Source organism: Streptomyces sp. NPDC002838 (assembly GCF_040295365.1).
GTDB lineage: Bacteria > Actinomycetota > Actinomycetes > Streptomycetales > Streptomycetaceae > Streptomyces.
Genome location: NZ_JBEOVF010000005.1, coordinates 1 through 230,686 on the forward strand (window position 1 = coordinate 1; position 230,686 = coordinate 230,686).

199 protein-coding genes, 5 tRNA genes, 5 pseudogenes and 2 riboswitches (1 of these 211 cut by a window edge) are annotated in these 230,686 nt (G+C 70.6%); of the genes and pseudogenes, 143 read left to right on the top strand and 66 right to left on the bottom strand.

From position 1 onward, the window contains the following. Positions 1-70: 70 nt before the first annotated feature. A complete protein-coding gene (gene gcvH, locus ABT063_RS08600; protein WP_095752091.1) occupies positions 71-448 on the bottom strand; it encodes a glycine cleavage system protein GcvH in 378 nt (125 codons plus the stop codon). Positions 449-559: 111 nt separating this feature from the next. Then, positions 560-1,696 (bottom strand): glycine cleavage system aminomethyltransferase GcvT, encoded by a 1,137-nt coding sequence (gcvT, locus tag ABT063_RS08605; RefSeq protein WP_351056467.1) that lies wholly within the window; start codon positions 1,694-1,696, stop codon positions 560-562. A 38-nt stretch (positions 1,697-1,734) separates the two neighbouring features. Beyond that, a riboswitch (glycine riboswitch) is annotated at positions 1,735-1,848 on the bottom strand. Continuing rightward, positions 1,849-1,959, bottom strand: a riboswitch (glycine riboswitch). A gap of 230 nt (positions 1,960-2,189) precedes the next feature. Between gcvT and ABT063_RS08610 the strand changes: the two genes are divergently transcribed. The 9 genes from ABT063_RS08610 (at position 2,190) to ABT063_RS08650 (ending at position 12,082) form a co-directional block, all read left to right on the top strand. Then, positions 2,190-2,858, top strand: coding sequence for an AAA family ATPase (locus ABT063_RS08610; protein WP_351056468.1), 669 nt, complete (start codon positions 2,190-2,192; stop codon positions 2,856-2,858). A 68-nt stretch (positions 2,859-2,926) separates the two neighbouring features. Continuing rightward, complete coding sequence (locus tag ABT063_RS08615; protein WP_351056469.1) at positions 2,927-3,718, top strand: enhanced serine sensitivity protein SseB; 792 nt, start codon at positions 2,927-2,929, stop codon at positions 3,716-3,718. A 195-nt stretch (positions 3,719-3,913) separates the two neighbouring features. After that, on the top strand, positions 3,914-4,735 hold the full coding sequence (locus tag ABT063_RS08620) for an enhanced serine sensitivity protein SseB C-terminal domain-containing protein (RefSeq protein ID WP_351056470.1): 822 nt from the start codon (positions 3,914-3,916) through the stop codon (positions 4,733-4,735). A gap of 322 nt (positions 4,736-5,057) precedes the next feature. Further along, complete coding sequence (locus ABT063_RS08625) at positions 5,058-6,065, top strand: ABC transporter permease (protein WP_351056471.1); 1,008 nt, start codon at positions 5,058-5,060, stop codon at positions 6,063-6,065. Positions 6,066-6,136: 71 nt separating this feature from the next. Next, positions 6,137-7,933, top strand: a complete 1,797-nt coding sequence (locus ABT063_RS08630; protein ID WP_351056472.1) for an ABC transporter substrate-binding protein — start codon at positions 6,137-6,139, stop codon at positions 7,931-7,933. A gap of 111 nt (positions 7,934-8,044) precedes the next feature. Further along, positions 8,045-9,043 (top strand): ABC transporter permease, encoded by a 999-nt coding sequence (locus tag ABT063_RS08635; RefSeq protein ID WP_351056473.1) that lies wholly within the window; start codon positions 8,045-8,047, stop codon positions 9,041-9,043. Beyond that, positions 9,040-10,137, top strand: a complete 1,098-nt coding sequence (locus ABT063_RS08640; protein WP_351056474.1) for an ABC transporter ATP-binding protein — start codon at positions 9,040-9,042, stop codon at positions 10,135-10,137. Before ABT063_RS08635 ends, ABT063_RS08640 begins: the two co-directional genes overlap by 4 nt. A gap of 23 nt (positions 10,138-10,160) precedes the next feature. After that, entirely contained in the window at positions 10,161-11,354 is a 1,194-nt protein-coding gene (locus tag ABT063_RS08645; protein ID WP_502990782.1) for an ABC transporter ATP-binding protein, read from the top strand. A 71-nt stretch (positions 11,355-11,425) separates the two neighbouring features. Continuing rightward, positions 11,426-12,082 (top strand): trimeric intracellular cation channel family protein, encoded by a 657-nt coding sequence (locus ABT063_RS08650; protein ID WP_351056477.1) that lies wholly within the window; start codon positions 11,426-11,428, stop codon positions 12,080-12,082. Here the strand turns inward: ABT063_RS08650 and ABT063_RS08655 are convergent. Further along, entirely contained in the window at positions 11,991-13,214 is a 1,224-nt protein-coding gene (locus ABT063_RS08655; protein ID WP_351056478.1) for an alpha/beta hydrolase, read from the bottom strand. The genes ABT063_RS08650 and ABT063_RS08655 overlap by 92 nt on opposite strands. Before the next feature lie 143 nt (positions 13,215-13,357). Between ABT063_RS08655 and ABT063_RS08660 the strand changes: the two genes are divergently transcribed. The 3 genes from ABT063_RS08660 (at position 13,358) to ABT063_RS08670 (ending at position 15,760) form a co-directional block, all read left to right on the top strand. Further along, positions 13,358-14,209 carry a thioesterase family protein gene (locus ABT063_RS08660; RefSeq protein WP_351056479.1) on the top strand — a complete coding sequence of 284 codons (852 nt, stop codon included), beginning with the start codon at positions 13,358-13,360 and terminating at the stop codon, positions 14,207-14,209. A gap of 49 nt (positions 14,210-14,258) precedes the next feature. Beyond that, a complete protein-coding gene (locus ABT063_RS08665) occupies positions 14,259-15,236 on the top strand; it encodes a helix-turn-helix transcriptional regulator (protein WP_351056480.1) in 978 nt (325 codons plus the stop codon). 140 nt (positions 15,237-15,376) lie between these two features. Then, positions 15,377-15,760: a hypothetical protein gene (locus ABT063_RS08670; RefSeq protein ID WP_351056481.1), complete on the top strand. Its 384-nt coding sequence runs from the start codon at positions 15,377-15,379 to the stop codon at positions 15,758-15,760. A 71-nt stretch (positions 15,761-15,831) separates the two neighbouring features. On the opposite strand, the gene ABT063_RS08675 is transcribed toward ABT063_RS08670, so the two are convergent. Further along, on the bottom strand, positions 15,832-16,458 hold the full coding sequence (locus ABT063_RS08675) for a TetR family transcriptional regulator (protein ID WP_351056482.1): 627 nt from the start codon (positions 16,456-16,458) through the stop codon (positions 15,832-15,834). A gap of 121 nt (positions 16,459-16,579) precedes the next feature. Between ABT063_RS08675 and ABT063_RS08680 the strand changes: the two genes are divergently transcribed. The 3 genes from ABT063_RS08680 to ABT063_RS08690 all read left to right on the top strand — a co-directional run bounded on the left by ABT063_RS08680 (position 16,580) and on the right by ABT063_RS08690 (position 18,403). After that, positions 16,580-16,747 (top strand): hypothetical protein, encoded by a 168-nt coding sequence (locus ABT063_RS08680; protein ID WP_351056483.1) that lies wholly within the window; start codon positions 16,580-16,582, stop codon positions 16,745-16,747. 35 nt (positions 16,748-16,782) lie between these two features. Beyond that, a complete protein-coding gene (locus tag ABT063_RS08685; protein ID WP_351056484.1) occupies positions 16,783-17,049 on the top strand; it encodes a DUF4190 domain-containing protein in 267 nt (88 codons plus the stop codon). 190 nt (positions 17,050-17,239) lie between these two features. Continuing rightward, positions 17,240-18,403, top strand: a complete 1,164-nt coding sequence (locus ABT063_RS08690) for a cysteine desulfurase family protein (protein WP_351056485.1) — start codon at positions 17,240-17,242, stop codon at positions 18,401-18,403. Between the two features lie 42 nt (positions 18,404-18,445). Here ABT063_RS08690 and ABT063_RS08695 read toward each other — a convergent pair whose 3' ends face one another. Then, positions 18,446-19,141, bottom strand: coding sequence for an N-acetylmuramoyl-L-alanine amidase (locus ABT063_RS08695; RefSeq protein ID WP_351056486.1), 696 nt, complete (start codon positions 19,139-19,141; stop codon positions 18,446-18,448). 60 nt (positions 19,142-19,201) lie between these two features. Between ABT063_RS08695 and mnmA the strand changes: the two genes are divergently transcribed. After that, positions 19,202-20,332, top strand: a complete 1,131-nt coding sequence (gene mnmA, locus ABT063_RS08700; RefSeq protein WP_351056487.1) for a tRNA 2-thiouridine(34) synthase MnmA — start codon at positions 19,202-19,204, stop codon at positions 20,330-20,332. 18 nt (positions 20,333-20,350) lie between these two features. Here mnmA and ABT063_RS08705 read toward each other — a convergent pair whose 3' ends face one another. Both ABT063_RS08705 and ABT063_RS08710 read right to left on the bottom strand, forming a co-directional pair. Next, positions 20,351-21,130: an alpha/beta fold hydrolase gene (locus tag ABT063_RS08705; protein ID WP_351056488.1), complete on the bottom strand. Its 780-nt coding sequence runs from the start codon at positions 21,128-21,130 to the stop codon at positions 20,351-20,353. 70 nt (positions 21,131-21,200) lie between these two features. Next, complete coding sequence (locus ABT063_RS08710) at positions 21,201-21,527, bottom strand: DUF427 domain-containing protein (RefSeq protein WP_351056489.1); 327 nt, start codon at positions 21,525-21,527, stop codon at positions 21,201-21,203. A 50-nt stretch (positions 21,528-21,577) separates the two neighbouring features. Here ABT063_RS08710 and ABT063_RS08715 point away from each other — a divergent pair, with 50 nt between their 5' ends. The 5 genes from ABT063_RS08715 (at position 21,578) to ABT063_RS08735 (ending at position 29,228) form a co-directional block, all read left to right on the top strand. Beyond that, a complete protein-coding gene (locus ABT063_RS08715; protein ID WP_351056491.1) occupies positions 21,578-22,117 on the top strand; it encodes an LOG family protein in 540 nt (179 codons plus the stop codon). Positions 22,118-22,161: 44 nt separating this feature from the next. Further along, complete coding sequence (locus ABT063_RS08720; protein WP_351056492.1) at positions 22,162-22,860, top strand: SDR family oxidoreductase; 699 nt, start codon at positions 22,162-22,164, stop codon at positions 22,858-22,860. A gap of 614 nt (positions 22,861-23,474) precedes the next feature. Further along, a complete protein-coding gene (locus ABT063_RS08725) occupies positions 23,475-24,476 on the top strand; it encodes a methionine synthase (protein WP_351056493.1) in 1,002 nt (333 codons plus the stop codon). Between the two features lie 15 nt (positions 24,477-24,491). Then, positions 24,492-26,684 carry an NAD-dependent DNA ligase LigA gene (gene ligA / locus ABT063_RS08730; protein WP_351056494.1) on the top strand — a complete coding sequence of 731 codons (2,193 nt, stop codon included), beginning with the start codon at positions 24,492-24,494 and terminating at the stop codon, positions 26,682-26,684. A 282-nt stretch (positions 26,685-26,966) separates the two neighbouring features. Continuing rightward, positions 26,967-29,228, top strand: coding sequence for a putative bifunctional diguanylate cyclase/phosphodiesterase (locus ABT063_RS08735; RefSeq protein WP_351056495.1), 2,262 nt, complete (start codon positions 26,967-26,969; stop codon positions 29,226-29,228). 212 nt (positions 29,229-29,440) lie between these two features. Here ABT063_RS08735 and ABT063_RS08740 read toward each other — a convergent pair. After that, positions 29,441-29,572 (bottom strand): annotated as a pseudogene (locus ABT063_RS08740) (TetR family transcriptional regulator); the annotation flags it as partial. Between the two features lie 15 nt (positions 29,573-29,587). Here ABT063_RS08740 and ABT063_RS08745 point away from each other — a divergent pair. The 5 genes and pseudogenes from ABT063_RS08745 to gatB form a co-directional block, all read left to right on the top strand. Beyond that, a pseudogene (locus ABT063_RS08745) lies at positions 29,588-29,740 on the top strand (DUF4267 domain-containing protein); the annotation flags it as partial. Between the two features lie 318 nt (positions 29,741-30,058). Then, positions 30,059-30,355: an Asp-tRNA(Asn)/Glu-tRNA(Gln) amidotransferase subunit GatC gene (gatC, locus tag ABT063_RS08750; protein WP_018531282.1), complete on the top strand. Its 297-nt coding sequence runs from the start codon at positions 30,059-30,061 to the stop codon at positions 30,353-30,355. A gap of 7 nt (positions 30,356-30,362) precedes the next feature. Then, a complete protein-coding gene (gene gatA / locus ABT063_RS08755; protein ID WP_351056496.1) occupies positions 30,363-31,856 on the top strand; it encodes an Asp-tRNA(Asn)/Glu-tRNA(Gln) amidotransferase subunit GatA in 1,494 nt (497 codons plus the stop codon). Then, complete coding sequence (locus tag ABT063_RS08760; protein ID WP_351056497.1) at positions 31,853-32,092, top strand: hypothetical protein; 240 nt, start codon at positions 31,853-31,855, stop codon at positions 32,090-32,092. Before gatA ends, ABT063_RS08760 begins: the two co-directional genes overlap by 4 nt. Before the next feature lie 15 nt (positions 32,093-32,107). After that, entirely contained in the window at positions 32,108-33,622 is a 1,515-nt protein-coding gene (gatB, locus tag ABT063_RS08765; protein ID WP_351056498.1) for an Asp-tRNA(Asn)/Glu-tRNA(Gln) amidotransferase subunit GatB, read from the top strand. Positions 33,623-33,681: 59 nt separating this feature from the next. On the opposite strand, the gene ABT063_RS08770 is transcribed toward gatB, so the two are convergent. Then, positions 33,682-34,485: an SAM-dependent methyltransferase gene (locus tag ABT063_RS08770; RefSeq protein WP_351056499.1), complete on the bottom strand. Its 804-nt coding sequence runs from the start codon at positions 34,483-34,485 to the stop codon at positions 33,682-33,684. A gap of 186 nt (positions 34,486-34,671) precedes the next feature. Here ABT063_RS08770 and ABT063_RS08775 point away from each other — a divergent pair, with 186 nt between their 5' ends. The 7 genes from ABT063_RS08775 (at position 34,672) to ABT063_RS08805 (ending at position 42,485) form a co-directional block, all read left to right on the top strand. Continuing rightward, complete coding sequence (locus ABT063_RS08775; protein ID WP_351056500.1) at positions 34,672-34,989, top strand: hypothetical protein; 318 nt, start codon at positions 34,672-34,674, stop codon at positions 34,987-34,989. Positions 34,990-35,192: 203 nt separating this feature from the next. After that, the gene (locus ABT063_RS08780; protein WP_351056501.1) at positions 35,193-37,439 is read left to right on the top strand and encodes an MMPL family transporter; all 2,247 of its coding nucleotides are present in this window, start codon (positions 35,193-35,195) and stop codon (positions 37,437-37,439) included. Further along, complete coding sequence (locus ABT063_RS08785) at positions 37,417-37,989, top strand: GNAT family N-acetyltransferase (RefSeq protein ID WP_351056502.1); 573 nt, start codon at positions 37,417-37,419, stop codon at positions 37,987-37,989. Before ABT063_RS08780 ends, ABT063_RS08785 begins: the two co-directional genes overlap by 23 nt. A 26-nt stretch (positions 37,990-38,015) precedes the next feature. Beyond that, complete coding sequence (locus ABT063_RS08790) at positions 38,016-38,609, top strand: hypothetical protein (RefSeq protein WP_502990784.1); 594 nt, start codon at positions 38,016-38,018, stop codon at positions 38,607-38,609. A gap of 196 nt (positions 38,610-38,805) precedes the next feature. Continuing rightward, positions 38,806-38,991 carry a hypothetical protein gene (locus ABT063_RS08795; protein WP_351056504.1) on the top strand — a complete coding sequence of 62 codons (186 nt, stop codon included), beginning with the start codon at positions 38,806-38,808 and terminating at the stop codon, positions 38,989-38,991. 98 nt (positions 38,992-39,089) lie between these two features. Further along, a complete protein-coding gene (locus ABT063_RS08800; protein WP_351056505.1) occupies positions 39,090-42,128 on the top strand; it encodes a helix-turn-helix transcriptional regulator in 3,039 nt (1,012 codons plus the stop codon). 108 nt (positions 42,129-42,236) lie between these two features. Next, positions 42,237-42,485: a DUF6191 domain-containing protein gene (locus ABT063_RS08805; protein WP_351056506.1), complete on the top strand. Its 249-nt coding sequence runs from the start codon at positions 42,237-42,239 to the stop codon at positions 42,483-42,485. Between the two features lie 16 nt (positions 42,486-42,501). On the opposite strand, the gene ABT063_RS08810 is transcribed toward ABT063_RS08805, so the two are convergent. After that, a complete protein-coding gene (locus tag ABT063_RS08810) occupies positions 42,502-43,680 on the bottom strand; it encodes a PQQ-dependent sugar dehydrogenase (protein ID WP_351056507.1) in 1,179 nt (392 codons plus the stop codon). Positions 43,681-44,248: 568 nt separating this feature from the next. Further along, positions 44,249-45,247 carry an aldo/keto reductase gene (locus ABT063_RS08815; RefSeq protein ID WP_351056508.1) on the bottom strand — a complete coding sequence of 333 codons (999 nt, stop codon included), beginning with the start codon at positions 45,245-45,247 and terminating at the stop codon, positions 44,249-44,251. 76 nt (positions 45,248-45,323) lie between these two features. Here ABT063_RS08815 and ABT063_RS08820 point away from each other — a divergent pair, with 76 nt between their 5' ends. The 6 genes from ABT063_RS08820 (at position 45,324) to serA (ending at position 55,389) form a co-directional block, all read left to right on the top strand. Next, the gene (locus ABT063_RS08820; protein ID WP_351056509.1) at positions 45,324-46,298 is read left to right on the top strand and encodes a 2-hydroxyacid dehydrogenase; all 975 of its coding nucleotides are present in this window, start codon (positions 45,324-45,326) and stop codon (positions 46,296-46,298) included. Positions 46,299-46,744: 446 nt separating this feature from the next. After that, positions 46,745-49,792: a putative bifunctional diguanylate cyclase/phosphodiesterase gene (locus ABT063_RS08825; protein ID WP_351056510.1), complete on the top strand. Its 3,048-nt coding sequence runs from the start codon at positions 46,745-46,747 to the stop codon at positions 49,790-49,792. A gap of 249 nt (positions 49,793-50,041) precedes the next feature. Continuing rightward, a complete protein-coding gene (locus ABT063_RS08830; RefSeq protein WP_351056511.1) occupies positions 50,042-51,898 on the top strand; it encodes an acetolactate synthase large subunit in 1,857 nt (618 codons plus the stop codon). Positions 51,899-51,927: 29 nt separating this feature from the next. Continuing rightward, positions 51,928-52,452: an acetolactate synthase small subunit gene (gene ilvN, locus ABT063_RS08835; protein ID WP_095752129.1), complete on the top strand. Its 525-nt coding sequence runs from the start codon at positions 51,928-51,930 to the stop codon at positions 52,450-52,452. A gap of 118 nt (positions 52,453-52,570) precedes the next feature. Continuing rightward, entirely contained in the window at positions 52,571-53,572 is a 1,002-nt protein-coding gene (gene ilvC, locus ABT063_RS08840) for a ketol-acid reductoisomerase (protein WP_095752130.1), read from the top strand. A gap of 227 nt (positions 53,573-53,799) precedes the next feature. Further along, entirely contained in the window at positions 53,800-55,389 is a 1,590-nt protein-coding gene (gene serA, locus ABT063_RS08845) for a phosphoglycerate dehydrogenase (RefSeq protein ID WP_351056512.1), read from the top strand. Positions 55,390-55,435: 46 nt separating this feature from the next. Here the strand turns inward: serA and ABT063_RS08850 are convergent. Then, a pseudogene (locus tag ABT063_RS08850) lies at positions 55,436-56,438 on the bottom strand (MFS transporter); the annotation flags it as partial. A 3-nt stretch (positions 56,439-56,441) separates the two neighbouring features. Between ABT063_RS08850 and ABT063_RS08855 the strand changes: the two are divergent. Beyond that, positions 56,442-56,660, top strand: a pseudogene (locus ABT063_RS08855) (TetR/AcrR family transcriptional regulator); the annotation flags it as partial. Here the strand turns inward: ABT063_RS08855 and ABT063_RS08860 are convergent. From ABT063_RS08860 to ABT063_RS08875, 4 genes are read right to left on the bottom strand one after another with little or no spacing between them, the layout of a single operon-like run. Continuing rightward, entirely contained in the window at positions 56,647-57,327 is a 681-nt protein-coding gene (locus tag ABT063_RS08860; RefSeq protein ID WP_351056513.1) for an ATP-binding cassette domain-containing protein, read from the bottom strand. The pseudogene ABT063_RS08855 and the gene ABT063_RS08860 sit on opposite strands and share 14 nt — an antisense overlap. Further along, entirely contained in the window at positions 57,324-58,298 is a 975-nt protein-coding gene (locus ABT063_RS08865; RefSeq protein ID WP_351056514.1) for an ABC transporter ATP-binding protein, read from the bottom strand. The genes ABT063_RS08860 and ABT063_RS08865 overlap by 4 nt, the downstream gene beginning before the upstream one ends. Beyond that, positions 58,288-60,030: an ABC transporter permease subunit gene (locus ABT063_RS08870; RefSeq protein WP_502990785.1), complete on the bottom strand. Its 1,743-nt coding sequence runs from the start codon at positions 60,028-60,030 to the stop codon at positions 58,288-58,290. Before ABT063_RS08870 ends, ABT063_RS08865 begins: the two co-directional genes overlap by 11 nt. Before the next feature lie 20 nt (positions 60,031-60,050). Then, positions 60,051-61,544, bottom strand: a complete 1,494-nt coding sequence (locus ABT063_RS08875; protein ID WP_351056516.1) for an ABC transporter substrate-binding protein — start codon at positions 61,542-61,544, stop codon at positions 60,051-60,053. Positions 61,545-61,959: 415 nt separating this feature from the next. Between ABT063_RS08875 and ABT063_RS08880 the strand changes: the two genes are divergently transcribed. Then, positions 61,960-62,481: an AAA family ATPase gene (locus tag ABT063_RS08880; RefSeq protein WP_351056517.1), complete on the top strand. Its 522-nt coding sequence runs from the start codon at positions 61,960-61,962 to the stop codon at positions 62,479-62,481. Positions 62,482-62,578: 97 nt separating this feature from the next. Here the strand turns inward: ABT063_RS08880 and ABT063_RS08885 are convergent, their stop codons facing one another. After that, positions 62,579-63,943 carry a PucR family transcriptional regulator gene (locus tag ABT063_RS08885; RefSeq protein ID WP_351056518.1) on the bottom strand — a complete coding sequence of 455 codons (1,365 nt, stop codon included), beginning with the start codon at positions 63,941-63,943 and terminating at the stop codon, positions 62,579-62,581. Between the two features lie 167 nt (positions 63,944-64,110). Between ABT063_RS08885 and ABT063_RS08890 the strand changes: the two genes are divergently transcribed. From ABT063_RS08890 to ABT063_RS08900, 3 genes are all read left to right on the top strand, one after another. Then, complete coding sequence (locus ABT063_RS08890) at positions 64,111-65,037, top strand: proline dehydrogenase family protein (RefSeq protein ID WP_351056519.1); 927 nt, start codon at positions 64,111-64,113, stop codon at positions 65,035-65,037. Between the two features lie 47 nt (positions 65,038-65,084). Then, on the top strand, positions 65,085-66,716 hold the full coding sequence (gene pruA / locus ABT063_RS08895; RefSeq protein ID WP_351056520.1) for an L-glutamate gamma-semialdehyde dehydrogenase: 1,632 nt from the start codon (positions 65,085-65,087) through the stop codon (positions 66,714-66,716). An 81-nt stretch (positions 66,717-66,797) separates the two neighbouring features. Further along, positions 66,798-67,667: an alpha/beta fold hydrolase gene (locus ABT063_RS08900; RefSeq protein ID WP_351056521.1), complete on the top strand. Its 870-nt coding sequence runs from the start codon at positions 66,798-66,800 to the stop codon at positions 67,665-67,667. A 7-nt stretch (positions 67,668-67,674) separates the two neighbouring features. Here the strand turns inward: ABT063_RS08900 and ABT063_RS08905 are convergent, their stop codons facing one another. Further along, positions 67,675-67,881 carry a DUF5988 family protein gene (locus tag ABT063_RS08905; protein ID WP_351056522.1) on the bottom strand — a complete coding sequence of 69 codons (207 nt, stop codon included), beginning with the start codon at positions 67,879-67,881 and terminating at the stop codon, positions 67,675-67,677. 176 nt (positions 67,882-68,057) lie between these two features. On the opposite strand from ABT063_RS08905, the gene ABT063_RS08910 reads away from it, so the two are divergent. Further along, positions 68,058-68,606, top strand: a complete 549-nt coding sequence (locus ABT063_RS08910; protein WP_351056523.1) for a GNAT family N-acetyltransferase — start codon at positions 68,058-68,060, stop codon at positions 68,604-68,606. A 204-nt stretch (positions 68,607-68,810) separates the two neighbouring features. After that, positions 68,811-68,942, top strand: coding sequence for a hypothetical protein (locus ABT063_RS08915; protein ID WP_256362880.1), 132 nt, complete (start codon positions 68,811-68,813; stop codon positions 68,940-68,942). 5 nt (positions 68,943-68,947) lie between these two features. Here ABT063_RS08915 and ABT063_RS08920 read toward each other — a convergent pair whose 3' ends face one another. Further along, the gene (locus ABT063_RS08920) at positions 68,948-70,516 is read right to left on the bottom strand and encodes a purple acid phosphatase family protein (RefSeq protein WP_351056524.1); all 1,569 of its coding nucleotides are present in this window, start codon (positions 70,514-70,516) and stop codon (positions 68,948-68,950) included. Positions 70,517-70,658: 142 nt separating this feature from the next. Between ABT063_RS08920 and ABT063_RS08925 the strand changes: the two genes are divergently transcribed. The 4 genes from ABT063_RS08925 to cimA all read left to right on the top strand — a co-directional run bounded on the left by ABT063_RS08925 (position 70,659) and on the right by cimA (position 76,489). Then, positions 70,659-71,702, top strand: coding sequence for a 3-isopropylmalate dehydrogenase (locus ABT063_RS08925; RefSeq protein WP_351056525.1), 1,044 nt, complete (start codon positions 70,659-70,661; stop codon positions 71,700-71,702). Positions 71,703-71,971: 269 nt separating this feature from the next. Then, a complete protein-coding gene (locus tag ABT063_RS08930) occupies positions 71,972-73,060 on the top strand; it encodes a branched-chain amino acid aminotransferase (RefSeq protein WP_351056526.1) in 1,089 nt (362 codons plus the stop codon). Positions 73,061-73,299: 239 nt separating this feature from the next. Then, the gene (locus ABT063_RS08935) at positions 73,300-74,556 is read left to right on the top strand and encodes a TolB family protein (protein ID WP_351056527.1); all 1,257 of its coding nucleotides are present in this window, start codon (positions 73,300-73,302) and stop codon (positions 74,554-74,556) included. 328 nt (positions 74,557-74,884) lie between these two features. Further along, positions 74,885-76,489, top strand: coding sequence for a citramalate synthase (gene cimA / locus ABT063_RS08940; RefSeq protein WP_351056528.1), 1,605 nt, complete (start codon positions 74,885-74,887; stop codon positions 76,487-76,489). A 19-nt stretch (positions 76,490-76,508) separates the two neighbouring features. Here the strand turns inward: cimA and ABT063_RS08945 are convergent, their stop codons facing one another. The 4 genes from ABT063_RS08945 to ABT063_RS08960 are packed head-to-tail and all read right to left on the bottom strand — an operon-like array spanning position 76,509 to position 78,127. Further along, positions 76,509-76,793: a hypothetical protein gene (locus ABT063_RS08945; protein ID WP_351056529.1), complete on the bottom strand. Its 285-nt coding sequence runs from the start codon at positions 76,791-76,793 to the stop codon at positions 76,509-76,511. Between the two features lie 13 nt (positions 76,794-76,806). Next, on the bottom strand, positions 76,807-77,112 hold the full coding sequence (locus ABT063_RS08950; RefSeq protein ID WP_351056530.1) for a hypothetical protein: 306 nt from the start codon (positions 77,110-77,112) through the stop codon (positions 76,807-76,809). An 8-nt stretch (positions 77,113-77,120) separates the two neighbouring features. Beyond that, a complete protein-coding gene (locus tag ABT063_RS08955; protein ID WP_351056531.1) occupies positions 77,121-77,309 on the bottom strand; it encodes a DUF397 domain-containing protein in 189 nt (62 codons plus the stop codon). Further along, the gene (locus ABT063_RS08960) at positions 77,306-78,127 is read right to left on the bottom strand and encodes a helix-turn-helix domain-containing protein (protein WP_351056532.1); all 822 of its coding nucleotides are present in this window, start codon (positions 78,125-78,127) and stop codon (positions 77,306-77,308) included. Before ABT063_RS08960 ends, ABT063_RS08955 begins: the two co-directional genes overlap by 4 nt. Positions 78,128-78,239: 112 nt before the next feature. On the opposite strand from ABT063_RS08960, the gene ABT063_RS08965 reads away from it, so the two are divergent. The 3 genes from ABT063_RS08965 to ABT063_RS08975 all read left to right on the top strand — a co-directional run bounded on the left by ABT063_RS08965 (position 78,240) and on the right by ABT063_RS08975 (position 83,194). Beyond that, positions 78,240-78,653 carry an ATP-binding protein gene (locus ABT063_RS08965; RefSeq protein WP_351056533.1) on the top strand — a complete coding sequence of 138 codons (414 nt, stop codon included), beginning with the start codon at positions 78,240-78,242 and terminating at the stop codon, positions 78,651-78,653. A 77-nt stretch (positions 78,654-78,730) separates the two neighbouring features. After that, on the top strand, positions 78,731-81,748 hold the full coding sequence (locus tag ABT063_RS08970) for a glycoside hydrolase family 3 protein (protein ID WP_351056534.1): 3,018 nt from the start codon (positions 78,731-78,733) through the stop codon (positions 81,746-81,748). 75 nt (positions 81,749-81,823) lie between these two features. Further along, positions 81,824-83,194 carry a hypothetical protein gene (locus ABT063_RS08975; RefSeq protein WP_351056535.1) on the top strand — a complete coding sequence of 457 codons (1,371 nt, stop codon included), beginning with the start codon at positions 81,824-81,826 and terminating at the stop codon, positions 83,192-83,194. A 93-nt stretch (positions 83,195-83,287) separates the two neighbouring features. On the opposite strand, the gene ABT063_RS08980 is transcribed toward ABT063_RS08975, so the two are convergent. After that, positions 83,288-84,073 (bottom strand): S1 family peptidase, encoded by a 786-nt coding sequence (locus ABT063_RS08980; protein ID WP_351056536.1) that lies wholly within the window; start codon positions 84,071-84,073, stop codon positions 83,288-83,290. Positions 84,074-84,518: 445 nt separating this feature from the next. Continuing rightward, positions 84,519-85,712, bottom strand: coding sequence for a Cmx/CmrA family chloramphenicol efflux MFS transporter (locus ABT063_RS08985; protein ID WP_351056706.1), 1,194 nt, complete (start codon positions 85,710-85,712; stop codon positions 84,519-84,521). A 270-nt stretch (positions 85,713-85,982) separates the two neighbouring features. Here ABT063_RS08985 and ABT063_RS08990 point away from each other — a divergent pair, with 270 nt between their 5' ends. Continuing rightward, entirely contained in the window at positions 85,983-86,549 is a 567-nt protein-coding gene (locus ABT063_RS08990; RefSeq protein WP_351056537.1) for a YdeI/OmpD-associated family protein, read from the top strand. A gap of 19 nt (positions 86,550-86,568) precedes the next feature. Here the strand turns inward: ABT063_RS08990 and ABT063_RS08995 are convergent, their stop codons facing one another. Beyond that, a complete protein-coding gene (locus ABT063_RS08995) occupies positions 86,569-87,126 on the bottom strand; it encodes a YceI family protein (RefSeq protein WP_351056538.1) in 558 nt (185 codons plus the stop codon). 178 nt (positions 87,127-87,304) lie between these two features. Here ABT063_RS08995 and ABT063_RS09000 point away from each other — a divergent pair, with 178 nt between their 5' ends. After that, positions 87,305-88,618 carry a glycosyltransferase gene (locus ABT063_RS09000; protein WP_351056539.1) on the top strand — a complete coding sequence of 438 codons (1,314 nt, stop codon included), beginning with the start codon at positions 87,305-87,307 and terminating at the stop codon, positions 88,616-88,618. A gap of 527 nt (positions 88,619-89,145) precedes the next feature. On the opposite strand, the gene ABT063_RS09005 is transcribed toward ABT063_RS09000, so the two are convergent. Both ABT063_RS09005 and hpnR read right to left on the bottom strand, forming a co-directional pair. Continuing rightward, entirely contained in the window at positions 89,146-90,048 is a 903-nt protein-coding gene (locus ABT063_RS09005; protein WP_351056540.1) for a DMT family transporter, read from the bottom strand. Positions 90,049-90,060: 12 nt separating this feature from the next. Continuing rightward, positions 90,061-91,557, bottom strand: a complete 1,497-nt coding sequence (gene hpnR, locus ABT063_RS09010) for a hopanoid C-3 methylase HpnR (RefSeq protein ID WP_351056708.1) — start codon at positions 91,555-91,557, stop codon at positions 90,061-90,063. A 405-nt stretch (positions 91,558-91,962) separates the two neighbouring features. On the opposite strand from hpnR, the gene ABT063_RS09015 reads away from it, so the two are divergent. The 4 genes from ABT063_RS09015 (at position 91,963) to ABT063_RS09030 (ending at position 97,207) form a co-directional block, all read left to right on the top strand. After that, the gene (locus tag ABT063_RS09015; RefSeq protein ID WP_351056541.1) at positions 91,963-92,817 is read left to right on the top strand and encodes an SDR family NAD(P)-dependent oxidoreductase; all 855 of its coding nucleotides are present in this window, start codon (positions 91,963-91,965) and stop codon (positions 92,815-92,817) included. Between the two features lie 34 nt (positions 92,818-92,851). After that, positions 92,852-95,221, top strand: a complete 2,370-nt coding sequence (locus ABT063_RS09020) for a polysaccharide lyase 8 family protein (RefSeq protein WP_351056542.1) — start codon at positions 92,852-92,854, stop codon at positions 95,219-95,221. Positions 95,222-95,374: 153 nt separating this feature from the next. Beyond that, a complete protein-coding gene (locus ABT063_RS09025; RefSeq protein WP_351056543.1) occupies positions 95,375-96,958 on the top strand; it encodes an acyl-CoA carboxylase subunit beta in 1,584 nt (527 codons plus the stop codon). A gap of 57 nt (positions 96,959-97,015) precedes the next feature. Further along, positions 97,016-97,207 carry an acyl-CoA carboxylase subunit epsilon gene (locus tag ABT063_RS09030; protein ID WP_351056544.1) on the top strand — a complete coding sequence of 64 codons (192 nt, stop codon included), beginning with the start codon at positions 97,016-97,018 and terminating at the stop codon, positions 97,205-97,207. A gap of 158 nt (positions 97,208-97,365) precedes the next feature. Here ABT063_RS09030 and ABT063_RS09035 read toward each other — a convergent pair whose 3' ends face one another. From ABT063_RS09035 to ABT063_RS09070, 8 genes are all read right to left on the bottom strand, one after another. Continuing rightward, positions 97,366-97,947, bottom strand: a complete 582-nt coding sequence (locus ABT063_RS09035; protein WP_351056545.1) for a GTP-binding protein — start codon at positions 97,945-97,947, stop codon at positions 97,366-97,368. After that, positions 97,928-98,515, bottom strand: a complete 588-nt coding sequence (locus ABT063_RS09040; RefSeq protein ID WP_351056546.1) for a DUF742 domain-containing protein — start codon at positions 98,513-98,515, stop codon at positions 97,928-97,930. The genes ABT063_RS09035 and ABT063_RS09040 overlap by 20 nt, the downstream gene beginning before the upstream one ends. A 97-nt stretch (positions 98,516-98,612) precedes the next feature. Continuing rightward, entirely contained in the window at positions 98,613-99,026 is a 414-nt protein-coding gene (locus tag ABT063_RS09045) for a roadblock/LC7 domain-containing protein (RefSeq protein ID WP_004983065.1), read from the bottom strand. 10 nt (positions 99,027-99,036) lie between these two features. Continuing rightward, entirely contained in the window at positions 99,037-102,294 is a 3,258-nt protein-coding gene (locus tag ABT063_RS09050) for a sensor histidine kinase (protein ID WP_351056547.1), read from the bottom strand. 389 nt (positions 102,295-102,683) lie between these two features. After that, positions 102,684-103,259, bottom strand: a complete 576-nt coding sequence (locus ABT063_RS09055) for a GTP-binding protein (protein ID WP_351056548.1) — start codon at positions 103,257-103,259, stop codon at positions 102,684-102,686. Continuing rightward, positions 103,240-103,635 carry a DUF742 domain-containing protein gene (locus ABT063_RS09060; RefSeq protein ID WP_030611532.1) on the bottom strand — a complete coding sequence of 132 codons (396 nt, stop codon included), beginning with the start codon at positions 103,633-103,635 and terminating at the stop codon, positions 103,240-103,242. Before ABT063_RS09060 ends, ABT063_RS09055 begins: the two co-directional genes overlap by 20 nt. Positions 103,636-103,746: 111 nt before the next feature. Beyond that, positions 103,747-104,160, bottom strand: coding sequence for a roadblock/LC7 domain-containing protein (locus ABT063_RS09065; RefSeq protein WP_124439103.1), 414 nt, complete (start codon positions 104,158-104,160; stop codon positions 103,747-103,749). Between the two features lie 9 nt (positions 104,161-104,169). Further along, a complete protein-coding gene (locus ABT063_RS09070; protein WP_351056549.1) occupies positions 104,170-107,988 on the bottom strand; it encodes a nitrate- and nitrite sensing domain-containing protein in 3,819 nt (1,272 codons plus the stop codon). Positions 107,989-108,584: 596 nt separating this feature from the next. Between ABT063_RS09070 and ABT063_RS09075 the strand changes: the two genes are divergently transcribed. From ABT063_RS09075 to ABT063_RS09115, 9 genes are all read left to right on the top strand, one after another. Further along, positions 108,585-108,773, top strand: a complete 189-nt coding sequence (locus ABT063_RS09075; RefSeq protein ID WP_351056551.1) for a hypothetical protein — start codon at positions 108,585-108,587, stop codon at positions 108,771-108,773. A gap of 139 nt (positions 108,774-108,912) precedes the next feature. Then, entirely contained in the window at positions 108,913-109,689 is a 777-nt protein-coding gene (locus ABT063_RS09080) for a fumarylacetoacetate hydrolase family protein (protein ID WP_351056552.1), read from the top strand. Next, the gene (gene gltX / locus ABT063_RS09085) at positions 109,673-111,157 is read left to right on the top strand and encodes a glutamate--tRNA ligase (protein WP_351056553.1); all 1,485 of its coding nucleotides are present in this window, start codon (positions 109,673-109,675) and stop codon (positions 111,155-111,157) included. The genes ABT063_RS09080 and gltX overlap by 17 nt, the downstream gene beginning before the upstream one ends. A gap of 160 nt (positions 111,158-111,317) precedes the next feature. Further along, positions 111,318-112,049, top strand: coding sequence for an HAD family hydrolase (locus tag ABT063_RS09090; protein WP_351056554.1), 732 nt, complete (start codon positions 111,318-111,320; stop codon positions 112,047-112,049). 91 nt (positions 112,050-112,140) lie between these two features. Next, positions 112,141-112,212, top strand: a tRNA-Gln gene (locus ABT063_RS09095). A gap of 22 nt (positions 112,213-112,234) precedes the next feature. Next, positions 112,235-112,307: transfer RNA gene (locus ABT063_RS09100), tRNA-Glu, on the top strand. A 28-nt stretch (positions 112,308-112,335) separates the two neighbouring features. Continuing rightward, positions 112,336-112,408 (top strand) — tRNA-Glu (locus ABT063_RS09105). 20 nt (positions 112,409-112,428) lie between these two features. After that, positions 112,429-112,500 (top strand) — tRNA-Gln (locus ABT063_RS09110). Positions 112,501-112,528: 28 nt separating this feature from the next. Next, positions 112,529-112,601: transfer RNA gene (locus ABT063_RS09115), tRNA-Glu, on the top strand. Between the two features lie 303 nt (positions 112,602-112,904). Here ABT063_RS09115 and ndgR read toward each other — a convergent pair. Next, entirely contained in the window at positions 112,905-113,621 is a 717-nt protein-coding gene (ndgR, locus tag ABT063_RS09120) for an IclR family transcriptional regulator NdgR (protein ID WP_031485194.1), read from the bottom strand. 191 nt (positions 113,622-113,812) lie between these two features. Between ndgR and leuC the strand changes: the two genes are divergently transcribed. From leuC to ABT063_RS09140, 4 genes are all read left to right on the top strand, one after another. Next, entirely contained in the window at positions 113,813-115,243 is a 1,431-nt protein-coding gene (leuC, locus tag ABT063_RS09125; protein WP_351056556.1) for a 3-isopropylmalate dehydratase large subunit, read from the top strand. 6 nt (positions 115,244-115,249) lie between these two features. Beyond that, on the top strand, positions 115,250-115,843 hold the full coding sequence (gene leuD / locus ABT063_RS09130) for a 3-isopropylmalate dehydratase small subunit (RefSeq protein WP_351056557.1): 594 nt from the start codon (positions 115,250-115,252) through the stop codon (positions 115,841-115,843). Positions 115,844-116,108: 265 nt separating this feature from the next. After that, positions 116,109-116,339 (top strand): SCO5555 family protein, encoded by a 231-nt coding sequence (locus ABT063_RS09135; RefSeq protein ID WP_351056558.1) that lies wholly within the window; start codon positions 116,109-116,111, stop codon positions 116,337-116,339. Between the two features lie 136 nt (positions 116,340-116,475). After that, positions 116,476-117,108, top strand: a complete 633-nt coding sequence (locus ABT063_RS09140) for an HU family DNA-binding protein (protein WP_351056560.1) — start codon at positions 116,476-116,478, stop codon at positions 117,106-117,108. Between the two features lie 83 nt (positions 117,109-117,191). On the opposite strand, the gene ABT063_RS09145 is transcribed toward ABT063_RS09140, so the two are convergent. Next, on the bottom strand, positions 117,192-117,395 hold the full coding sequence (locus tag ABT063_RS09145; RefSeq protein WP_351056561.1) for a hypothetical protein: 204 nt from the start codon (positions 117,393-117,395) through the stop codon (positions 117,192-117,194). 9 nt (positions 117,396-117,404) lie between these two features. Then, positions 117,405-118,043 (bottom strand): 2-phospho-L-lactate guanylyltransferase, encoded by a 639-nt coding sequence (gene cofC / locus ABT063_RS09150; protein ID WP_351056562.1) that lies wholly within the window; start codon positions 118,041-118,043, stop codon positions 117,405-117,407. Between the two features lie 154 nt (positions 118,044-118,197). Between cofC and ABT063_RS09155 the strand changes: the two genes are divergently transcribed. The 3 genes from ABT063_RS09155 to ABT063_RS09165 all read left to right on the top strand — a co-directional run bounded on the left by ABT063_RS09155 (position 118,198) and on the right by ABT063_RS09165 (position 121,203). Next, positions 118,198-118,968: a lysophospholipid acyltransferase family protein gene (locus ABT063_RS09155; protein WP_351056563.1), complete on the top strand. Its 771-nt coding sequence runs from the start codon at positions 118,198-118,200 to the stop codon at positions 118,966-118,968. Then, entirely contained in the window at positions 118,965-119,975 is a 1,011-nt protein-coding gene (locus tag ABT063_RS09160) for an NAD(P)H-dependent glycerol-3-phosphate dehydrogenase (RefSeq protein ID WP_351056564.1), read from the top strand. The genes ABT063_RS09155 and ABT063_RS09160 overlap by 4 nt, the downstream gene beginning before the upstream one ends. 70 nt (positions 119,976-120,045) lie before the next feature. Continuing rightward, positions 120,046-121,203 carry a D-alanine--D-alanine ligase family protein gene (locus ABT063_RS09165; RefSeq protein WP_351056565.1) on the top strand — a complete coding sequence of 386 codons (1,158 nt, stop codon included), beginning with the start codon at positions 120,046-120,048 and terminating at the stop codon, positions 121,201-121,203. 12 nt (positions 121,204-121,215) lie between these two features. Here the strand turns inward: ABT063_RS09165 and ABT063_RS09170 are convergent, their stop codons facing one another. After that, positions 121,216-121,725 (bottom strand): DUF3515 domain-containing protein, encoded by a 510-nt coding sequence (locus ABT063_RS09170; RefSeq protein ID WP_351056566.1) that lies wholly within the window; start codon positions 121,723-121,725, stop codon positions 121,216-121,218. 20 nt (positions 121,726-121,745) lie between these two features. Continuing rightward, entirely contained in the window at positions 121,746-121,979 is a 234-nt protein-coding gene (locus ABT063_RS09175) for an Lrp/AsnC family transcriptional regulator (protein ID WP_003997603.1), read from the bottom strand. A 206-nt stretch (positions 121,980-122,185) separates the two neighbouring features. Here ABT063_RS09175 and ABT063_RS09180 point away from each other — a divergent pair, with 206 nt between their 5' ends. Next, the gene (locus ABT063_RS09180) at positions 122,186-123,151 is read left to right on the top strand and encodes a thiamine-phosphate kinase (RefSeq protein WP_095749709.1); all 966 of its coding nucleotides are present in this window, start codon (positions 122,186-122,188) and stop codon (positions 123,149-123,151) included. Then, positions 123,148-123,945, top strand: a complete 798-nt coding sequence (thiD, locus tag ABT063_RS09185) for a bifunctional hydroxymethylpyrimidine kinase/phosphomethylpyrimidine kinase (RefSeq protein ID WP_351056567.1) — start codon at positions 123,148-123,150, stop codon at positions 123,943-123,945. Before ABT063_RS09180 ends, thiD begins: the two co-directional genes overlap by 4 nt. Positions 123,946-124,032: 87 nt before the next feature. On the opposite strand, the gene rpmB is transcribed toward thiD, so the two are convergent. Beyond that, positions 124,033-124,218: a 50S ribosomal protein L28 gene (gene rpmB, locus ABT063_RS09190; RefSeq protein ID WP_003993230.1), complete on the bottom strand. Its 186-nt coding sequence runs from the start codon at positions 124,216-124,218 to the stop codon at positions 124,033-124,035. Between the two features lie 256 nt (positions 124,219-124,474). On the opposite strand from rpmB, the gene ABT063_RS09195 reads away from it, so the two are divergent. Continuing rightward, on the top strand, positions 124,475-126,229 hold the full coding sequence (locus ABT063_RS09195) for a DAK2 domain-containing protein (RefSeq protein ID WP_351056568.1): 1,755 nt from the start codon (positions 124,475-124,477) through the stop codon (positions 126,227-126,229). Positions 126,230-126,241: 12 nt separating this feature from the next. Here the strand turns inward: ABT063_RS09195 and ABT063_RS09200 are convergent, their stop codons facing one another. Both ABT063_RS09200 and ABT063_RS09205 read right to left on the bottom strand, forming a co-directional pair. After that, a complete protein-coding gene (locus ABT063_RS09200) occupies positions 126,242-129,334 on the bottom strand; it encodes a tetratricopeptide repeat protein (RefSeq protein WP_351056569.1) in 3,093 nt (1,030 codons plus the stop codon). Further along, the gene (locus ABT063_RS09205; RefSeq protein WP_351056570.1) at positions 129,334-131,184 is read right to left on the bottom strand and encodes an HSP90 family protein; all 1,851 of its coding nucleotides are present in this window, start codon (positions 131,182-131,184) and stop codon (positions 129,334-129,336) included. Before ABT063_RS09205 ends, ABT063_RS09200 begins: the two co-directional genes overlap by 1 nt. 165 nt (positions 131,185-131,349) lie before the next feature. On the opposite strand from ABT063_RS09205, the gene recG reads away from it, so the two are divergent. From recG to mutM, 8 genes are all read left to right on the top strand, one after another. After that, positions 131,350-133,566, top strand: coding sequence for an ATP-dependent DNA helicase RecG (gene recG, locus ABT063_RS09210; RefSeq protein WP_351056571.1), 2,217 nt, complete (start codon positions 131,350-131,352; stop codon positions 133,564-133,566). A 79-nt stretch (positions 133,567-133,645) separates the two neighbouring features. After that, positions 133,646-134,230 (top strand): 16S rRNA (guanine(966)-N(2))-methyltransferase RsmD, encoded by a 585-nt coding sequence (gene rsmD, locus ABT063_RS09215; protein WP_351056572.1) that lies wholly within the window; start codon positions 133,646-133,648, stop codon positions 134,228-134,230. A 26-nt stretch (positions 134,231-134,256) separates the two neighbouring features. Beyond that, the gene (gene coaD / locus ABT063_RS09220; protein WP_351056709.1) at positions 134,257-134,736 is read left to right on the top strand and encodes a pantetheine-phosphate adenylyltransferase; all 480 of its coding nucleotides are present in this window, start codon (positions 134,257-134,259) and stop codon (positions 134,734-134,736) included. A 110-nt stretch (positions 134,737-134,846) separates the two neighbouring features. Beyond that, positions 134,847-135,929, top strand: coding sequence for a F0F1 ATP synthase subunit B (locus ABT063_RS09225; RefSeq protein ID WP_351056573.1), 1,083 nt, complete (start codon positions 134,847-134,849; stop codon positions 135,927-135,929). Between the two features lie 162 nt (positions 135,930-136,091). Then, positions 136,092-136,736 (top strand): YceD family protein, encoded by a 645-nt coding sequence (locus ABT063_RS09230; RefSeq protein ID WP_351056574.1) that lies wholly within the window; start codon positions 136,092-136,094, stop codon positions 136,734-136,736. Positions 136,737-136,738: 2 nt separating this feature from the next. Next, a complete protein-coding gene (rpmF, locus tag ABT063_RS09235) occupies positions 136,739-136,912 on the top strand; it encodes a 50S ribosomal protein L32 (RefSeq protein WP_003951102.1) in 174 nt (57 codons plus the stop codon). A gap of 19 nt (positions 136,913-136,931) precedes the next feature. Further along, positions 136,932-137,744 carry a ribonuclease III gene (gene rnc / locus ABT063_RS09240; protein ID WP_351056575.1) on the top strand — a complete coding sequence of 271 codons (813 nt, stop codon included), beginning with the start codon at positions 136,932-136,934 and terminating at the stop codon, positions 137,742-137,744. Between the two features lie 96 nt (positions 137,745-137,840). After that, positions 137,841-138,701, top strand: a complete 861-nt coding sequence (gene mutM / locus ABT063_RS09245; protein ID WP_351056576.1) for a bifunctional DNA-formamidopyrimidine glycosylase/DNA-(apurinic or apyrimidinic site) lyase — start codon at positions 137,841-137,843, stop codon at positions 138,699-138,701. Here mutM and ABT063_RS09250 read toward each other — a convergent pair. Both ABT063_RS09250 and ABT063_RS09255 read right to left on the bottom strand, forming a co-directional pair. Beyond that, positions 138,674-139,075 carry a winged helix-turn-helix transcriptional regulator gene (locus ABT063_RS09250; protein WP_351056577.1) on the bottom strand — a complete coding sequence of 134 codons (402 nt, stop codon included), beginning with the start codon at positions 139,073-139,075 and terminating at the stop codon, positions 138,674-138,676. The two genes, mutM and ABT063_RS09250, sit on opposite strands and share 28 nt — an antisense overlap. Positions 139,076-139,142: 67 nt before the next feature. Beyond that, on the bottom strand, positions 139,143-140,288 hold the full coding sequence (locus ABT063_RS09255; protein ID WP_351056578.1) for a CAP domain-containing protein: 1,146 nt from the start codon (positions 140,286-140,288) through the stop codon (positions 139,143-139,145). Positions 140,289-140,456: 168 nt separating this feature from the next. On the opposite strand from ABT063_RS09255, the gene ABT063_RS09260 reads away from it, so the two are divergent. The 4 genes from ABT063_RS09260 to ABT063_RS09275 all read left to right on the top strand — a co-directional run bounded on the left by ABT063_RS09260 (position 140,457) and on the right by ABT063_RS09275 (position 146,766). Continuing rightward, positions 140,457-140,738, top strand: a complete 282-nt coding sequence (locus tag ABT063_RS09260; RefSeq protein ID WP_351056579.1) for an acylphosphatase — start codon at positions 140,457-140,459, stop codon at positions 140,736-140,738. A gap of 382 nt (positions 140,739-141,120) precedes the next feature. Further along, complete coding sequence (locus tag ABT063_RS09265; protein ID WP_016432419.1) at positions 141,121-141,324, top strand: hypothetical protein; 204 nt, start codon at positions 141,121-141,123, stop codon at positions 141,322-141,324. A gap of 244 nt (positions 141,325-141,568) precedes the next feature. After that, positions 141,569-145,123, top strand: coding sequence for a chromosome segregation protein SMC (gene smc / locus ABT063_RS09270; RefSeq protein WP_351056580.1), 3,555 nt, complete (start codon positions 141,569-141,571; stop codon positions 145,121-145,123). A 224-nt stretch (positions 145,124-145,347) separates the two neighbouring features. After that, on the top strand, positions 145,348-146,766 hold the full coding sequence (locus tag ABT063_RS09275) for a sugar porter family MFS transporter (RefSeq protein ID WP_351056581.1): 1,419 nt from the start codon (positions 145,348-145,350) through the stop codon (positions 146,764-146,766). Positions 146,767-146,925: 159 nt separating this feature from the next. Here ABT063_RS09275 and ABT063_RS09280 read toward each other — a convergent pair whose 3' ends face one another. Next, positions 146,926-147,897, bottom strand: coding sequence for an LLM class flavin-dependent oxidoreductase (locus tag ABT063_RS09280; RefSeq protein ID WP_351056582.1), 972 nt, complete (start codon positions 147,895-147,897; stop codon positions 146,926-146,928). A 219-nt stretch (positions 147,898-148,116) separates the two neighbouring features. Here ABT063_RS09280 and ftsY point away from each other — a divergent pair, with 219 nt between their 5' ends. After that, entirely contained in the window at positions 148,117-149,319 is a 1,203-nt protein-coding gene (gene ftsY, locus ABT063_RS09285) for a signal recognition particle-docking protein FtsY (protein ID WP_351056583.1), read from the top strand. 78 nt (positions 149,320-149,397) lie between these two features. On the opposite strand, the gene ABT063_RS09290 is transcribed toward ftsY, so the two are convergent. After that, positions 149,398-150,054 (bottom strand): bifunctional DNA primase/polymerase, encoded by a 657-nt coding sequence (locus tag ABT063_RS09290; RefSeq protein WP_351056584.1) that lies wholly within the window; start codon positions 150,052-150,054, stop codon positions 149,398-149,400. Positions 150,055-150,500: 446 nt separating this feature from the next. Here ABT063_RS09290 and nsdA point away from each other — a divergent pair, with 446 nt between their 5' ends. The 5 genes from nsdA to ffh all read left to right on the top strand — a co-directional run bounded on the left by nsdA (position 150,501) and on the right by ffh (position 158,119). Next, a complete protein-coding gene (nsdA, locus tag ABT063_RS09295) occupies positions 150,501-152,012 on the top strand; it encodes a transcriptional repressor NsdA (protein WP_502990786.1) in 1,512 nt (503 codons plus the stop codon). A gap of 316 nt (positions 152,013-152,328) precedes the next feature. Further along, positions 152,329-153,669 carry an ammonium transporter gene (locus ABT063_RS09300; protein ID WP_351056585.1) on the top strand — a complete coding sequence of 447 codons (1,341 nt, stop codon included), beginning with the start codon at positions 152,329-152,331 and terminating at the stop codon, positions 153,667-153,669. Next, positions 153,666-154,004 carry a P-II family nitrogen regulator gene (locus ABT063_RS09305; RefSeq protein ID WP_003997576.1) on the top strand — a complete coding sequence of 113 codons (339 nt, stop codon included), beginning with the start codon at positions 153,666-153,668 and terminating at the stop codon, positions 154,002-154,004. Before ABT063_RS09300 ends, ABT063_RS09305 begins: the two co-directional genes overlap by 4 nt. Positions 154,005-154,030: 26 nt before the next feature. Beyond that, positions 154,031-156,484: a [protein-PII] uridylyltransferase gene (locus ABT063_RS09310; RefSeq protein ID WP_351056586.1), complete on the top strand. Its 2,454-nt coding sequence runs from the start codon at positions 154,031-154,033 to the stop codon at positions 156,482-156,484. A gap of 81 nt (positions 156,485-156,565) precedes the next feature. Beyond that, positions 156,566-158,119: a signal recognition particle protein gene (gene ffh / locus ABT063_RS09315; RefSeq protein WP_351056587.1), complete on the top strand. Its 1,554-nt coding sequence runs from the start codon at positions 156,566-156,568 to the stop codon at positions 158,117-158,119. 54 nt (positions 158,120-158,173) lie between these two features. Here ffh and ABT063_RS09320 read toward each other — a convergent pair whose 3' ends face one another. Next, positions 158,174-159,031 (bottom strand): SAM-dependent methyltransferase, encoded by an 858-nt coding sequence (locus tag ABT063_RS09320; RefSeq protein ID WP_351056588.1) that lies wholly within the window; start codon positions 159,029-159,031, stop codon positions 158,174-158,176. Between the two features lie 208 nt (positions 159,032-159,239). Here ABT063_RS09320 and proS point away from each other — a divergent pair, with 208 nt between their 5' ends. The 18 genes from proS to ABT063_RS09410 all read left to right on the top strand — a co-directional run bounded on the left by proS (position 159,240) and on the right by ABT063_RS09410 (position 174,106). Further along, entirely contained in the window at positions 159,240-160,655 is a 1,416-nt protein-coding gene (gene proS, locus ABT063_RS09325) for a proline--tRNA ligase (protein ID WP_351056589.1), read from the top strand. A gap of 261 nt (positions 160,656-160,916) precedes the next feature. Further along, positions 160,917-161,519: a hypothetical protein gene (locus ABT063_RS09330; protein ID WP_351056591.1), complete on the top strand. Its 603-nt coding sequence runs from the start codon at positions 160,917-160,919 to the stop codon at positions 161,517-161,519. Positions 161,520-161,888: 369 nt separating this feature from the next. Continuing rightward, the gene (gene rpsP / locus ABT063_RS09335; protein WP_351056592.1) at positions 161,889-162,317 is read left to right on the top strand and encodes a 30S ribosomal protein S16; all 429 of its coding nucleotides are present in this window, start codon (positions 161,889-161,891) and stop codon (positions 162,315-162,317) included. Positions 162,318-162,319: 2 nt separating this feature from the next. Then, on the top strand, positions 162,320-162,559 hold the full coding sequence (locus tag ABT063_RS09340) for an RNA-binding protein (RefSeq protein WP_003973401.1): 240 nt from the start codon (positions 162,320-162,322) through the stop codon (positions 162,557-162,559). Positions 162,560-162,676: 117 nt separating this feature from the next. Beyond that, a complete protein-coding gene (rimM, locus tag ABT063_RS09345; protein ID WP_351056593.1) occupies positions 162,677-163,249 on the top strand; it encodes a ribosome maturation factor RimM in 573 nt (190 codons plus the stop codon). Further along, complete coding sequence (gene trmD, locus ABT063_RS09350; RefSeq protein ID WP_351056594.1) at positions 163,249-164,082, top strand: tRNA (guanosine(37)-N1)-methyltransferase TrmD; 834 nt, start codon at positions 163,249-163,251, stop codon at positions 164,080-164,082. Before rimM ends, trmD begins: the two co-directional genes overlap by 1 nt. A gap of 135 nt (positions 164,083-164,217) precedes the next feature. After that, complete coding sequence (gene rplS / locus ABT063_RS09355; RefSeq protein ID WP_018531094.1) at positions 164,218-164,568, top strand: 50S ribosomal protein L19; 351 nt, start codon at positions 164,218-164,220, stop codon at positions 164,566-164,568. A gap of 45 nt (positions 164,569-164,613) precedes the next feature. Further along, the gene (gene lepB / locus ABT063_RS09360) at positions 164,614-165,354 is read left to right on the top strand and encodes a signal peptidase I (RefSeq protein ID WP_351056595.1); all 741 of its coding nucleotides are present in this window, start codon (positions 164,614-164,616) and stop codon (positions 165,352-165,354) included. Then, positions 165,347-166,441 carry a signal peptidase I gene (gene lepB, locus ABT063_RS09365; RefSeq protein WP_351056596.1) on the top strand — a complete coding sequence of 365 codons (1,095 nt, stop codon included), beginning with the start codon at positions 165,347-165,349 and terminating at the stop codon, positions 166,439-166,441. The genes lepB (ABT063_RS09360) and lepB (ABT063_RS09365) overlap by 8 nt, the downstream gene beginning before the upstream one ends. Further along, complete coding sequence (gene lepB, locus ABT063_RS09370; protein ID WP_351056597.1) at positions 166,329-167,324, top strand: signal peptidase I; 996 nt, start codon at positions 166,329-166,331, stop codon at positions 167,322-167,324. The genes lepB (ABT063_RS09365) and lepB (ABT063_RS09370) overlap by 113 nt, the downstream gene beginning before the upstream one ends. A gap of 110 nt (positions 167,325-167,434) precedes the next feature. Continuing rightward, positions 167,435-168,211 (top strand): signal peptidase I, encoded by a 777-nt coding sequence (gene lepB / locus ABT063_RS09375; RefSeq protein WP_351056598.1) that lies wholly within the window; start codon positions 167,435-167,437, stop codon positions 168,209-168,211. Then, positions 168,201-168,719, top strand: a complete 519-nt coding sequence (locus tag ABT063_RS09380) for an NUDIX hydrolase (protein ID WP_351056599.1) — start codon at positions 168,201-168,203, stop codon at positions 168,717-168,719. The genes lepB (ABT063_RS09375) and ABT063_RS09380 overlap by 11 nt, the downstream gene beginning before the upstream one ends. A gap of 56 nt (positions 168,720-168,775) precedes the next feature. Then, positions 168,776-169,084, top strand: coding sequence for a DUF2469 domain-containing protein (locus tag ABT063_RS09385; protein ID WP_003965949.1), 309 nt, complete (start codon positions 168,776-168,778; stop codon positions 169,082-169,084). Between the two features lie 107 nt (positions 169,085-169,191). Then, a complete protein-coding gene (locus tag ABT063_RS09390; protein WP_351056600.1) occupies positions 169,192-169,563 on the top strand; it encodes a YraN family protein in 372 nt (123 codons plus the stop codon). A 1-nt stretch (position 169,564) separates the two neighbouring features. Further along, complete coding sequence (locus tag ABT063_RS09395; RefSeq protein WP_351056601.1) at positions 169,565-171,190, top strand: YifB family Mg chelatase-like AAA ATPase; 1,626 nt, start codon at positions 169,565-169,567, stop codon at positions 171,188-171,190. Continuing rightward, the gene (dprA, locus tag ABT063_RS09400) at positions 171,187-172,347 is read left to right on the top strand and encodes a DNA-processing protein DprA (RefSeq protein WP_351056602.1); all 1,161 of its coding nucleotides are present in this window, start codon (positions 171,187-171,189) and stop codon (positions 172,345-172,347) included. The genes ABT063_RS09395 and dprA overlap by 4 nt, the downstream gene beginning before the upstream one ends. Before the next feature lie 283 nt (positions 172,348-172,630). Next, positions 172,631-173,473: an RNA polymerase sigma factor WhiG gene (whiG, locus tag ABT063_RS09405; RefSeq protein WP_351056603.1), complete on the top strand. Its 843-nt coding sequence runs from the start codon at positions 172,631-172,633 to the stop codon at positions 173,471-173,473. 75 nt (positions 173,474-173,548) lie between these two features. Beyond that, entirely contained in the window at positions 173,549-174,106 is a 558-nt protein-coding gene (locus tag ABT063_RS09410; protein ID WP_351056711.1) for a TetR/AcrR family transcriptional regulator, read from the top strand. Positions 174,107-174,243: 137 nt separating this feature from the next. Here the strand turns inward: ABT063_RS09410 and ABT063_RS09415 are convergent, their stop codons facing one another. Beyond that, positions 174,244-174,834 carry a M23 family metallopeptidase gene (locus ABT063_RS09415; RefSeq protein ID WP_351056604.1) on the bottom strand — a complete coding sequence of 197 codons (591 nt, stop codon included), beginning with the start codon at positions 174,832-174,834 and terminating at the stop codon, positions 174,244-174,246. A gap of 272 nt (positions 174,835-175,106) precedes the next feature. On the opposite strand from ABT063_RS09415, the gene rpsB reads away from it, so the two are divergent. The 11 genes from rpsB (at position 175,107) to ABT063_RS09470 (ending at position 186,576) form a co-directional block, all read left to right on the top strand. After that, complete coding sequence (rpsB, locus tag ABT063_RS09420; RefSeq protein ID WP_351056605.1) at positions 175,107-176,048, top strand: 30S ribosomal protein S2; 942 nt, start codon at positions 175,107-175,109, stop codon at positions 176,046-176,048. Between the two features lie 159 nt (positions 176,049-176,207). Beyond that, positions 176,208-177,044, top strand: a complete 837-nt coding sequence (tsf, locus tag ABT063_RS09425) for a translation elongation factor Ts (protein ID WP_351056606.1) — start codon at positions 176,208-176,210, stop codon at positions 177,042-177,044. 190 nt (positions 177,045-177,234) lie between these two features. Further along, positions 177,235-177,993, top strand: a complete 759-nt coding sequence (gene pyrH, locus ABT063_RS09430; RefSeq protein ID WP_351056607.1) for a UMP kinase — start codon at positions 177,235-177,237, stop codon at positions 177,991-177,993. A gap of 167 nt (positions 177,994-178,160) precedes the next feature. After that, positions 178,161-178,718: a ribosome recycling factor gene (gene frr, locus ABT063_RS09435; RefSeq protein WP_351056608.1), complete on the top strand. Its 558-nt coding sequence runs from the start codon at positions 178,161-178,163 to the stop codon at positions 178,716-178,718. Then, positions 178,718-179,923 (top strand): phosphatidate cytidylyltransferase, encoded by a 1,206-nt coding sequence (locus ABT063_RS09440; RefSeq protein ID WP_351056609.1) that lies wholly within the window; start codon positions 178,718-178,720, stop codon positions 179,921-179,923. Before frr ends, ABT063_RS09440 begins: the two co-directional genes overlap by 1 nt. A gap of 153 nt (positions 179,924-180,076) precedes the next feature. Further along, complete coding sequence (locus ABT063_RS09445; protein WP_351056610.1) at positions 180,077-180,526, top strand: SRPBCC family protein; 450 nt, start codon at positions 180,077-180,079, stop codon at positions 180,524-180,526. Between the two features lie 146 nt (positions 180,527-180,672). Then, positions 180,673-181,779, top strand: a complete 1,107-nt coding sequence (gene rlmN, locus ABT063_RS09450; RefSeq protein ID WP_351056611.1) for a dual-specificity RNA methyltransferase RlmN — start codon at positions 180,673-180,675, stop codon at positions 181,777-181,779. A 236-nt stretch (positions 181,780-182,015) separates the two neighbouring features. Beyond that, positions 182,016-183,092, top strand: coding sequence for a thiamine ABC transporter substrate-binding protein (locus tag ABT063_RS09455; protein ID WP_351056612.1), 1,077 nt, complete (start codon positions 182,016-182,018; stop codon positions 183,090-183,092). Further along, the gene (locus tag ABT063_RS09460) at positions 183,068-184,735 is read left to right on the top strand and encodes an ABC transporter permease (RefSeq protein WP_351056613.1); all 1,668 of its coding nucleotides are present in this window, start codon (positions 183,068-183,070) and stop codon (positions 184,733-184,735) included. The genes ABT063_RS09455 and ABT063_RS09460 overlap by 25 nt, the downstream gene beginning before the upstream one ends. Beyond that, on the top strand, positions 184,736-185,755 hold the full coding sequence (locus ABT063_RS09465) for an ABC transporter ATP-binding protein (RefSeq protein WP_351056614.1): 1,020 nt from the start codon (positions 184,736-184,738) through the stop codon (positions 185,753-185,755). Between the two features lie 23 nt (positions 185,756-185,778). Beyond that, positions 185,779-186,576 (top strand): maleylpyruvate isomerase family mycothiol-dependent enzyme, encoded by a 798-nt coding sequence (locus tag ABT063_RS09470; RefSeq protein ID WP_351056615.1) that lies wholly within the window; start codon positions 185,779-185,781, stop codon positions 186,574-186,576. Positions 186,577-186,633: 57 nt separating this feature from the next. Here the strand turns inward: ABT063_RS09470 and ABT063_RS09475 are convergent, their stop codons facing one another. The 7 genes from ABT063_RS09475 to ABT063_RS09505 all read right to left on the bottom strand — a co-directional run bounded on the left by ABT063_RS09475 (position 186,634) and on the right by ABT063_RS09505 (position 193,352). Then, positions 186,634-187,308 (bottom strand): LAETG motif-containing sortase-dependent surface protein, encoded by a 675-nt coding sequence (locus ABT063_RS09475; RefSeq protein WP_351056616.1) that lies wholly within the window; start codon positions 187,306-187,308, stop codon positions 186,634-186,636. Between the two features lie 180 nt (positions 187,309-187,488). Then, the gene (locus ABT063_RS09480; RefSeq protein WP_351056617.1) at positions 187,489-188,610 is read right to left on the bottom strand and encodes an LOG family protein; all 1,122 of its coding nucleotides are present in this window, start codon (positions 188,608-188,610) and stop codon (positions 187,489-187,491) included. A gap of 25 nt (positions 188,611-188,635) precedes the next feature. After that, positions 188,636-189,049, bottom strand: a complete 414-nt coding sequence (locus ABT063_RS09485; protein WP_351056618.1) for a VOC family protein — start codon at positions 189,047-189,049, stop codon at positions 188,636-188,638. Between the two features lie 91 nt (positions 189,050-189,140). Next, positions 189,141-190,547 carry a hypothetical protein gene (locus ABT063_RS09490; protein ID WP_351056619.1) on the bottom strand — a complete coding sequence of 469 codons (1,407 nt, stop codon included), beginning with the start codon at positions 190,545-190,547 and terminating at the stop codon, positions 189,141-189,143. Continuing rightward, on the bottom strand, positions 190,529-191,269 hold the full coding sequence (locus ABT063_RS09495; RefSeq protein WP_351056620.1) for an ABC transporter ATP-binding protein: 741 nt from the start codon (positions 191,267-191,269) through the stop codon (positions 190,529-190,531). Before ABT063_RS09495 ends, ABT063_RS09490 begins: the two co-directional genes overlap by 19 nt. A gap of 182 nt (positions 191,270-191,451) precedes the next feature. Next, positions 191,452-192,825: an aspartate aminotransferase family protein gene (locus ABT063_RS09500; protein ID WP_351056621.1), complete on the bottom strand. Its 1,374-nt coding sequence runs from the start codon at positions 192,823-192,825 to the stop codon at positions 191,452-191,454. 2 nt (positions 192,826-192,827) lie between these two features. After that, positions 192,828-193,352 (bottom strand): Lrp/AsnC family transcriptional regulator, encoded by a 525-nt coding sequence (locus tag ABT063_RS09505; RefSeq protein ID WP_095747877.1) that lies wholly within the window; start codon positions 193,350-193,352, stop codon positions 192,828-192,830. 169 nt (positions 193,353-193,521) lie between these two features. Here ABT063_RS09505 and ABT063_RS09510 point away from each other — a divergent pair, with 169 nt between their 5' ends. After that, positions 193,522-194,961, top strand: a complete 1,440-nt coding sequence (locus ABT063_RS09510; RefSeq protein ID WP_351056622.1) for a gamma-aminobutyraldehyde dehydrogenase — start codon at positions 193,522-193,524, stop codon at positions 194,959-194,961. A gap of 57 nt (positions 194,962-195,018) precedes the next feature. On the opposite strand, the gene ABT063_RS09515 is transcribed toward ABT063_RS09510, so the two are convergent. Both ABT063_RS09515 and ABT063_RS09520 read right to left on the bottom strand, forming a co-directional pair. Continuing rightward, positions 195,019-197,304 (bottom strand): protein kinase domain-containing protein, encoded by a 2,286-nt coding sequence (locus ABT063_RS09515; RefSeq protein ID WP_351056623.1) that lies wholly within the window; start codon positions 197,302-197,304, stop codon positions 195,019-195,021. Between the two features lie 231 nt (positions 197,305-197,535). Beyond that, positions 197,536-198,690, bottom strand: coding sequence for a serine hydrolase domain-containing protein (locus ABT063_RS09520; protein ID WP_351056624.1), 1,155 nt, complete (start codon positions 198,688-198,690; stop codon positions 197,536-197,538). Between the two features lie 335 nt (positions 198,691-199,025). Here ABT063_RS09520 and ABT063_RS09525 point away from each other — a divergent pair, with 335 nt between their 5' ends. Then, positions 199,026-200,678 carry an RNA polymerase sigma factor gene (locus ABT063_RS09525; RefSeq protein WP_351056625.1) on the top strand — a complete coding sequence of 551 codons (1,653 nt, stop codon included), beginning with the start codon at positions 199,026-199,028 and terminating at the stop codon, positions 200,676-200,678. A gap of 31 nt (positions 200,679-200,709) precedes the next feature. On the opposite strand, the gene ABT063_RS09530 is transcribed toward ABT063_RS09525, so the two are convergent. Together ABT063_RS09530 and ABT063_RS09535 are read right to left on the bottom strand one after the other, a co-directional pair. Continuing rightward, positions 200,710-201,396 (bottom strand): glycerophosphodiester phosphodiesterase, encoded by a 687-nt coding sequence (locus ABT063_RS09530; protein ID WP_351056626.1) that lies wholly within the window; start codon positions 201,394-201,396, stop codon positions 200,710-200,712. 38 nt (positions 201,397-201,434) lie between these two features. Beyond that, positions 201,435-202,496 (bottom strand): adenosine deaminase, encoded by a 1,062-nt coding sequence (locus ABT063_RS09535; RefSeq protein ID WP_502990787.1) that lies wholly within the window; start codon positions 202,494-202,496, stop codon positions 201,435-201,437. A gap of 258 nt (positions 202,497-202,754) precedes the next feature. Here ABT063_RS09535 and ABT063_RS09540 point away from each other — a divergent pair, with 258 nt between their 5' ends. Then, positions 202,755-203,465: a DUF4190 domain-containing protein gene (locus ABT063_RS09540; protein ID WP_351056627.1), complete on the top strand. Its 711-nt coding sequence runs from the start codon at positions 202,755-202,757 to the stop codon at positions 203,463-203,465. A 60-nt stretch (positions 203,466-203,525) separates the two neighbouring features. Here the strand turns inward: ABT063_RS09540 and ybiA are convergent, their stop codons facing one another. Next, positions 203,526-204,095: a riboflavin biosynthesis intermediates N-glycosidase gene (gene ybiA, locus ABT063_RS09545; RefSeq protein WP_351056628.1), complete on the bottom strand. Its 570-nt coding sequence runs from the start codon at positions 204,093-204,095 to the stop codon at positions 203,526-203,528. Between the two features lie 211 nt (positions 204,096-204,306). Here ybiA and ABT063_RS09550 point away from each other — a divergent pair, with 211 nt between their 5' ends. The 7 genes from ABT063_RS09550 (at position 204,307) to ABT063_RS09580 (ending at position 212,088) form a co-directional block, all read left to right on the top strand. Next, positions 204,307-205,842, top strand: coding sequence for a gamma-aminobutyraldehyde dehydrogenase (locus tag ABT063_RS09550; protein ID WP_351056629.1), 1,536 nt, complete (start codon positions 204,307-204,309; stop codon positions 205,840-205,842). Between the two features lie 57 nt (positions 205,843-205,899). Continuing rightward, on the top strand, positions 205,900-207,147 hold the full coding sequence (locus tag ABT063_RS09555) for a polyamine ABC transporter substrate-binding protein (protein WP_351056630.1): 1,248 nt from the start codon (positions 205,900-205,902) through the stop codon (positions 207,145-207,147). After that, complete coding sequence (locus ABT063_RS09560) at positions 207,144-208,310, top strand: ABC transporter ATP-binding protein (protein ID WP_502990788.1); 1,167 nt, start codon at positions 207,144-207,146, stop codon at positions 208,308-208,310. The genes ABT063_RS09555 and ABT063_RS09560 overlap by 4 nt, the downstream gene beginning before the upstream one ends. Beyond that, on the top strand, positions 208,310-209,239 hold the full coding sequence (locus ABT063_RS09565) for an ABC transporter permease (protein WP_351056631.1): 930 nt from the start codon (positions 208,310-208,312) through the stop codon (positions 209,237-209,239). Before ABT063_RS09560 ends, ABT063_RS09565 begins: the two co-directional genes overlap by 1 nt. Continuing rightward, positions 209,240-210,067: an ABC transporter permease gene (locus tag ABT063_RS09570; RefSeq protein ID WP_351056632.1), complete on the top strand. Its 828-nt coding sequence runs from the start codon at positions 209,240-209,242 to the stop codon at positions 210,065-210,067. 29 nt (positions 210,068-210,096) lie between these two features. Further along, a complete protein-coding gene (locus ABT063_RS09575; protein WP_351056633.1) occupies positions 210,097-211,515 on the top strand; it encodes an NAD(P)/FAD-dependent oxidoreductase in 1,419 nt (472 codons plus the stop codon). A 120-nt stretch (positions 211,516-211,635) separates the two neighbouring features. Then, a complete protein-coding gene (locus ABT063_RS09580; RefSeq protein WP_351056634.1) occupies positions 211,636-212,088 on the top strand; it encodes a hypothetical protein in 453 nt (150 codons plus the stop codon). Positions 212,089-212,220: 132 nt separating this feature from the next. On the opposite strand, the gene ABT063_RS09585 is transcribed toward ABT063_RS09580, so the two are convergent. Continuing rightward, the gene (locus ABT063_RS09585) at positions 212,221-213,024 is read right to left on the bottom strand and encodes a phosphatase PAP2 family protein (RefSeq protein ID WP_351056714.1); all 804 of its coding nucleotides are present in this window, start codon (positions 213,022-213,024) and stop codon (positions 212,221-212,223) included. Positions 213,025-213,174: 150 nt separating this feature from the next. Further along, a complete protein-coding gene (gene gabT, locus ABT063_RS09590) occupies positions 213,175-214,509 on the bottom strand; it encodes a 4-aminobutyrate--2-oxoglutarate transaminase (protein WP_351056635.1) in 1,335 nt (444 codons plus the stop codon). Between the two features lie 227 nt (positions 214,510-214,736). Between gabT and ABT063_RS09595 the strand changes: the two genes are divergently transcribed. The 3 genes from ABT063_RS09595 (at position 214,737) to ABT063_RS09605 (ending at position 220,395) form a co-directional block, all read left to right on the top strand. Further along, on the top strand, positions 214,737-216,863 hold the full coding sequence (locus tag ABT063_RS09595) for an ATP-binding protein (RefSeq protein WP_351056636.1): 2,127 nt from the start codon (positions 214,737-214,739) through the stop codon (positions 216,861-216,863). Between the two features lie 124 nt (positions 216,864-216,987). After that, positions 216,988-218,667: a PucR family transcriptional regulator ligand-binding domain-containing protein gene (locus ABT063_RS09600; protein WP_351056637.1), complete on the top strand. Its 1,680-nt coding sequence runs from the start codon at positions 216,988-216,990 to the stop codon at positions 218,665-218,667. Positions 218,668-219,648: 981 nt separating this feature from the next. Then, on the top strand, positions 219,649-220,395 hold the full coding sequence (locus tag ABT063_RS09605; RefSeq protein ID WP_351056638.1) for a phosphotransferase family protein: 747 nt from the start codon (positions 219,649-219,651) through the stop codon (positions 220,393-220,395). A gap of 76 nt (positions 220,396-220,471) precedes the next feature. Here the strand turns inward: ABT063_RS09605 and ABT063_RS09610 are convergent. After that, positions 220,472-220,927 (bottom strand): annotated as a pseudogene (locus ABT063_RS09610) (transposase); the annotation flags it as partial. Positions 220,928-221,144: 217 nt separating this feature from the next. Here ABT063_RS09610 and ABT063_RS09615 point away from each other — a divergent pair. Next, positions 221,145-222,590, top strand: coding sequence for an aldehyde dehydrogenase family protein (locus ABT063_RS09615; RefSeq protein WP_351056639.1), 1,446 nt, complete (start codon positions 221,145-221,147; stop codon positions 222,588-222,590). 98 nt (positions 222,591-222,688) lie between these two features. On the opposite strand, the gene ABT063_RS09620 is transcribed toward ABT063_RS09615, so the two are convergent. Further along, entirely contained in the window at positions 222,689-225,526 is a 2,838-nt protein-coding gene (locus ABT063_RS09620; RefSeq protein WP_351056640.1) for a glycoside hydrolase family 3 C-terminal domain-containing protein, read from the bottom strand. Between the two features lie 379 nt (positions 225,527-225,905). Between ABT063_RS09620 and ABT063_RS09625 the strand changes: the two genes are divergently transcribed. The 4 genes from ABT063_RS09625 to ABT063_RS09640 form a co-directional block, all read left to right on the top strand. Further along, positions 225,906-227,585: an extracellular solute-binding protein gene (locus ABT063_RS09625; protein WP_351056641.1), complete on the top strand. Its 1,680-nt coding sequence runs from the start codon at positions 225,906-225,908 to the stop codon at positions 227,583-227,585. Continuing rightward, complete coding sequence (locus ABT063_RS09630) at positions 227,585-228,637, top strand: ABC transporter permease (protein ID WP_351056642.1); 1,053 nt, start codon at positions 227,585-227,587, stop codon at positions 228,635-228,637. Before ABT063_RS09625 ends, ABT063_RS09630 begins: the two co-directional genes overlap by 1 nt. After that, positions 228,634-229,560 carry a carbohydrate ABC transporter permease gene (locus ABT063_RS09635; protein ID WP_351056643.1) on the top strand — a complete coding sequence of 309 codons (927 nt, stop codon included), beginning with the start codon at positions 228,634-228,636 and terminating at the stop codon, positions 229,558-229,560. The genes ABT063_RS09630 and ABT063_RS09635 overlap by 4 nt, the downstream gene beginning before the upstream one ends. 133 nt (positions 229,561-229,693) lie before the next feature. After that, positions 229,694-230,686, top strand: partial view of a 1,4-beta-glucanase gene (locus tag ABT063_RS09640; RefSeq protein ID WP_351056644.1) — the start only. It continues 1,224 nt past the right edge of the window; the window shows 993 of its 2,217 coding nt (coding positions 1-993); the start codon lies at positions 229,694-229,696; its stop codon lies off the right edge, out of view.

The following is a 230,686-nucleotide window of genomic DNA, read 5'->3' on the forward strand; positions in this document are numbered from 1 at the left end:
GACCGCGGCGGCGACCTCCGGGTCGAGCTCGTGCAGGGACGTGTTCAGAACGGACATCAGGTACGACTCCTCAGCCGGCCGAAAAGGCGGTGTACTCGTCGGCGGAGAGCAGGTCGGCCGGCTCCTCCGTGACACGTACCTTGAACAGCCAGCCGCCCTCGAAGGGGGCGGAGTTCACCAGCGACGGGTCGTTCACCACGTCCTCGTTGACCTCGGTGACCTCCCCGGACACCGGGGCGTACAGGTCGCTGACCGACTTGGTCGACTCCAGCTCGCCGCAGGTCTCGCCCGCGGACACGGTGTCACCGACCTCCGGGAGCTGGACGAAGACGACGTCGCCGAGCGCGTTGGCCGCGTGCTCCGTGATGCCGACCGTCGAGACGCCGTCCTCGGCGGCCGACAGCCACTCGTGCTCCTTGCTGTAGCGCAGCTGCTGGGGGTTGCTCATGGCCTGAATTCTCCTGTACGCGGGGGAGTGCTGGTGAATGGGGGACTGCTGAAACGTGCGTGAGCAGCGGACATGTGCGCGGGGTCACGCACGGTCCGCGTCGCTCAGTCTCTACTTCTGGCGCTTGTAGAACGGCAGCGCCACGACCTCGTACGGCTCGTGACTGCCCCGGATGTCCACACCGACACCCGGCGTACCCGGCGCCGCGTGCGCGGCGTCGACGTACGCCATCGCGATCGGCTTGCCCAGCGTGGGGGAGGGGGCACCGGAGGTGACCTCACCGATCACCTCGCCGTCGGCGACGACCGCGTACCCGGCGCGCGGGACGCGGCGGCCCTCGGCGATCAGGCCGACGAGGACGCGCGGAGGGTTCTTCTCCGAGCGGGCGGCGGCCTCTCGCAGGGCCTCGCGCCCCACGAAGTCGCCCTCCTTCTCGAACTTCACCACCCGGCCGAGCCCGGCGTCGAAGGGGGTCAACTCGGTCGAGAGCTCATGCCCGTACAGCGGCATGCCCGCCTCCAGGCGAAGGGTGTCCCGGCAGGACAGCCCGCAGGGGACGAGCCCGGCCGGGGCGCCCGCCTCGGTCAGCGCCTGCCACAGCTTCTCCGCGTCGGCCGGGGCGACGAACAGCTCGAAGCCGTCCTCGCCGGTGTAGCCGGTACGCGCGATGAGGGCCGGGACGCCGGCGACCGTGCCGGGCAGACCCGCGTAGTACTTCAGGCCGTCGAGGTCGGCGTCGGTGAGCGACTTCAGAATCCCCGGCGACTCGGGGCCCTGCACGGCGATCAGCGCGTAGGTGTCCCGGTCGTCGCGCACCTCGGCGTCGAAGCCCGCCGCACGCTCGGTCAGCGCGTCCAGCACCACCTGGGCGTTGGAGGCGTTGGCGACGACCATGTACTCCGTCTCCGCGAGGCGGTAGACGATCAGGTCGTCGAGGATGCCGCCGTCGGCCCGGCAGATCATGGTGTAGCGGGCGCGGCCGGCCTTGACGCCCCCGATGCTGCCGACGAGCGCGTAGTCCAGCAGTGCGCCGGCCTGCGGGCCGGTCACCGTGATCTCGCCCATGTGCGAGAGGTCGAAGAGCCCGGCCCTGGTGCGTACGGCGTTGTGCTCGTCGCGCTCGGAGCCGTAGCGCAGGGGCATGTCCCAGCCGGCGAAGTCGGTCATCGTCGCGCCGAGCGCGCGGTGCACGGCGTCGAGGGCGGTATGACGCTTTTCTGCGGCTTCTGCGGGTTCGGTACTGCTCATCGGTCGGTCGTCTCCCAAGGCATGACGGGCGAGGTCGTTCCTCCCCATCTGTCATCGGAACCTGAGAGGTTCGTCACGACCCCGCGAAACGGTGGTCATGACTTGCACCTTGGGTGGAGCCACTGTCGCAGCGGCCCGCTTTTCAGATGTGCCTCGCCCGCGCGGTAACGGGGCCTGAGAGATTCAAGGGAGGGACTTGCTCCTTCGGCGCCCGGGTATCCGTACGACGGACGTACGACCCGGAACTCTCCCGCGCGGATTCAAACGGCCGGTATGCAGTTGGCGCGGACATCATTGCACGCATCGGTCCGGCGCGGCAGGGGGAGCTATCTCCTGCGTCTCACAGGGGCCGCACAGGCTTCACAGTGAGGCACAGCACGCTGTAGCAGGCTTGTTGCGGTAAACGGACGGAAATGAGAGACGCCGCGCATTACCTTCTCTTTACACTCGACGGGGATGGGACTCGTGACCACCCCAGGGGAGGACGATCACGGTGAACAGGACCACGGCGTACGCGACCACCTCGGCCCTCGCGCTGCCCCAGCAGCCGACGGTCCCGGCCAAGGAGGCCTGCGGCCCGATCACCGCACCCGTCGTCCGCGACCTGCGCGAGCGAGACGGCCACAGCCCCCATGCCCTGCTCTTCGGCCCCCAGGACCTCGTCGTGATCACCGGCCTGCCCGGCAGCGGCAAGTCCACGCTGATGCGGCGCACCGTCAAGGGCCTGCGCATCGACTCGCAGGACACCCGCGACCGCTGGGACGCGAGGATGCCCCGCTTCCTGCCGTACGCGATCTACCGCCCCCTGGTCCGCCTCGCGCACTACGCCGGTCTGCGCCGCGCCCTGCGCTCCGGCGAGGGAGTCGTCGTGCACGACTGCGGTACGCAGGCCTGGGTGCGCGGCTGGCTGGCCCGCGAGGCCCGGCGCCGGGGCGGCACCCTGCACCTGCTGCTGCTCGACGTCGCCCCCGACACCGCCCTGGCCGGCCAGCGCGAGCGCGGCCGCGGCGTCTCGCGGTACGCGTTCCAGCGCCACCGCGGCGCGGCCGCCCGCCTGATCAGCTCCGCGGAGAAGGGCGACCTGCCCCCGGGCTGCGGCTCGGCGGTCCTGATCGACCGGGACGCGGCGAACGTACTGCGCCGGATCGGCTTCACGGGCTGAACACCACGCAGGCCGCACCCGCTAGCCTTTCCAGCCACAGCAGCGGTTCACAGCAGGCGGTCAGACAGATGGATTTCCCAGCGGATCTTCCCGCGGACTTTCCCACCCAGGCGCACCCCCATTCGCACGGCGGATGGCCCGGCAACGAACTGGAGGAGGTGCTCTCCGCCTCCCTCGGCATCCCCGGAGCCGGCGGGCGGATCATCGAGGTGCTCGGCCGCAGCTTCGTCTGGGTCCCGCTGCCCGAGGGCGGCGGTCCGCACAGCGGCCCGCTCGACCTGCCCACGCTGGAGATCGAGGGCCAGGCGTATGTACCGGTGTTCAGCTCCGAGGAGCAGTTCCGCCAGGTCGCCGGCGTGCACATGTCGTACACCATCGCCCCCGCCGTGGAGTTCGCGCGCGGTCTGCCGCCGCAGGTGGGCATCGCGGTGAACCCGGACGGCGTGGTCGGCGTCCCGCTCCCGCCGGCGGCCGTCGCCGAGTTGTGCCGCGTCGGCCGGACCTCGCTGGACGGACCCACCAGCGGCGGCCGGGTCAAGCTCTACGAACCCGACTGGCAGGACGACCCGATCGACTTCCTGTCCGCGGCCTCGGCCGAGTTCGCCGAGACGGGAGTGGTCCGCACCGCCCGCCGCTGCCTCGCCGCCATCGAGACGGCGGACCCGGTCATGTTCGTCGGCGTGGAACTCTCCCAGTGGGAGGGAGACATACGCGCGCTCCCGATGGAGGCACTGGGCCGAGCCCTGGGCAGGATCCCCGTCCAGTGGCCGGTCAACCTGGTCCTCCTGGACGTGGCGGACGACCCGGTGTGCCACTGGATGCGAGAACAGGTACGGCCCTTCTATACGCGGGATTACTAGAAACTCCGCCAGGGGCAGCGAACCCAGGGGAGCGGGGCTGTAGCGATGTGCGGCCCCGCCGCGTCGGCGCGATCAACCACGAACGACCCGCACCCGCCGACGAACAACAAGCCCCGAGCTCGAAGGCGGCTGCTGTCGGCAGAGCCACATAAGCTGGTTTCATAAGCGGGGCAACTTCCAGAAGGGGCGGTACAGGTGAGCGCCAGCGGCATCGCGGCCGGGCAGGTCGAGCACATGCTGCGCCAAGTGACGCCTGGGCGCTACGACGCCTACGAGGCACTTCTGCGCGCCCTCGCCACCCCTTCCTCCGGCCAGGTCTGGATGCTCCTCTGGCACGGCCAGGCAGGCTCCCCCGACGCCCAGTACGGGAACATGGAAGTGGACGGCTACGGCTACGCCCCGTGCGTCACCTCCGCCCAGGAACTCTCCGCCAGTGGCTGGAACCGCTCCTACGAGGTGGTCGACGGAGTCGACGTCGCCCGGACCCTCTACCCCGACCACTACGGCCTCTGGCTGAACCCGCACGCCCCGGGCGGCGGCGTCGGCATCCCCTGGCTCGATCTGCGCCGCATCGCCACCGGCCTGGAGCGCCAGCCCGCGGGGCCCCTGCGGCTGTCCGAGCCCGGCATCGAGATCCCGCAGTTCTACGCCCTGCTCGCGCAGAACGCCCACCGCACCCCGGCGGTCCGCGCACTGCGCCGCGCCTGGGTGCAGCCGGCGCTCGGGGCGCCGTATCTGGCCATCGGGCTGGATGTGTACGACACCAGCCCGCCGGCCGTGGACTCGGTGCGCGCGATGATGCAGCAGTCCATCGGCGCCGTCCCGGACGGGCTGCCGGTGTCGACCGTGGCGATGTCCGACGAGTACGACCCGGTCGCGCTGTGGATGCGGGCCAACGCCCGCCCCTTCTACGACCGCGAGGCCCACGGAGCGCCGGCCGCCCCGGCCGCTCCCGCCTCCCCGGCACAGGCCCCGGCGGCGGGCTACGGCTATCCCCAGGCCCGCGGCGGCTTCTGACCGAACGGCTCCTCCGGTGTCGGAGGCCGACTTCGACCCCCGTCGTCTTCGCGCGTAGATCAGAGCGTATGATCCATCCCTGCCCACAAATGTCCCAGCTGGCCCGTGTCCGCCCCCCGTTACCCGCTGTCCGGATAACGGAAGCCTTCTACCCGCATCACGTTTATGCATCCTTTCACCGCCAAGTCTGGCAACAGATCGCCAAAGCGTTGAAGACTCCCGCACCAGGGGTGTTCGCCCCTGTGTACGACGGACTGATCACGCCGCCACAGCGGCAAGTGCGGGCCGGCTACCGCCGGTTGAGAAGAGGGGTCCCTGCCAGATGACGGCACCATTGCACGAGCCGACCGCGGAAGCGGCCCCGAGTGCTGCCGAGGAAGCGGCGGTTGCCACCGCCGGCGAGAAGGCCGTACAGGGGCGCTCCCTGGGCCGGATCGCCTGGGAGCGCCTGAAACGGGACAAACTCGCCCTCGCGGGCGGCGCCGTGGTGCTGTTCCTCGTCGTTGTCGCGCTGCTCGCGCCCGTGATCACCAGCTTGTACGGGCAGGACCCGGACGCCTATCACGAGGATCTGATCGACCCGCTGTTCGGCACGCCCACGGGGTCCCTGGGCGGGGTCAGCGGCGACCACTGGCTGGGGGTCGAGCCGGTCAACGGCCGCGACATCTTCGCCCGCATCGTCTACGGCGCCCGGATCTCCCTGCTGGTCGGCTTCCTGTCCGCGATCGTCGCCGTCATCCTCGGCGTGACCCTGGGCGTGCTCGCCGGCTTCTTCGGCGGCTGGGTCGACTCCGTCATCAGCCGTGTGATGGACGGTCTGCTGGCCTTCCCGCAGCTGCTGTTCATCATCGCGCTGGTCTCCGTCATGCCGAACGATTTGCTGGGACTGAGCGGCACGGACGTGCGCGTGTTCGTGATGATCCTGGTGATCGGCTTCTTCGGCTGGCCCTACATCGGACGCGTGGTGCGCGGCCAGACGCTCTCCCTGCGTGAGCGGGAGTACGTCGAGGCGGCCCGTTCGCTGGGCGCCGGGCGGCTGTACATCCTGTTCAAGGAGCTGCTGCCCAATCTGGTCGCGCCGATCATCGTGTACATGACGATGATGATCCCCACCAACATCCTCACCGAGGCGGCACTCAGCTTCCTGGGCGTGGGCGTCAAACCGCCCACGTCCTCGTGGGGGCAGATGCTTTCGAGCGCGATCGACTACTACGACGCGGACCCCATGTACATGGTGGTTCCGGGCGTGGCGATCTTCATCACCGTTCTTGCCTTCAACCTCTTCGGCGACGGCGTGCGCGACGCGCTGGACCCGAAGGCCTCCCGCTGAACTGCCGTACCACAAGTGTCCCGTGGCATCCACACACGGGGTCTCTCATCAAATCCGGAGGATCCGAGATCGTGACTACCCAACGCACCTCAGGGCGGCGAAAGCAGGCATGGGCCGCTGTCGCCGCGGTCGCCGCGCTGCTGACCACGGCGGCGTGCGGCGGCGGTGACAGCGGCAGCGACGGCGGCTCGAAGACGGGCGCGGCCGGTTACGACGCCGCGAACAACAAGGTCGCCCAGGCCTCCGCAGCCAAGAAGGGCGGCACGCTGAAGTTCGGTGGTGCCCAGGACGCCGACTCGTGGGACACCACGCGCGGTTACTACGGCTTCATGTGGAACTTCGCGCGCTACTACAGCCGTCAGCTCGTCACGAACAAGACGGAGCCCGGAAAGGCCGGCGCCGAGCTGACCCCGGACCTCGCCACCGGTCTCGCCAAGATCACGGACGACGGCAAGACCTACACGTACACCCTGCGTGACGGCGTCACGTGGGAGGACGGCAAGCCGATCACGTCCAAGGACGTCAAGTACGGCATCGAGCGCGTCTGGGCGCAGGACGTGCTGTCCGGCGGCCCGGTCTACCTGAAGGACGTGCTGGACCCGAAGGACGAGTACAAGGGCCCGTACAAGGACACCTCCCCGGACAAGCTGGGTCTGAAGGCGATCGAGACGCCGGACGACAAGACCATCGTCTTCAAGCTGCCGGCGGCCAACTCGGACTTCGAGGAGATGCTGGGCCTGATCTCCGCGTCCCCGGTCCGCCAGGACAAGGACACCAAGTCCAAGTACGGCCTGAAGCCGTTCTCCTCCGGCCCGTACAAGTTCCAGTCGTACAGCCCGGGCAAGGACCTCACCCTGGTCCGCAACACCGAGTGGAAGCAGGCCTCGGACCCGATCCGCAAGGCCTACCCGGACAAGATCACCGTCCAGTTCTTCTCGGACGCCAACCAGCTGGACCAGCGTCTGCTCAACGGTGACCTGGACCTGGACATCAACCAGACCGGCATGTCGCCGCAGGGCCGTACCACCGCCCTGAAGCAGCACAAGGCCAACCTGGACAACCCGGTCTCCGGCTACATCCGCTACGCGACCTTCCCGCAGAGCGTGGCGCCGTTCAACAACGCCGAGTGCCGCAAGGCCGTGATCTACGGCGCCGATCACGTGTCGCTGCAGACCGCGCGCGGTGGCCCCATCGCCGGTGGTGACATCGGCACCAACATGCTGCCGCCGTCCGTGGCGGGTGCCGAGGGCCAGAAGTACGACCCGTACGAGATCGCCGGGGCCAACAAGAAGGGCAACGTCGCCAAGGCCAAGGAAGCGCTGAAGGCCTGCGGCAAGCCGAACGGCTTCTCCACCACCATCGCCGTCCGCAACAACAAGCCGGTCGAGGTGGCCACCGCCCAGTCCCTGCAGGCCTCGCTGAAGAAGGTCGGCATCAACGCCCAGATCGACCAGTTCGACGGGTCGCAGACCACCGGCATCATCGGCAGCCCGGAGAACGTGAAGAAGAAGGGCTACGGCATCATCATCATGGGCTGGGGCCCGGACTTCCCGACCGTCCAGGGCTACGGCATGCCGCTGTGGGACAGCAAGTACATCCTGGAGAGCGGTAACAACAACTTCGCCCTGATCAAGGACAAGGCGATCGACGGCCTGTTCGACGACTACATCACCACGCTGGACGACGCCGGCAAGACCAAGATCGCCACGGAGATCAACCACAAGGTCATGGAGGGCGCCTACTACCTGCCCTTCGTCTTCGAGAAGTTCATCAACTGGCGCTCGGACCGACTGGCGAACGTGTACACCTCCGACGGCTACAGCGGTATGTACGACTTCGTCAACCTCGGCCTGAAGTCCACGACCTGACAACCGGCACACCCGCCGTACGGCACGAAAGGCAGGTGAAGGCCGGCGCAGCGTGATCGCGGGCCACCGGACAACCTCCGGTGGCCCGTGGTCCGCAGCGGGCCGAGAGCTGTGCTCGCTTACCTCATCAGGCGGTTGTTCGCCGCCGCAGTGATGCTCGTGGTCATCATCCTGGTGGTCTTCGGCATCTTCTTCCTCGTCCCCAAGTGGGCGGGCGTCGACATCGCCTCGAGCTTCGTGGGCAAGCAGGCCGACCCCGCCGCCGTCGAGGCGGTGCGGCAGAAGCTCGGGCTCGGCGAACCGATCTACGTCCAGGTCTGGGAGTTCTTCAAGGGCATCTTCGCGGGCCGTACCTACGCGGCCGGCGGTGACGTCACCCAGTGCTCCGCGCCGTGCTTCGGCTACTCGTTCCGCAGCGAGCAGGCCATCTGGCCGGTGCTGACCGACCGCTTCCCGGTGACCCTGGGTCTCGCGCTCGGCGCCGCCGTACTGTGGCTGATCTTCGGCATCGCGGCGGGTGTGCTCTCCGCGCTCAAGCGGGGCAGCATCTGGGACCGCGGCGCGATGGTCGTCGCGCTCTCGGGTGTCTCCCTGCCCATCTACTTCACCGGTCTGCTCTCCCTGTCGATCTTCGTCTTCGGACTGGGCTGGTTCGACGGTCAGTACACGCCCCTGGAGGAGAGCTTCACCGGCTGGTTCGGCGGCATGATCCTGCCGTGGATCACACTGGCGTTCCTCTACGCGGCGATGTACGCGCGCATCACCCGCGCCACCATGCTGGAGATCCTCGGCGAGGACTACATCCGCACCGCCCGCGCCAAGGGCCTCAAGGAGCAGACCGTCATCGGCAAGCACGCCATGCGCTCGACGATGACGCCCATCCTGACCATGCTCGGCATGGACCTCGGCGCCCTCATCGGCGGCGCGATCCTGACCGAGACGACGTTCAACCTGCCCGGCCTCGGCCAGGCCGTGCTGAACGCCATCCGGAACCAGGACCTGCCCATCATCCTGGGCGTCACCCTGATCACTTCTCTCGCGGTGCTGATCGCCAACCTCGTGGTGGACGTCCTGTACGCCGTGATCGACCCCCGAGTGAGGCTCGCATGACCGAACTCAGCAAGAGCGGAGCGGCGGTGGGCGAGCCCACCGGCACCTCGCCCGCTCCCACCGCCTTCCTCGAAGTACGCGACCTGAAGGTGCACTTCCCGACCGACGACGGCCTGGTCAAGTCCGTCGACGGGCTCAGCTTCCAGCTGGAGAAGGGCAAGACCCTCGGCATCGTGGGCGAGTCGGGCTCCGGCAAGTCGGTGACCTCGCTCGGCATCATGGGCCTGCACACCGCCGGCCAGTACGGCAAGCGCAAGGCGCAGATCTCCGGCGAGATCTGGCTGGACGGCACCGAGTTGCTGACCGCGGACCCGGACTACGTGCGTAAGCTGCGCGGCCGCGAGATGTCGATGATCTTCCAGGACCCGCTGTCGGCGCTGCACCCGTACTACACGATCGGCCAGCAGATCGTGGAGGCGTACCGCATCCACCACAACGTGGACAAGAAGACCGCCAAGCGCCGTGCCGTGGAGATGCTCGACCGCGTCGGCATCCCGCAGCCGGACAAGCGCGTCGACAGCTACCCGCACGAGTTCTCCGGCGGTATGCGCCAGCGCGCGATGATCGCGATGTCGCTGGTCAACAACCCCGAACTGCTCATCGCGGACGAGCCGACGACCGCCCTCGACGTGACCGTCCAGGCGCAGATCCTCGACCTGATCCGGGACCTGCAGAAGGAGTTCGGCTCGGCGGTCATCATCATCACCCACGACCTGGGCGTCGTCGCCGAACTCGCCGACGACATCCTGGTGATGTACGGCGGCCGGTGCGTGGAGCGCGGCCCGGCCGAGAAGGTGTTCTACGAGCCCCGCCACCCCTACACCTGGGGCCTGCTCGGCTCGATGCCGCGGCTGGACCGCGAGCAGCAGGAGCGCCTGATCCCGGTCAAGGGCTCCCCGCCCTCGCTGATCAACATCCCGTCCGGCTGTGCCTTCAACCCGCGCTGCCCGTACGCCGACATACCGAAGGACGACGTCACCCGCACGATCCGCCCCGAGCTGACCGAGGTCGGCAGCAAGCACTGGGCCGCCTGCCACATGACCAAGGAGCAGCGGGAGCGTATCTGGACCGAAGAGATTGCGCCGAAGCTGTGAGCGAGAACTCCAAGGACACAGTTGTGACCACTCCCGCGAAGAGCGACGGCGCCACCCTCACCAAGGGCGCCGCCCCCGGCGAGACCCTGCTGAAGGTGACCGGGCTCCAGAAGCACTTCCCGATCAGGAAGGGCCTGCTCCAGCGGCAGGTCGGCGCGGTGCACGCGGTCGACGGCCTCGACTTCGAGGTGAAGTCCGGCGAGACCCTCGGCGTCGTGGGCGAGTCGGGCTGCGGCAAGTCCACGATGGGCCGGCTGATCACCCGGCTGCTGGAGCCGACCGGCGGCAAGGTCGAGTTCGAGGGCAGGGACATCACGCATCTCGGGGTGGCGGGCATGCGTCCGCTGCGCCGCGATGTGCAGATGATCTTCCAGGACCCGTACTCGTCGCTGAACCCGCGCCACACCATCGGCACGATCGTCGGCGCCCCGTTCAAGCTCCAGGGTGTCTCGCCCGAGGGTGGCATCAAGAAGGAGGTCCAGCGCCTGCTGTCGGTGGTCGGCCTCAACCCCGAGCACTACAACCGCTATCCGCACGAGTTCTCCGGCGGCCAGCGCCAGCGCATCGGCATCGCCCGCGCGCTCGCGCTCAACCCGAAGCTCGTGGTGGCCGACGAGCCGGTCTCCGCCCTCGACGTGTCGATCCAGGCGCAGGTGGTGAACCTGCTGGACGACCTCCAGCAGGAGCTCGGTCTGACGTACGTGATCATCGCGCACGACCTGTCGGTCGTCCGGCACGTCTCGGACCGGATCGCGGTGATGTACCTCGGCAAGATCGTCGAGCTGGCCGACCGCGAGTCGCTGTACCGGGCGCCGATGCACCCGTACACCAAGGCGCTGATGTCGGCGGTTCCGATTCCGGACCCGCGCCGCAAGTCGGCCAAGAGCGAGCGCATCCTGCTCAAGGGTGACGTGCCCTCGCCGATCTCCCCGCCGAGCGGCTGCCGCTTCCACACCCGGTGCTGGAAGGCGACGGAGATCTGCAAGACGACCGAGCCGCCGCTGATCGAGCTGAAGCCCGGCCAGCAGGTCGCCTGTCACCACCCGGAGAACTTCGAGGACCAGGCCCCGCAGGACACGGTGCTGATCACCGCCGCCAAGGAGGCGGCCGCGCTCGTGGCGGACGAGGTGCTGGCGGAGTCGGCGGAGACGTCGGCGGCTTTGGCGGCCGAGGCGGAGGCGGCCGAGGCCCCCTCCAAGGAAGCCGACGACAAGTAATCCCTGCCCTACCGACGAGCCCTCGCCTTGCTTTGTAAGGCGAGGGCTCGTTGTCGGGTAAGAATATTAGGGTGCTCCAGCAACTCTTCAGCCCGTCCGTCCAGCACACGCTCGACCTGGTAGGCATCTTCGTCTTCGCCATCTCCGGCGCTCTGCTGGCCGTGCGCAAGAACTTCGACGTCTTCGGCATCGCCGTCCTCGCCGAGGTCACCGCACTGGGCGGAGGGTTGTTCCGGGACCTGGTCATCGGCGCAGTGCCGCCGGCTGCGTTCACGGACCTGGGCTACTTCGTCACCCCGCTGCTCGCCGCCCTCCTGGTCGTCTTCCTCCACCCGCAGGTGGAGCGCATCCAGGCCGGCGTGAACGTCTTCGACGCGGCGGGCCTCGGCCTGTTCTGCGTCGCCGGGACGACGAAGGCGTACGAGTACGGCCTCGGCCTCACCGCCTCCGTCTGCCTCGGCCTCGCGACCGCCGTGGGCGGCGGCGTGCTGCGGGACGTCCTCGCCAACGAGGTGCCGTCGCTGCTGCGCTGGGACCGCGACCTGTACGCGGTCCCCGCCATCGTCGGCGCCACCATGGTCGCGCTGTGCATCCGCTACGACGCCCTCACCCCGCTCACCAGCGCGCTCGCGGTCGTCACCGCCTTCGCACTGCGCCTGCTCGCGATGCGGTTCCACTGGCGAGCGCCGCGTGCGTGGAACCGGCGGTCGACGGTGTCGGAGGGGTAGCGCCCGTGTGCAACTGCCCCGTCTCCTCGGTCAGCCAGCGGAACGCCGGGACCACCTGCGGCCGCCACAGCGCCATGGTGTGCCCGCCCGCACTCCTCGGGATGTACACGACGTGCACGGTCGTCGGCGCCTTCGCGCTCTGCTCGAGGGCCACGCCCGCCTCGTAGCCGTCGTGCGGCTGGCCGGAGAGGTAGAGCGCGATGCGGGGCGGGGTGCGGGCCTCGCGCAGCAGCAGGTAGGGGTTGTTGGCGTTGCGGAGCGCGGGATTCTGGGCGGCCAGCGAATCGCGTTCGCCGATCGGGTCGTTGTAGCCGGACAGGCTGATCGCGGCCCGGTAGCGGTCGGGGTGGGCGACGGCGAGCTTCGTCGCGCAGTGCGCGCCCGCCGAGTACCCGGCGACCGCCCAGCCCGCGGGAGCGGACTCGGCGCGGAAGTTGTCCATGACCATGGTGGGCACGTCGATACTGAGCCAGCTGTCGGCGTTCACCGTGCCCGGGATGTTGGCGCAGCCGGTGTCCACCCCGGCCAGCAGGTTGGTGCGCGGGGAGACCAGGATGAACGGCGCGATGCGGCCGTCGCGCATCAGCGGCAGCAGCTGCTCGGGTGCGTGCAGCGACCCGAACCAGGCCTTCGCCGAGCCCGGATAGCCCGGCAGCAGCTCCACCACCGGGAACTTGTGATGCCGGTAGGCGGGTTCGTCGTACTGCGGCGGCAGCCAGACGTAGACCTCGGCGTTCACGCCCGACACCCGGCCCTTGAGCTGTGTGACGCGCACGCCGCCGGCCGCGCGCATGCCCGGCCCACCGGCCGGCGTGAACGTCTGCCGTACCTTGGGCAGCCGGCGCAGCGCGATGCCGCCGGTGCCGTCGGCGCCCAGGTTCGCGGCCTGCTGGACGTGGTCGCCGGTGCCGAGCAGGTCGGCCCAGTTGTCGTACAGATTGTTCTCGTTGTTGACCGTCACGAAGACCAGGGCGACGGCCGTGCCCTGGGCGAACAGCAGCATCAGCACCCGGCCCCCGGTGCGCAGGGCCTTCGGCCCCCGGATCCGTGACCACAGCGCGAGCGGCAGGACGAGCGCGACGACGGTCAGCGCGATCAGGGTGTAGAGGAACGAAGTCCCGGTGAGGCTCATGTCCTTACAGAGGGCAGGGCGGTTCACCCGGGTTGACGGACGAGTACGGACACTTACCGAGAAATTGCCCGCGGCTCACCTGCCTCAAGGCTTCTCGAGGATCAAAGCTACCGCTTAGTAATTTGCTGTTGTACCGTTCAGCCATGTCAGAAGCAGCTACCGTGCGGGCCACGATCGGCGACAGCGAGTTCGACCGGGACACCGCGGTCACCCTGCGCGAGCCCGGCGTCTACGACATCGACCTCTCCGCCGGCTGGACGATCCTCAACGCCGTCAACGGCGGCTTCCTGCTGGCCGTCCTCGGCCGCGCGCTCGCGGACGCCCTGCCGCACTCCGACCCGTTCACCATCTCGGCGCACTACCTGACGGCGTCCCGGCCCGGCCCGGCGGTCGTGCGCACGGACGTCATACGGACCGGACGCACACTGTCGACCGGCCAGGCCTCCCTCTTCCAGTACGACGACCAGGGCCGCGAGGTCGAACGCATCCGCGTCCTCGCCTCGTACGGAGACCTGGACGCGCTGCCGGACGACGTCCGTACGACGGCCGAGCCGCCCGCGATCCCGCCGATGGACCAGTGTTTCGGGCCCGAGGACGGACCTGCCCCCGTCTCCGGCAGCTCGGCGATCACCGACCGGCTGATGCTCAAGCTCGACCCGTCCACCCTCGGTTGGGCACTCGGGTCGCCGTCCGGCAAGGGGGAAATGCGGGCCTGGTTCGGTCTCGCCGACGGCCGCGAGGCCGACCCCTTCTCGCTGCTGCTGGCGGTCGACGCGCTGCCGCCGACCGCCTTCGAACTGGGCATCTCCGGCTGGGTACCGACCGTCGAACTCACCGTGCACGTCCGCTCCCGTCCGGCGCCGGGCCCGCTGCGCGTCTCGATCACCACCCGCAACCTCGCCGGCGGCTTCCTGGAGGAGGACGCCGAGGTCTGGGACAGCGCGGACCGGCTGGTGGCCCAGTCGCGGCAGTTGGCGCGGGTGAGGCTGGGGTGACGGCGGGCTGACGGTGGGCTGACGACCCCTCGGGTGGGATTCTGAGGGGGTGAAGTCCGACCGCCTGCTGTCGATCCTGCTGCTCCTGCAGACCCGCGGCCGGGTGCCCGCGCACGAACTCGCCGAGCGGCTCGAGGTGTCCGTGCGGACCATCTACCGGGACGTCGAGGCCCTGTCGGCCTCCGGCGTCCCGGTCTACGCCGAACGCGGCCGGCACGGCGGCATCGAGCTGCTCGCCGGGTTCCGTACGGACGTCACGGGTCTGACCGCCGACGAGTCCCGGGCGCTGTTCATCCTGGCCGCCCAGGGCGCGCACGCGGCGCTCGGTCTGGACGCGGCACTCGGCTCGGCCCTGCGCAAGGTGATGGCGGCGCTGCCCGCCCCGCACCGCCCGGCCGCCGAGGTCACCTCCCGCCGCGTCCTCGTCGACGCCACACGCTGGAAGGGCGGCCCGCAGAAGGCCGTCGACCTGGACGTGTTGCAGGACGCGGTCTTCGCCGACCGGCGCCTCCGGCTGCGTTACCGGCACAGCGACGCGAAGGAGGCGCGGACCTACACCGTCGACCCGTACGGCCTCGTCTCCAAGGCGGGCATCTGGTACCTGGTCGCCGACCGGCGGGCGAAGCCCCGGCTCTTCCGTGCCGACCGGGTGCGCTCGGCGACCGTCCTGGACGACCCCGTAAGGCGGCGGCCGGGCATCGAACTCGCCGACCTCTGGGAGGTGTTGCTCCGCCAGGTCGAGGAACGCCCCGGCGGACTGGACGTCACCGTCCGTGTCCGGCGCGACCGCCTCGACCTGTTCCTGCGCCTCAGCGCCGCCTGGCTGGTCGCCCTCCCCGAGGACGACGGCACGAGCGAGTGGGTCACGGCCCGGCTGTCGTACGGCGTCCTGGGCGAGGCCCGCCAACTGCTCATGTTCGCCGACCGCGTGGAGGTCCTCTCCCCGCCGGAGGTGCGCGAGGAACTGGCCGCGGCGGCCGCTTCCGTCACGGAGCTGTACCAGCGGCCGGCCGGCGGACAGGGCTGAAATCCCTGGTCAGTGTGGCCGCTTGGGCCGCGCTTTGCCGCATTGACAGGCAGGCGACAGGGTGGTCTCAAGGACCCCCTAAGCGCCGTTGGTTGAGTGCCCGCCTCAGGACTCCCTCATCCTCTTCGGAGCTGGTTCTCATGAAGCGTGCCCGTCTGGTCCCCGCCGTGACCCTGCTGGCCCTGTCGCCGCTGCTGCTCGCGGCCTGCGGTTCCGGCGACTCCTCGTCCTCCGGCAGCGGCAACGGCAACTCCGGTCAGCAGCAGGCCTGCCGGACGCCGTCCGGGATGCCGAGCGGGGCGCCGTCGGGGGCGCCCTCGGGTGCTCCGTCCGGCCGGCCGACCGGCAAGCCGTCGGGAGCTCCCTCAGGGGCGCCGTCCGGTGCCCCGTCCGGTGCCCCGTCGGGCATGCCGAGTGGCGTGCCCGGTGGGGGACAGGGCGGACCGGGCGGGGGACAGGGCGGTGGCTGCGGTGGCCCGGGTGGCGGGCAGGGGCAGCAGGCTCAGCAGACTCAGCAGGGCTGACGGAGGACTTCGTACTTCTACGGCAGGCGGCGCACCCGCGGGGGTGTGCCGCCTGCTTCTCCTGCTCCGGGTCAGTCCAGCCAGTGGTGACGGCCGATGCTGATCAGCCGCAGCTGACGTTCCGCCACCTGCGTGACCCGCTCCCGCTCCTGCGGCGGTGCCTCCAGCGCCTCCAGGAACAGTGAGCCGGTGATCAGCATCTGGTCGACGTACAGGTTGGCCAGCATGAGGAGGTCGTCGTCGTTCCAGCCGGCGGACTCGGGGTCCTTGGCCAGTTCGGCCTTGACCTCCTGGCCGAACCGGGCCAGTTGGTCCCGGATGGCGTCCCGTACCGGCTGAACACCGCCATGTCGCTCACGGGCGATAAACCGGACATGGGCTGGGTACGCGTCCACGTGGCGGGCGATCAACTCGACAGCGCGCTTGATGCGTTGGTCGCTGTCGTCCGCCGCGGACACCGTCGTCCGGATCATCGGGTGCAGGCTGCCCAGCGCCTCCTCGACCAGGGCCACGCCGAGATCCGCGGTGGAGCGGAAGTGGCGGTAGAAGGCCGTCGGGGCGACGCCGACGGCGCGCGTGACCTCGCGCAGGCCCAGACTGCTCAGGCTCTGCTCCTCCAGCAATCCCAACGCCGCGTCCAGGAGTGCCTGTCGGGTCTTCTGCTTCTGCGCCTGCCGGATGCCGAGGGTGTGACTCATACCATGCAGTTAACAACTGTTCTCTGTAATTGGAAAGCGGGACGGCGCGCTAGACTGAGAAGTCAGTGAACAAGTGTAACTACAACCGTTCACCGAAACGTAACGGAGGAGGATTCCCGACATGCTGTTCCTCGTCGCCGCACTCCTGATGCTCGGCGTCGTCCTGGGCACGGTCGCCCACGCGCCGCTGGGCTTCACGGCCGTGGCCGCCGCGGTGATCGCCGTATGGCTCGGCATCTTCGCGATCCGTGAGCGCCACGGACGCCGTAGCGGCCCGTCCACCAACTGACATCCGCCCACTCGAGCCTCGGGAGCTGACCCACCATGCAACTCACCGCACCGGCCACCCGCCGCACCGGAATCCGCGACGCCGACGGCATGGCCGTCGCGTCCTTCGTCCTCGGCCTCATCGGCCTCCTCGTCTTCAACGTCTTCCTCGGCCCGGTCGCGATCGCCCTGGCGGCGGTGGCGCTGTGGCGGGACACGACCCGCCGCGGCCGGGCGTATCTCGGAATGGGGCTGGGCGTTGCCGACCTGCTGGTCCTGGTGGCGTTCATGCAGGCCGACAGCACGGTGTCGTGGAGCTTCTGAAACCGGTGACCGCTGTGGGCAGTCGTTCCGCAGGGCGATGGGGGTCCCCCCGCTCGAGCGGAGCCGAGAGTGGGGGAGGGTGGACACAGCCGACAACGCCGGGTGTGACGCCACCAACGCCAGGCGCAGCCCAGACAAGGCGCACTCCGGCCGAGGCCAACCGCAGGGGCCCCGTAGAATCGGCGTCACCATGGCATACCTCGACCACGCCGCGACCACCCCGATGCTCCCCGAGGCAGTCGAGGCACTCACCGCGCACCTGAGCGTCACCGGCAACGCCTCCTCCCTCCACGCGTCCGGACGCCGCGCGAGGCGAACCGTCGAGGAGGCCCGAGAGGCCCTCGCCGAAGCCCTCGGCGCCCGCCCCAGCGAGATCGTCCTCACCTCCGGCGGCACCGAGGCCGACAACCTCGCAGTCAAGGGCCTGTACTGGTCCCGCCGCGACGCCGACCCGGCCCGCACCCGGGTCCTCGCCAGCCCCGTCGAGCACCACGCCGTTCTCGACGCCGTCCACTGGCTCGGCGAACACGAGGGCGCCACGGTCGAGTACCTCCCCGTCGACCGGTACGGCCGCGTCCACCCCGAGGCGCTCCGCGAAGCCATCGCCCGCAACCCCGACGACGTCGCCCTCGCCACGATCATGTGGGCGAACAACGAGATCGGCACGATCCTGCCGGTCCGCGAACTCGCCGACGTCGCCGCCGAGTTCGGCATCCCCCTGCACGCCGACGCCGTCCAGGCCTTCGGTCAGGTCCCCGTCGACTTCGCCGCCTCCGGGCTCGCCGCGATGACGGTGTCGGGCCACAAGATCGGCGGCCCGTACGGCATCGGCGCCCTGGTCCTGGGCCGCGAGTACACCCCCGTCCCCGTCCTGCACGGCGGTGGCCAGGAGCGCCACGTCCGCTCCGGCACGCTCGACGTCCCCGCGATCGCGTCCTTCGCGGTGGCCGGCCGGCTGGCCGCCGAGCAGCGCGAGTGGTTCGCCCGGGAGATCGGCGCCCTGCGCGACGCCCTGGTCGAGGCGGTCCGTACGGCCGTCCCGGACGCGATCCTCGGCGGCGACCCCGTGGACCGCCTCCCGGCCAACGCCCACTTCACCTTCCCGGGCTGCGAGGGCGACTCCCTGCTCCTCCTCCTGGACGCCCAGGGCATCGAGTGCTCCACCGGCTCCGCCTGCACGGCCGGAGTCGCCCAGCCCAGCCACGTGCTGCTGGCCACCGGCATCGACCCGGACCTGGCGCGCGGCACCCTCCGCTTCTCCCTCGGCCACACCTCCACGGAGGCCGACGTCGAGGCGGTCGCGAAGGCGATCGGCCCGGCAGTGGAACGGGCGCGGGCGGCGGGACTGACGTGAGGCACCGGGACTGGCATAAGGGCGCTCACGCGTAAGCGCCGCTCACGCCACCGCCGTACGGGCCTTCCGTACGAGCTTCATGTACCGGTCCCAGTCCCAGTGCGGCCCAGGGTCGGTGTGGTCCGTCCCCGGCACCTCCACGTGCCCGATGATGTGCTCGCGGTCGACGGGGATGTCGTAGCGCGCGCAGACCCGGGCCGTGAGCCGGGCCGAGGCCTCGTACATCTCGTCCGTGAAGTCCTGCGGACGGTCCACGAAGCCCTCGTGCTCGATGCCGACACTGCGCTCGTTGTAGTCGCGGTTGCCCGCGTGGTACGCCACGTCCAGCTCGCGGATCATCTGTGTGACGTGCCCGTCCTTGCGGACGATGTAGTGCGAGGCCGCCCCGTGCTCCGGGTCCTGGAACACCTTCACCGCGCTGGCGAAGCTGCCCTGGGTGACGTGGATGATCACCATCTCTATGCCGTAGTCCTCGGGCCGGTCCGCGCGCCGCCAGTTCGCATCGGACGCGGCCACCCATCGCGCGCCCGCGTAGTCGACCTCGCCCTCCTGGCGCGGCTTCTCCACGCCGGGCGCGCGCCACCACAGGCGCGCCAGCTGGTCACGGGCCAGCACGGCGGTGCCCGCCGCGGCCGCCGTCCCGCCGATCAGCAGGGCCCGGCGGCCGATGCGCCGGTCCGCGTCCGTGCCCTTGCGCTTGGCGCTGCCCGTGTCCTTGGATGCTCGTCTCGCCCCCATGTGATCGTGAACGGATAGGCGTGGTCTCCGGTTCCCGCGCACCCGTACCCTTGAAGGGTTATGACTGACACCCCGCAGCGCTCCCGCCCTCTTCGCGTCCTCGCCGCCATGTCGGGCGGAGTCGACTCCGCCGTCGCCGCCGCCCGCGCGGCCGAGGCGGGCCACGACGTGACCGGCGTCCACCTCGCCCTCTCGGCGAACCCCCAATCGTTCCGCACGGGCGCGCGCGGCTGTTGCACCATCGAGGATTCGCGCGACGCCCGCCGCGCAGCGGACGTCATCGGCATCCCGTTCTACGTGTGGGACCTCGCCGACCGCTTCCGCGAGGACGTGGTCGAGGACTTCGTCGCCGAGTACGAGGCCGGCCGCACCCCGAACCCCTGCCTGCGCTGCAACGAGAAGATCAAGTTCGCCGCCCTGCTCGACAAGGCGCTCGCCCTCGGCTTCGACGCGGTCTGCACCGGCCACTACGCCAAGGTGATCGTGCGTGACGACGGCACCCGCGAGCTGCACCGCGCCTCCGACATGGCCAAGGACCAGTCGTACGTCCTCGGCGTCCTGGACGACCGCCAGCTCGCCCACGCGATCTTCCCGCTCGGCGACACGGTCACGACCAAGGACGAGATCCGCGCGGAGGCCGAGCGCCGCGGCCTGGCGGTGGCCAAGAAGCCCGACTCGCACGACATCTGCTTCATCGCCGACGGCGACACCCAGGGCTTCCTCGCCGACCGACTCGGCAAGGCGGAGGGCGACATCGTCGACGAGTCCGGCGCCAAGCTGGGCACGCACGAGGGCGCGTACGGCTTCACCATCGGCCAGCGCAAGGGCCTCAGGATCGGCACCCCGGCGCCCGACGGCAAGCCGCGCTACGTCCTGGACATCTCCCCGGTGGACAACACGGTGACGGTCGGCCCGGCCGCCGCTCTGGACGTCAGCGCGCTCACCGCCGTCAAGCCCCGCTGGTGCGGCGCCGCCCCGACCGGCCCCGGCACCTACACGGCCCAGCTCCGTGCCCACGGCGGCGAGACGGAGGTCACCGCCGAACTGATCGACGGCGACCTCCAGGTCCGCTTCACGGAGCCGGTCCGCGGCGTGGCTCCCGGCCAGGCGATCGTGCTGTACGACGGCACGCGCGTGGTCGGCTCGGCGACGATCGCGGCGACGACGCGGGCGACGGCCGGGGTGGCCTGACCCCGCGCCACCGGGTCGCTACTGGGCGAAGAACTCCGCCAGCACCGGCGCCAGGACGTTCGGATCCACCATGTGCGTCTGGTCCTCCAGCACCCGGTACGTGCCCTCCGGTGCCGCCTCCGCGACCGCCTGCGCGGCCTCGCGCATCCATGCGGGGCTCGCGTCCCCCGCCATGGCCAGGACGGGGACGGCGATCGAGGCCAGCCGCTCCCGGGGCACCCTGCCGTCGCCCATCACGGCGTCGTCGTAGGCGAGGCTCGGTGCGATGGCCTCCATGCCGGCCCACATGGGGGACTGGCGGGCACCCTGGATCATCTCCTCCGCCAGCCCGGTGAGCCTCAGGAACAGCTCGACCGCGTCGCCGCGCCGCCCCTGCGCGAGCGCCTCGGTCAGGTGCTCGGTGTACTCGGCGCGCTCCTTCACACCGCCCTCGTAGACGGCGAACGGCACCTCGTACACGGCGACCCGGCGCACCGCCAGCCCGCTCGCCGCCGCGTGCAGCGCCAGCGCACCGCCCGAGGAGATGCCGTACAACGCCGCCTCGCCGCCCACCACGTCGATCAGCGCCGCGAGGTCCTCTACCTCACGGGCGACCGCGTAGGGGGCCGTGTCGCCGCTCTCGCCCCGGCCCCGGCGGTCGTACGAGACCACGGTGAAGCGGTCGGACAGGGGCCCGGCCAGCGGCGCCACGGTGCCTCCCGTGGACATGGCCCCGCTGATGAGGATGACCGCCGGACCCTGACCGGTGCGCTGGTACGCGAGGCGGGTGCCGTCGCGCGAAGTCGTCTTCTTGTCCATGTCTGTGAAGACTGCCCCACGACGGCGAATTAATCGGTCACAACACTTCTGTGGGACCTCTATGGGACCTCTATGGGGACACTTCCACCTCGTAGAAGCAAAGGTGGTCCTTGATCTCGGCGACGTCGGGCTTGGGCTCGGGATACGCCCACACCAGGTCCGCCGCGTCCGGCAGCGACCAGTAGGACGCGGTGCCCTTGAACGGGCAGTACGTGTGCGTGTCGGAGGGGGTCAGCAGGTCCAGTCGTACGTCGTCGGCGGGGAGGTAGTACCGCACCGGACAGCCCGTCTCCCGCAGGAGGAGGGGACGGTCGCTCTCCGCCAGTACCTGGTCGCCATGGACGACCCGTACGCGCCGGGTGCCCTGCTCGATCGTGATCGTGTGTCCTTCGGCCATACCCGAACAGCACTCGCGGGCCGCCGGTTCTTCCCGCGTACGGTGACTCCATGCGAATCTGCGTCTTCCTCTCCGCCGCCGACCTGGACGACCGATACACCCGCCCCGCGCGGGAGTTCGCGAAACTCATCGGCAAGGGCGGGCACACACTCGTCTGGGGCGGTTCGGACGTCGGACTGATGAAGGTGGTCGCCGACGGCGTGCAGGAGGCGGGCGGCAGGCTCTGCGGGGTCTCCGTGGACTTCCTGGCGGCCAAGGCGCGGCAAGGCGCGGACGAGATGGTCGTCGCGCGGGACCTCGCCGAACGAAAGAAGCTCCTCCTGGAGAACGCCGACGCCGTGGTGATCATGGTGGGCGGCACCGGCACGCTCGACGAGGCCACCGAGATCCTGGAGCTGAAGAAGCACGGGCACACGGACAAGCCGGTGGTGCTGCTCAACACCGCGGGTTTCTACGACGGTCTGAAGCAGCAGTTCCGCCGCATGGAGGACGAGGGCTTCCTGCCCCGGCCGCTGACCGACCTGGTGTTCTTCGCGGAGGAGCCGGTGGGGGCGCTGGCGTTTCTGGAGGAGAGCCGGGGCGTCGAATGACGCGGGTGTGACGCGGGTGTGACGCGGGCGGGCATGGTGCGAGCATGTCGGGCATGGCTACTCATGTGATCACCGGAGCGGGCTCGGGCATCGGCGCGGCCGTGGCCCGTCGGCTGCACGCGCGCGGGGACGACCTCGTGCTGCACGCGCGCGACGCGGGCCGTGCGAAGGAGCTCGCGGCGGAGTTCCCCGGGGCGAAGACGCTGGTCGGCGATCTGGCGGACCCCGACAGGCTCTCCTGGGCGTTCGCGCACCAGACGCTTCCCGACCGGGTGGACTCCCTGCTGCACATCGCCGGCGTGGTCGACCTCGGACCGGTAGGTGAGCTGACCCCGAAGTCCTGGCGCCACCAGCTCAACGTCAACCTCATCGCCCCCGCCGAGCTGACTCGCCACTTCCTGCCCCAACTCCGCGCCGCCCGCGGCCACGTGGTGTTCGTGAACTCCGGCGCGGGCCTGAACGCCCACGCCGACTGGTCGGCGTACGCGGCGTCGAAGCACGGCCTGAAGGCCCTGGCGGACTCGCTACGGCACGAGGAACACGCGGGCGGCGTCCGCGTTACCTCCGTCTACCCCGGCCGCACCGCCAGCCCCATGCAGGCGAAGGTCCACCAGCAGGAGGGCAAGGAGTACGACCCGTCGAAGTGGATCGATCCGGAGTCGGTGGCGACGACGATCCTGATGGCTTTGGACCTGCCGAGGGACGCGGAGATCAACGACGTGACGGTACGCCCGGGCCACTGACCGGGGCTCCGCCCCTGGACCCCGGCCTATGCCCACCCACCACCCGACTCGGTAGGTCGAAAGGTGCACCACATCCCAGCCCGTCCGGCGTGCAGTGACAGCGCTGCTCAGCCACATCCGGCCTGTCCGGCGTGCCCGCGTGAAGTGCCGTTCGGCCATATCCGGCCTGTCCGGCGTGCCCGCGTGAAGTGCCGTTCGGCCAATATCCGGCCTGTCCGGCGTGCCCGCGTGAAGCGCCGTTCAGCCACATCCAGCCTGTCCGGCGTGCCCGCGTGAAGCGCCGTTCAGCCACATTCAGCCCGTCCGGCGTGCCTGCGTGAAGCGCGCCGTTCAGCCACATCCAGCCCGTCCGGCGTTTGAGGACGAGGCCGTTCAGGCCGATGGGGTCCGGGGCGGAGCCCCGATGGGGTCCGGGGCGCAGCCCCAGGCGGGTCCGGGGCGCAGCCCCGTGGGGATCCGGGGCGGAGCCCCGCGGGGGTCCAGGGGGGCGGAGCCCCCTGGCGGGGTCGAAGGGGCGGAGCCCCTGGGGATGGGACGGGTAGGGGCGGCGGGGGCGAGAATCCGAGGCCCGCACCGCAGCACACCGACCCGACGACCTACGTAGGCTTCCACGTGTGAACGAAACCTTCAGCTTCGGCCCCGCCACCGGCATCGGCTCCCTGCCGGGAGGCGATGCCCGCGAGGCCGCCAAGACCGTGACCGGGACCTTCGAGGACTTCCCGTTCCTCGCCGAACTACCCGCCCGCGGGCCCGGCGCGGACATGATCGGGCGGACGGCGGGGCTGCTCGTCGAGCTGTACGCGCGCGTGGAGCCCAGCGGCTGGCGGATCGGCGACCGTCCGGGCCGGGACACCAAGCGTGCCCGCTCGTGGCTCGGCCAGGACCTCGACGCGCTGGAGGAGTTCACCCAGGGCTACGAGGGGCCGCTGAAGGTGCAGGCGGTAGGCCCCTGGACGCTCGCGGCCAACCTCGAGCTGAAGAACGGCGAGGCCGCGCTCTCCGACCCCGGCGCCTGCCGCGACCTCGCCGCCTCCCTCACCGAGGGCCTGCGGCTGCACCTCGCCGAGACACAGCGCCGCATCCCCGGTGCCCAGCTCGTGCTCCAGCTCGACGAGCCGTCCCTCACCCCCGTACTGCGCGGCCAGGTGAAGACCGCCAGCGGCTACCGCACCCACCGCGCCGTCGACCGGCAGATCATCGAGGCCACGCTCCGCGACGTCGTCGGGGTGCACGAGGAGGGACCGGTCGTGGTCCACTCGTGCGCACCGGACGTCCCGTTCGCCCTGCTGCGCCGGGCGGGCGCGGCGGCGATCTCCTTCGACTTCGAGCTCCTCACCGAGCGTGACGACGACGCGATCGGCGAGGCGGTGGAAGGGGGGACCCGGCTCTTCGCCGGTGTCGTGCCGACCACGGACGGCCGATTGTCAGACCCTGCCGGTAGCGTCATGGGTGTCAGAACGCTGTGGCGCAGGCTGGGGCTGCATCCGGGACTTCTCGCGGACGCGGTCACGGTCACTCCGTCGTGCGGACTCGCGGGGGCTTCCCCCGGGTACGCACGCGAGGCCCTCGCCCACTGCGTCCGGGCGGCGAGATCCCTCGCGGACAACCCTGAGTAACGGGAGGACAACACGGTGGCCGGCGACAAGCAAGCGGAGACGACGGTGCCCGCCGAGGCACGGGAGAAGCACGCGCAGCTCGCTGAGCAGATCGAGGAGCACCGCTTCCGGTACTACGTGAAGGACGCTCCCGTCATCAGCGACGCGGAGTTCGACAAGCTCCTGCGCACCCTGGAGGCGCTGGAGGAGGAGCACCCCGAGCTGCGCACGCCCGACTCGCCGACCCAGAAGGTCGCGGGCGCGTACGCGACGGATTTCACGGCCGTCCAGCACCGCGAGCGCATGCTCTCGCTGGACAACGCGTTCAGCGACGAAGAGCTGGCCGCCTGGGCCGAGCGCGTCGCCAAGGACGTCGGCGCGCCTAACTACCACCTGCTGTGCGAGCTCAAGGTCGACGGCCTCGCCGTCAACCTCACGTACGAGCACGGCCGTCTCACGCGCGCGGCGACCCGCGGCGACGGCCGTACGGGCGAGGACATCACGCCCAACGTCCGTACGATCACGGAGATCCCGGACCGTCTGAAGGGCGACCGCATCCCGGAGTTCGTGGAGATCCGCGGTGAGGTCTACTTCCCGATGGAGAAGTTCCAGGAGCTCAACGCCCGCCTGGTCGCGGCCGGTGACAAGCCCTTCGCCAACCCGCGCAACGCGGCGGCCGGTTCGCTGCGCCAGAAGGACCCGCGCGTCACCGCCACCCGCCCCCTGCACATGGTCGTCCACGGCATCGGCGCCCTGCAGGGCTTCGACGGCATGACCCGCCTCTTCCAGGCGTACGACCTGCTGAAGGCCTGGGGCCTGCCCACCTCCCGGCACAACAAGGTGGTCGACGGCCTCGACGGCGTACGGGAGTTCATCGCGTACTACGGCGAGAACCGGCACTCCGTGGAGCACGAGATCGACGGCGTGGTCGTCAAGCTCGACGAGATCCCGCTCCAGGGACGGCTGGGCTCGACCTCCCGCGCCCCGCGCTGGGCGATCGCGTACAAGTACGCGCCGGAGGAGGTCAACACCAAGCTCATCAACATCCGCGTGGGCGTGGGCCGTACGGGCCGGGTCACGCCGTACGCCCAGGTCGAGCCGGTGACGGTGGCCGGCTCGGAGGTCGAGTTCGCCACCCTGCACAACCAGGACGTCGTCAAGGCCAAGGGCGTCCTCATCGGCGACACCGTGGTGCTGCGCAAGGCCGGTGACGTCATCCCGGAGATCCTCGGACCGGTCGTCGACCTGCGCGACGGCAGCGAGCGCGAGTTCGTGATGCCGAGCGAGTGCCCCGAGTGCGGTACTGCGCTGAGGCCGATGAAGGAGGGCGACGTCGATCTGCGCTGCCCGAACGCCCGCTCCTGCCCCGCCCAGTTGCGCGAACGACTGTTCTATCTCGCGGGCCGCAAGTCGCTGGACATCGAGCACTTCGGGTACGTCGCCGCGGCCGCTCTCACCAAGCCGCTCGAGCCCGAGGAGCCGCCGCTGAAGGACGAGGGCGATCTGTTCGACCTCACCATCGAACAGCTGCTGCCCATCAAGGCGTACGTCCTCGACCAGGACAGCGGCCTGCCCAAGCGGGACCCGAAGACCGGCGAGGAGAAGGTCGCCACGGTCTTCGCCAACCAGGAGGGCAACCCGAAGAAGAACGCGGTCGCCATGCTGGAGAACATCGCGGAGGCCAAGCAGCGCCCGCTCGCCCGCATCCTCACCGGCCTGTCGATCCGTCATGTCGGCCCGGTCGCCGCCGAGGCCCTCGCCCGGGAGTTCCGCTCGGTCGACCGCATCGAGCAGGCCTCGGAGGAGGAGTTGGCGAACACCGACGGCGTCGGCCCGATCATCGCGAAATCACTCAAAGAGTGGTTTGCCGAGGACTGGCATCAGGAGATCCTCCGCAAGTGGAAGGCGGCCGGCGTCCGTATGGAGGAGGAGGGCTCCGGCGAGGACGAGGGCCCGCGTCCCCTCGAAGGGCTCACCGTCGTCGTCACCGGCACGCTCGAACACTTCACGCGCGACGGAGCCAAGGACGCGTTGCAGACCCGTGGCGCGAAAGTAACCGGTTCTGTTTCGAAGAAGACGTCCTTCGTAATTGTGGGTGACAATCCTGGATCGAAGTACGACAAGGCGATGCAGCTCAAGGTGCCTGTTCTGAACGAGGAGGGCTTCAACGTCCTGCTGGAACAGGGCCCGGAGGCGGCGGCCGAAGTCGCGCTTCCGGCAGAGGAGTAGCGAGGAGCAGCGGTTGAAGGCCACCCGATCGGCGCATACCAGATGCATATGGGTGGCCGGAGCGCATTCGGGCAACCGCCGACGACCAGTGCCCGTGGAAGCCTTCTGCGGCCTACTGTTGAGATGTGCGCCTGCCGTGCCCAGCTGCGGTTGGGGCATCCCTTTTGTTCTTGAAGGGCCCTTGAAGGACAAAAGGGAAGGGTTTTCCAACGCGGCGCCGCCCAAGGGTTGTCGGGCATCGGCCGCGTGGCGTGGGCACCGCCGGCTGTGAGAGGGACGGGAATGGAACCGACCGAGAGCGCCGCTCCGGACTCACGGCTGCGCCTGCGCCGGATGGTCGGCGCATGGCGGGAGAGCCGGCGGGCCGGGCGGCCTTCGGAGCGTCCGGGCGCGGAGGGGCGCGCCACCGGACAGTACGTGGCGGGACAGTACACGCCGGCCGAGGGCCTCGGCGCCCCGCAGCTCACGGCCGAGCGCGCTTCCGGGCTGTCCGGAGCCGAGGCCGAGCGGCACCTGTCCTGGCCCGCCCTGCCCGCGGCGACCGTCGCGGCGGCCGGGTTCGTCCTGGGCGCCGGTTTCTACCGGGCCTTCACCGGCGGCCACGCGCTCTTCCCGGCCGGCACCGTGGGCTGGTCGTTCGCTCTGCTGACCGGCATCATCGTCGGCCACCTGGTGGCGCTCGGCCGCGCCCGCTGGTGGGGCGGCACCGGCTCCGGCGCCGCGCTCACCCTCGCCGTCCTTCTGCTCTACGGCTGGGTGCCCGCCGGGATGGTCAGCCTCACCGTCGTACTGCTGGTCGGCGTGGCCCGCCGGCACCGCTGGCGACAGGGCGTCCTGCACGGCGCGGTGGACATCCTCGGCATCGGTGCCGGGGCCCTGCTGCTGGGCGCTCTCGGCCGGGTGCCGTCGGTGGAGCGCCCCTGGAACCCCGACAGCTGGACGGTCTACACCGCCTCCGAGGTGGTGCTGGTCGCGGTCGCCTACCTGGCGGTCACCCGCGCCCTGGGCTGGTATCTGCACGCCCCACGCTCCGGCCTGCCCACGGTCGCCCGCACCGCCCTGGTCAGACACGGCCTGCTCGCGGTCGCGCTGCTCGGCATCGCGCCCCTGATCTGCGTGGTCGCCGTCGCCAAGCCCATCCTGCTGCCGCTGTTCGCCATCCCCCTCATCGCCCTCGACTCCACCCTGTGGATAGCCCGGGCGCGGGCCGAGGAGCAACTGCGCGATCCACTGACCGGGCTTCCCAACCGCCAGTGGCTGCTGGAGCGCATCTGGACCGCTCTGGACGACGCCGAGCGCATCGGCGCCCGCGCCGCGCTGATGCTGATCGACCTCGACCGTTTCCGCTCGGTCAACGACACGCTGGGGCACCTGGCCGGTGACCGGCTGCTCCTCCAGATAGCCGACCGGCTCCGGGTGGCACTGCCGCGCGGTGCGGAGGCCGCACGGCTGGGCGGCGACGAGTTCGCCGTCTTACTGCCCGTCGCCGACTCCACGACCTCCGCGACCCGGGTCGCCCGCGGCCTCGTCGCCGCCCTCAGTTCCCCGCTCGACCTCGACGGCCTCACCCTCGTGCTGGAGGCCAGCGCCGGAGTCGCCGTCTTCCCCGACCACGCCCTGGACGCCGAGGGGCTGCTGCGCCGGGCGGACGTGGCGATGTACCAGGCGAAGCGGGACCGTACGGGCGTCGAGGTCTACGAGTCCAAGCGGGACTCCAACACCCCCGACCGGCTCGGACTGCTCGGCGATCTGCGCCGGGCCCTGGACGCGCACGAGGTCCAGCTGCACTACCAGCCCAAGGTCCGCTTCGACGGACAGGTGGCCGGCCTGGAGGCCCTGGTCCGCTGGGTGCACCCCGAGCGGGGCAAGGTCCCGCCGGACGAGTTCATCGCCATCGCCGAGTCGTCCGGCCTGATGCCGCATCTCACGGAGTACGTGCTGGAGACGGCCCTCGGCCAGGTCGCCGAGTGGCGCTCCCAGGGGCTGTTCGTCCCGGTCGCGGTCAACGTCTCCCCGCGCGATGTCCACACCCCCGGCTTCGCCGGCTCCGTCGCCGCGCGGCTGGCCCGCCACGGCGTCCCCGCGGGAGCGCTCCAGCTGGAGATAACGGAACACGTCCTCCTGGAGGACCCCCAGCGCGCCGCCGACACCCTCGCCGGGCTGACCGGCCACGGCGTGAAGATGTCCTTGGACGACTTCGGCACCGGCTATTCCTCACTGGTGCACCTACGGCGACTGCCGGTGAGCGAGCTGAAGATCGACCGCTCGTTCGTGGCCCGGCTGGCCGTAGACAACGAGGACGCGGAGATCGTCCGCTGCACGGTGGACCTGGCGCACTCCCTGGGCCTCCTCGTGGTCGCCGAGGGCGTCGAGGACGACGAGACCTGGGAGCGGCTGCGCGACCTGGGCTGCGACGCCGTACAGGGCTGGCTGGTCGCGGCGGCGATGCCACCGGAGGAGACGACGGCGTGGCTGCGGGCGCGGGGCTCACGGGGCTGGCAGCGGCCGCAGCGGCCGAGGGCGGCTCTGCCGGCCGCGGAGTGACTCTCCGCGGTGGCTTTCCGCCGTGGCTTTCCCACCCGCCCGCCCGTTCAGCCGAACTGAAAAGGTGCCCTCTTCTGCGGGGGTTGCCCACCGTCGGCGGCGGCCGCCGCGGCACTCCTGGCGGGCATGCCGACGCGGCCGCCTGGCTTCGCGTCGGCTTCCGCCTGGCTTCGGCCCGCCCTCGCCCCGGCTCCCGCCTGCCGCTCGGCCCCTCAGCTCGCCCCCGCCGTGAAGTGGCCGATCAGCAGGGCCGGCCTGCGTTCGTGCGCCTCCTCCGGTAGGCGGCCACTGCGCATCAGGGTCACCAGGCCGTGCAGACCCGCCCAGTACGTCTCCGTCACCAGGCCGAGGCCGTCGCAGGCGACGCCGCCTCCCTCACGATCAAGGGCCTCAGGGACGGCACCTTCGGCCTCCTGGGCCTGGCGCTGCTCGCTTTCGCCGGGGCCCGGGCCGAGGCCTGGTTCATGCTCTGCGTGGCGATCGTGCCGCTCGTCGGCACCCTGATAGTGCTGGACTGCTGTTCGCTGTCTGACGTCATCTCAAGGTGTCGCGCCACTGAAGGACGAGGCCCCTGGGAAACCGTTTCACGGGCACACGGCCCCGCCCCATAGGATTGGGGCTAGTCGGCACATTCCCGTCTGTCGCGCGACGCCTGGCACGCACGCTCGCCGCGTTGCCGAATCGTCCACGTGGCTCCGCCACGAGGACGCTCCGGCGCCTTGCGATCGCACGCACCAGACGCCGCGCGACCCGCCCTTCGGGCGGACGACGGGAATGTGCCGACTAGCCCCCGCCCCAAACCACACACTCTCACCCCAGAGGATCGCTGCATGCCTGGCATCACGCGCGAGGAGGTCGCCCACCTCGCACGGCTGGCACGTCTGGAGCTGAAGCCCGAAGAGCTCGACCACTTCGCGGGACAGCTGGACGACATCATCGGCGCGGTCGCACGCGTCAGCGAGGTCGCCGACCAAGACGTACCGCCGACCTCGCACCCGCTCCCGCTGACGAACGTCATGCGCGCGGACGAGGTCCGTCCGTCGCTCACCCCCGAGCAGGCGCTCTCCGGCGCCCCGGCCCAGGAGCAGCAGCGTTTCAAGGTGCCGCAGATCCTGGGGGAGGACTAACAACACCATGACGGACATCATCAAGCTCACCGCCGCCGAGACCGCCGCGAAGATCGCCTCCGGCGAGCTCACCGCGGTCGAGGTCACCGAGGCCCACCTGGCCCGCATCGAAGCCGTCGACGAGAAGGTGCACGCCTTCCTGTACGTCGACCGCGAGGGCGCCCTGGCCCAGGCCCGTGCCGTCGACGAGAAGCGGGCCAACGGGGAGAAGCTCGGCCCGCTGGCCGGCGTTCCCCTCGCGCTCAAGGACATCTTCACCACCGAGGGCGTTCCGACGACCGTCGGTTCGAAGATCCTCGAGGGCTGGATCCCGCCGTACGACGCGACCGTCACCCAGAAGCTGAAGGCCGCCGACGTCGTCATCCTCGGCAAGACCAACATGGACGAGTTCGCCATGGGGTCCTCCACCGAGAACAGCGCGTACGGGCCGACCGGCAACCCGTGGGACCTCACCAAGATCCCCGGCGGTTCCGGCGGCGGTTCGAGCGCCGCGCTCGCCTCCTTCCAGGCGCCCCTCGCCATCGGCACCGACACCGGCGGCTCCATCCGCCAGCCGGCCGCCGTCACCGGCACGGTCGGCGTCAAGCCGACGTACGGCGGCGTCTCCCGCTTCGGCATGGTGGCGTTCTCGTCCTCCCTCGACCAGGGCGGACCCTGCGCCCGTACGGTCCTGGACGCGGCCCTGCTGCACGAGGTCATCGCCGGGCACGACCCGCTCGACTCCACCTCCATCGACGCCCCGGTCCCGCCGGTCGTCGAGGCCGCCCGCAACGGCAGCGTCGTCGGGATGCGCGTCGGCGTCGTCCAGCAGTTCCGCGGCGAGGGCTACCAGGCCGGCGTCATCCAGCGCTTCGACGAGTCCGTCGCCCTCCTCAAGGAGCTGGGCGCCGAGATCGTCGAGCTGGACTGCCCGTCCTTCGACCTCGCGCTGTCGGCGTACTACCTGATCGCCCCGTCCGAGTGCTCCTCCAACCTCGCCCGCTTCGACGGCCTGCGCTACGGCCTGCGTACCGGCGACGACGGCACGCACTCCGCCGAGGAGGTCACCTCCCTCACCCGTGAGGCGGGCTTCGGCCCGGAGGTCAAGCGCCGCATCATGCTCGGCACGTACGCGCTGTCGAGCGGCTACTACGACGCGTACTACGGCTCCGCCCAGAAGGTCCGCACGCTCATCACGCGCGACTTCGAGAAGGCCTTCGAGCAGGTGGATGTGATCGTCTCGCCGACCACGCCCACCACCGCCTTCCCGATCGGCGAGCGCGCCGACGACCCGATGGCGATGTACCTCGCCGACCTGTGCACCATCCCGACCAACCTGGCGGGCAACGCGGCCATGTCGCTGCCCTGCGGCCTCGCCCCCGAGGACAACCTCCCGGTCGGCCTGCAGATCATCGCCCCGGCACTGAAGGACGACCGTCTTTACAAGGTCGGCGCCGCCGTCGAGGCCGCCTTCGTGGAAAGGTGGGGCCACCCGCTGATCGAGGAGGCTCCGTCGCTGTGAGTGCACTGACCAAGGCCAAGGGCTTCAAGAAGTCCAAGTCCGGCACGTACCTGTCCATCGCCGGGACCGCGTTCGGCGCGATCGGCGTCGCCAAGCGGCTCAAGAAGGCCCGCGCCGAGAAGGACACGCTGGTCCTGATCGACGCCACCGTGTCCGCCGCCGCGATCGTCACCGGCCTCGCCATCCTGTACCGCGAGCTGAAGCGGCTGGGCGACGACGACGTCCTGCTGGGCTGAGAGGGAAGTTTCACCGTGACCACCACGACCGACCTGGTGTCGTACGAGGACGCGCTGGCGTCGTACGACCCCGTGATGGGCCTCGAGGTCCATGTCGAACTCGGCACCAAGACCAAGATGTTCTGCGGCTGTTCGACCGCCCTCGGTGCCGACCCGAACACCCAGACCTGCCCCGTCTGCCTCGGCCTGCCCGGCGCGCTCCCGGTCGTCAACGCGACCGGCGTCGAGTCCGCCATCAAGATCGGTCTCGCGCTGAACTGCGAGATCGCCGAGTGGTGCCGCTTCGCCCGGAAGAACTACTTCTATCCGGACATGCCGAAGAACTTCCAGACCTCCCAGTACGACGAGCCGATCGCCTTCAACGGCTACCTCGACGTGCAGCTGGAGGACGGGGAGACCTTCCGCGTGGAGATCGAGCGCGCCCACATGGAGGAGGACACCGGCAAGTCCACCCACGTCGGCGGCGCGACGGGCCGTATCCACGGCGCCTCGCACTCGCTGCTCGACTACAACCGCGCCGGCATCCCGCTCATCGAGATCGTCACCAAGCCGATCGAAGGCGCGGGCGACCGTGCCCCCGAGGTGGCGAAGGCGTACGTCCGTGAGCTGCGCGAGCTCATCAAGGCGCTCGGCGTCTCCGAGGCCCGCATGGAGATGGGCCAGATGCGCTGCGACGTGAACCTGTCGCTGCGCCCGAACGGCACCGAGAAGTTCGGCACCCGCTCCGAGACGAAGAACGTGAACTCGCTGCGGTCCGTGGAGCGCGCGGCCCGCTTCGAGATCCAGCGGCACGCGGCCGTACTGAGCAGTGGCGGGACGATCGTCCAGGAGACCCGGCACTTCCACGAGGACACCGGGTCGACGACCTCGGGCCGCGTGAAGGAGGAGGCCGAGGACTACCGGTACTTCCCCGAGCCGGACCTGGTGCCGGTGGCCCCCACGCGCGAGTGGGTCGAGGAGATCCGCTCCGCGCTGCCGGAGCTGCCGCTGGTCCGCCGCAACCGGCTGCGCGAGGAGTGGGGCGTCAGCGCCGTCGACATGCAGGCGATCCTCAACGCCGGTGCGCTGGAGCCGATCGTCGCCACGATCGACGCCGGTGCCGACGCGGCCTCCGCCCGCAAGTGGTGGATGGGCGAACTCGCCCGCAGCGCCAACGAGTCGGGCAAGGCGCTGGACGAGCTGGCGATCACGCCGGAGCAGGTGGCCCGGGTCACCAAGCTCGTGGCTTCCGGCGATCTGAACGACAAGCTGGCCCGCCAGGTCATCGAAGGCGTCCTCGCGGGCGAAGGCACCCCGGACGAGGTCGTCGACAAGCGCGGTCTGAAGGTCGTCTCCGACGAGGGCGCGCTCACCGCCGCCGTCGACGAGGCCATCGCCGGCAACCCGGCCATCGCGGACAAGATCCGCGGCGGCAAGGTGGCCGCGGCCGGCGCCCTGGTCGGCGCGGTCATGAAGGCCACGCGCGGCCAGGCGGACGCGGCCCGCGTCAAGGAGCTGATCCTGCAGAAGCTGGGCGTCAGCGAGGGCTGAGCAGTCGATTCCGGGGGGATGCACCGTCGTACCGGTGCATCCCCCCGAGTCATGTCAGCTCACAGACGGCGGCCTACGACCCGTACGAAGCCCAGGGCGCGGCCCTCGTCGGCGCGCACCATCTCGCCGACCTCACGGGCCATGCGCCGGTGGAACTCCTCCGGACTCTCCTCGGCGACCACCTCGCACCAGAGCAGCCAGTCCTTCCAGCCGTCCGGCAGCCAGTCGGCCGCCTCGACCTCGACGGCCCCGCTGCGCGTCCAGTGGCGCCGCCACCAGTCGGCGGTGTGGAAGCACCAGAAGTCGGGCTCCCACCAGGGCTTGAGGTGCTCCGGCGGTTCCATGCCCTCCGGCTCCTCCGTCAGCGCCGGTACGACGACCCCGATCCGCCCGCCCGGCTTCAGCAGCCGGGTCAGCGTGGGCAGATACAGGTCGTTGGTGCCGAAGTACTGGTACGCGTCGATGGAGACGATCGCGTCGAAGCAGCCCTCGCCGAACGGCAGGTCGTGCGCCTCGGCGAACACGGGCAGGACGCGGTCCGCGACGCCGGCCTCGGCGATACGGGCCGCGTTCTCGTCGGGCTTCACCCACAGGTCGGCGGCGGTGACCTGGACGTCGTACTCCTTGGCGAGGAAGACGGACGTCATGGCGCGGCCGCAGCCGAGGTCGAGGACACGCGCGCCGGGGCGCAGGTCCTCCAGGCCGAGCGCGGGGGCCAGCCACTCCAGCAGCCACAGCGCGTGCGGGCCCATCTGGTTCTCGATGGTCCAGCGGGCGTCGTAGCGGTTGCTGCGCGGATAGCCGGGGTGGGTCAGACGCTCGGTGAGGCGGTCAGTCGAGGTCCCTTGTGTGATGTCTGACATCGGTGAACGGGCTCCTTGAGTCCTTCGTAGGGGAGAGAGATGCGTAGGAGCTCGGTCGGACCTTCAAACAATGCACCTGCTTCGGTCGGCGGCGATGTGCCGGAAACGACGGACGCCGGGAAGCTAGCAGCCGTGCTGCCGTCCCGCATCCGATTTGTTCAGCGGGACGCGCTACGCTCCCCCGCCATGAGCGGACGCGGTGATTCCGAGGCACCCCAGATCCACGGGGACATACAGGAGGACCACGTGGATCCGGCGCAGGACGCGCGGCGGGCCCGCTGGACGGCGGCCGGAACCGGGGCGCTGCTGGCCCTCGCGGGCCTGGCCGCGTCGACGCTCCGCTTCACCGGTTCCGCACCGACCCTCGTCCCGGCCGCCTACGCCGTCGGCGCCGCCGTATGCGCACTCGCGTCGGTCCTCGGGTCACAGGGGCGGACCAGGCGCGCCCTGTGGCTGCTGATCGCGGGGGCGATGGTGATGGCCGTGGGCGACCAGTTCGACTGAGGTGACAGAGTTGCCGTTACTGTCCTGTGATCTGGCTCCCACTGCTGTGAGTAAACCCACGAACGGCGCAAACGATCACATTCGCCTGCGAGAGTTGTCTTCGCATTGCTCATGCGTTCTTTGCGGGCCGTTCACATCATGAAGTTTCATGAACGACTGTTCCCGGTCAAAGATCCACAAATCCCCACCCTGGGAGCACGTTCGTGGCAGCCCTCGCGCGTTGGTGTGTCCGACGACGTCTCGTCGTCGTAATCCTGTGGCTCCTCGCCCTCGGCGGGGTGACCGCGGGCGCCGCCGTCGCCGGCTCCGCCTACTCGAACGACTACAAGGTCCCCGGCACCGAGTCCGGCCGCGCCACGCAGCTGCTGCAGGACGGCTTCCCGGGCCTCGGCGGCGACAGCGACACCGTCGTCTGGCAGACCAAGTCCGGCACGGTCCGCGCCGCCGACGTGGAACAGACCATGACCCGCACCCTAGACAAGATCGCGGCCCTGCCCGGCGTGGCCGCCGTGTCAGGTCCGTACGACGATCAGGGCGCGGGCCGGATCAGCGAGGACGGACATACGGCGTACGCCACGGTGACCTTCGACGATCCGGCCCAGGACATCGACGCCTCCGAGGCGCAGGCCGTGGTCGGGGCCGCGAAGGACGCCGAGACCGACGGGCTCCGGGTGGAGCTCGGCGGCAGCGCCATAGGGCTCACCGAGTCGTCCGGCGGTCACCTCGCCGAGGTGGTCGGCGTGGCGGTCGCCGCCGTGGTGCTGTTCCTCGCCTTCGGCTCGCTCGCCGCCTCGCTGCTGCCCATCGCCACCGCGCTGGTCAGTGTCGGCGCCGCGTACGCCGGGATCGTGCTGCTCGGGCACGTCATGACCGTCGCCGACTTCGCGCCCATGCTCGGCATGCTGATCGGGCTCGGCGTCGGCATCGACTACGCGCTGTTCATCGTCACCCGACACCGGCGTGGCCTGAAACGCGGGCTGTCCGTGACGGAGGCGGTCACCAACGCCGTGGCCACCACCGGACGCGCGGTCGTCTTCGCGGGTGCCACCGTTTGCATCGCCCTTCTGGGGATGCTGATCCTCCGGCTCGGCTTCCTCAACGGCGTCGCGATCGCGGCCTCGCTGACCGTCGTCCTGACGGTCGCGGCCTCCGTGACCCTGCTGCCCGCACTGCTGTCCCTCATCGGCATGCGCGCCCTCAGCCGGCGCGAGCGCAGAAGGCTGGCGGAGCACGGCCCCGAACCCGAGCTCCCGACCGGGCTCGCCGCCCGCTGGTCGGCCTTCGTCGAACGCCACCCCAAGCTGCTCGGCGCGATCGCCCTGGGCGTCATAACGGTCCTCGCCCTGCCCACCCTGGGGCTCCGCCTGGGCACCTCCGACCAGGGCAACGACCCCGAAACGTCGACCACGCGCCAGGCCTACGACCTCCTCGCGGACGGCTTCGGGCCGGGTGTCAACGGCCCGCTCACCCTCGTCACACACGTCGAAGGAGCCGAAGACAAGCTCGCCCTCGACAACCTCGACGCCACCCTCCGCACCACCGAGGGCGTCGCGTCGGTGACACCGGTGACGTACAACTCCGGTGGTGACACGGCGTACTTCTCGATCGTCCCGGAGTCGGCGCCGCAGTCCCAGAAGACCAGCGACCTCGTCGACCGGCTGCGCACCGAGGTGCTGCCGCGTGCCGAGACCGGCACCTCGCTCGACGTCCAGGTCGGCGGGGTGACGGCCGGCTACGACGACTTCGCCGACGTGATCGTCGGCAAGCTGCCCGTGTTCGTCGGCGTCGTCATCGGCCTGGGCTGCCTGCTGCTCCTGCTCGCCTTCCGGTCCCTCGGCATCCCGCTGAAGGCCGCCGTGATGAACGTCGCCGCCGTCGCCGGCGCCTTCGGCGTCGTGGTCACGATCTTCCAGTGGGGATGGGGGAGCGAGCTGCTCGGCCTGGGCCGCGCCGGGCCCATCGAGCCCTTCCTCCCCGTGATCATGGTGTCCGTCCTCTTCGGGCTCTCCATGGACTACCAGGTCTTCCTGGTCAGCCGGATGTACGAGGAGTGGCTGGAGACCGGCGACAACCGGCGGGCCGTCCGTGTCGGCCTCGCCGAGACCAGCCGGGTGATCAACTCCGCCGCGGTCATCATGATCTCCGTCTTCCTCGCCTTCGTGCTCAGCGGCGACCGCGTGATCGCCATGTTCGGCATAGCCCTCGCCGCCGCCGTCGCCCTCGACGCCTTCGTGCTCCGTACGCTGCTGGTGCCGGCCCTCATGCATCTGCTCGGCGGCGCCAACTGGTGGCTGCCGCGCTGGCTGGACCGCCGTATGCCACGCATCAGCATCGAGGCGCCCGAGAGCCGTGCCGCCCATGAGAGGCTGGCCGCCGCGACGGACGCCGAGGTGGCGGACGTCCTGGCGAAGGGGCGGGACGAACAGGATGTACGCGATATCCCTGGGTGACGGCGCCGAACTGCGCCCCCTGGAGCCGTGGCACGCCGAGGAGTTCCTCGCACACCTGGACCGGGGCCGGGAGTTCATCAACCGGTTCATCCCTTTCGGTGAGAAGGCCACGGACCTGGCGTCCACCCGGGACATGCTCCAGCGGTACGCCGACCTGCGCGCCGCCGACACCGCCTCCCTGCACGGCTTGTGGCTGGACGGGAAGCTCGTGGGCGGCGTGCTCTTCCTGAACTTCGACGCGGAGAACGCCAACTGCGAGGTCGGCTGCTGGCTGGAACCGGCCGGTACGGGACGTGGCCTGGTCACCCGTGCGATGCGGGTGCTGCTCGACTTCGCGATCGAGCGGCGCGGCATCCACCGGGTCGAGTGGATCGCGGCCGTGGGCAACCAGGCGAGCCTGAACGTGGCACGGCGCCTGGGGATGACCAGAGAAGGCGTGCGGCGGGAGTGCTATCCCCATCACGGGGTACGGCTCGACCTCGAGGTGTGGTCCATCCTCGCCCCTGAGTGGCGCGCGACACGCGCGCATGCGGCTCACAACGATCATTAAGCAACCTCTCAGACAGGATCCGTACGGTGCGGAACATGGGAACCAAGACAGCTGACGAGACCGGCGCCGAGACGGGCGCCGAGGCCACGACCGACGAGGAGAAGGTGAACGCCGGCACGATCGGCGAGGTGACGGAGACCGAGGACACGGACGCCGAGGACACGGACGCCGAGGACACGGGGGCCGAGGCCGTCGAAGTCGTCACCAAGGGCGAGGAGGCGGGAGCCTCCGGCGTCGGTCAGGGCGCGGGCGCCGTCGTCTCCGCCGCGCTGGGCCTCGTCTCGCTCACCGGCGGCTGGATCGGCACCGTCGCCGCCGCCCGCGAGACCCTCGTCGGCCAGCTGCAGACCTCGTCCTCCGCGAACGTCGCCACGCAGATCAAGGAGGTCTACGGCGACGCCTGGCAGACCACCGCGCTGTGGAGCGGCCTGTTCGCGCTGCTCGCGCTGGTCGTCGGCGTCGTCGTCCTCGCCCTGCCCGCGTTCGGCACGCCCGGCAGGCCGCAGGCCGCCTGGATCAAGTCGGTCGCCTGGGGCGGTGTCGTGCTCGGCGTCATCGGCCTGCTCCTGGCCGTCCTGAAGTACACCGACGCCCTGCTGGGACTGCCCTCCGCGGGCTGAAAGCACCGCACGTCCTGAGGGGTCTTAGGACATCCGTAAGCACCTTACGGATGTCCTGAGGCCCCTCACGCACATCTAAGGCCCCAGCGGCCTGCGAAGATGCGGAACTCTCCCGATGCGGCGGACCCACCTTGGAGACGAAGGTTGAGGCATCGCAGAAAGCGAAGTCCGAAACCGACCTTCCAAGGGACACACCATGTACGAGTACGAGATCTCGCAGTTCCGTTCCGCCGAGCTGATCCGCCGCGCCGAGTACGAGCGGCTGGCCCGTGAGGCCGTCCGCAGCCGTCGCGCCGTCCGCCGCGAGGCCGCCAGGCACGCCGCCGAGGGCGAGGTGAATACCAGCCGCCCCCGCAGGTACCGGTTCCCGCGTGCGGCGTGAGCGCCGGGGCCGGGGAGGGCAGCCGTACGGCCTTGCCCGCCCCCACGGTGACGGCCCTCCCAGGGAAAACGGGTGCCGCACTGTCGTACCCGCGTGCGATGCTCGGGCCCGTGGAGACCAGGTCCGTCAGTCCCGTGTTCGTCGGCCGCGCCGACGAGTTGGACACGCTGAACGACGCGCTCGCCCGCGCCTGCGCGGGCGAGCCGCAGGCGTTACTGCTCGCGGGTGAGGCCGGGGTCGGCAAGACCCGCCTCGTCGAGGAGTTCGCCACCGCCGCCTGCCGCCGGGGTGCCGTCGTCGCGCTCGGCGGCTGTGTCGAGATCGGCGCCGACGGACTGCCCTTCGCCCCCTTCTCCACCGCGCTGCGCGCCCTGCGCCGCGAACTGCCCGAGGAACTCGCGGACGCGGCTGCCGGTCAGGAGGAGGAGCTGGCCCGGCTGCTGCCCGAGCTGGGCGAGGCGGGCGCGGGCCGGCACGACGAGGAGGGCATGGCCCGCCTCTTCGAACTCACCGCACGGCTGCTGGAGCGGGTCGCCGCCGACCGCACGGTCGTCGTCGCCCTGGAGGACCTGCACTGGGCCGACGCCTCCACCCGCCACCTCCTCGCCTACCTCTTCCGCACCCTGCGCACCGGCCGCCTCGTCGTCCTCGCCACCTACCGCTCCGACGACATCCACCGCCGCCACCCGCTGCGGCCCCTGCTCGCCGAACTCGACCGACTGCGCACCGTCCGCCGCCTCGAACTGAGCCGCTTCAACCGCACCGAGGTCGGCCGCCAGATCGCCGGAATCCTCGCCGCCGAGCCGGACCCCGAACAGGTCGACGAGATCTTCGAGCGCTCCGACGGCAACGCCTTCTTCGTCGAGGAACTCGCCGTCGCCGCCCACGAAGGGTGCCGCGCCGGCCTCACCGACTCCCTGCGCGACCTCCTCCTGGTCCGCGTCGAAGGGCTGCCGGAGAGCGCCCAGCGGGTCGCCCGGATCGTCGCCGAGGGCGGCTCCACCGTCGAGTACCGGCTGCTGGCCGCCGTCGCCGGGCTCGCCGAGGACGACCTCATCGAGGCGCTGCGGGCCGCCGTGAACGCCAACATCCTCCTCGCCGCGCCCGGCGGCGACGGCTACCGCTTCCGCCACTCCCTGGTCCGCGAGGCCGTCGGCGACGACCTGCTGCCCGGCGAGCGCTCCCGCCTCAACCGCCGCTACGCCGAGGCGCTGGAGGCCGATCCCACGCTCGTCCCCGCCGACGAGCGCGTCATGCGCCTGGCCAGCTACTGGTACCACGCCCACGACGCCGCCAAGGCCCTGCCCGCCGTCCTGGACGCCTCCGTCACCGCCCGCCGCCGGCACGCCTACTCCGAACAACTGCGGCTCCTGGAACGGGCGATGGAGCTGTGGGACTCCGCCCCCGAGGACACACGGGCCGAGCTGCGCCCCGTCGACTACACCGAGGTCTACCCTCCGTGCGGCTGCGACCCGGTGACCACGCCCCTGCGCTATCTCGACCTGATGGCCGAGGCCGCCGTCGCCGGACGGCTCTGCGGGGAACGCGAACGCGCCCTGAAGATCACCAAGCGGGCGCTGCGGCTGCTGGAGGACGAGGGGGACTCCCTGCGAGCCGCCTGGTTCTGGATCCAGCGGTCCCGGCTGGTGCAGGCGCAGGCCCGGGGCGACGGCTGGCAGGAACTGGGCACCGCCCAGGACCTCGTACGCGGCCTGCCTCCGTCCGAGGTGCACGCCGAGGTGCTCTCCACCGTGGCCAACTGGGCGATGCTGCACGAACCCGGCCCCGACGCCTTCTCCGCGGCCGAACGCGCGGTGGAGTACGCCCGCATGGTCGGCGCCCGCGAGATCGAACTGAACGCGCGCCTCACGCGCGGCTGCCTCATGGTCGACGCGGGCGACGTCGAGGGCGGACTCGCCGAGCTGTACGAGGTCAAGGAGCGGGCTGTCGCGGAGGGCATGACCTACGTGGCCAGCCGCGCCCATGTGAACCTGCCTTCGGAACTCGAGGCCGTCGGCCGTTCACGGGAGGCGGTGCCCATCCTCGAGGCCGGCATCGCCTACACCCGGAAGTACGGCCAACTGGACTCCGAGGCCTGGGCGTGGGGCAACCTGTCCGACTCCCTGTACTCGCTGGGCCGTTGGGACGACGCCGCCGAGGCCGCGGCGAACGCGCTGCGGGTGGGACACAGCGCCAAGCCCCAGGGCGCCGGCGCACTGCGCCTGGCCAACCTCGCCCTCGTCCGGGGCGACGTGGCCGGGGCCGCCGCCCACCTGGCCACCGCCCGGGCGCACTACGGCACCCACGACCCCATGCCACAGCAGGCGCTCCCCCTCGCCCGGATCGTGATCGGCGTGGCCGCGGGGGAGGGCCGCCTGCTCGACGCCCGCGCCGAACTGGAGCGGGTCCTCGACGCCGGCTTCCCGCCCGGCACCCAGCGCTACGGCTGGTCGGTCCTGCTGGCCGCCGCGCTCGCCGAGGCCGACGCACGCGATCTGCCCACTGCGGAGGAAGGCCGGGCCGCCGCCCTCGACCGCATCCTCGCGGCCGTCAAGAAGCTCACCACGGGCGCGCCCGTCTGGCTCGCCGTCGAGAAGTGGGTCAACGCCGAGGTCCAGCGGGCAGAGGGCCAGGACACCCCTGAGCGGTGGTCGGAGGTCGTCACCGCCTTCGAGGCCCTGGACCATCCCTACGACCTCGCCCGCGTCCGGCACCGGATGGCCGAGGCCCTGCTGGCGGGCGGGGGCGAGCCCGAGCGGGCCCGGGCCACGGAACTGCTCCGCCTCGCCCACGCCGTCGCCGAGCACCTCGGCGCACGTCTCCTCGCCGAAAACGTTGCCCGGCTCGCCCAGCGCGCCCGCCTCACCCTGACCGGCAGCCGGCCCTCCATCCCGGACGACCCGGCCCGGACCCTCGGCCTCACCGGCCGAGAACGCGACGTCCTCCGCCTGGTCTCCGCCGGCCGCACCAACCGCCAGATAGCCGAGGAACTCTTCATCTCCCCGAAGACGGCGAGCGTCCATGTCTCCAACATCCTGGGCAAGCTCGGCGTCTCGGGGAGGGGAGAGGCGGCGGCGGTGGCGCATCGGCTGGGGTTGTTTCCGCCGGGGGCGGAAGAGCGGGTGGGCGCGGGATGATGGAGAAGGCCACCTGGCGCGCAGGACGACCTCTCAGTGACTCACCTCCGGCACTCGCTGATCAACGACGCATCGGCGCCCGTAGCCACGCAGCATGGGAAGGAAGCCATGTTCAACGTCTTCGAGGAACTGTTCTCCCCCGGCCGCAAGCACACCCGTGACGAGAAGAAACGCCTTGAGCTGACCCGCGTGGACGTCGGGGACGGCGATCCCGGGCGCGGGCCGATAGATCTCGCGTCCGGGATCGTCGTCGTACGGCCGCCGAAGCCGGACGAAGAAGGCTTGGACGAAGAAGGCTTGGACGAAGAAGGCTTGGACGAAGAAGGCCCCGACGAGGGAGACTCCCCGCAGAAGTGAGGGGCGGCGCTAGGGCCTAGCTGACCTGCACCTCCAGAATCCGGTCGTCCCCGTCCTGAGGGTCTCCCCGGCCGTCCGTGTTGCTGGTCACCAGCCACAGCTTGTCGCCGCCGGCCGGCGCCACCGTGCGCAGGCGGCCGTACTCGCCCTGGAGGAAGGCCTGCGGATCCGCCGAGGCCGCGGTGCCCTTCAGGGGGATGCGCCACAGACGCTCGCCCTTCAGGCCCGCCATCCAGATGGAACCCTCGGCATAGGCGATGCCGCTGGGGGAGGCCTCGTCCGTGCCCCACTGGGCCAGCGGGTTGTGATACTCGGCGTTGCTCGACTTGCCCTCGGCCTCCGGCCAGCCGTAGTTGTCGCCCGGCTTGATCGCGTTCAGCTCGTCCCAGGTGTCCTGGCCGAACTCCGCGGCGAACAGGCGCTGTTTGCCGTCCCAGGCCAGTCCCTGCACATTGCGGTGGCCGTAGGTGTAGACAGGGGAGTCCGGGAACGGGTTGCCCGGAGCCGGTTCGCCCTCCGGGGTCAGGCGCAGGATCTTGCCGCCCAGGGAGTTCCTGTCCTGGGACAGGCCCTCCTCGCCGCTCTCGCCCGTGCCCGCGTACAGCATCTTGTCCGGGCCGAAGGCGATCCGGCCGCCGTTGTGGACGAAGCCCTTGGGGATGCCCCTGAAGATCGTGTCGGGCGCGCCCAGCTGCTCGCCGGGCGGCTTCTGCTCGTCGTACAGCATGCGGACGATGCGGTTGTCCGAGGCCGAGGTGAAGTACGCGTAGACCATGTGGTCCGAGGCGTAGTCGGGGGACAACGCGAGGCCCATCAGACCGCCCTCGCCGGCCGGTGACACCCCCGGCACCTCGCCCAGCTCGGTCTTCTTGCCCGACTCCCCGTCGACCCGCGTGACCGTCGCCTCGTCGCGGGAGGAGACGAGCAGGTCGCCGTCCGGCAGCGGGGCGAGCCCCCAGGGGGTGCTCAGGTCCTCGGTGACCGTGCGGACCACCTTCGCCGAGCCCTTGGCGGGGGCTGCCGCCTCGCCGCCCTGCCCGGCGGGCGACGACGACCCGGAGGCCGCACGACTCGGTGCGGCGCTGTTGCCGCCGTCGGACGACCCCCCTCCTCCGTCGTCGGAGGAGCACCCGGCCGTCAGCAGGAGCGCGGCCGCGGCCAGCACGGCCGACACAGCTCGATGTCGCACGATCATGGTCCCTTCGACGGGCGGTCTCGCGGCACGTTCTACTTGTCATACACCGCTCGCGCCTCACAGGTTCCCGATCACCGTAATCCGATGCGAGCACGCGCCGCCGGTCGTGTCCGGGATTCCGTGCCCGCGTGGCTGGTGGCTCGCGGGATTCCGTCGGGAGCGTGCCGCCGGTCGTGTCCGGGATCCCCGCCCGCGTGGCTGGTGGCTCGCGGGATTCCGCCGCGCCCGCGCTGCCGGTTTGTGTCCAGGGTTCGGTGCCCCGCGCCCGCCGCGACCGGCCGCCGGTCGTGTCCGGGATTCCGCGCCCGCGTGGCTGGTGGCTCGCGGGATTCCGCCGAGCCCGCGCTGCCGGTTCGTGTCCAGGGTTCCGTGCCCCGCGCCCGCCGCGACCGGCCGCCGGTCGTGTCCGGGATTCCGCGCCCGCGCGGCCGGTCACTTCCGGGATCCCGCCGAGCCCGCGCCGCCCGTCACCTTCAGGATCCCCCGCCCGCGCCCCTGGTCACTCCCGCCATCCCGCCCCGACCCCGCCGCCCGTCACCCAAGGGATCCCGCCCACAACCAGGGCCCGTCACTCCCACGACCCCTGCGCCCCCGGCAAACCCGCCACCTCCGCCAGATCCTGTGCCGTCAGACGCAGCGTCGCCGCTCGGGCGTTCTCCGTCACCCAGCGCTCCTGCTTGGTCCCCGGCACCGGGACCACGTGGCGTCCCTGCGCCAGCACCCACGCCAGGGCCACCTGGGCCGGGGTGACGTCCTCGCCGTGGCGGCGGGCTATGCGGCGCAGGCCGGCCACTATCGGCTGGTTCGCGGCCATCATCTCGGCGGTGAAGCGGGGGTGGCGGGCGCGTACGTCGTCCGGTTCGAAACCCTCGCCGGGGGTGAGCGTGCCGGTCAGGAAGCCGTTGCCGAGCGGCATCGCCGCCAGGAAGCCGATGTCGCGCGCCTCGCACCAGGGCAGCAGCGACTCCCGCGCCTCCGGCGACCACACCGACAGCTCCGCCTGCACGGCGCTCACCGGGAACACCTGCTGCACCCGCCGCAACTGCCGGATCGTCGCGTCGTGCAGCCGCGTCCCGGACCGGCGGCCGCCCCGCGCGCCCATCGCGCACAGCCCCAACGCCCGTACCTTTCCGGCCCGGACGAGCTCCGCCATCGCGCCCCAGGTCTCCTCGACCGGAACCTCCGGGTCCGCCCGGTGGAGCTGGTAGAGGTCGATCACGTCGGTCTGCAGGCGCCGCAGCGAGGCGTCGCAGGCGCGCTTCACGTAGCCCGGGCGGCCGTTGGCCACGATGTGCTGCTCGCCCACCAGCAGGCCGACCTTGGTCGACACGAAGGCGTCCTGGCGGCGTTCCTTCAGCACCCGCCCCAGCAGCAGCTCATTGGTGAAGGGGCCGTACATGTCGGCCGTGTCCAGGAGCGTCGAGCCCAGGTCCAGCGCCCGGTGCACGGCCCTGAGCGACTCGTCGCCGCGCTGCCGTGATCCGCTGTACGCCCAGCTCATCGGCATGCATCCGAGTCCGACGGCTCCCACCGCGAGCGCCGCCGCGCCGATCGTCCTGCGCTCCACCTGCTCGTGACCCTCCCTCTCCAGGCCTCCCAACCTAACCTCTGCGGTGCCGCGTCCCTGACATAGCCTCCTGACCATGACAGCTGACGTGTGGCTCCCCATCCCGCCGGACGAGATCGAAGGGCTCCCCGAGGGGCCGACCTACCGCTTCTGGGACGGCGCCGAGGACTTCCCCGCGGACCCGGCCGACTGCGCGTACTACGTCGTCCCCTACATGAAGCCCGTCGAGGTCGGACTGCGGCCCGTGCCCCGGATGAGTTCCGTGCAGGTCGTGCAGACCCTGTCGGCCGGCGTCGACAACGTGATGCCGGGGCTGAAGCACCTGCCCCCCGGCGTGCGGTTGTGCAACGCGCGCGGGGTGCACGAGGCGAGCACCGCCGAGCTCACGCTCACTCTCATCCTCGCCTCGCTGCGCGGCGTACCGGACTTCGTGCGCGCCCAGGACCGGGGGGAGTGGCGCGGCGGGTTCCGGCCCGCGCTGGCCGACAAGAGCGTCCTCATCGTGGGGTACGGGTCGATCGGATCAGCGATCGAGGACCGGCTCGTTCCGTTCGAGGTAGCGCGGGTGGCGCGCGTCGCGCGCTCCGCGCGCACCACGGCGCGCGGACCGGTGCGCCCACTCACCGAACTGCCCTCCCTGCTGCCGGAGGCGGACGTCGTCGTCCTCGTCACGCCCCTCACCGAGACCACCCGCCACCTGGTGAACGCCGACTTCCTCGCCCGCATGAAGGACGGCGCGCTGCTGGTCAACGTGGGTCGCGGGCCCGTCGTCGACGCCAAGGCCCTGCTCTCGGAACTGGAGACCGGTCGCATCACCGCCGCCCTCGACGTCACCGACCCCGAGCCGCTGCCCCCGGGGCACCCCCTGTGGCGAGCGCCGGGCGTGCTCGTCAGCCCGCACGTGGGAGGGCCGACGTCCGCGTTCCTGCCGCGCGCCAAGCGATTGCTGGTGGACCAGTTGAACCGTTTCGTGAACCGGGAGCCGCTGCGGAACGTGATCCTTACGACGAGTACGACAGATCTGGCACCAGACGGGGCAACAGACGTGTAATCCGTTTCGAGTACCGTCCGCGATCCTCCGGACGCGGTGGGTACTCATACATCAGTTGATCGTCACGGAGAGTAGAGAACCTATGTCCCTGAGTGACGAGACTGGTGTATCGTCCCGACAGGGGCTGCGCCGCGACCGTTCGGCGCCGGGGATGGACATTTCAGACTGTGAGGGGGGCGACGGGCGATGCACGGCCTATGGACGAACGATCCGACGCGGCGGCAGGGCCGCCGACGGCGACCCTGGCACACGGCCGCGCGCAGACGCGGTGACCACGCCGGCCACGACAGCAACCACGGCTGTCACGGCGACCCTCTGAGCCATCACCACAACAGCCATCACCACAACAGCCATCACCACCGCAGGCACAGCAGCCGCAGGAGGCATGCGCACCCAGCCCACCGGGACCCATGGGACCCGGGGGCGGCGCGGACCGGGAGGGACCGGTGAGTTCGCCCCCTTCTTCCACGACCACCCTCGACGGAGCGCTGCGGGCACAGCCTTCGCCGGGGGCGCCGCTGATCCGCCCGCCGGCCTCCGGCAGCGGGTCGAGCATGGTCCCCCAACTCGTCCTGGCCCTGGTGTGCGCGGGATACGCCGTCGGTTCCGCGCTCGGCTGGGGCTCGCAACAAGTCGCGCTGATCATGGGCGACTTCGGGCTGAGCGCCGCTGCCGGCGCCGCCGCCGTGTCCTGCTTCCTCTACGCGCGCAACCGCCGTGTCCGCTTTCGACCCGCCTGGCTGCTGTTCGGCCTCTCCTCGGCGATGGCGGCCCTCGGCAACCTGGTCTGGGGGTGGTACGAGGTGGTCCTCGGACGCCCCGTCCCCAGCCCCAGCTACGCCGACCTGTTCTTCCTGTGCTTCGCGCCGCCCGCGATCGTGGGACTGCTGGTGCTGGCCAAGCGCCCGGTGACGAAGGCGGGCTGGGTCTGCCTCGGCCTGGACGCCTGGCTGATCGGCGGCTCGCTGCTCACGCTGTCCTGGAGCCTCGCTCTCGCGCAGGCCGCGAAGTCCGAGGGATCGAGCGTGTCGCACACCGCGCTGTCGCTCGCCTATCCGCTGCTCGACATCGCCCTGGTCAGCATGGTGCTCGCACTGCACTTCAGGCGCTCGGCGGTCAACCGCACGGCGGTGAACACCGCGATCGGCGCACTCGCCCTGACCGTGATGTGCGACGCCCTGTTCACCTCGCCGCTGCTGCACCACACCTACCGCTCCGGCCAGCTGCTCGACGCGGGCTGGTTCGCCGGCTCGCTGCTGCTCGCCTACGCCCCCTGGGCCGCCCGGCCCGGGCAGGCACACACCGACCGGCACCCCAGGGACCGGCGCGGCAGCGAGGGACACACGCGCGTGGTGCACGAGCACCTGCCCGGACAGCGCACCGGCTCGCACCACCACCCGTCCCCGCAGCCCCCGCAGGGAGGTGATCACAGCCGGTATCCGGCCGCCAGGCCCATCGCCGGCTCCCTCGCCGCCCTCACGCCCTATCTCGCCGCCGCCGTCTGCACACTGGGGATCCTCTACAACGTCCTCAGCGGCCGCAGCGTCGACCGCGTGGTGCTCCTCACCGGCGGCACTGTCGTGCTCGCCCTCGTGGTGCGCCAGGGCATCATGCTGCTCGACAACATCACCCTCACCCAGGAACTGGCGCAGAAGGAGAACCACTTCCGCTCCCTGGTGCAGGGCTCCAGCGACGTCATCATGATCGCCGCACCCAACGGCATCCTCCGGTACGTCTCCCCGGCCGCCGCCGGGGTGTACGGACGCCCCGCGGAGGAGCTCGTGGGCACGGAACTGGCGGGTCTCATCCACCCCGAGGACCTTGGCTGCGTGGTGCACGAGGTGCGCCGTTTCCTCGCCGCCAGCCCGCTCGACGAACCCACCACGCGCATCGAGTGCCGTTTCCGTTCCGGCGACGGCGGCTGGCTCAACGTCGAGTCCACCGTCAACCGTCACCACGGCGGCCTCATCTTCAACAGCAGGGACGTGACCGAAAGAGTGCGCCTGCAGGCGCAGCTCCAGCACAACGCCGAGCACGACCCGCTGACCGACCTGCCCAACCGCGCCCTGTTCACCAAGCGCGTCCAGCAGGCCCTGTCCGGCCGCCGCTCCTCCGACCGGGGTACGGCCGTCCTCTTCATCGACCTCGACGGCTTCAAGGCCGTCAACGACACGATCGGCCACCAGGCCGGGGACGAGCTGCTCGTCCAGGCCGCCCGCAGACTCCAGGACGCGGTCCGGCACGGGGACACCGCCTCCCGGCTGGGCGGCGACGAGTTCGCGGCCCTGATCGTCGGAGACGGCACCCGTGACCGCACCGCCCGCGAGCGCCACATCCTGGAGCTCGCCGACCGCCTCAGGACGACGCTGTCGCAGCCGTACCTCATCGACGGCAACGATGTCCGGGTCAACGCCTCCATCGGCGTCGCCTTCGCCGAGCCCGGCCTGGGCGCGGGCGAGATCCTGCGCAACGCCGACCTCGCCATGTACCGCGCCAAGGCGGGCGGCAAGGGACGCGTCGAGCTGTACGCCCCCCAGATGCAGCAGGACGTCGTACGGAAGGCGGAGCTGGCCACGCGCCTGCGTGCCGCGCTGCACGACGGCGAGTTCACCCTGCTGCACCAGCCGGTGGTGTGCCTGGAGGACGGCCGGATCGCGTCGGTCACCGCCCAGGCGCGCTGGCGGTCCTCGCAAGGGGTGCTGTTCACGCCCGCCGAGTTCCTGCGCGTGGCCGAGGACAGTGACAAGACGGCCGAGCTGGGCCGCTGGATCCTGGAGGAGGCCGTCGAACAGGCCGCCGAGCGCGCGGCGACGGGGCTGTCCGTGCCCGTGGCCGTCCGGATGAGCGCCCGCCGGCTGCTGGACCGCTCGATGCCGCTCGGCTCCATCGAGGCCCTGCTGACCCGGCACAGCCTGCCCTCCGGGGCGCTGGTGATCGAGCTGTCCGACACCGACCCACGGGTCTGTCTGGACGAGCTGGAGCGTCGGCTGAGCGCGCTGCGCAGACTAGGCGTCCGGATCGCCCTCGACGGCTTCGGCAGCGGATACGCGGCGATCACGGCCCTGCGCAGGCTCCCCGTCGACGTCCTCAAGCTCGACCGCGGTCTGGTCGAGGGCGTCGTCGAGTCCGCGCGGCTGCACAAGATCACCAGCGGGCTGCTGCGCATCGCCGCCGATCTCGGGCTGCAGTCCGTGGCCGACGGCGTGGACCTGCCGGAGCAGGTCGTGGCGCTGCGCGCGATGGGCTGCACACACGGGCAGGGCATGGCGTTCTCCGCGCCACTGGACGAGTACCGGCTGCGTCGGGCGCTGCATTCCGGCCACTATCCGGTGCCGCACGGCCCCGCCGAGCCCGCGTTCGCGGGCGGCGTGAGAGAGCCGAAGGGACGTGTCGGTGTCGAGGGCGCGGGGGTGTACACCAGTGGAGTGACCGCTGTTCTCGGAGGCGGCAGCGCCCTCCGCTCACATAATGAGACTCCCGTCCCACCCACTTGACACGTGGTGCGTGCCGGGGAGAGGGTCTGTGCCATGCGCACCCGAATTCTCGTACTTGGAAAGCGCGTCGGCTGACGCTGGTGACGTCCGGACGGACCCGGAACTCCCAGCGACCCCACCCGGCGCGCTCCCCTCGCTTGCCTTATGGCACGAGGGGTTTTTTGTTGCACAGGCACCTGCCGTACAACAGTCGTACACCGCACAAACTTCGCGAAACCTCTCTGCAGAACCCACAGCATCGAGAAGAGAATGCCGATGACCGAGCAGGCCACCGGGGCCCATCACCCGCAGCCGCGGCCCCGATCCGGAGGACAGCAGTCCGCCCCCGAGCACGTCACGGGTGCGCAGTCCCTCATCCGCTCTCTCGAGGAGGTCGGGGCCGAGACGGTATTCGGCATTCCCGGTGGCGCGATCCTTCCGGCGTACGACCCGCTGATGGACTCCACCAAGGTGCGCCACGTCCTGGTCCGGCACGAGCAGGGCGCCGGCCACGCGGCGACCGGTTACGCGCAGGCCACCGGCAAGGTCGGCGTCTGCATGGCCACCTCCGGCCCGGGCGCAACCAACCTGGTCACGCCGATCGCCGACGCCCACATGGACTCCGTGCCGCTGGTCGCGATCACCGGCCAGGTCGCCTCCAAGGCGATCGGCACGGACGCCTTCCAGGAGGCGGACATCGTCGGCATCACCATGCCGATCACCAAGCACAACTTCCTGGTGACCAAGGCCGAGGACATCCCCCGGGTGATCGCGCAGGCGTTCCACATCGCCTCCACCGGCCGCCCCGGCCCGGTCCTGGTCGACATCGCCAAGGACGCCCTCCAGGCGCGGACGACCTTCTCCTGGCCGCCCACCATGGACCTGCCCGGCTACCGGCCCGTCACCAAGCCGCACGCCAAGCAGATCCGCGAGGCGGCCAAGCTGATCACGGCCGCCAAGCGGCCCGTCCTGTACGTCGGCGGCGGCGTCCTCAAGGCCCAGGCCACCGCCGAGCTGAAGGTCCTCGCGGAACTCACCCAGGCGCCCGTCACCACCACCCTGATGGCGCTGGGCGCATTCCCCGACAGCCACCCGCTGCACGTGGGAATGCCGGGCATGCACGGTTCGGTCACCGCCGTCACCGCGCTGCAGAAGGCCGACCTGATCGTCGCCCTCGGAGCCCGCTTCGACGACCGCGTCACCGGCAAGCTGGACAGCTTCGCCCCGTACGCCAAGATCGTCCACGCCGACATCGACCCGGCCGAGATCGGCAAGAACCGCGCCGCCGACGTGCCGATCGTCGGGGACGCCCGCGAGGTGATCGCCGACCTGGTCCAGGCCGTGCAGAAGGAGCACAGCGAGGGTCACCAGGGCGACTACAGCGCCTGGTGGAAGGACCTGTCCCGGTGGCGGGACACCTACCCGCTCGGCTACGACCAGCCCGGCGACGGCTCGCTGTCCCCCCAGCAGGTCATCGAGCGCATCGGGCAGCTCGCCCCCGAGGGCACGATCTTCGCGGCGGGCGTCGGCCAGCACCAGATGTGGGCGGCGCACTTCATCGAGTACGACAAGCCCGCCACCTGGCTGAATTCCGGCGGCGCCGGAACGATGGGGTACGCGGTTCCGGCCGCCATGGGCGCCAAGGCCGGCGCGCCGGACAAGGCCGTCTGGGCGATCGACGGCGACGGCTGCTTCCAGATGACCAATCAGGAACTGACCACCTGCGCCCTGAACAACATCCCGATCAAGGTCGCCATCATCAACAACGGCGCCCTCGGGATGGTCCGCCAGTGGCAGACCCTCTTCTACAACCAGCGGTACTCCAACACGGTGCTGCACTCCGGCCCCGAGGCCGACGGCAAGCAGCCGAGCGCCGGCACCCGCGTCCCCGACTTCGTGAAGCTGTCGGAGGCCATGGGCTGCTACGCGATCCGCTGCGAGGACCCGGCCGACCTCGACAAGGTCATCGAAGAGGCGAACTCGATCAACGACCGCCCGGTCGTCGTCGACTTCATCGTCCACGAGGACGCCATGGTCTGGCCGATGGTCGCCGCCGGCACCTCCAACGACGAGATCATGGCCGCCCGGGACGTCCGTCCCGACTTCGGCGACAACGAAGACGACTGAGCCAGGAAGAGCGAAGAGGAAGACCAGACATGTCCAAGCACACGCTCTCCGTCCTGGTGGAGAACAAGCCCGGCATCCTCGCCCGGATCGCCGCCCTGTTCTCCCGGCGCGGCTTCAACATCGACTCGCTCGCCGTCGGCGTGACCGAGCACCCCGACATCTCCCGCATCACCATCGTGGTGGGAGTGGAGGACCTGCCGCTGGAGCAGGTGACCAAGCAGCTCAACAAGCTCGTCAACGTGCTGAAGATCGTCGAGCTGGAGCCCGGTTCGGCCGTTCAGCGCGAACTCGTTCTGGTGAAGGTGCGCGCCGACAACGAGACGCGCTCCCAGATCGTCGAGATCGTCCAGCTGTTCCGCGCCAAGACCGTCGACGTCTCCCCGGAGGCCGTCACCATCGAGGCCACCGGCAGCAGCGACAAGCTGTCGGCCATGCTCAAGATGCTGGAGCCGTACGGCATCAAGGAGCTGGTCCAGTCCGGCACGATCGCGATCGGGCGCGGAGCGCGTTCGATCACGGACCGGTCGCTGCGCGCGCTGGACCGGTCGGCGTAAGCCTCCGAACGGGCGGTCGGCAGCGGCCGGCCGCCCGAATTACGAGACCCCGAGACTTCCCTTCCGCCCTCCGTCATACGGTGGGACGCAACACCTGCACACAAGGAGAGAACCCAAAGTGGCCGAGCTGTTCTACGACGCCGACGCCGACCTGTCCATCATCCAGGGCCGCAAGGTCGCGGTCATCGGTTACGGCAGCCAGGGCCACGCCCACGCGCTGTCGCTCCGTGACTCGGGTGTCGACGTGCGCGTCGGTCTGCACGAGGGCTCCAAGTCCAAGGCCAAGGCCGAGGAGCAGGGCCTGCGCGTGGTGACCCCGTCGGAGGCCGCCGCCGAGGCCGACGTCATCATGATCCTGGTCCCGGACCCGATCCAGGCCCAGGTCTACGAGGAGCACATCGCCCCGAACCTGAAGGACGGCGACGCGCTGTTCTTCGGCCACGGCCTGAACATCCGCTTCGGCTTCATCAAGCCCCCGGCCGGCGTCGACGTCTGCATGGTCGCCCCGAAGGGCCCGGGCCACCTGGTCCGCCGCCAGTACGAGGAGGGCCGCGGCGTTCCGTGTATCGCGGCTGTCGAGCAGGACGCGACGGGCAACGCCTTCGCGCTGGCGCTGTCGTACGCCAAGGGCATCGGTGGCACCCGCGCCGGCGTCATCAAGACGACCTTCACCGAGGAGACCGAGACCGACCTGTTCGGTGAGCAGGCCGTCCTCTGTGGCGGTACGGCCGCGCTGGTCAAGGCGGGCTTCGAGACGCTGACCGAGGCGGGCTACCAGCCGGAGATCGCCTACTTCGAGTGCCTGCACGAGCTGAAGCTGATCGTCGACCTCATGTACGAGGGCGGCCTGGAGAAGATGCGCTGGTCGATCTCCGAGACCGCCGAGTGGGGCGACTACGTCACCGGCCCGCGGATCATCACCGACGCCACCAAGGCCGAGATGAAGAAGATCCTCGCCGAGATCCAGGACGGCTCGTTCGCCCAGGCCTGGATGGACGAGTACCACGGCGGCCTGAAGAAGTACAACGAGTACAAGACGCAGGACTCCGAGCACCTGCTGGAAACCACCGGCAAGGAGCTGCGCAAGCTCATGAGCTGGGTCAACGACGAAGAAGCGTGAGGTCGAGGTCCGGCTGCGGCGCCTGATGACCCCGGTGCCGCAGCCGGACCTTCTCTCGTCCGGGTGATCCTTCCGCACAGGCGCGAGACGACACCTGCCACGCCACTACACTGCCGTACTAGATACGCGTCAGGCCCACAGCGTCGTGCGTCTTCCACGCGGCTAGCACCCCTCCACCGCATGCGGCCGTCGGGACGGCCGTCCGCATTGGACATGTGAGGACTCACGTGAGCTCGAAACCAGTCGTACTCATCGCTGAAGAGCTGTCGCCCGCCACCGTCGACGCGCTGGGGCCGGACTTCGAGATCCGGCACTGCAACGGAGCCGACCGGGCCGAACTGCTCCCCGCCATCGCCGAAGTCGACGCGATCCTGATCCGCTCGGCCACCAAGGTCGACGCCGAGGCGATCGCCGCCGCCCGCAAGCTGAAGGTCGTCGCACGAGCCGGCGTCGGCCTCGACAACGTAGACGTCTCCGCCGCCACCAAAGCCGGCGTCATGGTCGTCAACGCCCCCACCTCGAACATCGTGACCGCCGCCGAGCTGGCCTGCGGTCTCATCCTGGCCACCGCGCGCAACATCCCGCAGGCCAACGCCGCGCTGAAGAACGGCGAGTGGAAGCGGAGCAAGTACACGGGCGTCGAGCTCGCCGAGAAGACCCTCGGTGTCGTGGGTCTGGGGCGGATCGGCGCCCTCGTCGCACAGCGCATGTCCGCCTTCGGCATGAAGGTCGTCGCCTACGACCCCTATGTGCAGCCCGCGCGGGCCGCGCAGATGGGCGTGAAGGTGCTGTCGCTGGACGAGCTGCTCGAGGTCTCCGACTTCATCACCGTCCACCTGCCCAAGACCCCCGAGACCCTCGGCCTGATCGGCGACGAGGCGCTGCGCAAGGTCAAGCCGAGCGTGCGGGTCGTCAACGCCGCGCGTGGCGGGATCGTCGACGAGGAGGCGCTGTACTCGGCGCTGAAGGAGGGCCGGGTCGCCGGCGCCGGCCTCGACGTGTACGCGAAGGAGCCGTGCACGGACTCGCCGCTGTTCGAGTTCGACCAGGTGGTCAGCACTCCGCACCTCGGTGCCTCGACCGACGAGGCGCAGGAGAAGGCCGGTATCGCCGTCGCCAGGTCGGTGCGTCTGGCGCTCGCCGGTGAGCTGGTCCCGGACGCGGTGAACGTCCAGGGCGGTGTCATCGCCGAGGACGTCAAGCCGGGTCTGCCGCTCGCCGAGCGTCTCGGCCGGATCTTCACCGCGCTCGCCGGTGAGGTCGCCGTCCGCCTCGACGTCGAGGTGTACGGCGAGATCACCCAGCACGACGTGAAGGTGCTGGAGCTCAGCGCCCTCAAGGGTGTCTTCGAGGACGTCGTCGACGAGACGGTGTCGTACGTCAACGCCCCGCTGTTCGCGCAGGAGCGCGGCGTCGAGGTCCGGCTGACCACCAGCTCCGAGTCCGCCGACCACCGCAACGTCGTCACCGTGCGCGGCACGCTCGGCAGCGGCGAGGAGGTGTCGGTCTCCGGCACGCTGGCCGGCCCGAAGCACCTCCAGAAGATCGTCGCGGTCGGCGAGTACGACGTCGACCTCGCGCTCGCCGACCACATGGTCGTCCTGCGGTACGAGGACCGTCCCGGTGTCGTCGGCACCGTGGGCCGTATCTTCGGCGAGGCCGGCATCAACATCGCCGGCATGCAGGTGTCGCGGGCGATCGCCGGTGGCGAGGCGCTGGCCGTCCTGACCGTCGACGACACGGTGCCCGCCGGGGTGCTGACCGAGGTCGCCGAGGAGATCGGCGCGACGTCCGCTCGCGCGGTGAACCTGGTCTGACGCTTCACAGCGAAAGCCGGGTGGGCTTCGGCCCACCCGGCTTTTGTCATGCCGGTACCTTCTCCGGTTCCGCAGTCTCCTCCTGCCGCACCTTCACTCGCCGCAGCGTCACCGCCGCCAGCACCGCAGCTACCGCCAGTAGCACCGCCCCCGCGATCACCGCCGCGTGCATGCCGCTGGTGAAGGCCTCGCGGGCCGCCGTCGCCAGGGCGTCGCCCGCGCGGTCCGGGAGCTGCCGGGCCACGGCCAGCGCGCCCCCGAGCGTCTCGTCGGCCGGGTCCGGGGCCGACGACGGCATCTCGTGGCGGTAGATCGCCGTACCGACGGCGCCGAGCACCGCCATGCTCAGCGCGCCGCCGAACTCGGCGGCGGTCTCCAAAAGGGCCGAGGCCGAGCCTGCCCTCTCCACCGGGGCCGTGCCCAGGGCCAGGTCGGCCAGCTGGGACATCACCACGACGGCCCCGCAGGCCAGAGCGGCGCACGCGCCCAGCAGCAGCCACAGGGAGTCCGTGTCCGTGAGGACCAGCAGCCCGTAACCGCCCGCGGTGGTCAGGAAGCCACCGGCGACGACATGCGCCCGATGCACGCCCCGCCGCACGAGCTGGGATCCGGCCACTCCCGCGAAGCCGATGGGCACCGACGGCAGCAGGCTCCACAGCGCGGCCTCCAGGGCGCTCTTGTCGAGGACCGACAGGTATGTACTGCGCCGTGAAGTAGGCGGACCCGATCATCCCGAAGGCGGCGACGAGGTAGAGGCCGAGCGCCGGGGCGAAGCCGTGGCCACGGAACAGCGCCGGTGAGATCAGCGGGGACGCGATCGTGCGCTGGCGGTGGACGAAGAGCGCGGCGAAGAGCAGGCCCACGGTCACCGACAGCACATACCCCACGTTCCAGCCCTCGGACGGGATTTCCTTCAGGCCGTAGATCACGGGCAGCACGGCCGCCAGCGACAGAGGCACGCTCAGCAGGTCGAAGCGGCCGGGCTCGGGGTTCCTGGCCTCGGGCAGCAGGACCGGGCCGACGGCCAGGAGCAGCACCATCGCGGGCAGGCGCGGGCCCAGCGGGAGGCCGGGCGCGGGCTCGTTCCGCTGCTCATGGGCGGGCGCGAGGAGGACGTCTCCGACGAGACCGCGGACACCCTCGGCATGTTCTACGTGACCCTGATGACCGGTCTGATCGCGCAGTGGAACTTCGACCCGAAGACCGCGCCCGGCGCGGAGCAGCTCACCGAGGGACTGCGCCAGGTGATCGCAGGGGTCACGAAGGAGTGATCCGCCCGTTTCGCATCTCCAGGGCGCGGTCCGCGAAGTGCCGTACGACCGCCCGGTCGTGGCAGATGAACAGGTAGCCGAGGCCCAGCTCGTCCTGGAGGTCGGCGAGCAGGTTCAGCACACCGGCCCGCACCGACGGGTCCAGGGCCGACACCGGTTCGTCGAGGACGAGCAGGCGCGGATCGGAGGCCAACGCCCGGGCGATTCCGGCGCGTTGGCACTGGCCACCGGAGAGCTCGTGCGGGTGGCGGTCCCCGTACGACGGGTCGAGGCCGACGCGGTCGAGGAGTTCGGCCACGCGGGCGGGGCCCTCTTCCGTGCTCCAGCGGCCCTGGACCTTCAGCGGTTCCGCCACCGCGTCGCGAATACGGTGGCGGGGGCTGAGGGAGCCGTAGGGGTCCTGGAAGACGGGCTGCATGCGCGGGCGGAGAGGACGGAGTTCGCGTTCGGCCAGGGTCGTCAACTCGGTTCCCTCGAAGCGGACTTCGCCGTCGTCCGGGCGGCGCAGTTGCAGGACCGCCAGCGAGGTGGAGGACTTGCCGCAGCCGGAGGGGCCGTTGAGGGCGAGGGTCTCGCCGGCCTCCAGGGCGAAGGAGACGTGGTCCACCGCAGTGACCGGGCCGTAGCGGACGACGAGGTCGCGGACGTCGAGCAGTGCGTGACTCATGCGGGCTGCCTCACCTGGAACAACTCGACGGCGGGGTCCGGGACTTCCTCCCAGCGGTGGCAGGACACCAGCCGCCCGTCCGCCCGCCGCGGCTCCGGCTCGGCCTGGTGACAGGCGTCCGCCGCGAGCGGGCAGCGCGGGGCGAACGAGCAGCCCGGCGGGAGCGCGCCCGGGGCGGGCGGGGTGCCGGGGAGGGTGGGCAGGCGACGGCCGCGCGCGTGCTCCGGGAGCGAGGCCAGCAGGCCCGCCGTGTAGGGGGCCAGGGGGCGGGTCAACACCTCGTCCGCCGAGCCGAGTTCGGTCAGACGTCCGGCGTACATGACGAGTGCGCGGTCCGCGTGCTGCCGTACGACGTCCAGGTCGTGCGTGACCAGGACGAGCGCGGCGCCGACCGCCTCCCGCTGCTCGCCGAGGACGCGCAGCACCTGGTCGCGGCGCTCCTCGTCGAGGGCGGTGGTCGGCTCGTCGGCGACCAGGACGTCGGGTTCGTTGATCGTCGCCATCGCGATGACCGCCCGCTGCCGCATGCCGCCGGAGAACTCGTGCGGATACGCCCGCGCCTTGCGTACGGCGTCCGGGATGCCGACGCGATCGAGCGCCGCCACCGCCCGGGCCCGCGCCTCCTTGCGGGAGAGGCCGGCCACCGACCGTACGGCGGCGGCGAGCTGGTCGCCCACGGGGTGCACGGGGGAGAGGGCGGACAGGGCGTCCTGGGGAACCAGGGCGATCCGGCGGCCGCGCTGGGCGGCGAGGTCCGGATCACCGAGGAGCCGGACGTCCCCGGTCGTCGTCGCGTCCCGCGGCAGCATGCCCAGCAGCGCGCGGGCCGTGAGGGACTTGCCCGCGCCCGACTCGCCGACGATCGCGAGGACTTCGCGCGGACGTACGTCGAAGGACAGACCGCGCACGGCCTCGACGCCGTCGAAGGCGATACGGAGATCGCGTACCGAGAGCAACACCTCAGACCCCAACGGGGGCCTCCTTCCCGACCTGAGCGGCCTTCCTGACCCGCGTGACCCTCCGGCCCTGCGCGTACGCCGCCCCCGACACCGCCAGCCCCGCCAGCAGAGCCAGTGCCACCGCCGGGGCGAGGGCCGCCCACGGGGCGCGTTCCACATAGGCGCGGGACTCGTCGAGCAGCAGGCCCCACTCGGGGGCGGGCGGCTGGGCACCCAGCCCGAGGAAGCCGAGGGAGGCCAGGGCGAGGGCGATGCCGGGCAGGCGGAGGAGGGCGTGCCGGGCGACGGGCGCGGCCACCGAAGGGAGCACATGCCTGGTGAGGATCCACCACGGCGGTGCGCCGATGGCCCGTTGGGCGGTCAGGAACGCCGACGCCCGCACCTCCTGCACCAGCGCCGCCGCGTGCGCGGACAGCGCGGGCCAGGACAGCAGGGTGACCGCGAGGGCGGCGCCGCCGGTGCCGGGTCCCACGACCGCCGCGACCAGGATGCCGACGATCACCGGGGGCAGGGCGTTGGCGATGTCGGCGGCCCCGGCGGCCACGCCCGGCAGGAAGCCCAGCGTCAGGGCGATCAACAGTCCGAGCAGACAGACGGCCGCCGCCGTGCCGACGGTCGAGGCGGCCCCGTGGCCGAGACGGGCGAGCACGTCCCGGCCGAGGCCGTCCGTGCCGAGCGGGTGCGACCAGGAGGGCGCGGCCAGGCGGGCCACGGTGTCCACCGTGTACGGATCGCGTGCCAGACCCCACCCAATGGCCGCGGTGAGCACTGTGAGCAGCGCCAACGGGACCGCCGGGTGTGTACGGACCGGGCGGACCGGCGGCAGCGACAACTCGGCGTCCCGCAGGGCCGGGCCCAGCAGCCGACGGCGTACGAGAGCCGCCACGGCGCCCGTGACCAGGCCGAGCAGCAGCAGGGCGAGGACCGCGCCCTGGAGCAGCGGCAGGTCCTGCGACTTGGCCGCGCCGAGTGCCGTACGCCCGATGCCGGGCACCGCGAACACCGTCTCCACCGGGACCGCGCCACCGGTCAGTCCGACGGCGACCATCCCGAACTGCGGCACCAGCGGCGGCAGTACGCGCTTCAGGGCGGCCACCGAGATGGTCCTACGGCTGACTCCGGCACCCCGCCACAGCTCCACCCACCGTTCGTCCAGCACGGCCGGCAGCGCGTCCGCGACCAGCCGCCCGAGCAGTCCGCCGGCCGGAACGCCGAGGGCGAGCGCGGGCAGGATCATGTACTGCGGGCCCTGCCAGCCGGACGTCGGCAGCCACCCCAGCCACACTCCGCACACCAGCAGCGCGACGGTGGCCAGCAGGAACTCGGGCACAGCCGCCAGCATCGCGGCCCATGCCCCGGCCGACGCGCGCCCCCGCACCAGCACCGGCACGACCAGCACGCACGCCAGCAGCAGGGCCACGCCGAAGGCGGCGCCCATCAGCCCCAGCGACACCTGGAGCCCGGAGACGACGGACGGCAGGACGTCGGTGCCGGAGACCCAGGACGTGCCGAGGTCCCCGCGCAGCAGGTCCGAGGCCCAACTCCCCAGCAGGGAAAAGGGCCCCGCGTCCAGCCCGAGATCCCTTCTTACGGCGTCCAGGGCCTCCTTCGTCGGCTCCTGTTCGGCGGAGCGGGCCCGCAGGACCGTCAGCGCGGGGTCCTTGCCGGAGAGCCAGGGCAGCAGACCTACGGCGGCCAGGACCGCGACGAGGCACAGGGCCCGGGTGACCCCGGCCGCGGTCACCAACCCCTTTGTACGGAGCCTCACTTGATGCGGGTGTCCGCCGTGACCAGCTCCCGCTCGCGCGGGTCGTGGGCGGCGTCGACGACTGAGGCGGCGTCGCCCTGGATCACACGCTCGTGGAGCATCGGCACGGCCGCGTCGGTGGCGAGGACGGCGGCCTCGGCCGCGATGACGGCTGCCCGGCGCGGATCACCGGTCTTCGTCCCGCCGGCCTTCTGGAGGGCCTTGTCCACCTCTGTGTCCGCGAGCTGGGAGATGTTGAAGGAGCCGTCGGAGCCGAAGTCGCTGTAGAGGTAGGCGGCCGGGTCGCCGGAGTCGAGGACGGTGGCCCGGGACAGGATGAACGCGTCGAACTCGCCCGCCAGCGCGTCGGATTCGATGTTGGCGTACTCGCGGACGTCCAGCTTCACCTTGAAGCCGGCCTTCTGGAGCTGCTGTTGCAGCGTGGCCGCGACCTCGGGCAGTTCGGCGCGATCGGTGAAGGTGCCGATGGTGATGCTCTGGCCGTTCGCCTTCTTCGCCGCGGCCCGCTTGACGGGCGTGCGCAGCTCGGCAGCCCAGGGGAGCGCGGGCCCGAGCAGCCCTGCCGCCACATCGGCGCGCCCCTCGTACACGCCCTCGACGATCGACTTGGCGTCGACGGCCTCCCGGGCCGCAGCCCGCAGCGAGGCGTCCTTGAAGACGCCCTTCTCGGTGTTGAGGTACAGGGTGTTGGTGCGCGGCATCGGGACCTCGGTGATCAGGTCCTCGTCGAGCAGCGCGGCCTGCGAGACCGGGACCGCCTCGACGATGTCGGCCTCGCCACTACGGAGGGCGGCGGCACGGGCGGTCCCGTCCGGCACGAACTTGACGTCGATGCCGGGGGCCTTGGCCTTGCTGCCCCAGTAGGCGTCGTAGCGGTCGAGGGCGGCGGAGGAAGTGCCGTTGACCTTGGTGAGCTCGAAGGGGCCGGTGCCCGCGCCGACGGGGTTGACCGTCTTCCCCGTGTAGGCCTTCGCGGCGAGGATCGACAGCTGGGGAGAGCTGAGCCGCTGCGGGACGAGGGGATCCTCGGTGCCGGTGGTGACGACGACGGTGTCGGCGTCCTGGGCCTTCGCCGTCAGCTCGACGCCGTCGAGGATGCGGGGCTTGGGGGCGGCGGTGGCGGCCTTGGTGAGGGAGTTGACGACTGTCTCGGCGGTGAGCTTCGTGCCGTCGTGGAAGGTGACGCCGTCACGTATCTCGAACGTCCAACTCCGCCCGGACTGCGTCCACTTGGTGGCGAGCGACGGTTTGGCATCACCGTCGGCGTTCAGCTTCACCAGGGTCTCGGCCGTCGACCAGCGCGACAGCTTGAACGCGTCGTCGGACAGCGGGGACAGTCCGGAGCGCGGGGGCTGCATCATCGCGACACGGATGCGCTTGCCGCCTCCTTCGGCGTCCGTGGCCGACTCCGCACCGGAGAAACAGCCGGTGAGCAGGGCGGAGGCCGCGGTGACCGCGGTGAGGGGGAGAAGACGGGCGGGGACGCGCACGGGACACTCCGGGTAATGGCATGGTCAAAAGTTGAGCGTGCGACGACCGTAGCATGATGACAATCGTTTTCAGAAGCTTGTCTTGATCACGTCGATACAGGTCTTGATCACACCTGGCCAGTCGCTACCGAGGTGCCCTCGGGGGAGGAGGGCGCGCGGGTGGCAAGTGGGGCGTTGCGGTGGTGGCGAGGCCTGACGGGGGTCTTGGTCGCGGTGACCGTGGTGGCGGTGTGCGTCGGGGCGCATGTGCTGTGGGTGGACGCCGCCGGGCAGAGCTTCGTAGGGCAGTTGAGTCCGGCCCCGGACGAGGGTGACACCTGGTCCTGGTGGTTGACACCACCCCGGCAACGCCGAGCCGTACCGGATTTCTGCCGTGCCCGTTCCCGCGCCCCGCACAGCGCTAGCGTTGGCTCCCATGATCGTATGGCTCAACGGCACCCACGGCGCGGGCAAGACGACGACCAGCGCACTCGTGCAGCAGCTGATCCCGGATTCACGGGTCCTCGACGCCGAGAAGGTCGGCGAGACACTCATGGACATCACGCCAGGGCTGCCCGGGACGGACAATTTCCAGCACTGGCCGCCGTGGCGGCCGCTGGTGGTCGAGACCGCCCGCCGCGTACTCGACTACACCGGCGGCACTCTGGTGATGCCCATGACTGTCCTGGTCGAGCAGTACTGGCGCGAGATCAGCACGGGCCTCGCCCAACATGCCATTCCGGTACGGCACTTCGTCCTCCACGCTGACCAAGACACCCTCCGCGGACGCATCGAGGGGGACACTGTTCTTGGCCCCTCCCCATTCCGTCTCAAATACCTCGAGCCCTACGCCGAGGCGGCCCGCACGTGGCTGCACGCCGAGGCCGAGGTCGTCGACACCACGCACCTCACGCCCGCCCAGGCCGCCCTGCAGATCGCAGAGGCCGTCAAGAGCTGAGGTCCGCCCGCCCGCCACGCGAAAACGGAGGACGGTCGCCCACGCGGAGAAGGCCAAAAGAGCCCCGACAAGGACGAAGTCGCGGATCCTGGGATGGCTACAGCCGCGCCCCCTTCAACACCATGTGCAACAGCAGCCGGTCCTCCCCGTCGTCCAGGTCGAGCCCCGTGAGCTGCTCGACGCGGGAGAGGCGGTAGTAGAGGGTCTGGCGGTGGATGCCCAGCTCGGCGGCCGTGCGGCCCGCCTGGCCCGCACAGTCGAGGTAGACCTCGGCGGTGCGGGCGAGTTCGCGGTGGGTGGGGGAGAGGAGCGTGCGGACGGCGGGGTCGTGGGTCGCCTCCGGGGGCAGGGCGGTCAGCAGGCGGTACGGGCCGATGGACGCCCAGTCGGCGATCGGGCCGAGGTGCGGCTCCGCCAGCGCCGCCCGGGCCGCCGCCGATGCCTCCAGCCAGGCGGCGCCCAACTCGGCGAGGCCGGTGCGCGCGGCGGCGATCCCGGCGGCGGATCTGCCGACGTCGCCGCCGCGCGTCGCCGCGGACTCGGTGGCCGGACCCCGCGTGTCCCCGCCGGCCGGGCCATCGCTCGTCCCCGCGCTCGTGGCCGGACCTCGTCTGCCCACGCCGCCCGGGCCGCCGCCCGTCCTGGCACTCGCCCCTTTCCCGCCCACACCCACCCGCTCCAACAACCGCCCCGCCGCCGAAGCCGCCGGAGTCAGCACATCCGCCGAACGCAGCCGCATCAGCAGGGCGAGGCAGTGGCCCGACGCCCCCCACGGCACCGTGCACAGCGCCGTCGCCCCCGGCACCGTACGGACCGAAGGGGCGTCGTCCGGGTCGGCCGAGGGCCAGGGGGCCACGCACACCACCGTGTGCAGGGTGTCGGCGCGCGGGCCGAGGGCCGTGCGGAGTTCGGCGACCGCCATGTCGCGCTGCCAGCCGGGGTCGGCGGTGAGGACCGCCCGCAGTTCCCGGGTCAGGTCCGCCCCGTGCTGAGCCTCGTCCGCGAGCAGGGCGCCGATGCGGGACGTCACCTCCATGGCCCCCGCCAGCTGCCGCTCGGTGGGGCCCGGGGCGTAGTCCAGCAGCCAGACGTAACCGAGGACCACACCCCGATGGCGTACGGGCAGACAGATCCGTCCGCGGTACACCCCCGCCTCCGGGGTCGGCGGGATGCGGACCGGCCCTGTCGCCCGTGTGATGCCGAAGCCCTCGAACCACTTGCGGACCGCGGCCGTCGAGCGGCGGGTGAGGATCGAGCGGGTCCGGACAGGGTCCAGCGCCGACGCGTCGAGCTCGCCCTCGCTGTCGTACGCGCCGAAGGCGATCAGCTCGAAGTCCCGGTTCTCCAGCGTCGCCGGCGCGCCCAGCAGCTCCGAGATCTCGTCGACCAGGTCCTGGTAGTCGCCCTTGTGGTCCTTGTGGGGGTCCTTGTAATCAGGCGTCACCCGGGCATTGTCCCGCATTTCCGCTAGCTCTTCATACATCTGTCTGAGATCTGCGGCACGGATGCGTGACAGCTGTCGATGGCCGACGATCGGAGGGATCCTTAGGTTTCACGGTGGTTCTCCGTGCCGTACCCGAAGCGCCACATGCGCGGGTTACGGCCCACTACGGCCTGTGGAGGTGCCCCGTGCTGGGTCCCGTGATTCTCGCCGCGTCGCGCAGCGACCGGATCCGACGCCTGATCTCGGCGGCACCCGTGACCAAGCAGGTGGTCGACCGATTCATCCCCGGCGAGACCGTCGACGACATCGTGCCGATCGTCCAGGAGCTGACGGGCAAGGGCCTGGAGCTGACGATGGACGTCGTCGGGGAGGACATCACCAATCCCGCGCAGGCCGCCGCCGCCCGGGACGCCTACCTGGGGCTCATCGACCGGCTCGAGCCGCTGGGGCTGGGCACCCGCGCCGAGATGTCCGTGAAGCTGTCGATGTTCGGTCAGGCGCTGGAGGACGGCCACGAGCTGGCGTTCAAGAACGTCCGCCCGGTCGTCGAGGCCGCCGCCGCCATCGGTACGACGGTCACGCTCGACGCGGAGGACCACACCACCCTCGACTCGATGTTCGAAATCCACGAGGAGCTGCGGAAGGACTTCCCGGAGACCGGCTGCGTCATCCAGTCCTACCTCTTCCGCACCGAGGCCGACGCCCGCCGCCTCGCCGCGAACGGCAGCCGAGTACGGTTGGTGAAGGGGGCGTACAAAGAGCCCGCCGAGGTCGCCCACCAGCACAAACACGACATCGACAAGGCGTACGTCCGGATCCTGAGGACCCTGATGGACGGCCAGGGGTACCCGATGATCGGGTCCCACGACCCGCGCCTGATCTCCATCGCCCAGGAACTCGCCCACCGCGCCGGGCGCAAGCTCGACGAGTACGAGTTCCAGATGCTGTACGGGATCAGGAGCGACGAGCACCTGCGGCTGGCCGCCGAGGGCCACCGCATGCGCGTGTACACCGCCTTCGGCACCGACTGGTACGGCTACTTCATGCGGCGCCTCGCGGAGAAGCCCGCCAACCTGCGGTTCTTCGCACGCAGCATGATCACAAAGGGCTGAGCCCACACCGCTCGAGAACACCGCTCAGTTAAGGAGTTACGGAACCCATGGACGCTGTGACCCAGGTCCCCACCCCCGTCAACGAGCCGGTGCACGGCTACGCCCCCGGCTCGCCCGAGCGGGCCCGGCTGGAGGCCAAGCTCAAGGAACTGGCCGAGAACCCGATCGACCTGCCCTGCACCATCGGCGGTCAGAAGCGGATGGGCGGCGGCGAGCGTTTCGACGTCGTACAGCCGCACAACCACAAGACCCGTCTCGGAACGTACGGCAACGCCACCCAGCAGGACGCCCAGGACGCGATCAACGCGGCCCTCGCCGTCTCGGCGGCCTGGCGTGCGATGTCCTTCGACGACCGCGCCGCGATCTTCCTGCGCGCCGCCGACCTGCTGGCCGGCCCGTGGCGCGAGACGCTCGCCGCCTCCACCATGCTGGGTCAGTCGAAGACGGCTCAGCAGGCCGAGATCGACACCCCCTGCGAGCTGATCGACTTCTGGCGCTTCAACGTCAAGTACGCCCGTGACCTGCTCGCCGAGCAGCCCCCGGCCAACTCCCCGGGCGTCTGGAACCGCCTCGACCACCGCCCGCTGGAGGGCTTCGTCTACGCGATCACGCCGTTCAACTTCACGGCGATCGCGGGCAACCTGCCGACGGCTCCGGCCCTGATGGGCAACGTGGTGGTGTGGAAGCCGAGCCCGACCCAGACCCACGCCGCGGTCCTCCTCATGCAGCTGCTGGAGGAGGCCGGCCTGCCCAAGGGCGTCATCAACCTGCTGACCGGTGACGGCATCGAGGTCTCCCAGGTCGCCCTGGAGCACCGTGACCTCGCCGGCATCCACTTCACCGGCTCGACCAAGACCTTCCAGTACCTGTGGAAGACGGTCGGCAACAACATCGAGAAGTACCGCACGTACCCCCGGATGGTCGGCGAGACCGGCGGCAAGGACTTCGTCGTCGCCCACCCGAGCGCCGACCGCGCGGTGCTGAAGACGGCTCTGACCCGGGGTGCCTTCGAGTACCAGGGCCAGAAGTGTTCGGCGACCTCCCGGGCGTACATCCCGGCGTCGATCTGGAACTCCGGCTTCAAGGAGGAGTTCGCGGCCGAGGTCGACGGCATCCCGATGGGCGACGTCACCGACCTGTCGAACTTCATCGGCGCCGTGATCGACGAGCGCGCCTTCGCCAAGAACAAGGCGGCCATCGACCGCGCGAAGTCCGACCCGTCCTGCACGGTCGTCGCGGGCGGCACGTACGACGACTCGGTGGGCTACTTCGTCCGCCCGACCGTCGTCGAGTGCGACGACCCGGCCAACGAGGTCTTCACCACCGAGTACTTCGGCCCGTTCCTCGCCGTGCACGTCTACGAGGACGACAAGTACGAGGACATGCTGACGCAGATGGAGTCGGTGACCGACTACGCGCTCACCGGCTCGGTCATCGCCGGCGACCGCTCGGCGGCGGCACGCACGATGCACAAGCTCCGCTACGCGGCCGGCAACTTCTACATCAACGACAAGTCGACCGGCGCCGTCGTCGGCCAGCAGCCCTTCGGCGGCGGCCGCGCCTCCGGCACCAACGACAAGGCCGGCGCCCCGCAGAACCTGATGCGCTGGACGCTGACCCGCTCCATCAAGGAGACGCTGGTCCCGCCGACCGACTACCCGTACCCGCACATGGGCTGAGATCCCCGCATCCAGGACAGGAGGACGGGCCAGGTCGACGACCTGGCCCGTTCGCGCGTCCGTCACGGCAGACTGCTCCTCATGACCATGGCCATGAACACGACCATCACCACCGACGACGGCGTACGGCTGTGGGCGAGCCGCTCGGGCAGGGACGGCGGCACCCCGCTGCTGCTGTGCCACGGCGGCCCCGGACTGTGGGACATGTTCGAGGACGTGGCCGGAATGCTCGAGGACGAGGCCATGGTGGTCCGCTGGGACCAGCGCGGCTGCGGGCGCTCGCAGCGGTGCGCCGGGCCGTGGACCACCGAGCGCTTCGTGGCGGATCTGGACGCCGTACGACAGCACTTCGGGCTGGAGCGGATGGTGCTGCTCGGCCATTCCTGGGGTGCGCAGCTGGCGTTGAGCTACGCACTGGCCCACCCGGAGCGGGTCGACTCGCTGGTCTACGTGAGCGGCACGGGCATCGGACCGGACGCCGACTGGCACCCTGCCTTCAAGACCGACTTCCTCGCCCGGCTCGGTGAGGACCCCCAACGGCTCGCTCGCTGGCAGGAGTTGACGGGTCGTCCACAGCTCACCGAGGAGGAGGACCGGGAGCGCGCGGTCCTCCAGTGGTCCATCGAGTTCGAGGACCGCGAACGGGCACTGGAGCACGCCGGGCGGATGGCCGATCCCTGGTTCGGGATCAACTACGAGTGCAACAAGGCGCTGAACGCCGAACGCGAGCAGCTGTGGGGCACGCCCGAGCTGTACGCCGCCTGCCAGGCCCTGGACGTGCCCGTGCTCATCGTCGACGGCGAGCGGGACATCCGGCCGCGCTCGGCGATCGACTCGCTGGAGCGGGCCCTGCCGCGCGTACGGCGGGTGATCCTGCCGGAGGCCGGGCACCTGCCGTGGGTCGAGGACCCGAAGGGCTTCCGGGAGGCGGTGCCGGCCGCGCTGCGGTGAGCTGCCGCTACTCGGCGATCTCCGTCCGCTCCCACCACTCGTACACGGGCAGCCTGCCCTGCGGGGTGTCCGCGTCGCGCTCGGTCGCCCTGAAGTGCTCGTAACCACCTCGGAGCTTGATCTTCACGTCCGCCCCGGGGGGCGGGCTCGGGACGATCCGCTCGGGCAGGTCTTCCGGGCCGCCCTCGAGAAGTGCTCGCGCCTTGTCACTCATGACCTCACCGTTCCCTCTACCGGAACCCGATGTCGCAGGCCGCGCGGAGGATCAGTCGGGTGGGCGAGTCGCCGCTCTCCGCCGGACCGGGGCGGGCCGGGGCGGGGCGGGCCGGCAGGCAGCGCCGGTGGCCGGAGTTCGGCACCCGCCCGGTGCCGCGTACCGATACTGGCCCGATGACGAGCCCCGCCCACACCCTGCGCACCGCCCACACCGCCGACCTCGCCCCGGCCGACCTGCAGGCCGTCCGCGCCCTCCTGGACACCGCCTTCGACGGCGACTTCACCGACGAGGACTTCGACCACGGCCTCGGCGGCATGCACGCCCTGCTCCACGACGGGCACGGACTGGCCGCCCACGGCTCGGTGGTGATGCGCCGGGTGCGGCACCGGGGGCGCTGGCTGCGGGTCGGATACGTCGAGGCCGTGGCCGTACGACCGGACGCGCGCCGCACCGGGCTCGCCGGCCGGGCGATGGCCGAGCTGGAACGGATCGTCGAGCGGGCCTACGACCTCGGCGCGCTCTCCGCGAGCGACGAGGGCGCCCGTCTGTACGCCGCGCGCGGCTGGCAGCTGTGGCCCGGCCGGGTCTGCGCCCTCGGGCCCGACGGGGTCGTCCATCTGCCGGAGGAAGAGGGCAGCACGTATGTGCGTCCCGCGCTCTCCGGTCCGCTCGACCCGGCGTACGAGCTGGTTTTCGACTGGCGGGACGGGGATGTGCTCTGACCTGCACTGTCTCAGATAGTAGGAAGTCCGAGTAATTGTGGAGACAGACGCGCGTTCCTCGCTTAGCTTTGTAGGAGCCGAACGTCTCGCTCGACCAAGCGAATGGCGGTCGTGAGCCGGGCCCCGTGCAGGCAACCCCTGCGGCACCGCTCCCCGCCCCTTCCGGCGTCTCGTAACCCCTTTTCCAGAAGGAGTCGATTTCCCATGGCCGAGACGACCGTCCGCCGTCGAGTCCGCCACCTCTCCCGTACGAGCGAGTCCGACCGCAAGAACGCCGCCGCCGCGCTCCAGCGGGCCCTCGACCGCCGGGACAACGGCGGCGAGACCGGCCACTGAGTCCCTCAGGCTCGGCGCCGCACCTCGAAATGGTCGATGCGCTCGCCGTTCGACGCGAGCGCCGACACCTTCAGCTTCGGGGCCGACCCGCCCTCCGCCTCCACCGAGAGGAAGGAGAAGCCCCGGTAGCGCACCCGTGACCACTCCACGGTCTCCTTCCTGGACTGCTTCGACTTCGTCCACTGGAAGGTCTCGACGGACTCGCGGTCGGTGACATGCCCCTCGTAGCTCTCCTTCGCGCCTGAGGGAAAGCCGTACAGCTCCTTGCCGCCGCCGCCCGCCGTGACGTACACGATCCCGTCCCGGGTCGGGTCGGTCGAGGCGCCGATCGGGACCGGCCTGCCGACCTCGCCGTTCTTGATGGCGTCGGTGCGCTCGTAGACGTGGTTGTGGCCGTTGATCACCAGGTCCACCTGGTGCCGGGCGAACAGCGGCAGCCACTGAGCGCGCACGCCCCCGTCGGAGGCGTGCGTGGAGGTCGAGTAGGCGCAGTGGTGGAAGAAGACGACGACGAAGTCGACCGAGGCGTCTGCCCGCAGCTCACCCAACTTCCGGTCGAGCCACGCCGTCTGCTTCCCCTGGCTGTAGCCGAAGTTGGCGGGGATCTCGTACGAGACGTCGTTCGCGTCCAGCGCGACGAAGCCGACGTTGCCGTAGGTGAACGCGTACACGCCCGGTGCCGTGCGCGGGTCGAAGCCGTTGTCCGGCAGGGACCAGCGGGCCCGTTGGCCGCCGTAGCCCTCCGGCGAGTACCAGGCCTCCATGTCGTGGTTGCCGGTCGTCACCATCCACGGGACCGATCTGGTCACCGGCTCGTTCTGCTTGAGGAACAGGTCCCAGAAGGCGGGGTCGTAGCCGTCCGACTTCTCGCCCCGGCCCTTGACGTTGGCGTAGCAGATGTCACCCGCGTGGAGGTGGAAGGCCGGGTCCCGGCGCAGCAGGACGTGGTCGTTGGCGGCCGCCGCCCGGCTCACCCCCTGGTCGCCGAAGGCGGTGAACACGAACCGCTCCGGGGCCGCCGGTGCCGTACGGAACGAGCCGGTCGTCGACCGCCGTTCGGGCGAGGCCGGGTCGAAGCCGTCGTGGCCGACGCCGTAGTAGTACGTCGTGCCGGGCCGCAGTCCGTCGAGGGCCGCGTGCAGGTAGTACTGGTCGAGCGCCGGCCGCACACCCGTCACCCCCGGCGTGTGCAGGTCGCGCACCTCCGCCCCGACCCTCCGGCTCAGGTCGTCGGGCCGCAGACCCACGCGGACGTACGGCTTGCGTACCGCGAGCGGTACCTGCCAGGAGATCCGCATCTGCGTCTTCGGGTCGGCCCCGAAGGAGAGGTGACGGCCGAAGGGGGCGACGACGGAACCGTGCACCCTGGACGCGGATGGCGAAGCGGCGGGTGAGCTCGTGGTCGTACTCGGTGATCCGCCGCCCGAACAGCCCGTCAGCAGCCCGCCCGCCACCGCGCCCGCCGTCACCAGCGTGCGGCGCCGGGACATCTTCGTGCGCAGGTACTCGTACTGCTCGGCCATGCTCATCCGGCGCGCGAGCTGATGCGGAATGCCGCAGTCGGGGGTCTCCATGCGGGTGAAGTTCCCAGCGAAGCCCAACACCCGCCCTACATACGGGTGAACGCAACCTGACGGGCTGACGCAGTCCCCTGTGCGGGTGTCCGTATCGCGGACGCCGCGTGTCATCCCATGGGACAAGGAGTACGGTGCCGACATGTCTCGCAGCATCAATCTCGCAGTGATCCCCGGTGACGGCATCGGCCAGGAGGTCGTGGCCGAAGGCCTGAAGGTCCTCTCCGCCGTCCTTCCGCAGGATGTGAAGCTGGAGACCAAGGACTACGACTTCGGCGCCAAGCGCTACCACGCCACCGGTGAGACCCTCACCGACGCCGACCTCGACGCCCTCAAGAAGCACGACGCCATCCTGCTCGGCGCGATCGGCGACCCGAGCGTCCCCTCCGGCGTCCTGGAGCGCGGCTTCCTGCTCAAGCTCCGCTTCGCCTTCGACCACCACGTCAACCTGCGTCCGTCGAAGCTGCTGCCGGGTGTCGCCACCCCGCTGGCCGGCGAGCCGCAGATCGACTTCGTCGTGGTCCGCGAGGGCACCGAGGGCCCGTACACCGGCAACGGCGGCACGATCCGCAAGGGCACCGAGCACGAGGTCGCCACCGAGGTCTCCGTCAACACGGCCTTCGGTGTGGAGCGCGTGGTCCGCGACGCCTTCGCCCGCGCCCAGGCCCGCCCGCGCAAGAAGCTGGCACTGATCCACAAGAACAACGTGCTGACCTTCGCGGGTCACCTGTGGACCAACATCTTCAACAAGGTGGCTGCCGAGTTCCCCGAGGTCACCACCGAGTACATGCACGTGGACGCGGCGACCATCTACCTGGTCACGCAGCCCGAGCGCTTCGACGTGATCGTCACCGACAACCTCTTCGGCGACATCATCACCGACCTCGCCGCGGCCGTCTCCGGCGGCATCGGCGTCGCCGCGAGCGGGAACATCAACCCCTCCGGCGAGTTCCCCTCGATGTTCGAGCCCGTGCACGGCTCGGCCCCGGACATCGCCGGCCAGGGCAAGGCCGACCCCACCGCCACGGTCCTGTCCGTCGCCCTCCTCCTGCGCCACCTCGGCTACGACGCCGAGGCCACCCGCATCGAGGACGCCGTCTCCGCCGACCTCGCGGAGCGCACGGGCAAGCCCGCCCGCTCCACCGCGGAAATCGGCGACGCGCTCGCCGTACGAGTAGCCGGCTGACCCCGCCGCGCCACTCGATCTCTTTTCGCGAGATTCTTGTCGAAGCCGCCGGGTCGTATCCGCACCCGGCGGCTTCCCCATGTCCCCGCCGGGTGCCACCATCGATCCCTGGGTCGCCTTCACCCCGATTCCTTCCGCCGCCGCCCCCGCGCGATAATCGAACGCGGAGCCGCGGATTGAGGGAATGCTCGGACGTCCTAGCACTGGCCACTGGCCGTACGGGCGTGAGCGCGGCCCGTCACTCAACAACCGGTGAAGGACACCCACTCATGACGACGCCCACGATCGAGCTCAAGCCCTCCGCCAGCCCGCTCTCCGCCGCCGAGCGCGAGGCGATACTGGCCAACCCCGGGTTCGGACGCCACTTCACCGACCACATGGTGACGATCAAGTGGACCGAGGGCCGCGGCTGGCACGAGGCGCAGCTCGTCCCGTACGGGCCGATCTCCCTCGACCCCTCCACCCACGTCCTCCACTACGGCCAGGAGATCTTCGAGGGCCTGAAGGCCTACCGCCAGGCCGACGGCTCGGTCGCCGTCTTCCGCCCCGAGGCCAACGCCCGCCGCTTCCGCAACTCCGCCCGCCGCATGGCCATGGCCGAGCTGCCCGAGGAACTGTTCATCGCGGCCCTGGACGCGCTGCTCGCCCAGGACGCCGACTGGGTCCCGCCGCACGGTGGCGAGGAGTCCCTCTACCTGCGCCCGTTCATGTTCGCCACGGAGGCCGCGCTCGGCGTGCACCCGGCGAACGAGTACCTGTTCATGCTGATCGCCTCCCCGTCCGGCGCGTACTTCGCCGGCGGCGTCAAGCCGGTCACCATCTGGGTCTCCGAGGACTACGTCCGTGCCGTCCCCGGCGGCACCGGCGACGCCAAGACGGGCGGCAACTACGCGGCCTCGCTGCTGCCGCAGGCCGAGGCCGCCAAGAACGGCTGCGACCAGGTCGTCTACCTCGACGCGGTGACCCGCACGAAGGTCGAGGAGAGCGGCAGCATGAACATCGCCTTCGTCTACGGCGACCGGATCGTCACCCCGGCCCTCACCGGCTCGATCCTGGAGGGCATCACCCGCGACTCCCTCCTCCAGGTCGCCCGCGACCTCGGCTACACCGCCGAGGAGAGCGTCGTCACCCTCCAGCAGTGGCGCGAGGACGCCGCCTCCGGCGCCCTGACCGAGGTCTTCGCCTGCGGCACGGCGGCCGTGGTCACACCCATCGGCCACGCCAAGACCAAGGACGCCGCCTGGACCCACGGCGACGGCAACCCCGGCCCCGTCACCCTGCGCCTGCGCGAGGCGCTGCTCGGCATCCAGCGGGGTGTCACGGAGGACAAGCACGGCTGGATGCACAAGCTGGGCTAGTTCTCGACCGTGCTGCTCGGGCCGCCCCGGACTTCGTCTCCGCGGCGGCCCGGTCGCGTACGAGCCGCTGCTGAGAGTCCTCCTCGCGGACGCTTGAGGAGTTGCCCGGGTTGTACTCAATTCGGGGGATTGACCCCGTGGTGGGTGATGCGTTTGCCTCAAGGGAGCCCTCGGCGCGGGGCCGGGGGAGATGCGTCAACGGGGAAACAGGGGGAATCGTGCTCAGAACCATGCGTGGGGTGTCCGTCGCAGCGCTCGCGGGGGCGATGGTCGCGCTGTCGGCGACGTCGGCGGCGCCGGCGCCGAAGCCGGAGACCGAGCGGGTCACACTGTCGGCGACGGGAGAGCAGGGCGACGACGACGCGTACGGACCGGAGTTCAGCACCGACGGCCGGTTCGCGGTGTTCACCGCGAACGCGTCCAACATGGTGCCCGGCGACACCAACGGGCACTCGGACGTCTTCGTGCGTGACCTGCGCAAGGGGACCGTCGAGCGGGTCAGCGTCAGTTCGGACGGCGCGCAGGCCGACATGCCGTCGTCCGCGCAGGCCATCAGTGCCGATGGACGGTACGTCCTGTTCCGCTCCAACGCCAGGAACCTGGTCCACTGGGAGAACCCGCCCACGAACGAGGCGGCCGACGACATCTACCTGCACGACCGGCGCACCGGCACCACCCAGCGGATCAGCGTCGGCTTCGACGGCGGGTCCGCCTTCGCGGCCGGCGCCCACATGTCGGCGAACGCCCGCTACATCGCCTTCAACGCCAAGGCCGACCGGATGGAGAGCGGAGCGCGCGACCTGTTCGGAGCCGTCTACGTCTTCGACCGCCGCACCGGCACCACGGAGCGGATCAGCAACCACAACCGCCCGGACAACCCCGCGCTCCTGCAGGGCCTGAGCGCCGACGGCCGCCACGTGGCGTACACGCAGCTCGTGCCGCGCAGCGGGAACGGCGTCACGTGGGTGCACGACCGACGCACCGGCACCGAGGAACAGGTCAACGTCAAGCCGGACGGCAGCCCCGCCCAGTACTACGCGCTGCCCGCCTCGCTCGCCGCGGACGGCCGGACCATCGCCTTCCACTATCCGAGCGGCGAACTGGTCCCGGGCGAGGCCCCCGGGGAGGGCACCAACCTCTACGTCCGCGACCTGCGCACGGACGTCACCCGGCGCGTCGACCCCGGCCCCGCCGGCGAGGACGGGGCCCGCCAGCCCCTGCTCAGCCCGGACGGCCGGTACTTGGCCTATCAGGCGGATCCGCGTCTGGCGGACGGGCGCCTCGGGCCGGCCAACGTCTACCTCCGCGACCTGCGCACCGGTACCACCCGTCTGGTCAGCGAGTCCGTCGCCGGCGAACCCGTCACGGACGCCTCCGTGTCGGCCGTCTCGGTGAGCGCGGGTGCCGGGCGCATCGGCCTCGGCAGCGAATCCGCCCAGCTCGTCCCGGGCGACACCAACGGCCACTACGACGGCTTCGTCCGCCGCCTCCGCTGAGTTTCCGTGCCCCGCACGAGAGATCACGGGTTCGCATTCTGAGACGGACGGTGAGCACGGGGGCAGATTGTGCCAGACTGCCTCCGTGCTCTCGTTCGCCATGATTATTGGCAGCAGGCGCGCCGGTCCGCAGTGACCGCCACGTACGACCAGGTACGGGCGGACACCGTCGTCCTCGACCCGCGCGCAGACCTCTCGCACCCGCGAGGGGTTTTTCGCTTTTTCTGGCCCACCCGCAGCCGGAGGCGAGAGCGCGAGGGACTATGTGGGGACGGTGGAGCCGGTCATTCCGGTAAAGACCGAGATCCGACACAGGAGCCTTCAGACCATGACCGAAACCAGCGAGCTCGACGATTCGTTCCACGTCTTCGACACCACCCTGCGCGACGGCGCCCAGCGGGAGGGCATCAACCTCACCGTCGCCGACAAGCTCGCCATCGCGCGGCACCTGGACGAGTTCGGCGTGGGCTTCATCGAGGGCGGCTGGCCGGGCGCCAACCCGCGCGACACCGAGTTCTTCGCCCGCGCGCTGCAGGAGATCGACTTCAAGCACGCCCAACTGGTCGCCTTCGGCGCCACCCGCCGGGCGGGCGCGAAGGCGGCGGACGACCCGCAGGTCAAGGCGCTCCTGGACTCGGGTGCCCCGGTGGTCACCCTGGTCGCGAAGTCCCACGACCGCCACGTCGAGCTCGCCCTGCGCACCACGCTGGACGAGAACCTCGAGATGGTCCGCGACACGGTGTCCTTCCTGAAGGAGCAGGGCCGCCGCGTCTTCGTCGACTGCGAGCACTTCTTCGACGGCTACCGCGCGAACCCGGATTACGCCAAGGCGGTCGTGCGGGCCGCCTCCGAGGCCGGCGCCGACGTCGTCATCCTCTGCGACACCAACGGCGGCATGCTCCCCGCCCAGATCCAGGCGGTCGTCGCCACGGTCCTCGCCGACACCGGCGCCCGGCTCGGCATCCACGCCCAGGACGACACGGGCTGCGCGGTGGCCAACACGCTGGCCGCGGTGGACGCGGGCGCGACCCACGTCCAGTGCACGGCGAACGGCTACGGCGAGCGGGTCGGCAACGCCAACCTGTTCCCGGTGGTGGCGGCGCTGGAGCTGAAGTACGGCAAGAAGGTGCTGCCCGACGGGCGCCTGCGCGAGATGACCCGTATCTCGCACGCGATCGCCGAGGTCGTGAACCTCACCCCCTCCACCCACCAGCCCTACGTCGGCGTCTCCGCCTTCGCCCACAAGGCAGGCCTGCACGCCTCCGCCATCAAGGTCGACCCGGACCTGTACCAGCACATCGACCCCGAGCTGGTCGGCAACACCATGCGGATGCTGGTCTCCGACATGGCGGGCCGCGCCTCAATCGAGCTCAAGGGCAAGGAACTCGGCATCGACCTGGGCGGCGACCGCGAGCTGGTCGGCCGGGTGGTCGACCGGGTGAAGGAGCGGGAGCTCAAGGGCTACACGTACGAGGCGGCGGACGCGTCCTTCGAGCTGCTGCTGCGCGCCGAGGTCGAGGGCAAGCCCCTGAAGTACTTCGAGGTCGAGTCCTGGCGCGCGATCGTCGAGGACCGCCCCGACGGCACCCACGCCAACGAGGCCACGGTCAAGCTCTGGGCCAAGAGCGAGCGCATCGTCGCCACGGCCGAGGGCAACGGCCCGGTCAACGCCCTGGACCGCGCGCTGCGGGTGGCGCTGGAGAGGATCTACCCGCAGCTCGCCAAGCTCGACCTGGTCGACTACAAGGTCCGCATCCTGGAGGGCGTGCACGGCACCCAGTCCACGACGAGGGTCCTGATCTCGACGTCCGACGGGGCGGGGGAGTGGTCGACGGTGGGTGTCGCCGAAAACGTCATCGCGGCGTCGTGGCAGGCGCTGGAGGACGCTTACACGTACGGGCTGCTGCGGGCGGGTGTGGAGCCGGCGGAGTAGAGCACCGTACGGAGGTCGCTCAGGGCCGGGGGTGCCACGTGCACGTGGTGCCCCATGGCGGCGGGATCACGACCGCCAGTTGTGACCCTTGGGCGGACACCGGGTCCAGGTCCCAGGCCCCGCGGATGTCATCGAGCACGGCGCGTGCGCCGTAGGGCGACACGGCCAGTTCCTGACGGGCCTCGGCGAGCAGGCCGAGGCCCACGAGCGCGGCGGCGGGCAGCGCGAACGGAAGCAGGCGCAGCGGACCTCTGAGCGGCTCGACCACCGCGCGCCGTATCCGGTGGAGATACGACAGCCTCACCAGTTCCGGAGCGTCATGACCCGCCCTGGTGATGTATCCCCGGCACAGGCTGACGAACAGCGAGATCAGGAACCAGCAGGCCCGCACACCAGGGCCGGAAGTCCTTGTTCTCCCGGATCCCGCGCAGCGACAGCCGCGCGGGTGCCCTCTCCGCGTAGGGAGGCGAGCACATCGCCTCCACCACGGCCTCGACCGTCACCGTCGGCCGCTGAGTCGGCAGTTCGCTCAGCCGTGGATCGTCGAGGCAGGCCCGAACGGCCTTCTTGTACAGCTCCTTCTCGGGCTCACTGGCCCACCACTCGTTCCCCCCGTCGGCCATCGGCGTGCCTACACGTGCCCGTCCTGCCGCGCGAGCCCGAGAAAGGCGGCCCAAGTGCCCGGCGCCACGGTGAGGATGGGGCTGGTGTTCTTGGAGTCGCGGATGTGAACGGCGGAGGGCTGGGTGGCGACCTCGATGCAGTTGCCGCCTTCGCTGCCGCTGTAGCTGGACTTGATCCACTGAAGTGCGGTGCTCATCGGTCTCCTAGCAAGCCGTGCAAGAGGCGCACGCTCTCGTCGGGTGAGAGGGCCTGTGACCGCAGCATTCCATACTTGTGGTGATAGTCGCTGACCTCGTCGGGATCGTCGATGAGGAAGCTGGCGCGCTGTACTTCGAGGTACACGAGGCGTTCGTAGTCCGGCGTTTCCAGCAACACCATGGGGCCGTCGAGGCAGGCATGAGGTGTCCGGTTCATCGGCATGATCTGGCAGCTCATGTGGATGGGCTCGGTGTACTCCAGGATCTGCCTGATCTGGTTCCGTATGACATCCGGTCCGCCGACCTCTCGCCGCAGGATGCTCTCCTCGATGACGAAGTGGCCCACGGGCGGGCGGTCCCGTTGCCAGACCAACTGCCGTTCCATGCGGGACTCCACCCACTGGTCGACGGTCTCACTGCCCAGCGCGGGATACCGGTAGTCGACAACGGCGCGACAGTACTCCCGTGTCTGAAGCAGCCCTGGAACCACCTGAGTCTCATACGACAGGAAGCTCATGGCCTCCTGCTCGTGATCCACCAGCGACTGCGCGAACTGCACCACCTTCTCCCGCACCGGCATCTGCTCCACGAGCACGGCCAGCACCCCACCGGTGCCCAGCAGTTCGTCGAACTGCTCCGCACGGTCCGGCTGGAGTGCCAGCCGCCCCTGCTCGATCGACCCCACCGTGTCCACGCTGATGTTCGCCAGCTCGGCAAGTCTCTCCTGGGTGAGGCGGGCCTTCCTCCGGCAGTGCGCCAGCAGCGCCCCGACCGCACGCCACGAACTGACCTTCCTGGGCTTCTTGGCCGTGTGCATGGCTGTCCCTTTCCCCCGTCGGCACACGAACTCCTCGTAGTGAGGTCGTAGTAACCAGAACTACGACCTCACCCACTGCCTCACACTAGTGACTCCCTGTGACAGTCGCTCCATGAACGCCCAAGCCCAACTCCTCCGAGCCCGCACCGCCCTCTACCCCCGTGACCGCAGGTCGGTGGGCGTCGCCAGGGACCTCACCCGCGTCACCCTCGCCGACTGGGGCCTGACCGGCCGGAGCGACGACGTACTGCTCTGCATGAGCGAACTCGCCACCAACGCCCTCCTGCACGGCGTACCGCCGAACCGCTGCTTCCAGCTCTCCCTGACCCTCACCACCGACGGAGTCCTCCGCGTCGAGGTCCACGACAGCGGGCCGGGCGAAGTCCGCGTACCGAAGCCGAGGCCGGACGCGGAGGAGGGGCGCGGGCTGCTGCTGGTGGCGGCGCTGGCCGACGACTGGGGCGTGAGGGAACGGGATCCGGGCAAAGTCGTCTGGTGTGAGTTCCGGGGCTGCCAGGTGCCTTGACGGTCTACTGGGCCGCCAGTTCACTCGCGGCGTGGGGTAAGTCATGAGTGGACCACGAGAGCCAAGGGGGAAGCTCCATGCGAAGAACCGCCCTGCTCGCCTCCGCCGCACTGCTGGCGGCCCTGCTGCCGATGGTGTCCGCCCAAGCGGCCGACGATCCCGCCCCGGTCCCCGTGGACCGCTTCGAAGGCGAGGTCCCCTTCGCCAAACCGCCCGCCGAAGGCATCTTCACCTGGGGCAGCGACAGCGACGACCCGCCCGAGCTCCGGCTGACCGCCCGCGAGGACGCCCCCGAGGGCGAAAAGGTCCTCACCGGCGCCTACGACATCAGCGGCTACGGCGGTTTCACCCACGGCTTCGCCTTCGCCGAGCCCGCCCACGACTGGTCCGCTCACAAGGGCATCCGCTTCTGGTGGGACGGCCAGGACAACGGCAAGAAGATCGCTTTCGAGATCAGGGACGGCGGCGCCGACGGCGAGGCCTCCGAACTCTGGACGACCTCCTTCACCGACGACTTCACCGGCTGGAAGCAGGTGGAGATCCCCTTCACCGACTTCACCTACCGCACCGACTACCAGCCCGTCGGCGGCATCGACCAGGTCCTCGGCCTCACCGAGATGTGGGGATACGCCGTCACCCTCCCCGTCGGCGTCAAGGGCGAGTTCGCCATGGACGCCGTCGAGCTGTACGGCAGGGCCGACCAGTCGCTGCGCGCCTCCGTCACCACCGACGCGGCCGTGTACCCGGTCGACGAGGGCGGTACGGCGGCCGTGCAGGTCACCGTCGCCACCACCGGCTCCGCCCCGATCGACGAACCCGTGACCGTCACCTACGAGACGACCACGACCGGCACCGCCGACCCCGGCCAGGACTACACCCCGGCCGCCGGCACCCTCACCTTCCCCGCGGGCACCGCCTCCGGCACCTCCCGCACCCTCCGCCTCCCCACGCTCAAGGACCGGTCCGCCGAGTCCGCCGAGACGATCTCGCTGAAGCTCACGGTCACCGGCGCCAAGCCCCCGGCCGAGAACCCGCAGCTCGTCGTCGACGCGCACGGACTGCCGTATCTGAACAGCAGGTTGCCGGTGCACAAGCGCGTCACCGACCTGCTCTCCCGTATGTCCCTGGCGGAGAAGGCCGGCCAGATGACCCAGGCCGAGCGCGGTGCCGTCGTCACGGCTCCGGGGGACATCGCCGCGTACGATCTCGGCTCGCTGCTGTCCGGCGGCGGTTCCACTCCGACGCCCAACACCCCCGAGGCGTGGGCGAAGATGATCGACGCCTTCCAACTCCGGGCGCAGGCGACGCGGTTCCAGATCCCGCTGATCTACGGCGTCGACGCGGTGCACGGCCACAACAACCTGGTTGGCGCCACGATCATGCCGCACAACATCGGGATCGGGGCCGCGAGAGATCCCCGACTCGCCTACAGAACCGGCGCGGTGACCGCCGCCGAGGTCCGAGCCACCGGCATCCCCTGGGACTTCGCCCCCTGCCTCTGCGTCACCCGCGACGACCGCTGGGGCCGCTCCTACGAGGCCTTCGGCGAGGACCCGGCCCTCGTGGACGCCATGGAGACCGTCATCCAGGGCCTCCAAGGCGCCCGGGACGGACGGGACTTGAAGCGCCCCGACAAGGTCCTGGCCACCGCCAAGCACTTCGTCGGCGACGGCGGCACCGAGTACGGCTCCTCCACCACCGGCACCTACACCATCGACCAGGGCATCACCAAGGTCACCCGGCAGCAGCTGGAGGCCGTCCACCTGGCGCCGTACACCACGGCCGTCGACCGGGGCGTCGGCACGGTCATGCCCTCCTTCTCCTCGCTCGACATCGCGGGCGACGGCCAGGGCCCGGTGAAGATGCACGCCCGCGCCGACATGATCAACGGCGTACTGAAGGGCCGTATGGACTTCGACGGCTTCGTCATCAGCGACTGGGCCGCCATCGACCAGCTTCCCGGCGACTACGCCTCCGACGTCCGTACGTCGGTCAACGCGGGCCTCGACATGATCATGGTCCCGTACGCGTACAAGGACTTCCACGCCGCGCTCGTCGACGAGGTCGAGGCGGGCCGTGTCAGCGAGCGGCGGATCGACGACGCCGTCGCGCGCATCCTCACGCAGAAGTTCCGGCTCGGGCTGTTCGAGAAGCCGTACGCCGACACCAGCGGCGCCTCCGAGATCGGCTCCGCCGGACACCGGGCCGTGGCCCGGCAGGCGGCCGCCGAGTCGCAGGTGCTGCTGAAGAACGCGGGCGGTGTGCTGCCTCTGAAGAAGGCGCGGAAGGTCTACGTGGCCGGCTCCAACGCCGACGACATCGGCAACCAGACCGGCGGCTGGACCGTCACCTGGCAGGGCTCCTCCGGTGACATCACGCCCGGCACGACCATCCTGGAGGGCATGCGGAACGCCGGGGGAGACGTCACCTACTCCAAGGACGCCTCCGCGCCGACCAGCGGTCACGACGTCGGTGTGGTCGTCGTCGGCGAGACCCCCTACGCCGAGGGCATGGGCGATGTCGGCAACGGTCATGACCTGGAGCTGAGTGCCGCCGACAAGGCCGCCGTCGACAAGGTGTGCGCCGCGATGAAGTGCGCGGTGCTGATCGTCTCCGGGCGCCCCCAGCTCATCGGCGACCGACTCGGCGACATCGACGCCCTCGTGGCGTCCTGGCTGCCGGGCACGGAGGGCGACGGGGTGGCCGACGTCCTCTACGGCAGGCGGCCCTTCACCGGGCAGCTCCCCGTGACCTGGCCGAAGTCCGAGGCGCAGCTGCCGATCAACGTCGGTGACACGGCGTACGACCCGCAGTACCCGTACGGCTGGGGCCTGACGACCCTGACCAAGGTGCCGGAGGGCGGCCGGGCGACGCTGACGGCGCTCGGCATCGCGGCCGGAGCGGCGGAGAGGGCCGGTGCTGACAAGGCGGGGCGTGCGCTCGTCACCAAGGCCCGGCTGATCGTCCAGCAGAAGGTGGGCCAGGCCGTCACGGCGGCGGTCGCCAAGCCCTTCGCGGACGCGGACCACCTGCTGCTGACCGGACGGTACGGAGAGGCGGTGGAGAAGCTGACGGCGGCGTATCGGGCGGCTTGATCCACCGTTTCCCGCTCACGCTTTCCCGCTCGCCCGGATGAGCCTTTTTTGTTGGCTTTCGGGTAGCTTCGAAGTATGAAGGTCGCAATATCGACCCGTAGCTTTGCCGGACTGCTGACCGCGCTGGCGCTCGCCGTCCTGACGGCCCTGGTCGTCCTGATGGCGGGCGCCCCGCGCGCGGAGGCGGCCACCAGCGTCTCGACGATCGCCGAGGCCCTGCGCGAGGACCCCGTCTACGTCGATCCGGCCGCGTCCGACCAGCTGTCGGAGTCCGAGGCGGACGCCCTGGCCAAGCAGATCGAGGATGCCGACAAGCCCCTCTTCGTCGCCGTCCTGCCCGACGACTATCCCAAGCAGGACCTGTTCACCGACCTGCGCACCGCCACCGGCGTGACCGGCCTGTACGCGATCCGCCTCGGCGACGAATTCGACGCCCGGGCCGACTCCGCGGTCCTGTCGCAGACCGCCGTGCGGAACCTGGTCAACAGCGTCCGGGGCGAGGGCGACGCGGGGACCCAGCTCGACGACTTCAGCGACCGTGCCGTGACCAACATGGGCGGCTCGGCCCCCTCCTCCTGGGGTTCCGCCGACGGCGACACCGGAGTGTCGACCGCCGCGCTGATCACCGCCGGCGCGGTCCTGGTGGCGGGCGGCACGGGCGCGTACGCGATCGTCCGGCGCAACCGGCGCCGGCACGAGGAGGAGCAGCGGGCCGCGCTGGAGAAGCTGCGGGTCGTCGTCGACGAGGACATCACCGCCTTCGGCGAGGAACTGGACCGCCTCGACTTCCATCCGGGCGAACCGGGCGCGGACGACGCCATGCGAGCGGACTACGAGCGGGGCCTGGACGAGTACGAGAAGGCGAAGAAGTTCATGGCGGAGGCCGGCAGGCCCGAGGACGTGCGGGCCGTCACCCAGGCCCTGGACGACGGCCGCTTCTCGCTCGCCCGGCTGGCCGCCCGCCGCGAGGCCCGGCCGCTGCCCGAACGGCGCCCGCCCTGCTTCTTCGACCCCCGCCACGGCCCCTCGGTCGCCGACGCGACCTGGACGCCGCCGGGCGGCGAATCCCGCGATGTCCCGGTCTGCGCGGCCGATCGGACCCGCCTGGCCGACGGCCGCGACCCGGTGGTGCGCGAGGTCGACACCGAGCAGGGCCGCCGCCCGTACTGGGAGGCGGGACCCGCCTACGGCCCCTGGGCGGGCGGCTACTTCGGCGGCGGCATCCTGCCCGGCCTGCTCATCGGCACGCTGCTCGGCAGCATGATGGCCAGCCCGGCCTACGCGGCCGACTACGGCTCCGGTTACGGCGACTTCGGCGGCGCCGGCTACGAGGGCGGCGACGTCTCCGGCGCGGACTTCCAGACCGACGACTTCACCGGCGGATTCGGCGGCGGGGACTACGGGGGCGGCGGATTCGGCGGCGGGGACTTCGGCGGCGGGTTCTGACGCCTGGGGGCAGGCAGGGGAACGGGCACGGGCCCGGCGCGGAACGGCGCCGGGCCCGTGGGACGTCGTACGAAGTGCTGGGGTGCGCGTGGGTCAGAGACCGGCCGCCGCCGAGGCGATCGCGGAGGCGAAGGTCGAGACCTCGGTGTAGACGCCGGGGGCGTCGGGGCGGGCGCAGCCGTCGCCCCAGCTGACTATGCCGACCTGGATCCAGGCGCCGGCGTTGTCCCTGCGGAACATCGGGCCGCCGGAGTCTCCCTGGCAGGTGTCGACGCCGCCCGCGTCGAAGCCGGCGCAGATCTCCTCGCCGGGGACGAGGCCGTTGTAGAGGCCGCCGTAGGCGCGGCAGGTGGCGTCACTGATGAACGGCACCGTGGCCTTGAGCAGGTACCGCTGCTGGGCGCCGCCCTCGCGGGCCGCTCCCCAGCCGGCGACGGTGAAGTTGCCGGTGTTGTACTGCGTGTTGGTGGCGATCTTCAGCGTCGGCAGGTTGATCGGCTGGGCGAGCTTGATCAGCGCCCAGTCCTTGCCGGTGCCGTTGTAACCGGGGGCCCGGTAGACGTACGTGGAGCGAACCTGGACGCGGCCGGTGGTGGACTGGAGGTCCACGACGCCGGCGGTGGCGGTGATGCTGGTGTTGCGGCCGGTGCCGCTGACGCAGTGCGCGGCGGTGAGCACGATCTGCTGGGTGTACAGCGCGCCGCCACAGCCCATGGAGAGCCGGACCATGAACGGGAACTCGCCCTGCGCGGCACGGGTTCCGCCGACGACGGGCGAGGGGGCGGCGTTGGCCGCCGAGACGGGCTGAAGACTGGCGATCGCGAGGGCGGCGGCGCCGACGGCCGCGCATCTCTTGAGGGCCGTGAGGAGTCTCTTCAACGTGATGCCTTTCGTGGGGGGTTGACCTGGGGGCGGTGCACCGGAAACACGGAATTGACGTGCGCATGCCAAAAGCGGCAATAAAGAATTGCCTCTTCGGTGGCATGGGCAGGACAAAACTGCTGCTGGATTATGGGAACGCCGGAAGCGCATGCACAAGGGGTGGGATTCGGCCACCGCTGACCGGTTGTCCTACGGTCGGCGCGGTGGCCGACTCCCGATGACGGCGACGGCGTACCGCTCCCCGGCGGCATGCCACCACTTCGGTGGCGAGGGACCGTCGACGACGGAGGACGGCTGGCTCGGATGCAGACCCAGCCGTCGATCCAGTCGATCCCCCGTTCACGCAGTCAGGCGCGGAGGGCGGCGAGGGGATGCGGACGGCCGTCGGAGTTCTCGTACGCGGTGACGGCGACCCATTCGGGGTGCGTTCCGGAAGCGGCGGTCATACGGGCCATGACGCGGGAGTACGACCCTGATCCGCGCCCCTTTTCTTCCGGGCCCGCACGCCCACCGCCCCGCCCGCCGTGGCGAGGGACAGGGCGACCAGGCCCGCGCTGGCCCACAGCGGCGACCGGTATCCGCCCCCGGCGTCGATCGCCGTACCGCCGAGCCAGGGCCCGAACGCGGCGCCCACGTTGAAGGCCGCCGTCGCGAAGCCGCCGGCCAGGGTGGGGGCGCCGGGGGCCGCGTAGAGCACCTGGGAGATCAGGGTCGATCCGACGCCGAAGGAGAGGGCGCCCTGCACGAGGACGAGCGCGAGCGCCACGACCGGCTCCCCGGCGCCGAGCGCGAAGCCCACCCACCCGGCGCACAGCGCGAGGCCACCCGCACCCACCACCATCGCGGGCCGCCGGTCGGCGTACCGCCCACCGACCCGAACCCCGACGAACGCCCCAAGGCCGAACAGGGCGAGCACGACCGGCACCCAACCGTCGTCCATCCCCGTGACATCGGTGACGAGAGGCGCGAGATAGGTGAACGCGCAGAAAGTCGCCCCGTTCACCAGCGCGCCGAGCAGCAGGACGACCAGCAGCCGAGGATTGCGCAGCGATCGCAACTCGCCCCGCAGCGAGGGTCGTACCGACTCGGCGGCCCCGCCCGGCACCGACCGCGCCACCGCCACCACGGCGGGCACGGACACGACCGCCACCGCCCAGAACGCCGAACGCCAGCCCCAGAGTTGCCCGAGCAGCGCCCCGGCCGGCACCCCCACGACACACGCCAGCGTGACCCCGCCCAGCAGCATGGACGTGGCCCGCCCTTTGGCGTCCGGCTCGACCATCCCGACGGCGGCCACCAGGGCGACTGCCAGAAATCCGGCGTTGGCGAGCGCACCCACGACCCGCGTGGCGAGCAGCACCCCGAAACTGTCGGTCACCGCACCGACGACATGAACGGCGAGAAAGACCAGGAGGAACCCCAGCAGGGCCCCTCGCCGCGACCACCGCCGGGCGAGCCCGGCCATCACGGGCGCCCCGACCACCATCCCCACGGCGAAGGCGGAGGTCAGCGCCCCCGCGGCAGGGACGGACACCTGGAGGTCCCGGGCGATGTCCGGCACCAGCCCGGACAGCATGAACTCGGACGTCCCCTGGGCGAACACGGCAACGCCCAGCAGAAACAACGCGAACGGCATGAAGAAACTCCGCACCCCGAAGTCGAAGAAGTCGTACACGACACGACGACCCGGCGGTCCGGCGGCAGCGTCAGCCCGACCTCAGCCCGACATCACGAACAGCCACCGGAGAGCCGGTGGCCGGAGTCTGGACGCTTCGGGGCTGGACACGGAGGCAGGCTAGCGGGAGCCGGGGAGTGGAAGCCACTGGGTTTTTCAGTACGAGGGCGAGCGAAGTCAGGCCTTCGATTGAGGACAGTTCTTGACCTATATCCCCCCTACGGTGTCGTCATGACCTCTCCCGATGGGCCGGAGCCCCAGGCCTTCCCTTCCGCGGTCGCTCTCGACACCTGGCTGACCGCCCACGGCGCCCTCCACTCCGGCCTCTGGGTGAAGATCGCCAAGAAGGACTCGGGTCTGCCCTCCGTCACCGCCGCGGAGGTCAACGACGTGGCTCTGTGCCATGGCTGGATCACGGGTCAACGCAAGGGCCTCGACGCCGAGTGCTACCTCCAGAAGATCACCCCGCGCAGGCCCGGCAGCCTCTGGTCGATGGTCAATGTGCGGAGGGTGCGGGAGCTGACGGCGGCCGGCCGCATGCGCCCCGCAGGCCTCGCGGAGGTGGAGGCCGCGAAGGCGGACGGCCGCTGGGAGGCGGCGTACGAGTCGCAGCGGGAGGCCGCGATCCCCGACGATCTCGCCGCCGCGCTGGATCAGAACCCTAGCGCCAGGGCGGCCTTCGAAAGCCTCGGCAGGACGGACCGCTACCTCACCATGCTCCCGCTCCTCCGCGCCCGCACCCCGGACGGCCGCGCAACCCAACTGGCGGCGGCCGTCGCCGGACTGACGCGGGGATGACACGCCGCCCGCCGCGGACTCACGCGTTCTTGATCGCCGAGATGTCGAAGTTCAGCTTGATCTTGTCGGAGACCAGGACTCCGCCCGTCTCCAGCGCCGCGTTCCACGTCAGACCGAACTCGGAGCGCAGGATCTGCGCCTTGCCCTCGAAGCCGACGCGCTCGTTGCCGAAGGGGTCCTTGGCGGCGCCGTTGAACTCGAGGTCGATGGTGAGCGGCCGGGTGACGCCGAGGACGGTCAGGTCGCCGGTGATGCGGTAGTCGTCGCCGCCGAGGGACTCCGCCCGGGTGGAGCGGAAGGTCATGGTCGGGAACTCGTCCGTCTTGAAGAAGTCCGAGCTCTTGAGGTGACCGTCGCGGTCCGGGGACCCGGTGTCGATGCTTTCCATCTTGACGTCGATGGAGGCCGTGGACGCGGTCGGGTCGGTGCCGTCCAGATGCAGCGAGCCGCTGAAGTCGAGGAACTTGCCCTTGACGTTGGTGACCATGGCGTGGCGCGCGACGAAGCCGAGCGTGGAGTGCGAGGGGTCGATCGTGTAGTCGCCGGTGAGTGCGGCGAGGTCGGGGTTCGTGCTCATGACCTGCTCCCATCGAATGATGTTGAATCTTTAACTAGGTCAGCGATGCTGACCGTAGACCTATTCCATTCAGCTTTCAACATCATTGGCGCGGTTTGTCGAAACGCGCGCGGCGTTCGTGACGTGCGCCCGTGCGGAGGACCGATTGGATCTCCGGCCGAAGTGGTACCCAGAGATCATGACCTCGGTCGCGGTGCTGGTCGAGCTGCTGCGCACGGACACGGCAGGCGGCCACGTCAAGTGCTGGGAGCGCTTCGCGGAGAGCGCCGCGCGCCTCCCGGAAGCCGTACACGGCGGCCCGGACGGCCCGTACGGTCCGGGGCTGGATCTGACCGTCTACTTCCTCGGGGAGCGGGAACGGGTCGAGACCCTCTCGCCGCGCGTACGGTTCGTCATGCTGCGGCCGGTGCTCAGCACGGCCGCGCTGATGTCGGCCGACGGCGCGGAGGACGTCTGCGACCTCGCCCCCCACCACCCGCGACTGGCCGCGCTGCTCCCACGGCACGACGTCTGGCACCTGACACACAGCTTCGCGTACGCCGCCACCGCCGTCCGGCTCGCCCGGCGCGCGGCCCGTAAGGGCGCCCCGGCGCCGCGGCTCGTGGGCTCCGTGCACACCGACGTGCCGTTGCTGGCCTCGGTCTACGCCCGCTACCTGGCCGACCGGTGGCTGCCCGGCACGCACCCGGCCGTGGACGGTTTCCTGGCGGAGCGGGCGGAGACCTGGCTGCGCCGACGGCGTGACCGGATGCTGGACAGCTGCGCACGGGTTCTCGTCCCCACCCCGGCGGGCCAGGCGGAACTGGCCCCGGTGCTTGGCCCCCACCGGGTCTCCCTCCTCCGCCGCGGCATCGACCACGAGCGCTTCCGGCCCGACAACACGGCCCGGGCCCGGCTCGCCGGGGAGTACGGCGTGCCGACGGACCGTCCGCTGGTGCTGTTCGCCGGCCGGCTGGACGCCACCAAGGGCGTGCCGTTGCTGGCGGAGAGCGTGCGCGGGGTGCGGCAGCGGGGGAGGGCGGTGCACCTCGTCATGGCCGGCTCCGGCGTGGAGGAGGGCGAGGTCCGGCGGTTGCTCGGCCCGGACGTCACACTGCTCGGCTCGCTCCCACAGGACCGGCTGGCGCGGGTGTACGCGGGCTGCGACATCTTCGCCTTCCCGTCCCGTACGGAGACCTGCGGCAACGTCGTCGCCGAGGCGATGGCGAGCGGCCTGGCGGTCGTGCTGCCCGAGGGCGCGCGAACCGCGCAGTGGCTGGCCGCGCCGGGCCAGGACGGCATCGTCGTACGCCGTGACGACCCCCGGGACTGGTCGGACGCCCTGTGCGCGCTGGTCGACCGACCGCGGCTGCTGGCGACGGTACGGCGGCGGGCGGCGACCACGGCCAGGCAGACGCACCCGTCGTGGGACCGGGTGCTGACGGAGGACCTCCTGCCGGTCTGGCTCCCACGGGCCACGTCGGGGCGCCGGAATGCCGTACGGGTGGCGTGACGCGGGAGGGGGCGCCGATACGGTGCACGTGGCGTGAGCCGACACGGCAGGTGCGGGGTGAGCCGTACGGGTTTGGGGGCGGTGTTGGGTCGGGGTTGCCGTGGGTTTGGGGGCGGTGTTGGGTCGGGGTTGCCGTGGGTTTGGGGGCGGTGTTGGGTCGGGGTTGCCGTGGGTTTGGGGGCGGTGCTGGTCCGGGGTTGCCGTGGGCGCCTGGGCCTGCTGGTCCGGGATCGCCGTGAGCCCGGAAGGCCGCTGGTCCGGGATCGCCGTGAGCCCGGAAGGCCGCTGGTCCGGGAGCCCCGTCGGCCGGGAAGTCCCCGGCCCGGCAGCCGCCCGGCCAGGCCCGCGCTCACCTCTCACCGGGATCCCGGTGCTGCGGCGGCCGAGCTGCCACCCGTGCCAGGGCCCCCGCCGCCTGCCCGGCTCACACCGGCCCGGCGCGCAGGCCTGACCTGAGCGCCCCGGTTCCACCGCGCTTCGGCCCCGTCGCCCGCTCCGGCATCACCTCAACCTCACAGCCGCTCCACTCACCGCAAGCTCACCCCACTCCGCTCACCCCCCCCGCCGATCCTCCTGTCATGCAGCGCAGCGACCAGCGGCGACGAGTCCAGGCTCACGATCCCGGCGGTCACCACGGCCAGCCCGGTGACGGTGACCGCGCTCACGGGCCAGCCGGTGTGGACGGCCTCGCCGAAGGCCGCGATGCCCACCGTCACCGCCACCACCGGCTCCGTGGCGTCGAGCACCGTCATGCTCGCGGCCAGCGGGCCCTGCTGGAAGGCACTCTGGATGAGCAGCAGCCCGCCCACGCTCGCGACGACGAACGCGTACGGCTGCCAGGAGGCCAGCGCCGTGAGGAGACCGAGCCGGAACCGGTCCACCGTCGCGGCCAGCAGGACGGACTGGGTGCCCATGACCGCTCCGGCCGCCAGTGCCGTGGCTGACGCCCGCCAGGGCCCGGACAACAGCCGCGCGGCTGCCAGCGCGCCGCAGGCCAGGGCGCCGGTCGCGCCCAGGATCAGCAGCCAGGACAGCAGATCCGCCGCCCCGGTACGGCCTCCGTGCGGGCGGGCGGAGGCCAGGGCCAGGGCCAGCCCGGCGGCCACCGCGAGGGTGCCGAACCACTCCCGAGGGCCCAGTGTCACGCGGTGCAGCCGTGCCGACAGCGGGACCGCGAAGATCAACTCGGCGACGATCAGCGGCTGCACGAGGCTGAGCGGCCCGTAGGCCAGGGCCAGCGACTGGAAGCCGTAGGCGAGCACGGCCAGCCCGATGCCGTACCGCCACCACCGGTCCCGTACCAGATGGGCCAACAGGCGCCAGGAGAGCGCCTCCTCGTCCGGCCGCGCTCCGGCCGCCCATTGCTGGAGCACCCCCGCGACGGCGAAACAGACACCCGCGGCGAGCGAGGCGACAACGGCGACCGGCACGCTGGGACGGTCCTAGTCCGTGTCGGTCCGGCTCGGCGCCTGCGTCGCCTCCCGGGTGTGGACGTACAGCCCGCGTCGGTCCCCGACGTCGAGATGCTGGGGGAGGGGCAGTTCGTAGCGGACGGGGCGGCTGTGGTCGGCCAGTTGGCGGCGTGGGTTGTAGACCTGGTTGAACTTCCACAGCATGCGGGCGAAGTTGGTCTGGCCGTGCAGGAGGTTGCGGCCGAGGATGCGCGCCGCGCCGAACGCGGTCCGCAGCCCCAGGTGCTTGCGGTTGATCACCGCCTGGGTGCGGACGAGTTCCTCGTAGAAGCGCTCCAGGGGGAGCTTCGTGGGAACCACCGCGTGCTGGATGTCGAAGAGGCGGTAGTCGCGCGTGGTGAGCCGACGCGACTCCGTGTGCCAGATCTCCGTACCGGGATACGGCGTCATCACGGTGAAGTGGACGATCTCCGGCACGGACAGCGCGAACTCCCTGACGACCCGGAACCGTTCCTCGTCCCAGCCCGGGTCGACGATCAGGTTGAGGGCCACCTGGATGCCCAGCTTGCGGGCCGTCTCCAGCGCCCGGAGGTTCTCGTCGGGGCTGACCCTCTTGCGGTACAGCTCCAGCCCCTCCGCGTCGATGGCCTCCATCCCGAGGAACATGTAGCGCAGCCCCAGCCGCGCCCACCGTTCGAAGACCTCGGGGTGGCGCAGCAGTACGTCGCTGCGGGTCTCCAGGTAGTACTGCTTGCGGATCCGGCGGCGTTCCACCTCGGCGGCGATGGCGTTGCCGTGCTCGGGCCGGATGAAGGCGACGTCGTCGACGATGAACACGTTGGGCTCACGGATCCGCGCCAGGTCCTCCGCCGCGGCCTCGGGCGACGCCTTGCGGTAGCTGCGGCCGTAGAACGTCCACGCGGAGCAGAACGAACAGTCCCACGGACAGCCGCGGGTGAACTCGATCGAGGCGCACGGGTCGAGCTCGCCGATGAAGTAACGGCGGCGGTTGCGCATCAGGTCACGCGCCGGGAGCGGGGCGTCGATGCTGTGCAGCATCAGGGGCGCGGGACCGCGGCCGGCGGCGGTGACGATCCCCGGAACGCCGTCCACCCCTCCGTCGCGGACCGCCTCCAGCAGCGGCGCGACCACCGGCTCGCCCTCGCCGCGGACCACCGCGTCCACCGCGCCCTTCGCCTGTTCCAGCACCTCCTCCGCCACGAAGGACACGCTGTGGCCGCCGAAGAAGACGAAGCAGCCCGGCACGGCCCGCTTGACGTCCGCGGCCAGCTCGATCGCCTCCGGGATGTTCGCCAGGTAGTTCAGGGAGACCCCGAGCGCCTCCGGCCGGAAGGACGCGACCTCCTTGCGCAGCCGATCCCGGCCGAGCACCTGGAGGTCCACGACACGGACCTCGTGGCCGGCGTCGCGAGCGGCGCCCGCCACCCGCTCGAGGCCGAGGGGTTCGAGGCGCAGGAAGATCTCGGAGTACATCAGGGCGCTGGGGTGGACGAGCAGCACACGCATGGTCAACCTCGCCACGGGAGCGGACGGAACCGGAGGAACCGGAACGAAAAGGGTGCCCCCTTCGTATCCGGCGAACCCACGTCCCGCACCACCCGTTCCGCCGCCTGGCGGCACCGCGCGGCACGCAGGAGTGGTCCTGCCGCGTCGGGTACGGGACCGAAGGAACGCCTGCCCCGCGCACCCGCCCCGGAACGGCGGGCGTCGCTTCGGGTGAGCTCGCTGTGGCCGCACGGGTCACGGAACTGGCGTGGGCGGCCGTGGAGGCGTGTCCTGGAAGCAGCGGATCCGTATCGAGCACGGCGGCGGCCGCCTCCGGGTCCGACGTCCCGCCCCACCTCCTGACCCCACACCGAGGAACGCCCCCCCCCACCGACGATCCGGACGACAGCGCAGGGAGACCGACTCGTGACACACACCGGCTCCGGCTCCACCTACGACCCCGAGACGGGCGCCGTACCCCGCCGATCCGGAACCAACTCGTCCGCGGCCCGGGAGCGCCGGGCGCCACCGCGCCGTGACACGCGCGTGGCCCTCGTCACCGGTGCTTCCTCGGGCATCGGCGCCGCCACGGCACGGCGCTTCGCCGCGGGTGGCTGGCAACTGGTCCTCAGCGGGCGGGACCGGCGCGCTCTGGAGGAGACGGCCGCCGGTACCTCGGCCGTCGTCCTGCCCGCCGACCTCGCCGCCCCGGACGGTCCACGGCAGCTGGCCGAGTCGGCGCTGCGCGCGACCGGCCGGATCGACGCCCTCGTCGCCGGGGCGGGCATCGGCTGGGCCGGCCCCTTCGTCACCATGCCGCGCACCGCCATCGACCAGGTGCTGAACGTGGACCTGACCGCCACGCTCCACCTCGTACGGGAGGTACTGCCCGCCATGGTGGCGGCCGGCCGGGGGCGTGTGGTGCTCGTCGGCTCGGTCGCGGGCTGTGTGGGCGTGCGGAACGAAGCGGTGTACTCCGCCGCCAAGTCGGGCGTGGCCGCGTTCGCCGAGGCGCTGCGGCAGGAACTGCGCGGGACCGGCGTGGGCGTGACGCTCGTGACGCCCGGCCCCGTGGACACGGCCTTCTTCGACCGACGCGGCACCCCCTACCAGCGGTCCCGGCCCCGCCCCACGTCGCCCGGCCGCGTGGCCGGCGCCGTCTGGGACGCCGTACGGCTGGGCCAGGACGACGTCTACGTGCCCGGCTGGCTCACGCTCCCGGGCCGGGTGCGCGGCATCGCCCCTTCGCTGTACCGCCGACTGCTGCACCGCTTCGGCTGACGTGACACCGCTTCAGCCGGTAGAAGGCATGGTCATGACCCCACAGCGTCGTGCCGTCCCCTTCCGCGCGCACCGAGCCCTGCCCCGCCTCACCCGCCGGGCCGTCCTGCTCGCGGCGGCCCTGGCGGCGTCCGGTGCCACGCCGCGCTCCTCCCGCAACTCCCCCCGCACGGCCGACGCCGACCCGTACGACACCCTGCGCCGACGCTGGCTCGACATCGCCCTCGGCACCGGCTACGACCCCACCGCCGAGCCGTACGCCTCCCGCCTCGCCCGAACCGGCGAACTCGCCCGCGGCTTCCGCGCCACCATGGCCCCCACCGCCACCTCCCTCTGGCCCGGCCTCGCCTACGACCCGCCCGCCGGCGTCACCCGGAGCTACGCCCGCCTGTGGACCATGACCCGGGCGTACGTCCAGCCGAACACCGGCTCCACCGCCGACCCCGCCCTCCTCACGGACGTACTCCGCGGCCTCGACCACCTCGCCTCCACGGTCTACAACCCCTCCACCACCCGTTACGGCAACTGGTGGGAATGGCAGATCGGCAGCCCCCGCCTCCTGATGGACATCACGGCCGCCCTCCACGACCACCTCACCCACCACCGGCGAGCCGCCGCCTGCGCCGCCGTCGACCACTTCGTCCCGGACGCGATGCTGACCGACTACTCCGGAACCTCCACCGGCGCCAACCGCGTCGACCTGTGCCGCTCCGTCGCCCTGCGCGGCATCCTCGGCCGGACGCCGGCCAAGATCACCCTCGCCCGCGACGCGCTCTCCCCGGTCTTCCCGTACGTCACGACCGGCGACGGCCTCTACGCCGACGGCTCCTTCGTCCAGCACACCTGGGTCGCCTACTCGGGGACGTACGGCCAGGTCATGCTCGACGGACTCGGCCGGCTCTTCGCCCTGCTCGCCGGATCCGCGTGGGAGGTGACCGACCCGAACCGGCAGATCGTCCTCGACAGCGTCGAACACGCCTACGCGCCGCTGATCCACGACGGCCTGGTGATGGACAGCGTCAACGGCCGTGCCATCAGCCGGGGCCACCTCAGGAGCGACGACCGCCACGTCCTGCGCGGCGACCACTACCACGGGCAGGGGATCATCGCGGCGATCGCCCTGCTCGCCGACGGCGCGAGCGCGACCGAGCGCGACCGCTGGCACGCGCGTATCAAGGGCTGGATCGAACGGGACACCGTCTCCCCGATCCTGACGGCCCCTCAGTACGACGTGGCCGACCTCGCCCGGCTGCACACGGTCGCCGCCTCACCGCTCCCGGCCGCCCCCGCACCCACTGGACACCGCCTCTTCCCGGCCATGGACCGCGCCGTCCACCGCCGCCCCGGCTTCACCGCGAACATCGCCATGGCCAGCGACCGCATCGCGTACTACGAGTGCGGCAACGGCGAGAACCCACGCGGATGGCACACGGGCGCCGGAATGCTCTACTGGTGGGCCGGCGGACGAAGCGATCACTACACGGACTGGTTCTGGCCGACCGTCGACTGGTACCGCCTCCCCGGCACCACCGTCTCCACCAAGCGGCTCCCCGACCGGGCGGGCGGCGAGTGGGGCGAGCCCAAACCCGACGTACGGTGGGTCGGCGGTACGACCGACGGCCAATACGCGGCGATCGGCCAGCACCTGAAGGGGCTGGACTCCACTCTCGAGGCCCGCAAGTCGTGGTTCTGCCTCGCCGACGCCGTGATCTGCCTGGGCGCGGGCATCACCTGCACGGACGGCGTCCCCGTCGAGACGGTCGTCGACAACCGCAACCTGGGGGAGGGCGGCACCCAGCCCTTCGCACGCGGCCACGGCTGGGCCCACCTGGAGGACCACGGCGGCTGGATCGTGCCCGGCGGCGATCTGCGGACCCTCCGCGAGGACCGCACCGGCGCCTGGTCCGACATCAACACCACCGGTACGACCGAGCGCCGCACCCGCCGCTGGCAGACCCTCTGGCTGGACCACGGCACCGACCCGACGGACGCCACGTACGTCTACGTCCTCCTGCCCGGCGCGTCCCGCAGTACGGTCGCCGCCCGCGCCGCCGACCGCCACTGGCTGTCGGTCCTCGCCAACGACAGCCGCTGCCAGGCCGTTCACGTCCCCTCCCTCCACCTGACGGCCGCCAACTTCTGGCAGCCCGCTTCGGCGGGCCCGCTGACCGCTTCCGCGGGCGCGAGCGTGCTGGTCAGCCGCCGGGGCCGTACGGCTACGCTCTGCGTCAGCGAGCCACCCCGAACGGGCGAACCCCTGGAGATCATCTGGGACCACCCGGTACGCGGAGTCGTCCGGGCCGACGACACCGTGGAAGTGGTGGAGACGGGCCGCCGACTGCGCCTCAGGATTACTCCGGGGCGGGCATGTGCGACCCATGAATGTGAGGCGACTCTCACGTGACGACTTGTACGAGTCCTACAAGGCGGACGCCCTCTGAGCAGTCGGAACGGCTGCATGCCGCCGAGGTTCTGTTCAGGGGTACCAGGAAAACGGGCCGGACACTGTACGGAGTCGACGGCTCGCAATCCTTGCCGCGCTTCGTATGGTCACTACATGACCGTTTTGGATGAGGCGCCGGGTGAGCCGACGGACGCGCGCGGCCGGGTGGCCGAGCTGCACGAGATCCGTGAGCAGGCGCTGGCGGGCCCGAGCGAGAAGGCGACCGAGGCGCAGCACGCCAAGGGCAAGCTGACCGCGCGGGAGCGCATCGAGCTGCTCCTCGATCCGGGTTCGTTCCGGGAGGTCGAGCAGTTGCGCCGGCACCGGGCGACCGGTTTCGGGCTGGAGGCCAAGAAGCCGTACACGGACGGTGTGATCACCGGCTGGGGGACGGTGGAGGGCCGGACGGTCTTCGTCTACGCCCATGACTTCCGCATCTTCGGCGGCGCGCTGGGCGAGGCCCACGCCACGAAGATCCACAAGATCATGGACATGGCCATTGCGGCCGGTGCGCCGCTGGTGTCGCTCAACGACGGCGCCGGCGCCCGCATCCAGGAGGGCGTCAGCGCGCTCGCCGGCTACGGCGGCATCTTCCAGCGCAACACCAAGGCCTCCGGCGTCATCCCGCAGATCTCGGTCATGCTGGGCCCGTGCGCGGGCGGCGCGGCCTACTCGCCGGCGTTGACGGACTTCGTGTTCATGGTCCGCGACACCTCGCAGATGTTCATCACCGGCCCGGACGTGGTCAAGGCGGTGACCGGCGAGGAGATCACCCAGAACGGCCTCGGCGGCGCGGACGTGCACGCCGAGACGAGCGGTGTCTGCCACTTCGCCTACGACGACGAGGAGACGTGCCTCGCCGAGGTGCGCTACCTGCTGTCGATGCTCCCGCAGAACAACCGGGAGAACCCGCCCCGGGCGGAGTCCACCGACGCCACCGACCGCCGCGGCGAGGTCCTGCTCGACCTGGTCCCGGCGGACGGCAACCGGCCGTACGACATGGCGAAGGTGATCGAGGAGATCGTCGACGACGGCGACTACCTGGAGGTCCACGAGCGGTGGGCGCGCAACATCATCTGCGCGCTGGCCCGCCTGGACGGCCAGGTGGTGGGCATCGTGGCGAACCAGCCGCAGACCCTCGCCGGGGTGCTGGACATCGAGGCCAGCGAGAAGGCCGCGCGCTTCGTCCAGATGTGCGACGCTTTCAACATCCCGATCGTCACGTTCCTGGACGTCCCCGGCTTCCTGCCGGGCGTGGACCAGGAGCACGGAGGCATCATCCGGCACGGCGCGAAGCTGCTGTACGCGTACTGCAACGCCACCGTGCCGCGGATCTCCCTGATCCTGCGCAAGGCGTACGGCGGTGCGTACATCGTCATGGACAGCCAGTCCATAGGCGCGGACCTCACCTACGCCTGGCCGACGAACGAGATCGCCGTGATGGGTGCGGAGGGTGCGGCGAACGTCATCTTCCGCCGGCAGATCGCCGAGGCGGAGGACCCCGAGGCGATGCGCCAGAAGATGGTCAAGGAGTACAAGTCCGAGCTGATGCACCCGTACTACGCGGCCGAGCGCGGCCTGGTCGACGACGTCATCGACCCCGCCGAGACCCGCGAGGTGCTGATCAAGTCCCTGGCGATGCTGCACACCAAGCACGCCGACCTGCCCTCCCGCAAACACGGCAACCCCCCGCAGTAACCCAGCGGATCCTGCGCGGTACCCCCGCGGAAACCTCTCTCAGGGAGACTGACGCCCATGAACACCCCTGACATTCGTGTCGAGAAGGGCCACGCCGAGCCCGAGGAAGTCGCCGCCATCACGGCGATCCTCCTGGCCCGCGCCGCCGCCCGGCCGTCCACCGCCCCGACCCACCGAGGCCGCGCCAAGGCCGGCTGGCGCCGCCTGGAGCGCGAGCCCGGCTTCCGCGCCCCGCACAGCTGGCGCTGAGCCCGTACGACGCCGGCTGAGCCCGTACGACACCGAAGGCCCCGGCCGCCCCTTGGGCGGCCGGGGCCTTCGCGCGCGTACCACTGGGCCACGGGCCTTCCGACGGAAACGGCCCCTGTGCCTCCTGAGGGAGGCGCAGGGGCCGTACAGGCCTCTGGTTACCGCAGGCGTGCCATCAGCGCGTGCTCCACCAGCGTGATCAGCGTCGACTTGGCGTCCGAGCGGTGGCGGGCGTCCGTCGTGATGATCGGGGTGTCCGGGCCGATCTGGAGGGCCTCGCGGACCTCGTCGGGGTTGTACGGCTGCTGGCCGTCGAAGCCGTTGAGGGCGATGACGAACGGCAGGCCGCTGTTCTCGAAGTAGTCGACCGCGGGGAAGCAGTCGGCCAGGCGGCGGGTGTCCACCAATACCACCGCGCCGATCGCACCGCGCACCAGGTCGTCCCACATGAACCAGAAGCGGTCCTGGCCCGGCGTACCGAAGAGGTAGAGGATCAGGTCCTGGTCGAGCGTGATGCGGCCGAAGTCCATGGCGACCGTGGTGGTCGTCTTGTCCCCGGTGTGGGTGAGGTCGTCGATGCCCGCCGAAGCTGACGTCATGACGGCCTCTGTGCGCAGCGGGTTGATCTCCGAGACGGCGCCGACGAACGTGGTCTTGCCCACGCCGAAGCCGCCCGCCACCACGATCTTCGCGGACGTGGTGGAGCGGGAAGGCCCTCCGCTAGAGCTTGCGAAGTCCACTGAGCACCCTTTCGAGCAAAGTCACGTCTGGCTGGCCGCCGGCGTTCTCGTCGCCGCCGGGCTGATGGATGGCGACCAGGCCCGCCTCCGCCAAGTCGGCGACGAGGATCCTGGCCACGCCGAGAGGGATTGTCAGGAGGGCCGAGATCTCGGCCACCGACTTGATCTCACGGCAGAGGTTGCAGATCCGCTGATGCTCGGGCAGCTGGCCCTGCATCTGGTGCGGCTGCGCGGTGGTGTGCACCAGCGCCTCGATGGCGAGCTGGTAGCGCGGGCGGGTCCGTCCGCCGGTCATGGCGTACGGACGCACCAGCGGGTTGTTCGACGCCCCAGCGGGCGCCGGCTCAGGGGCGCGTCGTGGCTGCACCGGCTGGATGCGCGGAGCCGGCGGCTGGTCGTACGGCGACGGCCCGGGACCCTGCGGGCCCTGGGGCGCGTACGGCTGCCGCCGATGGCTCGGTGCGGAGGGGAAGTTGTAACGGTTCGGGTTCTGGGCACCGTCGCCCGAGCCCTGGCCAGGGCCGTACGACCAGTTGCCCGAAGGTGAACCGCCTGGGGGTGTTGCCACTTTCTCTCCTCCTCCGACCGTGCCGGGGCACCCATCACTGTGGAGCCGCGTCCCGAAACCTTACGGCCACAGGACGCCAAAACGCACCGTCTGTCTGTTAGTTGAGCAGGCTCCCTTGGAGCTCCGCGCGCAGATCGGGCGTCAGGACCGTACCGGCACGGTCCACCAGAAGCGCCATCTCGTACCCGATGAGACCGATGTCCGCCTCCGGATGTGCGAGAACCGCGAGCGAGGAACCGTCGGAAATGGACATGATGAAGAGGAATCCTCGCTCCATCTCCACAACCGTCTGGTTCACGCTGCCGCCCTCGAAGATGCGCGAGGCACCGGCGGTCAGCGAGGTCAGACCGGAGGCGACGGCCGCGAGCTGGTCGGCGCGGTCGCGCGGAAAGCCTTCGGACATCGCCAGAAGGAGTCCGTCGGCGGAGACCACCACCGTGTGAGACACCCCGGGGGTGTTGTCCACGAAGTTGGTGATCAACCAGTTCAGGTTCTGTGCCGCCTGGCTCATCGGGCTCACACTAACGCTCCTGGTTGTAGGTGCTGTCAGGACCGAAGCCCTGGCCGTTCGTTTCACTACCTGCGTTACGTCCCCGCTGGACACCGCGGCGCAGGTTGCTCAGCCTGCCCCGGACGTCCTCGGGAGCGCGGGAGACCTGTGGGCCTCCCTGGGGGGTGGCTTCGGCGGCTCCCTCGACCAGGTTGGCCTTGGGTACCCGCCGCGGCAGGCCGGAGGAGGTCACCCCGCCCGCCTTGGGCTTCCGGAGCTGCGAGGCCTGCTGCCACCGCGCGTCGTTGGCCGAGCGCCAGTCGACGCTGCCGTTGCTCTCCGGTGCGGGAGCCGACGGCTCGTGGTTCACGTGCCGCGCGCCGCCCGTGCCGCTCGCGGTGGATCCGCGGCGCGGGAGCCCGGCGTCGGTCAGGTCGTGAGCGGCGGAGGGGGTCGGCCCCGGACGGTCGAAGCCTACGCGGTTCTGCTCGCTCACGTCAGCGGCCTGCGCAGATTCCGCTTCGGGAGCGTACTGGTCCGGGTAGCCGTTGCGGTAGTCGTCCTGCTGCGGCCAGTCATCCTGGTAGCGCCGCTCTTCGAAGGCCGGGAAGGACTCAGGGGCGGCGGAGTGGGCCGGCGCGGGCTCCTCCTGACGCGGCTCCGCATACGTGGGCTCGGGGTAGCCACCGGTGGACGAGAAGCTGTCGTTCTGCGGCAGACCGCCGTTCGGCGCGTAGTACGACTCGTCGTACGACGGACGCTGCGGCTCCTCATAGGCGGTGCGCTGCTGCTCTGCGTACGACGCCTGCTGCTGCTCCTCGTACGACGTCTGCGCCTGCTGGTCGTACCCGGCGGGCTGCTGCTCCTGGTAGCCGGGCCGGGCGTCGAAGCCCTCGACGTAGCCGCCGGGCGTCTCGGGACCCTGCTGACCGGGCGGCTGGTCGTGGTTCTGGGCCTCCAGGGCCGCGCGGCGCTCCTCGCGCATCAGGGAGCGGCCCACGGGGTCCAGCTCGCGTATGTCGTCCGGCACCTCGGTGTAGCGGCTGTCGTCGAAGCCCAGCTCCGCCGCCGTACGCATCGGCAGACCGTTGTTGAAGTTCTCACCCTGGAAGTTCTGCTCCGGGATGATCTGCGAAACGGTGAACTCGTCGCCGGCGGGCTGCTGATCGCCGCCACCGCCGTGCGTGATCGCGTCGGGCAGCATGACCAGCGAGGTCGTACCGGCCTGCTCGCCGGAGGGGCGCAGCTGGACGCGGATGCCGTGCCGGTCGGACAGCCGGCCGACCACGAAGAGGCCCATGCGCTGGGATATCGCGGCGTCCACGGTCGGCGGGTTGGCCAGCTTGTGGTTGATGTCCGCGAAGTCCTCGGCGGTGAGGCCGATGCCCTTGTCGTGGATCTCGATCATGATGCGGCCGTCGGGGAGACGGGTCGCGGTGACGCGGACCTTGGTCTGCGGGGAGGAGAACGTGGTGGCGTTCTCGAGCAGCTCGGCCAGCAGGTGCACGAGGTCGGTCACGGCGCGGCCGTGGATCTCGGCCTCCGGGACGCCGGAGAGCTCGACGCGCTCGTACTGCTCCACCTCGGAGGAGGCGGCGCGCAGCACGTCGACCAGCGGGACCGGCTGGTCCCAGCGGCGGCCGGGCTCCTCGCCGGCGAGGACCAGGAGGTTCTCGCCGTTGCGGCGCATACGTGTGGCCAGGTGGTCCAGCTTGAAGAGGTTCTCCAGCTGGTCCGGGTCGGCCTCGTTGTTCTCCAGGTCGGTGATCAGGGTCAGCTGGCCCTCGATCAGCGACTGGTTGCGGCGCGAGAGGTTGGTGAAGATCGCGTTGATGTTGCCCCGCAGCAGGGCCTGCTCGGCGGCGAGCCGGACGGCCTCGCGGTGGACCTGGTCGAAGGCGCGGGCGACCTCGCCGATCTCGTCCTTGGTGGTGATCGGGATCGGGGCGACGCGGGTGTCGACACGGCCGGGGTCGGTGCGCGAGAGCTGGTCGACCAGCATCGGCAGGCGCTGCTCGGCGATGCCGAAGGCGGCGTTGCGCAGCTGGCGCATAGCGCGGCTCATCTGGCGGGCCACCATGCCGGCCAGGATGAACGCGGCGAGCAGGGCGACCACGACGGCGGCACCGGTGATGAAGGCGTCGCGCCGGGCGTCGTCGGAGATGCTTGCGGCCTCGTTCACCGCGGTGTCGGCCAGTTCGGATTCGATCTGGCGGTAGGCGTTGAACTTCAGGGTGTTGACCGCCCACCAGTTCTCCGCGGTGATGCCCTTCTGGGCGAGCGCCTCACGCTCGGAGACGTCCGTGGTCTCCAGCGCCGAGATGGCCCTGACCATGTCGACCGGGTCGGACGGCGGCGGCACGTAGGTCTCGCCCTTGGCCTTGGCCTCCTGGGCGGCCTTCTGGGCCATGGCGGTGCCGTCGGCCTGGATCTGCTTCTTGGCCGCGTCCAGCTTGGCGATGTCCTGCGCGGTACCGCCGCTCTCGTACTCCTGGATGGCGATGCCCTCCAGGTAGGCGTACGAGGACAGGGCGACGCGCTGCTGGGCCAGGCTTGCGTCGCTGGTGCCCGGCTTGATCAGCAGGTGCATGCCGATGGAGCGCTGCAGAGACACAGCGCCCTTGGTGAGCGAGATGGCGTAGACCGTGCGGCCGTAGCTGGTGATGTTGCCGGTGCCCAGGCCGAGCTCGTTGGAGAACTCGAGCAGCTTGTGCTCGACGTTGACGTAACCCTCTTCGGTCTTCACGCCCGTGAGATTGGGGCCGTAGGCGGCGGCGCGGAGCTTCGCCAGATCCGGCTCCACCTCGCGGAAGCGTTCGAGGCGGCGCTCGAGGTTGGGCCGGTCCGGCATGCTCTTGGCGGCCTCGTCGAAGGCGTCGGCGGCCCGGTCCGTGTTCCTGCGGGCCTGGACGACGGTTTCGTTGTCCTGGCCCTTGCCCTCCAGCAGGGGGGCGGCGGTGACGTCACGCTCGACGAGCAGCTCGTTGCCGTAGGTCAGCGCCGCGCGCACCAGACGCGCGGTGTTCTCCGCGTCCTCGGCCTCCTGCCAGGTGTCGATCGAGCCCTTCACCTGGAAGCCGCCCATGACGAGGCCGACCAGCACGGGTATGAGCAGGATCGCGTTCAGCCGGGTCGGTACCCGCCAGTTGCGCGGGGAGAAACGGCCGCCGCTGGAAGCGGGCGCGGCCGTTGGCTCCGAACCGGGCACAGGGGCAGGCGCCGCTCCGCGCGGCGGCGGGGTGAAGTTGCCCCGTGCCGACGGCTCGGGACCGTTCTTGCTTCGCCTCACTCGACCAACAACCTTCCGGCGGTCGGCACCTTACGTTGTGCCGCAGTGTCTCAGAGCCCAGTTCGTCGCCCAGTTCGTCGTCGACTGTGAGTACGTCTTTGACTATTGGGCAGTTCAGGCATTCCAGCACGTCGGCCTGTACACCTCCAAACAGTGGAGTGCAGGGATTCGAAGTGATGTAAGCCCCAGATAAAACGGTCATAAAGAGCGAGCCCCGTCAAAAGACGGGGCTTTCGTGCGCGCAGCGACACCGGTTGACCGCGACGCGTGGCCGTACCATCCGATTCCTCTGCCGAAACGTTATGAACACTCGGGCCGACCGTGTCAAAGGACACAGCCGGCTCCGGAGCGACTACGACAACTGCCGTACGGCACTGCCGACTTGGGTGCTAGCGCAGCCGTGCCATGAGAGCGTGCTCCACCAGCGTGATCAGCGCACTCTTGGCATCGGAGCGGTGCCGGGCGTCCGTCGTGATGATCGGGGTGTCCGGGCCGATCTGCAGGGCCTCGCGCACCTCCTCGGGCGCGTACGGCTGGTGTCCGTCGAAGCCGTTGAGGGCGACGACGAACGGCAGGCCGCTGTTCTCGAAGTAGTCGACCGCCGGGAAGCAGTCGGCCAGGCGGCGGGTGTCCACGAGGACGACGGCACCGATGGCGCCGCGCACCAGATCGTCCCACATGAACCAGAAGCGGTCCTGGCCCGGCGTACCGAAGAGGTACAGGATCAGGTCCTGGTCGAGCGTGATGCGGCCGAAGTCCATGGCGACCGTGGTGGTCGTCTTGTCCCCGGTGTGGGTCAGGTCGTCGATGCCCGCACTCGCGGACGTCATCACGGCCTCGGTGCGCAGCGGGTTGATCTCGGAGACGGCGCCGACGAACGTGGTCTTGCCCACGCCGAAGCCACCCGCCACCACGATCTTGGCGGAGGTGGTCGCCCGGCCTCCGTCAGAGCTTGCGTAGTCCACTGAGCACCCTTTCGAGCAGTGTCACGTCCGGAGCGCCGGTGCTCTCGTCGCCGCCCGGCTGGTGAATGGCGACGAGTCCGGCCTCCGCGAGGTCCGCGACAAGAATGCGGGCCACGCCCAGCGGCATGGCCAGAAGTGCCGAAACCTCGGCGACCGACTTCACTTCGCGGCACAGGTGGCAGATCCGCTGGTGCTCCGGGAGCAGCCCCATGAGCGCCGCCGGGTCGGCCGTGGTGCTGATCAGGGCCTCGATGGCGAGCTGGTAGCGCGGCCGGGTCCGGCCGCCGGTCATCGCGTACGGACGTACCAGCGGCTGGTCGCCCTCATCCTCGTACGGCTCCGCGTACGGATCATGAGAGGCGGTGGGCGGGGTCATGAATCCTCCGGGCGGGACAGCAAGTCGGTCGGGCTGGCCGTCTGACGTGGCCGGTGGGGGGATTGTGGCGGCCGGACGGTGTTTTGGTGAGGCGGGTGGATCCTGCGGCGGTCAGTGGAGCAGACTGCCCTGGAGTTCGGCGCGCAGGTCGGGCGTGAGCACCGCGCCCGCGCGGTCGACCAGGAGCGCCATCTCGTAGCCGACGAGGCCGATGTCGCAGTCGGGGTGGGCGAGAACGGCCAGGGACGATCCGTCCGAGATGGACATGAGGAAGAGGAACCCCCTCTCCATCTCGACGACCGTCTGTGCCACGGTGCCGCCCTCGAAGATCCGGGAGGCACCGGCCGTCAGTGACGTGAGTCCCGACGCGACGGCCGCCAGCTGGTCGGCACGGTCGCGGGGGAAGCCCTCGGACATTGCCAGCAGGAGACCGTCGGCGGACACGACGACGGTGTGGGACACCCCGGGGGTGTTGTCCACGAAGTTGGTGATCAACCAGTTGAGATTCTGTGCAGCCTGGCTCATCGGACTCAACTAACGCTCCTGCTGGTGAGTGGGGCTCGGGAAGCTGCCGGTCTGGCCGGTACCGGCCTGTCGACCTTGCGCGATGCCCCGACGGAGATTGGTCAGCCGGCCGCGTACGTCGTCAGGCGCACGCGAGACCTGCGGACCGGCTTGGTGCTGTTGCTGCTGAGCCGTGCCCGGGACGAGGTTCGCCCGGGGCACCCGGCGCGGCAGGCCGGAGGTGGTGACGCCGCCCGCCGCCGGCTGCCGTACGCGCTCTGCCTGCCGGACGAGTTCGTCGTTCGGCGAGCTGCGCCAGGAGCTGGTGACGGGACGCTGAGGGGCCGCGGGAGCCTGCGGCTGCTGCGGGGCCGCCGGGGCCGGAGCCGAGCCGTTGCTCTGCTGCCGGTCCTGCTGGCCCTGCTGACCCTGACCGTGGAACCAGTTCGTCTCCAGCGTGTCGTACAGCGGAGTACGACCGTCCCCGGGACCCGCCGGCGGCAGTGCCTCGGGCTCCTGACGGGCGGGCCGCTGCTGCGGACGCTGCGGGGCCGGCGGACGCGGAGCACCGAAGTCGGCGCCGCCGTGCGTGCCATTGACCTGCGGGCGCTCGAACTGGCCCGTGGAGGAGCCGTTGTCGTAGCCCGGAGTGGCGAACTGGCCGGTGGAGTTGTTGTCCTGGCCGGGTCGGTTGAACTGACCGGTGGAGTTGTTGTCCTGGCCCGGCCGGTTGAACTGGCCGGTCGAGCCGTTGTCGTAGGCCTGCGGGATCGAGAACTGACCCGTGGTCGACGGAGTCGAAGGGTCCGCCGGGTTGCTCCGCCCGGTCGGGGCGCCGAAGACGTCCGAGCGGACGAACTGACCGGAGTTCTGCACGCCGTTCCCACCCGGGCGCGGGTACTGGCCGGTGTTCTGCGGGTTGCCGGGAGCCGGGGCGTCGAAGTCCGGGCGGGCGAACTCGGACGTGGAGCCGGGGCGCTGACGGTCGTCGGGCCGCGGCGGGATGGCCGGCATCTCCGAGGTCGCCCCCGGACCCTGCCGGTCGTCGATCCGCGGCATGGGCGAGGTCTGCTCCGGGGCCTGCTCGTCGTGGCCGCGCGGGGTGTCCAGCGAGGCACGCGGCACCGGCGGCTGCGCGTTCTCGTCGCTCCAGCTGGGCACGCGGGGCTGGTTGGCACCGGGCAGCTCGGCCCGCGGGCCGCCGCGTCCCGGCAGCTGCGGCCGACGGCGCCGGCCCTGCTGCTCGTTCCCCGAGTTCGACGGCTGCGCCTGACCGGGCGCGGCGCCACGGCCGCCCCCGAAGGCGTCCTGGCCCTGCGGCGCACCCGTGCCCGCGGCCTGCAGGCCCTGCGGGGCACCCGGTGCCTGACCGCCGAAACCGGCGCCCGCACCGGCCGGAGCCGGCCGACCCTGCTGCGGCGCACCCGGACCCTGCGGTCCGTGCGCTCCGCCGGGCGCACCCGGACGACCGCCCCCGTCACGCCCGGGCAGCGCGGCCCGCGGACCCTGACCTGCACCGAGCCGACCACCCGAGGGCGGGCCACCGAGAGCACCGGCACCGGCGGGAGCGCCACCGAGGGCACCACCGCCTGCCGGACCGTTTCCGCGCCGGGCGGCCGCCACACCGGCGGCCGCCGCGGCGGCACCGCCACTGGCGCCCTGACCCGGCTTGGGCTGCGGCTTCTTGCCGCCCTGCGCGACATCGACGGGCAGCATGACCAGCGCGGTCGTACCACCGGAGTCGGAGGGGCGCAGCTGGATGCGGATGCCGTGACGCTGCGACAGCCGGCCGACCACGAACAGACCCATGCGGCGGGAGACGGAGACGTCCACGGTGGGCGGCGAGGCGAGCCGCTCGTTGATCGCCGCGAGGTCCTCGGGGGAGAGGCCGATACCGGTGTCGTGGATCTCGATCAGCACACGGCCGTCGGGCAGCGCGTGACCGGTGACCTTGACCTTGGTCTGCGGGGAGGAGAACGAGGTCGCGTTCTCCAGCAGCTCGGCGAGCAGGTGCACGAGGTCGTTGACCACGCGGCCGGCCACCTCGGTGGTCGGCACGGAGGCCAGCTCGATGCGCTCGTACTGCTCCACCTCGGAGGCGGCGGCGCGGAGCACGTCGACCAGCGGGACAGGACGGGTCCAGCGGCGGCCGGGCTCCTCACCCGCGAGAACGAGAAGGTTTTCGCCGTTCCGGCGCATACGGGTGGCGAGGTGGTCCAGCTTGAACAGCGAGGACAGCTGGTCCGGGTCGGCCTCGCGGGACTCCAGTTCGGAGATCAGCGACAGCTGGCGCTGGATCAGACCCTGGGAGCGGCGCGAGAGGTTGGTGAACATCGCGTTGACGTTGCCCCGCAGCAGGGCCTGCTCGGCGGCGAGCCGGACCGCCTCGCGGTGCACGTCGTCGAAGGCCGCGGCCACCTGGCCGATCTCGTCCCGGGAGTGCACACCGACCGACTCCACGGAGGTGTCGACGTCCTGGGGGTCGGACTCCGACAGCTGCTTGACCAGCTCGGGCAGCCGGTCCTGGGCGACCTTGGTCGCGGTCTCCTGCAGGCGGCGCAGCGAACGGATCATGGACCGGGCCACGACGAACGCGCCGACCAGCGAGACACCGAGGACGAGCAGGATCAGCGCACCGGAGATGATCGCCTCGCGCTCCGACTCGTTGCGCAGCTGGCGGGCCTTCTGCTCCATGTCCTCGAGCAGCGTGTGCTCGATGTTGCCCATCTGGTCGATCTTGGTCGAGCTGTCGTCCACCCAGTCCTTGTACGAACGCTTGTCCAGACCGGCGAGACCGTCCGTCCGGCCGAAGGCGCGGCCGGCGTAGAGGTCGGTGTCCTGGATGGTGGGGTTGCCCTCTTCGATGGGCTTGAGGAGCTCGGGCGCCTGGTCCGTGCCGTAGATGCTGCGGAAGCTGGAGAGTTCGGACTGCCCGCTCTGCAGAGCGCCCTCGGCGTAGAGCCGGTCGCTCTCGGAGAGGTTGCCGGAGGTGGTCTTGCTGGCGGGCAGCGCCGCCGCGAGGATCGCGCGCTGGATGGAGGCGTACTCCTTGGCGGACGAGAAGGCCGCCAGGGCGCGCGTGCGCTGGATCATCTCGGGGTTGCTGGTGGCCTCCGCCATGTCCTGCGACAGGTCGAGCAGGTGGGTGATGAGGCGGTGGTAGCCCTCGACCGTCTGGGAGGCGTTGTTCTCGGTCTCGTAGGCGTTGTTGCGGATCCCCGACAGGCCGCCCAGGTCGCGGACGAGGCCGACCAGGCTCTCGCGGACGCCCTGGAGGTTGCCGTCCCTGTTGGAGGTGTCGATCTCCTCCGCGGCGTTCCGGAATGCGGTCACGGCCCGGTTCGTCTTGTCCCGGTAGCCCTTGACCGTGTAGTCGGTCGCCTTCGAACCGTGGGCCAGCGGGCCGGCCGACTGGTCGCGCTCCTCCTGGAGCGCGGCGGCCAGCTCGGTGGCCTGCTTGGTCATCTCCGTCAGCAGCTTCATGTTGTCGAGCTGCTGGATGTCGTCCATGGACTGGTTGATGCGCAGCGCGCCCAGCGAGGTGGCCGCGACCACCGGGAGCGTCAGCAGCGCCACCAGACGGGTGGAGATGCGCCAGTTGCGCAGGGCTATTCGCGGACCGGGGCCGGTCGGGCCCTTCGGCGGCTTCACCGGCGGCGTGGTCGGAGCGGCGGGGCCGGACGACCCCGAAGGTGCCGACGCGCCAGGGCGCCCGGAGCGCTCACCGCCGTCGCCCGACGGGACCGGGCCCGGGTTCTGGGCGTGCTGGGGCGAGGAACCGCGGTCGGTCCCGCCTTGCGGCTCCGACTCCGCCGAAGCGCTGCCATCCCTCTTGAAACGTCCCTGCACTAGCGTCGCAACCTCTGGACCAGGCGCCCCTCCGCGCGAACGGAAGGACGGTGTCGGCGTCGTAGGGGGCGTGATGAATACGCACCCTGATGGTCGTGAGTAACCGGCGCTGGCTCCCCCTTCTCGCCGCCACTCGGCGCTTCTCTGCGCCCCCTGTGCGCCGGCTCGATCCTGCGGCGGTCCGTGGAATTCCAGCACAGTGCAGGATCTCCAACAAGGCCCGTAGGCCATGCCGTGACATACGTGACACCACGTGAGGGGTGCGTCACCGGTCGTAGAAAGCGATCTCCCCTAAAACGGACTTTTGCCCGCGAGTCACCCGGAGGACAGGGGTGTCCCAGTCGCCATGATCAGGAGCGGAATGAGGGCTTCAGATGCCCTATGTCCGTTTCTGCGGGGTGAAGGGTGGGTCTGATTTGACTGTTTTGCCCGTAGCTCCGTGAGCAAACTCACACGCTGATCATGAGGTCTGTGCGCGGCGCAGGGGAATTGGATGTTTAGCCTGACGCTTTACAGAGATGGCAAATCCGACAACCCACCGGTCCGGAGGCCTTTGGACCTCCCGGCGCCCGCACAGAACAGGATCTCGTACAACCGTGAAGACGACGATGATGTTCCACAAGATCGCCAACCCGCGGCGCACGACGCTGGCGCACCTGCAGGACGCCGACGAACTGCTGACCCCGGAACAGCCGGAGCACTCCGTCGCCCTCCCCGAGCAGACCGCCAACCCCCGGCGCACCGTGCTCATGGAGATCCCCGTCGCGGCCTCCGCCGAGAAGTAGATCACCGAGCGGGAGTAGATCACCAAGGCCCACCGTGATGTCAAGGGCGCCCCACGCGAATGCGCGCGGCGCCCGCCACTTGCCGCGCTAGCCTGGAGCGTCAGACTCCAGCCAGCTCAGTGAGGGGCGCAAGGATCCCGTGCGCATCGCCAGATTCTCCATCGACGGGAACGTCGCCTTCGGCGCGGTCGAGGGTGACAGGCCGGACGAACTCGTCCTCGACATCATCAAGGGCATCCCGTTCGCGGACTTCGAGCTCTCCGGTACCAAGGTCCCGCTGAGCAAGGTACGACTGCTGCCGCCGGTGCTCCCCAACAAGGTCGTGGCCTTCGGCCGCAACTACGCCGAACACGCGAAGGAACTCGGCAACGAGGTGCCCGACACCCTGTTCGCCTTCTTCAAGCCGTCCACCTCGGTGATCGGCCCCGGCGACGAGATCCAGTACCCCTCCTTCTCCGAGGACCTGCACCACGAGGCCGAACTGGCCGTCGTCATCGGCCGTATGTGCCGCGAGGTCCCGCGCGAGCGCGTCAAGGACGTCATCCTCGGCTACACCTGCGCCAACGACATCACCGCCCGCGACGTCCAGAAGCGGGAGAAGCAGTGGGCGCGGGCCAAGGGCTTCGACACCTCCTGCCCGCTGGGCCCGTGGGTGGAGACGGACCTGGACCCGTCCGACCTGACGATCCAGCTCACGGTCAACGGCGGGCAGCGCCAGCTCGGCCGCACCAGCGAGATGATCCATCCGATCGAGGATCTGATCGTGAACATCTCCGAGGCCATGACGCTGCTCCCCGGCGACGTGATCCTCACGGGCACCCCGGCAGGCGTCGGGCCCCTCACCGTCGGCGACGAGGTCGCCGTCACCATCGAAGGCATCGGCACTCTCACCAACAAGGTTGTCAAGCGTGGCTAGCGCACCCGTCCGCGTACGTTTCTGCCCGTCGCCCACCGGTAACCCCCACGTGGGCCTGGTCCGCACCGCCCTGTTCAACTGGGCGTTCGCCCGGCACCACGAGGGCACTCTGGTCTTCCGCATCGAGGACACCGACGCGGCCCGCGACTCCGAGGAGTCCTACGAGCAGCTGCTCGACTCGATGCGCTGGCTCGGCTTCGACTGGGACGAGGGCCCCGAGGTCGGCGGCCCCCACGCGCCGTACCGCCAGTCGCAGCGCATGGACCTGTACGCGGACGTCGCGCAGAAGCTGATCGAGGGCGGTCACGCCTACTACTGCTACTGCTCCCAGGAGGAGCTGGACACCCGCCGCGAGGCCGCCCGCGCCGCCGGCCGGCCCTCCGGCTACGACGGCCACTGCCGTGACCTGACCGCTCAGCAGGTCGCGGAGTACCAGGCCCAGGGCCGCACCCCGATCGTCCGCTTCCGCATGCCCGACGAGACGATCACCTTCACGGACCTGGTCCGCGGCGAGCTGACGTTCACGCCGGAGAACGTCCCGGACTACGGCATCGTCCGCGCGAACGGCGCGCCCCTCTACACCCTCGTCAACCCGGTCGACGACGCCCTGATGGAGATCACCCACGTCCTGCGCGGCGAGGACCTGCTCTCCTCGACGCCCCGTCAGATCGCGCTGTACAAGGCGCTGATGGAGCTGGGTGTCGCGAAGCAGATCCCGTCCTTCGGGCACCTGCCGTACGTGATGGGCGAGGGCAACAAGAAGCTCTCGAAGCGGGACCCGCAGTCGTCGCTGAACCTCTACCGCGAGCGCGGCTTCCTCCCCGAGGGGCTCCTCAACTACCTCTCTCTCCTCGGCTGGTCGCTCTCGGCCGACCAGGACATCTTCACGATGGACGAGATGGTCGCGGCCTTCGACATCGCGGACGTGAACCCCAACCCGGCCCGCTTCGACCTGAAGAAGTGCGAGGCGATCAACGGCGACCACATCCGCCTGCTGGACGTGAAGGACTTCACGGAGCGCTGCCGCCCGTGGCTCCAGGCCCCGTTCGCGCCGTGGGCCCCGGAGGCCTTCGACGAGGTGAAGTGGCAGGCGATCGCCCCGCACGCGCAGACCCGCCTCAAGGTCCTCTCCGAGATCACGGACAACGTCGACTTCCTGTTCCTTGCGGAGCCGGTCTTCGACGAGCCGTCCTGGACGAAGGCCATGAAGGAGGGCTCCGACGCCCTCCTCCGCACGGCCCGCGAGAAGCTGGAGTCGGCGGACTGGACGTCCCCGGACTCCCTGAAGGAGGCCGTCCTGGCCGCCGGCGAGACCCACGGCCTCAAGCTCGGCAAGGCCCAGGCCCCGGTCCGCGTCGCCGTCACCGGCCGCACGGTCGGCCTGCCCCTCTTCGAGTCCCTGGAGGTCCTGGGCAAGGAGAAGACGCTGGCCCGGATCGACGCGGCGCTGGCGAGGCCGGCGGCGTAACGCACGCGCGCGTGTCAGGGGCGGCAACCGGAGCACCGGGGGCCGCCCCTTCGGCGTTGGTCAGGCGCCGGCCTCGTCGATCAAGTGGAGCAGGGCCTTGTCCATCTGGGCCCGGCCGTTCCGGCCTACGTGATCATGCGCCGCAGGTTACCGTCGGCTCATGAGCATCCGAGCCGTGGTCTGGGACGTCGACGACACCCTCTTCGACTACACGTCCGCGGACCGCGAGGGCATGCGCGGTCACCTGGCGGCCGAGGGCCTGCTCACCGGACATGAGACTCCGGAGCAGGCCCTCCTGCGCTGGCGGCAGGTCACCGATGTCCAGTGGGCGCGGTTCGCGGCGGGGGAGGTGAGCTTCGAGGGGCAGCGGCGCGATCGCGTACGGGTCTTCCTGGGCGAGCAGCTGAGCGACACCGAGGCCGACGCGTGGTTCGAGCGGTACATCGCGCACTACGAGACCGCCTGGGCCCTCTTCCCGGACGTCCTGCCGGTCTTGGACGCCCTCGCCGCGAGCCACCGACACGCCGTGCTGTCCAACTCCAGCATTCACGTTCAGGACCGCAAGCTGCGGGTGCTCGGCGTGCACGACCGCTTCGAGGCCGTCCTGTGTGCGGCGGAGCTCGGCATGTCCAAACCGGAGGCGGGTGCCTTCCACGCGGCATGCGACGCCCTGGAGCTCGCGCCGCACCAAGTGGCGTACGTAGGCGACCATCCAGAGATCGACGGACGGGGCGCCGCCGACGCCGGGCTGCTGTCGGTGTGGATCAACCGCGAGGGCGTGTACACCGGCGCCGACGCACCCGCCGGCCCCCGCCGGATCGCCTCCCTCGTCGAACTCCCCGCGCTGCTCGGCACGGATAGTCGTTTTGGAGCCCCGTCCACCTTCGGGTAATGTTCTTCCTGCGCCGCCGGGGAGCGGGCCGAAAGGCCGGAACCCGGAGGAGCGAACTAGAACAAGATCCCCTCAGGGGCTTGCGTTCCAGTGGCCTATGGTGTAATTGGCAGCACGACTGATTCTGGTTCAGTTAGTCTTGGTTCGAGTCCAGGTAGGCCAGCTCGCAGAGCTCATCTGCAAAAGCCCCCGTTGTGTAGCGGCCTAGCACGCTGCCCTCTCAAGGCAGTAGCGCCGGTTCGAATCCGGTCGGGGGTACGGATCTCGGTCTTCTGGGATCGCTAGGGCCCCCGTTGTGTAGCGGCCTAGCACGCCGCCCTCTCAAGGCGGTAGCGCCGGTTCGAATCCGGTCGGGGGTACTGACTGGTCTAAACCACATTGGTCTATGGTGTAATTGGCAGCACGACTGATTCTGGTTCAGTTAGTCTTGGTTCGAGTCCAGGTAGACCAGCTCGGACCTGCGGAAACGCAGTGTCCAGGCCCCCGTTGTGTAGCGGCCTAGCACGCCGCCCTCTCAAGGCGGTAGCGCCGGTTCGAATCCGGTCGGGGGTACGCAGATCGATGGGCCTCCACTTCGGTGGGGGCCCATTGGCGTGTCCGGCCTGGCTTCCCGGCCTCACTTCCTGCCGAACCTGCGCCACGGCCGCCTACCTGCTCATCCGGGGAGCCGCTGTAGCGCTCCACCACGTGAACATGCCCCATTTCGGCCTGGGCCGGGCCACCGGGGCCGTGCCGGTCGCCCGGCGCGGCGACGGTGCGGCCGATCGACTCAAGGTGAGGTGAGCGGGGCGGACGTCGGGGACAGGGCCTGCCGCGGCGTTGAGGCGGGTCCTCTTCCCGGTCGCCGGACGCTGGTCAGCCGGTGCGGCGCAGGGCCTCGGAGAGGCGGGCGGCGGCGTCGATGACCGCCTGGGCGTGCATGCGGCCCGGGTGGCGCGTCAGGCGCTCGATGGGGCCGGAGACCGAGACGGCGGCCACCACGCGGTTGGAGGGGCCGCGCACGGGCGCGGAGACGGACGCGACACCCGGCTCGCGCTCGCCGATGGACTGGGCCCAGCCCCGGCGTCGTACGCCGGAGAGCGCCGTGGCCGTGAAGCGGGCGCCCTGGAGGCCGCGGTGCAGGCGCTCCGGCTCCTCCCAGGCCATCAGGATCTGGGCCGAGGAGCCGGCCTTCATCGTGAGCGTCGAGCCGACCGGGACCGTGTCCCGCAGGCCGGACAGGCGCTCCGCCGCGGCGACGCAGATGCGCATGTCGCCCTGGCGGCGGTAGAGCTGCGCGCTCTCGCCCGTGACGTCACGGAGGTGGGTGAGTACCGGGCCGGCGGTGGCGAGGAGACGGTCCTCACCCGCGGCCGCGGCCAGTTCCGCCAGGCGGGGGCCGAGAATGAAACGGCCCTGCATGTCGCGCGCCACCATGCGGTGGTGTTCCAGAGCCACGGCCAGCCGGTGGGCCGTGGGTCGTGCCAGTCCGGTGGCCGAGACCAGACCCGCGAGGGTGGCCGGACCGGACTCCAGAGCGCTCAGGACAAGGGCTGCCTTGTCCAGAACGCCGACGCCGCTACTGTTGTCCATGCAACGATACTCGCGTCTCACTCTGTGAAACGCAAGTTCAATTTTCGGTGGAACACGCCACTCTGGAAGACACAGCGGCCCGCATTTCAGGGGCCCGGCGGCGGATGCCCGGACACAGGGGCGCGGGCGGCCCCGCCACCTCAAGATCTCTAGTTGGGCCGGCGCACCACTTGCCGGCCGGAGGGAAAGCGATGGGTAGGACACTCGCGGAGAAGGTCTGGGACGACCACGTCGTCCGGCGCGCCGAGGGCGAGCCCGACCTCCTCTTCATCGATCTGCACCTGCTGCACGAGGTGACCAGCCCGCAGGCCTTCGACGGCCTCCGCAAGAGCGGTCGCCGGGTGCGCCGGCTCGACCTGACCATCGCCACCGAGGACCACAACACCCCGACCCTGGACATCGACAAGCCGATCGCGGACCCGGTCTCCCGCGTCCAGCTGGAGACGCTGCGCAAGAACTGCGCCGAGTTCGGTGTGCGCCTGCACCCCCTCGGTGACGTCGAGCAGGGCGTCGTGCACGTCGTCGGCCCGCAGCTGGGTCTGACGCAGCCGGGCATGACGGTCGTCTGCGGCGACTCGCACACGTCCACGCACGGCGCCTTCGGCGGTCTGGCCTTCGGCATCGGCACCTCCCAGGTCGAGCACGTGCTGGCCACCCAGACGCTGCCCATGGCCCGCCCGAAGACCATGGCCATCACGGTCAACGGCGAACTGCCCGACAGCGTCACCGCCAAGGACCTGATCCTGGCGATCATCGCCAAGATCGGTACGGGTGGCGGCCAGGGATACGTCCTGGAGTACCGCGGCTCCGCCATCGAGAAGCTCTCGATGGAAGCCCGGATGACCATCTGCAACATGTCGATCGAGGCCGGCGCCCGCGCGGGCATGATCGCCCCCGACGAGACCACCTTCGCGTACCTCGAGGGTCGCCCGCACGCACCCAAGGGCGCGGACTGGGACGCCGCCGTCGCGTACTGGAAGACGCTGAAGACGGACGAGGACGCCGAGTTCGACGCCGAGGTCGTCATCGAGGCCGCCGAACTGTCGCCGTTCGTCACCTGGGGTACCAACCCGGGCCAGGGCGCCCCGCTTTCGGCCCACGTCCCCGACCCTGCTTCGTACGAAGACGCTTCGGAGCGCCTGGCCGCCGAAAAGGCCCTGGAATACATGGGGTTGGAGGCCGGGCAGCCGCTGCGCTCCATCAAGGTGGACACCGTCTTCGTAGGCTCGTGCACCAACGGCCGTATCGAGGACCTGCGCGCCGCCGCGGAGATCATGAAGGACCGCAAAGTCGCCGACGGCGTACGGATGCTGGTCGTCCCGGGCTCCGCGCGTGTGGGTCTGCAGGCCGTTTCCGAGGGGCTGGACGTCGTCTTCAAGGAGGCCGGCGCCGAGTGGCGGCACGCGGGCTGCTCGATGTGTCTGGGCATGAACCCCGACCAGCTGGCCCCCGGTGAGCGCTCCGCGTCCACGTCCAACCGCAACTTCGAGGGCCGGCAGGGCAAGGGCGGTCGTACGCACCTGGTGTCGCCGCAGGTCGCGGCCGCTACGGCGGTGCTGGGCCACCTGGCCTCCCCGGCCGATCTGTCCGACGCCGAGACCCGTACGCCCGCTGGAGTCTGATCAGTCATGGAAGCATTCACCACGCACACCGGCCGGGTCGTCCCGCTGCGCCGCTCCAACGTCGACACCGACCAGATCATCCCTGCTCACTGGCTCAAGAAGGTGACCCGGGACGGGTTCGAGGACGGGCTGTTCGAGGCCTGGCGCAAGGACCCGTCGTTCATCCTCAACCAGCCCGAGCGCAAGGGCGCGACCGTCCTGGTCGCCGGCCCCGACTTCGGCACCGGCTCCTCCCGTGAGCACGCCGTCTGGGCGCTGCAGAACTTCGGCTTCAAGGCCGTCATCTCCTCTCGCTTCGCGGACATCTTCCGCGGCAACTCGCTCAAGAACGGCCTGCTCACGGTGATCGTGGAGCAGAAGACCGTGGATGCGCTGTGGGAGCTCACCGAGAAGGATGCGCAGGCCGAGGTCACTGTTGACCTTGAGGCTCGTGAGGTGCGCGCCGAGGGCATCACGGCCGCCTTCGAGCTCGACGAGAACGCCCGTTGGCGGCTGCTGAACGGCCTCGACGACATCTCCATCACCCTCCAGAACGAGGCCGACATCGCCGCGTACGAGGCCAAGCGGCCGTCGTACAAGCCGCGGACGCTTCAGGCCTGACACGTCAGGGCCGGAACGCGTCGAGTTTCAGCCATCGGAAGATCCCTCAGTACCCCCGATCAGCCCGATCGGGGGTACTGCCGTGTCTGCACCCGAACGGCCCTGCCTGCCTCGACGCGTCATCTCAACTTCCCACGTTACGAGGGCTGTTGTCGGGGTACGCGAGCTGTGTAGCCGTGGCTTCCGCGTGGGCCCGGGAGGCCGTTTGAGGCGGCAGTTGCCCCCTGAGCAGGCGACAACTCGCCCCAGATGGCACAATCTGTGCATGGAACACGACGGCCAACTCGAGCTCTATGCGGCAGTCGCGGACCAACTCAAGGAAGCGCACGCAAGAGTGCGCGCACTGCAAGTCCCGGAGGGCGTACGGATGGCGCTGACCCGGAAGCTGCTGGTCATTACGGCCGCGGCCAAACACGATCTTGCCGAAGCGGCAAGGCGTCTGGAGCGGTTCGTGGCGGACCTCGACGCGGGTCGATTCCCCGAAGAGGAACGCTGAACAGTTCAGGACAGTCGAGTTCGTTGCGGCGCACGGGTGATAAGCCCGTTTCGTGTTTGATTTGCGGTATATATCTGCCTAACGTGCGAAAAAGCTTGAACACTTTCGTTCTGGCGATGTCTCCGAAGGGGAAGACGTGAACAAGGCGCAGCTCGTAGAAGCGATTGCCGACAAGATGGGCGGCCGCCAGCAGGCCGCCGATGCTGTCGACCACGTACTGGACGCCATCGTCCGCGCGGTGGTCGCGGGTGAGCGGGTCTCGGTCACCGGCTTCGGTTCGTTCGAGAAGGTCGACCGCCCGGCTCGGTACGCCCGTAACCCACAGACGGGCGAGCGGGTCCGGGTCAAGAAGACCTCCGTACCGCGCTTCCGCGCGGGCCAGGGTTTCAAGGACCTGGTGAGCGGCTCGAAGAAGCTCCCGCGCGGTGGCGAAGTCGCGGTCAAGAAGGCGCCGAAGGGCAGCCTGACCGGTGCCGCGGCACCGACGGTCAAGAAGGCCGCCGCCAAGAAGACCACCAAGGCGGCCGCGAAGCGGACCACGGCGAAGAAGGCGGCGCCGGCGAAGCGGACCACGGCCGCCGCCAAGAAGGCCGCCGCGAAGAAGACGACCGCCAAGAAGACCACGGCGGCCGCCAAGAAGACCACCGCGGCGAAGAAGACCACCGCCAAGAAGGCGACGGCCAAGAAGGCCCCGGCGAAGAAGGCCCCCGCCAAGAAGTCGACGGGCCGCAAGACCACCGCGAAGAAGGCCACCTCCCGCACCAGGTAGGAGCACAGGGGCACTCACGCGCCGGGCCGGACTCCCCAGGGAGCCCGGCCCGCGGCGCGTCTACGGGGGTTCGGAGCGGGCGTTCAGAGCGTCTGCAGCGTCACGAGGGTGATCCGGGTGCTGTCCTTGGCGCCCTCCACCTCGATCCGCACCCGCTGCCCGGGCCGCAGCAGCCGCAGCCCGCCCGCGTCGAACGCGGCGGCGTCGAAGGGAACGGGGGTGCCGTCGTCGAGCAGCACGCTGCCGCTGCGCGTCTCGGCGTCGTACGTGTATGCGGTCGCCTGCATGACTGCAGCCTACTGCCCGGATATCAGCAGCCGCGCGGCCTGAGCGGCCGTCCGTGGACCCACCCCCAGCGCCAGCGCGGCCCGCAGGTCGTCACCGGTGTCCACGTCCTGTCGTACGGAATCCACCGCGTCGAGGACGAGTTCCACGGCCCCCGAGGCGCGATGGCGGGCCCGGGAATCCGTGCCGAACGCCGGCCGCAATTCCTGGTCCTCCCGGGCGGCCAGCAGAGTGGTGCCCATTGCGGCGGCATCCGGCAGAAAGGCGCGGGGAAATTCCGCGGCCGCGTCCAGGACCCGGGCCAATTCCAGGGGACGCAATGCCGGAAGATCGGCGTTCAGGGCCGCCACTGCGCTTTCGGGGCGGGCTGCGCGGACGACGGCTGCCGCGTGCGCCAGGGCCGCGTTGAGGCCGCCGCTCGGCTCGTCGGCGACGATCCGGGCGCCCAGCGAGCCCAGTTCCCGGCCGGCCAGGGCGTCGTCCGTGACGACTGCCACATCCTTCACCGCCGGGCAGGCCAGCGCGGCCGCCACGGTGTCCTGGGCGAACGCGAGGGCCAGGCCCGGGCGCAGCCCGTCGGCGGCGGTGTCCGAGAGCCTGCTCTTGGCCCGCGCCAGGGGCTTCAGGGGTATGACCAAGGTCCACTGCACGAGCGATCCGTCCCTCTCTTGTCGCGGCCATTGTCACTCAGCCGTCACCAGGGCCATCTGGCGGCCGCAGGCTCGGGGCGTACGGTGTTCTCGACAGACCGGCGGCCTGGGGCGACACTTGTGCGGCCCCCAGGCCCTAGAGGAAGGTGTCCGCGTGCCCCGCCGCAGAATCGGCTTCTGGTACCGCTTCGCAGCGGTGATCTGCAAACCGCCGCTGGTGGTTCTGATCAAGCGGGACTGGCGCGGAATGGAGCATATTCCGGCCGATGGCGGATTTATCACCGCGGTGAACCACAATTCGCACATCGATCCCTTCGCGTACGCGCACTTTCAGTACAACACCGGTCGTGTTCCGCGATTCCTGGCGAAGAGCGGCCTTTTCAAGAAGGGATTCGTGGCCGCCGCGATGCGCGGCACCGGACAGATCCCCGTCTATCGCGAGAGCACCGACGCGCTCAGCGCCTTCCGGGCCGCGATCGTCGCCGTGGAGCGCGGCGAGTGCGTCGCCTTCTACCCCGAGGGCACCCTCACCCGCGACCCGAACGGCTGGCCCATGACCGGCAAGACCGGTGCCGCCCGGGTCGCCCTGCAGACCAAGTGCCCGGTGATCCCGGTCGCCCAGTGGGGCGCCAACGAACTGCTGCCGCCGTACGCCAGGAAGCCCAACCTCCTTCCGCGCAAGACCCACCACGTGCTCGCGGGCCCACCGGTGGACCTCACGCGCTTCTACGACAAGGAGATGACCCCGGAGCTGCTGAAGGAGGCGACGGAGGTCATCATGGCCGCCATCACCCGCCAGCTGGAGCAGATCCGCGGCGAGAAGGCGCCCAGGGCGCCCTACGACCCGCGCCGGGAGCGGATCGAGCAGCGGTGCCGGACGCGGGCGCAGAGCAAGGGCAAGCAGGCAGAAGGGCAGGGCACGTGAGCAAGCCGGTCAAGGCGGCGGTCTTCAGCGCCGGTTCGTGGGGCACGGCGTTCGGCATGGTGCTCGCCGACGCGGGGTGCGAGGTCACCCTGTGGGCACGCCGGGCGGAGGTCGCGGAAGCGATCAACTCCACCCGTACGAACCCCGACTACTTTCCCGGTGTCGAACTGCCGGAGCACATGCGGGCCACCACGGACGCGGCCGAGGCCGCGGCCGGCGCCGACTTGACGGTCCTGTCCGTCCCGTCGCAGACGCTGCGCGCCAACCTCGCCGAGTGGGCACCGCTGCTCGCGCCGAACACGATCCTCGTCTCGCTCATGAAGGGCGTCGAACTCGGTTCCGCCATGCGGATGAGCGAGGTCATCGAGGACGTCGCCAAGGTGGGGCAGAACCGCATCGCCGTGGTCACCGGGCCCAACCTGGCCCGTGAGATCGCCGCGCGGATGCCGGCCGCCGCCGTGGTCGCCTGCACCGACGAGGCCGTCGCCCAGCGGCTCCAGGCCGCCTGCCACACCCCGTACTTCCGGCCGTACACCAACACGGACGTGGTGGGCTGCGAACTGGGCGGCGCCGTCAAGAACGTCATCGGCCTCGCGGTCGGCATCGCGGACGGCATGGGACTCGGCGACAACGCCAAGGGGTCCTTGATCACCCGCGGACTGGCCGAGACCACCCGGCTCGGGCTCGCCATGGGCGCCGACCCGCTCACCTTCTCCGGACTCGCGGGCCTGGGCGACCTGGTGGCGACCTGCTCCTCGCCGCTGTCCCGCAACCACACCTTCGGCACCAACCTCGGCAAGGGTATGACCCTCCAGGAGACCATCGCGGTCACCAAGCAGACCGCCGAGGGCGTCAAGTCCTGTGAGTCCGTGCTGGATCTGGCCCGCCGGCACGGCGTCGACATGCCGATCACGGAGACGGTCGTGGGAATCGTCCATGAGGGCAAGCCCCCGGTGGTGGCTCTCAAGGAGCTGATGTCGCGCAGCGCGAAGCCGGAACGACGCTGAGCTACGGCAACCAAGTGGCCGCCAAGTGGTCGCTGACCAATCGGATACCAGCGGGTACTCTCAACGCGATATGAGCACCGAGAACCTCCCCCAGAGCCCTGAGCAGCCGCCTCGCAAGCCGCGCGTGGCCGTCGTGTTCGGCGGGCGCAGCTCCGAACACGGGATCTCCGTGGTCACCGCCGGCGCCGTCCTCAAGGCCATCGACCGGACGAAGTACGACGTCCTGCCGATCGGCATCACCCAGGACGGCCGCTGGGCGCTCACCGCCGACGAACCGGAACGCATGGCGATCACCGACCGCCGTACGCCCAGCGTCGATCAGCTCGCCGAGTCCAGCGAGGGCGGCGTGGTGCTTCCCGTCGACCCCGGCAACCGCGAAGTCGTCTACAGCGAGCCTGGATCGGTGCCCAAGGCGCTCGGCGAGGTCGACGTGGTCTTCCCCGTCCTGCACGGCCCGTACGGCGAGGACGGCACCCTCCAGGGCCTCCTGGAGCTGTCCGGTGTGCCGTACGTCGGTTCGGGCGTGCTCGCCTCGGCCGTCGGCCAGGACAAGGAGTACATGAAGCGGGTGTTCACCTCCTTCGGGCTCAGGATCGGTCCGTACGTGGTGATCCGGCCGCGTGAGTGGGAGCGCGACGAGCCGGCCGCCCGCAAGAAGATCGTCGACTTCGCCGGCGAGCACGGCTGGCCGCTGTTCGTGAAGCCCGCGCGCGCGGGCTCGTCGATCGGCATCACCAAGGTCGACGACCTGGCGGGGCTCGACGAGGCGATCGCCGAGGCGCGGCGGCACGACCCGAAGATCCTCGTCGAGGCGGCGCTGCGCGGCCGCGAGATCGAGTGCGGGGTGCTGGAGTTCGAGGACGGGCCCCGTGCGAGCGTGCCCTCGGAGATCCCGTCGGCGGACGCGCACGCGTACTACGACTTCGAGGCGAAGTACATCGACTCCACACCCGGTGTCGTGCCCGCCCCGCTGACCGACGAGCAGACCGCCGAGGTGCGGCGGTTCGCGGTGGAGGCCTTCGAGGCCGCGTCCTGCGAGGGCCTGGTCCGCGCGGACTTCTTCCTCACCGAGGACGGCGAGTTCGTGATCAACGAGATCAACACCATGCCCGGCATGACACCGATCTCGATGTACCCGCAGATGTGGCAGGCGAGCGGGGTCAGCTATCCGGAGCTGGTGGACAGGCTGGTGCAGGCGGCGCTGCGCAGGTCGACGGGCCTGCGCTGACCCGGGCCCGCCCTAGTTGGCGATCCCCTCGGGGATCGCCTTCTTCACGGCTGGGGCGAGGTCGACCAGCACTCCGGTGCTGTCCCGTCCCTTCGGCACCGTGACCTCGACGTACGCGCTGCGATTGGCCGTGGTGAAGCGGTATGCGCCGTCCTCCCGCTTCTCCATCAGCCAGTCGACGCCGTTCACGCCGCCGGCGACCGCGTCCGGATCGCCGCCTTCGGCCACCTTGGGGTCGATCATCTTGGGCGGCTGCTCGACACCGCAGCGCAGTATGATCGCCGGGCTTCCCCAGCCCGCCGTCAGCACCGACGCGGGCTCGGGATCCTCGCGGCTCAGACCGTCCAGCTTCGCCGGCAGCGCCTTGTCCAGGTTCTGGCACAGTTTGACGGTCTGTGCACCCGGACTGGGAACCGCCGCCGACGCGTTGTCGTCTGCTGAGGAGCAGCCCGCGGTCGTGATCAGCAGGACGAGCGCGGGCGGCCCGATGAGGATGCGGTGCCGGTGCCGGAAGAAGTTCACCGGCCAAGGGTAGACGGGGGCTACAGATGGACGACCGGGCAGGTCAGGGTGCGAGTGATGCCGTCCACTTGCTGGACCTTGGCGACCACCATGCGGCCGAGATCGTCGACCGTGTCGGCCTGGGCGCGCACGATCACGTCATACGGTCCTGTCACGTCCTCGGCCTGGATGACTCCAGGGATCTTGCTGATCGTTTCGGCGACGGTCGACGCTTTGCCGACCTCCGTCTGGATCAGGATGTACGCCTGTACCACGGAACCTCCAGGGCGGCCACGAGGATCATGTGGGGAAAAGGAACGCCACGGTATCGCGTCGCCGCTCGCCGCGGGGAGACCTGCGGGGACCATGGCACGCGCGCCGGGGTGCGGGCACGACAGAAGTTGACGGTCACCTCGACCGTATCGAGGACACTGGTGACGCGCGAGCGGGCACGGACAGGCACAGAAGGGGCGTAAGGGCAATGAAGGGCACTGTTGGTGAGCTGGGGGAGTTCGGGCTCATCAGGGAGCTCACCTCCCGTCTCACCACCACCCCGGCGGTCCGGGTCGGCCCCGGCGACGACGCCGCGGTGGTCGCCGCGCCCGACCGGCGCGTCGTGGCCAGCACCGACATCCTCCTGGAGGGACGGCACTTCCGCCGCGACTGGTCCACCGCCTACGACGTGGGCCGCAAGGCCGCCGCTCAGAACCTCGCGGACATCGCCGCCATGGGCGCCGTACCGACCGCGCTGCTGCTCGGTCTGGTGGTCCCGGGCGAACTCCCGGTGACCTGGCCGACCGAGCTCATGGACGGCCTGCGCGACGAGTGCCAGGTCGCGGGGGCGTCCGTGGTCGGCGGCGACGTAGTGCGCGGCGACACGATCATGGTGTCCATCACCGCGCTCGGCGACCTGCGCAACAACGAGCCCGTCACGCGGGCGGGCGCGCAGCCCGGCGACATCGTCGCGGTGACCGGCTGGCTGGGCTGGTCCGCGGCCGGCTACGCGGTGCTCTCCCGCGGTTTCCGCTCGCCGCGCGCCTTCGTGGAGGCGCATCGTCGCCCCGAGCCGCCGTACCACGCGGGACCGGCCGCCGCGGGGCTCGGTGCGACCGCGATGTGCGACGTGAGCGACGGGCTGATCGCCGACCTCGGGCACATCGCCGAGGCCAGCAAGGTCCGCATCGACATCCGCTCCGGCGCGATCGACATCCCCTCGCAGATGAACGACATCGGGCAGGCCGTCGGCGTCGACCCCATGCAGTGGGTGCTCACCGGGGGAGAGGACCACGCGATCGTGGCGACCTTCCCGCCGGACGTGAAGCTGCCGGCCCGCTGGAAGGTCATCGGCGAGGTCCTCAACCCCTCGGCGCTGCCCCAGGTGACGGTCGACGGGGCGCCGTGGACCAAGAAGGGCGGCTGGGACCACTTCGGGGACATCGAGTCATGAGTGCGCTGCCTCGGGTTCTCACGGTCGCGGGCTCCGACTCCGGTGGGGGCGCGGGCATTCAGGCCGACCTGAAGACGATGCTCGCGCTCGGCGTGCACGGGATGAGTGTCGTCACGGCGGTCACCGCGCAGAACTCCCTCGGCGTGCAGGGGGCTTGGGAACTGCCGGTGGAGGCGGTGCGGGCGCAGTACCGCAGCGTGGTCGACGACATCGGCGTCCAGGCGGTCAAGACCGGAATGCTGGCCTCGGCCGAACTCGTGGAGCTGGTCGCCGAGTTGATCGGCGGTACGGACGCTCCGGCCGTCGTGGATCCGGTGGGGGTGTCGAAGCACGGGGACGCGCTGCTGGCGGTTTCCGCGCTGGATTCCGTACGGACCAAGCTCCTGCCGGTCGCGACCGTGGCGACGCCGAACCTCGACGAGGTGGCGCAACTGACCGGTGTGCGCGTCGACTCCGAGGCTCGGATGCGCAGGGCCGCGGCGGCTGTGCTGTCGTACGGGCCTCGATGGGTGGTGATCAAGGGAGGTCACCTGCCGGGCGAGGCTGTGGACCTGCTCACCGACGGTTCCGAGGAGCACTGGCTGCGAGCGCCGAGGTACGACAACCGGCACACGCACGGCACGGGGTGCACCCTGGCGTCGGCGATCGCGTCGGGGCTGGCGAAGGGGCAGGCCGTGCCGGAGGCGGTGACGGCGGCGAAGGAGTACGTCACCGGGGCGATCGCGGCCGGGTTCCCGCTGGGGGGCGGGGTCGGGCCGGTGGATCATGGGTGGCGGTTCCGGGGGAGCTCGTAGCCGTTCGGGCACGGCAAAAAGCCGGTCCACACGAGGTGGACCGGCTCTGTGCAGCGAACCAGCAGTGGCCGCGCGCTTAGCTGTGCGTCAGCGCGAGACCTTGCCGGCCTTGATGCACGAGGTGCAAGCGTTCACGCGCTTCGGCGTCCCGCCGACCACGGTACGTACACGCTGGATGTTCGGGTTCCAGCGGCGGGACGTACGGCGGTGCGAGTGCGAGATGTTGTTGCCGAAGCCCGGCCCCTTGCCGCAGACGTCGCAGTTGGCAGCCACGGGTCACTCCAAAGACTTCAGATGCACTTACGGTTGATCCCGGCAGGCCGGGATCGAGATCGTAGGATCAGAGATCTGAGTGGCGTTGCCAGGGGGAGAGCCCGATCGGATCGGGCAACCGGAGCAGCATACAACGACTGCGCCCGTAGAACGAAACTACCATGGCTGCTCAGGGGCCTGCTCCCCGCCCTCTTCCGGCGGACACCGACCCGAGGTCTACGCTGCGTCCCACGTCCAGCAGCTCAGGGAGGCGCAGGTGGCGCAGGTGCCGCAGACATTCTTCGATGCTCTCGCGGTGCGTACCTGGTGCGGTCTCGCGCTGGACGCGCTGGGGCGGGCGCGCGAGGAGATCGACGCGATCAACGTCTATCCCGTGGCCGACGGGGACACCGGCACGAACCTGTATCTGACCGTGGAGTCGGCGGTCGCGGCCATCGAGGCGGTGTTCGCGGGGCACGCGGTGGGGTCCATGGGTGCGGGCACGGGGGCCGGGATGGCTGACCGGCCGCCGCTGGCCGACGCCGTGCGGGCGATGGCCCACGGGGCGCTCATCGGGGCGCGGGGCAACTCCGGGACGATCCTCGCGCAGCTGCTGCGGGGCATGGCACAGGTGCTCGCCGCCGACGGTGAGACGGCTCACACGGACGGACGGGGCCTCGGGCTCGCCCTCAGGCGCGCGGCCGACTCCGCCCGCCAGGCGGTGGCCCATCCCGTCGAGGGCACGGTCCTGACCGTTGCCTCGGCCGCCGCCGACGCGGCCGAGGCAACCGAGGGCGACTGCGCATCCGTGGCCAGGGCGGCCTACGAGGGCGCGCGTGCGGCCCTCGCCGCGACCCCGGCCCAGCTGGCGGTCCTGGAGCGCGCGGGGGTGGTCGACGCCGGGGGGCGGGGGCTGGTGGCGGTCCTCGGGGCGTTGGTGGAGACGTTCACGGGGGAGGCGCAGAGCGGGGCTGTGGGGCCGGTCTCCGGGGTGCACGCGCGCGTGGAGCACGCGGAGGTACGCGACGACGATCAGGTGTCCCACGCGCGCGTGGCCGGGGGTCTGGACGATGTCGGCGAGTGTGCGGAGGGTGGCCCGGAGGGGGGCGGGCCCGCCTTCGAGGTGATCTACCTCCTGGAGGCCGGCGACACGGCCGTGGCGCGGCTGCGGGAGCGGCTCGACGCCCTGGGGGACTCGCTCGTGGTGGTCGGCGGCGACGGACTGTGGAACGTCCATGTGCACGTCGACGACGCCGGGGCCGCCGTGGAGGCGGGCGTCGAGGCCGGGCGGCCGTACCGGATCCGGATCACGCACTTCGGGCTCGGTGACGTGCACACCACCGGCGCCGAGCGGCCGCCCCGGGAGCGGGCCCAGCGCGCCGTCGTGGCCGTCGTGCCCGGCGAGGGCCTGGCCGGGCTCTACGGCGAGGAAGGCGCGACCACCGTGCTCGCTCGCCCCGGGGAGCCGCCCGCGAGCGGCGAGCTCGTGGAGGCCGTACGGCGGGCCCACGCGCGCGAGGTGGTGCTGCTGCCCAACGACGCGGAGCTGCGGCACACCGCGGCCGCTGCGGCAGAGCAGGCCCGGGCGGAGGGCATCCGCGTGGCCCTGATTCCGACGCGCTCCGCGGTCCAGGGGATCGCCGCGCTCGCCGTGCACGCGCCGGAGCGGCGCTTCGACGAGGACGTCGTGACGATGACCTCGGCGGCGGGCGCCACCCGCTACGCCGAGGTGGTCGTCGCGGAACGGCAGTCCTGGACCATGGCCGGCATCTGCCAGGCCGGCGACGTCCTCGGTCTCATCGACGGCGACGTGGCCGTCATCGGCTCGGACGTCACCGCCACCGCCGAAACGGTTCTCGACCGGATGCTCGCGGCCGGCGGCGAACTGGTGACCCTCGTCCTGGGCGACGAGGCCCCCGCGTCCGTCGCCGACCGCCTCGAGGCGCGCGTGCGGGAGTCGTATCTCGCCGTCGACACGGTGGTGTACCGGGGCGGGCGGCAAGGGGCGCTGCTGCTCATCGGGGTCGAGTAGACCCCGACGCCGTCATCCCTCCCGCTCCCCCTGGTCCTCCACGAGCTGCTCCTCCATGAGCTGGAGCATCTGCTCGGCCTCGGTCCGCCGGGACTGCGCGGTCTCATCGTCGGCGTGCCCCTCGCCGTACGCCGCCAGCACCGCACGCGCGCGTGCCGCCGCCCGGGCGCAGGCGCCCAGGTCGGCCTCCAGCCAGCCCGCGGCGAGTTCGGCGCCGGTGCGGCTGTGCCGGGCGTCGTCCCCGAGGGAGCCGAAGACCGAGATCGCCTCCTCCATCTGGGACAGGGCCTCCGCGAGCGTCGCCCGGATGGCGCCGTCGTCGGCGTCCTCGGCGCTGGAACGGGCGAGCAGGTCGCCGAACTGCCGGTGCGTGTGACCGAGCTCGGCGACGATCCGCTGCCGGGCCTCCTCGTCGTCCGCCGCATCCAGCGCCGCCACGCACTCCCGGACGGCGCTCGCCATCAACTCCCGCGCGCTGTTCGCTCCGCCCTGCGAGGGCAGGGCGTCCCGCTCGCTGCCCGCGCCGCCCTCCGTGCCCAGTACGGCTTGTGCGCCCGCAACGCCACCTTCCGTGTCCAGTGCCTCCCGAGCCCCGTCCACCCCGTCCACCCCGTCCTCCACACGCAGTGCGAGCCACGCGCGGGCGCGAAGGGCGCGGACGAGGCCGTGGGTGTTGCCGAGTTCGCGCCAGAGAGTGCCCGCGCGCGTGTAGGCGTGGTCCGCTTCGGCGGGCAGGCCCGCGTGGCCGAGGGATTCCGCGGCGAGGTGGGCGAGGGTGGCGTGGTCGTGCTGTTCGGGCCAGTGCCGGGCGATCTCGGCGGCCTGGAGGCGCCGTTCGGCCGCCGCGCGGTGCTCGCCGAGCTCGCTCAGGCAGTCCCCGAGCCACCACTGCGTCTGGACGATCGCGCCGTCGCCGTGCGTCTGAGCGCTCAGGTCGGCCAGCGCCGACTCCAGCACTTCGGCCGCCTCGGCCCACCGCCCCTGCCGCAGCAGGAACCCGCCGAGCTGTTGCCGGGCCAAGGCGCCGAGCGTGGAGCCCTGCCCGGCCGCGTCGGCCCAGTGCGCCGCCTCCAGGGCGTGCTCGGCGGCCTCCTGAGCCAGCCCCCGGCCGCCGACGACCTCGGCGAGCTGGAGGTGCAGCTGGGCCCGTCCGATCGCCTCCAGGTACGGACCGCCGTGTTCCAGGGCCGCCCGCAGCGCCCGCTCGGCCTCCGCCGTGTCGCCGAGATGGTGCGCGAGTCCGGCCAGCCGGGCCTCGTACTCCACCGCGAACCACGGCAGGCCCGCGCCGACGAACGCCCCCGCGGCCCGCGCGAACAGCTCCGCGGCCGCCTCCACGTCCCCGGTGAGCGTCGCCAGCTCCGCCCGCATCGCCTGCGCCTCGGCGGCCCGCGAGGCGAGCCGTACGTCGTCCCCGGTGTGCCCGTCGACGAGGGCCAGCACTTCCCGGACGGCTGCCTCGGCGTCGGCCAGGGCCGGACCGACCGAGGCGCCGTCGGCCGCCGGGGAACCGTCGGTCTCGTGCACCCGCCGCATCAGGATCCGCGCCCGCCCCATCAGCACGGACGCCGTCTGCCGTACGCCGGTGCCGCCCTCGGCGTAGAGCGCGAGGACCTCGTCGTACGGCTCGGCGACCGTCGCGAGCGCCTCGTCCACCCGGCCGGTGAGGGCGCGTACGTAGGCCGCACGCGCGTGTGCCGCCAGTGCCTCCCCGGGGTCGCCCGCCTGCGCGTACAGTCCGGCGGCGCGCTCGAACAGCTCGGCGCCCTCCGGGCCGAGGTCCATCGCCTCGTGCTCGGCGATCTCCGCCCGGTCGCGTGCGTCCAGTTCGATGCCCTGCGCCGCCCGGGAGACGGCCGCCCAGGCCTCTACGGCGTTCGGCTGCAGGGTGTCCGACAGCCGCCGCGCCTCGGCCAGCAGCGCGGGCAGATCGGGCTCCTCCGTGGCCACGGCGACCGGCGGCGGTGCCACCGCGGGCGTGGCGGACGGCCGCGCCGAGCGCACGCCCAGGGGCAGCCGCTCCACCAACGGCCGCTGCGCCATACGCGCGCGTGCCCGCTCGCTCACGTGTGCCGTGCTGTTGCGCGCGTCGAAGCGGGCGGCCAGCGCGAGGGCCTCCCCGCGCGCGTGGGCGGCGAGTTCCCGCGCGGTCCACGCCCGGTCGGCCGGCCCCGGCACCCGCTGGTCACCGAGCCCGAGCTCGGTCAGGCGGTCCATGAGCAGCGCGACCACGGCCATGAAATCCAGCTTGCTGCGCGGATGCCCGCCGTCCGTGAAGTACGCCGGCCGCTCCGCGAGCAGCTCCAGACCGCGCGCCTCGTTGCCGGTCAGCACGCAGAACTCGACGTGGTCCGCGTACGCGCTCCGCATGCTCTCCATGGCCCTCACGAGCCGGAAGCCGCGCAGATGGTGGGCGCGCGCCTCGTCCACGCGGCCCAGCCGCAGCAGCGGCGCCAGGGAGGACGCGAGCACCGTGTGCGGCTCGTGGGCGCACGTGAACTCGCCCTCCAGAACCGGCTCCCACAGCCGCAGCGCCTCCTCGTCCCGGCCGCGCTCCGCCTGCCACCAGCCCTGCCCGTGCAGCTCGCAGGCGTGACAGTCGGCCATGGCGTCCCGGTCGGCGGCCAGCCACGCGGCGTACGCCCGCTCGGCCCGCGCCACGTCCCCGATGTGCGCGGCCACGCTGAACTCGGCACCGCGCACGGCCCGTTCGGAGTGCCCGGCGAGCCGGTAGCGGTGCTCCATCTCGCCGAGCCACTTCTCGATGGAGGCGAGCGGGATGTGCGGCTGGTCGAGCATGCCGGACGACATCCACTTGAAGACCCAGTGCAGCGAGTGCACCTCGTACTCGTCGAAGTCCTCGGGCCGCTCGTCCCACATGCGCAGCAGGCGCGCGAAGGGGACGAACATCTTGTCCTTCTCGGAGCTGTAGTTGTAGACCTTCAGCTGGTGTCCGAGCGCCTCGATCACCGCCAGCGGGATGTTCAGCTTCTCGGCCTCGGCGAGCAGCTGCTCCGCGCGCGCGTTGCGGGCGGGTCCCTCCGGCTGCTCGGAGTTCTCCGCCATCGCCCGGCGCAGGGCGTCGAAGTCCGCGATCTCACTCATCAGTGACTGCCCCCCGTGGAGTCGGAGTCGCCGTGCGTGGCCCATTCCAGGAGGCTGATGAACGCCCGGTTCAGCAGCGCCGAATCGGCCGCCCTCAGCGGCCGTTGCGCCATCAGCAGCGCCTGCCCGTACAGGGACTCCGTGGCGGTGCCGATCAGCTCCGGCTCGCGCAGGGAACTGATGCGCCGGATCAGCGGGTTGAGGTGGTTGAGCACCAGACGCGCGCGGGGGGCGCTGCCCCGCAGCGAGCCGAGGATGCCCGCCCACAGGTCGTCGGCCTGCTCCTGGGCCTCCGCCCGGGCCTGCTCGTGCCGGGCCGCCCGGTCGTCCAGGTGCAGCGCGGGCACGGACAGGGGATGGAAGGCGCGCAGTACGACGTCACAGCCCAGGGGGTCGAGCTTCGCCCGCGCGGCCGCCAGGAAGCCGGACAGGGCCAGCTCCTCGGCCGGATCGACCGTGTCCAGATGGGCGGTCACGGTGTCGGCGTCCAGCTCCGCGACCACCGTGCCCGGCCGCACCGACGGCAGCGCCTCGATCAGCTCGCTGTCGTACGTGTAACCGCCGTTGATCACCCCGACGCCCTGCGCGGACGCGATCGGCGCGACCTGCCGGTACTCCTCGACCGTCCGCGTGAAGTGCACCACCGGGTGGCGCTGCGCGAACTCCTCCAGGGACAGCCGCCCGTCGGTCGTCTCGAAGGGCAGCCACGGCAGCATCGTGCGCAGCATCTCCTTGTCGTGCCGCGCCAGGGACTTCACGCCCAGGTGGTGCACGGACAGGAAGGCCGCGAGCCGTTCCGGATCGCCGGCCGCGAGGCCCGTCAGCCAGGACCGAATCCTTTCGCCCAGCGTCTCCCGTACGGCGGCCAGCGTCTCGTCCTCGTACAGCGACTCGCGCGAGGCCGTGGGCCGCAGACTGTCGGTGTCCAGGACACAGCGTACGAAGAACGCCCAGTCGGGCAGCAGCTGTTCGGCCCGCTCGGTCAGCAGCATGCCCTTGAGATGCACCCGATGACCCGCGTGCTGGGCCGGGCTGACCGCCGACGGCAGGACGTACGCCACCCCGCGAATGCCCGCCAGCGGCACGTCCAGCTCGATCGCGTCCAGCGGACTGAAGCCGAACAGTTCGTGACAGTGCCGCGCCAGGGCCACCCGCCGGGTGGCGGGGCTCGGATACGGCCGGTCCCAGGGCGCGGGCAGGTCGGTGACCGCCTCCTCGCCCACCCGCACGTCGTACGGCAGCAGCGAGCCGAAATCCCGCGCCAGTGTGAGGACACGCTGCGGCGCGAGCCACTCCCCGGCCCCGGCCCGCGCCACCAGGTGCACGGAGGTGCCCGGTTCCGGACGGGCCTCGTCCGGCAGCGTCCGCACGGTGTACGAACCGTCGTCGCTCGCCGTCCACTCAACGGGCGGGGCACCCGGCGTACGGGCGCTGCGGCTGACCACCCGGATCCGCTCGGCGACCACGAAGCAGGCGAGCAGCCCGATGCCGAACTGCCCGAGAAAGTCGGAGCGGGCCTCCTGCAACCCGTCGGCACGCTTGGAACTGCGCCCGATCGTCGCCAAAAGGTTGTGCACGTCCGCCTCGGTGAGCCCCACACCCGTGTCCTCGACACGCAGGGTCCCGCCCTCGGCGTACAGCCGCACGCGGGCCGGGGCGTCGGGCTGCTCGGCCCGCCGGGCGGTGATCGCGTCCACCGCGTTCTGCAACAACTCGCGCAGATAGACCTTGGGACTGGAGTAGAGGTGATGGGAGAGCAGGTCCACCAAACCGCGCAGGTCGACCTGGAACGTATGAGGTGACTGGGGTGATCGGGATGCCTGGGATGACTGTGAGGTCTGGGAGTCCATCATCACAGCGCCGGTGGGGGGACGGGCGACGGCGCGGGGTCGGGCGGTCCGTGTGAGGCGGAGACCGCGGGGGATGGCCGGAGCGCGCCATCCTAGGGCCCGAACGAGCCGTCTGACCAGGGATTTCCCGGACGTATACGGCCATTGTCAGTGGTGTGGTGTGCAATGGATCTCGTGCCCGCACTGCAAGAACCACTAGAACAGCCATTGAAGTCAGTGCTCGGCCCCGCCACCGCGAAGGTGATGGCCGAGCATCTCGGCCTGCACACCGTCGGCGACCTCCTGCACCACTACCCGCGCAGATACGAGGAGCGCGGCCAGCTCACCCACCTCGCCGACCTCCCCATGGACGAGCACGTCACGGTGGTCGCCCAGGTCGCCGACGCCCGCCTGCACACCTTCGCCTCCGCCAAGGCACCCCGCGGCAAGGGCCAGCGCCTGGAAGTCACGATCACGGACGGCAGCGGCCGCCTCCAACTCGTCTTCTTCGGCCATGGCGTCCACAAGCCCCACAAGGAGCTCCTCCCGGGCACGCGCGCGATGTTCGCGGGCAAGGTCTCCGTCTTCAACCGCCGTCTGCAACTGGCACATCCGGCATACGAGTTGCTGCGCGGAGATTCCGAGGAAGCCGTCGACACCTGGGCCGGCGCGCTCATCCCGATCTACCCCGCGACCGCCAAGCTGGAGTCCTGGAAGATCGGCAAGGCGATCCAGACGGTGCTGCCCAGCGCCCAGGAAGCCGTCGACCCCCTCCCTGACCCGCTCCGCGAGGGCCGCGCCCTGGTCTCCCTCCCCGAGGCGCTGCTGAAGATCCACCGCCCGCACACCAAGGCGGACATCGCCGACGCCCGCGACCGCCTCAAGTGGGACGAGGCCTTCGTCCTCCAGGTCGCCCTCGCCCGCCGCCGCCACGCCGACGCCCAACTCCCGGCGGTCCCCCGCAAACCCAAGCCGGACGGCCTCCTCACGGCCTTCGACGACCGCCTCCCCTTCACCCTCACCGAGGGGCAGCAGAGGGTCTCCGGGGAGATCTTCGACGACCTCGCGACCGAGCATCCGATGCACCGGCTGCTCCAGGGGGAGGTCGGCTCCGGGAAGACGCTGGTGGCCCTCCGCGCCATGCTCGCCACAGTCGACGCCGGCGGTCAGGCGGCGATGCTCGCGCCCACCGAGGTGCTCGCCCAGCAGCATCACCGCTCGGTCGTCGAGATGATGGGCGAGCTGGCCGAGGGAGGGATGCTGGGCGGGGCCGAGCAGGCCACCAAGGTGGTGCTGCTCACCGGGTCGATGGGGGCCGCCGCCCGGCGGCAGGCGCTGCTCGACCTGGTCACCGGAGAGGCCGGGATCGTGATCGGCACGCATGCGCTGATCGAGGACAAGGTGCAGTTCCACGACCTCGGACTGGTCGTCGTCGACGAACAGCACCGCTTCGGCGTCGAGCAGCGCGACGCCCTGCGCGGCAAGGGCAAACAGCCGCCGCATCTGCTGGTCATGACCGCCACGCCCATCCCGCGCACGGTCGCCATGACCGTCTTCGGCGACCTGGAGACCTCCGTCCTCGACCAGCTCCCGGCCGGCCGTTCGCCCATCGCCAGCCATGTCGTCCCGGCCGCCGACAAGCCCCACTTCCTGACCAGGGCCTGGGAGCGCGTACGCGAGGAGGTGGGGAACGGCCATCAGGCGTACGTCGTCTGCCCGCGCATCGGCGACGAGGACGAGGACACCAAGGCCGCCAAGAAGAAGACCCCCGAGGACGAGGCCGAGAAGCGCCCGCCGCTCGCCGTGCTCGACGTGGCCGACCAGCTCGCCAAGGGGCCCCTGCAGGGCCTCAAGGTGGAGGTCCTGCACGGCCGTATGCAGCCCGACGACAAGGACGCGGTCATGCGCCGCTTCGCCGCCGGCGAGACCGACGTCCTGGTCGCCACGACGGTCATCGAGGTCGGTGTCAACGTGCCCAACGCCACGGTGATGGTGATCATGGACGCCGACCGCTTCGGCGTCTCCCAGCTGCACCAGCTGCGCGGCCGGGTGGGCCGCGGCTCGGCAGCCGGCCTGTGCCTGCTGGTCACGGAGATGCCCGAGGCGAGCCCGGCCCGCCAGCGGCTGAACTCCGTGGCCGCCACCCTCGACGGCTTCGAACTCTCCCGCATCGACCTCGAGCAGCGCCGCGAGGGCGACGTCCTCGGCCAGGCCCAGTCCGGCACCCGCTCCTCCCTGCGGATGCTGGCCGTCATCGACGACGAGGAGATCATCGCCGAGGCCCGCGAGGAGGCCGCCCGGGTCGTGGCCGCCGACCCGGACCTGGAACACCTGCCCGCCCTGCGCACCGCGCTGGACGCGTTGCTGGACGAGGAGAGGGAGCAGTACCTGGAGAAGGGCTGACAGACTGGGACCGGCACCACCTGGGCACAAACCAGGGCGCCCACCGGAGCACACCGACAAGGACCGAGGAACAGAGGACATGACCCGCGTGATCGCCGGCCGGGCCGGCGGACGCCGTCTGGCCGTCCCGCCCGGACACGGGACCCGCCCCACCTCCGACCGCGCGCGCGAGGGCCTGTTCTCCACCTGGCAGTCCCTGCTCGGCGGCCCCCTCGACGGCGAGCGGGTCCTCGACCTGTACGCCGGTTCCGGCGCCGTCGGCCTGGAGGCCCTGTCCCGCGGCGCCGGCCACACCCTGCTCGTCGAGGCCGACGCCCGGGCGGCCCGCACCGTCCGGGAGAACGTGAAGAACCTGGGCCTGCCCGGCGCCGAGGTCCGCGCGGGCAAGGCCCGGCAGATCATCCAGACGCCGCCGCAGCAGCCGTACGACCTCGTCTTCCTCGACCCCCCGTACGCCGTCTCGGACGACGATCTTCGCGAGATTCTGCTCACACTCCGTACAGAAGGGTGGCTCGCGCCCGACGCCCTCGTCACCGTGGAGCGCAGCACCAGAGGTGGCGAATTCCGTTGGCCGGACGGTTTCGAAGCGATCCGGGCCCGTCGCTACGGCGAGGGAACGTTTTGGTACGGTCGCGCCGCCTCTACGTGCGAAGACGCACGATGACCGGACCGGAGAGCGAGGGAACCCAAGTGCGCCGCGCCGTCTGTCCCGGGTCGTTCGACCCCATCACCAACGGACATCTCGACATCATCGCCCGCGCCTCCCGTCTGTACGACGAGGTCTACGTGGCGGTGATGATCAACAAGGCCAAGAAGGGCCTGTTCGAGATCGAGGAGCGGATCGACCTGATCCGCCAGGTCACCACCGAGTACGAGAACGTCCGCGTCGAGGCCTTCCACGGCCTCCTCGTCGACTTCTGCAAGGAGCGCGACATCCCGGCCATCGTCAAGGGCCTGCGGGCGGTCAGCGACTTCGACTACGAGCTGCAGATGGCCCAGATGAACAACGGCCTCACGGGTGTCGAGACGCTCTTCGTCCCGACCAACCCCACCTACAGCTTCCTCTCCTCCTCCCTGGTCAAGGAGGTCGCGACCTGGGGCGGAGACGTCTCCCACCTGGTGCCTCCGGCGGTCTTCGAGGCCCTCACCCGGCGCCTGAAGAAGGACTGACCCGGACACCCGGTCACTGACGGCCCGTCACCCGCTGTCCGACGGCAACCTCATGGCCGTACAGTCGTCCCGTCCGTCTCCAACACAGCAGTAGAGAGTGGCGAGCACAGGTGGACGTGCAGAAGAAGCTCGACGAGATCGTGTCCGCGGTCTCCGGTGCCCGGTCGATGCCCATGTCGGCCTCGTGCGTGGTCAATCGCGCCGAACTGCTCTCGATGCTGGAAGAGGTGCGCCAGGCCCTGCCCGGCTCCCTGGCGCAGGCCCAGGAGCTGATCGGCGGCCGCGAGCAGATGGTCGAGCAGGCCCGCCAGGAGGCCGAGCGGATCATCGAGCACGCCCACGCCGAGCGGGGCTCGCTGATCTCCGACACCGAGATCGCCCGCCGCTCCCAGGCCGAGGCCGACCGCATCCTCGCCGAGGCCCGCAAGGAGGCGGAGGAGATCCGCGCGGAGGCCGACGACTACGTCGACTCCAAGCTCGCCAACTTCGAGGTCGTCCTCACCAAGACCCTCGGCTCCGTCGGCCGCGGCCGCGAGAAGCTCCTCGGCACCGGACCCGGCGTCGACGAGCAGGGCTACGAGGACGACGACGCCCCCGAGCGCAGCCACGACCCTCAGACCTTGCGCCGCACCGCCGACGAGTACGTCGACGTCAAGCTGGGCGCCTTCGAGGCGGTCCTGGCCAAGACCCTGGAGGCCGTCGGCCGCGGCCGCCAGAAGCTGCACGGCCGGATCGCCACCGACGACCTCGGCGCCCTCGCCGACGACCTTTCGACCATCCAGCACTCCAGCGACGCCGACTACCTGGCCGACCTCGCGGGCCTCGCGGAGCGGGACACCCCGACCCCTCAGGCCGCCCCGGCCGAGCAGCAGCCCGTACCGCCGCAGTACGACCCGCAGAGCGTGCAGCCGGCGTACGGCTACCAGCAGCAGACCGCCGACCCCTACGGCTACCAGCAGCAGTACGGAGGCCAGCAGGCCGATCCGTACGGCTACCAGCAGGCCCAGCAGGCCGACCCGTACGCCTACCAGGGCTACGACGCTCAGCAGGGCGCCTACGACCCCCAGCAGGCCCAGCAGGGATACGCCGAGCAGCAGCAGATGCCCGCCCTCGACGAGACCAGCCTCTTCGACACCAGCATGATCAGCGCGGAGCAGCTGCGGGCCTATGAACAGGGACGCGGCAACGGCTGACCCCGGCCTGCGAGCGGGGCGTCGGCCGGGAGCGCACACCGGATTGGGTCGTGAGGGAAAGGTCCAGTATCCTGGCTCTTCGGTCGCGCGTACGTCCGCGATCAACGCTGCCCGGGAACACCGAAGGGCAGCGCCCCTGAGCTCAGAAGATCGAAAGCAGGAATGGCTCTGAACGCCCGCCTCGACCACCGCAACCCTCTCGTGTTCGACACACACGAGTTGGGTCGGCGGCCTGGTGCGCTGCAGCGCCTGACCCGCGAGATCGAGGCTCCCAAGGACTTCGGTATCCAGGGAGTGATCGGAGTGCCGGAAGGCGCCCCGGTGGAGCTCGAACTCCGACTCGAGTCGGTCATGGAAGGTGTGCTCGTCACAGGCACCGCCCGTGCACAGGCCGAGGGGGAGTGCGTAAGGTGTCTGGAGCCGCTCGAGCTGGAGCTCGAAGCGGACTTCCAGGAGATGTTCTCGTACCCTGACGCCGACGACCGGGGCCGCCCCAAGGCGGAGCCGGCCGACGACGCCGAGGAAGACGAGGACAGGCTCTTCATCGAGGACGGCCTGTTCGACCTCGAACCCGTGCTGCGCGACGCGGTGGTGCTCGCACTGCCGATGCAGCCGGTGTGCCAGGAAGACTGCCCAGGACTGTGCGCCCAGTGCGGAGCACGCCTTGCGGACGACCCGGACCACCACCACGACGCCGTCGACATCCGTTGGGCGGCACTGCAGGGACTCGCCGATTCACTCGAAGACGGCGATAAGGACGAGATGAGCGGCGCCGAACCGGGCGTCGACGAGAAGCAGGAGAAGTAGCCGTGGCTGTTCCGAAGCGGAAGATGTCGCGCAGCAACACGCGCCACCGCCGGTCGCAGTGGAAGGCTGCGGTCCCCACCCTGGTTGCGTGCGAGCGCTGCCACGAGCCCAAGCAGCAGCACATCGCGTGCCCGTCTTGCGGCACTTACAACAAGCGCCAGGTCCTCGAGGTCTGAGCGGCTGGTGAGAGGCACTGTGTCCACGCCTAAGAAGAACGCTCCCCGCGAGATCGGGAGCAGCCCGGCGGACAACACGGCCTCGTCCCACACGCTGTTGGAAGGGCGGCTCGGGTACAAGCTCGAGTCCGCCCTTCTGGTGCGTGCGCTGACCCACCGTTCCTACGCGTACGAGAACGGCGGCCTGCCCACCAACGAGCGCCTGGAGTTCCTGGGGGACTCCGTCCTCGGCCTCGTGGTCACGGACACGCTGTACCGCACCCACCCCGACCTGCCCGAAGGCCAGCTGGCCAAGCTGCGGGCCGCGGTGGTCAACTCGCGTGCGCTGGCGGAGGTCGGCCGCGGCCTCGACCTGGGCTCCTTCATCCGGCTCGGCCGCGGTGAAGAGGGCACGGGCGGCCGGGACAAGGCGTCCATCCTCGCCGACACCCTCGAAGCGGTGATCGGCGCGGTCTATCTCGACCAGGGCCTGGACTCGGCGGCGGAGCTGGTGCACCGCCTGTTCGACCCCCTGATCGAGAAGTCCTCGAACCTCGGAGCCGGCCTGGACTGGAAGACCAGCCTCCAGGAGCTCACCGCGACCGAGGCGCTCGGCGTGCCCGAGTACCTGGTCACGGAGACCGGCCCCGACCACGAGAAGACCTTCACTGCTGCCGCCCGCGTCGGAGGCGTCTCGTACGGCACCGGCACCGGCCGCAGCAAGAAGGAGGCGGAGCAGCAGGCCGCGGAGTCCGCGTGGCGGTCCATCAAGGCCGCGGCGGACGAGCGCGCCAAGCTGGTGGCCGAGAAGGCCGCCCAGGACGGCGAGGACCCCTCGTCGGTCTCTGCCTGACCGCCTGACCGAACAAGCGCATCCGAGCGCCCGCCCACGGCTTCCGCCCCGGGGCGGGCGCTCGGCTCATACACCGGTTTGTGACGGGGGAGCCCCATGCCCGAGTTGCCCGAGGTCGAGGTCGTACGGCGCGGTCTGGAACGGTGGGTCGCCCACCGGACGGTCACTGAGGCCGAGGTGCTGCACCCGCGCGCGGTACGCCGTCATCTCGCAGGCGCCGACGACTTCGCCCACCGTCTCAAGGGCCACCGCATCGGCACGCCCAGCCGGCGCGGCAAATACCTGTGGCTGCCCCTGGAGGACACGCACCAGGCGATCCTGGCGCACCTCGGTATGAGCGGCCAGCTGCTGGTCCAGTCGCACGCGGCGCCGGACGAGAAGCACCTCCGGATCCGCGTCCGCTTCGCCGACGAGCTCGACACCGAGCTCCGCTTCGTCGACCAACGCACCTTCGGCGGCCTGTCCTTGCACGACACCACCCCGGACGGTCTGCCCGACGTCATCGCGCACATCGCCCGCGACCCGTTGGACCCGCTCTTCGACGACGAGGCCTTCCACCGGGCGCTGCGTCGTAAGCGCACCACCATCAAACGGGCCCTGCTCGATCAGTCGTTGATCAGCGGTGTCGGCAACATCTACGCGGACGAGGCCCTTTGGCGCGCCCGCATCCACTTCGAGCGCTCGACCGCGAACTTCACCCGCCCGCGCACCGCCGAGCTCCTCGGCCACATCAGGGACGTGATGAACGAGGCCCTCGCGGTGGGCGGCACCAGCTTCGACAGCCTGTACGTCAACGTCAACGGCGAGTCGGGATACTTCGACCGGTCGCTGGACGCGTACGGGCGCGAGAGCCTGCCGTGCAAGCGGTGCGCCACGCCGATGCGCCGGCGCCCCTGGATGAACCGGTCCAGCTACTTCTGCCCGAGGTGTCAGCGGGCGCCGCGTGTCGTGTCGTAGCGCCTGCGTGCTTCGAGCACGTCGTCCATCCGGCCCTCCACGAACTGGATGAGGCCGATCAGACGCTCGGCGACCTCGTGGCCGAGCGGGGTCAGTTCGTAGTCCACGCGGGGCGGGTTCGTCGGCTGTGCCTCGCGGTGGACCAGGCCGTCGCGCTCCAGTGCGTGCAGCGTCTGGGACAGCATCTTCTCGCTCACGCCGTCGACCCGGCGTCGCAGCTCGTTGAAGCGGAGCGAGCCCTCGTGCAGGGCGCCGAGCGCGAGCGCGCCCCAGCGTCCCGTGACGTGCTCCAGCGTGCCGCGCGAGGGGCAGGCCTTGGCGAACACGTTGTACGGGAGGTTCTGGTCCTCCGTGCGCTCGTCCATGGTGTCCATAGAGCAAGCGTACGCGAATGCAGCGCTAACCAACAGGTTGCACTAACTAATGGTTAGTGTGCTGCCCCTAGTAACCGAAGTTCTGCGTCCACCAAGGCCCGCCCGCCCCCATGTGCACACCGACACCCAGCGTCTTGAAGTCGCAGTTGAGGATGTTGGCCTTGTGCCCGGGGCTGTTCATCCAGGCCTCCATCACCGCGGCCGCGTCGGCCTGCCCCCGGGCTATGTTCTCGCCGCCGAGGTCGGTGATCCCGGCCTTCGCGGCCCGGTCCCACGGGCTCGCCCCGTCCGGGTCGGTGTGGTCGAAGAAGCCGCGCGCGGCCATGTCCTCGCTGAAGTCCTGAGCCAGCTCGGCCAGCGCGCTGTTGGCGGAGACCGGGCTGCAGCCCACCTTCGACCGCTCTTCGTTGACGAGCTTGAGCACCTCGGCCGCGGCCTGGGTCTCCGCGGACACCGTCACGGGGGCGCTGGTCTTCTCCGGCGACTTCGTGGCCGTACGCGACGGAGTCGTCGTGGGCTTCTTGCTGGGCGTGGGCGTGGTCTTCGGCTTCTTCGACGGCGTCTCGGTCGTCTTGGTCGGCGCGGCCGGTGACGTCGAGGGGGAGGCCGAGGGCGAGGCCGAGCGGTCGGTGTCAGGGCTCGTCGACGTGTCGTCGCGGCTCTCGGCGCTGCCGGAGGTGCCGCCCTGCTCGCTCGGGGCGCCGGTGGTCGGCGTGTCCGCGGCCTGCACCTTGTCGCCGCCGCTGCTGCGGTCCCCGCCGAGCTTGTAGTTCTCGAGACCGGGCACCGCGCCCGTGGCGACCGCGACGGTGCCGAGGGCCACCGCTGCGGAGACGCCGAGCAGACCGGTCTTGACCGGCGCGGCCTTCTTCTTCCGGCGGCGGTGCGAGCCCGCGCGGCGGGGGCCGTCGGAGGGTATGTAGCCGTCGGACGGGAAGGCCGCGGTGTCGGCGTTCCAGGTGTGGCCGTCGTCGTCCGTCGCGAAGAGGTACTCCTGGCTCCTCGTGTAGGCGTCGCCGTACGCCTCGGGGTTCAGGTAGGGGGCGATGCCCAACGTGGGGTGGTCGCCCGCGGCGGGGTCGTACGAGTCGTAGGGCTCGTACGAGTCGTGGTGTCCGTTGCCCCCCATGTGGGAGCTGAACGTCTCTGTGACCCCCGTGGCGCGGCCCGTGCTGGCGGCGCGGCCGGCGGCGGAGCGTCGGTGGCGTCCCATGTCCTGGCCTTCCTCGTCCTCGCGGTCGACGCGTCCCCCCGGTCAACCAAGCTCACGAAACTCACACGATCGAGTGAGTTTCGTATGAGATTCATTGGCAGGGGACGGTACCGCATGGCGCCGGAGGAGGAAGTGTCCCGAGAGACATTGGCCGGTTAGGTTGCACTCATGAGCGAGGATGTGCGACTGGTCGCCTGGGTGCGAGGACGTGTCCAAGGTGTGGGTTTCCGCTGGTTCACGCGGGCCAAGGCCCTGGAGATCGGCGGCCTGAGTGGTTTTGCTCTCAATTTGGACGACGGACGGGTCCAGGTGGTCGCCGAGGGGCCGCGCCCGGGCTGTCAGGGGCTCCTGGAATGGCTCGAGAGTGACGACACGCCCGGGCGCGTGGACGGCGTCACCGAGATCTGGGACACACCTCGCGGGGGGTACGACGGCTTCGCCATCCGTTGACCCCGTTCTGTAAAGAGGCCCAGGCGGAAGCGGAGGCATGCGCCACTGGCACATGCCCGGAGCAGAAAGGGCCTGGTGGTTGCCAAGAATCGCTTGCCGTGGCAGGCTCCGCACGTAAGGATGATCGTCACGCCCTGAGGGCCCCGCGGGAGTCGCAGCGCCGCCGTTTCCGGCCGCGCGCCACCGGGCTGCCCGCCAATACGGGGCGTGATCGTGTTGACCGTCAAACTTTTTGGTGAGACGCTGAAAGCACCCCGCGCACCTTCGCTGTTTGGCATGGAAGAACCGCAGCATGAACTCAAAAGTGTCAAGCACCGCGGGTGCGAATCCCTCACGACCCACACCGCTTCGGTCGGTCACTCATTGTGGAGGACCATCCATCATGGCAAAGGCGCTTCTCGGTTACGTCGGCGGCTCCGACCCTCGACTCCTCGCCGAGATGCGACGGCTCCAGCAGCGCGTCCAGGACCTGGAATCCGAGCTCGTACGGATCCAGGCGGAGAACGACGCGCTCGCGGCTGCCGCTTCTCACGACAGGATCATGGAGAGCATCGACGCACACCAGGCGGAGCCTGCGCTCACCTGATCGCTGCATCGCTCCACAACAGCACACGCAGTGGTTGGGCTGCCCGTATCAACCGCTAAGTTGTCAGACAACTGAAACCCAGTTGTCAGAGTTGCAAGGGACGCTTCGGCGTCCCTTCTTTCTTGCCCCCGCGCATCCTTTCACTCTCTTTAACGTCTGGTGTGCCCTGCGCGTTCATGTGTGAAACCGCAGGGTGACCGGGGTTCATAGTGTGAGACACGCCCGGCAGGTAGAGTCCAGCGGCGTGCACCTCAAGGCCCTGACCCTCCGAGGGTTCAAGTCGTTCGCCTCGGCGACCACACTCCGGTTCGAGCCGGGGATCACATGCGTCGTGGGGCCCAACGGCTCGGGCAAGTCCAATGTGGTGGACGCGCTCAGCTGGGTCATGGGCGAACAGGGCGCCAAGTCGCTGCGCGGCGGCAAGATGGAGGACGTCATCTTCGCCGGCACCACCGGCCGCCCGCCGCTGGGCCGCGCCGAGGTGTCCCTGACCATCGACAACTCCGACGGGGCCCTGCCCATCGAGTACGCCGAGGTCACCATCACGCGGATCATGTTCCGCAACGGCGGCAGCGAGTACCAGATCAACGGCGACACCTGCCGTCTCCTCGACATCCAGGAACTCCTGTCCGACTCCGGCATCGGCCGCGAGATGCACGTCATCGTCGGCCAGGGCCAGCTCGACTCCGTCCTGCACGCCGACCCCATGGGCCGCCGCGCCTTCATCGAGGAGGCGGCCGGCGTCCTCAAGCACCGCAAGCGCAAGGAGAAGGCGCTGCGGAAGCTGGACGCGATGCAGGCCAACCTCGCGCGCGTGCAGGACCTGACGGATGAGCTCAGGAGGCAGCTGAAGCCCCTGGGCCGACAGGCCGCCGTCGCACGCAGGGCCGCCGTCATCCAGGCCGACCTCCGAGACGCCCGCCTGCGCCTCCTCGCCGACGATCTCGTACGGCTGCGGGAGGCGCTGAAGGCCGAGGTCGCGGACGAGGCCGCCCTGAAGGAGCGCAAGGAGGCCGCCGAGCAGGAGCTGAAGAAGGCGCTCCAGCGGGAGGCGCTTCTGGAGGACGAGGTACGGCAGCTCACGCCTCGCCTCCAGCGCGCCCAGCAGACCTGGTACGAGCTCTCCCAGCTGGCCGAGCGGGTGCGCGGCACCATCTCGCTGGCCGACGCGCGCGTGAAGAGCGCCACCTCCGCGCCCCCCGAGGAGCGGCGCGGGCGCGACCCCGAGGACATGGAGCGCGAGGCCGCCCGGATCCGCGAGCAGGAGGCCGAGCTCGAAGCGGCCCTGGAGGCGGCCGAGCGCGCCCTGGAGGACACGGTCGGCCACCGCGCCGAGCTGGAACGCGAACTCGCGCTCGAAGAACGGCGCCTGAAGGACGTGGCCCGTGCCATCGCCGATCGCCGCGAGGGGCTCGCCCGGCTGAACGGCCAGGTCAACGCGGCCCGTTCGCGCGCGGCCTCGGCCCAGGCCGAGATCGACCGGCTGGCCGCCGCCCGCGACGAGGCCCAGGAACGGGCCGTCGCCGCGCAGGAGGAGTACGAGGCGCTGAAGGCGGAGGTCGACGGCCTCGACGCCGGCGACGCCGAGCTCGCCGAACAGCACGAGGCGGCGAAACAGCAGCTCGCCGAGGCGGAGGCAGCCCTGTCGGCGGCCCGGGAGGCGGCCACGGCGGTGGAGCGCAAACGGGCCGCGACCCAGGCCCGCCACGAGGCGTTGGCCATGGGGCTGCGCCGCAAGGACGGCACGGGTGCGCTGCTGGCGGCGAAGGATCGTCTCAGCGGACTGCTCGGTCCGGCCGCCGAGCTGCTGACCGTGACCCCGGGCCACGAGGCCGCCCTGGCCACCGCCTTCGGCGCCGCCGCCGACGCGATCGCGGTGACGACTCCTTCCTCGGCCGCCGACGCGATCCGCCTGCTGCGCAAGCAGGACGCGGGGCGGGCGGCGCTGCTGCTGAGCGGCGCCCCCGACGACGTACCGCAGGAGGCGCGGACGGACGGGCCGCCGTATGCCGCCGACCTCGTCCGCGGCCCCGCCGAGCTCATGCCCGCCGTACGACGGCTGCTGCACGGGATCGTCGTGGTCGGCACCCTGGAGGACGCCGAGGACCTCGTCTACGCGCGGCCCGATCTGACCGCCGTGACCGCCGAGGGCGATCTGCTGGGCGCGTACTTCGCGCAGGGCGGGTCCGCCGGGGCGCCGAGCCTGCTCGAAGTGCAGGCGTCCGTGGACGAGGCCGCAGCCGAGCTGGAAGAGCTGGCCGTGCGGTGCGAGGAGCTCACCGAGGCACAGCACGCGGCCGGGCAGCGGCGCAAGGAGTGTGCCGCGCGGGTCGAGGAGCTGGGGGAGCGGCGTCGGGCCGCCGACCGGGAGAAGTCGTCCGTCGCGCAGCAGTTGGGGCGGCTGTCGGGGCAGGCACGCGGTGCCGCCGGGGAGGCCGAGCGGTCCGTCGCCGCCGCCGCGCGGGCACAGGAGGCGCTCGACAAGGCCCTGACCGAGGTCGAGGAACTCGCCGAACGTCTCGCCGTCGCCGAGGAGATGCCGGTGGAGGAGGAGCCCGACACGTCGGTACGGGACCGTCTCGCCGCCGACGGGGCCAACGCCCGGCAGACCGAGATGGAGGCCCGGCTTCAGGTCCGTACGCACGAAGAGCGCGTCAAGGGGCTCGCCGGGCGGGCCGACTCGCTCGACCGGGCCGCCCGCGCGGAACGCGAGGCACGCGCGCGTGCCGAACAGCGGCGGGCCCGGCTGCGGCACGAGGCGGCCGTCGCGGAGGCCGTCGCCTCCGGTGCACGGCAGCTGCTCGCGCACGTCGAGGTGTCGCTCGGCCGGGCGGAGGAGGAGCGGACCGCCGCCGAGGCCGCCAAGGCGCGGCGCGAGCAGGAGCTGACCGTCGCCCGGGGCGCGGGGCGCGATCTTAAGGCAGAACTCGACAAGTTGACGGATTCGGTCCACCGTGGCGAGGTACTCGGCGCCGAGAAACGGCTGCGGATCGAGCAGCTGGAGACCAAGGCGCTGGAGGAACTCGGTGTCGAACCGGCGGGGCTCGTGGCCGAGTACGGCCCGCACCAGCTGGTGCCGCCCTCGCCCCCCGCCGAGGGCGAAGAGCTGCCGGAGGACCCCGAGCACCCGCGCAACCAGCCGAAGCAGTTCCACCGGGCCGAGCAGGAGAAGCGGCTCAAGGCGGCCGAGCGGGCGTACCAGCAGCTCGGCAAGGTCAACCCGCTGGCGCTGGAGGAGTTCGCCGCGCTGGAGGAACGCCACCAGTTCCTCAGCGAGCAGCTGGAGGACCTCAAGAAGACACGTGCCGACCTCCTCCAGGTCGTCAAGGAGGTCGACGAGCGCGTCGAGCAGGTCTTCACCGAGGCCTACCGGGACACGGCCCGGGAGTTCGAGGGCGTGTTCAGCCGGCTGTTCCCGGGCGGTGACGGGCGCTTGATCCTGACCGATCCCGACAACATGCTCACCACGGGTGTCGATGTCGAGGCGCGTCCGCCGGGTAAGAAGGTCAAGCGGCTGTCCCTGCTCTCGGGCGGCGAGCGCTCGCTGACGGCGGTGGCGCTGCTCGTGTCGATCTTCAAGGCGCGGCCCAGCCCGTTCTACGTCATGGACGAGGTCGAGGCGGCGCTCGACGACACCAACCTCCAGCGGCTGATCCGCATCATGCAGGAGCTGCAGGAGGCCTCGCAGCTGATCGTGATCACGCACCAGAAGCGCACGATGGAGGTCGCCGACGCGTTGTACGGCGTCTCCATGCAGGGCGACGGTGTGTCGAAGGTCATCAGCCAGCGCCTCCGCTAGATACGTGCGGCCTACACCTGTTCTGACCTGCATGCCCCTTCATTGCTTCAAGTCTTGAACTCAAACCCCTCACATCCTCTGAGGGGCTTCTTACTTGACCCCTATTGACTTCGAAACTTGAAGGAATAGTCTCTGCAACGTTGCTTTTACCTTCAGGTACCTACAGGTGGACCTCGAAGGGCTGACCCCATCCGGCAGCGTTGCCGGTGGCCCGAGGAGTACACGTGACCAGCAGTACGCAGGCACCCAAGTCAGGAGCCAGGACGGCTCACCCCGATCATCTCGGGCACGTCATCTTCATCGCGGCGGCGGCCGCGATGGGCGGTTTCCTCTTCGGCTACGACAGCTCCGTGATCAACGGCGCGGTCGAGGCCATCCGTGACCGCTACGACATCGGATCGGCAGCCCTGGCGCAGGTCATCGCCATCGCCCTGGTCGGCTGTGCCATCGGCGCGGCGACCGCCGGCCGCATAGCCGACCGCATCGGCCGCATCCGGTGCATGCAGATCGCCGCTGTCCTCTTCACGGTCAGCGCCGTCGGCTCGGCGCTGCCCTTCTCGCTGTACGACCTCGCCTTCTGGCGGATCGTCGGCGGCTTCGCCATCGGCATGGCCTCCGTGATCGGCCCCGCCTACATCGCCGAGGTCGCCCCGCCCGCCTACCGCGGCCGCCTCGGCTCCTTCCAGCAGGCCGCGATCGTCATCGGCATCGCCGTGTCACAGCTGGTCAACTGGGGTCTGCTGAACGCCGCCGACGGTGACCAGCGCGGCAAGCTCATGGGCCTGGAGGCCTGGCAGGTCATGCTCGGCGTCATGGTCGTCCCGGCCGTCCTGTACGGCCTGCTCTCCTTCGCGATCCCCGAGTCCCCGCGCTTTTTGATCTCCGTCGGCAAGCACGAGCGCGCCCGCGAGATCCTCACCGAGGTCGAGGGCAGGGAGATCGACCTGGACGCCCGCGTCGCCGAGATCGAGCTCGCCATGAAGAGCGAGCACAAGTCGACCTTCAAGGACCTGCTGGGCGGCAGCTTCTTCTTCAAGCCGATCGTCTGGATCGGCATCGGCCTGTCGGTCTTCCAGCAGTTCGTCGGCATCAACGTCGCGTTCTACTACTCCTCGACGCTGTGGCAGTCGGTCGGTGTCGACCCGACGGACTCGTTCTTCTACTCGTTCACGACGTCGATCATCAACATCGTCGGCACCGTGATCGCCATGATCTTCGTCGACCGGATCGGCCGTAGGCCGCTGGCCCTCATCGGCTCCGTCGGCATGGTGATCGGCCTCGCGCTGGAGGCCTGGGCGTTCTCGTACAACCTGGTCGACGGCAAGCTGCCGGCCACGCAGGGCTGGATCGCCCTGATCGCCGCCCACGTGTTCGTCCTCTTCTTCGCCCTGTCCTGGGGTGTGGTCGTCTGGGTCTTCCTCGGCGAGATGTTCCCGAACAAGATCCGCGCCGCCGCCCTGGGCGTGGCCGCCGCCGCGCAGTGGATCGCCAACTGGGCCATCACCGCGAGCTTCCCGTCGCTGGCCGACTGGAACCTCTCCTTCACCTACGTGATCTACACGGTCTTCGCCGCGCTCTCGATCCCGTTCGTCCTCAAGTACGTCAAGGAGACGAAGGGCAAGGCGCTGGAGGAGATGGGCTGAGCCTCGTACCCGAGGCCCTCGAACTCGGGGAGACGGGCCGAGTCCCCGCTGCCCCTCTCCTCGTATCCCCGCCGCCGCCCCGGCTCGGCCACCGCCGAACCGGGGCGGCGGTGTCGTATGCGAAGGGTCGACCCCCGAGAGGATCGACCCCCGAGAGGATCAACCACCGAGCCCGGGCAGCACCCGCTCGCAGAACAGACGCAGACTCCGCCACCCCTCCTCCACCGGCATCCCGCCCGACAACGGATGCAGTACGTAGTTGTCGAACCCCAGCGCCACGCACTCCTCCGGCGTCAGAATCCGGTACACGCCCTCCGCGCGCAGCTCCTCCACCGTCGTGGCCGCCGACTTCACCGCCGACCGGATGTCCCCGGACTGCCAGGAGGCGTACGTCCGAGCCTCGTGCAGGAAGTGCTTGCCGTACCGGGCCCATGCCTCGTCCGGGTCCTCGGCGACGTGCAGCAGCGGTGTCTCGGCGGCGGGCATCATGGTCCAGCCCTCGGTGCCGTACTCGACGAGCCGCTCCTTGTAGTACGCCTCCAGCTCCGGCAGATGCGCGCTGGGGAAGAACGGCAGCCCGAGCCGGGCGGCCCGGCGGGCGGCGGCTTTCGAGGAGCCGCCGACGAGGAGGAGGGGGTGCGGGTCGGTGTACGGGCGCGGGGTGACCCGTACGGTACGGCCCCGGTACGTGAACTCCTCGCCGGTCCAGGCCTTGAGGACCGTCTCCAGAACCTCGTCCTGGATCTTCCCGCGCCGCTTCCACTCCACGTCGAACTGCGCGTACTCCTCGGGCCGGTACCCGATCCCGGCGACCGTCACCAGCCGGCCGCCGCTCAGCAGGTCCAGTACGGCGATGTCCTCGGCCAGCCGCAGCGGGTCGTGCAGCGGGCCGATGACCGCCGAGACCGTGACCGCGATACGCCGGGTGGCCCCGAAGACGGCACCCGCGAAGGCGAACGGCGACGGCAGCCAGTTGTTGGCGACGCCGTGGTGCTCCTCGGTCTGCACGGTGGTGATCCCGCGGTCGTCGGCGTACGCGGCCATCTCCAGGGCGGCCTTGTAGCGCGCGCTGAGCGAGGCGGGGGTGGCGCCGGGCTCGACGAGGTTGAAACGTACGACTGAGACGGGCATGGGGAATCCCCCTTCACACGGTGGATGCGAAAGGGGACCGTAGCTGACGGTGCGTCAGACATCCAGAGTCGCGAGCCCGCGGTGAACGCGATGAAATGGACATGGCGTCGGGGTGGGTTCCTTGTAGGAAGCTACGGAAGACGACACGGAAGACGATCGGAAGACGACGCCCTGTGGAGCAACGCCCCTCCCCGGGGAGGGATGGATACTGGACGGGTTATGGACATCGTCATCCTTGCTGTAGTCATCGCCTTGGTCGTGCTCGGCACGGTCGGTGGGCTCATCGTCGGCAGTCGGCGCCGGAAGCCGCTGCCCCCGCCGCCCCCCGCCGCGCCCGACATCACCGCCCCTCCGGCCGAGCCGCACGTCGGCGACGAGGCCGAGACGCCGCGCGAAGAACCGCGCCGGACGATAGAGGAGGTGGACCTTCCGGACGGCTCGGCTCCCGTCGCCGTCGAGGAACCGCCATCCATCGAAGTCCCCGAGATCGAGATCCCCGAGCCCACGGCCGGGCGGCTCGTCCGCCTCCGTGCCAGGCTCTCCCGCTCGCAGAACGCCCTCGGCAAGGGTTTGCTCACCCTGCTGTCGCGCGAGCACCTCGACGACGACACCTGGGAGGAGATCGAGGACACCCTCCTCACCGCCGACGTCGGCGTGCAGCCCACCCAGGAGCTGGTCGAGAGCCTGCGCGAGCGCGTGAAGGTGCTCGGCACCCGCACCCCCGACGAGCTGCGCGGCCTGCTGCGCGAGGAGCTGCTCAAGCTGGTCGGCACCGACTTCGACCGCACGGTCAGGACCGAGCCCGAGACCAGCAAGCCCGGCATCGTGATGGTCGTCGGCGTGAACGGCACCGGCAAGACCACCACCACCGGCAAGCTCGCCCGCGTCCTCGTGGCCGACGGCCGCAGTGTCGTCCTGGGCGCCGCCGACACCTTCCGTGCCGCCGCCGCCGACCAGCTGCAGACCTGGGGCGAGCGGGTCGGCGCCTACACCGTGCGCGGTCCGGAGGCCGGCGACCCGGCCTCCGTCGCCTTCGACGCGGTGAAGGAGGGCAAGGAGATGGGCGCCGACGTCGTGCTCATCGACACCGCCGGCCGTCTGCACACCAAGACCGGCCTCATGGACGAGCTCGGCAAGGTCAAGCGGGTCGTCGAGAAGCACGCACCGCTGGACGAGGTGCTGCTCGTGCTGGATGCGACGACCGGGCAGAACGGCCTGGTCCAGGCCCGTGTCTTCGCCGAGGTCGTCGACATCACCGGCATCGTGCTCACCAAGCTGGACGGCACGGCGAAGGGCGGCATCGTCGTCGCGGTGCAGCGCGAGCTGGGCGTGCCGGTCAAGCTGGTGGGTCTCGGCGAGGGTGCGGACGACCTGGCGCCGTTCGAGCCGGAGGCGTTCGTGGATGCGCTTATCGGGGAGTGACCGGCCAAATCCGCGAAGAAGCGCCCGCCCCAAGGTGCAGTTGGGAAGCGGGCGCTTCGCTGTGTACGCCGTAGGCTCTTACGCCCGCGACCGATGCGCCACATAGGCCAGCGTCCCCAGCATCAACCTGGCCGTCGGCGGCTTGCTCGCCGTATCCAGGGCGGGGGAGCGCATCCACCGCACCGGACCCAGCCCGCCCCGGTCGGAGGGCGGGGCCGTGATGTACGTACCGGGGCCCAGACCGCGCAGGTCGAGGGAGGTCGGGTCGTCCCAGCCCATGCGGTAGAGCAGCTCGGGGAGTTCGGCGGCGGCGCCGGGGGCGACGAAGAAGTGGGCGCGGCCCTCCGGGGTGGCGGTCACCGGGCCGAGGGGGAGGCCCATGCGCTCCAGCCGGATCAGGGCGCGGCGCCCGGCGGGCTCGGCCACCTCGATCACGTCGAACGCCCGGCCGACCGGCAGCATCATCGACGCGCCGGGGAACTCGGACCACGCCCTGGTCACCTCGTCCAGCGTGGCGCCGGCCGGGACGTGGGGCGCGAAGTCGAGCGGATGCGCGCCGGGAGCGGCGCAGTCGGCACGGCCGCACGAGCAGGCGCCGGCCGCGGTGCGCGCGCCGGGTGCGACGTCCCAGCCCCAGAGTCCGGTGAACTCGGCGACCGCGGTGCACTCCGACGAGCGGCCGCGCCTGCGCGAGCCGGAGCGGATCTCCCGAATGCCGCCGATCGTGAAGCCCATACCCCCTCCAACGTGTCCGGCCTGCAAGTGGTTACGCCACGAACGCACATTGTGACTCTCTGTCGCCATTTCCGGTACCACTTCCGGGTTATGGCAGCGCCCGGAAGCGTCACGGGTGGTGCACTCGGCCGCGTGCGCCCCTGAGTGCGTCGCTGCGCCCACTCCCGATAGTCCTCTGTCAAGTGAATCGCGAGGAGGCGACCGTGAGTTCATTCGAAGGGGTGGCGAATGGTGGCGTTTCCGGGATCGCCATGGCTGGACGCGTGATCGTAGGATTACTTTGAGTGTGCGAGTCCTGGGGGCACATGCGCTTGTGGGTATGCCGGAGGCAAGTCGGCTTCGCGTTCGAAGGATGACAACCGCCGGACGGGCGGCCGTATTTACCGGCATTCTGATAAGGCTTGGCGCACTCAGTGACAAGTGGTCTCAGGGATGGGGGCGTTCCAGTGAGCGGCAACGGCGACAGCGGGACAGACGCGACGAACGCGACGAACGCGATGCACGCCACGAACGCTGACAAGCGCCCGAACGAGCTGCTCACCTCGTGGTTCGTGCGCAGCGGCTGGTCCAAGGGGGAGCTCGCCCGGCAAGTCAACCGCCGGGCTCGCCAGTTGGGGGCCAACCACATCTCCACCGACACCTCGCGCGTGCGCCGTTGGCTGGACGGCGAGAACCCCCGCGAGCCGATCCCCCGGATCCTGTCCGAGCTGTTCTCCGAGCGGTTCGGCTGTGTCGTCTCGATCGAGGACCTCGGCCTGCGCACGGCCCGTCAGGCGCCCTCCGCGACCGGCGTCGACCTGCCCTGGACGGGTCCGCAGACGGTGGCCCTGCTCAGCGAGTTCTCGCGCAGCGACCTGATGCTGGCGCGGCGCGGCTTCCTCGGGACCTCGCTGGTCCTGTCCGCGGGCCCGTCCCTCATCGAGCCCATGCAGCGCTGGCTGGTGCCCGCGCCCCCGGCGCCGTACCAGGAGCCCGAACCGTCGTCCCCCGCGTCCCGCCGCGGCCGCCTGTCCAAGCCCGAGCTGGATCTCCTCGAGTCGACGACCGTGATGTTCCGGCAGTGGGACGCCCAGTGCGGCGGCGGTCTGCGCCGCAAGGCGGTCGTCGGTCAGCTGCACGAGGTGACCGACCTCCTCCAGGAACCCCAGCCCGAGACCACCACCCGCAAGCTGTTCAAGGTCGCCGCCGAGCTGGCGGAGCTGGCCGGCTGGATGTCGTACGACGTCGGGCTGCAGCCCACCGCGCAGAAGTACTTCGTCCTCGCCCTGCACGCCGCCAAGGAGGCCGGCGACAAGCCGCTCGGCTCGTACGTCCTGTCGAGCATGAGCCGCCAGATGATCCACCTCGGTCGACCCGAGGACGCCCTGGAGCTGATCCACCTCGCGCAGTACGGCAGCCGGGACTGCGCGAGCCCGCGCACCCAGTCCATGCTGTATGCGATGGAGGCCCGCGCCTACGCCAACATGGGGCAGCCCGGCAAGTGCAAGCGGGCGGTCCGGATGGCCGAGGACACCTTCGCCGACGCCGACGAGTGGGACGAGCCGGACCCCGACTGGATCCGCTTCTTCTCGGAGGCCGAGCTGTACGGCGAGAACTCCCACTCCTACCGCGATCTCGCCTATGTCGCCGGCCGCAGCCCCACCTACGCCTCCCTCGCCGAGCCCCTGATGCGGCGGGCCGTCGAGCTCTTCGCCGAGGACACCGAGCACCAGCGGTCGTACGCACTGAACCTGATCGGGATGGCCACCGTGCACCTGCTGCAGCGCGAGCCCGAGCAGAGCACTGTGCTGACCGGGCAGGCCATGCAGATCGCCAAGAAGGTCCGCTCCGAGAGGGTCAGCACTCGTATCCGAAAGACGGTCGACACGGCCGTACGCGATTTCGGCGATCTCGCGGAGGTCGTGGACCTCACCGAGCAGCTCGCCATCGAGCTGCCCGAGACCGCCGAAGCGGTCTGAGACCCCGGAGAAACCCCTGAACCCCGGCCGTGGCCGGCCCTCCCGAACTGCCCGACTCGGCTCCCCCGTGCCAGGTCATCGGAAGGCCGACCGCGGCCGGACCCCCGTAGGTTGCGCCACGATAACGATCGCGCAGCCGAACATCTGCCAGTTCATCTACGCGTAACACAGAAGGCGCCTTCGTCACGGCGGCGAAACAACGAGGGGCTTCCACCGAAACCGCGCTGCGCCAATCTCATGGCGCATAACCGGCCCGCCCCTCAATCCGCTCAGGCTTCCGCCCGCACGGGGCCGTACCAATGACGAGGAGACGCCGATGGCACCAGCAGCCATCACGCTGGCGGCAGACGTAGAGCTGTCGCCCGCCAACACAGGTTTTATGCTCATCTGTTCCGCCCTGGTGATGCTCATGACGCCGGGCCTGGCCTTCTTCTACGGAGGCATGGTCCGCGTCAAGAGCACCCTGAACATGCTGATGATGAGCTTCATCAGCCTGGGGATCGTCACCATCCTGTGGGTGCTGTACGGCTTCTCCATGGCCTTTGGAACGGACTCCGGCCACATCATCGGCTGGAACTCCGACTGGGTCGGCCTCAGCGACATCGGCCTGACCGAGCTGTGGGGCACGTACAACATCCCCATCCTCGCCTTCCTCGTCTTCCAGCTGATGTTCGCGATCATCACGCCGGCTCTGATCAGCGGTGCTCTCGCGGACCGCGTGAAGTTCACGGCGTGGGCGCTGTTCGTCGCCCTGTGGGCCACGATCGTCTACTTCCCCGTCGCCCACTGGGTCTGGGGTGAGGGCGGCTGGGCCTTCGACATGGGCGTGATCGACTTCGCCGGTGGTACGGCGGTCCACATCAACGCCGGTGCCGCGGCGCTCGGCGTGATCCTGGTCATCGGCAAGCGCATCGGCTTCAAGAAGGACCCGATGCGCCCGCACAGCCTCCCGCTGGTCATGCTCGGCGCAGGACTCCTGTGGTTCGGCTGGTTCGGCTTCAACGCCGGCTCGTGGCTCGGCAACGACGACGGCGTCGGCGCGCTGATGTTCGTCAACACGCAGATCGCCACCGCCGCCGCCATGCTGGCCTGGCTCGCTTACGAGAAGATCCGCCACGGCGCGTTCACCACGCTGGGCGCCGCCTCCGGCGCGGTCGCCGGTCTGGTCGCCATCACCCCGTCGGGTGGCGCGGTCTCCCCGATCGGCGCGATCGTCGTCGGCGTCGTCGCCGGTGTGCTGTGCGCCATGGCCGTCGGCCTGAAGTACAAGTTCGGCTACGACGACTCGCTCGACGTCGTCGGCGTCCACCTGGTCGGCGGTGTCGTCGGCTCCCTGCTGGTCGGCTTCCTCGCCAGCGGCAAGGGCCAGTCCGACGTCGAGGGCCTCTTCTACGGCGGCGGCATGGAGCAGTTCTGGAAGCAGTGCGCCGGTGTCTTCGCGGTCCTCGCCTACTCCCTGGTGGTCTCCGCGATCCTCGCCTTCATCCTTGAGAAGACCATCGGTATGCGGGTCTCCGAGGACGAAGAGGTGGCCGGCATCGACCAGGCCGAGCACGCCGAGACCGCATACGACTTCAGCGGCGCCGGCGGCGGTGCCGCCCGGAACGCCGTCCCGACCCCGGCCGCCGACACTGCGAGCAAGAAGGTGGACGCATGAAGCTCATCACGGCCGTCGTGAAGCCCCACCGGCTCGACGAGATCAAGGAAGCCCTCCAGGCCTTCGGCGTGCACGGCCTGACGGTCACCGAGGCGAGCGGCTACGGTCGTCAGCGGGGCCACACCGAGGTCTACCGCGGTGCCGAGTACACCGTCGACCTGGTCCCCAAGATCCGGATCGAGGTGCTGGCCGAGGACGACGACGCCGAGCAGCTGATCGACGTCATCGTCAAGGCGGCCCGCACCGGCAAGATCGGTGACGGCAAGGTCTGGTCCCTCCCGGTCGAGACGGCTGTACGGGTGCGGACCGGCGAGCGCGGCCCGGACGCGCTCTGACGGCAGAACAGAACAGGAGTCGCTGGGTGACGAGTACGGACGTGCGCAAGGAAGCAGAGGACTCGGGACCCAGCGGCTACGCGGCGGCCCGGCTGCGCCTCCTCACCGAGGGGGCGCAGTCCGGGCCGCCGCGCCGTACGGCCCTGTCGGAGCTGACCGACGACTGGCTGTCGGGGCTGTTCGGTGCGGGCGCGGAGGGCATGCGCGGGGTCTCTTTGATCGCTGTCGGCGGTTACGGCCGCGGCGAGCTGTCCCCACGCAGCGACCTGGACCTGCTCCTGCTGCACGACGGCAGTGACTCCGACGCGGTCGCCGCGCTGGCCGACCGCATCTGGTATCCGGTCTGGGACCTCGGCCTCGCCCTCGACCATTCGGTGCGGACGCCGGCCGAGGCCCGCAAGACCGCAGGCGAAGACCTGAAGGTGCAGCTGGGTCTGCTGGACGCCCGCCACCTCGCGGGCGACCTGGGGCTGACGGCCGGACTGCGTACGGCGGTCCTCGCCGACTGGCGCAACCAGGCACCGAAGCGGCTCCCCGAGCTCCAGGAGCTGTGCGCCGAGCGCGCCGAACGACAGGGCGAGCTGCAGTACCTGCTCGAACCCGACCTCAAGGAAGCCCGCGGTGGCCTGCGCGACGCCACCGCCCTGCGCGCCGTCGCCGCCTCCTGGCTGGCCGACGCCCCGCGCGAGGGCCTCGACGACGCCCGGCGCAGGCTGCTCGACGTCCGTGACGCCCTGCACCTGACGACGGGCCGCGCCACCGACCGGCTCGCGCTCCAGGAGCAGGACCAGGTCGCCGCCGAGCTCGGCCTCCTGGACGCCGACACGCTCCTGCGGCAGGTGTACGAGGCGGCACGGGTCATCTCGTACGCCAGTGATGTCACCTGGCGTGAAGTGGGGCGCGTGCTCAGGTCGCGCGCCGTGCGGCCACGTCTGCGCGCCATGCTGGGCGGCGGGAAGGCGGTTGCCGAAAGGTCTCCGCTGGCGGAGGGCGTGGTCGAGCAGGACGGCGAGGTGGTGCTCGCCCGCGCCGCGCGCCCCGAACGCGACCCCGTGCTCCCCCTGCGTGCCGCGGCCGCCGCCGCGCAGGCCGGGCTCCCGCTCTCCCTGCACGCCGTACGGCGCATGGCGGCCACCGTGCGCCCCCTGCCCACACCCTGGCCCGCAGAGGCACGCGAGCAACTGGTCACCCTGCTCGGCTCCGGCCGCCCGACCGTCGACGTCTGGGAGGCCCTGGAGGCCGAAGGCCTCATCACCCGGCTGCTGCCCGACTGGGAGCGGGTCCGCTGCCGGCCGCAACGCAACGCCGTGCACATCTGGACCGTCGACCGGCACCTGATCGAGACCGCCGTCCGCGCCGCCGAGTTCACCCGCCGCGTCAGCCGCCCCGACCTCCTCCTGGTCGCCGCGCTGCTGCACGACATCGGCAAGGGCTGGCCCGGCGACCACTCGGTGGCCGGCGAGATCATCGCCAAGGACGTGGCCGCCCGCATCGGTTTCGACCGCGCGGACGTGACCGTGCTCTCCACGCTCGTACGGCATCACCTGCTGCTCATCGACACCGCCACCCGGCGCGACCTGGAGGACCCGGCCACCGTGCGCTCGGTCGCCGAGGCCGTCGGCACGCAGAGCACGCTGGAACTGCTGCACGCCCTCACCGAGGCGGACGCGCTGGCCACCGGCCCGGCCGCCTGGTCGTCCTGGCGGGGCTCACTAGTCGCCGACCTGGTGAAGCGAGTCGCGGCCGTCCTCGCCGGGGACGCCTCCGACGAGATCGAGGACGCCACGCCCACCGCCGAGCAGGAGAGGCTCGCGATCGAGGCGGTCGCGACGGGCGGCCCGGTGCTGGCGCTGCGCGCCCAGACGGAGCCGCCCGCCGACCACGACCCGTCCGTCGCGGAGGACCCCGAGCCGCTGGGCGTGGAGCTGCTGATCGCCGTCCCCGACCAGTCGGGCGTCCTGCCCGCGGTCGCCGGCGTCCTCGCCATGCACCGCCTCACCGTCCGCACCGCCGAACTGCGCGCCCTGGACCTGCCCGACGGCGTCGAGGGCTCCGTCCTGCTGCTGAACTGGCGGGTCGCCGCCCAGTACGGCTCCCTGCCCCAGGCCGCCCGGCTGCGCGCCGACCTCGTACGGGCCCTGGACGGGTCCCTGGACATCGCGGGGCGGTTGGCCGAGCGCGACGCCGCGTATCCCCGCCGCCGGGGTGTCGTGGCACCCCCGGCCCGGGTGACGGTCCACCCGGCCGCGTCGCGCCTGGCCACAGTGATAGAGGTGCGGGCCCAGGACGCCCCCGGGCTGCTGTTCCGCATCGGCCGGGCGCTGGAGGACGCGGGGATGCGAATGCGTAGTGCGCATGTCAGCACGCTGGGTTCCAACGCGGTCGACGCCTTTTACGTGACGAACGCCGAAGGGCTGCCGTTGCCGGGCGACGAGGCGGCCGCGGCGGCTCGGACGCTGGAGGAGACGTTGCGGGCATGACCGTGACCCGGTCTTGTGTGGCCGGGATACCCTGGAGGGCGACTCTCTAGCCTGTCACCGACCCCGAGGACCGACGCCGCCGTGTTCGATACTCTTTCCGATCGCCTTTCAGCGACCTTCAAGAACTTGCGCGGCAAGGGGCGCTTGAGCGAAGCGGATATCGACGCCACGGCGCGCGAGATCCGCATCGCGCTCCTCGAAGCCGATGTCGCCCTGCCTGTCGTGCGGACGTTCATCAAGAACGTCAAGGAGCGTGCCCTCGGCGCCGAGGTCTCCAAGGCGCTGAACCCCGCCCAGCAGGTCCTGAAGATCGTCAACGAGGAACTCGTCACGATCCTCGGCGGCGAGACCCGGCGCCTCCGGTTCGCCAAGCAGCCGCCGACCGTGATCATGCTGGCGGGTCTGCAGGGTGCCGGTAAGACCACCCTCGCGGGCAAGCTCGGCCGGTGGCTGAAGGAGCAGGGCCATTCGCCGCTCCTGGTCGCCGCCGACCTCCAGCGCCCCAACGCCGTCAACCAGCTCAGTGTCGTCGCCGATCGGGCGGGTGTGGCCGTCTTCGCCCCCGAGCCGGGCAACGGCGTGGGGGACCCGGTCAAGGTCGCCAAGGACTCCATCGAGCACGCGAAGTCCAAGGTCCACGACATCGTGGTCGTGGACACCGCCGGCCGCCTGGGCATCGACCAGGAGATGATGCAGCAGGCCGCGGACATCAGGGACGCGGTCTCACCCGACGAGATCCTCTTCGTCGTCGACGCGATGATCGGTCAGGACGCGGTCAACACCGCCGAGGCCTTCCGCGACGGTGTCGGCTTCGACGGCGTCGTGCTCTCCAAGCTCGACGGCGACGCCCGCGGTGGTGCGGCCCTGTCGATCGCCTCGGTCACCGGCAAGCCGATCATGTTCGCGTCGAACGGCGAGAAGCTCGACGACTTCGACGCCTTCCACCCTGACCGAATGGCCTCCCGCATCCTCGACATGGGTGACCTGCTCACCCTGATCGAGCAGGCGGAGAAGACGTTCAGCCAGGAAGAGGCCGAGAAGATGGCCTCCAAGCTGGCGTCGAAGAAGGGCCAGGACTTCACCCTGGACGACTTCCTGGCCCAGATGGAGCAGGTCCGGAAGATGGGCTCCATCTCCAAGCTGCTCGGCATGCTCCCGGGCATGGGCCAGATCAAGGACCAGATCAACAACCTCGACGAGCGGGACGTCGACCGCACGGCCGCCATCATCAAGTCGATGACCCCGGCCGAGCGCCAGGAGCCGACGATCATCAACGGCTCGCGCCGCGCCCGTATCGCACGCGGTTCCGGTGTCGAGGTCAGCGCCGTGAAGAACCTGGTCGAGCGGTTCTTCGAGGCCCGCAAGATGATGTCCCGCATGGCCCAGGGCGGCGGCATGCCGGGGATGCCCGGGGTGCCGGGCATGGGCGGCGGCCCCGGCCGGTCGAAGAAGCAGCCGAAGAAGGCCAAGGGCAAGCAGCGCTCCGGCAACCCGATGAAGCGCAAGCAGCAGGAGCAGGAGGAGGCCGCGCGCCGGGCCGCGGCCGCCCAGGGCGGCAACGCCTTCGGCGTGCCGGGCCAGCAGGCTCCTCAGGACTTCGAGCTGCCGGACGAGTTCAAGAAGTTCATGGGCTGACTCCGGCCAAGGCTGACTCCGGCCAAGGCTGACTCCGGCCAAGGCCACGGACGCCTAGGGCACGCGTGCGATCAAGTAGCGGAACACGTTCGGCATCCACACCGTGCCGTCCCGGCGCTGATGGGGATGCAGGGACTCCGTCAGCTCCTTGTCCACCTGTTCCTGGTCCGTCGCGGAGATCGCCGTGTCGAAGAGCCCCGTCGACAGCAGCCCGCGTACGGCGCTGTCGAGGTCGGCGTACCCGAAGGGGCAGGCGACCCGGCCGGAGCCGTCCGGCTTGAGGCCGGCCCGCTGGGCGACCTCCTCCAGGTCGTCCCGGAGGGCGGGGCGCCAACTGCCCGTGCCGCGCAGCGGATCCGCCAGCTTGGTGGCCACCCGCAGCACCGACGACGTGGCGCAACGCTCCGGCGGACCCCAGCCGGCCAGCACCACGGGCGCCCCGCGCTCGGCGAGCGGCGTCGCCGAGGCGAGCAGTTCCCCGAGCCCCTCCGAGTCGCCCGCGAGACACCCGATGGGCTCGAAGGAGGTCACCACGGTGTACGCGGGAGCCTTGGCGTCGGCCGCGTCCCGGAGTGAACCGTCGACGAGCCGGGTCTCGGCACGCGCGCGCGTGCCCCACGCCTGAGGCACCAGCCGCTCGCGCGCGAGGGCGAGCCGTTCGGGCGACGAGGAGTCGACACCGGTGACCGCGGCTCCTCTGGACGCCGCCATGAGCAGGGCCAGCCCGGAACCGCAGCCGAGGCCCAACAGCCGCGTGGCGGGGCCCACTTCCAGTCGCTCGTAGACGGCCTCGTAGAGCGGTACCAGCATCCGCTCCTGGATCTCGGACCAGTCACGCGCGCGTGCGCCCAGGTCCAGGCGGGGTGTCTTTCCCGCATGGGACAGGCGTTGCCGCACGAGCGTAGGTGTCATCAAAGCGCCCCAATCCGCCGAGAGTTTCCCCTGTGCCCGTTTCCGTAGCCCCCGTGACGTGCGCTCGCACTCCCCCCGTATGTCCCCCGTATGCCAGGTAACTCCGCACTCGAGCCCGCGTCCAGGGGTTGTCGGTCCTTCCTTGTGGCTTCCCTGTGCGAGTGGCGAGAATTCACATTCCGGCAACGCGGGCCCGTACCATCTCGCCATGGCAAAGGCACCCGTTCTCACGCCCCAGGCGGACGACTTTCCGCGCTGGTACCAGGATCTGATCAACAAGGCCGAACTGGCCGACAACGGTCCGGTGCGCGGCACCATGGTCATCCGACCGTACGGGTACGGGCTGTGGGAGCGGATGCAGGCCGAGATGGACGCCCGCATCAAGGAGACGGGCACCCAGAACGCGTACTTTCCGCTGCTGATCCCGCAGTCGTACCTCACGCGCGAGGCGGACCACGTCGAGGGCTTCGCGCCCGAGCTCGCGGTGGTCACCCATGGTGGCGGCAAGGAACTCGAAGAGCCCGCAGTCGTCCGCCCCACCTCCGAGATGATCATCAACGACTACTTCTCGAAGTGGGTGCAGAGCTACCGCGACCTGCCGTTGCTGATCAACCAGTGGGCGAACGTGGTGCGTTGGGAGCTCAGGCCGCGCCTCTTCCTCCGTACGACCGAATTCCTCTGGCAGGAGGGGCACACGGCGCACGCCACGCAGGAGGAGGCGCGCGACTTCGCCGCGCACATCCATCGCAAGGTCTATGAGGACTTCATGGTGAACGTCCTCGCGATGGACGTCGTTCCCGGCCGCAAGACCGTCAAGGAGCGGTTCGCCGGCGCCATCAACACCCTCACACTCGAGGGCATGATGGGCGACGGCAAAGCCCTTCAGATGGCCACCAGCCATGAGCTGGGCCAGAACTTCGCCAAGGCGTTCAACACCCAGTACCTGTCGAAGGACGGCACTCAGGAACTGGTGTGGCAGACCTCCTGGGGCTCGACGACCCGCATGATCGGCGCCCTGGTGATGATGCACGGCGACGACAACGGCCTTCGTGTCCCGCCGCGCCTGGCGCAGATCCAGGTAGTCGTCCTCGCGATCAAGGGTGACGACGCGGTTCTGGCCAAGGTCCGCGAAATCGGTGATCAGCTGAAGGCGGCCGGCCTCCGGGTCCACGTCGACGACCGCACCGACACCCCGTTCGGTCGCCGAGCCGTCGACTGGGAGCTCAAGGGCGTGCCCGTACGGATCGAGGTCGGCCCCCGTGACCTGGAGAGCGGCACGGCGATGCTGGCGCGGCGCATCCCGGGCGGCAAGGAGCCGGTGTCGCTGGACTCCGTCGTCGGTCTCCTCCCCGCCGTCCTCGAGGAGGACCAGGCGCTGCTGCTGTCCCAGTCCCGGGAACGCCGCGAGTCCCGTACGTCCGACGTGTCGACGATCGACGAGGCGGTCGAGGCCGCCACCGCCGGCCGCTGGGCGCGTATCCCCTGGGCGGCGCTCGGCGAAGAAGGCGAGGCCAAGCTGGGTGAGCACGCGGTGACCGTACGGTGTCTGGTCGCCGAGGACGGGGCGGTGCCCGACGCCGACGACGCACCCGGTAACGTCGCGGTCGTGGCGCGCGCTTACTGAGGTGACGCCCTTCCGGTGCCAGAGCGACCGAAAGGCCTCTTGCGCATCCGCCGACCACAGCCGCACCGGCGCGTGGACAGGGTCTACGCGCTGGGGCGTACGTCAGGCTACGCACCACCTTGGTACGAGCTGTGAGGCTTCTCCGCAGATCAGCGCACCCGCCCTCGTCAGGACGCATCAGCGGCAACTGACGGGTACGTGCAAATTATTTGGGATGCCCCGGAATCGGAACACTGGGGCACCCCGGCTCGTTGTCATTACGTGAGCACGACACAGACACCACCTGTTCTCGCCGCAGAGCTGGCACAGGCGTGGGCCGACATTCAGCGGTACCACCCCGAGCTGCCGGACCTTGCCGCGCCAGAGTCCCTGATCGGGGAGTCGTCGTCCGCGTGCGGTCACGAGCTCTCCTTCGAGCGACTGCTTCACGAGGCAGTCCATGGCATCGCCGCCGCGCGCGGCATCCGCGACACCTCCCGTGCCGGCCGCTACCACAACCGCAGATTCCTCGCCATCGCCGAGGAGCTGGGCCTGGACCACCCCGAGGAGCCGCACCCCAGCAGCGGCTTCTCCCTGGTCACGCTCACCCCCGAGGCGAAGCGGCGCTACCGTCCGACCATCGAGCGCCTTCAGCGCGCCCTCAAGGCCCACACGGCCGCGACCGCCGCCGACACCGCACGTTCGTTCCGCGGCCCGGCGGCCCGCCACGGCTCCTCCGGCGGCGGCGTTCGCGTCAAGGCGGTCTGCGACTGCGGCCGCAATGTGCGCGTCGTCCCGTCGGTCCTGGCCCAGGCACCGATCGTGTGCGGCGGCTGTGGAAAGCCGTTCCGGATTCCGGAGGTCGTGGGCGCGGCGGCGAGCTGACTGCCTTCCCGGCATCTCGTGGGTGCCGGACGAGCAGAGCGGGTGTGCCGTTGCGGTCGACTCGGACAGCTGCGGGCAGTCGTGCCGCTGGGGCGGCACGGGTGGGCGCAGCGGCACCCCGCCCGCGCCGGGTTGCGCCACGAACCCGACGGCACCCGAAACGCCGGGTGCCCCTCAAGGCTGCCCAGCTCCACGCCCCCTCGGTCCAAGGCGACCCGCAGGGTATGGCAGAATGGCTAGCTGTACTCGACAGCCGCACAGGAACCCTCTCGCCTCCGGCTGACGCGTCCATCGGGCACTCGGGTACCGCAACCCCACGCGGCCATCTCGCCGTGCCCAACCACGTCAAAACCAGGAGAACCCACTCCCGTGGCAGTCAAGATCAAGCTGAAGCGTCTGGGCAAGATCCGTTCGCCTCACTACCGCATCGTCGTCGCCGACTCCCGCACGCGCCGTGACGGGCGTGCGATCGAGGAGATCGGCCTGTACCACCCGGTGCAGAACCCCTCGCGCATCGAGGTCAACGCCGACCGCGTGGCGTACTGGCTCTCCGTCGGCGCCCAGCCGACCGAGCCCGTGCTCGCGATCCTCAAGAAGACCGGCGACTGGCAGAAGTACAAGGGCGAGCCCGCCCCGCCCCCGCTGCTGCAGCCGGCCGAGAAGGCCACGCGCCCGTCGTTCGAGGCCCTCGGTGGCGAAGACGAGGGCAAGGGTGAGGCGATCACCCAGAAGAAGAAGGCTGAGAAGAAGGACGAGGCCCCGGCTGAGTCGTCTTCGTCTGAGTCGACCGAGGCCTGAGCATGCTCGAGGAGGCTCTCGAGCACCTCGTGAAGGGCATCGTCGACAACCCTGACGATGTGCAAGTTGCCTCGCGCAACCTGCGTCGCGGGCGTGTACTGGAGGTCAGGGTCCACCCCGACGACCTCGGTAAGGTGATCGGCCGCAACGGCCGCACCGCACGCGCTCTGCGCACCGTCGTGGGCGCCATCGGCGGCCGCGGTGTCCGCGTCGACCTCGTCGACGTCGATCACGTCCGCTGACGCCAAACGCAGCACCGGCTCGGGCCGGGGAGGGCCACTGGGCCGTCCCCGGCCCGTAGTCGTTACGGGTTTCGTCAAGCGTCGCCACCCGTCGTTACGACAGGAGATCTTCGAAAAGTGCAGCTCGTAGTCGCACGGATCGGCCGTGCCCACGGCATCAAGGGCGAGGTCACCGTCGAGGTCCGCACCGACGAGCCCGAACTGCGGCTCGCACCCGGCGCCGTACTGGCCACCGAACCCGCCTCGACGGGCCCGCTCACCATCGAGGCCGGCCGGGTGCACAGCGGTCGGCTGCTCCTGCGCTTCGAGGGCGTCCGCGACCGCACCGCCGCCGAGGCGTTGCGCAACACCCTCCTGATCGCCGAGGTCGACCCGGAGGAGCTCCCCGAGGAAGAGGACGAGTACTACGACCACCAGCTGATCGACCTGGACGTGGTGACCAAGGACGGCGTGGAGGTCGGCCGGATCACCGAGATCTCGCACCTGCCCTCCCAGGACCTCTTCATCGTCGAGCGGGCCGACGGGAGCGAGGTGATGATCCCCTTCGTGGAGAAGATCGTCACCGAGATCGACCTTCAGGAGCAGCGCGCGGTCATCGACCCGCCGCCGGGACTCATCGACGACCAGGCTGACGAAGTCGCTGATGGACACAGCACGTCCTCCAGGGACTCGGCAGGGGACGAGGCGTAATGCGGCTCGACGTCGTCACGATTTTCCCCGAGTACCTGGAGCCGCTGAACGTCTCCCTGGTCGGCAAGGCACGCGCGCGTGGACAGCTGAACGTCCATGTGCACGACCTGCGTACCTGGACCTACGACCGCCACAACACCGTCGACGACACTCCGTACGGCGGCGGCCCCGGCATGGTCATGAAGACCGACCCCTGGGGGGACGCCCTGGACTCCGTCCTGGCGGACGGCTACGAGACCGGACCCGGCCGGCCGGTGCTGGTGGTCCCCACCCCCAGCGGCCGCCCCTTCACCCAGGAACTCGCCGTCGAGCTCTCCGAGCGGCCCTGGCTGATCTTCACGCCGGCCCGTTACGAGGGCATCGACCGGCGTGTCATCGACGAGTACGCGACCCGGATGCCGGTCTACGAGGTGTCCATCGGCGACTACGTGCTCGCCGGCGGCGAGGCGGCCGTACTCGTCGTCACGGAGGCCGTGGCGCGGCTGCTGCCCGGCGTCCTGGGCAACGCCGAGTCGCACCGGGACGACTCCTTCGCGCCCGGCGCCATGGCCAACCTCCTGGAGGGGCCCGTCTACACCAAGCCTCCCCAGTGGCGCGGCCGGGAGATCCCGGACGTGCTGCTCAGCGGCCACCACGGCAAGATCGCCCGCTGGCGCCGGGACGAAGCCCTGAAGCGCACGACCGCCAACCGGCCCGACCTCATCGAGCGCTGCGACCCCAAGGTCTTCGACAAGAAGGACCGCGAGATGCTCTCCATCCTGGGCTGGGCGCCGGACTCGGCGGGGGAGCCGTACGGCCGATTTTGGCGCAGGCCAGAGGCCATGGAAGAATAGGTCGCTGTTGTGCGCCGTCCGGCGTGCGCCCCTGCCACAGGGGGACACGACGCCCGCCCCGACGCGCACGGCCCTCCTTTTCGAACACCTAGTTCCCGTTGATGACCTGTGGCATCAGCGAAGAAAGCAGACGAAATGTCTCACCTGCTCGACTCCGTCGACGCCGCGTCGCTGCGCAGCGACGTCCCGGCCTTCCGTCCGGGCGACACCGTCAACGTCCACGTCCGGGTCATCGAGGGCAACCGCTCCCGTGTGCAGCAGTTCAAGGGCGTAGTCATCCGTCGCCAGGGCGCCGGTGTCCGCGAGACCTTCACGGTCCGCAAGGTCTCCTTCTCCGTCGGCGTCGAGCGCACCTTCCCGGTGCACACCCCGATCGTCGAGAAGATCGAGCTCGTCACCAAGGGCGATGTGCGTCGCGCCAAGCTGTACTACCTGCGCGAGCTGCGCGGCAAGGCCGCGAAGATCAAGGAGAAGCGCGAGAACTGAGCGCTTTTCGGTGGTCACAGCGGGGCCGGATAGCATCTGGCCCCGATGGACACCGAAGCACAGCCGACGGAGCGCGACCGCTCCTCCCGCCCTTCCGATGCCGAGGAGACCTCGGACACAGAGGGACCGGAGGGCCGGTCGCGTTTCGCGTTCGTGTCGCGGGCCGCCGAGTGGCTCCCCGGCGGGCGGATCACCTTGAGCCTGCTGGTCTTCCTGATGTTCCTGCTGCTGCTCAGCAACTTCGTGCTGCAGCCGTTCCAGATTCCCAGCGGATCCATGGAGCGCGGATTGAGGATCGGCGACCGCGTTCTCGTAAATAAGTTGGCGTACCGTTTCGGTGCCGAGCCGCGGCGCGGCGATGTTGTCGTGTTCGACGGAACTGGGTATTTCGGGGACGCGGACTACATCAAACGCGTTGTCGGTGTGGGGGGAGACCACGTGGTCTGCTGTGACGAGGAGGGGAGGATCGAGGTGAACGGCCGGTCGGTCGACGAGTCGACGTTCCTGTACCCCGGCGACAGCCCGTCCACGGTGCCCTTCGACGTCGTCGTGCCTCAGGACACCCTGTTCGTCCTCGGCGACCACCGCAGCGAATCCAGCGACTCCCGCGACCATCTGGGCTCACCCGGCGGCGGCATGATCCCCGTCGACGACGTCATCGGACGGGCCGACTGGATCGTCTGGCCCGTCGGCCACTTCACCCGCATCCACGGCTCCGGCGCCTACGCGCGCGTGCCCAGCGCCCCGGAGGCGAAGCCCCCAAGAGCGGTGGGCGCCCATGGGTAACCGTGGCAAACCGCGCGGCATGTCCGGTGGTGCGGCCGACAATCTGCTGCCCACCGGCGCCCGGCGGGCAGCCGCCGGTCCGGGCGGGGGACGCAGCCGTGCCGAGCGGCGCAAGCTCCAGCGCAAGGTCAAGCGACGGCGCAGGCGCAGCGCGATGAAGGAGATACCCCTCCTCGTCGGCGTCGCGGTGCTCATAGCCCTCGTCCTGAAGACCTTCCTCGTCCAGGCGTTCGTGATCCCGTCCGGCTCCATGGAGCAGACGATCCAGATCGGCGACCGGGTTCTGGTCGACAAGTTCACCCCGTGGTTCGGCTCCAAGCCGCAGCGGGGGGACGTCGTCGTTTTCAAGGACCCCGGCGGCTGGCTCCGCGACGAGCAGCCCACCACGAAGCAGGACGACCCGATCGTCGTCAAGCAGGTCAAGGAGGCGCTCACCTTCATCGGCCTGCTGCCGTCCGACAACGAGAAGGACCTGATCAAGCGGGTCGTCGGTGTCGGCGGCGACCGCGTCAAGTGCTGTGACACGCAAGGGCGCGTCACCGTCAACGGCGTACCCCTGAACGAGGACTATCTGTATCCCGGCAACGCTCCTTCCGTGCAACCGTTCGAGATCACCGTGCCGGCGGGCCGGCTGTGGGTGATGGGCGACCACCGATCCAACTCCGCGGACTCCCGATCGCACCAGGACACCGACTACGGCGGCACGGTCTCCGAGGACTCCGTGGTCGGGCGGGCCATGGTCATTGCCTGGCCCTTCGGTCACTGGAGCACCCTGGAAGAACCGAAAACCTATGCTTCCGTGTCCGACTCGGGGTCCGGGACGACCGCGTCTCCCCAGCTGTCGCTTAGGGTTGCTACCGACGATCCGAACGGAACGATCCAACTCCCGAGCCCTGCGGAACTCCCGCTCGTTATGGGAGTGGTGGGCCTGCGCCGGACATGGGGCAGGCGGCGGCACAGAGTAAGGAGTTGGCGTGGGGGATGTGGCGGTTGGCGCACGGTCCGGACACGACGGCGAGGAGCACCGCGGACGCCCCGTGGAATCAGCCGTCCCGGCCGCGGACAGCGCCGTGACCTCCGGGAATGACTCCGGGGCAGCGGAGGACGGCACGGTGAGGGGCGACGAGCCCGGGCCGGAGGGCCCCGGGGACCAGGGGCCCGGAGGGCCGGGCGGCTCGTCCCCCCAGCCGAAGAAGCCGCGCTCCTTCTGGAAGGAGCTGCCCATCCTGATCGGCATCGCGCTGGTGCTGGCGCTGCTGATCAAGACCTTCCTGGTGCAGGCGTTCTCCATCCCCTCCGACTCGATGCAGAACACCCTCCAGCAGGGTGACCGCGTCCTGGTCGACAAGCTCACCCCCTGGTTCGGCTCCGAGCCCGAGCGCGGTGAGGTCGTCGTCTTCCACGACCCCGACAACTGGCTGGCGGGCGAGCCGACGACCAACCCGAACGCGGTGCAGACGTTCCTCAGCTGGATCGGCCTGATGCCGTCCCCGTCGGAGAAGGACCTCATCAAGCGGGTCATCGGCGTCGGCGGCGACACCGTCTCCTGCAAGGGCACCGGCCCGCTGATGGTCAACGGCAAGGCGCTGGACGAGACGTCGTACATCTACCCCGGCAACACGCCGTGCAGCGTCGACGACCAGGGCGGCCAGTTCACGGTGAAGGTCCCCGAAGGCTCCATCTGGGTCATGGGTGACCACCGGCAGAACTCGCGGGACTCCCGCTACAACCAGTCGGACGAGCACAAGGGCATGGTTCCGGTGAACGAGGTCGTCGGCCGCGCCATCGTCAAGGCCTGGCCGATCAACCGCTGGGACACCCTGCCGGTCCCCGACACCTTCGACCAGTCCGGCCTGAACAACCAGGCGTCGGCCGATCTGACGGTCGCGCCCCAGGGGCTCGCCTTCGCCGGTGTCGTGCCGGTGGCGCTGTGGCGTCGTAGGAGGATCGCCGCCGCCGAGACGCGCTGAGCGGCACGATCTCCTACGGTCAAGGCTCGTTAAACCTTCGTGCGGCTTGTGACCTTGGCCGGTCCGGAAGGGCTGACCGGGTCAGGTACCGCCGGGTAGGGTGCGGACCCATGGGTGGCGAGAGCACGACGCGTACGGCCCCGCGCAGCGGCGGCACAGACAGAGGCCCGGTGGGCAGCCGGACCGGACAGCGACTGTCCGGGCTGGCCGTCGCGCTGGGCCTTGTGCTGTTTCTCGGGGGATTCGCCTGGGGAGCGGTCGCCTACCGGCCGTACACCGTGCCCACCGGTTCGATGACGCCCACGATCGACGCCGGCGACCGGGTGCTGGCCCAGCGCGTGGACGGTGACGAGGTGCGCCGCGGTGACGTCGTGGTCTTCGAGGACACGAACTGGGTGACCAATGCCGCCGTGGTCAAGCGCGTGGTCGCCGTCGGCGGCGACACGGTGTCCTGCTGCACCGACGGCAAGCTGACCGTCAACGGCAAGCAGATCGACGAACCGTATCTGCCCGAGGGAAGCGCCGCCGAGATCACGAACTTCCCGGCCGTGACGGTACCCAAGGGGCGGCTGTTCCTGCTGGGCGACGAGCGCCAGGGCTCCCTCGACTCCACCGCCCACCTCACGGACGCCGCGCGCGGCACCGTCTCGACCAGTGCCGTCACCGGCCGTGTCGACGCCGTCGTATGGCCCATGAACGGCATGCTCGAGCGGCCGACGGGCTTCGAGACGCTCGGGGCCCTGTCCACGCCGGGACCGCTGCGTACGATCGGCGTGCTGATCGTCGTCGGGGCCGCGCTGGTCCTCGGCGGCGGAGCGTACGGCCCGATCGCCAAGCGGCTGGGCAGCCGCTCCCGGACGCGTACGGAGCTCGCCGGTGCCCGCTGAGGCGGACTCGTACGCGGGCGGGTTGCGCAAGGTCGCCCGGGTGGTGCTGCTGGACCCCGAGGACCGCATCCTGCTGCTGCACGGCCACGAGCCGGACGATCCGGCCGACGACTGGTGGTTCACGCCCGGCGGCGGCGTGGAGGGCGACGAGACTCGTGAAGAAGCCGCGCTCAGGGAACTCGAGGAGGAGACCGGCATCACCGAGGTCGAACTCGGCCCGGTGCTGTGGCGGCGGATGTGCTCCTTCCCGTTCGCGGGTCGCCGGTGGGACCAGGACGAGTGGTACTACCTGGCCCGTACGACCTCGACGATCCGGACGCAGCTCCAGGCGGCGGGCCTGACCGAACTGGAGCGGCGCAGTGTCGCCGGAGCACGCTGGTGGACGTGTCAGGAACTGACCCGGGCACATGAGACGGTGTATCCGACCAGACTCGCCGAGCTGCTGCGCAGGCTGCTCGACGAAGGTCCCCCGGCCGGGCCCGTGACTCTGGACACCGAAATCGTCTAGGGGCTCACGGGACTGGCGCACAATGGGGGGATCGCACGGCTGAAGGGGAACATGCCATGAGCGCCGAGGACCTCGAGAAGTACGAGACCGAGATGGAGCTCAAGCTCTATCGGGAGTACCGCGATGTCGTCGGTCTGTTCAAGTACGTGATCGAGACCGAACGGCGCTTCTACCTGACCAACGACTACGAGATGCAGGTGCACTCGGTCCAGGGTGAGGTGTTCTTCGAGGTGTCCATGGCGGATGCCTGGGTGTGGGACATGTACCGGCCGGCTCGCTTCGTGAAGCAGGTGCGGGTGCTCACATTCAAGGACGTGAACATCGAGGAGCTGAACAAGAGCGATCTGGAGTTGCCGGGTGGGTGAGCGTCCCCTGTGAGGGTGACGAGGTTTTCCACAACCGCTGAGTAGTCCACCAAGATCCACTTCATGCGGTCGGATGCGTGACGGTTGGCGCCGGAGGTGGTGCCGACATGAACGCACATCTGGCACGCAGTGCACTCGGCAAGTACGGCGAGACGCTGGCCGCGCGGCGGCTGGTCGAGGCCGGGATGACGGTCCTGGAGCGCAACTGGCGCTGCGGCAGGGCGGGAGAGATCGACATCGTGGCCCGGGACGGCGACGTCCTGGTCGTCTGCGAGGTCAAGACACGCCGGACGGGTGCCTTCGAGCACCCGATGGCCGCGGTGACCCCCGACAAGGCGGAACGGCTGCGAGGCCTCGCCGAACGCTGGATCCACGCCCACGGAGGGGCACCGCCGGGAGGCGTCCGCATCGACCTGGTCGGCGTGATCCTGCCCCGGCGCGGGGCGGCCGTGGTCGAGCACGTGCGGGGGGTGGCCTGAGATGGGTTTCGCACGTACGTGCGCGGTGGCGCTGGTGGGCGTCGAGGGCGTGGTGGTCGAGGTCCAGGCCGACCTGGAACCGGGGCTCGCGGCGTTCACGCTGGTGGGGCTGCCGGACAAGAGCCTGACGGAGAGCCGGGACCGGGTGCGGGCCGCGGTGGTCAATTCCGGGGCCGAGTGGCCGCAGAAGAAGCTGACGGTGGGGCTCAGCCCGGCGTCCGTGCCCAAGGCGGGCTCGGGTTTCGACCTCGCCGTCGCCTGTGCCGTCCTCGGCGCCGCCGAGCGGATCGATCCCCGGGTGCTCGCCGACATCGTGATGATCGGCGAGCTGGGCCTCGACGGACGGGTACGGCCGGTCCGGGGCATCCTCCCGGCCGTGCTGGCCGCGGCCGACGCCGGCTATGAGCAGGTCGTGGTGCCCGAGTGCGCCGCCGCCGAGGCGTCCCTCGTGCCCGGCGTGTCCGTCCTGGGGGTGCGCAGCCTGCGGCAGCTGATCGCGGTCCTCGCGGACGAGCCCGTGCCCGAGGAGGAGCCGGACGAGACGGGCCGGCCCGACCCGCTCCTCGCCGGACTGCGGGTGCCGGGCACGGGCGCGGCCACGGGCATGCACAGCATGGGCGCCGCCCAGCTCGACCAGGGCCACGACCTCGCCGACGTGGTGGGCCAGCTCTCGGCCCGTACGGCGGTGGAGGTCGCCGCCGCGGGCGGTCACCACCTGTTCCTCGAGGGGCCGCCCGGAGCCGGGAAGACGATGCTCGCGGAGCGGCTGCCCGCGATCCTGCCCCGGCTCGGCCGGGAGGAGTCCCTGGAAGTCACGGCGGTGCACTCGGTGGCGGGCCTGCTGCCCCCGGGCAAGCCTCTGATCGACGTCGCCCCCTACTGTGCCCCGCACCACTCGGCGACGATGCAGGCGCTGGTCGGCGGTGGCCCCGGCATCGCCCGGCCCGGGGCGGTCTCGCTGTCCCACCGGGGCGTTCTCTTCCTGGACGAGACGCCGGAGTTCAACAGCCAGGCTCTGGACGCCCTCCGGCAGCCCCTGGAGGCGGGGCACGTCGTCATCGCGCGCAGTGCGGGTGTCGTGCGCTTCCCGGCGAAGTTCCTGATGGTGCTCGCGGCCAACCCCTGCCCGTGCGGCCGCTTCTCCCGGACGGACGACCTGTGCGAGTGCCCGCCCTCCGCGGTCCGGCGCTACCAGGCCAGGCTGTCCGGCCCGCTGCTCGACCGGGTCGACCTGCGTGTCGAGGTGGACCGTGTCACGCGCGCCGCGCTGACCGAGCGCGGCGCCCGGGGGGAGTCGACGGCGGCGGTGGCCGACCGGGTTCGGGAGGCGAGGGCCCGAGCGGCGAACCGCCTGGTGGGCACCCCGTGGCGTACGAACAGCGAGGTCCCCGGACGCGAACTGCGCAGCCGCTGGTATGCCGCGCCCGGCGCCATGGACGAAGCGGAGCGGAACCTGGAGCGGGGTGTGCTGACCGCTCGCGGGCTCGATCGGGTCCTGCGCGTGGCCTGGACCGTCGCCGACCTCGTCGGCCACGACCGTCCCGACGCGACGGACGTCGCCCTGGCCCTGCAACTGCGCACGGGAGTGCCGCGAGGCGTCCCCATGGCCATCGGGGCGCTGACGTGAACGGCGGCGACGATCCGGACGGCGAACTGCTCGGCCGTGTCTTTCTCACCCGTGTCATCGAGCCCGGCGACGAGGTCGCCGGACGGTGGGTGCGGGAGCTCGGGGTGGGGGCGGTGGCTCGGCGGCTGCGGGAAGGAGGCGTGGCCCTGCCGGGCGTGAGTGACAAGCGGTGGGCGGGGTTGCTGGCCCGGGCCGGGCGGGCCGAGCCTCGCAGGGATCTCGCCGTCGCGCGGAACGCCGGGGTGCGGTTCGTCCGTCCGGGGGACGGCGAGTGGCCGGGGCAGCTCGATGATCTGGGGGACGCGCGGCCCCTGGGCCTGTGGGTGCGCGGTCGGGCCAGTCTGCGGATGTGGGCACTGCGGTCCGTGGCCGTCGTGGGCGCCCGCGCCTGCACGGAGTACGGCGCCCACATGGCGGCCACCCTCGCCGCCGGCCTCGCCGAGCGCGGCTGGGTCGTGGTGTCCGGCGGTGCCTACGGGGTCGACGGTGCCGCCCACCGCGGCGCTTTGAGCGCGGGCGGCGCCACCGTCGCCGTCCTGGCCTGCGGCGTCGACCGGCCCTATCCGCGCGGACACACACAGCTGATCACCAGGATCGCGGAACAGGGCCTCGTGGTCGGGGAGCTGCCGCCCGGTGATCACCCGACGCCCAGCAGATTCGTGCTACGGAACCGGGTGATCGCCGCGCTCACCCGGGGCACCGTGGTCGTCGAGGCCGCGTATCGGAGCGGTTCGCTGGTCACGGCACGTGCGGCACAGCGGTTGGGCCGCCACACGATGGGGGTGCCCGGCCCGGCCACCAGCGGGCTCTCGGCCGGCGTGCACGAGCTGCTGCGCCAGGAGGCGGTGCTGGTCACGGATGCCGCGGAGGTCGTCGAACTGGTCGGCGACATGGGAGAGCTGGCGCCCGACCGGCGCGGGCCCGTGCTGCCGCGCGATCTCCTCGAGGCCGCCGCCCGGCGGGTTCTGGCCGCGCTGCCGGGACACCGCCCGGCGACCGCGGACGAGATCGCACGCGGTGCGCAGACCACCCAGGACGACGCGATCGCGAGACTGTACGAACTCCGATCACTTGGTTACGTCGAACGACACGACGACGGCTGGAAGTTGACACGCCAGGCGATGATCTCCGCACGGGGTGATCGGCATGGGTGTTGACCGAGCGTGTTCGGCCGTCCGGGGGAACCCTGACGCCCTTGGGAATTCCGGTAGTTGGCGCGATTCGATGATCACTCAGAGCTACGAATGTGCTGCGTTGGAGCGTTCAGCGGAACGTATCTGCGTACGGGTCGAGCATCGTCCTTCGCGCACCGCGACACTTCAGTCACGCTACGCTCACGTGGATTCCGACGCAGACCGGCATCTCGACAAACAGACCGACACCAGACCGACAGCTCACCCAGGCAGCACTACTTCACGGCAGAACGGCACAAGGCGACGAATGCCCCAGCACACCTCCGGGTCCGACCGGGCGGCGATCCCCTCAGCCGCCCGCGAGGGTGGCAGCGTGCGGCCGCCCGCTCCTTCGACGCTCGACGAGCTGTGGCGGTCGTACAAGGCGACCGGAGACGAGCGGCTGCGCGAGCAGCTGATCCTGCACTACTCGCCGCTGGTGAAGTACGTGGCGGGGCGCGTGAGCGTCGGGCTGCCGCCCAATGTGGAGCAGGCGGACTTCGTGTCGTCGGGGGTGTTCGGGCTGATCGACGCGATCGAGAAGTTCGACATCGACCGGGAGATCAAGTTCGAGACGTACGCGATCACCCGGATCCGGGGCGCGATGATCGACGAGCTTCGGGCCCTGGACTGGATTCCGCGCTCGGTACGGCAGAAGGCGCGCAACGTCGAGCGGGCGTACGCGACGCTCGAGGCGCGGCTCAAGCGGACGCCGTCGGAGGGGGAGGTGGCCGCCGAGATGGGGATCGTGGTGGAAGAGCTCCACGCGGTGTTCAGCCAGTTGTCGCTGGCGAACGTGGTGGCCCTGGAGGAGCTGCTGCACGTCGGCGGTGAGGGCGGCGACCGGCTGAGCCTTATGGACACACTGGAGGACACCGCCGCGGACAATCCGGTCGAGGTGGCGGAGGACCGGGAGCTGCGGAGGTTTCTGGCGCGGGCGATCAACACGCTGCCGGAGCGGGAGAAGACCGTGGTCACGCTGTACTACTACGAGGGGCTCACGCTCGCCGAGATCGGGAACGTACTGGGGGTGACCGAGAGCCGGGTGAGTCAGATCCACACCAAGTCCGTGCTCCAGTTGCGGGCGAAGCTGGCGAGTTTCGGTCGCTGATGCGGTGGGAGTCACTGCCGTCGGGGGCGGCGCGTCCGTAAAGTGATTGACGTGCCAAGGATTCGAGCGGCCTCCGTGGCCGAGCACCGGTCGATGCAGCGAGCCGCCCTGCTGGACGCGGCTCGTTCCCTGCTGTCCGATGGCGGGACGGAGGCGCTGACCTTTCCCGCTCTCGCCGAGCGGACGGGACTCGCCCGATCGTCCGTCTACGAGTACTTCCGGTCGCGGGCCGCCGTGGTCGAGGAGCTGTGCGAAGTCGACTTCCCGGTCTGGGCGGCGGAGGTTTCCGCGGGGATGGAGCAGGCCTCGACGCCCGAGGGCAAGGTCGAGGCGTATGTGCGGCAGCAGTTGGCCCTGGTCGGGGACCGGCGGCACCGTGCTGTGGTGGCGATCTCGGCGAGTGAGCTCGATGCGGGGGCTCGGGAGAAGATCCGGGCCGCGCATGGGGGGCTGGTGGCGATGATCGTCGAGGCGTTGGGGGAGATGGGGCACGCGCAGCCTCGGATGGCGGCGATGTTGCTGCAGGGGGTTGTGGATGCGGCCGTGCGGAGGATTGAGCTGGGGGTTGCGGAGGAGCCTTCGGTGATCACGGAGGCGGCGGTTTCGATGGCGCTGCGGGGTGTTCAAGGCTGAGCCATGTTGGGCTCGCCTCGGGTGGGTCGCGCAGCCCGGCGCTTACGGGGTGCCGCCTGCGCCCACTCGTGCCGCCCCAGCGGCACGACTGCCCGCAGCTGGGCGGGACCGGCTGCCGCAGCTGGGCGGCTGTGCGGTTATGAAGGCAGCGGTACGCCCAGTACCGGCAGCAACCTCGACGGACCCCGTCGCAGCAGCCACGGTGGCAGCAGTGACAGTGGGTCCAGGTAGGTGTCGCCTCTCCGCAGGCCCCAGTGGACACACCTCGCCGTGCAGTGCGAACCCGTCGGCTCCGCCGTGCCCACCATCTCGCCCACCTCCACCTCGTCCCCCTTCTTCACCGACGCCCGCACCGGCTCGTACGTCGTCCGCAGGGGTGGGTCGCCCGTTCCCGTCAGCTCCACCGAGACGACCCTCTTGCCCCCCACCTGGCCGGCGAAGGACACCCGGCCCGCCGCCACCGCCCGTACCGGTGTCCCGGGAACGGCCGCCAGGTCCACGCCCCGGTGGCCGCGGGCGTAGGGTGTCGGTGGGGGCTCCCAGGTCCGGACGACCTGAGGGCGGATGCCCACGGGCCAGACGCGGCCGATCGCCGGGACAGACGTGTCGGTGCCGGTCGGGGCGACGGTGAGGGGCCGACCGCCCGGTCGGAGCGTGCAGGTCGTCACCGCCACCGCCAGCACCAACAACAACCCGACACACGCATCCACGCATCGTTTCGCTCGCATGCGAGAACCGTCCCGCAGTACGCCTGATCATGGCCGGGACCTGTGGACAACTCCCCGGTTGTGGACAGCGGCGTCACCCGGTGCCCCGCGGGTCCCGTACACTTCCTTTGGCGATCCGGGTCACCGGGTCGACTTCGCACGCCCCGACACCGGGTCGGTTCACCGGCCGGTGTCAGCGCTCCTCGGTCCTTCGCGGCACGGCGCACGCGGGCGTCAGGCGCGAGTGCTATCCGGCACTCGCGGCACAACCGAGAAACTCAAGGAGAACGGCCATGGCCGTCGTCACGATGCGGGAGCTGCTGGAAAGCGGCGTCCACTTCGGTCACCAGACCCGTCGCTGGAACCCGAAGATGAAGCGGTTCATCTTCACCGAGCGCAACGGCATCTACATCATCGACCTGCTCCAGTCGCTGTCGTACATCGACCGCGCCTACGAGTTCGTCAAGGAGACCGTCGCCCACGGCGGCACGGTCATGTTCGTCGGTACGAAGAAGCAGGCGCAGGAGGCCATCGCCGAGCAGGCCACCCGCGTCGGCATGCCCTACGTCAACCAGCGCTGGCTGGGCGGCATGCTCACCAACTTCTCGACCGTCTACAAGCGTCTGCAGCGCCTCAAGGAGCTCGAGCAGATCGACTTCGAGGACGTCGCCGCGTCGGGTCTGACCAAGAAGGAGCTTCTCGTGCTCTCGCGCGAGAAGGCCAAGCTGGAGAAGACCCTCGGCGGTATCCGCGAGATGCAGAAGGTGCCCAGCGCCGTCTGGATCGTGGACACCAAGAAGGAGCACATCGCGGTCGGCGAGGCCCGGAAGCTCAACATCCCGGTCGTCGCCATCCTCGACACCAACTGCGACCCCGACGAGGTCGACTACAAGATCCCGGGCAACGACGACGCGATCCGCTCCGTCACCCTGCTCACCCGTGTGATCGCGGACGCGGTCGCCGAGGGTCTCATCTCCCGCTCCGGTGTCGCCACCGAGGGCAAGGGCGAGAAGGCCGCGGGCGAGCCGCTCGCCGAGTGGGAGCGCGACCTGCTCGAGGGCGAGAAGAAGGCGGACGAGGCTGAGAAGCCGGCCGAGGCCGCTGCTGAGGCTCCGGCCGCTGAGGCCCCGGCTACCGAGGCTCCGGCCGCTGAGGCCCCCGCTGCTGAGGCTCCGGCCGCCGCTGAGGCCCCCGCCGCTGAGGCCGCTCCGGCCGCCGAGGGCGAGCAGGCCTGACGACCGACCCGTCAGCGGTGACGGCGGGAGCGGTGACATGAAGACCGCTCCCGCCGTTCACCCGTAGGTCGGCGGCGCGTCACGGCCTTCCCGCTCCATGGAGGCCGCAGACCCCGCAGATCTTCGATCTTCCAGACTTCGAGAAAGATTCACAGACTCATGGCGAACTACACCGCCGCCGACGTCAAGAAGCTCCGCGAGCTCACCGGCGCCGGCATGATGGACTGCAAGAAGGCGCTGGACGAGGCCGAGGGCAACGTCGAGAAGGCCGTCGAGGCGCTCCGCATCAAGGGCCAGAAGGGCGTCGCCAAGCGCGAGGGCCGCTCCGCCGAGAACGGCGCCGTGGTCTCGATCATCGCCGACGACAACTCCTCCGGCGTCCTCGTCGAGCTGAAGTGCGAGACGGACTTCGTCGCCAAGGGTGACAGGTTCCAGGCCGTCGCCACCACGATCGCCGAGCACGTCGCCAAGACCTCCCCGGCCGACCTCGAGGCGCTGCTCGCCTCCGAGATCGAGCCCGGCAAGACCGTCCAGGCGTACGTCGACGAGGCCAACGCCAACCTGGGCGAGAAGATCGTCCTGGACCGCTTCGCGCAGTTCGCGGACGGCTTCGTGACGGCGTACATGCACCGCACCATGCCCGACCTGCCCCCGCAGATCGGTGTCCTCGTCGAGCTCGACAAGCCGAACGCCGAGGTCGCCAAGGGCCTCGCCCAGCACATCGCCGCCTTCGCGCCGAAGTACCTCTCCAAGGAGGACGTGCCGGCCGACGTCGTCGAGGCCGAGCGCCGCATCGCCGAGGAGACCACCCGCGCCGAGGGCAAGCCCGAGGCCGCGATCGCCAAGATCGTCGAGGGTCGTCTCAACGGCTTCTTCAAGGACGCCACGCTGCTCGGTCAGCCGTACGCGCTCGACAACAAGAAGTCGGTCCAGAAGGTTCTGGACGAGGCCGGTGTCACCCTGAAGCGCTTCACGCGCATCAAGGTCGGCATCTGAGTCCGTACGGCGATCGACGCGCGATCCCGATAGGGTCGTATCAGTCGTCCGCGTACGCCCCCACGCACGCGTGCGTGGGGGACGACAGCAGATCTGACGAGGAGGCCATTGCCGCGCATGGGATGCGAACGACACCCCACCGGCAATGGCCTTCTTCGCATGTGCACCACGTGAAAGAGGCGGGATCTCCATGACCACCAAGGCCCAGAAGAGCGACGACGGCAAAGTACGCGGCCGGTTTCTGCTGAAGCTGTCCGGAGAGGCCTTCGCCGGTGGCGGCGGCCTGGGCGTGGACCCTGACGTGGTGCACAAGATCGCCCGCGAGATCGCCGCCGTCGTCCGCGACGGCGCCCAGATCGCGGTCGTCATCGGCGGCGGCAACTTCTTCCGCGGCGCCGAACTGCAGCAGCGCGGCATGGACCGGGCCCGCTCCGACTACATGGGCATGCTCGGCACGGTGATGAACTGCCTCGCCCTCCAGGACTTCCTGGAGAACGAGGGCATCGACAGCCGGGTGCAGACGGCCATCACCATGGGCCAGGTCGCCGAGCCGTACATCCCGCTGCGCGCCGTGCGCCACCTGGAGAAGGGCCGTGTGGTCATCTTCGGCGCCGGTATGGGCATGCCGTACTTCTCCACCGACACCACCGCCGCCCAGCGCGCCCTGGAGATCGACGCCGAGGCGCTGCTGATGGGCAAGAACGGCGTCGACGGGGTCTACGACTCCGACCCGAAGGCCAACCCGGACGCGGTCAAGTTCGACTCCCTCGGCTACGGCGAGGTCATCACCCGCGACCTGAAGGTCGCCGACGCCACCGCCATCACGCTCTGCCGGGACAACAAGCTCCCGATCCTGGTCTTCGAGCTTCTGGCGGAGGGCAATATCGCGCGCGCCGTCAAGGGTGAGAAGATCGGCACGCTCGTGGGTGACCAGGGCAGCCGGGCCTGACGACCCGGGTACCACCCCGTCCGGGGGACGGACGGGACGGAGCCTGACCGGGGGATGGACAATGTCCTGCGGGTCGGGAACCGTGCAGGAAGAAGACGCGACGCAGCCGGCCGCCGCCCCATCAAGGAACCGCAGCCGGGCCTACTCAAGACACGCAGGAGCAAGTGGTGATCGAAGAGACCCTCCTCGAGGCCGAGGAGAAGATGGAGAAGGCCGTCGTGGTCGCCAAGGAGGACTTCGCCGCGATCCGCACCGGCCGTGCGCACCCGGCGATGTTCAACAAGATCGTGGCCGACTACTACGGCGCGCCGACGCCGATCAACCAGCTGGCTTCGTTCTCCGTGCCGGAGCCGCGCATGGCGGTCGTGACCCCGTTCGACAAGAGCGCGCTGCGCAACATCGAGCAGGCGATCCGCGACTCCGACCTGGGCGTCAACCCGAGCAACGACGGCAACATCATCCGGGTGGTGTTCCCCGAGCTCACCGAGGAGCGCCGCCGCGAGTACATCAAGGTCGCCAAGGGCAAGGCAGAGGACGCCAAGGTGTCCATCCGCTCCGTCCGCCGCAAGGCCAAGGACGCCATCGACAAGCTGATCAAGGACGGCGAGGTCGGCGAGGACGAGGGCCGCCGTGCGGAGAAGGAGCTCGACGACACCACCGCGAAGTACGTCGCCCAGGTGGACGAGCTCCTCAAGCACAAGGAAGCGGAGCTGCTCGAGGTCTGATGAACGACTCTTCCTGGGGGGCGCCGCCACACACCGGGTACTGGGGGCCCACCGACCAGGGGGCTGCCCAGGGGGCTGCCCCGGCGGGTCCCACGTACGATGCGCATGACGCGCAGCACACTCGCCCCATGCCCATCGTGCCCGAGGTACCCGCGCATGGCGGAGACCAGGATGACGACCGGGGGGCCGCTCGGCTGAGCGGCCCCTTGTTCCGCGAGGAGCCTGAGCGGACGCCGCCGTACGACGCGCAGCGGACTCCGCCGTACGACCTGCCGCGGGCCCAGGCCTACGGCCATGACGACACGCCGCGGGCGCGGCCCCACGGGGCGGCGCCGCAGAATCCGGAGCCCATGCCCGACTCCTCGCAGCCGGCGCCCGCGCCGCAGAAGAAGAGCGCGGGCCGGGACCTGAGTGCGGCCATAGGGGTCGGTGTCGGGCTCGGCGCGGTGATCGTCGCGTCGCTGTTCATCGTCAAGGCCGTGTTCGTCGGCGTCATAGCGGTCGCCGTCGTAGTGGGCCTGTGGGAGCTGACCAAGCGACTGGACGAGCGCAAGGGCATCAAGGCGCCCCTGGTACCGCTGGCGCTCGGCGGGGCGGCGATGGTGGTCGCCGGTTACGTCCGGGGTGCCGAGGGCGCGTGGGTCGCCATGGCGCTCACCGCGCTGGGCGTCCTGGTCTGGCGCATGACGGAACCGCCGGAGGGCTACCTCAAAGACGTCACGGCGGGCATCTTCGCGGCCTTCTACGTCCCGTTCCTGGCCACGTTCGTCGCCATGATGCTGACCGCCGACGACGGGCATCGGCGCGTACTGACCTTCCTGCTGCTGACGGTCGTGAGCGACACCGGGGCGTACGCCATCGGCTGGCGCTTCGGCAAGCACAAGCTCGCTCCGCGCATCAGCCCGGGCAAGACGCGCGAGGGCCTGCTCGGAGCGGTGAGCTTCGCCATGGCGGCGGGCGCCCTGTGCATGCAGTTCCTGATCGAAGACGGCACCTGGTGGCAGGGCCTGATCCTCGGCTTCGCGGTCGCGGCCAGCGCCACGCTCGGCGACCTCGGCGAGTCCATGATCAAGCGGGACCTGGGCATCAAGGACATGGGCACGCTGCTGCCGGGGCACGGCGGCATCATGGACCGCTTGGACTCGCTGCTGCCCACGGCTCCCGTGGTCTGGCTCCTGCTGGTGATTTTCGTCGGGTCGGGCTGACCGCCCTACCTCGTGGAGCCCCCGCCCCGGCGGGGGCTCCGTGCGTCTGCCTGCGATGGCCTCTCGGTCCGTCGAGTGGGACGATTTCCGGTGTAGGCCCTCGAAGGGGACCGCCCCGGCCCTCGAAGAGGGACGCCCTGGAAGGAGGGCGCGATGTCCGCCATCCGAGAAGTGATCGACGTCGACCGCAGCCCCGACGACGTCTACGCGTATGTCACCGACCCCTCCCATCTGCCGGAATGGCAGCTGAGTGCCGTCTCCGCGGAGCGGCTCGACGAGGGTCCCCTGCATACCGGCTCCCGCGTCCGGGTCATCCGGCGCCTCGGCACCCGCGAGTTCCCGATGACCGTGGAGTACACCGAGCACGCGCCGCCGTACAGCTGGGGTCTGCGCGGGATCGACGGTCCCGTCAGGCCGCGTGTCCACGGTGAGATCGAGCCGCTCGACGAGGGGCGCCGCTCCCGCGTGACGGTGGAGCTCGACTTCGAGGGGCACGGCATGGGCAAGCTGTTCGTACCGCTCGTCGCCCGCCCACAGGCCCGCAAGGAGCTGCCGCGCGACGAGCAGCTGCTCAAAGACCTGCTGGAGCAGCCGTCCGTGTAGCCGTTCCGTGTAGCCGTCCGTGTAGAAACAGACACGCTCATCGACCAGGCCGGGCGGGCAAGCCGCGGCTGTGCTGCCGTACGTCCACGGGCGCCCAAGATGCGGCGCCCTGGCCACACCTGTCGATCTGCGACACTGGTACAGCCATGCCTAAGCCCGGAGAACTCACTTTCGTCGCCCCCCGCGGAGCCAAGAAGCCGCCGCGGCACCTTGCCGACCTCACGCCCGGTGAGCGCAAGGAAGCCGTCGCCGAGATCGGCGAGAAGCCGTTTCGTGCCAAGCAGCTCTCGCAGCACTACTTCGCGCGGTACGCGCACGACCCGCAGGAGTGGACCGATATCCCGGCCGGCTCCCGCGGTCGGCTTCAGGAGGCGCTGCTTCCCGAGCTCATGACCGTCGTACGGCATCTGTCGACCGACGAGGACACCACCCGCAAGACGTTGTGGCGGCTGTTCGACGGGACGCTCGTGGAGTCGGTGCTGATGCGCTACCCGGACCGGGTGACCATGTGCATCAGCTCCCAGGCGGGGTGCGGGATGAACTGCCCGTTCTGCGCCACGGGGCAGGCGGGACTGGACCGGAACCTGTCCACCGCCGAGATCGTGCACCAGATCGTGGACGGGATGCGGGCCCTGAGGGACGGGGAGATCCCTGGAGGTCCGGCGCGGCTCAGCAACATCGTGTTCATGGGCATGGGCGAGCCGCTCGCCAACTACAACCGGGTGGTCGGGGCCATTCGGCGGCTCACCGACCCCGAGCCGGACGGGCTCGGGCTCTCGCAGCGCGGGATCACCGTCTCGACCGTCGGTCTCGTCCCGGCGATCCACCGGTTCGCCGACGAGGGTTTCAAGTGCCGGCTCGCCATCTCGCTGCACGCGCCCGACGACGAGCTGCGCGACACCCTCGTCCCCGTGAACACACGGTGGAAGGTGCGTGAGGTGCTCGACGCCGGGTTCGAGTACGTCGAGCGGTCCGGGCGCCGGCTGTCCATCGAGTACGCGCTGATCCGGGACATCAACGACCAGGCGTGGCGCGGTGACCGGCTCGGGCGGCTGCTCAAGGGCAGGCCCGTGCACGTCAACCTGATCCCGCTGAACCCGACCCCGGGGTCGAAGTGGACCGCATCCCGCCCCGAGGACGAGAAGGCGTTCGTGGAGGCCATCGCCGCCCATGGTGTGCCGGTCACGATCCGGGACACCCGTGGACAGGAGATCGACGGGGCGTGTGGTCAGCTCGCGGCCACCGAGCGGTAGTCTGATCTCCGTACGTACATCTTCATAGTCATCTTCATATTCCGACAGGGGAGCGCCACAGCGCTGAGAGTGCGGCACGGGCCGCAGACCCTCTGAACCTCGCCCAGGTCATTCTGGGTAGGAAGTTCGGTCATCACTCGAGCTGTTGCGCCCTGCCCGGAACCCGCGGATTCTCCGAACTCCGAAGGTCCCGGGCAGGGCCGCGTCTCTTCCTGGTCCATCCCAGGAGGAATTCAGTGAGCATCACCAAGAAGGTCACGGTCCTGGCCGTCGGGCTGGGGCTTGTCACCCTGTCCGCCTGCGGGTCCTCCGACAGCGGCGGCAGCGGTGACCCAAAGACCGTGACCCTCGTCAGCCACGACTCGTGGGCCGTGTCGAAGAACGTCCTCGCGGACTTCGAGAAGCGGTCCGGCTACAAGGTCAAGGTCCTCAAGGACGGCGACGCCGGACAGGCCGTCAACAAGGCCATCCTCACCAGGGACAACCCGCAGGGCGACGTCTTCTTCGGCGTCGACAACACCCTGCTGTCGCGCGCGCTGGACAACGACCTGTTCCAGTCGTACGAGGCGAAGGGCTCCGACCAGGTCCTGCCCGAGTACCGGGTCGACCAGGACAAGCACCGGGTCACGCCGATCGACACCGGCGACATCTGCGTCAACTACGACAAGGCGTACTTCAGCGAGCACAAGCTGACCCCGCCGACCTCCTTCGACGACCTGATCAAGCCGGAGTACAAGAACCTGCTCGTCACGGAGAACGCCTCCACCTCCTCGCCGGGGCTCGGGTTCCTGCTCGGGACCGCCGCCAGGTACGGTGGCGACGGCTGGCAGGACTACTGGAAGAAGCTCAAGGCGAACGGCGTGAAGGTCGTCGACGGCTGGGAGCAGGCCTACAACGAGGAGTTCTCCGGCTCCTCCACCGGCAAGAAGACCGGCGGCGACCGGCCGCTCGTCGTCTCGTACGCCTCCTCGCCGCCCGCCGAGGTGATCTACGCCGACCCGAAGCCGACGACCGCGCCCACGGGCGTCGCCACCGGCACCTGCTTCCGCCAGGTCGAGTACGCGGGCCTGCTGAGCAGCGCCTCGAACGCCAAGGGCGGCAAGGCGCTCCTCGACTTCCTGCTCACCAAGGAGTTTCAGCAGGACATGCCGCTGAACATGTTCGTCTACCCCGTGCGGGAGGGCGCCCAGGTGCCGGCCGAGTTCACGAAGTACGGGCCGCAGGCCAAGGATCCCCAGACGATGGACCCGGCCGAGATCGCCGAGAACCGTGACCAGTGGGTCAAGTCGTGGACCTCGCTCGTACTGAAGTAGGGGCCAGGATCCGCGGGAGCGCGGCGGCGCGGCTCGGTCTCATGGCCGTGCCCGTCGCGTTCTTCGCGGCCTTCTTCGCCTACCCCGTCGCCGCGATCGTCGCGCGCGGTCTGCGGGTCGACGGGGCGTGGCGGTTCGGGCGTCTGTGGGAGGTGCTCGGACAGTCCGACATCCGGCACGTCCTGTGGTTCACCACCTGGCAGGCGCTCGCCTCCACCGCGCTCACCCTGCTGATCGCGCTGCCCGGCGCGTATGTCTTCGCCCGCTTCGACTTCCCCGGCAAGCAGGTCCTGCGGGCCGTGGTGACGGTCCCCTTCGTCCTGCCGACCGTCGTCGTCGGTACGGCGTTCCTGGCCCTCGTCGGCCGCGGCGGGCTGCTGGACGAGCTGTGGGGCGTACGCCTCGACACGACCGTGTGGGCGATCCTGCTCGCGCACGTCTTCTTCAACTACGCGGTGGTCGTACGGACGGTCGGCGGGCTCTGGGCGCAGCTCGACCCGCGGCAGGAGGAGGCCGCGCGGATGCTCGGCGCGTCCCGCACGCGGGCCTGGCGGACGGTCACCCTGCCCGCGCTCGCGCCCGCCGTGTCCGCGGCCGCGCTCATGGTCTTCCTCTTCACCTTCACGTCGTTCGGTGTCGTGCAGATCCTCGGCGGGCCGACCTTCTCGACCCTGGAAGTGGAGATCTACCGGCAGACCTCCGAGATCTTCGACCTGTCCACGGCCGCCGTGCTGACGCTGATCCAGTTCGTGGCGGTGGGTGCGATTCTCGCCCTGCACGCGTGGACCGTTCGGCGGCGGGAGAGCGCCCTGCGGCTGGTGGACGCGTCCGTGACGGCGCGGCGACCGCGCGGGGCGGGGCAGTGGGGTCTGCTGGCCGGCGTCCTCGGCACCATCGTCGTACTCCTCCTCCTGCCGCTCGCCGTGCTGGTGCAGCGGTCGTTCGACGCGCCCGACTTCGGCTACTACCGGGCGCTGACCAGCAGCGACGGCGGGGTCTTCCTCGTCCCGCCGATCGAGGCGATCGGCAATTCGCTGCAATACGCCGTCGCCGCCACCGTCATCGCCGTGGTGATCGGCGGTCTGGCCGCGGCCGCGTTGACGCGGCGGGACGCGGGCGGGTTCGTGCGCGGGTTCGACGCGTTGCTGATGCTGCCGCTCGGGGTGTCCGCGGTGACCGTCGGGTTCGGGTTCCTGATCGCCCTCGACGAGCCGCCGCTGGACCTCAGGGCCTCCTGGATCCTGGTGCCGCTCGCGCAGGCGCTGGTCGGCGTCCCCTTCGTCGTACGGACCATGCTGCCCGTGCTGCGGGCCGTGGACCAGCGGCTGCGGGAGGCGGCGGCCGTGCTCGGGGCGTCGCCGTGGCGGGTGTGGCGTGAGGTCGATCTGCCGATGGTGCGGCGGGCGCTGCTGATCGCGGCCGGGTTCGCGTTCGCGGTGTCGCTGGGGGAGTTCGGGGCGACCGTGTTCATCGCGCGGCCCGACAATCCGACGCTGCCGGTCGCCGTGGCGCGGCTGCTCGGACGGGCGGGCGAACTCAACTACGGCCAGGCGATGGCCCTTTCCACGATTCTGATGGTGGTGTGTGCCGTGGCGCTGCTGGTGCTGGAGCGGCTGCGTACCGACCGGACCGGGGAGTTCTAGATGCTGCTGAGCCTTGAGGACGCGACGGTACGGTTCGGCGGGCGGGCCGCGCTGGACGGGGTCGCTCTCGATGTCGCCGAGCACGAGGTGGTGTGCGTGCTGGGGCCCAGTGGCAGTGGCAAGTCGACGCTGCTGCGGGCGGTGGCCGGGCTGCAACCACTGGACGGCGGGCGGGTGTTGCTCGACGGGCGCGACCAGGTGGGCGTGCCTGCCCACAAGCGGGGGGTCGGGCTGATGTTCCAGGACCATCAGCTGTTTCCGCAGCGGGACGTGGGCGGGAACGTGGCCTTCGGGCTGCGGATGCATGGGCTGCCCAAGGTCCAACAGGGTGAGCGGGTGCAGGAGTTGCTGGAGCTCGTCGGGCTTCCGGGTGCCGGACGTCGGGCGGTGGCCGCGCTGTCCGGGGGTGAGCAGCAGCGGGTGGCGCTGGCCCGGGCCCTCGCGCCCCGGCCGCGGCTGCTGATGCTGGACGAGCCGCTCGGGCAGCTGGACCGCTCGCTGCGGGAGCGGCTGGTGGTCGAACTGCGGGAGCTCTTCGGCCGGTTGGGCACCACCGTGCTCGCCGTGACGCACGACCAGGGCGAGGCCTTCGCGCTCGCCGACCGGGTCGTGGTGATGCGGGACGGTCGGATCGCCCAGTCCGGTACGCCCCTTGAGGTCTGGCAGCGGCCGGCGGACGAGTTCGTGGCCCGGTTCCTCGGCTTCGAGAACGTGGTCGAGGGGACGGTCGTGGGGGAGGCCGCGGACACGCCGTGGGGCAAGGTGCCGGTTCCCGCGGAGGCGGCGCAGGGGGTGCGCTGTGTGCTGGTGCGGCCGGCGGGGGTACGGCTCGTGGGCGCGGAGGAGGGGCTGCGCTGTGTGGTGGCCGCGCGGACCTTCAAGGGCACCCATGTCGCCGTACACCTCCAGCCGGAGGGCGCGCCTCGGCTGGAGGCGGCGTGTGCGCTGCGGGAGGCGCCGGAGGTCGGGGATGTGGTCGGGGTGGAGTTCGACGGGGACGAAATCGTCGTGCTCGGGTGATCCGGGGCACATAGGGTGCGGGCATGACGCTGCTCGGACATGACCGCTACTGCGCCGAGATCGCCCACCAGGTCGGTCTGCTGAGGGCCGTGGTGGTCTCCGGGGCAGATCTGTCCGCCACCGTGCCGACCTGCCCGGACTGGTCGCTGGAACAGCTCGTACGGCATACGGGCGGCGCCCTGCGCTGGGTGGAGCTGATGGTGCGGACGCGGGCCGAGGCGGAGCTCCCCGAGGAACGGGTGCCGTCGGGCGGCGGGCCAAAGGCCCGGGGTGACGCCGCCGCGCTGGACGCGTGGCTCGCGGAGACCGGCGAGATGATCGTCCGCACACTGCGCGAGGCCGGGCCGGACACGAAGGTGTGGGCGTGGGCCGGTATTCCCACCTCCGGCTTCTGGGCCCGCCGGATGACGCACGAGCTGACGATCCACCGTGCCGACGCGACCCTCGCCGCCGGGCTGCCCTACGAGCTCGCGCCGGAGGTGGCCGCCGACGCCATCGACGAGTGGCTGCAGATCGTGGAGTTCGCTCAGCGGACCATGCCGGACGACGCGGCCGTCGAGCTGCGCGGGCCGGGGCGCAGTATCCATCTGCACGCCACCGACGGCACCCCCGAGCTGAACGCCGAGTGGGTGGTCGAGCTCACCGAGGGCGTCCTCGCCTGGCGGCGCGGTCATGAGAAGGCGACCGTCGCGCTGAGGGGTCCGCTCACCGCCGTACTGCTCACCTTCTACCGTCGACTGCCGCTGGACAGTCCGGAGGTGGAGGTGCTCGGTGAGCGTGAGCTGCTGGAGTTCTGGCTGGAGCGGGCGACCTTCGGGTGACCGACGGTGGCCCGCCCCCTGAGCGGGGACGGGCCACAGCGGTGTGCGGAGCGGGTGTCAGCGGCCGTTGCTCGAGCCGCGACGGCGCATGCCGAAGAACACGGCGCCGCCGCCGATCGCGACCAGCACGACCGCGATGCCGGCGATGATGCCGGTGTTGGAGTTCGAGCCCGTCTCGGCGAGGTTGGAGTCATTGGCCGCCGGGGACGGCGCGTTGCTCGGGGTGGCCGCCGCGGGCGTGGTGCTCTCGCTGCCCGAGGGCGTCGGGGCCGGCGTGCCGGGCTCCTCGGCCGCCGGCGTCGAGGCGGAGTCCGACGGCGTCGGCGTGGGCGTCGGGGTGGGCGTCGGGGTCGGCTTCTCGTCCGCCTTGCAGGCCGTGGCCGGGGTGATCAGGTTCGGCTTGATGTCCTCGTCGACGTAGCCCGCGGCCTTGACGTGGACGCGGTACTCGGCGTTCGGCTTCCAGTTCTCCTTGAAGCTGATGGTGACGCCCTCGCGCGAGCCCTCGACCACCTGCTCACCGACCTTCTTCACGTCGGCGCCGTTGTTCTCGAGGAACACGGAGACGGTGGCCGGGATACCGGCGGGGTCCACGTCGGTGACGGTGATGACGCCCTTGTCGCCGTCGCACTTCGCTTCGGCGGAGAACTCGTTGATGTTGCAGGCGAGCGCGTTGCCGGCGGCACCGAGCGCGAGCGCGGCCGAGGCGGAGGCGACACCGAGGATGCGCACGGAACGTGCGACGGTACGGCGAGTTATGGACACGTTTGTCCTTTACGAGTTGCACAACTGCGGGGGGTGAGCGGGGTGGTGATCTGACATCAGCATCCCCAGGAGTCTCACAGGTCTATAAGCGCTGCATAAGGAGTGTCAACGCATATGGGCTCTGCGGGGCCCGCCTTTGCCGTCTTATTAACCACTGAGACGTTTCAACGCCTCGGGAGCCTCCTCGATCCGGTCAACCAGGGCGATTCGGGACTCCATCGACCGCTCCCGCGCGAGCGCCCGGAGCAGGGGCCAGGTGGGGAGCTTCTCCGTCCAGTGGGCGCGGTCGACCAGGACCATCGGCGTGGGCTCGCCCCGCGACTCGTAGTAGTTGGGCGTCGCGTTGTCGAAGATCTCCTGTACGGTGCCGGCGGCTCCCGGCAGGAACACCACGCCCGCGGTGGAGCGGGCCAGCAGGCCGTCCTCGCGGGTGGCGTTGGCGAAGTACTTGGCGATGTGCGACGCGAAGGCGTTCGGCGGCTCGTGGCCGTAGAACCAGGTGGGGATGCCGACGGAGGGGCCGCCCTTCGGCCAGCGGGTGCGCACCTCGAAGGCGGCCCTCGCCCACTCGGTGATCGAGGGCGTGAACTTCGGGGACTTGGCGAGGAGTTGGAGCGAGTCGGCCAGCATCTCGTCGTCGAACGGAGCCGCGTACGCGCCGAGGTTCGCCGCCTCCATCGCGCCCGGGCCGCCGCCGGTGGCCACCGTGAACCCGGCGCGGGCCAGTTCCCGGCCGAGACCCGCGGCACCGGCGTAGGCCTCCGTGCCGCGGGCCATCGCGTGGCCGCCCATCACGCCCACCACCCGGGCGCCGACGAGGAGTTCGTCGAGGGCGTCGGAGACGGAGTCGTCGTGGACCGCGCGCAGCATCGAGGCGAAGATGTCGCGGTCGGCCTTGGTCTGCTGGAACCAGGCGTACGAGCGGGCGTCGGGCGTGACCTCGTAGCCGTCCGCGAGGAACTCGAAGAGCTCGTCGGGAGAGTAGACCAGGCCCCGGTACGGGTCGAAGGGGAGACCGGGGACGGGCGGGAAGACCATGGCGCCGTCCGCGCGTATCTTGACGGCCGCGTCCTCCCGCATGGGGCAGCCGAGAAAGACGGCGCCCGCCGTGTCCGTGGTGAGCAACTCCCGCGTACGGTCCGTCAGATCGACGGCCTGGACACGGAATCCGGCGAGTGTGCCACGCGCCGAGACGGTCGCGTCGAACTCCTGGAGGGTCTCGATCTCACGGTCGCTGTGGTGGGCCGCATGGGCGGGCATCGTCTGCACGCGCCCATGCTAGGCACAGGTGGGTTCAGCCCTCGACGGCAGACGGGTCCATCCACATGACCTCCCAGGTGTGGCCGTCGATGTCGTCGAAGGCGCGGCCGTACATGAAGTCCATGTCCTGGACCTTGTCCGACGCCGTGCCGCCGGCCGCGACCGCCTTCTCGACCAGTTCGTCGACCTTCTCGCGGCTCTCGGCGCTCAGACAGATCAGCACCTCGCTGGTCTTGGTGGCGTCCGCGATCTCCTTCTCGGTGAAGGTCGCGTAGAACGGCTTGGTGAGCAGCATCGCGACGATGGTGTCGCTGATCACGACGGAGGCGGCGTTCTCGTCGCTGAACTGCGGGTTGATCGAGAACCCGAGCTCCGTGAAGAACTTCTTCGAGGCATCGAGGTCGTTCACGGGCAGGTTCACGAAGATCATCTGCTGGTACGCGCTCATCGGTCTCTCCCATCGGGTTGTGATGTTCGGTGGGTAGACCGGGCACCTCGGCGGAACTCATCGGCCGTCGGAGATTTTTTTCGTACGGATTTCAGCGGGCCAGCGGAAGCGCCGCCAGCTCGGCGACGATCAGCGTGAGCGGGCCGAACAGGGCCAGCAGCGCGCCCGCGCGGAGGGCGGCGGCGCTGCGCAGCATCGTGGTGGGGGCACCGAGCCGGACCAGTGCGGCCGTGGTGTCGGCGCGGGCCTGCCTGGCCTCCACGGCGGCCGTGAGGAGCGTCGCGACCGTGCAGCCGGTGACCAGGAGCAGGCCGAGGGTGGTGAGCGGGCCGAACGACGGTCCGTCCGAGGCGTACAGCCCGGCCATGACGTACGTCCCCGACGCCACCGCGCAGACGACGCCGAGGGGGCGGCCGATGCGGGTGGCTTCCGCCATGAGGATCCGGCCGGCGAGGAGGCGAAGCGCGCCGGGGCGGACGGTCTGGAGAAGACGTCCGCAGAGGTGGGTGAGGCCGGGGCCGGCGAGGGCCAGGCCGAGGGCGGTGAGGCTCCAGCCGACGAGGACGGAAGGGGCTCCGCCCAGGCCGCCGGGCATGGTGAGGGTGGGGGTGTATTCGGTGCGGCCGGTGTACGCCTCCACGGCCAGGCCCGCGGCGAGTACGGCGATGCCCCAGGGGAGGTCTCGGGGGGTCTCTCGGGGTGGTGGGGGGAGCACGCCGGTGTTCAGGTCGGCGGGGTCGTCGCCCGGGGCCTCGGCCGAGACGTCCGTCTCGCCCGGCGCTCGCGGGGTGGCGTCCTTCTGTGGAACGGGCGCCGTCCCAGCGGCACGACTGTCCGCTGCCTGACGGCGGCGGCTGTCCGCGGTGGGGCTAAAGCGTGCGCCGAAGCGGCCGTACGCTCCGAACGTCTCCCGCATCGCCGACATGCCGTACGCGCCGAAGCGGCCGTACGACCGGATCCCAGCCCGTGTCGATGCCGCCGGCCGGTCGTCCCGCGGACTCAGTGCCACCGCCACCGCCATCGAAGCGATCACCGGTACCAGCGTCAGCAGGGTCAGGGCCGCCGGGACGGGCAAGGGCTTGTCCGCTGCCAGGAACTCCGCTGCCGCGCCGTCGAACGGCATGCCCGTCAGGTCTCCGCGGAGGTGGAGGAAGAAGAGCAGCGCCAGCATCGAGCCGAGCGTGCAGGACAGGGCCGTCGTCGTCGCCGAGACGGCCATCAGGCGGGCCGGGCCGAGGCCGATCGCCGAGAGGCCGGGGCGGGGCCTGGCCGCCGGGTCGGTGCGGGCGACCGCGACCGCGAAGTGGGCCGTCGCGGCCAGCGGGGTCGCGCACCAGGCCAGCCGGAGGAGGGAGGCGTCGGGGGTGTCGGGGTGGCTCATGGCGTAGCCGAGGCTGCCCAGGAGGAGGAAGCCCGTGCCGGCCGATGCCGCCGCCACCAGCAGACGGCGGAGTTGGACGGCCGGGTGGGCGCCGCGGGTCAGACGGAGAGCGAGCACGTGGCCCGGCCTTCCGTCTCGGTGACCGGGGGCAGGTGAACGGTGTTCACGCGCCGCCCGTCCAGCAGGGACACCGTACGGTCGGCGAGGGCCGCCGTCTCCGCCTCGTGGGTGGCCAGCACCACCGTGATGCCGTGGGAGCGGGCCGCCGTGGTGAGGGTGCGCAGGGCGTGGGTGCGGTCCTCGCGGTGCAGAGGGGCCGTCGGTTCGTCGGCGAACAGCACCGTGGGGGCCGGGGCGAGAGCCCGCGCGATGCACACGCGCTGGCGCTCCGCCTGACGCAGTTCGTGCGGGCGTTTGCGTGTGCTGTCGCCGATGTCCAGGCGCTCCAGCCACTCCATGGCGGCCGTCTTGGCGCGGCGGCGGCTGGTGCCGCGCAGCATCAGAGGGAGGGCCGCGTTCTCCCAGACGTTCAGCTCGGGGACGAGGGCGGGGGACGGGTCGATCCAGCCGAAGCGGTCGCGGCGGAGGCGTTCGCGGGCGATCAGGCCCATGGTGTGCACGGGGGCACTGTTGAACCAGACCTCGCCGCGATGTGCCGGGACCAGACCGGACAGGCACCGCAGCAGGGTCGTCTTGCCGCTGCCGCGCGGGCCGGCGACGGCGAGGATCTCGCCCTCGCGGACGCCGAGCGAGACGCCGGCCAGCCCGGGGGAGCCGTCCCGGTGGGTGAAGTGCAGTGACCGTGCCCAGAGCACGTCGTTGTCCGGCGGGGCCTCCATGGGCGTACACCTCGTTCAGATCCGTAATTCCCTTTGCCAATCCCCCGTGCGGGGGAACGAAGGCAGGGGCGATCGGTTACAGGGCACGCTAAGGATCCTGGGCGGGAACGCCGGACAGCACGCGGCCCAGGCGCCCCCTTCTCACTCGTACGGGTGCACCCGGGCCGCGGAACCGCCGGAGGCTACAGCTTGGTCCACGCCTGAGTCAGGGTCGCGCGCAGGATCTGTTCGATCTCGTCGAACGTGTCCTGGCTGGAGATCAGCGGCGGGGCCAGTTGGACGACCGGGTCGCCGCGGTCGTCGGCACGGCAGTACAGGCCGTTGTCGAACAGGGCCTTGGAGAGGAAGCCGTAGAGGACCCGCTCCGTCTCCTCCGCGCTGAAGGACTCCTTCGTCGCCTTGTCCTTCACCAGCTCGATGCCGTAGAAGAAGCCGTTGCCGCGGACGTCGCCGACGATCGGCAGGTCGTGCAGCTTCTCCAGGGTGGCGCGGAACGCGGACTCGTTGTCGAGCACGTGCTGGTTGAGGCCCTCGCGCTCGAACAGGTCGAGGTTCGCCAGGCCCACGGCCGCGGAGACCGGGTGGCCGCCGAAGGTGTATCCGTGCAGGAAGGTGTTGTCGCCCTTGTAGAAGGGCTCGGCGAGGCGGTCCGAGATGATGCACGCGCCGATGGGGGAGTAACCGGACGTCATGCCCTTGGCGCAGGTGATCATGTCCGGGACGTAGCCGAACTTGTCGCAGGCGAACATCGTGCCCAGGCGGCCGAAGGCGCAGATGACCTCGTCCGAGACGAGCAGCACGTCGTACTTGTCGCAGATCTCGCGCACGCGCTGGAAGTAGCCGGGCGGGGGTGGGAAGCAGCCGCCGGCGTTCTGCACCGGCTCCAGGAAGACGGCGGCGACGGTGTCCGGGCCCTCGAAGAGGATCTGCTGCTCGATCTGGTCGGCGGCCCAGCGGCCGAAGGCCACGGGGTCGTCGCCGAACAGGGGTGCCCGGTAGATGTTGGTGTTCGGGACCTTGTGCGCGCCCGGGACCAGCGGCTCGAAGGGGGCCTTCAGGGCCGGCAGGCCGGTGATGGACAGGGCTCCCTGGGGGGTGCCGTGGTAGGCGACCGCGCGGGAGATCACCTTGTGCTTGGTGGGCTTGCCGGTCAGCTTGAAGTACTGCTTGGCGAGCTTCCAGGCGGTCTCGACCGCCTCGCCGCCGCCGGTGGTGAAGAAGACCTTGTTGAGGTCGCCCGGCGCGTACTGCGCGAGGCGCTCCGCCAGCTCCACGGCCTTGGGGTGGGCGTAGGACCACACCGGGAAGAACGCCAGCTCCTGCGCCTGCTTGAAGGCGGTCTCGGCCAGCTCCGTGCGGCCGTGACCGGCCTGGACCACGAACAGACCCGCGAGACCGTCGAGGTAGCGTTTGCCCTTGTCGTCGTAGATGTGGGTGCCCTCGCCCCGGACGATCGTGGGGACGGGCGAGTTCTCGTACGAGGACATGCGGGTGAAGTGCATCCACAGGTGGTCGTACGCGGTCCGGCTGAGGTCCTTGGGGCTGTCGGTGGTCACGGTTATCGGGTTCCCCACATGTAGGTCTGCTTCTTGAGCTTGAGGTAGACGAAGCTCTCGGTGGAGCGCACGCCGGGGATGGCTCGCATGCGTTTGTTGATGACGTCCAGGAGGTGGTCGTCGTCCTCGCAGACGATCTCCACCATCAGGTCGAAGGAGCCCGCGGTCATCACCACGTACTCGCATTCGGACATGGCGCTCAGCGCGTCGGCCACGGACTCCACGTCGCCCTCGACGTTGACGCCGACCATCGCCTGGCGCCGGAAACCCACGGTGAGCGGGTCCGTGACGGCGACGATCTGCATCACGCCCTGGTCGAGCAGCTTCTGGACGCGCTGGCGCACGGCCGCCTCGGACAGGCCGACGGCCTTGCCGATGGCGGCGTACGGCCGGCGGCCGTCCTCCTGGAGCTGTTCGATGATGGCGAGGGAGACGGCATCCAGGTGGGGGGTGCCGTTCCTGGACTCGCGGGAATCCCGGGAGTCCCTGGGGTCTGCGCTTCGACTGGCCACGACGTCACTGTGCACGACGTCTCGACAATTTCGCAAGGCTGCATCGATGAAATTCGTTGTTTTCGTGACGAGGACCTGCGGATTTCGCAGCGTTGGCGCGATCGGGGCTGTTGAAAACGTGGGGCGGCGGACTAGGGTGGGTGTCTCAAGGAATGGACAGTTCGACCTGACAGGAGGGCCGGCAGTGAGCACCGAGCTGCGTCGTCTGCGCAACTACATCGACGGTGAGTTCCGGGACGCCGTCGACGGACGGACCACTGAGGTGGTCAACCCCGCGACGGGCGAGGCGTACGCGACCGCGCCGCTGTCCGGGCAGGCGGACGTCGACGCCGCGATGGCGGCTGCCGCCGCGGCCTTCCCCGGCTGGCGCGACACGACCCCCGCCGAGCGCCAGAAGGCCCTCCTGAAGATCGCGGACGCGTTCGAGGAGCGCGCCGAGGAGCTCATCACGGCCGAGGTGGAGAACACGGGCAAGCCGGTCGGGCTGACCCGCTCCGAGGAGATCCCGCCGATGGTCGACCAGATCCGCTTCTTCGCGGGCGCGGCCCGGATGCTGGAGGGGCGCAGCGCCGGCGAGTACATGGAGGGGCTGACCTCGATCGTCCGCCGCGAGCCGGTCGGCGTCTGCGCGCAGGTCGCGCCGTGGAACTACCCGATGATGATGGCCGTGTGGAAGTTCGCCCCGGCGATCGCGGCGGGCAACACGGTCGTGCTGAAGCCGTCCGACACCACCCCCGCCTCCACCGTCCTCATCGCGGAGATCCTCGGCTCGATCCTCCCCAAGGGCGTCTTCAACGTCCTGTGCGGCGACCGCGAGACCGGCCGCATGATGGTCGAGCACCCGACCCCGGCGATGGCCTCCATCACCGGCTCCGTCCGGGCCGGCGCGCAGGTCGCGGAGTCCGCGTCCAAGGACGTCAAGCGCGTCCACCTGGAGCTGGGCGGCAAGGCGCCGGTCGTCGTCTTCGAGGACACCGACATCGCCAAGGCCGTCGAGGACATCTCGGTCGCGGGTTTCTTCAACGCGGGCCAGGACTGTACGGCCGCCTGCCGCGTCCTCGTCCACGAGGCCATCCACGACGAGTTCGTCTCCGCGCTCGCCAAGGCCGCCGCCGACACCAAGACGGGCCGGCCGGACGACGAGGACGTGCTGTACGGCCCGCTCAACAACCCCAACCAGCTCGCGCAGGTCGAGGGCTTCATCAACCGCCTGCCCGCCCACGCGCGCGTGGAGACCGGCGGTAAGCGGGTCGGCGACCAGGGGTACTTCTTCGCCCCGACCGTCGTCTCCGGCGTCAAGCAGGACGACGAGATCATCCAGAAGGAGGTCTTCGGACCGGTCATCACCGTCCAGTCCTTCTCCGACGAGGACCAGGCCGTGCGGTGGGCCAACGGCGTCGAGTACGCCCTCGCCTCCTCGGTGTGGACCAAGGACCACTCCCGCGCGATGCGGATGTCCAAGAGGCTCGACTTCGGCTGCGTGTGGATCAACACCCACATCCCGCTGGTCGCCGAGATGCCGCACGGCGGCTTCAAGAAGTCCGGGTACGGCAAGGACCTGTCGGCGTACGGCTTCGACGACTACACGCGGATCAAGCATGTGATGACGTCGCTGGACGCGTGAGGCTTCGCGTCGGCGCGCGGTCCCGGACGGAGGACGATCCGACCGGGGCCGCCGCCCTCAGGACTCCCGCACGCAGTACGTGTGGTCGAAGTGCTGGGCCACGAGGTGCCCGGCGCCGTCGCAGGCGAGCTGCCAGTCGTGGACACCTCTGTCCAGGCCGTCGGTGAAGTTCCACAGCAGGCTGCCGCGAGCGGCGTCGATCGCGTAGAAGCCGCTCACGTTCTCGAAGGCTGGGACATAGACCGCACGGGCTCCCGTGGTGACCGGGTTGTCCACGTTGAGGCGCGGGGTGGGGCAGAACCAGCGCTGGGAGCCGTTCGCGGCGTCGAAGGCGTACACGCCGTACGGCTCCGTACCGGTGACGTACACCGCGTCGCCCGCCACGCCGAGCGAGGCGAACTCGCCGTGCTCGGCGTCAACCTGCCAGCGGAGTTTGCCGGTCACGAGGTCCAGCGCGATGAGCCCGCGGCCGATGGCGAACACCGTCCGGCCGAGCACGGCCACGCCCGGTCGGAGGTCGTAGCCCACGGGATGCTTCCAGCGCACGCCGCTGTTGCCGGTGTCCCGGACCGTCACATTGCGCAGGCCGTCGGCATAGACGAAATAGCCGGGGAGGACGACCGGCTTCAGCGGGATCCCGACGTCTTCCGCGCTGATGGGCACGACATCGGCCCGACGGACCTGGAGGTCGGTGCGGAAGACCGTGTTCGTGGACGTCGCGATCCCTCCCTCGTCGGACCGGCGCTGGAGTCGGACACCGATGATGGTGACAGCGCGGTCGCTGTGACTGCCGAGCAGCGTGTCGAACCGGTAGCCCGAACCGAAGTCGAGGGTCAACCGCTCGGTGCCGCTGACCGGGTCGACACCGATGACGACCGCGCCTTCGCCGAGCGCGACCACGGCGTCGTGGACCAGCAGGGCCGGGGTGGGTGACGGGCTGATGCCCGCGTAGCTCCACTTGGGCCGCGTGCCGTCCTTGAGATCGAGACAGACCAGGGTTCCGGAGCGGGTCTTGATCAGAGCCGTGCCGTCGTTGAAGGCGGCCGGGGCCTGGACCAGCGGGTCGCTGCGGTAGCTCCATTCCGGCTGCGGAGCCGGGCCGAGGGGCTTTTCGGCCGTCTTCTTCCGGGAGATCAGCACGGCCGCGCTGCCGCCGACCACCGCCGTGCCCGCCGCCGCGGCGAGGACCGTGCGCCGGGTGAGCCCGGCCCGCGAGGGGGCGCGGCGATGTGCGGGCGGAACGGGGTGTTCGGGTCTCGGTCCCGGTTCTTGAGGGAAGGTGGGCTGCGGTTCCGGTGGCTCGACGGTCGTACCGGCCCCACCGATGCGGTGGGGGGCACCGGCGCCGGACGTCGAGAACGCCATCGTGGCGTAGCTCGCCCGGTCCTGGCCGACGGTGCCCGGCGTCGAGGGGCCCAGGCCGGGGGAGACCGTGACCAGGTCCTGTTGCGGGATGCCGAGAGCGGTCACGGCCGCCGTACGGCGGCCGATGGAGGCGGCCACCTGCGGGGGCGGCCAGGCCTCCGCCAGCAGCTGCTCCACGCCGCCGGGCGCACAGGCCGCGGAAAGCCGGTCCGGGGTGATCCGGAGAGCCGGTTCCCTGGCGAGACAGAGGCTGAGGATCCTGTCCAGCGGGTCGGGTACTCCCGTCAGGTCGGGCGTGCCGTGCACCACCTGGTAGAGCAGGGTGGCCGCCGCCGAACCGCTGAACGGCGCGTGCCCGGTCGAGGCGAACGTGAGAAGTGATCCGAGGGCGAAGACGTCCCCCGCCGGCCCCATCCCATGGCCGGTGGCCTGCTCGGGACACATGTACTCGAAGGAGCCGAACAGGACTCCGGAGCGGGTGAGGTTGTAGCCGTCGCTGGCCCGGACGATGCCGAAGTCGATGACGCGCGGGCCGTCCGCGGCGAGCAGTACGTTGGACGGCTTGAGGTCGCGGTGCACCAGTCCGGCGGCGTGCACGGCGATCAGCGCCTCGGCGATGCCGGCGCCCAGCGCCAGCACCGATTCCACCGGAAGCGGCCCGTGCTCGTCGACCGCCTCGGCCAGCGTCGGTCCGGGTATGAAGGTGGTGGCCAGCCAGGGCGTGTCGGCATCCGGCTCGGCGTCCGCCACGGGCAGCGTATAGGGGCCGCTGACCGCCCTCGCCGCCTCCACCTCTCTGCGGAAGCGGATCCGGAAGCTCTTGTCCCCCATCATCTCGGGGCGGACGGCCTTGACCGCGACGATGCGCCCACGCGCGGACGTGGCCAGATAGACCCGGCCCATACCGCCGGCGCCCAGCCGGGCCACCAGACGGTAGGGACCTAGCCGCTCGGGATCCTCTGGGCCAAGTGGTTCCATGACCTGAGTTGCCTGTTCTCGGTGCGGACGGGGGAGAGACCGGTTGTGCAGCGGGGCGGGGTCGCCCAAGCAGAGTCTATGAGCAGACTAGAGGCTGAAGTGGCCAAAAGTTGGCGGTCCTGTGCAGCTGCGGGTGCTTACCTTGGCGTAAGTGCTCTTCCTTTTCCGTGGAATTCGGGCGCATTGACTGCGCGGCAACCGCGCCCGGCGGGTGATTCGTACCGGCCCTCGCTACTTGAGCGCCGCCCGCGCGATCCGTTCGGTCACCGGGTTCATGGCCTCGCTCTTCGCGTCCGTCGCGCCCACGGACACCACCAGCGTGCGCGACAGGTCGCGGGTCGCGGCGATCACCGTGCCGTAGCCGTATCGGGCGCCGGACTTGAGCCAGTAGACCCGGCCCTCGAACTCGAAGCGCTGTAGACCGGCGCTCATGGTGGCGCCCTTGATGCCCTTCGGCACCGTGAACATCTCCTTCAGCTGCGGCGGGGGGACCAAGTCACCGCGGAACAGGTGGGTCAGCAGGTGCTCCAGGTCCGCCGTCGTGGAGATCATGTCGCCGGCCGCCCATCTGTCTGCGTGATTCCAGTCCGTCACGTCCACGAACTCCGTCGTGCCATCGGCCCGCTTCACCGCCTGGTAGCCGTGGTTGTGCGGCCCCCGGATGGTCGGGTCGGTGCCGGGGAAGTACGTGTCCCGCATCCCGGCGGGCAGCAGGACGCGCCGGGTGGCCTCCGAGGCGTACGAGTGTCCCGTCACCTTCTCGATCAGCAGGCCGAGGATCGTGTAGTTGATGTTCAGATAGTGCTGCTTGCGGCCCGGGCGGAACTCCGGTCCCTTCGCCACGGCCGATGCCACGACCTCCTGGGGCGTCAGCGTGTCGAAGCGGTGCGCGTACACCTCCTCGAAGCTGTCCCCGAGGGCTTTGCCCGGCTGGATGCCACTGGTGTGGTTCAGCAGCTGCCGTACGGTGATCGGCCTGAAGTCGCGGGTCAGCAGCCCCGGGAGGTAGTGCTGCACGGGCCTGTCCAGACGGACCTCGCCCTCCGCCGCGAGCTGCAGGACCACGGCCGCCGTCACCACCTTCGTCGTCGAACCCGCCCGGAAACGCGCGTCCGGGTCCGCCGCCCGGCCGCTCGCCAGGTCGTGCACGCCCGCGCTGCAGCGCCAGGTGCCGTCGGTGCCGCCGACCCGGACGAGGGCCGCCGTGGCGTCCTGGTCCGGGAGGCCCTTGAGCGCGGCCTTCAGGGCCTTGGTGTCCAGGCCGGTCGTCGTGGTGTGCGCGGCCGCCGGAGCGGAGGCCGCGAACGCGGGGGCGGCCAGTGGGCCGGCGCCCAGGGCGAGGACGAGGGAGGCGGCGAGGACGGTCGTACGGCGGCGGGCGCGCATGCGGCTGCTCCGGAGGTCGACGGAATGTGTTTGTGATCATCCTGTGGCCGTACGCCGCCCTCCGGATCGTCTGTGAGTAGGGCACCGGCCCCTGGTCCGACCCCGAGCAAGTGCGCTGCCGGACAAGGGCGTTGTGGGGGAGCACCCCTAAGGGAGGTCGAAGGGGGGCCGAAGGGATGCCAAAAAACTGTTATCGCGGACGCCTTCACGCCGTCTCCACGCTGTGACCCCCGACATAGCCAAGATCCCGGGCCCGCCTGAGAGGGTGCGTGCAGAAACGAACTGACATCGGTCTCGGAAGCCTCGGAAGCCTTGGACGCCCCGGAAAGGACGACGTGGACACGCGGCAATGGCGCGACACCATCGCGGCCGCGCAGGCCGGCGACCGGCAGGCGCTGGACGAGCTGGTCGCGGGCTGGCTGCCGCTGGTCTACAACATCGTCGGCCGCGCCCTGAACGGCCACGCCGACGTCGACGACGTCGTCCAGGAGACGATGCTCCGGGCCGTCGACAACCTCGGCTCGCTGCGCGACCCGGACAGCTTCCGGTCCTGGCTGGTGGCGATCGCCATGCGGCAGATCCGGGACCGGGCGCGCCGCAGGTCCACGGAGAAACTGGACGAGGCAGCGGCGCACGAGGCCACCGACTTCGCCGAACTCACCGTACTGCGGCTGCAGTTGGAGGGGCAGCGGCGCGAGGTCGCGGAGGCGGTGCGCTGGCTCGACGACGAGGACCGGCAGCTGCTGTCGCTGTGGTGGCTGGAGGTCGCCGGCGAGCTCACCCGGCGTGAGCTGGCGGCGGCCGTCGGCATCAGCCGGCAGCACGCCGCCGTGCGCGTCCAGCGGATGAAGGAGCGCCTGGAGACCTCGCGCGGCATCGTGCGGGCCCTCGACGGTGCCTGCCCGGACCTGCGCGAGCTGACCGGCCGCTGGAACGGCCGCCCCGACTCCGTCTGGCGCAAGCGGCTGGCCCGGCACATTCGGCGCTGCGGCTACTGCGGCGACGCCCGCGAGACCGTCGTACCGGCGGAACGCCTGCTCGTCGGGATCGCGCTCGTCCCGATCCCGGTCGGCTTCACCCTCTCGCTGGCCTTCGGCGGCAAGACGGCGGTGGCCGCCACGTCCGTCGGCTGGTCGGCCAAGGTGCTGGGCGCGCTGACCAAGCCGGCCGTCGCGGTGACGGCGAGCGCCTCCATCGTCGCGGGCGGCGCGTACGTCGTCACGCAGCCGCCCGATGCCCCGCCCCCGCGCGCGGCCGTCACCCCCACGGCGACGGCCACGTCCGCCCCGCCGTCCCTTCCGGCCGCCCCGCCCCCCTCGCCCTCACCGTCGCCGACTCAGCCGAAGGCCGACCTGTACGGCAGCGTCGTCGACGCCGTCGACCGGGCACCGGACCCGAACGCCGAGCCCGCGCCCCTGCCGCACCGGCCGGAGTCGGGGATCACCAGCACAGGCGGCGCGAAGGCGGTCATGGAGCACCGCGGCGACAGCGTGACACTCAGCGGACAGGGTTATGTCCTGGTGCGCTGGCAGATCGCGCCGCACGACCGGCCCGGCGGGCTGGTCATGCCGACCTGGACCGGCCTGAAGGGCAAGCTCTTCCACGTCGCCTCCGGGGGCGGCCGCCGTATGGACGACGTCGTCGGGGACGGTTCCGGCCGCGGCTACGTCACCGGCATGGGCGGCCCGGACATCGGCTACACGGTCCTGCCCGACGGCACCCAGCAGATGTGGCAGAACGAGTACTTCTACGTCGACGGCACCGTCACCCTCACCGTGAACGAGCGCGGCGCCTCCTACGGCCTGAGCGTCTTCCCGTCGAGCTGGAACGCGGTGAACGAGGACATCAACAACGGGCCCCCTGACGGCGAGATCCTCCGCTACGGCCTGGTCCGCGACACCGGCAAGGACGACACCCCCGTGCCCCAGTACGTCACCCGCGCGACCCCGGCCGACCCGGCGACCGTCCCTCAGGACTCCCGCGTGTAGGACTCCCGCCGGCGTTCGCCGGGCCGCGCGGTCAGCCGCCGTTGCGCAGGGCGCACAGCGTGTCGATGCGGTTCGTGGTGATCGAGTCGACGCCCATGGCGGTGAGGCGGCGCATCGAGCGGCGGGTGTCGGGGGTCCAGACGGACAGCAGGTAGCCGTCGGTGTGGACGCGGTCGGCGAGGGCGCGGTCGACCAGGGCGAAGCGGTAGTTGAGCCAGCGCGGGCGTACCGCGTCCAGCAGGGCGGGGCGCGGCGGGGCCAGCGTGGTCCAGGTCAGCGCGATCTCGGCGGCCTTGTCGGCGGCGCGCACGGCGAGCATGGCCGTGGCGTCCGCGCAGTAGTACACGCGGTCCGCCGCCCCGCACTCGCGGACGACGTCCACGACCCGGCGCGCCACCCGTACGTCCGACGTGCCCGGCAGGTCGAGCATCACCCGGCTGCCGTCGGTCGCGGTCAGCGCCTCGGCCAGCGTGGGCACCTTCCCGAACGTCAGCCCGCGCACCTCGTCCGCCGACAGCGACAGCAGCGGCCGGTCGTGCTCCCACAGCCGCTTCAGCGTGTCGTCGTGCAGCAGCACGGGAACGCCGTCGCGGGTCAGCCGTACGTCGATCTCGACCGCGTCCGCGCCCTGGCGGAGCGCGGAACGCAGCGAGTCGATCGTGTTCTCGCGGACGCGGTAGGGGTCGCCGCGGTGGGCCACGGTGGTCAGCTTCTGCATGCGCCCATTGTGCGGGGATGCCTCTGCGAGGGGATGCCTCAGGGGGCGAGCCAGGCCGTAGTGCTGGTGTCGATCTCGTCCTTGATCCGGGCCTTGCCGGCCTCGTCCAGGAAGGACGCCTCGACCGCGTTCTTCGCCAGCTCGGCCAGGCCCCGCTCGTCGAGGTCCAGCAGCCGGGCGGCGACCGCGTACTCGTTGTTGAGGTCGGTGCCGAACATCGGCGGGTCGTCGGAGTTGATCGTGACCAGGATGCCGGCCTCCACGAACTCCTTGATCGGGTGCTCGTCGAGGGTGCGGACCGCGCGCGTGGCGATGTTGGAGGTCGGGCACACCTCCAGCGCGATCCGGTGCTCGGCGAGGTGGGCGAGGAGCTTGTTGTCCCGGGCGGAGCTGGTGCCGTGTCCGATGCGCTCGGCGCGCAGTTCGGTGAGCGCGTCCCACACGGTCTGCGGGCCGGTGGTCTCGCCCGCGTGCGGCACCGACCGCAGTCCGGCGGCGATCGCCCGGTCGAAGTACGGCTTGAACTGCGGCCGGGGTACGCCGATCTCGGGCCCGCCGAGCCCGAAGGAGACCAGCCCCTCCGGGCGCACCCGGTCGTCGGTGGCCAGCCGTGTCGTCTCCTCGGCGGCCTCCAGACCGGCCTCGCCGGGGATGTCGAAGCACCAGCGCAGAACGGTCCCGAACTCGGCCTCCGCCGCCTTGCGCGCGTCCTCGATCGCGTCCATGAAGGCCCGCTCGTCGATGCCCCGGCGGGTCGAGGAGAACGGGGTGATGGTCAGCTCGGCGTAGCGCACCTGCTGCCGGGCCAGGTCCCGGGCCACCTCGTACGTCAGCAGCCGTACGTCCTCCGGCGTGCGGATCAGGTCGACGACGGACAGGTACACCTCGATGAAGTGGGCGAAGTCCGTGAAGGTGAAGTAGTCGATCAGGGCCTCGGGGTCGGTGGGGACCTTGGAGTCGGGGTGGCGGGCGGCCAGTTCCGAAACGATGCGCGGGGAGGCGGAGCCGACGTGGTGCACGTGCAGTTCGGCCTTGGGCAGCGACGCGATGAAGGCGTGCAGGCCGCGCGGGACGCGGGCGTCGACGAGGTGGTCGGTCAAGGGGGCCTCCCCGGGCAGGCGCCGGGCACCGTGTCGGGCGCGGCGCGGGTGATCGGCTGATCGTGTGCGGTGACATCGTAGGTCGCGGGGGCGAGGGCAGGTGCGGGGGCCAGGGACGGCCGGGAAGGCTGCCGGGGGGTGGGGGAGGTGTGCGGGAAGGGTCCCGGGGCCTCGGTGCAGGATGGGACGGGACTGGGCGGTGGAGTGCGATCCGGCAGGCCGTAGCATGACGGCACGAACGACTTGGGGGGACATGACATGACGGACGCGACGCAGCCGAGCGGGGAGGCCAATGGCGGCCGCGACCCTTGGGCGCCGCCCGAGAACGGGCCGTCGCTGGACAAGGACCGGGCGCCCGGTGCCGGGCAGCCGTCCGGGCCGCAGCCGCCGTCCGTGCACGACCAGGCCACCGTCACCTCGATGCCCACCGACGGTTTCGCCGCACCGGGCTACCCCCCACCCGGCTACCCCGCCTCCGGCGCACCGACTGCGGCCACTCCTGTGGGGGGACCGGCTCCCGTCGGTGGCCCCGGCCCCGGCGTGCCTCTCCCGCCCATGGCGCCCACCGGCCCCGGCGGATACGGATACCCCTCCTATCCCCCCGGCTACGGCTGGCCCGGCATGCCGGCGCCCCCGCAGAACGGGATGGGCACAGCGGCGATGGTGCTGGGCATCCTGTCCTGCTGCCTCTTCTGCCTCTACGGCGTCCTCTCGCTCGCGCTCGGCATCCTGGCCGTCGTGCTCGGGATCAAGGGACGCAAGCGCGTCCAGCGCGGCGAGGCCACCAACCACAGTCAGGCGCAGGCGGGACTGATCACGGGCATCATCGGCATCGTCCTCGGCCTCATCGTGGTCGCGGTGATGGTCATCGGCATCGTGCTTGCCATCAACAGCGACGAGCCGGACTCCGACCCCTACTACGACGGTGCCGCCCACGCCGTGTCGACGTCCGTCGTGACGACCCGCTGAATCCACCCCGGAGCCGCATGAGCCTCTGAAGGGAGCCGGCCCCGCAGGATCGGCCCCGCTTCAGCCCGTCCGCAACCGCTCCCGCGCCTCCATCAACGCGAACCCCAGCAGATTCGGCCCCCGCCACCGCTCCGGATCCTGCGCCGCCTCGTCGTCCGCGGCGAGGCCGATGCCCCACACCCGGTCCACGGGGCTCGCCTCCACCAGCACCCGGTCACCCGTGTTCAGCAGGAATTCCCGCAGATCGTCGTGGGCGGCGAACTTGTGGACGCTGCCCTCCACCACGAGCCTGAACCGCTCGCGCTCCCATATGGTCTCGTCGAAGCCGCGCACGAGCCGCCCCGCCTTCTTCGCCTCGGCGGGATGCTTCGCCGCCAGCACGTGCCGCTCCGCTTCGGGATCTTGGAAGAGGCGCGCCTTGCCGGCCATCATCCAGTGCTCGGCGGTCGCGTACACCACGCCGTCCACCTCGAACGGCGACGGCCACCACTGACTCAGACAACTCGGCCCCACCCGGCCGTCCGGCCGCGGCCGGTGCCCCCAGAAGTGCAGATACTTGATCCTCGCCCCCGCCCGGACCGCCCTGACCAGGGCCTCCCGCGAATCGATCTTCCCCGTGGTCCTCTCCATGCACGCGAGTCTGGCAGCCACCACCGACACTGCGTCCCCCATTTTCGGCGTCGACTCGACACCAGGTCGACAGATTCCGTCGCGTAACCAAAAGGCAACAACGGAATCACTTGTTGGACGCCCTTTGCTCTGTCAGGATCGGCACTCAAATCGAGCTGGAGCTACGCCACCCGCCTCCGACGAACGCGGGGCGACGGCGGAGGAGAGCGACATGCACAACCCGGGCACTGCCACCCCGGACCGGTTCGCGGCCCGGGAGCGCTTCGCGGACGGCGCGCAGTACATCGCGGGCCGCTTGACGAAGGGCACCTCCGGCCGCACCCATGCGGTCGTCGACCCCGCGACCGGGGAGGACGTCTTCACGTACGAGCTGGCCGGCCCGGCCGATGTGGACGCGGCCGTCGCCGCCGCCCGGGAGGCCTTCCCCGGCTGGTCCTCGGCCACCCCGGGCGAGCGCTCCGACGCCCTGCACCGCTTCGCCGCCGTGCTCGCCGACCGTGCCGAGGACTTCGCCCGCGCCGAGTCCCTCCAGTGCGGCAAGCCGCTGAAGCTGACCCGCGAGTTCGACGTGCCGGGGACCATCGACAACACGGCCTTCTTCGCCGGTGCCGCCCGGCACCTCCAGGGGCAGTCGGCCGGTGAGTACTCCGGCGACCACACCTCGTACGTCCGCCGCGAGCCCATCGGCGTCGTCGGCTCCATCGCGCCCTGGAACTACCCCCTCCAGATGGCCGCCTGGAAGATCCTCCCGGCGATCGCCGCCGGCAACACCATCGTTCTCAAGCCCGCCGAGCTCACCCCGCTCACCTCACTGCTCTTCGCCCAGGCCGCCACCGACGCCGGGATCCCGGACGGTGTCGTCAACATCGTCACCGGCACCGGCAAGGAAGCCGGCGAGCACCTAGTCGGCCACCACGACGTGGCCATGACCTCCTTCACCGGCTCCACCGCCGTCGGCAAACGCGTCGCCGAGATCGCCACCGCCACCGTCAAGCGCCTCCATCTGGAGCTGGGCGGCAAGGCGCCCTTCGTGGTCTTCGACGACGCCGATCTGGAGGCGGCGGTCCACGGCGCGGTCGCGGGCGCGCTCATCAACACCGGGCAGGACTGCACGGCCGCCACGCGCGCGTACGTACAGCGGCCCCTCTATGAGGCGTTCGTCGAGCGGACGGCCGCCCTCATGGAGACCGTCCGGCTCGGCGATCCCTTCGCCCCCGGCATCGACCTCGGGCCGCTGATCACACACGTCCAGCGTGACCGCGTCGCCGGTTTCGTCGAACGGGCGCGTGCCTACGCGCGCGTGGTCACCGGCGGCGAGGTTCCTCAGGGGGATCTCAAGAACGGTGCGTACTATCGGCCCACCCTGATCGCGGACGCCGCCCAGGACAGCGAGATCGTCCAGTCCGAGATCTTCGGGCCGGTCCTGGTCGTGCTGCCCTTCGACAGCGACGACGAGGGGATCCGGCTGGCCAACGACACCCCGTACGGGCTCGCCGCCTCCGCCTGGAGCCGGGACGTCTACCGGGCGAACCGCGCCACCCGCGAGATCAAGGCGGGCTGCGTGTGGGTCAACGACCACATTCCGATCCTCAGCGAGATGCCCCACGGCGGTTACAAGGCGTCCGGCTTCGGCAAGGACATGTCCGCGTACTCGTTCGAGGAGTACACCCAGATCAAGCACGTCATGTTCGACAACACCGCGGTGGTCCGCAAGGACTGGCACCGCACGATCTTCGGGGACCGATAGCCGTATCCGGGCCGCCTGACCCGCGGCCGCACACCCTCCCGAAAGGGCATCACGCGCATGGAGCAGTACGAGCCCGACCGCCTGTCCCCGGCCCAGGTGGCCGCCATGCGGCGCAGTTTTCAGGGCGGCCGGGCCGCCATGACCCGGCGGTCCCTGTTGCGCGCCTCCACGGGCGGCGCGCTCGCGATCGGCGGTCTCGGGGCGCTGAGCGCCTGCGGCATCCCCGCTGCGGGCAACACGCAGGGCGGCGTCTCCGCGGAGGACCACTCGGCGAAGGAGAAGACCGTCGACTTCTCCAACTGGACCGAGTACATGGACGTCGACGACAGCGGCAAGCACCATCCGACGCTGGAGCAGTTCACGAAGCGGACAGGCATCAAGGTCAAGTACACCGAGGACATCAACGACAACAACGAGTTCTTCGGCAAGATCAAGCCGCAGCTCGCCGCGGGCCAGGACACCGGCCGCGACATCATCGTCCTCACCGACTGGCTGGCCGGCCGCCTCATCCGCCTGGGGTGGGTGCAGAAACTGGACCCGTCCAACCTCCCGCACGCCTACGCCAACCTGTCGGCGCAGTTCCGCGACCCCGACTGGGACCCGGGCCGTGCCTACTCGTACGTCTGGCAGGGCATCTCGACCGTCATCGCCTACAACAAGAAGGCCCTCGACGGCGTCGAGGTGAAGTCGGTCTCCGACCTGCTCGACAACCCCAGGCTCAAGGGCCGCGTCGGCTTCCTGTCGGAGATGCGCGACAGCATCGGCATGACCCTGCTCGACATGGGCAAGGACCCGGCCAACTTCACCGCGGACGACTACGACGCGGCCGTCGCCCGCATCCAGAAGGCCGTCGACAAGGGGCAGATCCGCCGCTTCACCGGCAACGACTACACCTCCGACCTGACCAGCGGCGACTTCGCCGCCTGCATCGCCTGGGCCGGCGACGTCGTCCAGCTGAAGGCGGACAGCCCGGACATCGACTTCCTGATCCCGGACAGCGGATACATGACGTCGACCGACAACCTGCTGATCCCCAACAAGGCCCGGCACAAGACGAACGCCGAGCGGCTCATCGACTTCTACTACGAGCCGAAGCCGGCCGCCGAACTCGCCGCGTACATCAACTACGTGTGCCCCGTCGACGGCGTGAAGGCCGAGCTGGAGAAGATCGACAAGGATGCGGCGAACAACCCGCTGATCATCCCCGACAAGGCCATGGCCGAGAAGTCCCACGCCTTCCGCTCGCTGAGCTCGAAGGAAGAGACCGAGTTCGAAGAGAAGTTCGCGAAGCTGACTGGGGCGTGACCACCGTGACGACGAACAGGACGAACGACAACGACCACGGCGGCGACGTCCGCCTCTCGGGCATCAGCAAGACCTACGGCTCCTTCACCGCCGTACACCCACTGGACCTGACCGTCCCGCAGGGCTCCTTCTTCGCCCTGCTCGGCGCCTCCGGCTGCGGCAAGACGACCACCCTGCGCATGATCGCGGGACTCGAGGAGCCCACGACGGGCACCGTCCACCTCGGCGACCAGGAGGTGACCCACCTGCCGCCCTACAAGCGGCCGGTGAACACGGTCTTCCAGTCCTATGCCCTCTTCCCGCACCTCGACATCTTCGAGAACGTCGCCTTCGGCCTGCGCCGGCGCGGCATCAAGTCGGTGAAGAAGCAAGTCGAGGAGATGCTCGACCTCGTTCAGCTGGGCGAGCAGGCGCGCAAGAAGCCGCACCAGCTCTCCGGCGGACAGCAGCAGCGTGTCGCCGTGGCCCGCGCGCTGATCAACCACCCCAAGGTGCTCCTCCTCGACGAGCCCCTCGGCGCCCTCGACCTGAAGCTGCGCCGCCAGATGCAGCTGGAGCTCAAGCGCATCCAGACCGAGGTCGGCATCACCTTCGTCCACGTCACGCACGACCAGGAGGAGGCCATGACCATGGCCGACACGGTCGCCGTGATGAACGCGGGCCGCGTCGAACAGCTCGGCTCGCCCGCCGACCTCTACGAGAACCCGCAGACCACCTTCGTCGCCAACTTCCTCGGCACGTCCAACCTGATCGAGGCCGAGGTCGACTCCAAGAGCGGCGACGAGATCGTGCTGAAGGCGGGCGGCGGCAAGCTGGTCCTCCCCGAGGCGCGGTGCGGCGCGCCCACCACGACCGGCGGCAAGGTGCTGGTCGGCGTCCGCCCGGAGAAGATCTCCCTCACCCACGCCGCCGACGCGGGCGAGATACCGGAGGGCCGCAACCGCATCACCGGGAAGATCGCCGACTCCAGCTTCATCGGCGTCTCCACGCAGTACGTCATCGACAGCCCCGTCTGCCCCGAGTTCGAGGTCTACGCCCAGAACATCGACCGCGACTCCCGGCTCGTGCCCGGCGCCGACGTCGTCCTGCACTGGAACCCGGCGCACACCTTCGGGCTGGACGCGGCTCAGGACATCGAGGCCGGAGTGGAAGAGGCTGCCTGATGACGACGCTCACCGAGGCGCCGCCGCCTCTCAGCCCGACCGCCCCCGAGGAGAAGCCACCACGCAGACCCGGCCGGCTGGTCCCGTACTGGCTGCTCCTGCCCGGCATCCTCTGGCTGCTGGTCTTCTTCGCGCTGCCGATGATCTACCAGGCCTCCACGTCCGTGCAGACGGGCTCCCTGGAGGAGGGCTACCAGGTCACCTGGCACTTCGCGACCTACTGGGACGCGCTGAGCGAGTACTGGCCGCAGTTCCTGCGCTCGGTCGCCTACGCCGCCGCGGCGACGGTGCTGTGTCTGCTGCTCGGCTACCCGCTCGCGTATCTCATCGCCTTCCGCGCGGGCCGCTGGCGCAACCTGATCATGATCCTGGTGATCGCGCCCTTCTTCACCAGCTTCCTGATCCGCACCCTCGCCTGGAAGACGATCCTCGCGGACGGCGGCCCGGTCGTCGGCGCCCTCAACACGCTGCACGTCCTGGACATCACCAGCTGGCTCGGCTGGACCTCCGGCGACCGCGTGCTGGCCACGCCGCTCGCGGTCGTGTGCGGTCTGACGTACAACTTCCTGCCATTCATGATCCTGCCGCTCTACTCCTCGCTCGAGCGCATCGACGGACGCCTCCACGAGGCAGCGGGCGACCTGTACGCGCGGCCCTGGACCACCTTCCGCAAGGTCACCTTCCCGCTGTCGATGCCGGGCGTGGTCTCCGGCACCCTGCTGACCTTCATCCCGGCGGCCGGTGACTACGTCAACGCGGACCTGCTCGGCTCCACGGACACCCGCATGGTCGGAAACGTCATCCAGTCCCAATTCCTGCGGATTCTCGACTACCCGACGGCCGCGGCCCTTTCCTTCATCCTCATGGCCGCGATCCTCGTCATGGTCACGTTCTACATCCGCAAGTCCGGCACGGAGGATCTGGTTTAAATGAACACGCGACGGAGTCGCATATTCGGCACGAGCGTCAACTGGCTCAAGCGCAATCTCGTGGTGATCGCGGGACTGCTGACGCTCGCTTATCTCCTGCTGCCGAACGTGATCGTCACGGTGTTCTCCTTCAACAAACCGAAGGGGCGCTTCAACTACGAATGGCAGCAGTTCTCCACGGACGCCTGGAAGGACCCGTGCGGGGTCTCCGACCTGTGCGGCTCGCTGTCGGTCAGTCTGCAGATCGCGTTCTGGGCGACGCTCGGCGCGACCGCCCTCGGCACGATGATCGCCTTCGCGCTGGTCCGCTACCGCTTCCGCGCGCGGGGTGCCGTGAACTCGCTGATCTTCCTGCCGATGGCGATGCCCGAGGTCGTCATGGCGGCCTCGCTGCTCACCCTGTTCCTCAACATGGGTGCTCAGCTGGGATTCTGGACGATCCTCATCGCGCACATCATGTTCTGCCTCAGCTTCGTCGTCACGGCCGTCAAGGCGCGCGTGATGTCGATGGACCCGAGGCTGGAGCAGGCGGCACAGGACCTCTACGCCGGCCCGTTCCAGACCTTCATCAGGGTCACCCTGCCGATCGCTGCCCCGGGAATCGCGGCGGGCGCGCTGCTCGCCTTCGCGCTTTCCTTCGACGATTTCATCATCACCAATTTCAACGCGGGCTCGACCGTGACCTTCCCCATGTTCGTCTGGGGTTCGGCGCAGCGCGGAACACCGGTACAGATCAATGTCATCGGTACGGCCATGTTCCTCGTCGCCGTACTGTTCGTCCTGGCCTCGATGGTCATCGGAAATCGCCGCAACAAGCAAAAGGCATAGGCGGAAGAGACCTGTAGGGAGTTGAAATCATGGCCCCGAGTGCCATGAGCCGTTGGACCAGATCCCTTTCCGACGCCCAGCCCGTCCCGTACTGGCTGGACGACCCCGGCAAACCCCGCCCCGAGCCCGCTCTCACCGGCGCCGAGACCTGCGACCTGCTGGTCGTCGGCGGCGGCTACAGCGGACTGTGGACCGCGCTCATCGCCAAGGAGCGCGACCCCGGGCGGGATGTCGTCCTGCTGGAAGGCCGCGAGGTGGGCTGGGCCGCCTCCGGCCGCAACGGCGGATTCTGCGCCGCCTCCCTCACCCACGGCCTGCCCAACGGCCTGACCCGCTGGCCGGACGAGATCCACCAGCTCCAGGAGCTGGGCGCCCGCAACCTCGACGAGATCGAGAAGGCGGTCGCCCGGCACGACCTCGACTGCGACTTCGAGCGCACCGGCGAGATCGACGTGGCGACCGAGACGTACCAGGCCTGGGAACTGAGGGACTGGTACGAGGAGATGGAGCGCCGGGGCCTCGCCGACGGCGTGGAGTTCCTGGACGCCGCGGCGGTGCGGGAACAAGTCGACTCGCCGACCTTCCGGGCGGGCCTGTACGACCGCCGGGGCGTGGCCATGCTCAACCCCGCCAAGCTGGCGTGGGGCCTCAAGCGCGCCTGCCTCCGCCTCGGCGTCCGCGTCCACGAGCACACACCGGCGCTGACGTTGAAGCCGTACGGCGCCGGGATGGCCGTACGCACTCCGTACGGTCAGGTCCGCGCCCGCAAGGTCGCGCTCGGCACCAACATCTTCCCCAACCTGGTCAGGCGCGTGCGCGCGTACACCGTCCCGGTCTACGACTACGCGCTGATGACCGAGCCGCTGACCGCCGGCCGGCTGGCCTCGATCGGCTGGAAGAACAGACAGGGGCTCGGGGACAGCGCGAACCAGTTCCACTACTTCCGGCTGTCCGCGGACAACCGGATCCTCTGGGGCGGTTACGACGCCATCTATCCGTACGGCGGCCGGGTGCGCGCCGAGTACGACGACCGCCCGGAGACCTACGCCAAACTCGCCGGGCACTTCTTCACCTGCTTCCCGCAGCTGGAGGGCGTCCGCTTCACGCACGCGTGGGGCGGGGCGATCGACACCTGCTCCCGCTTCTCGGCGTTCTTCGGCACGGCCCATCACGGCAAGGTGGCGTACGCGGCGGGCTACACCGGCCTGGGTGTCGGCGCGACCCGGTTCGGCGCCGAGGTGATGCTGGACCTGCTGGCGGGGGAGACCACGGAGCGGACCTCGCTCGGGATGGTCCGAAAGAAGCCGCTGCCCTTCCCGCCGGAGCCCTTCGCCTGGACCGGCATCGCCCTCACCAAGTGGTCGCTGGCGCGGGCGGACGCGCACGGGGGGCGACGCAATCTGTGGCTGCGAACGATGGACCGGCTGGGTCTGGGCTTCGACAGCTGAACAGCCGTATGTGATCTGGTTCACTCCAAAAAACCGCCAAATCCCGCGTAATGCCTGCCAGGAGGCCTCCCTCTCCCTCATGACGCGACCAGCGTCGACGAATGAAAGGGAGGTCTCCTCATGAGAGGGGCGAAGACGGCGGTGGAGTGGCTGGCATCCGTCGCGCCGGACCCCGAGGCCTGCCGCTGGGAATGGGAGCGCAACCCCCTGGGGGTCGCGCTGCTGCCGGCGGGCAAGGCCTGGGACGTACTGATCCTGCCGGGCGAGCTCGGCTATCCCACCCTCGACGTCCTCACCCGCTTCCTCGACCGACCGGGCCCGGTGCTCGTCGACTTCGGCGACGCCCGGATGGGCTTCTTCGTCCCGGCGGGCACCGCGGCCCGCTGGCTCGGCACGGGCATCCGTACGGCCGGCGCCGGCACCTGGATCGTGGTGCCGTACCCGGGACGCGCCACCGGCGGGGTCCGCTGGCTGGTCCCGCCGGACGGCTCCGGAACCCTCACCGACCCGGCACTCCTCGAACTGGCCATGCACGAGGCGGCGGCCGGGCTGGCGACGGAGGAGGACGATTAGGGCCCTTCTGATGGATCTCCGTGGGAGAAGGAGCGGCGTCCGGTGCGGCGAGTGGGGGCACCGCCCACGCCCTTGAGGCAGTGGGGGAGCGTGCCGGGCGTCGCGACGCCGCGGAGATCCATCAGAAGGGCCCTAGGCGCGGCGACCGATGATCGGCCGTCGCGCGAGGAGCAGCCACAGCGACACGAGCAGCACCCCACACAGACCCCAACTGGCCACGACATCCAGTGGCCAGTGGTAGCCGCGGCGGACCAGGCCGTAGGACGCGCCGAGGACGAGGGCGGCGCAGAGGACGACGCACGCGCGACGGGCCGTGGCCGAGTGCAGCCAGGGCAGGAGCAGCAGGGCCGCGGCACCGTAGGCGAGGGCGGCCGTGGCGGTGTGGCCGGAGGGGTAGTAGCCGGTGCCCGGCGGCCCGGCCGGGGTGCCCGGGCGGTCGATGAGTTCCTTGAGGGGGACGATCAGCGCCGGGACCAGGGCCATGAGCAGGGCCGCCGCGGTGGGCGGGAGCCACCAGCGGTCTGTGCCGATGCCGCGGGCCCGCCGGGCGACGTACACCAGGGCGACGAGGAGGACCGGGACCGCGACCTGGACATTGCCCAGGTCGGCGAGGAGTTCCGAGAAGCGGTCCGGGTGGATCAGCGCGCGGCTGACGCGCTCGTCCGCGCGCAGCAGCGGGCCGTCGGTGACCACCTGCCAGGTGATCAGCGCGAAAAGGAGGGCCGGAAGGCCGAGAAGGAGGAAGGAGGCCGGCCGCCCCGGAACAGGGGGGGTGGTTCCGGGGCGGCCGATCGGATCGGATGGTCGCGCGCCCCGGGGGGTTTGGGGCGGGCGACTGTCCGATCGGTGAGGAGATCCAGAGCCGGAGGCTCCGGTTGTGTGCGCGAGGGCACGACCAGGTCGAAGCTGGGGAGGCCCCGGCCTGATGTCGCCCACAGTCCCCTGTGGGCGGGGTGTATCTCTCATCTGGGTAGAACCTACGACAGGGGTGGGGCGGAGGACAGGCGGAATCGTGTCCTGCCATCCACCTCGCACACCTTCTTCACACGGTCTACCGCTGGCGGAATCAAGTGTGCGGACCGTCGGTCAGATGCGCGCGAACGCCTGCTCGATGATGTCGAGGCCCTCGTTCAGCAGGTCCTCGCCGATCACCAGCGGAGGCAGGAAACGCAGCACGTTGCCGTACGTGCCGCAGGTCAGGACCAACAGGCCCTCCTGGTGGCAGGCCTTGGCGAGGGCGGCGGTGGCCTCCGGGTTCGGCTCCTTGGTGGCGCGGTCCTTGACCAGTTCGATGGCGATCATCGCGCCACGGCCGCGGACGTCGCCGATGAGGTCGAACTTCTCCGCCATAGCCCGCAGGCGGGCCTTCATGACCGTCTCGATGTGCTTGGCCCTGGCGTTGAGGTCGAGCTCCTTCATCGTCTCGATCGCGCCGAGCGCGCCGGCGCAGGCGACCGGGTTGCCGCCGTAGGTGCCGCCCAGGCCGCCCGCGTGCGCGGCGTCCATGATCTCGGCGCGGCCGGTGACGGCGGCGAGCGGCAGGCCGCCGGCGATGCCCTTGGCCGTGGTGATCAGGTCGGGGACGATGCCCTCGTCCTCGCAGGCGAACCACTGGCCGGTGCGGCAGAAGCCGGACTGGATCTCGTCGGCGACGAAGACCATGCCGTGCTCCGAGGCGAACCGGCTGATCGCGGGCAGGAAACCCTTGGCCGGCTCGATGAAGCCGCCCTCGCCGAGCACCGGCTCGATGATGACCGCGGCGACGTTCTCCGGGCCGACCTGCTTGGTGATCTGGTCGATGGCCTGCGCGGCGGCCTCCGGGCCCGCGTTCTCCGGGCCGGTCGGCCAGCGGTAGCCGTAGGCGACCGGGACGCGGTAGACCTCGGGGGCGAAGGGGCCGAAGCCATGCTTGTACGGCATGTTCTTCGCGGTCAGCGCCATGGTGAGGTTCGTCCGGCCGTGGTAGCCGTGGTCGAAGACGACGACCGCCTGGCGCCTGGTGTACGAGCGGGCGATCTTGACGGCGTTCTCGACGGCCTCGGCACCGCTGTTGAACAGGGCCGACTTCTTGGCGTGGTCACCCGGCGTCAGCTCCGCGAGGGCCTCGGCGACCTCGACGTACCCCTCGTACGGCGTGACCATGAAACAGGTGTGGGTGAAGTCGGCGAGCTGCGCGGAGGCCCGGCGTACGACGGCCTCGGCACAGGCGCCGACGGACGTGACCGCGATGCCGGAGCCGAAGTCGATGAGGCGGTTGCCGTCGACGTCCTCGATGATCCCGCCGCCCGCCCGCGCGGTGAACACGGGCAGCACGGAGCCCACACCCTGCGCGACCGCGGCGACGCGGCGGGCCTGCAGCTGAAGCGACTTCGGGCCGGGGATGGCGGTGACGACGCGGCGCTCCTGCGGAAGTGCGGTCATGGGGGGCTCCTGGGGTTTTGCTGACACTTGCCTTCTTTTCTCGCAGGCTAGGGCGGGGACCGGGGGGTGGGCATGCTCCATGTGGGCGTTCTCGGCAGCGCGGCTTGTCCGTCTTGGACAGGGAGAGTCCGTGCGAGCCCGGCCGCGTAAGCGGTGAACTCCCTTGGCTGGGGCGTTAGATTGACTCGCTGATGGTGGACGGAACGGCTGGTCAGGGAGCAGAGGCGATGGACAGCGACGGGACCCAGGACGCGCGGGGTACGCATGCGAACCCTGTGCCACGTCCGGCGGGACCGCCGGAGGCGCCGGCGATGCCGCCGCGGCCCCCCGCGGCACCGGGCGTGCCGCCGAGGCCGGACGGCTCGGCGTTCCTCGCCTGGCTGCGCGCGCCCCGGCCGGAGGCGGCACCCGGCGTGTGGCGGTTCGGGTACAAGCCCCGGCCGGCGGAGCAGCCCGAGGAGATCCCGGCGCGGCAGCTGCTCGGCGGCGCGGTGATCGCCTTCCTCGTGGGCTGGCTGATCTGGTCGCTGCTGTGGAACGGCTACCTCGGCGGCTGGTGGGTGCTGCCCCTGGAGCTCTTCACCCCCGACTCCTGGCGGCACAGCAACGACCGCGTCGGCAACGCGATCCTCTGGTACACCTACTACACCCTGATCGCCCTCGCGATCATGCTCGGCGTCGGCCGCCTCGGCCGCTGGGGCGAGGTCTGGCGGCGCTACGGACCGCCCGCCTGGCGCCGCGCCGTACCGACGCCCGAACGGCCGCCCGCCCCCGAGCAGGACCCCGCCGAGTGGCCCCAGCTGCGCGCCGCCGGGGCCGTCGACGCCGCCGAGCGGCTCGCCGCCGAGGCGCGTGCCGGGCTGATGCGGGACGTCGACCACGCCCGGATCGCCCGCGCCTGGCAGGGCGTGCGCAGCGGCCGGCACAGCCTCGCCACCTTCACCGGCGCGGTGCTCGGCGAGGGCGCCGCCGCCTGCCTGCACCCCTCCGGCGAGCGCGACCTACCTGCCCGGCTCGCCCGGCACGACCTCGTCACCGGCCAGGTCCGGCTCGGCACCACGGCCGACGACGCCCGCAACCCGTACGCCTACCGCGGCACCGGCCTCGGCCTCGGTCCCGATCTGCTCGGCACCTCTCTCCTCGCCGTCGGACCGGCCGGCTCCGGCAAGACCGGCACCGTCGTCCAGCCGCTCGCCGAGTCGCTGTGCCTGCACGCGCTCGCCGGGCGGGCCGCCGTCGTCGTGGTCGGCGCGGCGGGCGCGGGGCTCGGCCCGGCCGACGCCTACGACGTCGTCGTACGGATCGGGAATCCCGAATCCGTGTACGACCTCGACCTGTACGGCGGCACGACGGACCCGGACGAGGCGGCGGCCGTGCTCGCCGAAGCCCTCGTGGGCGACCTCGCCGAACCCCATCAGGGCGGGGACACCCGCCGGTCCACCACCGTCCTCGCCCAGCTCCTCGGGCCGTTCCGGGCGGTCCACGGCCGCTTCCCGTCCGTACCGGAGCTGCGGCAGCTGCTCGACGGCGCGCCCGCGCCGCTGGCCGCGCTGCGCAAGGGGCTTCAGGACGCCGGACAGGAGTCGCTGCTGCGCGAACTGGACGCCCGGGAACGGCAGCTGGGGCATCCGGGGGACGTGAGCGGTGTGCTCGCGGACCGCGTGGCGCTGCTCGACCGGCCGGCCTTCGCGGGCTTCTTCGACACGGCCGGACAGTCGCGGCCGTTCTCGCTGAAGGCGCTGGACCACCCGGTGCGGGTGCGCATCGACCTGCCCCAGCGCGGACACGCCGACGCCTCGCGGATGCTGGCGCGGCTGGTGCTCGCCCAGTTCACGGCGAGCGTCGCGGTACGGGAGGACCGGTCGCTGTTCGCCTGCCTGGTCCTCGACGACGCCACGGGCGTGGTGACTCCCGAGGCCGTCCGGGGCATCCAGCGGCTGCGGTCGGGCAACGCGGGCGTGGTGCTGACCCTGCGCACCCTGGACGACGTACCGAGGCCGCTGCGCGGGCCGCTGCTCGGCGCCACCGGATGCCGGATGGCGCTGTCCGGGCTCACGCCGTGGGACGGGCAGGACTTCGCCGAGGTGTGGGGCAAGGAGTGGATCGAGGCGCGTGACGTCACCGACCGGCAGATCATCGCGGAGACCCCGGCCGGCAAGGTGCTGCACGCGGTGCGGCGGGTGATCACCGGGAAGGCGCCGACCGCTCGGGCCGTGACCGTCCGCCAGGTCGAGCGGGAGCGGTGGTCGGCGTCCGAGCTGGCGCACGGGGTGCCGCCGGGGCACGCGGTGCTGTCGCTGACGAATGTGAAGGGGGAGCACGCGCCGCCGCTGCTGGTGGATCTGCGTCACTGAGCAGACCATGGGGACTTGGGGCGCGCCCGGACCGTACGGTGAGGCAGAATCACCATAGGTCGTTCATACGTGACGGCCAAAAGCTCACAAAGATCACGACGGTCACACATAACCTGAAGGCCTCATGTCCCCGACGCTCGCCTCGCTCGTCCACCACTCCGCGCTCAAGCTGACCGTACGCGCGGGCGAGGACCGACTGGACGTGCCCGTCCGCTGGGCGCACGCCAGTGAGCTCGCCGACCCCGTCCCCTACATGGAGGGCGGGGAGCTGCTCCTGATCACCGCGCTGAAGCTGGACGCGGAGGACCCGGAAGCGATGGCCCGCTATGTGAAGCGGCTGGTCGGAGCGGGGGTCGCGGGGCTCGGCTTCGGCGTCGGGGTCAACTACGAGCAGATCCCCGCCGCGCTCGTCGACGCGGCCGAGCAGGAGGGGCTGCCGCTGCTGGAGGTGCCGCGCCGCACGCCCTTCCTCGCCATCAGCAAGGCCGTGTCGGCGGCCATCGCGGCCGACCAGTACCGGGCGGTGACGGCGGGCTTCGCCGCCCAGCGCGAGCTGACCAAGCAGGCGCTGACGGACGGGCCGGAGGGGCTGCTCGCCGAGCTCGCGTCGCAGGTGGACGGATGGGCGGCGCTGTACGACGCGTCCGGCGCCGTCGTCGCGACCGCGCCGGAGTGGGCGGGGCGGCGGGCCGCCCGGCTCACGGTGGATGTGGAACGGCTGTGGGAGCGGCCCGCGCCCGCCTCGTCGGTGGTGGGCGGGCCGGACCACGAGGACCGGGTCGAGCTGCACTCGCTGGGCACGGGGCGACGCCCCCGGGCGGCGCTCGCGGTGGGGACGGCCGCGGCTCTCGGTACGGCCGAGCGGTACGCCCTCCACTCGGCCATCGCGCTGCTGACGCTCACGACGGAACGCTCACGGTCCCTGCACGCGGCCGAACAGCGGATCGGGGTGGCGGTGCTGCGCATGCTGCTCGCGGGCGAGCCGGACCATGCGCGTGCGGTCGCAGGAGACCTGTACGGGGAGCTGTTGGACGCCCCGTTCCGGATGATCGTCGCCGAGTCGGCCTCCTCCACGTCGGCCGCGCGCGTACGGGCCGACGGCCGCGCGCACGGACCGCTCACCAAGCCGACGGCCGCCGCGCTCGCCGCCGCCGACACAGGCGGTGATCCGCTGGGCGCGCTCGTCGAGGTCGTGGAGTCGGCGGCGGCGCGGTCCGGGGAGGCCGTGCTGGTCGTGCCCGAGGGGGAGGGCGAAGGGGAGCGGTTGGTGGTGCTGGCCGCGGACGGAGGTGCCGTGGTGGCCGCGTGCGGGGAGTACGCGGCGGCGGTGGAGGCGGCGCGGGCGGGCATACGGGATCAGACGGCGGCCGGCGACGAGGACGAACTGGTCGTGGGGCTGTCGGCACCGGCCGGCCCGATCGCGGCCGCCGCCGCGTACAAGCAGGCCGAGCAGGCCTTGTCGGTGGCGCGGCGGCGGGGACGGGTGTGCGTCGAGCACGAGCAGATGGCGGCCGGGTCGGTGCTGCCGTTGCTCGCCGACGACGCGGTGAAGGCCTTCGCGGACGGGTTGCTACGGGCGCTGCACGAGCACGACGCGACCGGGCGGGGGAATCTGGTGGCCTCGGTGCGGGCGTGGTTGTCGCGGCACGGGCAGTGGGACGCGGCGGCGGCGGACCTCGGGGTTCACCGGCATACGCTGCGGTACCGGATGCGGCGGGTGGAGGAGATCCTGGGGCGGTCGCTGGACGATCCGGATGTGCGGATGGAGTTGTGGCTGGCGTTGAAGGCGACGTCGGCGGAGTAGGCACCCGGGGTGGGTGGGGCGCGGCCTTGGGGCTCCGCCCCAGCCATCTTTGTGGACGACTCCTTACGGCGGTGACAAGCCTGCGTGTCTGTGAAACGTCGCGGTGATCTGCGGCGGCGTCACCGTCGGAATCCGCCCTAGCGTCCACTCCGCAGCCTTGATGATCGAACGCGTCACAGTTCCCCCCTGCTCCGTCGGTTTGCTTCCGTCAGTTGCGCGCGCAGCCGGATAGCGGCATCGACGCAGCGCGGGAAGGCGGGAATGTCTGGCGCACCTCCGGCACCTCTGCCGGTTTCACCGTGCGCTGCGCGCGCACCTCAGTGCGGACGCCGGTAACCGGGCCTCCCAGTCGCGAGGCGGGAACCACTTGGTGCGTCCCTGCGACTGGGGCGCCTCAACGGGCGGGGCGTGCCGCTCCCTGCGGGTCCTGCAAGAAATGATCTGGCCGAAAGCGGTAAAGGACCGAATCAAGACCGGCGGCGACCGGGAGATTATCCGCTCCTATCCATACCGGTCGGCCTGCCCTTCCACGGTGTGGGGTGAATTGGTCGGGAATGTCACGGAAGAACTTTTCTTCGCTGGATACACGAACTACTTTCTGTGGCTCGACCAGCCTGCGTTCGTTGAGACCCTGCGAAAGAAACTCGAAAGCGGGTGCCGGGTTCGACAACGAAGCGTTGGTCACTCCGCACCTTGCCCGCCTGGTGGGCCATGATTCGCCACTCCTGCACCTGCGAAAGCACGGTAGCGGCGGGATGTTCGACCGGTTCGCAGAGCATGCCGAAGAACTGTGGACTCGTGGCGTACAGGTAGACCGCATGACTGCAACGTCTTAGGACTCCTAACAAAAGTGGTGGACTTGACCTGGTCAGAGGTCGGTGTCGCGCACGAGGCCGCCGGGTGTCGGGACGCAGTCAGCCGCGTAATCGCACGCGATAAACCCGGCGACGTCGGCGATCATCCCCGGGATACTGGTCGCCCATGGATGAGGTCAAAGTCGTTGTCGCCCATTCCGAGCGCGCGACCCTGCGCGTCGGCGACGTGTTCCTGAAGGTGGACGCCGATCAGGCGCGCATCGACGTCGAGGTCGAGGCGATGTCCCTCGCGCCGGTCCCGACCCCGGAGGTCCTGTGGCGCAAGCCGCCCGTGCTCGCGGTCGCCGCACTCCCGGGGACGACGCTTGGGCGCCTCGGCGGGCCGTCGACCGGGTCGTCGGCGGCGTGGGCCGCGGCGGGCGCCGCCATCCGGAAGCTGCACGACGCGCCGCTGCCGCCCCGGCCCGGCCGGGCCGGCCGGAGCATCGTCGCGCTGGCGGCGGAACTCGACGACGAGTGCGAGTTGCTCGTGACGAACGGCCTCCTGCCCGCTGACCTGGTCACCCACAACCGCCAGGTCGCCGAGGCCGCGCTCCGGCCGTGGACTCCGGCGTTCACGCACGGCGACCTGCAGATCGCGCACGTCTTCGTCGACGGCGACGAGGTCACGGGCATCATCGACTGGTCCGAGGCGGGCCAGGGTGATGCCCTGTACGACCTCGCCACCTTCACGCTCGGACACGAGGAGCACCTCGACGACGTCGTCGCCGGCTATGGCACCGACATCGACCTCGACGTGATCCACGCGTGGTGGTCGTTGCGAAGCCTGCTGGCAGTTCGCTGGCTGATCGAGCACGGCTTCGACCCGTTCGCGCCGGGCTGTGAGGTCGACGTGCTGAGATCCCGGATGTGAGGCTGCGCGGGCCCGACTGCTACGAATGTGTTCTGACGCATCGAGCAGACCATCCCCTGAGGCGCATCGCCTGCCCTTACTCTCGACAAAGTGCGGTGCGCAGTCGTCGCCAGCAGATGACGGCGCAGCCGAGGGTGACGAACGCGTGGTGGATGTCGTCGCGGATCTCCCAGCGGATGCACAGGCGGCGGAATCCGTGCAGCAGCGCGATCGCTCCTTCCACGACCCAGCGGTACACGCCCAGGCCGGAGCCGTGCCCGGTGCCGCGCCGGGCGAGGTGCGGGGTGATCTGGAAGCCGACCTTGTCCCGGTAGACCTCGTGGTCATAGCCGCGGTCGGCGTACAGATACCTGAGGCGGCGCAGTGGCTGGCCGCGCTTGCCGCGGATCGGCGGGACGGCCTGGATCAGCGGGATCAGTTGGGTGACGTCGTTGCGGTTGCCGCCGGTGGTGATTGCCGCGAGCGGGATGCCGTGCGCCTCGACGATCAGGTGGTGCTTGCTGTGGGCGGAGCCCCGCGGGGGTCCAGAGGGCGGAGCCCCCTGGCGGGGTCGAAGGGGCGGAGCCCCTGGGGATGGGACGGGGGCGAAAACCCTGAGCCGCGCCCCCACCCACCCCGCCATTCCGGCGCACCCCCCACCCCCACCACTACACCCCGGACAAACGACCCCCCACCCCCCGCCCCCTACCGTGGACCCGACACCACACCACGCACGCACACCCTCACCACGGAAGGGCCGGAACTTCACGATGACTTCCACCCACGCCTTCTGGCTCGCCGGCCGCCAGGCCACCGGCGAGGACACCTTCAACGTCACCTCCCCGTGGGACGGCCGACTGGTCGGCAAGGTCAGTGTCCCCACGGACGCCCAGGTCGAAGAGGCCATCGCCACCGCGTACGCCGTCCGCGAGGACTTCGCCGCCACGCCGGCCCATGTGCGCGCCGCCGCTCTGGACCACGTCAGCAAGCGGCTCGCCGAGCGCACCGAGGAGATCGCCCGGCTCATCTCCGCCGAGAACGGCAAGCCGATCAAGTGGGCCCGAGGGGAAGTCGGCCGCGCCGTCTCCGTGTTCCGGTTCGCCGCCGAGGAAGCCCGGCGCTTCAACGGCGGCGAGGCCCAGCGCCTCGACACCGACCCCGGCGGTCAGGGCCGACTCGCCCTCACCCGCCGCTTCCCGAAGGGCGTCGTCCTCGGTATCGCGCCCTTCAACTTCCCGCTCAACCTGTGCGCCCACAAGATCGCCCCGGCGATAGCGGCCGGTGCGCCGATCATCCTCAAGCCCGCGCCCGCCACTCCGCTCTCCGGCCTCGTCATCGGCGAGCTCCTCGCCGAGACCGAGCTCCCCGCCGGGTCGTGGAGCATCCTCCCCGTGTCCAACGACCGGATGCCCGCGCTCGTACAGGACCCCCGTCTGCCCGTCATCTCCTTCACCGGTTCCGAGAAGGTCGGTTACGCGATCATGGACTCGGTGCCGCGCAAGCACTGCACCCTGGAGCTGGGCGGCAACGGCGCGGCCGTCGTGCTCGGCGACTACGCCTCCGACGCCGACCTCGACTGGGCCGCCACCCGCATCGCCACCTTCTCCAACTACCAGGGCGGCCAGTCCTGCATCTCCGTGCAGCGGGTCATCGCCGACGCCTCCGTCCACGACCGCCTGCTGCCCCGCGTCGTCGCCGCCGTCGAGGCCCAGGTCACCGGCGACCCGAGCGACGACAAGACCCTCGTCGGGCCGCTGGTCAGCGAGGACGCCGCCAAGCGCGTCGAGGTGTGGGTGCGGGAAGCCGTCGAGGCGGGGGCGAACCTCCTCACCGGCGGCAAGCGCGACGGCGCCTCGTACGCGCCGACCGTCCTCACCGACGTACCGGCGGACACCAACATCTCCTGCGAGGAGGTCTTCGGGCCCGTCCTGACCGTGCAGAAGGTCGACGGGGAGGCCGCCGCCTTCGCCGCCGTCAACGACTCCAAGTACGGCCTCCAGGCAGGGGTGTTCACCCATGACCTGCAGGCCGCCTTCCGTGCCCACCGCGTGCTCGAGGTCGGCGGTGTCGTCATCGGCGACGTGCCCTCCTACCGCGCCGACCAGATGCCGTACGGCGGCGTCAAGCAGTCCGGCGTGGGCCGCGAGGGCGTGAAGTTCGCGATGGAGGACTACACGTACGAGAGGGTTCTCGTGCTGACCGGGCTCACCCTCTAGCTAATGGGAACCATTTTCAGATAGGCTCCCCGAAGGGGCCCGGCACCGATGCCTTCCGGTGCCGGGCCCCTTCTTGTGTGTCGGCCTGGTCCGGACCCTCAACCGGAGAAGCCGACATGCGCCAGCCGCAGCGGGCCGCGCAGCTTCAGATGCACGTCGTGCAGGCCCTCGGCGACGATTCCGGCGCCGAGCGTGGCGTAGTCGTAGGGGCCGGAGTCCGACCCGTCGGCCGTCAGAGTGGCGAGTACCGGACCGCCGTCCAGCGAGATCTCGACCGCGCCCTCGCCCGCCACCGCGGCCGTCACCTCCGTGACACCGCCGCCGAAGTCGCAGGACCGGTACAGCAGTTCACCGGTCCGGCCCTCCGCCGCCGTCACCGCGTCGCCCGAGGTCTTCGTACGGTCCACGATGTCGATGCCGCTCTGCTCGTCGAAGTCCGCCGCGTCCAGGCCGCGTTCGCGGACGGCGCGCGGGGCGGCGGGCTCGCCGTCGAGCAGCACGGTCGTACGGAGGCGGATGTCCTCGCTGGAGGCGCCGGCCAGGACGTCGTACGGACCCGGCTCCAGGCGCCACCGGCCCTGGGCCACGTCCCAGAACTCGAAGACGGACAGGGGGAGTTCGAAGGTGAGCTCCGCCCGGCCGCCGGGGGCCAGGGTGATCCTGCGGTGCGCCGCCAGCTCGCGGCGCGGGCGCGGGACCGTCGGGTCCGCCGCGCGCGTGTAGAGCTGGGCGACCTCGTCGGCGGTGACGTCACCGGTGTTCGTGATCGTGAAGGAGACGTGCACCGCCTCGCCGTCGACCCGTGCGGTGAGATCGCCGTACGAGAACGAGGCGTACGACAGCCCGTGTCCGAACGGGAACAGTGGCGTGCCCTCGAAGTAGAGGTACGTCTGGCGGCCGCCGATCACGTCGTAGTCGAGGAGGCCGGGCAGGTCGGCGTCGTCGGCGTACCAGGTCTGCGGGAGGCGGCCCGCGGGGGAGACGTCGCCGGCCAGCACGCGGGCCAGGGCGGTGCCGGCCGCCTGGCCGCCGTGGGCCGTCCAGAGCGCCGCCGGGAGGTCGGCGGTGTCGACCGCGTACGGGTACGCCGAGACCAGCGCCAGCACGGTGTTCGGGTTCGCGGCGCGGGCGGCGCGCAGCAGCCGTTCCTGCTGGGCGGGCAGCCGCAGGGTTGTACGGTCCTCGGTCTCTCGGCCGTTGATGTGCGGGTCGTTCCCCGCGACCACCAGGACGACATCCGCCTCTGCCGTGACCCTGGTCACTGCGTCCTCGCCGCGTTCGGCGACGATGAGCTCGAACGTTTCCGGATTCTCGTCGGCAACCTTTACTCCGTCGGCGGTGACAGAGACGTGGCGACCCGTACCGACGTGCCTGAGGAGGTATCCGTTCTCGTGTGGTTCCAGGCGGAATGTCTCCTGGACGACCCAGCCTCCGGGCTGGTCGGCGGAGGCGCGGAGGTAGCCGTCCTCGGCGACCGAGAGGTAGCGGCCGTCGGGCGCGCGGAGTGTGAGGACGCCCTCACCCCAGTCGACGAGCGCGAGCTCCGTGCCGGCGGCGTCCGTGGTGAGCGGGGGAAGGTCCGTACGGCCCGCGAGGAGGGCCGGGTCCAGGGCGCCCTCGGCTCCGCGTGCCTCGTCGGCGGCGTCCTGGGCCTCGGGCACGTGGAGGAACGTGCCTGCGGAGGTCTTCAGCAGGACGCGGTCCACGCCCTCCGCGAACTCCACCCGCTCGGCGCCGAACCGCTCGTACAGGCCCTCCAGCGGGGTCGAGCGGTGGATGAGCGTGCCGCTGTACCAGTCGAGCTTGCACTCGTCGGCGAGCAGACCGACGACGGCGATGCGGGTGTCGAGGGCCAGCGGCAGTACGCCGTCGTTCTTGAGCAGCACGATCGCCTGCTCCGCGGCCTCCTGGGCGAGCGCCCGGTGCTCCGGGGTGTCGAAGTCCCGGGTGTCGGCGTACGGGTCGGCGTGCGGGTCGAACTCGCCGAGCCGGAAACGGACCGAGAGCTGGCGGCGTACGGCCGTGTCGATGTCGCCCTCGGTCAGCAGGCCCTGCTGGAGGGCTCCCTCGATACGTGCGACGATCTTGGAACTGTCCGTGCCGTGGTCGGTGAAGCTGTCGACGCCGGCGAGGAGCGCGGCCGCGGTGGCCTCCTCGTGAGTGTCGAAGTAGTGCTCGAAGTCGACCAGGTTGGAGGGCGCGCCGGCGTCCGAGCAGACCAGCAGGTCCTCATCGGTCCAGGCACGCAGGTGCTCGCGCAGGTAGGGCGAGACATGGTTCGGGCGGCCGTTGACCAGGTTGTACGCCGGCATCACCCCGGCCGTCGCGCCCGCCTCGACCGTCTCGCGGAAGGCGCGCAGGTCGTACTCGTGCAGCACGCGCGGGCGGACCGAACTCGACGCGGTGGCCCGGTCCGTCTCGTTGTTGTGCGCGAGCCAGTGCTTGAGGACGGGCGCCGTGCGCCAGTACGTGGGGTGGTCGCCGCGCAGACCGTGCGTGTAGGCGGTGGCGATCGCCGAGGTGAGCTTCGGGTCCTCCGAGTAGCCCTCCTCGTTGCGGCCCCACAGGGGGTGGCGGAGGAGGTTGACGGTCGGGGACCAGACGTTGAGGCCGACGCGCTCGTCGCGGGCGCGCATCGCCCGGGTCTCCTTGGACACCGCCTCGCCGACCCGCCGTACGAGATCCGTGTTCCAGGTCGCGCCGAGGCCCACCGCCTGCGGGAACACCGTCGCCGGGCCCATCCACGCCACTCCGTGCAGGGCCTCCTGGCCGGTGCGGAAGGCGGCGATGCCGAGGCGCTCGACGGCGGGCGCGAACTGGTGCAGGAACCCGACCTTCTCGTCGAGGGTCAGCCGCGACAGCAGATCGTCGATGCGCTTCGCGAACGGCAGGCGCGGATCGCGGAAAGGCGGCGTGGGCGGCGTTTGTGCGGACACGTGGGGTTCCCCTTGAGATGGAGCGGCGACGCGCTTTCGAAGCGCTTCGATGCTCATTCGATCCGGGGGCGGGTGTCAAGACACCCCCGGGCAACAAGTGTGACTCCCCTCCGACATTTCAAGTCGCGTAAGAGTCCGGTCCAGACCTCCACACCTCGGAGGAATCTTGGAAGCGACTCTTGTGCACCCCTGGGTGTTCACTTAACCTCGCAGCAACATCGAAGCGCTTCGACTACTTCGACTACGAGGACTGCCCGCCAGGAGGCGCGCGATCCTCCGAGGGTCCGAAGACCGCTTCAGCTCAGCCAGTTCCACTCAAGACACCGCAGCCGACGGCCCCACCGCCGGGTGTCCTGGTGCGCCATGAAGGGTTGACGCAATGACGCCGAACGCCGCTTCCGCCTCCTCCGGGCCCAGCCGGAGAAGCTTCCTCGCCTCCACGGCGGTCGCCACCGCAGCGGTGGCCGGTGGGATGCCGCTACTCTCCGCCTGTGGCGGTTCGGACAGTGGGGGGCGCGAGGGGACCACGTCGGGCAAGGCCGCGGACAAGCTGCTCCCGACGTTCGTCGCCAGCGCGGTGGCCAAGCCGGACCTTCCGTCGAAGAACGGTTCGGCGGACGGATACACCGGCAAGGTCGACATCGCGGCGCTCGCCACGTCGGTCCCGGACAAGCTCGGGACCGGCGCCCCCTTCAAGATCATGTCCCCGTTCTGGGGCTCCCCGCCGAAGCCCGGCTGCGCCTACTACAAGGCGCTCGACGCCGCGGTGGGCACCAAGGTCACCTGGCAGAACCAGGACGGCAACACCTACGGCGAGAAGCTCGGCGCCGTCCTCGCCTCCAGCTCCATACCCGACATGGTGGTCGTGCCGGGCTGGGAACTCGTCGGCAAGATCTCCAACGCGGTCACCGCGAAGTTCATGGACCTCGGCCCGTACCTGGCGGGCGACAAGGTCAAGAAGTACCCGAACCTGGCCGCGATCCCCTCCGACGCCTGGCGCATGGGCATCTTCGGCGGTGCGCTGCGCGGCATCCCCATGCCCGCCGCTTCCGCGTCCTACATCGTGCCCTACTACCGCAAGGACATCTTCGACAAGAAGGGCTACTCCGTACCCAAGTCGCCCGACGAGTTCCTCAGCTGGGCCAAGGAGGCCACCAGCGCCAAGGCCAAGGTGTACGCCTGTAGCGACATGTCCTGGACCGCGTGGAACATCTTCGGCGTCCGCGGCTCGGGGACGATCGGCTGGGACATCGGGGACGACGGCAAGCTGACGTACCGCATCGAACAGCCCGAGTACCTCGAGGCACTGGAGTGGGTCCGCAAGCTGTTCGACGCGGGTGTGGTCCATCCCGACGACAAGGCGCGCTCGGGCGACCAGGGTCAGCGGTTCACCGCCGGGCAGGTTCTGGTCTTCAACAACGACATGTCCACCTGGTACGGGAAGACCGCGGAGCAGGCCCAGTCCAACCCGGACTTCGAGATCGACGGCATGGACATCTTCGGCGCCGACGGCGGTGACCCGAAGCTGTACAACACCCAGCCCGCCGGCATCTGGTCGATGATCCGCAAGGGCGCCTCGAAGACCACCATCGAGAACGCGCTGGCCGCCGCCAACTTCGCGGCCGCGCCCTACGGCACCAAGGAGCGGATGCTCGTCGACTACGGCGTCGAGGGCACCCACTACACGGTCAAGGACGGCGTCCCGGCCAAGAACGACCTGGGCAACTCCGAGGTGATCAACGCCTGGGTGATGCTGGCCGCACCGGCCGCCTACTACGCCCACCCCGACTTCCCCGAGGTCGCCCGCAAGCAGGTCGAGTGGCAGCAGCGGATGGGTGCCTTCGCGAAGAAGACGTCCACGTACGGCATGAACATCGTCGAGCCGACCCGCTACGCGAACCTCAACAGCCAGTTCGAGCAGCTGGAGATCGACTACGTACGCGGCAATCGGAAGCTGTCCGACGTGCAGGCCGCCATCTCCACCTGGAAGTCCTCCGGCGGCGACAAGCTGCGCGACTGGTACAAGCAGCTCATCGACAAGAACGGCAGCGGCAACTGATGTCCATCACGGCCGGGAGCAGGCCCGACGGGACCCGTCCCCCCGCGGCCGTCGAGGAACCGACGGCCGCGGTCGCCGCGGCCGCGGTGAAGGAGCGGGTGCCGCGCAAGGCGGGCAAGGCGGGCAAGGTCCCCTGGCGGATCCGCCTGCGCCGCGACCGCGCGCTCATCCTGATGACGCTGCCCGTCATCGTGCTGCTCCTGATCTTCAACTACGTCCCGTTGCTCGGCAACGTCATCGCCTTCCAGAACTACGACCCGTACGTCTCCAGCAACGGCGTCACGGCGATCTTCCATAGTCCTTGGGTCGGTGTCGAGCAGTTCTCGCGGATGGTCGACGACCCGCTGTTCTGGGACGCCGCGAAGAACACCATCGTCCTGTTCGTGCTCCAGCTGGTGCTGTTCTTCCCGATCCCCATCGCTCTCGCGCTGCTCATCAACAGCGTGATCCGGCCCCGGGTCCGGGCCGTGGCGCAGGCGATCATGTATCTGCCGCACTTCTTCTCGTGGGTCCTCGTGGTCACCGTCTTCCAGCAGATCTTCGGCGGCGCGGGCATCATCGCGCAGACTCTCCAGGATCACGGGTGGAGCGGCTTCGACCTGATGACCAACGCGGACCTGTTCAAGTACCTGGTCACCGCACAGGCCGTGTGGAAGGACGCCGGCTGGGGGATCATCGTCTTCCTCGCCGCGCTGGCCGCCGTCAGCACCGACCTGTACGAGGCCGCCGCCATGGACGGCGCCGGCCGCTGGCGCCGCATGTGGCACGTGACGCTGCCCGCGCTGCGCCCCGTGATCGCCCTGCTGCTGGTGCTGCGGGTGGGCGACGCGCTCAGCGTCGGATTCGAGCAGTTCCTGCTCCAGCGGGACGCGGTCGGCGTGGGGGCCAGCGAGGTCCTCGACACCTACGTGTGGAACATGGGCATCCAGTTCGGCGACCTCAGCTACGCGGCCGCGGTCGGCCTCGTCAAGGGCGTCATCGGAGTCTGTCTCGTCCTGGCCGCGAACAAGTTCGCGCACCTGCTGGGCGAGCAGGGGGTGTACAAGAAGTGAGCCTCAACACACAGCTCGTCCGCAGCCTGAAGGCTCCCGCCCGCCCCGTGTGGGAGGAGCCGCCCAGCAAGGCCGGACTCACCGCGAAGGGCGGCTTCCTGGTCCTGTGCTGCCTGGGGGTGCTCGGTCCGCTGTGGATCGTGATCGTCACCAGTCTCTCCCCGAAACCGGTGATCGACCGCGTCGGCGGCCTCGTCGTGATCCCCCAGGGCATCACCTTCGTCAACTACACGGAACTGCTCAGCGGCGGCCAGGTCAGCCGGGCGATCATGGTCTCGGTCGGCGTCACGCTCGTCGGCACGGTGTTCTCGATGACGGTGTCGGTGCTCGCGGCCTACGGCCTGTCCCGGCCGGGCAGTCTGGGTCACCGGTTCCTGCTGATGACCATGATGGCGACCATGTTCTTCGGGGCCGGCCTCATTCCGACGTACCTTCTGGTGCAGTCGCTGGGCCTCACCGACACCTATCTGTCCCTGATCCTGCCGAGCGCGGTCAGCGTCTTCAACATCCTCGTCCTGCGGGCCTTCTTCATGGGGATCTCGCCCGAACTCACCGAGTCCGCCCGCATCGACGGGGCCAGTGATCTGCGCATCCTGCTGACCATCATCATGCCGCTGTCGCGGGCGGTGCTGGCCGTCATCTCCCTGTTCTACGCGGTCGGGTACTGGAGCGCCTGGTTCAACGCCTCCATCTACCTCACCGACCAGCAGATGATGCCGCTGCAGAACGTGCTCATCCAGCTGGTCCAGAAGAACACCGAGGCGCCGACCGGCCTCCAGCAGGCGGTTCGCACCGGTCAACTCTCCGCCCTGGGGCTGCAGATGGCTGTCATGGTCCTCGCCCTGATCCCTGTCGCGATCGCATCCCCCTTCGTCCAGCGGCACTTCAAGAAGGGCATGCTCACCGGGGCGGTAAAGGGCTGACGCCCACCCTTCTCCGATCCTCGCCGCGGCCGGCCTGCTCCTGTCCAGCGGTCGGCTGCGGCGACCCCAGACTCCCCCTCTCCAGACTCCCCCTCCCCGAGCTCTCCCCGAGCCGCACAGAACGAGGTATGTCATGCACGCGTCCCGCCTGAGCAGACGAGCCGTTCTCGCCGGGACCGCGGCCGCCGCCGCGCTCACCAGCCTTCCCGTTCTCGCCGGTCCCGCCCGGGCCGGGGAGTCCGCCACCGCTCCCACCTACCGCTGGCGCACCGCCGTCATGGGCGGCACCGGATTCATCACCGGCGTCCTCTTCCACCCCTCCGTCCGCGGACTCGCCTACGCCCGTACCGACATCGGCGGCGCGTACCGGTGGGACGACCGCACCGCCCACTGGATCCCGCTCACCGACCACATCGGCTGGGACGACTGGAACCTCCTCGGTGTCGAGGCCATGGCCGTCGACCCCGCCAACCCCGACCGCCTCTACCTCTCCCTCGGCACCTACGCCCAGTCCTGGGCCGGCAACGGGGCCGTGCTGCGGTCGGAGGACCGCGGTGCCACCTGGAAGCGCACCGACCTCACCGTGAAGCTCGGCGCCAACGAGGACGGGCGCGGATGCGGTGAGCGCCTGCTCGTCGACCCGCGGGACAGCGACACCCTGTGGCTGGGCACCCGGCACGACGGACTGCTCAAGTCGACCGACCGGGGCGCCACCTGGCAGGCCGTGAGCTTCCCGGCCACTCCCAGCGCCACCGGCCAGGGCATCACCTTCCTCGTCGCCGTCGGCCGTACCGTCTTCGCGGGCTGGGGCGACTCCGACGGCACGGCGGGCAAGCCCAACCTGTACCGCACGTCGGACGGCACCACCTGGAAGCCCGTCCCCGGGCAGCCCACCGGCACCGCCGCCAAGGTCCCGATCCGTGCCGCGTACGACCGAGGCACCAGCCACCTGTACGTGACGTACGCCAACGCACCCGGCCCCAACGGCCAGTCCGACGGCAGCGTGCACAAGCTCTGCACGCTCAACGGGAAGTGGACCGAGGTCACTCCGGTGAAGCCGGGCGGCACGACGACCGACGGCTCGGCCGACAACTTCGGGTACGGCGGCGTCGCCGTCGACGCCCGC

What these genes read in the sequence shown, in the direction of transcription:
- gcvH (WP_095752091.1), bottom strand. Translation starts at nt 448, where the DNA reads ATGAGCAACCCCCAGCAGCTGCGCTACAGCAAGGAGCACGAGTGGCTG.
- gcvT (WP_351056467.1), bottom strand. Translation starts at nt 1,696, where the DNA reads ATGAGCAGTACCGAACCCGCAGAAGCCGCAGAAAAGCGTCATACCGCC.
- ABT063_RS08615 (WP_351056469.1), top strand. Translation starts at nt 2,927, where the DNA reads ATGGATTTCCCAGCGGATCTTCCCGCGGACTTTCCCACCCAGGCGCAC.
- ABT063_RS08625 (WP_351056471.1), top strand. Translation starts at nt 5,058, where the DNA reads ATGACGGCACCATTGCACGAGCCGACCGCGGAAGCGGCCCCGAGTGCT.
- ABT063_RS08640 (WP_351056474.1), top strand. Translation starts at nt 9,040, where the DNA reads ATGACCGAACTCAGCAAGAGCGGAGCGGCGGTGGGCGAGCCCACCGGC.
- ABT063_RS08655 (WP_351056478.1), bottom strand. Translation starts at nt 13,214, where the DNA reads ATGAGCCTCACCGGGACTTCGTTCCTCTACACCCTGATCGCGCTGACC.
- ABT063_RS08660 (WP_351056479.1), top strand. Translation starts at nt 13,358, where the DNA reads ATGTCAGAAGCAGCTACCGTGCGGGCCACGATCGGCGACAGCGAGTTC.
- ABT063_RS08670 (WP_351056481.1), top strand. Translation starts at nt 15,377, where the DNA reads ATGAAGCGTGCCCGTCTGGTCCCCGCCGTGACCCTGCTGGCCCTGTCG.
- ABT063_RS08675 (WP_351056482.1), bottom strand. Translation starts at nt 16,458, where the DNA reads ATGAGTCACACCCTCGGCATCCGGCAGGCGCAGAAGCAGAAGACCCGA.
- ABT063_RS08680 (WP_351056483.1), top strand. Translation starts at nt 16,580, where the DNA reads ATGCTGTTCCTCGTCGCCGCACTCCTGATGCTCGGCGTCGTCCTGGGC.
- ABT063_RS08685 (WP_351056484.1), top strand. Translation starts at nt 16,783, where the DNA reads ATGCAACTCACCGCACCGGCCACCCGCCGCACCGGAATCCGCGACGCC.
- ABT063_RS08690 (WP_351056485.1), top strand. Translation starts at nt 17,240, where the DNA reads ATGGCATACCTCGACCACGCCGCGACCACCCCGATGCTCCCCGAGGCA.
- ABT063_RS08695 (WP_351056486.1), bottom strand. Translation starts at nt 19,141, where the DNA reads ATGGGGGCGAGACGAGCATCCAAGGACACGGGCAGCGCCAAGCGCAAG.
- mnmA (WP_351056487.1), top strand. Translation starts at nt 19,202, where the DNA reads ATGACTGACACCCCGCAGCGCTCCCGCCCTCTTCGCGTCCTCGCCGCC.
- ABT063_RS08705 (WP_351056488.1), bottom strand. Translation starts at nt 21,130, where the DNA reads ATGGACAAGAAGACGACTTCGCGCGACGGCACCCGCCTCGCGTACCAG.
- ABT063_RS08710 (WP_351056489.1), bottom strand. Translation starts at nt 21,527, where the DNA reads ATGGCCGAAGGACACACGATCACGATCGAGCAGGGCACCCGGCGCGTA.
- ABT063_RS08715 (WP_351056491.1), top strand. Translation starts at nt 21,578, where the DNA reads ATGCGAATCTGCGTCTTCCTCTCCGCCGCCGACCTGGACGACCGATAC.
- ABT063_RS08720 (WP_351056492.1), top strand. Translation starts at nt 22,162, where the DNA reads ATGTCGGGCATGGCTACTCATGTGATCACCGGAGCGGGCTCGGGCATC.
- ABT063_RS08735 (WP_351056495.1), top strand. Translation starts at nt 26,967, where the DNA reads ATGGAACCGACCGAGAGCGCCGCTCCGGACTCACGGCTGCGCCTGCGC.
- gatC (WP_018531282.1), top strand. Translation starts at nt 30,059, where the DNA reads ATGCCTGGCATCACGCGCGAGGAGGTCGCCCACCTCGCACGGCTGGCA.
- gatA (WP_351056496.1), top strand. Translation starts at nt 30,363, where the DNA reads ATGACGGACATCATCAAGCTCACCGCCGCCGAGACCGCCGCGAAGATC.
- ABT063_RS08770 (WP_351056499.1), bottom strand. Translation starts at nt 34,485, where the DNA reads ATGTCAGACATCACACAAGGGACCTCGACTGACCGCCTCACCGAGCGT.
- ABT063_RS08775 (WP_351056500.1), top strand. Translation starts at nt 34,672, where the DNA reads ATGAGCGGACGCGGTGATTCCGAGGCACCCCAGATCCACGGGGACATA.
- ABT063_RS08785 (WP_351056502.1), top strand. Translation starts at nt 37,417, where the DNA reads ATGTACGCGATATCCCTGGGTGACGGCGCCGAACTGCGCCCCCTGGAG.
- ABT063_RS08795 (WP_351056504.1), top strand. Translation starts at nt 38,806, where the DNA reads ATGTACGAGTACGAGATCTCGCAGTTCCGTTCCGCCGAGCTGATCCGC.
- ABT063_RS08800 (WP_351056505.1), top strand. Translation starts at nt 39,090, where the DNA reads ATGCTCGGGCCCGTGGAGACCAGGTCCGTCAGTCCCGTGTTCGTCGGC.
- ABT063_RS08805 (WP_351056506.1), top strand. Translation starts at nt 42,237, where the DNA reads ATGTTCAACGTCTTCGAGGAACTGTTCTCCCCCGGCCGCAAGCACACC.
- ABT063_RS08810 (WP_351056507.1), bottom strand. Translation starts at nt 43,680, where the DNA reads ATGATCGTGCGACATCGAGCTGTGTCGGCCGTGCTGGCCGCGGCCGCG.
- ABT063_RS08820 (WP_351056509.1), top strand. Translation starts at nt 45,324, where the DNA reads ATGACAGCTGACGTGTGGCTCCCCATCCCGCCGGACGAGATCGAAGGG.
- ABT063_RS08830 (WP_351056511.1), top strand. Translation starts at nt 50,042, where the DNA reads ATGCCGATGACCGAGCAGGCCACCGGGGCCCATCACCCGCAGCCGCGG.
- ilvN (WP_095752129.1), top strand. Translation starts at nt 51,928, where the DNA reads ATGTCCAAGCACACGCTCTCCGTCCTGGTGGAGAACAAGCCCGGCATC.
- ABT063_RS08860 (WP_351056513.1), bottom strand. Translation starts at nt 57,327, where the DNA reads ATGAGTCACGCACTGCTCGACGTCCGCGACCTCGTCGTCCGCTACGGC.
- ABT063_RS08880 (WP_351056517.1), top strand. Translation starts at nt 61,960, where the DNA reads ATGATCGTATGGCTCAACGGCACCCACGGCGCGGGCAAGACGACGACC.
- ABT063_RS08885 (WP_351056518.1), bottom strand. Translation starts at nt 63,943, where the DNA reads ATGCGGGACAATGCCCGGGTGACGCCTGATTACAAGGACCCCCACAAG.
- pruA (WP_351056520.1), top strand. Translation starts at nt 65,085, where the DNA reads ATGGACGCTGTGACCCAGGTCCCCACCCCCGTCAACGAGCCGGTGCAC.
- ABT063_RS08900 (WP_351056521.1), top strand. Translation starts at nt 66,798, where the DNA reads ATGACCATGGCCATGAACACGACCATCACCACCGACGACGGCGTACGG.
- ABT063_RS08905 (WP_351056522.1), bottom strand. Translation starts at nt 67,881, where the DNA reads ATGAGTGACAAGGCGCGAGCACTTCTCGAGGGCGGCCCGGAAGACCTG.
- ABT063_RS08910 (WP_351056523.1), top strand. Translation starts at nt 68,058, where the DNA reads ATGACGAGCCCCGCCCACACCCTGCGCACCGCCCACACCGCCGACCTC.
- ABT063_RS08915 (WP_256362880.1), top strand. Translation starts at nt 68,811, where the DNA reads ATGGCCGAGACGACCGTCCGCCGTCGAGTCCGCCACCTCTCCCGTACG.
- ABT063_RS08920 (WP_351056524.1), bottom strand. Translation starts at nt 70,516, where the DNA reads ATGGAGACCCCCGACTGCGGCATTCCGCATCAGCTCGCGCGCCGGATG.
- ABT063_RS08925 (WP_351056525.1), top strand. Translation starts at nt 70,659, where the DNA reads ATGTCTCGCAGCATCAATCTCGCAGTGATCCCCGGTGACGGCATCGGC.
- ABT063_RS08930 (WP_351056526.1), top strand. Translation starts at nt 71,972, where the DNA reads ATGACGACGCCCACGATCGAGCTCAAGCCCTCCGCCAGCCCGCTCTCC.
- cimA (WP_351056528.1), top strand. Translation starts at nt 74,885, where the DNA reads ATGACCGAAACCAGCGAGCTCGACGATTCGTTCCACGTCTTCGACACC.
- ABT063_RS08950 (WP_351056530.1), bottom strand. Translation starts at nt 77,112, where the DNA reads ATGGCCGACGGGGGGAACGAGTGGTGGGCCAGTGAGCCCGAGAAGGAG.
- ABT063_RS08955 (WP_351056531.1), bottom strand. Translation starts at nt 77,309, where the DNA reads ATGAGCACCGCACTTCAGTGGATCAAGTCCAGCTACAGCGGCAGCGAA.
- ABT063_RS08960 (WP_351056532.1), bottom strand. Translation starts at nt 78,127, where the DNA reads ATGCACACGGCCAAGAAGCCCAGGAAGGTCAGTTCGTGGCGTGCGGTC.
- ABT063_RS08965 (WP_351056533.1), top strand. Translation starts at nt 78,240, where the DNA reads ATGAACGCCCAAGCCCAACTCCTCCGAGCCCGCACCGCCCTCTACCCC.
- ABT063_RS08970 (WP_351056534.1), top strand. Translation starts at nt 78,731, where the DNA reads ATGCGAAGAACCGCCCTGCTCGCCTCCGCCGCACTGCTGGCGGCCCTG.
- ABT063_RS08975 (WP_351056535.1), top strand. Translation starts at nt 81,824, where the DNA reads ATGAAGGTCGCAATATCGACCCGTAGCTTTGCCGGACTGCTGACCGCG.
- ABT063_RS08985 (WP_351056706.1), bottom strand. Translation starts at nt 85,712, where the DNA reads ATGCCGTTCGCGTTGTTTCTGCTGGGCGTTGCCGTGTTCGCCCAGGGG.
- ABT063_RS08990 (WP_351056537.1), top strand. Translation starts at nt 85,983, where the DNA reads ATGACCTCTCCCGATGGGCCGGAGCCCCAGGCCTTCCCTTCCGCGGTC.
- ABT063_RS08995 (WP_351056538.1), bottom strand. Translation starts at nt 87,126, where the DNA reads ATGAGCACGAACCCCGACCTCGCCGCACTCACCGGCGACTACACGATC.
- ABT063_RS09000 (WP_351056539.1), top strand. Translation starts at nt 87,305, where the DNA reads ATGACCTCGGTCGCGGTGCTGGTCGAGCTGCTGCGCACGGACACGGCA.
- hpnR (WP_351056708.1), bottom strand. Translation starts at nt 91,557, where the DNA reads ATGCGTGTGCTGCTCGTCCACCCCAGCGCCCTGATGTACTCCGAGATC.
- ABT063_RS09020 (WP_351056542.1), top strand. Translation starts at nt 92,852, where the DNA reads ATGACCCCACAGCGTCGTGCCGTCCCCTTCCGCGCGCACCGAGCCCTG.
- ABT063_RS09025 (WP_351056543.1), top strand. Translation starts at nt 95,375, where the DNA reads ATGACCGTTTTGGATGAGGCGCCGGGTGAGCCGACGGACGCGCGCGGC.
- ABT063_RS09030 (WP_351056544.1), top strand. Translation starts at nt 97,016, where the DNA reads ATGAACACCCCTGACATTCGTGTCGAGAAGGGCCACGCCGAGCCCGAG.
- ABT063_RS09045 (WP_004983065.1), bottom strand. Translation starts at nt 99,026, where the DNA reads ATGAGCCAGGCGGCACAGAACCTGAACTGGTTGATCACCAACTTCGTG.
- ABT063_RS09060 (WP_030611532.1), bottom strand. Translation starts at nt 103,635, where the DNA reads ATGACCCCGCCCACCGCCTCTCATGATCCGTACGCGGAGCCGTACGAG.
- ABT063_RS09065 (WP_124439103.1), bottom strand. Translation starts at nt 104,160, where the DNA reads ATGAGCCAGGCTGCACAGAATCTCAACTGGTTGATCACCAACTTCGTG.
- ABT063_RS09090 (WP_351056554.1), top strand. Translation starts at nt 111,318, where the DNA reads ATGAGCATCCGAGCCGTGGTCTGGGACGTCGACGACACCCTCTTCGAC.
- ndgR (WP_031485194.1), bottom strand. Translation starts at nt 113,621, where the DNA reads ATGGACAACAGTAGCGGCGTCGGCGTTCTGGACAAGGCAGCCCTTGTC.
- leuC (WP_351056556.1), top strand. Translation starts at nt 113,813, where the DNA reads ATGGGTAGGACACTCGCGGAGAAGGTCTGGGACGACCACGTCGTCCGG.
- leuD (WP_351056557.1), top strand. Translation starts at nt 115,250, where the DNA reads ATGGAAGCATTCACCACGCACACCGGCCGGGTCGTCCCGCTGCGCCGC.
- ABT063_RS09135 (WP_351056558.1), top strand. Translation starts at nt 116,109, where the DNA reads ATGGAACACGACGGCCAACTCGAGCTCTATGCGGCAGTCGCGGACCAA.
- ABT063_RS09145 (WP_351056561.1), bottom strand. Translation starts at nt 117,395, where the DNA reads ATGCAGGCGACCGCATACACGTACGACGCCGAGACGCGCAGCGGCAGC.
- ABT063_RS09165 (WP_351056565.1), top strand. Translation starts at nt 120,046, where the DNA reads ATGAGCACCGAGAACCTCCCCCAGAGCCCTGAGCAGCCGCCTCGCAAG.
- ABT063_RS09180 (WP_095749709.1), top strand. Translation starts at nt 122,186, where the DNA reads ATGAAGGGCACTGTTGGTGAGCTGGGGGAGTTCGGGCTCATCAGGGAG.
- thiD (WP_351056567.1), top strand. Translation starts at nt 123,148, where the DNA reads ATGAGTGCGCTGCCTCGGGTTCTCACGGTCGCGGGCTCCGACTCCGGT.
- ABT063_RS09200 (WP_351056569.1), bottom strand. Translation starts at nt 129,334, where the DNA reads ATGAGTGAGATCGCGGACTTCGACGCCCTGCGCCGGGCGATGGCGGAG.
- ABT063_RS09205 (WP_351056570.1), bottom strand. Translation starts at nt 131,184, where the DNA reads ATGGACTCCCAGACCTCACAGTCATCCCAGGCATCCCGATCACCCCAG.
- recG (WP_351056571.1), top strand. Translation starts at nt 131,350, where the DNA reads ATGGATCTCGTGCCCGCACTGCAAGAACCACTAGAACAGCCATTGAAG.
- rsmD (WP_351056572.1), top strand. Translation starts at nt 133,646, where the DNA reads ATGACCCGCGTGATCGCCGGCCGGGCCGGCGGACGCCGTCTGGCCGTC.
- ABT063_RS09230 (WP_351056574.1), top strand. Translation starts at nt 136,092, where the DNA reads ATGGCTCTGAACGCCCGCCTCGACCACCGCAACCCTCTCGTGTTCGAC.
- mutM (WP_351056576.1), top strand. Translation starts at nt 137,841, where the DNA reads ATGCCCGAGTTGCCCGAGGTCGAGGTCGTACGGCGCGGTCTGGAACGG.
- ABT063_RS09250 (WP_351056577.1), bottom strand. Translation starts at nt 139,075, where the DNA reads ATGGACACCATGGACGAGCGCACGGAGGACCAGAACCTCCCGTACAAC.
- ABT063_RS09255 (WP_351056578.1), bottom strand. Translation starts at nt 140,288, where the DNA reads ATGGGACGCCACCGACGCTCCGCCGCCGGCCGCGCCGCCAGCACGGGC.
- ABT063_RS09260 (WP_351056579.1), top strand. Translation starts at nt 140,457, where the DNA reads ATGAGCGAGGATGTGCGACTGGTCGCCTGGGTGCGAGGACGTGTCCAA.
- ABT063_RS09265 (WP_016432419.1), top strand. Translation starts at nt 141,121, where the DNA reads ATGGCAAAGGCGCTTCTCGGTTACGTCGGCGGCTCCGACCCTCGACTC.
- ABT063_RS09280 (WP_351056582.1), bottom strand. Translation starts at nt 147,897, where the DNA reads ATGCCCGTCTCAGTCGTACGTTTCAACCTCGTCGAGCCCGGCGCCACC.
- ftsY (WP_351056583.1), top strand. Translation starts at nt 148,117, where the DNA reads ATGGACATCGTCATCCTTGCTGTAGTCATCGCCTTGGTCGTGCTCGGC.
- ABT063_RS09290 (WP_351056584.1), bottom strand. Translation starts at nt 150,054, where the DNA reads ATGGGCTTCACGATCGGCGGCATTCGGGAGATCCGCTCCGGCTCGCGC.
- ABT063_RS09300 (WP_351056585.1), top strand. Translation starts at nt 152,329, where the DNA reads ATGGCACCAGCAGCCATCACGCTGGCGGCAGACGTAGAGCTGTCGCCC.
- ABT063_RS09305 (WP_003997576.1), top strand. Translation starts at nt 153,666, where the DNA reads ATGAAGCTCATCACGGCCGTCGTGAAGCCCCACCGGCTCGACGAGATC.
- ABT063_RS09320 (WP_351056588.1), bottom strand. Translation starts at nt 159,031, where the DNA reads ATGACACCTACGCTCGTGCGGCAACGCCTGTCCCATGCGGGAAAGACA.
- proS (WP_351056589.1), top strand. Translation starts at nt 159,240, where the DNA reads ATGGCAAAGGCACCCGTTCTCACGCCCCAGGCGGACGACTTTCCGCGC.
- ABT063_RS09340 (WP_003973401.1), top strand. Translation starts at nt 162,320, where the DNA reads ATGCTCGAGGAGGCTCTCGAGCACCTCGTGAAGGGCATCGTCGACAAC.
- trmD (WP_351056594.1), top strand. Translation starts at nt 163,249, where the DNA reads ATGCGGCTCGACGTCGTCACGATTTTCCCCGAGTACCTGGAGCCGCTG.
- rplS (WP_018531094.1), top strand. Translation starts at nt 164,218, where the DNA reads ATGTCTCACCTGCTCGACTCCGTCGACGCCGCGTCGCTGCGCAGCGAC.
- lepB (WP_351056595.1), top strand. Translation starts at nt 164,614, where the DNA reads ATGGACACCGAAGCACAGCCGACGGAGCGCGACCGCTCCTCCCGCCCT.
- lepB (WP_351056596.1), top strand. Translation starts at nt 165,347, where the DNA reads ATGGGTAACCGTGGCAAACCGCGCGGCATGTCCGGTGGTGCGGCCGAC.
- lepB (WP_351056598.1), top strand. Translation starts at nt 167,435, where the DNA reads ATGGGTGGCGAGAGCACGACGCGTACGGCCCCGCGCAGCGGCGGCACA.
- ABT063_RS09385 (WP_003965949.1), top strand. Translation starts at nt 168,776, where the DNA reads ATGAGCGCCGAGGACCTCGAGAAGTACGAGACCGAGATGGAGCTCAAG.
- ABT063_RS09390 (WP_351056600.1), top strand. Translation starts at nt 169,192, where the DNA reads ATGAACGCACATCTGGCACGCAGTGCACTCGGCAAGTACGGCGAGACG.
- ABT063_RS09395 (WP_351056601.1), top strand. Translation starts at nt 169,565, where the DNA reads ATGGGTTTCGCACGTACGTGCGCGGTGGCGCTGGTGGGCGTCGAGGGC.
- whiG (WP_351056603.1), top strand. Translation starts at nt 172,631, where the DNA reads ATGCCCCAGCACACCTCCGGGTCCGACCGGGCGGCGATCCCCTCAGCC.
- ABT063_RS09415 (WP_351056604.1), bottom strand. Translation starts at nt 174,834, where the DNA reads ATGCGAGCGAAACGATGCGTGGATGCGTGTGTCGGGTTGTTGTTGGTG.
- rpsB (WP_351056605.1), top strand. Translation starts at nt 175,107, where the DNA reads ATGGCCGTCGTCACGATGCGGGAGCTGCTGGAAAGCGGCGTCCACTTC.
- tsf (WP_351056606.1), top strand. Translation starts at nt 176,208, where the DNA reads ATGGCGAACTACACCGCCGCCGACGTCAAGAAGCTCCGCGAGCTCACC.
- pyrH (WP_351056607.1), top strand. Translation starts at nt 177,235, where the DNA reads ATGACCACCAAGGCCCAGAAGAGCGACGACGGCAAAGTACGCGGCCGG.
- ABT063_RS09440 (WP_351056609.1), top strand. Translation starts at nt 178,718, where the DNA reads ATGAACGACTCTTCCTGGGGGGCGCCGCCACACACCGGGTACTGGGGG.
- ABT063_RS09445 (WP_351056610.1), top strand. Translation starts at nt 180,077, where the DNA reads ATGTCCGCCATCCGAGAAGTGATCGACGTCGACCGCAGCCCCGACGAC.
- rlmN (WP_351056611.1), top strand. Translation starts at nt 180,673, where the DNA reads ATGCCTAAGCCCGGAGAACTCACTTTCGTCGCCCCCCGCGGAGCCAAG.
- ABT063_RS09465 (WP_351056614.1), top strand. Translation starts at nt 184,736, where the DNA reads ATGCTGCTGAGCCTTGAGGACGCGACGGTACGGTTCGGCGGGCGGGCC.
- ABT063_RS09470 (WP_351056615.1), top strand. Translation starts at nt 185,779, where the DNA reads ATGACGCTGCTCGGACATGACCGCTACTGCGCCGAGATCGCCCACCAG.
- ABT063_RS09485 (WP_351056618.1), bottom strand. Translation starts at nt 189,049, where the DNA reads ATGAGCGCGTACCAGCAGATGATCTTCGTGAACCTGCCCGTGAACGAC.
- ABT063_RS09495 (WP_351056620.1), bottom strand. Translation starts at nt 191,269, where the DNA reads ATGGAGGCCCCGCCGGACAACGACGTGCTCTGGGCACGGTCACTGCAC.
- ABT063_RS09515 (WP_351056623.1), bottom strand. Translation starts at nt 197,304, where the DNA reads ATGGAACCACTTGGCCCAGAGGATCCCGAGCGGCTAGGTCCCTACCGT.
- ABT063_RS09520 (WP_351056624.1), bottom strand. Translation starts at nt 198,690, where the DNA reads ATGCGCGCCCGCCGCCGTACGACCGTCCTCGCCGCCTCCCTCGTCCTC.
- ABT063_RS09530 (WP_351056626.1), bottom strand. Translation starts at nt 201,396, where the DNA reads ATGCAGAAGCTGACCACCGTGGCCCACCGCGGCGACCCCTACCGCGTC.
- ABT063_RS09540 (WP_351056627.1), top strand. Translation starts at nt 202,755, where the DNA reads ATGACGGACGCGACGCAGCCGAGCGGGGAGGCCAATGGCGGCCGCGAC.
- ybiA (WP_351056628.1), bottom strand. Translation starts at nt 204,095, where the DNA reads ATGGAGAGGACCACGGGGAAGATCGATTCGCGGGAGGCCCTGGTCAGG.
- ABT063_RS09550 (WP_351056629.1), top strand. Translation starts at nt 204,307, where the DNA reads ATGCACAACCCGGGCACTGCCACCCCGGACCGGTTCGCGGCCCGGGAG.
- ABT063_RS09555 (WP_351056630.1), top strand. Translation starts at nt 205,900, where the DNA reads ATGGAGCAGTACGAGCCCGACCGCCTGTCCCCGGCCCAGGTGGCCGCC.
- ABT063_RS09565 (WP_351056631.1), top strand. Translation starts at nt 208,310, where the DNA reads ATGACGACGCTCACCGAGGCGCCGCCGCCTCTCAGCCCGACCGCCCCC.
- ABT063_RS09570 (WP_351056632.1), top strand. Translation starts at nt 209,240, where the DNA reads ATGAACACGCGACGGAGTCGCATATTCGGCACGAGCGTCAACTGGCTC.
- ABT063_RS09575 (WP_351056633.1), top strand. Translation starts at nt 210,097, where the DNA reads ATGGCCCCGAGTGCCATGAGCCGTTGGACCAGATCCCTTTCCGACGCC.
- ABT063_RS09580 (WP_351056634.1), top strand. Translation starts at nt 211,636, where the DNA reads ATGAGAGGGGCGAAGACGGCGGTGGAGTGGCTGGCATCCGTCGCGCCG.
- gabT (WP_351056635.1), bottom strand. Translation starts at nt 214,509, where the DNA reads ATGACCGCACTTCCGCAGGAGCGCCGCGTCGTCACCGCCATCCCCGGC.
- ABT063_RS09595 (WP_351056636.1), top strand. Translation starts at nt 214,737, where the DNA reads ATGGACAGCGACGGGACCCAGGACGCGCGGGGTACGCATGCGAACCCT.
- ABT063_RS09600 (WP_351056637.1), top strand. Translation starts at nt 216,988, where the DNA reads ATGTCCCCGACGCTCGCCTCGCTCGTCCACCACTCCGCGCTCAAGCTG.
- ABT063_RS09605 (WP_351056638.1), top strand. Translation starts at nt 219,649, where the DNA reads ATGGATGAGGTCAAAGTCGTTGTCGCCCATTCCGAGCGCGCGACCCTG.
- ABT063_RS09615 (WP_351056639.1), top strand. Translation starts at nt 221,145, where the DNA reads ATGACTTCCACCCACGCCTTCTGGCTCGCCGGCCGCCAGGCCACCGGC.
- ABT063_RS09625 (WP_351056641.1), top strand. Translation starts at nt 225,906, where the DNA reads ATGACGCCGAACGCCGCTTCCGCCTCCTCCGGGCCCAGCCGGAGAAGC.
- ABT063_RS09630 (WP_351056642.1), top strand. Translation starts at nt 227,585, where the DNA reads ATGTCCATCACGGCCGGGAGCAGGCCCGACGGGACCCGTCCCCCCGCG.